At 74.8% G+C, this 206,501-nt stretch carries 172 protein-coding genes, 7 pseudogenes and 1 CRISPR repeat array; of the genes and pseudogenes, 91 read left to right on the top strand and 88 right to left on the bottom strand.

What is annotated here, in order from left to right; all coding sequences use genetic code 11:
• The first annotated feature begins 199 nt into the window (after nt 1-199).
• From ABZW10_RS11850 to ABZW10_RS11840, 3 genes are all read left to right on the top strand, one after another.
• A complete protein-coding gene (locus tag ABZW10_RS11850; RefSeq protein WP_355362977.1) occupies nt 200-604 on the top strand; it encodes a hypothetical protein in 405 nt (134 codons plus the stop codon).
• Between the two features lie 223 nt (nt 605-827).
• Nucleotides 828-1,628 carry a phytanoyl-CoA dioxygenase family protein gene (locus ABZW10_RS11845; protein ID WP_355362975.1) on the top strand — a complete coding sequence of 267 codons (801 nt, stop codon included), beginning with the start codon at nt 828-830 and terminating at the stop codon, nt 1,626-1,628.
• Nucleotides 1,625-2,185 (top strand): DUF6309 family protein, encoded by a 561-nt coding sequence (locus ABZW10_RS11840; RefSeq protein WP_355362973.1) that lies wholly within the window; start codon nt 1,625-1,627, stop codon nt 2,183-2,185. Before ABZW10_RS11845 ends, ABZW10_RS11840 begins: the two co-directional genes overlap by 4 nt.
• Here the strand turns inward: ABZW10_RS11840 and ABZW10_RS11835 are convergent.
• A complete protein-coding gene (locus tag ABZW10_RS11835) occupies nt 2,138-2,887 on the bottom strand; it encodes an SDR family oxidoreductase (RefSeq protein ID WP_355362971.1) in 750 nt (249 codons plus the stop codon). The genes ABZW10_RS11840 and ABZW10_RS11835 overlap by 48 nt on opposite strands.
• A gap of 93 nt (nt 2,888-2,980) precedes the next feature.
• Between ABZW10_RS11835 and ABZW10_RS11830 the strand changes: the two genes are divergently transcribed.
• Complete coding sequence (locus ABZW10_RS11830) at nt 2,981-4,324, top strand: aspartate aminotransferase family protein (RefSeq protein ID WP_355362969.1); 1,344 nt, start codon at nt 2,981-2,983, stop codon at nt 4,322-4,324.
• A gap of 223 nt (nt 4,325-4,547) precedes the next feature.
• Here ABZW10_RS11830 and ABZW10_RS11825 read toward each other — a convergent pair whose 3' ends face one another.
• Together ABZW10_RS11825 and ABZW10_RS11820 are read right to left on the bottom strand one after the other, a co-directional pair.
• On the bottom strand, nt 4,548-5,273 hold the full coding sequence (locus ABZW10_RS11825; protein WP_355362967.1) for a peptidyl-tRNA hydrolase: 726 nt from the start codon (nt 5,271-5,273) through the stop codon (nt 4,548-4,550).
• Between the two features lie 31 nt (nt 5,274-5,304).
• Nucleotides 5,305-6,237, bottom strand: a complete 933-nt coding sequence (locus tag ABZW10_RS11820; RefSeq protein WP_355362965.1) for a hypothetical protein — start codon at nt 6,235-6,237, stop codon at nt 5,305-5,307.
• Nucleotides 6,238-6,384: 147 nt separating this feature from the next.
• On the opposite strand from ABZW10_RS11820, the gene ABZW10_RS11815 reads away from it, so the two are divergent.
• Nucleotides 6,385-6,759: a YbjQ family protein gene (locus ABZW10_RS11815; protein ID WP_355362963.1), complete on the top strand. Its 375-nt coding sequence runs from the start codon at nt 6,385-6,387 to the stop codon at nt 6,757-6,759.
• 87 nt (nt 6,760-6,846) lie between these two features.
• On the top strand, nt 6,847-8,028 hold the full coding sequence (locus ABZW10_RS11810; RefSeq protein WP_355362961.1) for an NAD(P)/FAD-dependent oxidoreductase: 1,182 nt from the start codon (nt 6,847-6,849) through the stop codon (nt 8,026-8,028).
• Between the two features lie 39 nt (nt 8,029-8,067).
• On the opposite strand, the gene ABZW10_RS11805 is transcribed toward ABZW10_RS11810, so the two are convergent.
• Complete coding sequence (locus ABZW10_RS11805; protein ID WP_355362959.1) at nt 8,068-8,442, bottom strand: helix-turn-helix domain-containing protein; 375 nt, start codon at nt 8,440-8,442, stop codon at nt 8,068-8,070.
• Between the two features lie 76 nt (nt 8,443-8,518).
• Here ABZW10_RS11805 and ABZW10_RS11800 point away from each other — a divergent pair, with 76 nt between their 5' ends.
• A complete protein-coding gene (locus ABZW10_RS11800; RefSeq protein WP_355362957.1) occupies nt 8,519-9,445 on the top strand; it encodes an NAD(P)H-binding protein in 927 nt (308 codons plus the stop codon).
• Between the two features lie 55 nt (nt 9,446-9,500).
• On the opposite strand, the gene paaE is transcribed toward ABZW10_RS11800, so the two are convergent.
• From paaE to paaA, 5 genes are all read right to left on the bottom strand, one after another.
• Nucleotides 9,501-10,700, bottom strand: a complete 1,200-nt coding sequence (gene paaE, locus ABZW10_RS11795) for a 1,2-phenylacetyl-CoA epoxidase subunit PaaE (protein WP_355362955.1) — start codon at nt 10,698-10,700, stop codon at nt 9,501-9,503.
• The gene (gene paaD / locus ABZW10_RS11790) at nt 10,701-11,252 is read right to left on the bottom strand and encodes a 1,2-phenylacetyl-CoA epoxidase subunit PaaD (protein WP_355362953.1); all 552 of its coding nucleotides are present in this window, start codon (nt 11,250-11,252) and stop codon (nt 10,701-10,703) included. It lies immediately after the preceding gene.
• 65 nt (nt 11,253-11,317) lie between these two features.
• Nucleotides 11,318-12,199 (bottom strand): 1,2-phenylacetyl-CoA epoxidase subunit PaaC, encoded by an 882-nt coding sequence (paaC, locus tag ABZW10_RS11785; protein ID WP_355363007.1) that lies wholly within the window; start codon nt 12,197-12,199, stop codon nt 11,318-11,320.
• Nucleotides 12,200-12,231: 32 nt separating this feature from the next.
• Complete coding sequence (gene paaB, locus ABZW10_RS11780) at nt 12,232-12,525, bottom strand: 1,2-phenylacetyl-CoA epoxidase subunit PaaB (RefSeq protein ID WP_344330439.1); 294 nt, start codon at nt 12,523-12,525, stop codon at nt 12,232-12,234.
• The gene (paaA, locus tag ABZW10_RS11775) at nt 12,522-13,562 is read right to left on the bottom strand and encodes a 1,2-phenylacetyl-CoA epoxidase subunit PaaA (protein ID WP_355362951.1); all 1,041 of its coding nucleotides are present in this window, start codon (nt 13,560-13,562) and stop codon (nt 12,522-12,524) included. Before paaA ends, paaB begins: the two co-directional genes overlap by 4 nt.
• A 206-nt stretch (nt 13,563-13,768) precedes the next feature.
• Between paaA and ABZW10_RS11770 the strand changes: the two genes are divergently transcribed.
• The gene (locus ABZW10_RS11770) at nt 13,769-14,683 is read left to right on the top strand and encodes an aminoglycoside phosphotransferase family protein (RefSeq protein WP_355362949.1); all 915 of its coding nucleotides are present in this window, start codon (nt 13,769-13,771) and stop codon (nt 14,681-14,683) included.
• Between the two features lie 70 nt (nt 14,684-14,753).
• Here ABZW10_RS11770 and def read toward each other — a convergent pair whose 3' ends face one another.
• On the bottom strand, nt 14,754-15,404 hold the full coding sequence (gene def, locus ABZW10_RS11765) for a peptide deformylase (protein WP_355363005.1): 651 nt from the start codon (nt 15,402-15,404) through the stop codon (nt 14,754-14,756).
• A 307-nt stretch (nt 15,405-15,711) separates the two neighbouring features.
• Between def and ABZW10_RS11760 the strand changes: the two genes are divergently transcribed.
• Nucleotides 15,712-16,311 carry a winged helix-turn-helix domain-containing protein gene (locus tag ABZW10_RS11760; RefSeq protein ID WP_355362947.1) on the top strand — a complete coding sequence of 200 codons (600 nt, stop codon included), beginning with the start codon at nt 15,712-15,714 and terminating at the stop codon, nt 16,309-16,311.
• A gap of 194 nt (nt 16,312-16,505) precedes the next feature.
• Here the strand turns inward: ABZW10_RS11760 and ABZW10_RS11755 are convergent, their stop codons facing one another.
• The 3 genes from ABZW10_RS11755 to ABZW10_RS11745 form a co-directional block, all read right to left on the bottom strand.
• Nucleotides 16,506-18,077: a M20 family metallopeptidase gene (locus ABZW10_RS11755; protein ID WP_355362945.1), complete on the bottom strand. Its 1,572-nt coding sequence runs from the start codon at nt 18,075-18,077 to the stop codon at nt 16,506-16,508.
• A gap of 732 nt (nt 18,078-18,809) precedes the next feature.
• Nucleotides 18,810-19,469, bottom strand: coding sequence for a response regulator transcription factor (locus ABZW10_RS11750; RefSeq protein WP_355362943.1), 660 nt, complete (start codon nt 19,467-19,469; stop codon nt 18,810-18,812).
• Nucleotides 19,466-21,043, bottom strand: a complete 1,578-nt coding sequence (locus tag ABZW10_RS11745) for a histidine kinase (RefSeq protein WP_355362941.1) — start codon at nt 21,041-21,043, stop codon at nt 19,466-19,468. Before ABZW10_RS11745 ends, ABZW10_RS11750 begins: the two co-directional genes overlap by 4 nt.
• Nucleotides 21,044-21,202: 159 nt before the next feature.
• Here ABZW10_RS11745 and ABZW10_RS11740 point away from each other — a divergent pair, with 159 nt between their 5' ends.
• From ABZW10_RS11740 to ABZW10_RS11720, 5 genes are all read left to right on the top strand, one after another.
• A complete protein-coding gene (locus ABZW10_RS11740; protein ID WP_355362939.1) occupies nt 21,203-22,147 on the top strand; it encodes a class I SAM-dependent methyltransferase in 945 nt (314 codons plus the stop codon).
• 51 nt (nt 22,148-22,198) lie between these two features.
• The gene (locus tag ABZW10_RS11735) at nt 22,199-22,501 is read left to right on the top strand and encodes a GNAT family N-acetyltransferase (RefSeq protein ID WP_355362937.1); all 303 of its coding nucleotides are present in this window, start codon (nt 22,199-22,201) and stop codon (nt 22,499-22,501) included.
• A gap of 110 nt (nt 22,502-22,611) precedes the next feature.
• Nucleotides 22,612-23,634, top strand: coding sequence for an aldo/keto reductase (locus ABZW10_RS11730; RefSeq protein WP_355362935.1), 1,023 nt, complete (start codon nt 22,612-22,614; stop codon nt 23,632-23,634).
• A gap of 145 nt (nt 23,635-23,779) precedes the next feature.
• The gene (locus ABZW10_RS11725; RefSeq protein WP_355362933.1) at nt 23,780-24,370 is read left to right on the top strand and encodes a TetR family transcriptional regulator; all 591 of its coding nucleotides are present in this window, start codon (nt 23,780-23,782) and stop codon (nt 24,368-24,370) included.
• Between the two features lie 162 nt (nt 24,371-24,532).
• Nucleotides 24,533-25,456: an ADP-ribosylglycohydrolase family protein gene (locus ABZW10_RS11720; protein ID WP_355362931.1), complete on the top strand. Its 924-nt coding sequence runs from the start codon at nt 24,533-24,535 to the stop codon at nt 25,454-25,456.
• Nucleotides 25,457-25,473: 17 nt separating this feature from the next.
• Here ABZW10_RS11720 and ABZW10_RS11715 read toward each other — a convergent pair whose 3' ends face one another.
• Nucleotides 25,474-25,740 (bottom strand): GlsB/YeaQ/YmgE family stress response membrane protein, encoded by a 267-nt coding sequence (locus ABZW10_RS11715; RefSeq protein WP_355362929.1) that lies wholly within the window; start codon nt 25,738-25,740, stop codon nt 25,474-25,476.
• A 295-nt stretch (nt 25,741-26,035) separates the two neighbouring features.
• Between ABZW10_RS11715 and ABZW10_RS11710 the strand changes: the two are divergent.
• The 6 genes and pseudogenes from ABZW10_RS11710 to ABZW10_RS11685 all read left to right on the top strand — a co-directional run bounded on the left by ABZW10_RS11710 (nt 26,036) and on the right by ABZW10_RS11685 (nt 32,259).
• Nucleotides 26,036-26,542: pseudogene (locus tag ABZW10_RS11710) on the top strand (DUF6624 domain-containing protein).
• 125 nt (nt 26,543-26,667) lie between these two features.
• The gene (bla, locus tag ABZW10_RS11705; RefSeq protein ID WP_355362927.1) at nt 26,668-27,564 is read left to right on the top strand and encodes a class A beta-lactamase; all 897 of its coding nucleotides are present in this window, start codon (nt 26,668-26,670) and stop codon (nt 27,562-27,564) included.
• Between the two features lie 169 nt (nt 27,565-27,733).
• Nucleotides 27,734-27,946: direct repeats of the CRISPR family, unit length 29 nt; unit sequence CTGCTCCCCGCACGTGCGGGGATGGTCCC.
• Nucleotides 27,947-28,095: 149 nt separating this feature from the next.
• Nucleotides 28,096-28,827: pseudogene (locus ABZW10_RS11700) on the top strand (CRISPR-associated endonuclease Cas3''); the annotation flags it as partial.
• Nucleotides 28,804-31,017: a CRISPR-associated helicase Cas3' gene (cas3, locus tag ABZW10_RS11695; protein ID WP_355363003.1), complete on the top strand. Its 2,214-nt coding sequence runs from the start codon at nt 28,804-28,806 to the stop codon at nt 31,015-31,017. The pseudogene ABZW10_RS11700 and the gene cas3, both read left to right, overlap by 24 nt.
• A pseudogene (locus ABZW10_RS11690) lies at nt 31,014-31,280 on the top strand (type I-E CRISPR-associated protein Cse1/CasA); the annotation flags it as partial. The gene cas3 and the pseudogene ABZW10_RS11690, both read left to right, overlap by 4 nt.
• 25 nt (nt 31,281-31,305) lie before the next feature.
• Nucleotides 31,306-32,259 carry a type I-E CRISPR-associated protein Cse1/CasA gene (locus ABZW10_RS11685; protein ID WP_355362925.1) on the top strand — a complete coding sequence of 318 codons (954 nt, stop codon included), beginning with the start codon at nt 31,306-31,308 and terminating at the stop codon, nt 32,257-32,259.
• A gap of 28 nt (nt 32,260-32,287) precedes the next feature.
• Here the strand turns inward: ABZW10_RS11685 and ABZW10_RS11680 are convergent, their stop codons facing one another.
• The 3 genes from ABZW10_RS11680 to ABZW10_RS11670 are packed head-to-tail and all read right to left on the bottom strand — an operon-like array spanning nt 32,288 to nt 35,700.
• On the bottom strand, nt 32,288-33,316 hold the full coding sequence (locus ABZW10_RS11680; RefSeq protein ID WP_355362923.1) for a TIGR03842 family LLM class F420-dependent oxidoreductase: 1,029 nt from the start codon (nt 33,314-33,316) through the stop codon (nt 32,288-32,290).
• Nucleotides 33,317-33,370: 54 nt separating this feature from the next.
• A complete protein-coding gene (gene hydA / locus ABZW10_RS11675) occupies nt 33,371-34,828 on the bottom strand; it encodes a dihydropyrimidinase (RefSeq protein WP_355363001.1) in 1,458 nt (485 codons plus the stop codon).
• A 29-nt stretch (nt 34,829-34,857) separates the two neighbouring features.
• Nucleotides 34,858-35,700, bottom strand: coding sequence for a nitrilase-related carbon-nitrogen hydrolase (locus ABZW10_RS11670; protein ID WP_355362921.1), 843 nt, complete (start codon nt 35,698-35,700; stop codon nt 34,858-34,860).
• A 392-nt stretch (nt 35,701-36,092) separates the two neighbouring features.
• Here ABZW10_RS11670 and ABZW10_RS11665 point away from each other — a divergent pair, with 392 nt between their 5' ends.
• From ABZW10_RS11665 to ABZW10_RS11620, 10 genes are all read left to right on the top strand, one after another.
• On the top strand, nt 36,093-39,275 hold the full coding sequence (locus ABZW10_RS11665) for a hypothetical protein (RefSeq protein ID WP_355362919.1): 3,183 nt from the start codon (nt 36,093-36,095) through the stop codon (nt 39,273-39,275).
• Between the two features lie 47 nt (nt 39,276-39,322).
• Nucleotides 39,323-39,403 (top strand): putative leader peptide, encoded by an 81-nt coding sequence (locus tag ABZW10_RS11660; protein ID WP_344330530.1) that lies wholly within the window; start codon nt 39,323-39,325, stop codon nt 39,401-39,403.
• Nucleotides 39,404-39,589: 186 nt separating this feature from the next.
• A complete protein-coding gene (locus ABZW10_RS11655; RefSeq protein WP_355362917.1) occupies nt 39,590-40,147 on the top strand; it encodes a cysteine dioxygenase family protein in 558 nt (185 codons plus the stop codon).
• Nucleotides 40,144-40,527 carry a rhodanese-like domain-containing protein gene (locus tag ABZW10_RS11650; protein WP_355362915.1) on the top strand — a complete coding sequence of 128 codons (384 nt, stop codon included), beginning with the start codon at nt 40,144-40,146 and terminating at the stop codon, nt 40,525-40,527. The genes ABZW10_RS11655 and ABZW10_RS11650 overlap by 4 nt, the downstream gene beginning before the upstream one ends.
• Nucleotides 40,528-40,769: 242 nt before the next feature.
• Nucleotides 40,770-41,999 carry an ATP-binding cassette domain-containing protein gene (locus tag ABZW10_RS11645; protein WP_355362913.1) on the top strand — a complete coding sequence of 410 codons (1,230 nt, stop codon included), beginning with the start codon at nt 40,770-40,772 and terminating at the stop codon, nt 41,997-41,999.
• Nucleotides 41,989-42,657, top strand: a complete 669-nt coding sequence (locus ABZW10_RS11640) for an ABC transporter permease (RefSeq protein WP_355362911.1) — start codon at nt 41,989-41,991, stop codon at nt 42,655-42,657. The genes ABZW10_RS11645 and ABZW10_RS11640 overlap by 11 nt, the downstream gene beginning before the upstream one ends.
• Complete coding sequence (locus ABZW10_RS11635; RefSeq protein ID WP_355362909.1) at nt 42,654-43,346, top strand: ABC transporter permease; 693 nt, start codon at nt 42,654-42,656, stop codon at nt 43,344-43,346. The genes ABZW10_RS11640 and ABZW10_RS11635 overlap by 4 nt, the downstream gene beginning before the upstream one ends.
• 128 nt (nt 43,347-43,474) lie before the next feature.
• Entirely contained in the window at nt 43,475-44,449 is a 975-nt protein-coding gene (locus tag ABZW10_RS11630; RefSeq protein ID WP_355362907.1) for an ABC transporter substrate-binding protein, read from the top strand.
• Between the two features lie 83 nt (nt 44,450-44,532).
• Nucleotides 44,533-45,210, top strand: coding sequence for a hypothetical protein (locus ABZW10_RS11625; RefSeq protein ID WP_355362905.1), 678 nt, complete (start codon nt 44,533-44,535; stop codon nt 45,208-45,210).
• A 926-nt stretch (nt 45,211-46,136) separates the two neighbouring features.
• Complete coding sequence (locus ABZW10_RS11620; RefSeq protein ID WP_355362903.1) at nt 46,137-48,260, top strand: glycosyl hydrolase family 18 protein; 2,124 nt, start codon at nt 46,137-46,139, stop codon at nt 48,258-48,260.
• 216 nt (nt 48,261-48,476) lie between these two features.
• Here the strand turns inward: ABZW10_RS11620 and ABZW10_RS11615 are convergent, their stop codons facing one another.
• The 6 genes from ABZW10_RS11615 to ABZW10_RS11590 all read right to left on the bottom strand — a co-directional run bounded on the left by ABZW10_RS11615 (nt 48,477) and on the right by ABZW10_RS11590 (nt 54,491).
• A complete protein-coding gene (locus ABZW10_RS11615; protein WP_355362901.1) occupies nt 48,477-49,865 on the bottom strand; it encodes a multidrug effflux MFS transporter in 1,389 nt (462 codons plus the stop codon).
• Between the two features lie 131 nt (nt 49,866-49,996).
• Nucleotides 49,997-50,476: a hypothetical protein gene (locus ABZW10_RS11610; protein ID WP_355362899.1), complete on the bottom strand. Its 480-nt coding sequence runs from the start codon at nt 50,474-50,476 to the stop codon at nt 49,997-49,999.
• Nucleotides 50,477-50,842: 366 nt separating this feature from the next.
• Nucleotides 50,843-51,718 carry an alkaline phosphatase family protein gene (locus ABZW10_RS11605; protein ID WP_355362897.1) on the bottom strand — a complete coding sequence of 292 codons (876 nt, stop codon included), beginning with the start codon at nt 51,716-51,718 and terminating at the stop codon, nt 50,843-50,845.
• Between the two features lie 233 nt (nt 51,719-51,951).
• Complete coding sequence (locus tag ABZW10_RS11600; RefSeq protein ID WP_355362895.1) at nt 51,952-52,779, bottom strand: ATP-grasp domain-containing protein; 828 nt, start codon at nt 52,777-52,779, stop codon at nt 51,952-51,954.
• On the bottom strand, nt 52,776-53,171 hold the full coding sequence (locus ABZW10_RS11595) for an ADP-ribosylation/crystallin J1 (protein WP_355362893.1): 396 nt from the start codon (nt 53,169-53,171) through the stop codon (nt 52,776-52,778). The genes ABZW10_RS11600 and ABZW10_RS11595 overlap by 4 nt, the downstream gene beginning before the upstream one ends.
• A 129-nt stretch (nt 53,172-53,300) precedes the next feature.
• Nucleotides 53,301-54,491: an acyl-CoA dehydrogenase family protein gene (locus tag ABZW10_RS11590; protein ID WP_355362891.1), complete on the bottom strand. Its 1,191-nt coding sequence runs from the start codon at nt 54,489-54,491 to the stop codon at nt 53,301-53,303.
• Between the two features lie 164 nt (nt 54,492-54,655).
• Between ABZW10_RS11590 and ABZW10_RS11585 the strand changes: the two genes are divergently transcribed.
• Both ABZW10_RS11585 and ABZW10_RS11580 read left to right on the top strand, forming a co-directional pair.
• Entirely contained in the window at nt 54,656-55,282 is a 627-nt protein-coding gene (locus tag ABZW10_RS11585) for a GNAT family N-acetyltransferase (RefSeq protein WP_355362889.1), read from the top strand.
• A gap of 43 nt (nt 55,283-55,325) precedes the next feature.
• Complete coding sequence (locus ABZW10_RS11580) at nt 55,326-55,655, top strand: hypothetical protein (RefSeq protein WP_355362887.1); 330 nt, start codon at nt 55,326-55,328, stop codon at nt 55,653-55,655.
• 85 nt (nt 55,656-55,740) lie between these two features.
• Here ABZW10_RS11580 and ABZW10_RS11575 read toward each other — a convergent pair whose 3' ends face one another.
• Nucleotides 55,741-56,049: an AzlD domain-containing protein gene (locus ABZW10_RS11575; RefSeq protein WP_355362885.1), complete on the bottom strand. Its 309-nt coding sequence runs from the start codon at nt 56,047-56,049 to the stop codon at nt 55,741-55,743.
• Complete coding sequence (locus tag ABZW10_RS11570; RefSeq protein WP_355362883.1) at nt 56,049-56,804, bottom strand: AzlC family ABC transporter permease; 756 nt, start codon at nt 56,802-56,804, stop codon at nt 56,049-56,051. Before ABZW10_RS11570 ends, ABZW10_RS11575 begins: the two co-directional genes overlap by 1 nt.
• Before the next feature lie 69 nt (nt 56,805-56,873).
• Between ABZW10_RS11570 and ABZW10_RS11565 the strand changes: the two genes are divergently transcribed.
• The 3 genes from ABZW10_RS11565 to ABZW10_RS11555 all read left to right on the top strand — a co-directional run bounded on the left by ABZW10_RS11565 (nt 56,874) and on the right by ABZW10_RS11555 (nt 60,007).
• Complete coding sequence (locus tag ABZW10_RS11565) at nt 56,874-57,452, top strand: XRE family transcriptional regulator (RefSeq protein ID WP_355362881.1); 579 nt, start codon at nt 56,874-56,876, stop codon at nt 57,450-57,452.
• A gap of 224 nt (nt 57,453-57,676) precedes the next feature.
• Nucleotides 57,677-58,405 carry a carbon-nitrogen hydrolase family protein gene (locus tag ABZW10_RS11560; protein ID WP_355362879.1) on the top strand — a complete coding sequence of 243 codons (729 nt, stop codon included), beginning with the start codon at nt 57,677-57,679 and terminating at the stop codon, nt 58,403-58,405.
• A 213-nt stretch (nt 58,406-58,618) separates the two neighbouring features.
• Entirely contained in the window at nt 58,619-60,007 is a 1,389-nt protein-coding gene (locus ABZW10_RS11555; RefSeq protein ID WP_355362999.1) for a class II fumarate hydratase, read from the top strand.
• Between the two features lie 139 nt (nt 60,008-60,146).
• Here the strand turns inward: ABZW10_RS11555 and ABZW10_RS11550 are convergent, their stop codons facing one another.
• On the bottom strand, nt 60,147-60,617 hold the full coding sequence (locus tag ABZW10_RS11550; protein ID WP_355362877.1) for an SPW repeat protein: 471 nt from the start codon (nt 60,615-60,617) through the stop codon (nt 60,147-60,149).
• A gap of 202 nt (nt 60,618-60,819) precedes the next feature.
• Between ABZW10_RS11550 and ABZW10_RS11545 the strand changes: the two genes are divergently transcribed.
• Nucleotides 60,820-61,398: a PadR family transcriptional regulator gene (locus ABZW10_RS11545; RefSeq protein ID WP_355362875.1), complete on the top strand. Its 579-nt coding sequence runs from the start codon at nt 60,820-60,822 to the stop codon at nt 61,396-61,398.
• 83 nt (nt 61,399-61,481) lie between these two features.
• Entirely contained in the window at nt 61,482-63,182 is a 1,701-nt protein-coding gene (locus tag ABZW10_RS11540; protein ID WP_355362873.1) for an acyl-CoA dehydrogenase family protein, read from the top strand.
• A 60-nt stretch (nt 63,183-63,242) separates the two neighbouring features.
• On the opposite strand, the gene ABZW10_RS11535 is transcribed toward ABZW10_RS11540, so the two are convergent.
• The 3 genes from ABZW10_RS11535 to ABZW10_RS11525 all read right to left on the bottom strand — a co-directional run bounded on the left by ABZW10_RS11535 (nt 63,243) and on the right by ABZW10_RS11525 (nt 67,898).
• Nucleotides 63,243-64,613, bottom strand: coding sequence for a M28 family metallopeptidase (locus ABZW10_RS11535; protein ID WP_355362871.1), 1,371 nt, complete (start codon nt 64,611-64,613; stop codon nt 63,243-63,245).
• Nucleotides 64,614-64,867: 254 nt separating this feature from the next.
• Entirely contained in the window at nt 64,868-67,090 is a 2,223-nt protein-coding gene (locus ABZW10_RS11530) for a histidine kinase (protein ID WP_355362869.1), read from the bottom strand.
• 166 nt (nt 67,091-67,256) lie between these two features.
• Nucleotides 67,257-67,898 carry a response regulator transcription factor gene (locus ABZW10_RS11525; RefSeq protein WP_355362997.1) on the bottom strand — a complete coding sequence of 214 codons (642 nt, stop codon included), beginning with the start codon at nt 67,896-67,898 and terminating at the stop codon, nt 67,257-67,259.
• Nucleotides 67,899-68,175: 277 nt separating this feature from the next.
• On the opposite strand from ABZW10_RS11525, the gene ABZW10_RS11520 reads away from it, so the two are divergent.
• On the top strand, nt 68,176-70,428 hold the full coding sequence (locus ABZW10_RS11520; RefSeq protein WP_355362868.1) for an ATP-binding protein: 2,253 nt from the start codon (nt 68,176-68,178) through the stop codon (nt 70,426-70,428).
• Nucleotides 70,429-70,626: 198 nt separating this feature from the next.
• On the opposite strand, the gene ABZW10_RS11515 is transcribed toward ABZW10_RS11520, so the two are convergent.
• From ABZW10_RS11515 to ABZW10_RS11460, 12 genes are all read right to left on the bottom strand, one after another.
• The gene (locus tag ABZW10_RS11515; protein WP_355362866.1) at nt 70,627-70,806 is read right to left on the bottom strand and encodes a hypothetical protein; all 180 of its coding nucleotides are present in this window, start codon (nt 70,804-70,806) and stop codon (nt 70,627-70,629) included.
• A 181-nt stretch (nt 70,807-70,987) separates the two neighbouring features.
• Complete coding sequence (locus ABZW10_RS11510) at nt 70,988-72,112, bottom strand: NAD(P)-dependent alcohol dehydrogenase (RefSeq protein ID WP_355362864.1); 1,125 nt, start codon at nt 72,110-72,112, stop codon at nt 70,988-70,990.
• Nucleotides 72,109-72,687, bottom strand: coding sequence for a VOC family protein (locus ABZW10_RS11505; RefSeq protein ID WP_355362862.1), 579 nt, complete (start codon nt 72,685-72,687; stop codon nt 72,109-72,111). Before ABZW10_RS11505 ends, ABZW10_RS11510 begins: the two co-directional genes overlap by 4 nt.
• Nucleotides 72,684-73,592 (bottom strand): SDR family oxidoreductase, encoded by a 909-nt coding sequence (locus ABZW10_RS11500; protein ID WP_355362860.1) that lies wholly within the window; start codon nt 73,590-73,592, stop codon nt 72,684-72,686. The genes ABZW10_RS11505 and ABZW10_RS11500 overlap by 4 nt, the downstream gene beginning before the upstream one ends.
• Nucleotides 73,589-74,428 (bottom strand): cupin domain-containing protein, encoded by an 840-nt coding sequence (locus ABZW10_RS11495; protein WP_355362858.1) that lies wholly within the window; start codon nt 74,426-74,428, stop codon nt 73,589-73,591. The genes ABZW10_RS11500 and ABZW10_RS11495 overlap by 4 nt, the downstream gene beginning before the upstream one ends.
• Entirely contained in the window at nt 74,425-75,651 is a 1,227-nt protein-coding gene (locus ABZW10_RS11490) for an alcohol dehydrogenase catalytic domain-containing protein (RefSeq protein WP_355362856.1), read from the bottom strand. The genes ABZW10_RS11495 and ABZW10_RS11490 overlap by 4 nt, the downstream gene beginning before the upstream one ends.
• A complete protein-coding gene (locus ABZW10_RS11485) occupies nt 75,648-76,058 on the bottom strand; it encodes a hypothetical protein (RefSeq protein WP_355362854.1) in 411 nt (136 codons plus the stop codon). Before ABZW10_RS11485 ends, ABZW10_RS11490 begins: the two co-directional genes overlap by 4 nt.
• A complete protein-coding gene (locus ABZW10_RS11480; protein ID WP_355362852.1) occupies nt 76,055-76,609 on the bottom strand; it encodes a hypothetical protein in 555 nt (184 codons plus the stop codon). The genes ABZW10_RS11485 and ABZW10_RS11480 overlap by 4 nt, the downstream gene beginning before the upstream one ends.
• 228 nt (nt 76,610-76,837) lie before the next feature.
• On the bottom strand, nt 76,838-77,947 hold the full coding sequence (locus tag ABZW10_RS11475) for a hypothetical protein (RefSeq protein ID WP_355362850.1): 1,110 nt from the start codon (nt 77,945-77,947) through the stop codon (nt 76,838-76,840).
• A 445-nt stretch (nt 77,948-78,392) separates the two neighbouring features.
• Nucleotides 78,393-78,845, bottom strand: coding sequence for a hypothetical protein (locus ABZW10_RS11470; protein ID WP_355362848.1), 453 nt, complete (start codon nt 78,843-78,845; stop codon nt 78,393-78,395).
• The gene (locus tag ABZW10_RS11465) at nt 78,842-79,579 is read right to left on the bottom strand and encodes a cupin domain-containing protein (RefSeq protein ID WP_355362846.1); all 738 of its coding nucleotides are present in this window, start codon (nt 79,577-79,579) and stop codon (nt 78,842-78,844) included. The genes ABZW10_RS11470 and ABZW10_RS11465 overlap by 4 nt, the downstream gene beginning before the upstream one ends.
• On the bottom strand, nt 79,572-80,843 hold the full coding sequence (locus ABZW10_RS11460; protein WP_355362844.1) for a sedoheptulose 7-phosphate cyclase: 1,272 nt from the start codon (nt 80,841-80,843) through the stop codon (nt 79,572-79,574). Before ABZW10_RS11460 ends, ABZW10_RS11465 begins: the two co-directional genes overlap by 8 nt.
• A 341-nt stretch (nt 80,844-81,184) precedes the next feature.
• On the opposite strand from ABZW10_RS11460, the gene ABZW10_RS11455 reads away from it, so the two are divergent.
• The 7 genes from ABZW10_RS11455 to ABZW10_RS11425 all read left to right on the top strand — a co-directional run bounded on the left by ABZW10_RS11455 (nt 81,185) and on the right by ABZW10_RS11425 (nt 89,676).
• Nucleotides 81,185-82,561 (top strand): phosphoribosyltransferase family protein, encoded by a 1,377-nt coding sequence (locus ABZW10_RS11455; RefSeq protein ID WP_355362842.1) that lies wholly within the window; start codon nt 81,185-81,187, stop codon nt 82,559-82,561.
• Nucleotides 82,562-82,894: 333 nt separating this feature from the next.
• Nucleotides 82,895-84,109 carry a 4-hydroxyphenylpyruvate dioxygenase gene (gene hppD / locus ABZW10_RS11450; protein WP_355362840.1) on the top strand — a complete coding sequence of 405 codons (1,215 nt, stop codon included), beginning with the start codon at nt 82,895-82,897 and terminating at the stop codon, nt 84,107-84,109.
• 101 nt (nt 84,110-84,210) lie between these two features.
• Entirely contained in the window at nt 84,211-85,410 is a 1,200-nt protein-coding gene (locus tag ABZW10_RS11445) for a cupin domain-containing protein (protein WP_355362838.1), read from the top strand.
• Entirely contained in the window at nt 85,407-86,279 is an 873-nt protein-coding gene (locus ABZW10_RS11440; protein WP_355362837.1) for a hypothetical protein, read from the top strand. Before ABZW10_RS11445 ends, ABZW10_RS11440 begins: the two co-directional genes overlap by 4 nt.
• Nucleotides 86,276-87,496, top strand: a complete 1,221-nt coding sequence (gene fahA / locus ABZW10_RS11435) for a fumarylacetoacetase (RefSeq protein WP_355362835.1) — start codon at nt 86,276-86,278, stop codon at nt 87,494-87,496. Before ABZW10_RS11440 ends, fahA begins: the two co-directional genes overlap by 4 nt.
• A 241-nt stretch (nt 87,497-87,737) precedes the next feature.
• The gene (locus ABZW10_RS11430; RefSeq protein WP_355362833.1) at nt 87,738-88,778 is read left to right on the top strand and encodes an enoyl-CoA hydratase/isomerase family protein; all 1,041 of its coding nucleotides are present in this window, start codon (nt 87,738-87,740) and stop codon (nt 88,776-88,778) included.
• 118 nt (nt 88,779-88,896) lie between these two features.
• Entirely contained in the window at nt 88,897-89,676 is a 780-nt protein-coding gene (locus tag ABZW10_RS11425; RefSeq protein WP_355362831.1) for an enoyl-CoA hydratase, read from the top strand.
• Between the two features lie 75 nt (nt 89,677-89,751).
• On the opposite strand, the gene ABZW10_RS11420 is transcribed toward ABZW10_RS11425, so the two are convergent.
• The 3 genes from ABZW10_RS11420 to ABZW10_RS11410 form a co-directional block, all read right to left on the bottom strand.
• The gene (locus ABZW10_RS11420; RefSeq protein WP_355362829.1) at nt 89,752-89,904 is read right to left on the bottom strand and encodes a hypothetical protein; all 153 of its coding nucleotides are present in this window, start codon (nt 89,902-89,904) and stop codon (nt 89,752-89,754) included.
• Nucleotides 89,901-91,940, bottom strand: coding sequence for a hypothetical protein (locus ABZW10_RS11415; RefSeq protein ID WP_355362827.1), 2,040 nt, complete (start codon nt 91,938-91,940; stop codon nt 89,901-89,903). The genes ABZW10_RS11420 and ABZW10_RS11415 overlap by 4 nt, the downstream gene beginning before the upstream one ends.
• 110 nt (nt 91,941-92,050) lie before the next feature.
• Nucleotides 92,051-92,635, bottom strand: coding sequence for an ATP-binding protein (locus tag ABZW10_RS11410; RefSeq protein ID WP_355362825.1), 585 nt, complete (start codon nt 92,633-92,635; stop codon nt 92,051-92,053).
• A 196-nt stretch (nt 92,636-92,831) separates the two neighbouring features.
• Here ABZW10_RS11410 and ABZW10_RS11405 point away from each other — a divergent pair, with 196 nt between their 5' ends.
• From ABZW10_RS11405 to ABZW10_RS11375, 7 genes are all read left to right on the top strand, one after another.
• On the top strand, nt 92,832-93,953 hold the full coding sequence (locus ABZW10_RS11405) for a helix-turn-helix transcriptional regulator (RefSeq protein ID WP_355362823.1): 1,122 nt from the start codon (nt 92,832-92,834) through the stop codon (nt 93,951-93,953).
• A 13-nt stretch (nt 93,954-93,966) separates the two neighbouring features.
• Nucleotides 93,967-94,548 (top strand): HD domain-containing protein, encoded by a 582-nt coding sequence (locus ABZW10_RS11400; RefSeq protein ID WP_355362821.1) that lies wholly within the window; start codon nt 93,967-93,969, stop codon nt 94,546-94,548.
• Nucleotides 94,549-94,767: 219 nt separating this feature from the next.
• Nucleotides 94,768-95,307, top strand: a complete 540-nt coding sequence (locus tag ABZW10_RS11395) for a flavoprotein (RefSeq protein ID WP_355362819.1) — start codon at nt 94,768-94,770, stop codon at nt 95,305-95,307.
• A gap of 239 nt (nt 95,308-95,546) precedes the next feature.
• On the top strand, nt 95,547-96,062 hold the full coding sequence (locus tag ABZW10_RS11390) for a GNAT family N-acetyltransferase (protein ID WP_355362817.1): 516 nt from the start codon (nt 95,547-95,549) through the stop codon (nt 96,060-96,062).
• Between the two features lie 181 nt (nt 96,063-96,243).
• Nucleotides 96,244-96,912, top strand: coding sequence for a class I SAM-dependent methyltransferase (locus ABZW10_RS11385; RefSeq protein ID WP_355362815.1), 669 nt, complete (start codon nt 96,244-96,246; stop codon nt 96,910-96,912).
• Nucleotides 96,913-96,960: 48 nt separating this feature from the next.
• A complete protein-coding gene (locus tag ABZW10_RS11380) occupies nt 96,961-97,338 on the top strand; it encodes a hypothetical protein (protein ID WP_355362813.1) in 378 nt (125 codons plus the stop codon).
• A gap of 116 nt (nt 97,339-97,454) precedes the next feature.
• Nucleotides 97,455-98,558, top strand: a complete 1,104-nt coding sequence (locus ABZW10_RS11375; RefSeq protein ID WP_355362811.1) for a GDSL-type esterase/lipase family protein — start codon at nt 97,455-97,457, stop codon at nt 98,556-98,558.
• A gap of 180 nt (nt 98,559-98,738) precedes the next feature.
• On the opposite strand, the gene ABZW10_RS11370 is transcribed toward ABZW10_RS11375, so the two are convergent.
• The gene (locus ABZW10_RS11370; RefSeq protein WP_355362809.1) at nt 98,739-100,574 is read right to left on the bottom strand and encodes an NAD-binding protein; all 1,836 of its coding nucleotides are present in this window, start codon (nt 100,572-100,574) and stop codon (nt 98,739-98,741) included.
• Between the two features lie 212 nt (nt 100,575-100,786).
• Between ABZW10_RS11370 and ABZW10_RS11365 the strand changes: the two genes are divergently transcribed.
• Nucleotides 100,787-101,386, top strand: a complete 600-nt coding sequence (locus ABZW10_RS11365; RefSeq protein ID WP_355362807.1) for an HdeD family acid-resistance protein — start codon at nt 100,787-100,789, stop codon at nt 101,384-101,386.
• A 71-nt stretch (nt 101,387-101,457) separates the two neighbouring features.
• Here the strand turns inward: ABZW10_RS11365 and ABZW10_RS11360 are convergent, their stop codons facing one another.
• Nucleotides 101,458-102,984: a CoA transferase gene (locus ABZW10_RS11360; RefSeq protein WP_355362805.1), complete on the bottom strand. Its 1,527-nt coding sequence runs from the start codon at nt 102,982-102,984 to the stop codon at nt 101,458-101,460.
• A 70-nt stretch (nt 102,985-103,054) separates the two neighbouring features.
• Here ABZW10_RS11360 and ABZW10_RS11355 point away from each other — a divergent pair, with 70 nt between their 5' ends.
• A complete protein-coding gene (locus ABZW10_RS11355) occupies nt 103,055-103,789 on the top strand; it encodes an MBL fold metallo-hydrolase (RefSeq protein ID WP_355362803.1) in 735 nt (244 codons plus the stop codon).
• Between the two features lie 51 nt (nt 103,790-103,840).
• Here ABZW10_RS11355 and ABZW10_RS11350 read toward each other — a convergent pair whose 3' ends face one another.
• Complete coding sequence (locus tag ABZW10_RS11350) at nt 103,841-105,175, bottom strand: cytochrome P450 (RefSeq protein ID WP_355362801.1); 1,335 nt, start codon at nt 105,173-105,175, stop codon at nt 103,841-103,843.
• Between the two features lie 358 nt (nt 105,176-105,533).
• Here ABZW10_RS11350 and ABZW10_RS11345 point away from each other — a divergent pair, with 358 nt between their 5' ends.
• A complete protein-coding gene (locus tag ABZW10_RS11345; protein ID WP_355362799.1) occupies nt 105,534-106,409 on the top strand; it encodes a hypothetical protein in 876 nt (291 codons plus the stop codon).
• A gap of 404 nt (nt 106,410-106,813) precedes the next feature.
• Here ABZW10_RS11345 and ABZW10_RS11340 read toward each other — a convergent pair whose 3' ends face one another.
• Nucleotides 106,814-107,125, bottom strand: a complete 312-nt coding sequence (locus tag ABZW10_RS11340) for a zf-HC2 domain-containing protein (RefSeq protein ID WP_355362797.1) — start codon at nt 107,123-107,125, stop codon at nt 106,814-106,816.
• 55 nt (nt 107,126-107,180) lie between these two features.
• Here ABZW10_RS11340 and ABZW10_RS11335 point away from each other — a divergent pair, with 55 nt between their 5' ends.
• From ABZW10_RS11335 to ABZW10_RS11320, 4 genes are all read left to right on the top strand, one after another.
• Entirely contained in the window at nt 107,181-107,768 is a 588-nt protein-coding gene (locus ABZW10_RS11335) for a sigma-70 family RNA polymerase sigma factor (RefSeq protein ID WP_355362796.1), read from the top strand.
• A gap of 309 nt (nt 107,769-108,077) precedes the next feature.
• Entirely contained in the window at nt 108,078-109,562 is a 1,485-nt protein-coding gene (locus ABZW10_RS11330; RefSeq protein ID WP_355362794.1) for an MFS transporter, read from the top strand.
• Between the two features lie 55 nt (nt 109,563-109,617).
• A complete protein-coding gene (locus tag ABZW10_RS11325) occupies nt 109,618-110,979 on the top strand; it encodes a cytochrome P450 (protein ID WP_355362792.1) in 1,362 nt (453 codons plus the stop codon).
• A 132-nt stretch (nt 110,980-111,111) separates the two neighbouring features.
• Nucleotides 111,112-112,134, top strand: a complete 1,023-nt coding sequence (locus ABZW10_RS11320; RefSeq protein ID WP_355362790.1) for an isocyanide synthase family protein — start codon at nt 111,112-111,114, stop codon at nt 112,132-112,134.
• Nucleotides 112,135-112,355: 221 nt separating this feature from the next.
• On the opposite strand, the pseudogene ABZW10_RS11315 reads toward ABZW10_RS11320, so the two are convergent.
• The 3 genes and pseudogenes from ABZW10_RS11315 to ABZW10_RS11305 all read right to left on the bottom strand — a co-directional run.
• Nucleotides 112,356-113,123: pseudogene (locus tag ABZW10_RS11315) on the bottom strand (ABC transporter ATP-binding protein); the annotation flags it as partial.
• Nucleotides 113,120-114,268, bottom strand: a complete 1,149-nt coding sequence (locus tag ABZW10_RS11310) for an iron ABC transporter permease (RefSeq protein ID WP_355362788.1) — start codon at nt 114,266-114,268, stop codon at nt 113,120-113,122. The pseudogene ABZW10_RS11315 and the gene ABZW10_RS11310, both read right to left, overlap by 4 nt.
• Nucleotides 114,269-114,271: 3 nt before the next feature.
• On the bottom strand, nt 114,272-115,363 hold the full coding sequence (locus ABZW10_RS11305; RefSeq protein ID WP_355362786.1) for an ABC transporter substrate-binding protein: 1,092 nt from the start codon (nt 115,361-115,363) through the stop codon (nt 114,272-114,274).
• Nucleotides 115,364-115,585: 222 nt separating this feature from the next.
• Here ABZW10_RS11305 and ABZW10_RS11300 point away from each other — a divergent pair, with 222 nt between their 5' ends.
• The gene (locus tag ABZW10_RS11300) at nt 115,586-116,395 is read left to right on the top strand and encodes a helical backbone metal receptor (protein WP_355362995.1); all 810 of its coding nucleotides are present in this window, start codon (nt 115,586-115,588) and stop codon (nt 116,393-116,395) included.
• 39 nt (nt 116,396-116,434) lie between these two features.
• Here the strand turns inward: ABZW10_RS11300 and ABZW10_RS11295 are convergent, their stop codons facing one another.
• The 4 genes from ABZW10_RS11295 to ABZW10_RS11280 form a co-directional block, all read right to left on the bottom strand.
• Nucleotides 116,435-117,460, bottom strand: coding sequence for an LD-carboxypeptidase (locus tag ABZW10_RS11295; RefSeq protein ID WP_355362784.1), 1,026 nt, complete (start codon nt 117,458-117,460; stop codon nt 116,435-116,437).
• Nucleotides 117,461-117,635: 175 nt separating this feature from the next.
• Nucleotides 117,636-120,236, bottom strand: coding sequence for a hypothetical protein (locus ABZW10_RS11290; RefSeq protein ID WP_355362782.1), 2,601 nt, complete (start codon nt 120,234-120,236; stop codon nt 117,636-117,638).
• A gap of 317 nt (nt 120,237-120,553) precedes the next feature.
• Nucleotides 120,554-122,008: a lipase maturation factor family protein gene (locus ABZW10_RS11285; RefSeq protein ID WP_355362993.1), complete on the bottom strand. Its 1,455-nt coding sequence runs from the start codon at nt 122,006-122,008 to the stop codon at nt 120,554-120,556.
• A gap of 377 nt (nt 122,009-122,385) precedes the next feature.
• Complete coding sequence (locus ABZW10_RS11280; protein WP_355362780.1) at nt 122,386-123,453, bottom strand: GAF domain-containing protein; 1,068 nt, start codon at nt 123,451-123,453, stop codon at nt 122,386-122,388.
• 481 nt (nt 123,454-123,934) lie between these two features.
• Here ABZW10_RS11280 and ABZW10_RS11275 point away from each other — a divergent pair, with 481 nt between their 5' ends.
• The 5 genes from ABZW10_RS11275 (at nt 123,935) to ABZW10_RS11255 (ending at nt 129,083) form a co-directional block, all read left to right on the top strand.
• Nucleotides 123,935-125,206, top strand: a complete 1,272-nt coding sequence (locus tag ABZW10_RS11275) for an acyl-CoA dehydrogenase family protein (RefSeq protein WP_355362991.1) — start codon at nt 123,935-123,937, stop codon at nt 125,204-125,206.
• Between the two features lie 395 nt (nt 125,207-125,601).
• Nucleotides 125,602-127,653, top strand: a complete 2,052-nt coding sequence (locus ABZW10_RS11270; protein ID WP_355362778.1) for an ATP-binding protein — start codon at nt 125,602-125,604, stop codon at nt 127,651-127,653.
• On the top strand, nt 127,653-128,084 hold the full coding sequence (locus ABZW10_RS11265; protein ID WP_355362776.1) for a roadblock/LC7 domain-containing protein: 432 nt from the start codon (nt 127,653-127,655) through the stop codon (nt 128,082-128,084). Before ABZW10_RS11270 ends, ABZW10_RS11265 begins: the two co-directional genes overlap by 1 nt.
• Nucleotides 128,081-128,461, top strand: coding sequence for a DUF742 domain-containing protein (locus tag ABZW10_RS11260; RefSeq protein ID WP_355362774.1), 381 nt, complete (start codon nt 128,081-128,083; stop codon nt 128,459-128,461). Before ABZW10_RS11265 ends, ABZW10_RS11260 begins: the two co-directional genes overlap by 4 nt.
• A 49-nt stretch (nt 128,462-128,510) precedes the next feature.
• Nucleotides 128,511-129,083, top strand: a complete 573-nt coding sequence (locus ABZW10_RS11255; protein WP_355362772.1) for an ATP/GTP-binding protein — start codon at nt 128,511-128,513, stop codon at nt 129,081-129,083.
• A 43-nt stretch (nt 129,084-129,126) separates the two neighbouring features.
• Here ABZW10_RS11255 and ABZW10_RS11250 read toward each other — a convergent pair whose 3' ends face one another.
• The 9 genes from ABZW10_RS11250 to ABZW10_RS11210 all read right to left on the bottom strand — a co-directional run bounded on the left by ABZW10_RS11250 (nt 129,127) and on the right by ABZW10_RS11210 (nt 146,536).
• Nucleotides 129,127-129,594, bottom strand: a complete 468-nt coding sequence (locus ABZW10_RS11250) for a MarR family transcriptional regulator (protein WP_355362770.1) — start codon at nt 129,592-129,594, stop codon at nt 129,127-129,129.
• A 146-nt stretch (nt 129,595-129,740) separates the two neighbouring features.
• Nucleotides 129,741-131,867 carry a hypothetical protein gene (locus ABZW10_RS11245; RefSeq protein ID WP_355362768.1) on the bottom strand — a complete coding sequence of 709 codons (2,127 nt, stop codon included), beginning with the start codon at nt 131,865-131,867 and terminating at the stop codon, nt 129,741-129,743.
• A 17-nt stretch (nt 131,868-131,884) separates the two neighbouring features.
• On the bottom strand, nt 131,885-135,679 hold the full coding sequence (locus ABZW10_RS11240) for a DUF5682 family protein (RefSeq protein WP_355362766.1): 3,795 nt from the start codon (nt 135,677-135,679) through the stop codon (nt 131,885-131,887).
• 118 nt (nt 135,680-135,797) lie between these two features.
• On the bottom strand, nt 135,798-136,997 hold the full coding sequence (locus ABZW10_RS11235; RefSeq protein WP_355362764.1) for an AAA family ATPase: 1,200 nt from the start codon (nt 136,995-136,997) through the stop codon (nt 135,798-135,800).
• Entirely contained in the window at nt 136,994-142,198 is a 5,205-nt protein-coding gene (locus ABZW10_RS11230) for a hypothetical protein (RefSeq protein WP_355362762.1), read from the bottom strand. The genes ABZW10_RS11235 and ABZW10_RS11230 overlap by 4 nt, the downstream gene beginning before the upstream one ends.
• On the bottom strand, nt 142,195-143,040 hold the full coding sequence (locus ABZW10_RS11225; protein WP_355362989.1) for a DUF4132 domain-containing protein: 846 nt from the start codon (nt 143,038-143,040) through the stop codon (nt 142,195-142,197). The genes ABZW10_RS11230 and ABZW10_RS11225 overlap by 4 nt, the downstream gene beginning before the upstream one ends.
• Nucleotides 143,041-143,206: 166 nt before the next feature.
• On the bottom strand, nt 143,207-144,415 hold the full coding sequence (locus ABZW10_RS11220; protein WP_355362760.1) for a PQQ-dependent sugar dehydrogenase: 1,209 nt from the start codon (nt 144,413-144,415) through the stop codon (nt 143,207-143,209).
• Nucleotides 144,416-144,575: 160 nt separating this feature from the next.
• Nucleotides 144,576-145,379 (bottom strand): ABC transporter ATP-binding protein, encoded by an 804-nt coding sequence (locus tag ABZW10_RS11215; RefSeq protein WP_355362758.1) that lies wholly within the window; start codon nt 145,377-145,379, stop codon nt 144,576-144,578.
• Between the two features lie 77 nt (nt 145,380-145,456).
• Complete coding sequence (locus tag ABZW10_RS11210) at nt 145,457-146,536, bottom strand: ABC transporter substrate-binding protein (RefSeq protein ID WP_355362756.1); 1,080 nt, start codon at nt 146,534-146,536, stop codon at nt 145,457-145,459.
• A gap of 154 nt (nt 146,537-146,690) precedes the next feature.
• Between ABZW10_RS11210 and fhuB the strand changes: the two genes are divergently transcribed.
• Nucleotides 146,691-148,862 (top strand): Fe(3+)-hydroxamate ABC transporter permease FhuB, encoded by a 2,172-nt coding sequence (fhuB, locus tag ABZW10_RS11205; protein ID WP_355362754.1) that lies wholly within the window; start codon nt 146,691-146,693, stop codon nt 148,860-148,862.
• Nucleotides 148,863-148,902: 40 nt separating this feature from the next.
• Nucleotides 148,903-150,066 carry an enterochelin esterase gene (fes, locus tag ABZW10_RS11200; protein WP_355362987.1) on the top strand — a complete coding sequence of 388 codons (1,164 nt, stop codon included), beginning with the start codon at nt 148,903-148,905 and terminating at the stop codon, nt 150,064-150,066.
• A 45-nt stretch (nt 150,067-150,111) separates the two neighbouring features.
• On the opposite strand, the gene ABZW10_RS11195 is transcribed toward fes, so the two are convergent.
• Nucleotides 150,112-150,609 carry a carbonic anhydrase gene (locus ABZW10_RS11195; protein WP_355362752.1) on the bottom strand — a complete coding sequence of 166 codons (498 nt, stop codon included), beginning with the start codon at nt 150,607-150,609 and terminating at the stop codon, nt 150,112-150,114.
• Nucleotides 150,610-151,048: 439 nt separating this feature from the next.
• On the opposite strand from ABZW10_RS11195, the gene ABZW10_RS11190 reads away from it, so the two are divergent.
• Nucleotides 151,049-152,044: a GNAT family N-acetyltransferase gene (locus ABZW10_RS11190; protein ID WP_355362750.1), complete on the top strand. Its 996-nt coding sequence runs from the start codon at nt 151,049-151,051 to the stop codon at nt 152,042-152,044.
• A gap of 121 nt (nt 152,045-152,165) precedes the next feature.
• Here ABZW10_RS11190 and ABZW10_RS11185 read toward each other — a convergent pair whose 3' ends face one another.
• The 3 genes from ABZW10_RS11185 to ABZW10_RS11175 all read right to left on the bottom strand — a co-directional run bounded on the left by ABZW10_RS11185 (nt 152,166) and on the right by ABZW10_RS11175 (nt 161,164).
• Nucleotides 152,166-153,623, bottom strand: a complete 1,458-nt coding sequence (locus ABZW10_RS11185) for a DHA2 family efflux MFS transporter permease subunit (RefSeq protein WP_355362748.1) — start codon at nt 153,621-153,623, stop codon at nt 152,166-152,168.
• On the bottom strand, nt 153,620-153,817 hold the full coding sequence (locus ABZW10_RS11180) for an MbtH family protein (RefSeq protein ID WP_355362746.1): 198 nt from the start codon (nt 153,815-153,817) through the stop codon (nt 153,620-153,622). Before ABZW10_RS11180 ends, ABZW10_RS11185 begins: the two co-directional genes overlap by 4 nt.
• Before the next feature lie 105 nt (nt 153,818-153,922).
• On the bottom strand, nt 153,923-161,164 hold the full coding sequence (locus ABZW10_RS11175; RefSeq protein WP_355362744.1) for an amino acid adenylation domain-containing protein: 7,242 nt from the start codon (nt 161,162-161,164) through the stop codon (nt 153,923-153,925).
• 129 nt (nt 161,165-161,293) lie between these two features.
• Here ABZW10_RS11175 and ABZW10_RS11170 point away from each other — a divergent pair, with 129 nt between their 5' ends.
• Nucleotides 161,294-162,451 carry a M20 family metallopeptidase gene (locus tag ABZW10_RS11170; RefSeq protein ID WP_355362742.1) on the top strand — a complete coding sequence of 386 codons (1,158 nt, stop codon included), beginning with the start codon at nt 161,294-161,296 and terminating at the stop codon, nt 162,449-162,451.
• A gap of 107 nt (nt 162,452-162,558) precedes the next feature.
• On the opposite strand, the gene ABZW10_RS11165 is transcribed toward ABZW10_RS11170, so the two are convergent.
• The 6 genes from ABZW10_RS11165 to ABZW10_RS11140 all read right to left on the bottom strand — a co-directional run bounded on the left by ABZW10_RS11165 (nt 162,559) and on the right by ABZW10_RS11140 (nt 168,347).
• On the bottom strand, nt 162,559-163,344 hold the full coding sequence (locus ABZW10_RS11165; protein ID WP_355362740.1) for an AMP-binding protein: 786 nt from the start codon (nt 163,342-163,344) through the stop codon (nt 162,559-162,561).
• Nucleotides 163,344-163,568 (bottom strand): phosphopantetheine-binding protein, encoded by a 225-nt coding sequence (locus tag ABZW10_RS11160; RefSeq protein ID WP_355362738.1) that lies wholly within the window; start codon nt 163,566-163,568, stop codon nt 163,344-163,346. The genes ABZW10_RS11165 and ABZW10_RS11160 overlap by 1 nt, the downstream gene beginning before the upstream one ends.
• Before the next feature lie 5 nt (nt 163,569-163,573).
• Nucleotides 163,574-164,206: an isochorismatase family protein gene (locus tag ABZW10_RS11155; protein WP_355362736.1), complete on the bottom strand. Its 633-nt coding sequence runs from the start codon at nt 164,204-164,206 to the stop codon at nt 163,574-163,576.
• A gap of 67 nt (nt 164,207-164,273) precedes the next feature.
• Complete coding sequence (locus ABZW10_RS11150; RefSeq protein WP_355362985.1) at nt 164,274-165,962, bottom strand: (2,3-dihydroxybenzoyl)adenylate synthase; 1,689 nt, start codon at nt 165,960-165,962, stop codon at nt 164,274-164,276.
• Nucleotides 165,963-166,078: 116 nt separating this feature from the next.
• Nucleotides 166,079-167,281, bottom strand: coding sequence for an isochorismate synthase DhbC (dhbC, locus tag ABZW10_RS11145; protein ID WP_355362983.1), 1,203 nt, complete (start codon nt 167,279-167,281; stop codon nt 166,079-166,081).
• A gap of 241 nt (nt 167,282-167,522) precedes the next feature.
• The gene (locus ABZW10_RS11140) at nt 167,523-168,347 is read right to left on the bottom strand and encodes a 2,3-dihydro-2,3-dihydroxybenzoate dehydrogenase (RefSeq protein ID WP_355362734.1); all 825 of its coding nucleotides are present in this window, start codon (nt 168,345-168,347) and stop codon (nt 167,523-167,525) included.
• 314 nt (nt 168,348-168,661) lie between these two features.
• Between ABZW10_RS11140 and ABZW10_RS11135 the strand changes: the two genes are divergently transcribed.
• The 3 genes from ABZW10_RS11135 to ABZW10_RS11125 all read left to right on the top strand — a co-directional run bounded on the left by ABZW10_RS11135 (nt 168,662) and on the right by ABZW10_RS11125 (nt 171,454).
• Nucleotides 168,662-169,900 carry an MFS transporter gene (locus tag ABZW10_RS11135; RefSeq protein ID WP_355362732.1) on the top strand — a complete coding sequence of 413 codons (1,239 nt, stop codon included), beginning with the start codon at nt 168,662-168,664 and terminating at the stop codon, nt 169,898-169,900.
• Nucleotides 169,901-169,910: 10 nt separating this feature from the next.
• Nucleotides 169,911-170,663 (top strand): TetR/AcrR family transcriptional regulator, encoded by a 753-nt coding sequence (locus ABZW10_RS11130; protein WP_355362730.1) that lies wholly within the window; start codon nt 169,911-169,913, stop codon nt 170,661-170,663.
• Between the two features lie 89 nt (nt 170,664-170,752).
• Entirely contained in the window at nt 170,753-171,454 is a 702-nt protein-coding gene (locus ABZW10_RS11125; RefSeq protein WP_355362728.1) for a siderophore-interacting protein, read from the top strand.
• A 7-nt stretch (nt 171,455-171,461) separates the two neighbouring features.
• Here ABZW10_RS11125 and ABZW10_RS11120 read toward each other — a convergent pair.
• Nucleotides 171,462-172,039: pseudogene (locus ABZW10_RS11120) on the bottom strand (CYTH domain-containing protein).
• A 75-nt stretch (nt 172,040-172,114) separates the two neighbouring features.
• Nucleotides 172,115-173,380, bottom strand: a complete 1,266-nt coding sequence (locus ABZW10_RS11115; RefSeq protein ID WP_355362726.1) for a CapA family protein — start codon at nt 173,378-173,380, stop codon at nt 172,115-172,117.
• 257 nt (nt 173,381-173,637) lie between these two features.
• Here ABZW10_RS11115 and ABZW10_RS11110 point away from each other — a divergent pair, with 257 nt between their 5' ends.
• The 4 genes from ABZW10_RS11110 (at nt 173,638) to ABZW10_RS11095 (ending at nt 177,678) form a co-directional block, all read left to right on the top strand.
• A complete protein-coding gene (locus ABZW10_RS11110; RefSeq protein ID WP_355362724.1) occupies nt 173,638-174,459 on the top strand; it encodes a universal stress protein in 822 nt (273 codons plus the stop codon).
• A 93-nt stretch (nt 174,460-174,552) separates the two neighbouring features.
• On the top strand, nt 174,553-175,755 hold the full coding sequence (locus tag ABZW10_RS11105; RefSeq protein WP_355362722.1) for a M48 family metalloprotease: 1,203 nt from the start codon (nt 174,553-174,555) through the stop codon (nt 175,753-175,755).
• Nucleotides 175,756-175,792: 37 nt separating this feature from the next.
• Nucleotides 175,793-176,215 carry a MarR family transcriptional regulator gene (locus tag ABZW10_RS11100; protein ID WP_355362720.1) on the top strand — a complete coding sequence of 141 codons (423 nt, stop codon included), beginning with the start codon at nt 175,793-175,795 and terminating at the stop codon, nt 176,213-176,215.
• Between the two features lie 143 nt (nt 176,216-176,358).
• Nucleotides 176,359-177,678: a PP2C family protein-serine/threonine phosphatase gene (locus ABZW10_RS11095; RefSeq protein ID WP_355362718.1), complete on the top strand. Its 1,320-nt coding sequence runs from the start codon at nt 176,359-176,361 to the stop codon at nt 177,676-177,678.
• A gap of 25 nt (nt 177,679-177,703) precedes the next feature.
• Here the strand turns inward: ABZW10_RS11095 and ABZW10_RS11090 are convergent, their stop codons facing one another.
• Both ABZW10_RS11090 and ABZW10_RS11085 read right to left on the bottom strand, forming a co-directional pair.
• The gene (locus ABZW10_RS11090) at nt 177,704-179,113 is read right to left on the bottom strand and encodes an ABC transporter substrate-binding protein (protein ID WP_355362716.1); all 1,410 of its coding nucleotides are present in this window, start codon (nt 179,111-179,113) and stop codon (nt 177,704-177,706) included.
• Complete coding sequence (locus ABZW10_RS11085) at nt 179,104-179,748, bottom strand: hypothetical protein (RefSeq protein ID WP_355362714.1); 645 nt, start codon at nt 179,746-179,748, stop codon at nt 179,104-179,106. Before ABZW10_RS11085 ends, ABZW10_RS11090 begins: the two co-directional genes overlap by 10 nt.
• Before the next feature lie 139 nt (nt 179,749-179,887).
• Between ABZW10_RS11085 and ABZW10_RS11080 the strand changes: the two genes are divergently transcribed.
• From ABZW10_RS11080 to ABZW10_RS11060, 5 genes are all read left to right on the top strand, one after another.
• On the top strand, nt 179,888-180,502 hold the full coding sequence (locus ABZW10_RS11080) for a hypothetical protein (RefSeq protein WP_355362712.1): 615 nt from the start codon (nt 179,888-179,890) through the stop codon (nt 180,500-180,502).
• Between the two features lie 12 nt (nt 180,503-180,514).
• Entirely contained in the window at nt 180,515-182,638 is a 2,124-nt protein-coding gene (locus ABZW10_RS11075) for an ABC transporter permease (protein WP_355362710.1), read from the top strand.
• Nucleotides 182,635-183,399 (top strand): ABC transporter ATP-binding protein, encoded by a 765-nt coding sequence (locus ABZW10_RS11070; RefSeq protein ID WP_355362708.1) that lies wholly within the window; start codon nt 182,635-182,637, stop codon nt 183,397-183,399. Before ABZW10_RS11075 ends, ABZW10_RS11070 begins: the two co-directional genes overlap by 4 nt.
• Before the next feature lie 127 nt (nt 183,400-183,526).
• Nucleotides 183,527-184,228, top strand: a complete 702-nt coding sequence (locus ABZW10_RS11065; RefSeq protein WP_355362706.1) for an ATP-binding cassette domain-containing protein — start codon at nt 183,527-183,529, stop codon at nt 184,226-184,228.
• A 249-nt stretch (nt 184,229-184,477) separates the two neighbouring features.
• Nucleotides 184,478-184,657 (top strand): hypothetical protein, encoded by a 180-nt coding sequence (locus tag ABZW10_RS11060; RefSeq protein WP_355362704.1) that lies wholly within the window; start codon nt 184,478-184,480, stop codon nt 184,655-184,657.
• A 3-nt stretch (nt 184,658-184,660) separates the two neighbouring features.
• On the opposite strand, the gene ABZW10_RS11055 is transcribed toward ABZW10_RS11060, so the two are convergent.
• From ABZW10_RS11055 to ABZW10_RS11045, 3 genes are all read right to left on the bottom strand, one after another.
• On the bottom strand, nt 184,661-185,494 hold the full coding sequence (locus tag ABZW10_RS11055) for an SDR family NAD(P)-dependent oxidoreductase (RefSeq protein WP_355362702.1): 834 nt from the start codon (nt 185,492-185,494) through the stop codon (nt 184,661-184,663).
• 95 nt (nt 185,495-185,589) lie between these two features.
• Entirely contained in the window at nt 185,590-186,318 is a 729-nt protein-coding gene (locus tag ABZW10_RS11050) for an MIP family channel protein (protein ID WP_355362700.1), read from the bottom strand.
• Nucleotides 186,319-186,490: 172 nt separating this feature from the next.
• Nucleotides 186,491-187,459, bottom strand: coding sequence for an NADP-dependent oxidoreductase (locus tag ABZW10_RS11045; protein WP_355362698.1), 969 nt, complete (start codon nt 187,457-187,459; stop codon nt 186,491-186,493).
• A 160-nt stretch (nt 187,460-187,619) separates the two neighbouring features.
• Here ABZW10_RS11045 and ABZW10_RS11040 point away from each other — a divergent pair, with 160 nt between their 5' ends.
• A complete protein-coding gene (locus tag ABZW10_RS11040) occupies nt 187,620-189,020 on the top strand; it encodes a LuxR C-terminal-related transcriptional regulator (RefSeq protein ID WP_355362696.1) in 1,401 nt (466 codons plus the stop codon).
• Nucleotides 189,021-189,151: 131 nt separating this feature from the next.
• Here ABZW10_RS11040 and ABZW10_RS11035 read toward each other — a convergent pair whose 3' ends face one another.
• From ABZW10_RS11035 to ABZW10_RS11025, 3 genes are all read right to left on the bottom strand, one after another.
• Nucleotides 189,152-189,757 carry an XRE family transcriptional regulator gene (locus ABZW10_RS11035; protein WP_355362694.1) on the bottom strand — a complete coding sequence of 202 codons (606 nt, stop codon included), beginning with the start codon at nt 189,755-189,757 and terminating at the stop codon, nt 189,152-189,154.
• 102 nt (nt 189,758-189,859) lie between these two features.
• Nucleotides 189,860-190,483 carry a restriction endonuclease gene (locus tag ABZW10_RS11030; RefSeq protein ID WP_355362692.1) on the bottom strand — a complete coding sequence of 208 codons (624 nt, stop codon included), beginning with the start codon at nt 190,481-190,483 and terminating at the stop codon, nt 189,860-189,862.
• Nucleotides 190,483-190,620, bottom strand: a complete 138-nt coding sequence (locus ABZW10_RS11025) for a hypothetical protein (RefSeq protein ID WP_355362690.1) — start codon at nt 190,618-190,620, stop codon at nt 190,483-190,485. The genes ABZW10_RS11030 and ABZW10_RS11025 overlap by 1 nt, the downstream gene beginning before the upstream one ends.
• Nucleotides 190,621-191,189: 569 nt before the next feature.
• On the opposite strand from ABZW10_RS11025, the pseudogene ABZW10_RS11020 reads away from it, so the two are divergent.
• Nucleotides 191,190-191,339, top strand: a pseudogene (locus tag ABZW10_RS11020) (FAD/NAD(P)-binding protein); the annotation flags it as partial.
• A gap of 159 nt (nt 191,340-191,498) precedes the next feature.
• Here ABZW10_RS11020 and ABZW10_RS11015 read toward each other — a convergent pair.
• Entirely contained in the window at nt 191,499-192,197 is a 699-nt protein-coding gene (locus ABZW10_RS11015; protein WP_355362688.1) for an XRE family transcriptional regulator, read from the bottom strand.
• A gap of 124 nt (nt 192,198-192,321) precedes the next feature.
• Here ABZW10_RS11015 and ABZW10_RS11010 point away from each other — a divergent pair, with 124 nt between their 5' ends.
• Nucleotides 192,322-193,803, top strand: coding sequence for an MFS transporter (locus ABZW10_RS11010; protein ID WP_355362686.1), 1,482 nt, complete (start codon nt 192,322-192,324; stop codon nt 193,801-193,803).
• A gap of 80 nt (nt 193,804-193,883) precedes the next feature.
• Here the strand turns inward: ABZW10_RS11010 and ABZW10_RS11005 are convergent, their stop codons facing one another.
• Both ABZW10_RS11005 and ABZW10_RS11000 read right to left on the bottom strand, forming a co-directional pair.
• The gene (locus ABZW10_RS11005; protein ID WP_355362981.1) at nt 193,884-194,381 is read right to left on the bottom strand and encodes a YbaK/EbsC family protein; all 498 of its coding nucleotides are present in this window, start codon (nt 194,379-194,381) and stop codon (nt 193,884-193,886) included.
• 33 nt (nt 194,382-194,414) lie between these two features.
• Nucleotides 194,415-196,079, bottom strand: a pseudogene (locus tag ABZW10_RS11000) (2-isopropylmalate synthase); the annotation flags it as partial.
• Nucleotides 196,080-196,790: 711 nt separating this feature from the next.
• Here ABZW10_RS11000 and ABZW10_RS10995 point away from each other — a divergent pair.
• From ABZW10_RS10995 to ABZW10_RS10970, 6 genes are all read left to right on the top strand, one after another.
• Complete coding sequence (locus tag ABZW10_RS10995) at nt 196,791-199,907, top strand: nitrate- and nitrite sensing domain-containing protein (protein WP_355362684.1); 3,117 nt, start codon at nt 196,791-196,793, stop codon at nt 199,905-199,907.
• Entirely contained in the window at nt 199,904-200,335 is a 432-nt protein-coding gene (locus ABZW10_RS10990; protein WP_355362683.1) for a roadblock/LC7 domain-containing protein, read from the top strand. The genes ABZW10_RS10995 and ABZW10_RS10990 overlap by 4 nt, the downstream gene beginning before the upstream one ends.
• A 70-nt stretch (nt 200,336-200,405) precedes the next feature.
• A complete protein-coding gene (locus tag ABZW10_RS10985) occupies nt 200,406-200,774 on the top strand; it encodes a DUF742 domain-containing protein (protein ID WP_355362979.1) in 369 nt (122 codons plus the stop codon).
• A gap of 3 nt (nt 200,775-200,777) precedes the next feature.
• A complete protein-coding gene (locus ABZW10_RS10980; RefSeq protein ID WP_355362681.1) occupies nt 200,778-201,389 on the top strand; it encodes an ATP/GTP-binding protein in 612 nt (203 codons plus the stop codon).
• 75 nt (nt 201,390-201,464) lie between these two features.
• A complete protein-coding gene (locus ABZW10_RS10975; RefSeq protein WP_355362679.1) occupies nt 201,465-202,598 on the top strand; it encodes an FAD-dependent monooxygenase in 1,134 nt (377 codons plus the stop codon).
• A 207-nt stretch (nt 202,599-202,805) separates the two neighbouring features.
• Nucleotides 202,806-203,891 (top strand): aminotransferase class I/II-fold pyridoxal phosphate-dependent enzyme, encoded by a 1,086-nt coding sequence (locus ABZW10_RS10970; RefSeq protein ID WP_355362677.1) that lies wholly within the window; start codon nt 202,806-202,808, stop codon nt 203,889-203,891.
• Here the strand turns inward: ABZW10_RS10970 and ABZW10_RS10965 are convergent.
• A complete protein-coding gene (locus ABZW10_RS10965; RefSeq protein WP_355362675.1) occupies nt 203,836-204,600 on the bottom strand; it encodes a serine hydrolase in 765 nt (254 codons plus the stop codon). The genes ABZW10_RS10970 and ABZW10_RS10965 overlap by 56 nt on opposite strands.
• 260 nt (nt 204,601-204,860) lie before the next feature.
• On the opposite strand from ABZW10_RS10965, the gene ABZW10_RS10960 reads away from it, so the two are divergent.
• Nucleotides 204,861-206,363, top strand: coding sequence for a right-handed parallel beta-helix repeat-containing protein (locus ABZW10_RS10960; protein ID WP_355362674.1), 1,503 nt, complete (start codon nt 204,861-204,863; stop codon nt 206,361-206,363).
• The last annotated feature ends 138 nt before the right edge of the window (nt 206,364-206,501 follow it).

Genomic DNA, 206,501 nt, shown 5'->3' with positions numbered 1-206,501 from the left:
AGATCGAACCACGCGGCCCCATCGAGACCGAAGCAGCCCGCCGCCTCGCCGACGACCTCAAGAACGAGTGATCACCCGATTACCCAACACTTTCTGAGGGGCGCGGGACGGGCCGGCCAGAACAAACGCGCAACCCACAGGTTGCACATGGCGGCCGGAACGTGCGACCCTCGGGCAACGGGTCGAGGAGGTTCACGGCATGGTCGCCGACGGCATCGAGCGCGAGATCACCATCGCGGCACCGCGCGAACGGGTCTGGGAGGTGCTCACCCGGGCCGAGTTCCTGAGCACCTGGTTCGGCACCGGCGACCCCGGGGCGCAGCCGACGCCGATCGAGCGACTGGACCCGCCCGCCGTCCTCGCCCTCCGCCGCCACCGGCACGCCGCCACGAGCGGGGACCCGGCCGACCCCACCACCCTGGTGACCTTCACGCTGACGACGGAACCGGGCAACCACACCCGTCTGCGCCTGGTGGAAAGCGGTCCGGCACTGCGCACCCGCACCAACCGGACCGGCACCGGCTGGACCCGCAGGCTCACCGAGTTCGCCTGCCACACCGAGCGCCTCCCGCACCGCGGGCCCCGGCCGACAGATCCCAGCTGACGGGCAACGGAGCTCCCGCCACGGCGAGGCGATGCCGCCGGACCGGCCGTGAGCGCCTGCTCCCGAGGCCGGCCGGAGCGCCGGGGCAGCCCGGGCGGACCGGCCCGTTTTCGGCCAGATACCAGCCCGGTGGGCTTGGCGCGGTCGGTTACCGGATACACACTCTCAGGCACCGAAGCATCTCCCGGGCTACATGTGGATGAACACAGGGGTGTGTCAGCGCATGGTGAGTGTCGAAGCAGTTGACCTGCAGCTTCAGTACTTTCCCGAGCGGGGCTTCCTGGTACTGCCAGGCTGGCTTCCGCCCGTCCTCGTCGACCGCCTCGCAGGAGAGGTGGACTTCTGGGTGGACGCCGGGTGGCGACAGCGGTCGATCGACGCCAGCCTGCGCCCCGCGGACACCGCGGCGCCCCGGGTCGTCGAGCTGGACCTGGAGGCGCACGGCGAGCTGGCGGTGCATCCGCCGCTGCTGGACCTGCTCTCCCGGGCCGAACTGCTCGGCGACTCCTTCGTCTTCCACCACCTGCACAGCGACCGCCGGCCGTGCGCCGGCGGCGGGAAGAGCTGGCACCACGACTACGAGCAGCCGACCGGAGGCGGGCGCCGGCACCCGATGGTCCACGCCCTGCACTACATCCGCGGCCTGCGCCCCGGCACCGGCTCCCTGGTGGTCCTGCCCGGCTCCCACCGGGAACGCCTCGGCAAGCAGGCCCGCGGCCACCTGGGCACCGGCGCGATCCCGGGAGAAGTGCTGATCGACGACCTGCCACCGGGATCGACCGTGCTGCTGCACTCCGCCCTCTTCCACACCCGCCGCGCCCCCGCCGCACCGGAGGCCGGGCAGCGCTACATGATCGACGCCTCCTACTGCCGCACGGGCACGCTCTGGCCGCCGGTCAAGCCGTACTGGCGGCAGATCCTGGCCGCCGCCCACCGCAGGGGCCTGACCCGTGACCGATGGCCGGAACTGTTCGCCGCGCGACACTTCACCGAGTACGTCCCGGCCGTCAGGACAGGGGCATGAGGGTTCTGGAGGCCGTGCCGTTCACGGCGGTCATGGACCACTTCGCGCGGCAGCACCCCTACGACCCGCAGGACGGCGCCAACTCCAACGACGAGGCCGAAGGCCACATCCGCAACGCGCAGGCCGCCCTGCGGGGCCGCTGGCACCGGGTGCTGCTGGACAGTCCGGAGGTGATGCGCGTGGTGCTCCCGTGGCACCTGGGCGAGGACGGGGAGGTGGAACTGATCCCCCGCACCGGCCTCACCGTGGCCGACGCCGCCCGCCGGCTGACCCGTCTGCACGCCGCCTACGCCGCGACCAATCCGCTGTGCGCGGCCAAACTCGCCCGGCAGGCCGCCGCCCCACCGCTGCCCCTGTTCCTGAGCACGGTGCCGATGCCCGGCCCCGACTACGAGCACCTGGCGGTGCGCGAGGGACTGATCCACCTGGACGGCCTGCACCGGATGCTCGCCTGGGCCACGGCCGGACGGCTGGCCCCCGGCCGGTGGACTCCCGCGTACGTCGCCGGGCTAGCCCCGGCCGACGTACGGCATGGAGCTGGGCATGACCAGGACTGACTGGATGTTCACCCCGCGCGGGAGGGCGGCCATGGCCCGGACCATGTCCACCACGTGCCGCACGTCCATGGTGGGCTCGACCCGCAGCGAGCCGTCCGCCTGCCGCACGGCCGGCTGCGGCCGGTCCTCGGGGGTGACGTTGCCGATGTCGATCTGGCCGCAGGAGATGTCGTAGCGCCGGCCGTCCAGGGACAGCGCGCGCGTCATCCCGGCGACGGCGTGCTTGGCCGCGGTGAACGCGATCGAATCCGGCCGCGGGACCTGCGCGGAGGGAGCGCCGTTGTTGATGATCCTTCCGCCCCGCGGATCCTGATCCTTCATCAGCCGGAAAGCGGCCTGCGAACACAGGAAGGTGCCCGTGGCGATGGAACCCATGACGCGGTGCCAGTCCGCCACGCTCACCTCCTCGACCGGGACGTACGGCATGACGTCGGCGGCGTTGTTGAACAGCACGTCGAGCCGGCCGTACCGGCGCGCCACGGCCTCGAAGAGGACGTCCACCGCCTCGGGGTCCGTGATGTCGGCGGACATCGGCACGGCCCGTTCGCGCCGGTCGGCCGGGGCGAGGGCGGCGGTCTCCTCCAACGGCCCCGGACGGCGCCCGACGAGGACCACCGTCCACCCGTCGTCCAGCAGGCCCAGCGCGCAGGCCCGTCCGATGCCGCGTCCCGCTCCCGTGACGACCGCCGTGCGCACGACCACCTGGCATCTCCCCTTCCCGTCCCACGGCCCCACCCGGGCACGCCGGTCATCCGAGCGTGCCCGCCCACCCGACCCCCGAATCAGGAGCGGCACATGATTGGCGACATCCAGGCGCCCGACGGCACCGACGGCAGCCGCCGGTGGTACGAGCGGGCACGGAAGTCCCTCGCCGGCGGCATCAGTTCCTCCGCCCGGCTGACATCCACCGGCCCCCACCCGTACCCGCTGTACATGACCGAAGGCCGCGGAGCGCGCATCCGGGACGTGGACGGCAACGAGTACGTCGACTACCTGGCCGCGTACGGCAGCGCCGTCCTCGGACACGCGCCCGCCGTCCTCACCGAGGCCCTGGAACCGGTGCTGCACAGCGGCACGATGTTCGGCACCTGCAACACCGCGGAGGTCGAACTCGCCGAGCTCATCCAGGAGATGGTCCCCTGCGCGGACCTCGTGCGGTTCGCCAACTCCGGCAGCGAGGCCGTCCAGGGGGCCGTGCGCGCCGCCCGCGGCCACACCGGCCGGGCGAAGATCCTCAAGTTCGAGGGCCACTACCACGGCTGGACGGACGTGCTGGCCGTCTCCAACCGGCCCACCGCGGACGAAGCGGGCCCCTACGACCGCCCGCGCGCCGTACCGCACTCCCCGGGCATCCCGGACGGGGTCGTGGACGACGTCGTGGTCTGCCCGTGGAACGACCCCGCCGCCCTGCGCACCGCACTCGACGCCCACCGGGGCGAACTGGCCGCCGTCATCTGCGAACCGATCGTCGCCAACAACGCCTGCACCATGCCCGCGCCCGGATACCTGGAGCTGTTGCGGGACGAGTGCACCCGCCGCGGAATCGTGCTGATCTTCGACGAGGTCTGCACCGGCTTCCGCACCGCGCCCGGAGGCGCGCAGGCCCTGTTCGGGGTCGTCCCCGACCTCGCGGTCTACGCCAAGGCCCTGGGCGGCGGCCTGCCCATCGCCGCCTTCGCCGGCCGGCGCGAGGTGATGGAACGCCTCGCCACCGGCCACACCAAGCACGGCGGCACCTACAACGCGTCCCCGCTGTGCGCGACCGCGGCCCTGGCCACCCTGCGGGAGCTGCGCCGCCCGGAGGTCACCGCGCACATCGACGCGACCGGCCGCCGGATCATGGAGACCATCCGACGAGCCGCCCACGACCGCGGCGTGCCCTGCGCCGTCCAGGGCGTCGGCGCCATGTTCCAGGTCGTGTTCACCCCCGGCGGCACCCCCACCACGCAGTACCGGGACCTCCTGGACGCCGACACCGCCCGCTACGCGGCCTTCCGCCACGAACTGCTCAAGCAGGGCGTGCACGCCAACGCCTACGGCATGGCCTGCTGGTTCGTCTCCGCCGCCGTCACCGCCGACGACCTCGGCGCCACGTCAAAGGCCATCGAACGCTCCTTCGACGCACTGTCCGCCGACTGACCTTCGCCCGCCCGTCGGCGGTTCAGCCGCCCGGAGCCCGGGGGTCACCGCTCCCAGGACGCCCACCCCCACCGGGAGCAGAAGCCCTTCCCTCCGGCCCGCACCCGCCCGATCGCCACCCGCCCCTCCGAGCGAGCGTCCGCCGGGAGGCACGCGACCGACCCGCCGGGAACGCGTGCCTCACCGCCGCGCCGCGAGGTCGGCAGCGTGGTGCGTCACAGCGTCACAGGCGCGGGAGGGGGCAGTAGCGCTCGCCGCCCTCCACCGCGACCGTCGGCCCGGGGGCGATCTCGGTGAAGCCCGCGTCGTGGACCACGGGCAGGCCGCCGGTGACCAGCTCGGCCCATGCCTGCGGCGTCGCCGTGCGCACGGCGAGGGGAAAGCCGCTCTCGGCCCACTCCTTGCGCCGCGCCGCGTCCAGCCGCCACCAGGCGAGCTGCGCGGCGTGGCCGGTCTGCGCCATCGTCTTGCCCGCGCTCATCTCCAGCTCCGGGTTCAGCCAGAGCACCGGCACGCCCGGCGCCGGGGCGTCGACGGGGCCGGTCTCCTCCAGGTCGGTGCCCGACACCTGGAGCTTGGCGAGTTCCTTCGGCCAGCCGTCCAGCGGGACCGGCGGGAAGACCCGCACCTCCGCCTCCCGGCCGGTCACCGTGATCCCGGGCAGCTCCCCGGCCCGGCGCCACTCGCCGCCGCGCGCCCGCCGGACCACCTTGCGGATCCGCGCGTCCTCCCAGGCCGCGACCCGCTCCGCCCACTCGCCCCCGGCCTCGGCGGCCCGCGGGTCGGCGAGCAGCGTCAGCACCGCGCGCGCCGAGGTCTCCAGCGCGTCGGTCCGCCCGGGCGGCGTCGCGCGCTCCAGCCGGACGACCAGCGGCAGCACGTACTGCGGCCGGGCGTCGCGGTCCTCGGGCGTCGGGTCGGGATCGGGGGTGTCGAACGGAGAAGTCACCCGACCAGCATGCCAGCCCCCGCGCCTGCGCTCAGCGGCGGTAGCCGCGCTGCGGGTCCCGCTCCTCCGCGTCCTCGTAGGTCAGGAACCAGCCCTCCGGGTGGGTCGCCGTCAGCAGCAGCTCGGCGCGCTGCTCCGCGGTCAGCTCCGGATCGCCGTCGTCCGGCCCGTAGACGCCGAACAGCTCGTCGTGGCAGCCGTCCCAGTCGTAGTCGTAGAGATCCGCCGGCAGGTCGCCCATCATGTCGGCGACCGACTCGGGCTGCGCGCCGAGCAGCGCCCGGGCGTCGACCAGCGCCATCCGCAGCGCGATCTCCTCCGCCAGGCAGCGCGGCAGCGGCCACTCGCCGAGCGCGAGGTCGTCGGCGAGGTCGTCGAAGGTGCGGGCCATCGCGCGACGCCAGCTGCGGTGCAGCCGCCAGGTGCGCTGCGGCAGCCGCCCGAACACCGTCCAGTCGGCCTCCTCACCGTCGGCGACCGGCTCGTCCTCGTGCTCGTCGAGGTCGTCGTAGGCGGCGTCGGCCAGCCCGAGCAGCTGGGCGTGCAGCAGGCAGGCGGTGCGCGGGGTGAGCGTCCAGTCGCCGGCCGCGCCGCCGCCGTCCTCCTCCTCGCCCTCCAGCGGGAACAGCTCGGCGAAGTCGGGCGCGAAGTCCTCGGTGACGCTGATCTCCAGCGTGCCGCCGATCGCCTCGACCCCCGGGATCGCCGCCACCAGCCGGTCCGGGTGGAGCAGCGCGCCCAGCGCCGCGTTGGCGTCCTCGGCCACCTCGCGCAGCAGCTCGCGGCGCTGCCCGGCCGGATCGATGCCCTCGAAGTCCAGTTCCTCCACGGCCGCGATGGCCGCGGCACGCAGCGCCGGCCAGTTCGTGATCCGCAGGCCCAGGACCACCGTCGCCTCGATCTCCTGCGCGTCGGAGTCCTCCGCCGCGCCCGGCCCCTGTGGATGATCGCTTCGCTCGCCCATGGGGCTACGGTACGGCCTTTCGGCCCTCCGATCACCGGTCTGTTCCGGCTACCCTACGCGTTCTCGCCGTTACCGCCCCGCGCGTCCCCGCGCACGCCCCGCGTGCCACTGTTCGACGACGTCCGAATTCCCGGCAGGATGGGGCCCATGGCAAACATCGACGAGTACGGCGGCGGGCAGCGCCCGGACGCCCAGGTGCTGGTAGTGACCACCAACGACATCCCGGGCTACCGGGTCGACCACGTGATCGGCGAGGTCTTCGGCCTGACCGTGCGCAGCCGGCACATCGGCAGTCAGATCGGCGCCTCCCTGAAGTCGCTGGTCGGCGGTGAGCTGCGCGGTCTGACGAAGACGCTGGTGGAGAGCCGCAACGAGGCGATGGAGCGGCTGGTCGAGCAGACCAAGGCGCGCGGGGGCAACGCGGTGCTGATGTTCCGCTTCGACGTCACCGAGGCGGCGGACGTCGGCACGGAGGTCTGCGCCTACGGCACGGCGGTGGTGATCTCCCCGGCCACCGTCTGACCCCGGCGGCCGGACCACGTCGCCCCGACCAGGGTGGGCGGGGAGTGTTCCCGGGAACACTCCCCGCCCACTGGATGTTTCACCGGCGTGACTGTTTACGGTGCAACCACCTCAGGTGCCGCCCCGGACGAGGGCCGCAGGGTCGACGTGCTGGTGATCGGCGCGGGCCAGGCGGGCCTGTCCGCCGCCTACCACCTGCGCCGTCGCGGCTTCGCGCCGCACCGGGCGGACACCGACGGCGGGTTCGTCGTGCTCGACGCCGACCGCGCCCCGGGCGGCGCCTGGGCCCACCGCTCGCCGTCCCTGCGGATGGCCACCGTGCACGGCTTCCACGACCTGCCCGACTTCGAGCTCCCCGCACCCGACCCGGACGCCCCCGCGCGCGAGGTCGTCCCGGGGTACTTCGCGGCGTACGAGGCGAAGCACGCGCTCCCCGTCGTACGCCCGGTCAAGGTGCTGGCGGTGCGCTCCGCCTCCGCCCGGCCGGACGCCCGGCTGCTGGTCGAGACCGACTCCGGCACCTGGTCCACCCGGGCAGTGATCAACGCCACCGGCACCTGGACCCGTCCCTTCCTCCCCCACTACCCGGGCCGCTTCGGCGGCCGGCAGCTGCACTACGCCGCCTACCGGGGCCCGGAGGAGTTCGCCGGCAAGCGGGTCGTGGTGGTCGGTGGCGGGGCCTCGGCGATCCAGGTGCTGTCGGAGGTCGCGGCGGTCGGCGAGACCGTCTGGGTCACCCGCACCCCGCCCGTCTACCACGAGGGGCCGTTCACCCCCGAGTACGGGCGCGCGGTGGTCGCCAAGGTCGAGGAGCGGGTCCGCCAGGGGCTGCCGGTGCGCAGCGTGGTGAGCGTGACCGGGCTCGGCCCGTCGGTGGCCTACCGCCGGGCCGAGGAGCTGGGCGCGCTGCACCGCCGCCCGATGTTCGACCGCCTCACCGAGCACGGGGTCGCCTGGGGCGACGAGGAGCTCGCCGTCGACGCGATCGTCTGGGCCACCGGGTTCCGCCCCGAGGTCGGCCACCTCGGCCCGCTCGGCCTGCGCTCCCCCGGCGGCGGGATCGCCGTCACCGGCACCCGCGCCACCGCCGACCCGCGCGTCCACCTGGTCGGCTTCGGGCCGTCCGCCAGTACCGTCGGCGCCAATCGGGCCGGGCGGGCGGCGGTCAACGACATCGTCGGGCTGCTCGGCGCCCCGGCCCCGGACGTGGCCGTCGCAACGGTACCGGTGCCGATGCCGGTGCCGGTGCCGGTGCCGGTCGGCGGCTGACGGAGCGACGGCCGGCGGGACGGCGGCGCCCGCCGGCCCTCACCGTGCCCGCGCGGGGCCGTCGTGCGCAGCGGCCCAGGAGCCCAGCTCCCGCACCGCCGCGTGCAGCGACTCGCCGAGGCCGGTCAGCGCGTACTCGACGCGATACGGGGACTCGGCGCGAGCGGTGCGGCTGACGTACCCCTCGGCCTCCAGGGTGCGCAGCGCACGGGTCAGCATCCGTCGGCTCAGGTCGGCGACGGCGCGATCCAACTCGTTGTATCCGCGCGGGTGTTCGGCGAGCAGGCAGATCAGCACGACGCTCCAGCGGTCCCCGATCCGGTGCAGGACCGCCGTCGCCGGGCATCGTGCGCGGTCCTGCGTGGTGACCGGTCGCACGGCGCCGACCGGAGAGCCGTCCGTGCCAGTGGACATGAATGTTCCTTCTTTCGACGACCCGCCGACCCCGCCCATGATCGCTCCAAGACACCCGCACAGTCGAGGAGTTCACATGCTCGCAGTAACCGGAACGGCCGGGCGCTTCGGCCGGCTGGCGCTCGCCGCCGTACTCGACCTGACCGCCGGCCGGGCCGGCACGGTCGCCCTGACCCGCGATCCGGCCCGGGCCGGCGCGGACCCGGCCCGGCCCGGCCTGTGCGTCCGGCAGGCCGACTTCGCCCGGCCCGCCACCCTGGCGCCGGCACTCGCCGGGGTCCGACGGCTGCTCCTCGTCAGCACCGAGCGCTCGCCCCGACGGTTCCAGCTGCACGAGGCGGCCGTCGAGGCGGCCGTCGCCGCCGGGGTGGAGCACCTCGTCTACACCTCGGTGGTGCGCGCCGGCGACCCGGCCAACCCCGTCCCCGAGGCCGCCGACCACCGGCGGACCGAACGGCTGCTCGCCGCATCCGGCCTGGCGCACACCGTCCTGCGGTTCAACGTCTGGCCGCAGATGCTGCTGCTCTCCGGCCTGGCCCGGCTCGCGGTCGCCCACGGGGAGCTGCCCAGCAGCGCCGCACACGGCCGGGTCGGCTACATCACCCGCGAGGACACCGCCCGGGCCGCCGCCCGCGTCCTCACCGGTGCCGTCCTCACCGGCGCCGTCGACACCGCCGCCGCGCCGGGCGCCACCGGGGCCGTGCTGAACGTGACCGGTCCGGGCCTGACCGACGCCGAGGTCGCCGCCGCGCTCGGCGAGGCCACCGGACGGCCGGTGCGGCACCGCCCGGTGGCCGACGCGGACGTCCCCGGCGCGCTCACCGCGCTCGGCGTGCCCCCGGCCCTGGCCGCCGGCTGGGGTGAGAACGACCCGTTCCGGCGCCAGGGCTGGTTCGACGTCGCCGACGACGGCACCACGCGGCGGCTGCTCGGACGCGCCCCGGTCACGCTCGGCGCGTTCTTCGCCGCCCACCGCGCGGAGCTGACGGCGGCAACGCCTTGACGGGTCGGCCGGCCCGGTGGCCGGCGGGCCGGTGGCCGCCGGGCCGGCCGCCCGGTCAGCGGTCGTAGTCGACCGTCACCCTGTCCGTCACCGGCCGGGCCTGGCAGGTGAGGACGTAACCGGCCGCCAGCTCCTTCTCCTCCAGGGCGAAGTTGCGCCGCATCTCCACCTCGCCCTCCGTCACCAGGGCCCGGCAGGTGCCGCAGACCCCGCCCTTGCAGGCGAACGGCAGGTCCGGGCGGGAGCGCTGCGCGCCGTCCAGGATCGACCGGTCGCACGGCAGCGACAGGGTGCTGCCCCGGCCGTCCAGGACGACGGTGACCTCGCTGTACCCGGCCGCGCCGCCGTCCGGGGTGTCCTCGGCGCGCTCGGCGACGGGCTCGTCCTCGGCGTGGAACAGCTCCTGGTGCACCCGCTCCGCCGGGACGCCCAGCCCGGCCAGCAGTTCCTTCGCCCCGGCGACCATGCCGAACGGCCCGCAGAGCCACCAGTGGCCGACCGCCGCCGTGTCCACCAGCGCCGTCAGCAGCGCCCCGACCCGCTCCGGGTCCAGCCGGCCGCTGAGCAGTTCGGCGTCCCGGGTCTCCCGGGAGAGCACGTGGACCAGCTGGAAGCGGTCCAGGTAGCGGTCCTTCAGGTCGGCCAGCTCGTCGGCGAACATCACGGTGTCGCTGCGCCGGTTGCCGTAGAGCAGGGTCACCGTGGAGGTGCGGTCGGCGGCCAGGACGGAGGCCGCGATCGAGACCATCGGCGTGATGCCGGAGCCGGCCGCCAGCAGCACGTGGTCGGCGGGCTCGGCGAGGTCGGGGGTGAACAGGCCGGACGGCGTCAGCACCTCCACCTCCTCCCCCGGCCGGGCCTCGCGCACCAGCCAGCGGGAGAACAGCCCGCCCGGCACCTCGCGCACACCGATCCGCAGCGGGCCGCCGGCGGGGGCGCAGATCGAGTACGAGCGGCGCTCGTCGACGCCGTCCACCACCCGGCGCAGCGTCAGCGTCTGGCCCGGGCGGAAGGCGTACGCGTCCGCGAGCCCCGGCGGCACGGTGAAGGTGACCGCGACGGCGTCCTCGCAGAGCCGCTCCAGGCCGGCGATCCGCAGTGCGTGGAAGGTCGGCCGGCGGGCGGCGCGCACGGCGGACGGCGGGGCCGTCGGCTCGTCGGGCCGGGTCGTCGGCTCCGCGCGCCGGGTCGTCGGCTCCGCGGGCTGGGCGGCGGGCAGGTCCGCGGAGGGGACGGCGGACGGGACGGCGGCCATTCAGATCTCCTTGACGCGTTCGAAGGGCTCGCGGCAGTCCCGGCAGCGCCACAGCGCCTTGCAGGCGGTGGAGCCGAAGCGGGACAGCTCCTCGGTGTCGGTGCCGCCGCAGAGCGGGCAGGTGACGGGCGCGGGGACGTCCCCGGAGGCGGCACCCGCGGCACCCGCGAGCCGGGTCGGGCCGAGGCTCAGCGGTGTGCTCCCGCCACCGGTGCGCCCGCCGGCGGCCGCGCCGCCGGGCCGGGGCGGGGCGATGCCGGCCTCGGCCAGCCTGCGCCGGCCCTCGGGGGTGATCCGATCGGTCGACCAGGGCGGATCCAGCCGCAGCCGGACCCGGACGTCCGCGAACCCGGCCGCGCGCAGCCGCCGGTCGACGTCGGCGGCCATCTCGGCGACGGCGGGGCAGCCCGAGTAGGTCGGGGTGAGCCACGCGGTCACCGTGTCGCCGTCCTCCGCGACCTCGGCGAGCACGCCCAGGTCGGCCAGGGTCAGCATGGGCAGCTCCGGGTCCGGCACCGCCGCCGCGACCGCCCAGGCCGACCCCGCGGCCACCTCGGCCCCCGCGGCCCCCGCGGCCCCTGCGGCCCCGCTCGACGCGTGTGCCCCGGCCACGGCCGTCACCACGTCGCGCCCGGGTGCGCGCGGGCCAGCACCTGCAGCTCGGCCAGCAGCGGGCCCAGCGCCTCGGTGTGCACCCCGTCGCGCCCGGCCCGGCCGCCGACGGTCGCGAGCCCCGGCACGTCCGGCACCGTCAGCGCGGCCTGCCCGCACACCGTCGCCAGCGAGCGCAGCACCGGCTCGCGCAGCGTCGCCGGATCCACCCCGACCCGCGCCTCCACCGGGTGCGCGGTGAACAGCTCCTCCAGCAGCGGCCACACGGCGTCCAGCCCGGCCTGCATCCGCGCGGCCGAGTACGGCGTGCCGTCGCCGAGCCGCAGCGTCCACGCCGTGGCGTACTCGCGGTGGTACGCCAGCTCCTTCGCCCCGCGCGCCGCGACCGCCGCCAGCACCGGGTCGGCGTGCCCGGCCAGCGCCTCGTAGAGGGCGCCGCGGGCGGTGGCGAAGAGCAGCAGACGGGCGATCGAGTACGCGAAGTCCCCGTTCGGCGCCTCGACCAGGCGGACGTTGCGGAACTCGTGCTCCTCGCGCCAGTACGCCAGGTCGTCCTCGGTGCGCCCGGAGCCGTCCGCCTGCCCGGCCCGGGTGAGCAGCAGGCGGGCCTGGCCGAGCAGGTCGAGGCCGAGGTTGGCGAGCGCGACCTCCTCCTCCAGCTCCGGAGCGCGGGTGCACCACTCGATCAGCCGCTGGGCGAGGACGAGCGCGTCGTCGCCCAGCATCAGGCAGTAGGCCGCGAGCTCGGCGCCGTCCAGGCCGGGCGGCACGGCGGTGTCCACGCCGAGCAGCGGGTCGGCGAAGCCCGTCCCGTACGCCCAGCGGCCCTCGCCCTCGGGCTCGGGGGACGCCTCGGCGAGGCTCAGGTACACGTGGTCGTCGGTCACATGGTCGTCGGTCATGGTTCGGCTGCTCCCGGTCAGATGTGCGGGACATCCTCGGGGATGTCGTAGAAGGTCGGGTGGCGGTAGACCTTGTCGCCGCTGGGCGCGAAGAAGGGGTCGCGCTCGTCCGGGGTGGAGGCGGTGATCGCGTCGGAGCGCACCACCCAGAGGCTGACGCCCTCGTTGCGGCGGGTGTAGAGGTCGCGGGCGGCGAGCAGGGCCATCCGGTCGTCGGACGCGTGCAGGGAGCCGACGTGCACGTGGTTCAGGCCGCGCCGGGGGCGCACGAACACCTCGTAGAGCGGCCAGCCGGCCTTGGACTCGGTCACTTTCCGTTCTCCTCTTCCGCGTGCTGTCCCGCTGCCGTGTCCGGTTCCGTGCGCGCTTCGGTGCGCGCTTCGGTGCGCGCGCCGGCTTCGGCGCGGCGCTTGGCCGCGTACGCCGTGGCCGCCTCGCGCACCCAGGCGCCGTCCTCGTGCGCGGCCCGGCGGCGCTCCATCCGCTGGGCGTTGCACGGGCCCTCGCCGTGGATGACCCGGGTCAGCTCCGACCAGTCCGGCTCGCCGAAGTCCCAGCCGCCACGCTCCTCGTTCCGGCGCAGCTCCGGGTCGGGGAGCGTGACGCCGAGGTGCTCGGCCTGCGGAACCGTCATGTCGACGAAGCGCTGCCGCAGCTCGTCGTTGGTGTGCCGCTTGATCCGCCAGGCCATCGAGCGGGCGGTGTTCGGCGAGGCGGCGTCCGAGGGGCCGAACATCATCAGCGACGGCCACCACCAGCGGTCCACCGCGTCCTGGACCATCGCGCGCTGGGCGTCGGTGCCGCGCATCAGCGTCATCAGCAGCTCGTAGCCCTGGCGCTGGTGGAACGACTCCTCCTTGCAGATCCGGACCATGGCGCGGGCGTACGGGCCGTAGCTGCAGCGGCAGAGCGGGACCTGGTTGCAGATCGCGGCGCCGTCGACCAGCCAGCCGATCACGCCGACGTCGGCGAAGGTGAGGGTCGGGTAGTTGAAGATCGACGAGTACTTCTGGCGGCCGGAGATCAGCTTCTCGGTGAGTTCGGCCCGGTCCACGCCGAGGGTCTCCGCGGCGGCGTACAGGTACAGGCCGTGGCCCGCCTCGTCCTGGGCCTTGGCGAGCAGGATCGCCTTGCGGCGCAGGGAGGGGGCGCGGGTGAGCCAGTTGCCCTCGGGCTGCATGCCGATGATCTCGGAGTGCGCGTGCTGGGCGATCTGGCGGACGAGGGTGGCCCGGTAGGCGTCGGGCATCCAGTCGCGGGGCTCGATCCGCTGCTCCGCGGCGATGACGGCCTCGAACGCCTCCTCGGGCGACGCCCCGGGCCGCTCGGCCACCTCTGCTGTCACCACGGTCCCCTTTCGCTGGCTGTCGTCCCGGCCGCTCAGGCCACCGCCGGGGGCTACCGACCAACCGTTCGGTCGGTTCCATTGTGCGGGGCAACGGGGCGGCTGACAAGGGAGCGCCGCCGGTGACGGGTGGCCCCGGAGCGCCCGCCCGGGCCGCCCAGGGCAAAAACCGGTGGCCCGCGCCCGGCCCGCGGACAAGACTCCCCGGTATGACACTGCACGCGGACGAGATCCCGGCCGGCGAGGACCTCGTCCGGTCCCTGCTCGACGCCCAGCGGCCGGAGTGGGCCGCCCTGCCCCTGACCCCGGCGGGCGCGGGCACGGACAACACCATGTACCGGCTCGGCGACGAGCTGCTCGTCCGGCTGCCGCGCACCCCGGACGCCGCCCGGTCGGTGCACAAGGAGCAGCGGTGGCTGCCGCGCCTGGCCCCGCTGCTCGACCGCACCGTCCCCGCGCCCGTGCACACCGGGGTGCCCGGCGAGGCCTTCCCGCTCGCCTGGTCGGTCTACCGCTGGATCGACGGCGACGAGGCCGGACCGTCGAGCGTCCGGGACTGGGCCGGCCTGGGCAGCGACCTGGCGGCGTTCGTGCGGGAGCTGCACGGCCTCGACCTGATGGGCGCGACCCGCGCGGACGAGCTCAGCTGGTACCGCGGCGGTTCGCTGCGGGAGTGCGAGGAGTGGACCGCCCGGTCCCTCGCGGGCTGCCGCGCACTCGTGGGTGCCGAGGGGAGCGGTCAGCTCGACGTCGACACGCTGGAGCGGCTCTGGCGGGCCGCGCTCGCGCTGCCGGAGCCGTCCGCGCCGCACGTCTGGCTGCACGGCGACCTCAAGCCCACCAACCTCCTGGTCCGGGACGGCCGGCTGCACGCGGTCATCGACTTCGGCTGCCTCTCGGTCGGCTTCCCGGACGCCGAGCACTCGACCGTCTGGGACCTGCCGCCCGCGGCGCGCCGTGCCTACCGGGACGCGCTCGACCTCGACGGAGCGACCTGGACGCGCGCCCGCGCCTGGGCGATCGCGGTCGCGGCCAGCGGAATCCCGTACTACTGGCACACCTATCCGGCGTTCGTCGCCGAGTGCCTGGCCCGCCTGGAGGCGATCCTCGCCGACGCCGCCTGACCGGGCGACGTCGTCCGGCCCGGCGACGCCACCTGGCCGGGCGATGCCGCCCGGCCGGGCCGGAACGGGTTCAGCGCAGGGCGGCCAGCTCCTCGGCGCGGGCCGCCCGCCGGGCGAACACCTCCGCCTTCTCCTCCTCCATGCGGCGCAGCGCGGTGCGTCGGCCCCGGGCGGTGAGGCGGTCGATGTAGAGGCCGCCGTTGAGGTGGTCGGTCTCGTGCTGGAGGCAGCGCGCGAAGTAGCCGTGTCCCTCGACGACCAGCGGTCGTCCGTCGAGGTCCCGGCCGCGGACGACCGCCGTATCGGGCCGGGCCAGTTCCAGGTGCGGGCCGGGGACGGAGAGGCAGCCCTCGGCGGCCTCGACGAGCCGGCGCGCGCCCGTCGGCAGCTCGTCGAGCACCGGGTTGAGGATGTGGCCGACGTGGCGGACGCCGTCCTCGTCGAAGCAGTCCCAGACGAAGGCCCGGAGGTCGACGCCGATCTGGTTGGCCGCCAGCCCGACACCCTCGGCAACCCACATGGCGGCGAACATGTCGTCGATCAGCCGGGCCGTCTCGGGTGAACCGAACTCGGCCTCCGTCACGTCCTGGCAGCGCCGCCGCAGGACGTCCTCGCCGACGACGGTGATCCGTCGCGCCTCGCCCCGCAACGCCTCCGGCGGAACCTCCGGGTACGCGCTCACCGCCTCGCCCTGGACCCGCACCTGCTCCACGGCGGGCATCGCCCGCCGTGCTGTTCCGCCTCGTGCCACGGTTCTCTCCCCTCCGCTCGGCCCACTTGTGCCGCGTGCGCTGTCCGTGCCGTCCGCGTCGGCAACGCCGGCCGCATCCGGTACCGGCGCCCTCACTCTGCCACACTTTGCAAAGTCCGGACTTTGCAAAGTGTGGTGAGGCGAGGTGCGGTGAGGCGCAACGAGGCCGCGGGAAACCAGCGGAGGAGGGGTATTCATCCAGCTCAGAGGCCATGGTGCACGGCGCGGACGCCCTTCGGGCTTGCCAAGTCACTTTGCAAAGTGGATTCTTTGCAAAGTGACCACCCACAACAACACCCCCGCCGAACCGGCGACGACCCCGACAGGGGCGCCCGCCCGGCCGTTGCCGCAGCACGCGGTGCGCGCCGCGCTGCTCGACCTGATCGCCGAGTGGGGCACCATCACCTCGAACCAGGCCGCTCAGATGATCCGCCAGAGTTCGGGGACGTGTTCCTTCCACCTCCGGCAACTGGCTCGGTACGGGCTGATCGAGGAGGCGCCGACCAGTGACGGCCGCTCACGACCGTGGCGGCTGCGCTGGGAGGGATCGCTCATGCCACCCGGCTCGGCCGAGGAACCGGGAGGCCGCGCCAAGCGCGACCTGGCCCCCGAACTGGCGAGCGACCTGGAGGACAGCAGCTACCGGCACTGGCTCGCCAACCGGTCCGCCGCGCCCGCCGCGTGGCAGCGGGACCAGACCTCCAGCGACGTTCTGCACCTCAGCGCCGACGAACTCGCCGATCTCGGCGCCGCCGTCCGGGCCTTGCTCGCGCCCTACAGGGAGCGCGGGCCGCGCGCCGGGACGCATCCCGTGGCGGCGGTCACCCGGCTGTTCCCGCTGCTTGCGGAAGGCGAGGGGGAACCGGGCACGTCCTGACGCCCTGAAGCCCTGACATCCAGACGCCCTGACGTCCAGACGCCCTGATGGACGGCGGCCTATGGACGGCGGACCACCGGCGGTGGTCGGTGGATCCCGGGATCCACCGACCACCGCCGTCCGCGGCTACCCGCCGACCGTCAACGGCCGTGCGCCGGCCGCCGTCGGCACCGGGCGCTCATCCTTTCGAGCGCTCACCCCTCCGAGCGGTCGCGCAGCCGCGGGAGCGGGACGGCCAGGAGCGCCGCCAGCAGGGCGATCCGCGGCGCCAGCTGGTCGATCCGGATGTGCTCGTGCCGGGCGTGCGCGCCCCCGCCGACGGCGCCGAAGCCGTCGAGCGTGGGAAGCCCCCGCGAACCCGGCAGGTTGGTGTCCCCCGCGCCGCCCGCCGGACCGCCGTCCAACTGCTGTCCGAGTACCGCCGCGAGCGAACGGACGTGACGCAGCAGCGGGTTGGCGGAGCGCTCGGGCCAGGCCGGGCGGCTGGACAGCACCTCGGTCCGCACCCGGGCGCCGGGCCGCAGCGCGGTCAGCCGGGCGAGGTCGTCGAGCGTCCGGCGTTGCGCCTCGGTGGTGGAGAAGCGCAGGCCGAGTTCGGCCTCGGCCCGGCCGGCGACCACGTTGGCGCGGCTGCCGCCGCTGATCCGGCCCGCGTTGAGCTCGGTGCCGGGCAGGCTGACCAGTCCGCGGACGGCGACCAGCTGGTCGACCAGCTCGTCGACCGCCGACACCCCCAGCGCGGCGTCGTTGCCCGCGTGCGCCTCGCGCCCGGTGACGGTGAGCCGTACCCGGGTGGAGCCGCGGCGGGCGGTCTTGAGACGGCCGTCCGGGTGCGGGGGTTCGAGGCCCAGTACGGCGGCGGCGCCGCGCAGTTGGCGTTCGACGAGGCGCCGGCCGTCCGGACTGCCGACCTCCTCGTCGGAGACCACGACCAGGCGGACGGTGCGGTGCGGGCGCTGGCCGAGGTCGGCGAGGAGCGCGAACGCGCCTTCGAGGATGGCGAGTCCGCCCTTCATGTCGACCACGCCGGGCCCGCTGAGGGTGCCGTCCTGTTCGGTGACCGGCCAGTCGGTGAGGGTGCCGGCGGGCCAGACGGTGTCGTGGTGGCCGACCACGAGCAGGTGCGGCAGGGTCTCGTCCCGGCCGTTCCACTGGAGGACCAGGTGGTCGCCGGCCGGGCCGGGTTCGCGCTGGACGGTGGCCCCGGTGGCGCGGAAGCCGGCGGCCAACTCCTCGGCGAGGGCGTCCAGTCGGGGTACGTCGCCGCTGGGGGACTCGATCCTGGCCAGGTCCGCGCAGCGTCTGCGGACGGCGCCGGCGAGGGTGCGGGCGCGGGTGGTGAGGGCCTGGGGCAGACCGGGAAGCGCGGCGGTCGGGCCGGGTTGGCCCTCGCTGTCGGGGACGGCCGGAAGGTGGGGGGCCGCCGCGGTGGGTGGTGCGGCAGCGGGTGAGGGGGTGGCCGTGGCGAGGGCGGTTCGGGCGGTACCGGTTCCGGTCGTGCCGGGCTTGGCCGCGCCGGGTGCGGCGGCGGTGGTGGTGGTCCTGGTCGGTTCGGCCGTGGTGACGGCGGAGGCGATGACGACGGAGGCGGAGGCGGCGGAGGCGGCGGGGGTGGCGCCTTGGGCAGCGGTGCTTTGGACGGCGGCGCTTTGGGCAGTGCCGCCTTGGACGGTGGCGCCTTGGGCGGCGACGGCAACAGCGGTGGGAGCGACGGCGGTCGTGGGTGCCGCCGACGCGGTGGACGGGCGGACTGCTTGAGGACTCAACGCTCTCCTCCGCGGCCGCCGCCGGTATACAGCGGCCAGGCGGGTCGGCCGGACCGGGTCAGCGGGCGGACGGTCCCGCTCGCAACGGCGGGACAGCGGCAGGGGCCCTCCGGTCCAAGTGCGCTGGAACGGCTGGGCGGCATGTGTGGCATGTGCGTCCTCCTCGCTCGATCCGGTGGCCCCGATCGTCCCGGGGCCTCCGTGGACGGCGGCTTCCCTTGCGGCGGGCGCAGAACGGCGCATCACCGCAGGGAGGCCGAGATGTGAGCCTAGAAGAACCGTTCGGTTCCCTGCGAGGTGGCCCTGCTCCCAGCGTGCCGGAACCGGGATCCGCCCCGGCGCGCGGCCGCGGGAGACGGTCGGCGCACGGCGTACGAATCCAGCCCGGCGCGCGGGCGCGGTCGCCGGATCGCGCCCACCTCCACCATGGACCCGGGGCGGGGGTTCGGCAGCGCGGGACGCCAAGCCGCGCCTTTTCCAAGCCAGATGGGTGATGGCGGATCGGTGGCGAGTACCACGTGGCGCTGACCGGACATGGTCGGAACGGGACGATTCGCCTTGGGCCGGGGCGAATGCGCAACAGCCGTGACGGAACGGACCACCGGTGTCGCTCGCGGGCGCCGGCAGGACCAGCCGTCGGTCGGACGGGCGGAGCGCGGGCGGAAGGGCGGGGCGCGGGCGGAAGGGCGGGGCGCGGGCGGAGGCGGCGGGGCCAGGACGGGCGACGGTCGGTCAGGCGGAGTCGTCGACCACGCCCGCGTCCCGGGCGAGCAACGCGGCCTGGACGCGGTTGCCGACACCCAGTCCGGTGAGAATCCGGCTGACATGTGCCTTGACAGTGCTCTCGCGCATGCCGAGGACGAGCGCGATCTCGGCGTTGGAGCGGCCGACGGCGAGTTCGCGCAGCACGTCGCCCTCGCGCGGGGTGAGTGCGGCCAGCCGGCTCCGGGCGGCGACCGCGCGCGGCTCGCCGGTCCGGTGGTAGCGGTCGATGAGCCGGCGGGCGGCGGCCGGGTGGAGCATGCCCTGGCCGCCCGCGACGACATGGACGGCGCGGGCGATCTCGGCGGGCGGGGTGTCCTTGAGCAGGAAGCCGTCGGCACCGGCGGCGAGTGCCCGGTAGACGTACTCGTCGAGGTCGAAGGTGGTGAGCGCGATGACGCGCGGGCCGTCGGGCAGCTCGCGCAGCCGGCGGGTCGCGGCGATGCCGTCGAGCCGGGGCATCCGGATGTCCATGAGGGCGACGTCGATCCGCTGCCGTCCGGCGAGTTCGACGGCCTCCAGCCCGTCGGCGGCCTCGGCGACGACGGTGAGCTCGGGGTCCTGGGCGAGCAGGTCGACGAGCCCGAGCCGGACCAGCGCGTCGTCGTCGACGACCATCGTGCGGATCACGTCGCCTCACTCGGTGGGTTCGGGGTCGGGGCCGGAGTCGGGAGCGGATTCAGGAGCGGGGTCGGATCCGCCGGGTCGGGGTGGGGTATCGTCCCGGCCGGCGACTGTGCGGGCGGTCGCGCGGGCGGGCGGACCGGTGGCCGCTGCGGGGCGGGCAGGCGGGCGGAGAGCCGGAAGCCCCCGCCGCCGTCGGGACCGGCGTCGAAGTGCCCGCCGAGCGCGCCGATCCGCTCACCGAGCCCGACCAGGCCGTAGCCGCCGCCCGTGCAGGCACCGGACGGCGCCGGGTCGCCCGGGCCGTTGCGCACCTCGACGGCCGTCGCGGGCGCCCCGTACTGGACGCGGACGGTGACCGCCGCGGTGTGCGCGTACTTGCGGGCATTGGTCAGCGCCTCCTGGACGACGCGGTGCACGGCCAGCCGGTGGGTGGTCGGGATGCTCTCCGGGTCACCGGCGAGGGAGAGTTCGACGTTCTGGCCCGCATCGGTGGCCTCGCCGACGAGTTCGGCGAGGTCGCGCAGGGCGGGGGCGGCCACGGGCCTGGGGTCCGGGCCGCGCCGGGCGGGTGGCGTAGCGTCGCCGACGGCGGTTCGCCCGGCGTCCGGCGGGGCCGTCGCCGCACGGTCGGTGGTGCCGTCGGACGGCGGCGGGGAGTGGGCGTCCTGGGCGGCGTGCTCCGGCGGGGCCGGTGGGTCGGGCTGCTCCGGCGGGTCGGCGCGCAGGGCGCCGAGGACGTCCCGCAGGTCGTCGAGCGACCGCGCGGCCGTCGCCCGGAGCAGTTCGAGGCGGTGGGCGAGGCGGTCGAGGTCGTCGGCCACGGTGCCGGCGCGGGCCTGGTCGCGCAGCACGCCGGTGTGCAGCACGAGCAGGCTCAGCCGGTGGGCGAGGACGTCGTGCATCTCACGGGCGATCCGGGCGCGTTCGGCGGCGCGCGCCTGCTCGGCACGGAGTTCGCGCTCACGGCGCAGCGCTTCGACCTTGGCGTTCAGGGTACCGATCAGCGCGCGGCGGCCGTGCAGCCACAGGCCGAGAGCGACGGCGGCGGCCTCGATGAGGAGTTGGGAGCCGGTGATGCCGACCCAAGCGACGACGGAGTCGGCACGGACCCCGCTGAGTACCGCGATCGCGGCCCCGAAGGCGAGGGCCGGGCCGGTGCGGCCCGTCGAGGCCAGGTGGAAGACGCTGAACAGTCCGGGGAAGGCGCGGTTGAGCAACCCGCTGAACAGGGCGGGCAGCACCGCGGCGGCGATCGGGTGGCGGCGGGCGAGGAGGAGGGAGAGCGTGGTGAGGGCGGCGCCGGCGATCCGCAACGGGCGCAGCGGCAGGCCGTGGTCGAGCCACTGGGACGCGGTCTCCTCGGCGAGGAGCACCAGGACGGTGACGAGCAGGAGCGTCTCGGTCAGCCGGCTCCGGCCGGGGGCGTACCAGCCGAGCAGCGCGGTGCGGCCGGGGGGCGGGGTCTGCGGTCGGCGCGCCGGGCCAGGTGGACGGGACGGCCGGGGTGGACGGGATGAAAGGCGTGGAAGGCGTGGAAGGCGCGGGCGTGGTGTGCGCGTCAGGTGATCGGCTGCCATCCGTTCCTCCCTCCCTTCGCGGTCCAGGGCCCTGATGCTACGGCGTGGGGCGCATCATGGCCCCTGACGATCGACCAGCGGCACCCTCGACTTTCGTCGGGGGTGCGGGCGGTCGGTCGGCCGATTCGGGGAAGTGGGGGCGTCTCTAGTTTCGGTGATATGACGACCGATCACCTCCGGCCCGCTCCCGGTCCCGACCCCGCCTCCGGTCCTGTTTCCGGTCCCGCTTCCGGTCCCGCCGCCTTCGACGCCGACGACGGTACCGGTGTCGGTGTCGGCGTCGCTGCCGCCCTGCCGCACGCCCTGCCCGTTCCCGCCGAGCCCCGTCCGGGTGGCCGCGAGGACTGGTTCTTCCTCTCCGAGGCCCTGCGCACCTTCCGGCTGACCGGCGCGGTGGCGCCGAGCGGGGCGGATCTGGTGAACGCGCTGGTGGTCCCGGCGACCAGCCGTCCGGACCGGCCGATCTCGGTGCTGGAGGTGGGGGCCGGGACGGGGGCGGTGACGCGTCGGCTGGTGCGGGTGCTGCGGGCGGGCGACCGGTTGCACGCGGTGGAGTCCAATCCGCGGTTCGTCCAACGGCTCCGGGCGGATCCGGAGTTGGCGCGGCGCGGTCAGGAGCTGGGGCTGCGGGTGTCGGAGTGCCGGGTGCAGGACCTCCCGGAGGCCCGCGCGGCGGAGGCGGACACGGGCCACGACGGCGGCGGGGGTCTCGGAGCCTGGCCGGCCGCCGAGCGGTACGACGTGATCGTCTCGGGCCTGCCGTTCACCAACTTCGAACCGGTGGAGGTCCAGCGCATCCTCGACCTCTATCTGCGGCTGCTGGTGCCCGGCGGCGAGTTGACGTACTTCTCCTATCTGGGGACGTCGGCGGCGCGGCTGCTGACGTCCGGGCCGCGCCGCGGGGCGAAGCACCGGGCGGTGGTGCGGCTGCTGCGTCGGTTCGAGGCGGAGTACGGGCTGGGGAGCCGGACGGCGTGGCGGAACGTTCCGCCGGCGCGGGCGCACCTGCTGCGCGCGCCGGGCGGTCGGCGGGACTCGGCGGCGGGCCGCAGCGGTCCGGCGGGCGACGGCCCGGCAGGCGGGACGGCGGCGGCCGCTCGATGATGGATCGGAGCCGCCGGCCGCGGCTCCGTGGCGAGCAGTGAGGAGTCCGCGATGACGGTCACGATCCGTGACGCCGAGGAGGCCGGCCGGTTCGAGGCGCGGGTGGGCGACACCCTGGCCGGGTTCGCGGAGTACCTGCGCGGCGACGGGCTGGTGGTGTACCCGCACACGGTCGTCGAGCCGGCGTACGAGGGCCAGGGCATCGGGGGGACGCTGGCGCGGGCGGCGCTGGACGATGCGCGGGCGCGGGGCCTGGCGGTGCTGGCGACGTGCCCGTTCATCAAGGCGTGGATGCTGCGGCACCCCGAGTACCTCGATCTCGCGTACGAGAACCGCAGCCGGGTGGCCGACTGACGGACGGCGGGGCCCGTCACCAGCTGACAAATGACAGCTGACAGATTTCAGATGACAGATAACAGATGACAGACTTTGAAATCTGTCAGCACCGGGTGCACCCTGGCCCCATGTCCACCACATCGCCCCTCCCCCGCATCCCCCGGCGCACGCTCGGCGCCACCGGCCCGAGCGTCTCGGCCCTCGGCCTCGGCTGCATGGGCATGTCCGACCTCTACGGCCCCGCCGACGAGGCCGAGGGCGTCGCCACCATCCACGCCGCTCTCGACGCGGGCATCACCCTGCTCGACACCGGCGACTTCTACGGCATGGGCCACAACGAGCTGCTGATCCACGACGCCCTGCGCGGCCGCGACCGCGAGCACGTCCTCCTCAGCGTGAAGTTCGGCGCCCAGCGCGGCCCGGACGGCCAGTGGCTCGGCTACGACGCCCGCCCGGCGGCTGTGAAGACCGCCCTCGCCTACACGCTGCGCCGCCTGCGCACCGACCACGTGGACGTCTACCGCCCGGCCCGGCTGGACCCTGCCGTGCCGGTCGAGGAGACCGTCGGCGCGATCGCCGAGCTGGTCCAGGCCGGCTACGTCCGCCACATCGGCCTGTCCGAGGTCGGCGCCGACACCCTGCGCCGCGCCGCCGCCGTCCACCCGATCAGCGACCTCCAGCTCGAGTACTCGCTGCTCTCGCGCTCCGCCGAGGCCGAGATCCTGCCCACCGCCCGCGAGCTGGGCATCGGCGTCACCGCCTACGGCGTTCTCTCCCGCGGCCTGCTCAGCGGCCACTGGCAGGGCGACCGCGAGCTGTCCGGCACCGACTTCCGCGGCCACAGCCCCCGCTTCCAGGGCGACAACCTCGCCCACAACCTCCGTCTGGTCGAGGCCCTGCGCGCGGTCGCCACCGAACGGGACGCCACCGTCGCGCAGATCGCCATCGCCTGGGTCGCCTCGCGCGGCGCGGACGTCGTCCCGCTGGTCGGCGCCCGGCGCCGCGACCGGCTCACCGAGGCGCTCGGCGCGCTCCCGGTGACGCTCACCGAAGCCGACCTCGCGGCCATCGAGGCGGCGGTCCCCGCCGGGTCCGCGGCCAGGGAACGGTACGCTGCCGCCCAGATGGCCCATCTCGACAGCGAGCGCTGAGCCGCGGCCCGGCCCGCGGCGCCCGCCCACCGTGGGAAGGGCCGTCCGCATCCGCACCACCCGCCGACGGTCGGCCACCCCGGCCGGCCGCCCGTCCGCCGCACCCGGCGGGCGTCACGCCTCACCCGTTAGGACGAACCTCCCCGTGGCCACGGACAGCGCACTCACCACCGAACAGATCCTGAGCGCGACCGAGGACGTCCTCCGGCGGTTCGGCCCCACCAAGGCCACCGTCGTCGACGTCGCCCGTGCCCTCGGCGTCAGCCACGGCAGCGTCTACCGCTTCTTCCCGAGCAAGGCGGCGCTGCGCGAGGCCGTCACCCAGCGCTGGCTGTCCCAGGCCCACGACGACCTGCGCCTCGTCGCCATCGAGCCCGGCCCGGCCGGCGAGCGCCTGCACCGGTGGCTGACCACGCTGTTCGCCGCCAAGCGCGAGAAGGCCCTCGACGACCCCCAGCTCTTCGCGACGTACACGACGCTGGTCGGCGAAACGAGCCGCATCGTCGACGCCCACCTGGCGACGCTGGTCGACCAGATCGGCCAGATCCTCCAGGACGGCATCGACAAGGGGGAGTTCCGGCACACCCCCGTCGTCCCGACCGCCCGCGCGGTGTTCGAGGCGACCGCCCACTTCCACGACCCCGCCCACGCCTCCGGCTGGTCCGACCCGGCGGTCGGGGACCGGTTCGAGGCCGTCTGGAAGCTCGTCCTGCGCGGCCTGGCAGCGGACGCCTGACGGCCGCCCGCCCCGACCCACCCGGCCCCGCCCCGGACAGGCCGGACCGGACCGGACAGGCCAGGCCGACCCGGGCGGACGAAAACCGCTGGCCCGCCGCCCGCCCGGCCAGCAGACTGACGCGCGACGAACCCGTCCGAAGTCCTCTACCGGAGAAGCTCCGTGCGCACCGCCAGCCCGAACCCCGTCCCCCGCCCCGCCCTCGACAGCCTGCACGGCCTCGCCCTCGGCGACGCGTTCGGCGACCGCTGGTTCGCCGTCCCCGTCGACGAGGCCCCCGCCGCGCTCGCGGCCCGGCTGCCCCGGCCCGCACCCTGGCACTGGACCGACGACACCGCCATGGCGATCGTCCTGGTCCGCCACCTGCGCGCCCACGGTGAGGTCCACCAGGACGCGCTGGCCCGGGAGTTCGCGGCCGAGTACACCCGCGAGTACGGGCGCAAGTACGGGCCGTCGATGCACCGCGTACTGCGCGAGATCCAGGCCGGCGCCGACTGGCGCGAGGTCACGTCGGGCCAGTTCGGCGGCCAGGGCTCGTACGGCAACGGCGCGGCGATGCGGGTGGCACCGCTGGGCGCCTGGTTCGCCGACGACCTCGACGCCGTTGCCCGCCAGGCCGAACTCCAGGCCCGCACCACGCACTTCCACCCGGAGGCGGTCGCCGGGGCGGTGGCCGTCGCACTGGCGGCCGCGCTCGCCGCCCGCAGCCGGGGACAGGACGCGCCGGCGCGCGCCGAGCTGCTCAACGAGGTCGCCGGCCGACTGCCGGACAGCGACGTGCGCTCCGGCCTGCGGATCGCCGCCCGGCTCCCCGACGGCACCTCCGTCCGCCACGCGGCGCAGGTCCTCGGTTCCGGGCTGCTGATCTCCGCGCCGGACACCGTGCCGTTCGCCCTGTGGTCCGCCGCCGGTCACCCGGACTCCCTGCCCGACGCCCTCTGGCACACCCTGGAGGGCTGGGGCGACATGGACACCACCACCGCCATCGCGGGCGGCGTGGTCGCCGCCCGCACCGGGCCGGCGGCCGTGCCCGCCGGCTGGCTGGCCTCCCGCGAGGCCCTGCCGGCCGACCTGTCGCCCGCCTGACCGGTGCGGTGCCCGCCTCAGCTCCGGGAGTTGCCGAAGACGATCCGGTAGATGATCAGCAGCACGAGGGCGCCGCCGATCGCGGACGCCCAGGTCGCCAGGTCGAAGAAGTGCGCCGTCACCTCGCGGTGCAGGAACTTCGAGGAGATCCAGCCGCCGACGAACGAGCCGGCGACGCCGATCAGGGTGGTCACCACCAGGCCGCCCGGGTCCCGGCCCGGCAGCAGCAGCTTGGCCAGGGCCCCGGCCACCAGGCCCAGCACGATCCATGCGACGAAGCTCATCCGTGTCCTCCCACCCTCCGAACCGTACGGCGGCCCCGTGCACGCCGTACTGCCTGCAAGGACGCCGCACCACCGCCCGCCGGTTCCCGCCCCCCGGCGCGGCCGGCGCCTCGGCCATGCCACACCGTCGAAAGAACCGGGCCGCTCCCACCGCCGCCGTCCGGCTTCCCGGACAGATCAAGTATCCCGACATCCGGAGGTGTCCGTCACCGTTCTCCGGGAGGATATTTGTGGGGAATTGCCTCCTTAGGGTTGCGGATGACCAGCGAGGATTTCAATCCGACTTGGAGCACGGATGGCACCCGACGTCGAGACAGTGACCGCCGGACTCACCGCCATGGCCGCGGCCGATCACCAGAGCACGCGCCGGGCGAACAGCGACGACCCGGCGGAGCAGTTGGCTTGGCGCCGCTTGACCGCACAGCACGCGGATCGCCTCAGCGAGATCATGGACGCGCACGGCTGGCCGACCGCGGACCTGTTCGGCGAGGACGCGGCTCGGGCCGCGTGGCTGATCGCGCAACACGCCGACCGGTAACTCGACGTCCAGCGGCGCGCGCTGCGGCTGATGGAGCAAGCGGTGGCCAACGGCACCGCCAGCCCGCGCGATCTCGCCTTCCTGCGTGATCGCACGCTCGTGAACGAAGGCCGGAAGCAGGTCTACGGCACACAGATCGCCGGTGTGAAGGACGGCTCGCCGATCCCGTGGCCCTGCGAGGACCCCGAGCGCATGGACGAGCGCCGCAAGGAGGTCGGCATCCCACCGTTCACCGAGTACGTCGCCCAGTTCTCCCCCACCTGAGCACTCCGGACACAGGAGGATCACCTCACGCCCGACCCGCCGGACAGGCGCCGGCCAGGGTCAAGCAGTGGCCCCGATGCAGGCCGGGATCGCAGCAACGGCCGCAAGACGAGGAGGAGACACCGATGGGATTGCGACCCGGTCGACGTCGAGTTCTTGGCGGCGTTTTCGCAACTACGCTCGCCGCCGTACTCCCTTCCGAGGCACGGGCGTTCGCACAGGGCGCGGACGAACCTCACCTCACCGGTCGACTTCGGGAGCTTGAGTGGGCGCATTCGGCGCGGTTGGGGGTCTTCGCGCATGACGCGGTCACCGGCAGGACGGTGGAGTACCGCGCGGACGAACTGTTCCCGATGTGTTCGACGTTCAAGACGATCGCAGTAGGAGCCGTTCTGAGCAACGGCACGCTACTCACCAAGCGCATCCGCTATACGGAGAAGGACGTCACGGACGCCGGCTACGCACCCGTCACGGGCCAATCTGCCAATCTCGAAAGTGGCATGACCGTCGAAGAGTTGTGCGCGGCTGCGATCGCGGACAGCGACAATGCGGCCGCCAACCTCCTGCTGCGCGAGCTCGGCGGCCCCGCCGCAGTCACCCGCTTCTGCCGCTCCGTCGGCGACCACGTGACCCGTCTCGACCGCTGGGAGCCCGCACTCAACTCCGCAGAACCCGACCGGGTCACCGACACTACGAGCCCTCGCGCCATCGGCCGCACCTACACCCGCATCACGGTCGGGAATGCCCTCGACCCCGATGACCGCCGACGACTGACCGGCTGGCTCCTCGGCAACACGACGGGCGCCAACCGCTTGCGCGCAGGGCTGCCGAAGGACTGGACCGTTGCAGAAAAGACCGGCACCGGCAACTACGGCACCACCAACGACATCGGCATCACCTGGCCACCCGGCCGAGGCTTGATCACGGTGGCAGTCCTGTCGACCAAGCACGAGCCTGCCGCTCCCGCCGACGAACCGCTGCTCGCAGAGACGGCAGCACTGATCGCAGCGGCGCTGGCCTGATCGGTCATCACGAACAGGGCGGGCCAATCCAGTTCCACCCCGCAACACCACCTGGCCGGATAGCCTGAAACCAACCACACACCGATCCACCCAGGTTACGAAGAATGTCCGATTCAAAGAAAGTTGCACACACCGGCCAATCCCGGTGACAAACCCCCAGCTCACGAACTCTGCTCCCCGCACGTGCGGGGATGGTCCCGTCCGCGCCCTCACCGCCCGCTAAGAGAGGAACTGCTCCCCGCACGTGCGGGGATGGTCCCATGCGCTGGGTCTCCCTGTTCTGCCTGGCCGTCTGCTCCCCGCACGTGCGGGGATGGTCCCGAGCCCCTGACCATCACCCTCGCCCGCTGATCCTGCTCCCCGCGCGTGTGGGGATAGTCCCCGCTTCCAGGGCGTCCGCGTGGTCGGCGTGCGCACCACTCCTTGCGGTGCGCGCCCGGCGGAGGGCGGGCGGCGGCGTGTGCCGCAAATCGATCACCTCCGTGCAGGACCGCTCAGATCCGTTCTTCCGAGCCCGCAGGAGCATCGTCCGTGTTGAATGACGGCGTGACTGGATCACCTTCCGGTCCGGGGCTGTCTGCGCGGTTGTCCGATGCCGCTCGTGCTGTCTGGGCCAAGTCGGAGAGGGACACCGCGGGGTGGCTGCCGTTGTGGCGGCACATGGCGGACAGCGGGGCCGGTGCGGGTCGGTTGTGGGACCGGTGGCTCTCGCGGAACGTCCGGGAGTTGATCGCCGGGGCGGTCTGAGGCGACCACCGGCGGGTGCGGGAGTTGGCGGTGTGGCTGGCGGCCACGCACGACATCGGGAAGGCGACTCCCGCATTCGCGTGTCAGGTCGACGGGCTCGCCGACCGGATGCGGGAGACCGGGCTGGCGATGCGCGACCAGAAGCAGTTCGGCGAGGACCGCAGGCTGGCGCCGAACGGGCTGGCCGGTCAACTCATCCTCCAAGAATGGCTGGTGTTACGACGCGGATGGACACACCGGACCGCCGGCCAGTGGGCGGTGGTGGCCGGCGGGCACCACGGGGTGCCGCCGGGCCACGGGCAGCTGCACGACCTCGAACTGCGCGAGGACCTGCTCCGCACCCCGGGGGCGAGCGAACAGCGCTGGCGCGCCGTGCAGTTCGAGCTGCTCGACGCGTGCACGGATGCACTCGGGGCCGACCGCCTCATGGTCGCCCCAAGGAACGTGAAGCTTCCGCAGCCGGTGCAGGTGCTCCTGACCGGCATCGTCATCATGGCCGACTGGATCGCCAGCAACCCCGACCTCTTCCCCTACTTCCCCGAGGACCGGCCCCGCTCGGAGGAGGAGCGCATCGACTCGGCGTGGGCCGGACTGCGACTGCCGCCCGCCTGGACGGCCGAGGAACCCGGCTTGGAAGCAGCCGAGTTGATGGCCGCGCGGTTCGACCTTCCGCCGGGAAGTGCGCCGCGCCCCGTTCAGGAGGACGCCGTCCGGCTTGCGCGCGAGTCGCCCGCGCCCGGGTTGCTGGTGATCGAGGCGCCGATGGGCGAGGGGAAGACGGAGGCGGCGCTCGCCGTCGCGGAGATCTTCGCCGCCCGGACCGGCGCCGGCGGGTGCTACGTCGCGCTGCCGACCCGTGCGACCGCCAACGCGATGTTCCCGCGGCTCACCGCATGGCTCGACCACCTGCCCGCCGAGGGTGACCGGGCGGTGTACCTCGCCCACGCGAAAGCGGCGCTCAACGACGAGTACGCGGGCATGATGGCCGCCGACCGGCGCCGGATCGCGGCGGTGGACTCCGACGGGCCGCAGGGGGCGGGACATCGGGCGCTCCGGAAGGGCGCCGGGCTGATCGCCCACCAGTGGCTGCGCGGGCGCAAGAAGGGCATGCTCGCCTCGTTCGCGGTCGGCACGATCGACCAGGTGCTGTTCGCGGGCCTCAAGAACCGGCACCTCGCGCTGCGCCATCTCGCGCTCGCCGGCAAGGTCGTCGTGATCGACGAAGTCCACGCCAACGACGCCTACATGAAAACCTACCTGGAACGGGTGCTCTCCTGGCTCGGCGCGTACCGGGTGCCGGTGGTGATGCTGTCGGCCACCCTGCCCTCCGCCACCCGGCGCGCGCTGGTGCGGGCGTACTGCGGGACGACGGAAGGGACCCAGGCGGAGGCACACGAGGAGACGCACGACGAGCGGCACGAGACCGGCTACCCGCTGCTGACCGCCGTCGCCCCGGGGCACCCGCCGTCGACCCGCCGGCCCGCCGCCGACGCCTCCCGGCGGACCACCGTCCGCCTCGAACCGCTGGACGACGACCTCGCCGCGCTCACCGACCTGCTGGCGTCCGAACTCGCCGACGGCGGTTGCGCGCTGGTGATCCGCAACACCGTCGACCGCGTCCTGGAGGCCGCCGAGCGGCTGCGCGAGCGGTTCGGGGACGAGGCCGTGACCGTCGCGCACGCGCGCTTCGTCGACCTGGACCGGGCGCGCAAGGACGACGGCCTGCTCGCCCGCTTCGGTCCCGACGGGGACCGGCCGCGCGGGCCGCACGTCGTCGTCGCCAGCCAGGTGGCCGAGCAGTCGCTCGACGTCGACTTCGACCTGCTCGTGACCGAACTCTGCCCGGTCGACCTGATGCTCCAGCGCATGGGCCGCCTGCACCGCCACCGCCGCGGCGAGGGGCAGAGCGCCCGGCCGCCGAGGCTGCGGACGGCGCGCTGCCTGGTCGCCGGTGTGGATTGGGCGGCACGGCCCCAGCCCCTCCCCGTGAAGAGCTCGGCCTCCGTCTACGGCAGGCACCACCTGCCGCGCTCGGCCGCCGCCCTGTGGCCGCAGCTCGCGCAGGGGTCACCCCTGACGCTCCCGGACGACATCAACGCGCTCGTCCAGCGCGCCTACGGCGACGAGCCGCTCGGCCCGCCCGCCTGGAGCGAGGCCATGGCCGGGGCCGCGGAGGAGCAGCGGCTCGCGGACGCCGCGCAGACCGCCCGCGCCGAGGTGTTCCGGCTGGACGAGGTGCGCCGGCCGGGGCGGTCGCTGGTGGGGTGGCTGGACGCCGGGGTCGGGGACGTGGACGACCAGCGCCCCGGCCGGGCGCAGGTGCGGGACGGGGACGAGAGCCTGGAAGTGATGGTGGCGATGCGCTGTGCGGACGGCGGCCTCACCACACTCCCCTGGCTGGACCGGGGTCGTGGCGGCCTGCCGCTGCCGACCGAGACCGTACCCGCCTGGAACGCCGCCCAGGCCCTCGCGGCCAGCAGCCTGCGGCTCCCCTACCACTTCTCCAAGCCGTGGGTGATCGACCGGGCGATCAGGGAGCTGGAAGAGCTGTACATCCCCGCCTGGCAGGTCAAGGAGTGCCCGCAGCTGGACGGCGAGCTGGTGCTGCTGCTCGACGAGGACGGCCGGGCCGAACTGGCGGGCTTCGCGCTGGAGTACAACCCGAACGACGGCCTGACGGTACACCCGGCCGGGCCCGTGAGGTGAGATTGGTGAAGAGCGTGCCCTCGTTCGACCTGGTGTCCCGCCCCTGGCTTCCGGTGCAGCGGTTGGACGGGACGGCCGCCGAACTGTCGCTGCGCGAGGTGTTCGCGCAGGCCGCGACGCTCCGGCGGCTGGTCGGGGACGTGCCGACGCAGGAGTTCGCGCTGATGCGGCTGCTGCTGGCGGTCCTGCACGACGCCGTGAACGGGCCGGCGGAGCTGGAGGACTGGGAGGAGCTCTGGGAGGACCCGGACTGCCTCGCCGCCGTCGGCCGCTACCTCGACCGGCACCGTGGGCAGTTCGACCTGCTGCACCCACGACGACCGGCTGGCCTGGCGACGCGGGCCGTACGGACCGGAGCAGGACCGGGAGGCCGCGGACCCCTCGCGCCGGCCCTCCGGACCTCGGGACCTCTACACCTGGCAGTCCCGGCGGATGCGGCTGCACCACGACGGGAGCGCGGTGACCGGGGTGGTGCTCTGCTACGGGGATCCGCTCCCGGCGCACGACCGCCGGTTCGTGGAGCCGCTCACCGGCTGGCGGCGCAGCCGGCCCCAGGAGAAGAGGCTCGGCCGGGTTCCGGTGTACCTGCCGCGCCAGCACGATCCGGCGCGCTCGGCCTGGCGCGGCCTGCCTGCCCTGCTGCGGTCGCGGACCGGCGAGGCGGCCGGGAGGGCCGGTGAACCACCGCAGTCCCAGAGCCCGTTGGTGCTCGAGTGGGTGGCCCGGCTGACCGGCGAGCGGGTACTGGAGAGCCGCCGGCTGATCCGCGCGCGGACGGTGGGCGCGGTCTACGGGACCCAGCAGTCGGTGATCGACGAGGTGGTGGACGACGGGGTCACGCTGGCGGTCGTCCTCCTGCACGAGGACGACACGCGCTACGGGCAGAAGGCCGTGAGTGCGGTGGAATCCTCGGACGAGGGAGTGCAGGCGCTCGTCCGCCTGGCCGCCGACCTCGCGGAGGCCGCCGGTGCGGAGGCGGACAGGCCCAAGGCGGTGGCGGCCGAGCGCGGGGGATCCGGGAGGTGCTGTGGGAGGAGGTGCGGGTACAGCGCGGACACCGAGCAGGGGTTCGGGTTCGCGACGCACGAGCACCGCTGGCACCCGGTGGACCACGAGGGGCTCACGCTGATCCACCGCCCGGCGGACCGTCCGGTGCCGGCGCCCCGGGTCGGGCCGGCACCGGACGGGACCGCGGGCGGGTGGAGCAAGGCCTCCAGGCGGCGGCGGTTCGGCGGCCGTTAGCGGCGGCGGGCCCGGCGGGTTCCCGGGGTCAGGCGCCGGCCGTGCGCAGGTGCGGGATGACGTCGGTGCCGAAGGCGTCGATGGTGGGTTCGACGGCGTCGTGCATGGCGTAGACGGCGAACTGGTCGACGCCGAGGGCGCGGAGCTGGTCGAGGCGGGCCAGGTGGGTGGCGGTGGGGCCGATGACGCAGAAGCGGTCGACGATCTCGTCGGGGACGAAGGCGGTGTCGGGGTTCCCGGCGCGGCCGTGGTGGCTGTAGTCGTAGCCCTGGCGGTCCTTGATGTAGGCGGTGAGGGCCTCGGGGACGAGGCCGGAGTGTTCGCCGTAGTGGCGCACGAGGTCGGCGACGTGGTTGCCGACCATGCCGCCGAACCAGCGGCACTGCTCGCGGGCGTGGGCGAGGGCGGCCGGGGAGTCGTCGGCGGTGACGTAGGCCGGGGCGGCGACGCAGACGGTGAGCGCGTCGGGGTCGCGGCCGGCTTCGGCGGCGGCCCGGCGGACGGCCTTGACCATGTACTCGGTGAGGAAGGGGTCGGCGAGCTGGAGGATGAAGCCGTCGGCCTGGCGGCCGGTCAGGGCGAGGGCCTTGGGGCCGTAGGCGCCCATCCAGATCGGCAGCGTGGCGCCCTCGCGGACCCAGGGCAGGTGCAGTTCGGTGCCGTCGACCTCGGCGGTGCGGCCCTCGGCCAGCTCCTTGATGGCGTGCATGGCCTGGGAGAGCCGCTCCAGGGTGGCGGGCGGGCGCCCGGCGACCCGCATCGCGGAGTCGCCGCGGCCGATGCCGCAGACGGTGCGGTTGCCGTACATGTCGTTGAGGGTGGCGAACAGGGAGGCGGTCACCTCCCAGGTGCGGGTGGAGGGGTTGGTGACCATGGGGCCGACGGTGAGGGTCCCGGTCTCGGCGAGGATGCGGCTGTGGATGACGAAGGGCTCCTGCCACAGGACGCAGGAGTCGAAGGTCCAGCCGTGGCTGAAGCCGGCCCGTTCGGCGCGGATCATGCGGTCGATGAGCAGGCGCGCGGGCGGGTCGGTCTGCAGGACGAGGCCGATGTCCATGGTGGGCTCCGGGAGAGGGAGGGAAAGGAGAGGGACGGGGCGCGGGGGACCGGCTCAGCCCAGGTACTGGCAGGTGTCGCGGCGCAGGAACGTGCCGTGGCCGGCCCGGCCGAGCCAGGTGCCCCGGTCGAGGACGACGGTGCCCCGGGAGAGGACGGTGCGGGCGCGGCCGGTGAGGGTGCGCCCCTCGTACGCCGAGTAGTCGACGTTCATGTGGTGGGTGGCGGCGGAGACGGTCTGCACGGCGGTGGGGTCGTAGACGACGACGTCGGCGTCGGCGCCGGGGGCGAGGGTGCCCTTGCGGGGGTGCAGGCCGAACATCCGGGCCGGGGTGGTGCAGGCGAGTTCGATCCAGCGGCGGCGGCTGAGGTGCCCGTCGACGACGGCCTGGTGGAGGAGGTCCATCCGGTTCTCCACGCCGGGCAGGCCGTTGGGGATCTTCGAGAAGTCGCCGCGGCCGAGTTCCTTCTGGCCGGTGAAGCAGAACGGGCAGTGGTCGGTGGAGACCACCTGGAGGTCGTTGGTGCGCAGGCCGCGCCAGAGGGCCGCCTGGTGCTCGCGGGGCCGCAGCGGGGTGCTGCACACGTACTTGGCGCCCTCGAAGCCGTCGGCGCCCTCCTCGGCGAGGTTGTCGGTGGAGAGGAAGAGGTACTGCGGGCAGGTCTCGCCGAAGACGGGGTGACCGTCGTCGCGGGCGCGGGCGAGTTCGGCGAGCGCGGAGGCGGCGGAGACGTGGACGACGTAGAGCGGGCTGCCGGCGACCTGGGCGAGTTTGACGGCGCGGTGGGTGGCCTCGGCCTCCAGCAGTTCGCGGCGGACCTCGCCGTGGTGGCGGGGCGCGGTGCGACCGGCGGCGAGGGCCTGTTCGACGAGGACGTCGATGGCGATGCCGTTCTCGGCGTGCATCATGATCAGCCCGCCGTTGGCGGCGCCGCGCTGCATGGCGCGCAGGATGCGGCCGTCGTCGCTGTAGAAGACGCCGGGGTAGGCCATGAACAGCTTGAAGGAGGTGGACTCGCCGGAGTCGACGAGGGTGTCCATCTCCTTGAGGACGGCGTCGGTGACGTCGGAGACGATGGTGTGGAAGGCGTAGTCGATCGCGCAGTTGCCCTCCGCCTTGGCGTGCCAGGCGTCCAGGCCCTGGCGCAGGCTGCCGCCGACGGGCTGGACGGCGAAGTCGACGATGGTGGTGGTGCCGCCCCAGGCGGCGGCGCGGGTTCCGGTCTCGAAGGTGTCGGAGGCGTGGGTGCCGCCGAACGGGAGCTCCATGTGGGTGTGGACGTCGACGCCGCCCGGGATGACGTAGTGGCCGGCCGCGTCGATGACGGTGTCGGCGGTCCAGGAGAGGGCGGCCTCGCTGCCGGTGGCGGCGAGGGCGGCGATCCGCTCGCCCTCGATGAGGACGTCGGCGCGCAGTTCCTCGGTGGCGGTGATGACGAGTCCGCCGCGGACGGCGGTGCGGCGGGGCGCGGCGGCGCCGGTGGGGCCGGTGGTCGAGGGGGTCGCGGTCACGGGGTCGGTGGTCACCGGTTTCGCCTCCGTCAGGCCTCGGTCAGCGGGCCGTAGGCCTCGGGGCGGCGGTCGCGGTAGAACGCCCACTGCCGGCGGACCTGTTCGATGACCCCGAGGTCGAGGTCGCGGACGACCAGTTCCTCCTCCTTGTCGGAGGCGACCTCGCCGACGAACCGGCCGCGCGGGTCGACGAAGTAGGACGAGCCGTAGAAGTCGTTGTCGCCGTACTCCTCGGTGCCGACGCGGTTGATGGCGGCCACGTAGTAGGCGTTGGCGACGGCGGCGGCCGGCTGTTCGAGCTGCCAGAGGTAGGCGGAGAGGCTGCGGCTGGTCGCGGAGGGGTTGTAGACGATCTGCGCGCCGCCCAGGCCCAGCGCGCGCCAGCCCTCGGGGAAGTGCCGGTCGTAGCAGATGTAGACGCCGACCTTGCCGACGGCGGTGTCGAAGACCGGCCAGCCGAGGTTGCCGGGCTTGAAGTAGTACTTCTCCCAGAAGCCCTTGACCTGCGGGATGTGGTGCTTGCGGTACTTGCCGAGGTAGCTGCCGTCGGCGTCGATCACGGCGGCGGTGTTGTAGTAGACGCCGGGCTGCTCCTCCTCGTAGACGGGGACGACGAGGACCAGGCCGAGTTCGCGGGCGAGGTCGCGCATCCGGCGCACGGTGGGGCCGTCGGGGACGGGCTCGGCCCAGCGGTAGTGCTCGGGCTCCTGGACCTGGCAGAAGTACGGGGAGTTGAAGACCTCCTGGAAGCCGAGGATCTTCGCGCCCCGGGCGGCGGCCTCGCGGGCGTAGCCCTCGTGGAGGGCGATCATGCTCTCCTGGTCGCCGGTCCAGCGGGTCTGGACGAGGGCGGCACGGACGATCTGCGACATGGGTACCTCCGCAACTCCGCGGCCCGTCCCGGGGGCGGGCCCGCGGTTCGAGGGTCGGCGGGCGGTGCAGCCTGCGGTGGATGTCTACGTGCGTAGAAGGTTGGGTGCCTCGACCGTAGGCCCGGCCCCGGTCGCCTGACAATACGTCGAACGCCAGGCGGCCGACGCGATCTTGGTGTGCGGACACGCGGGGTCCCGTAGGTGGGATGAAACGCTCATCTACCCCGGGAGCGCACTCCTTACTCATTCGAGTGAATCCGGGAGGGGGACGGCCTTGTTCGGGGCAAGAAGCCGGTGACGCTCCTCCGGTCCGCCGCCGGAGGAGCCCGTCGACCGATGGTGGCGGCCGACCGGCGGTGGTGGCGCGCAGCGGCTGGAGGGGGTGGTGGCGGGTGGGGACGACCGAGGGGGCGCGGGGCGCGGTGCGGGTGCCCGCGTGGGGCGGGGTGCTGCTCGGATTCGGGGTGCCGGTGCCGGCGGTGCTCGGGTGGCTGCTGTTCGTCCAGCGCACGCCCTCCGGCCAGGGCGCGCTGGACGTCCGGCTCCAGCTGGCCGGATCGCGGGCCGCCGCCGAGGCCGTGCTCGCCGGGCGGGCCCCGGTCTTCCGCGCCTCGCTGGACGCCGACCTCTGGCTGATCGGCGGCCTCGCGGTGACGCTGGCGGCGGCCGGGATGCTCGGGGGGTACGTGTTCACCCGGGCGCACTGGCGGCTGACCGCGCTCGTCGCGGGCCTGGCCGGGGTGTTGGCTGGCGGCTGCGACCTCGCCGAGGACGTCCTGCTGGCCGCCGGGCTGGGCCGCGCCGGCCCCGGACCGTCGGGCGGGGACGCGCCGTTCGCCGCGGCCGCCGCGTTCGCCACCCTCAAGTGGCTGCTGCTCCCGCCCGCGGGCGCGGTCGCGGTCGTCGTCTGCAGCGCCACCGTGCACCGGGCGGTGCGGGCGCTGCTGCCCCGGCCGCCGGAGGAGGAGCGCGCGGGCGCCGGGACGGGGCCGGCGCTGATCCCGCCGTGGCCGGTGGCGACCGCGCGCGGCGGGCGCTGGCCACCCGGCCCGAGGGCCCACGCACCGCTCGCCCGGCACGCTCGCTGGCGCAACGCCGCCCGGGTGCCGCCCGGGCGCGAGCACGCCCGGCTCGGCTTCTGCGTCTCCGGCGGCGGCATCCGCGCCGCCTGCGTCACCCTCGGCGCGCTGCAGGCGCTGCGCCCCTGGCTGAAACAGGCCCGCTACCTGGTCTCGGTCTCCGGCGGCGGGTACACCGTCGGCGCGATGCAGCTGGCGCTCAGCGACTCCGCGCCCGGCGGACCGGTCCGGGCCCGCTCCGGGCTGGACTCCGACACCGTGCTCGAACCGGGCTCGCCCGAGGAGGACCACCTGCGGCGCCACTCCAAGTACCTGGCGGACGGCGCGGGCGAGTGGCTGGTGGCGCTCGGAACCCTGCTGCGCGGCATGGTCGCGGCGCTCTCCCTGCTGCTCGCCACCGTCCTGGTGCTGGGTCTGACGCTGAGCCGGTTCTACCACCTGGTGCCGCTCGCCGACCTGGACGGCCCGCCGTCGGTGGTCTCCCCCGCCGCGTTCGCGCTCGCCGGGCTGCTGGCGGCCGCCGCCACCGGGTGGCTGCTGTGGCTGCTCACCTTCTCCTGGCTCGGCTGGAACACCCCGCTGCCCCGCGTGCTGCGCCGCTTCTCGCACGGCGCGCTCGCGCTGGCCGCGCTGACCGCCGTCGGCGTGCTGGCCGTTCCCGGTCTGGCATGGGGCGCGGTAGCGCTGCAGCGGGCGCTCGCGGTCGGTGCCCGGCAGACCGGGGCCGGCATCAGCCTCACCGTGCTGCTCAGCTATCTGGCGCTGCTGCTGGGCATCCTCTGGCGCGGCCGGCACGCCATCGAGCAGGGCGCGGCGGTGCTCGGCGGAGTGCTGCGCGGGGTGCGGAGCGGCGGCGCGCGGCGGCGGACGGGCGGCCTCACCGGGCGGATCACCGAGTACCTGGTGCTCTGGTCGGCGCTGATCGCGCTCACCTTCGGCACGCTGCTGACCTTCGGCTGGGCGGTGGCCACCGGGCACGGCTGGCCGCGCGCGATCCAGGTCCTGCTGCCGCTGGTCCTGGTCACGGTGGGGCTCAACCTCGATCAGACCTGGATGGGCCTGCACCCCTTCTACCGGCGCCGGCTCGCCTCGGCCTTCGCCGTCCGGCGGGTGGTCGAGGAGGAGGGCGGGGACGCCGGTGCGGACCGGGGCGGGGAGGTGCTGGCCCGGCCGTACCACTTCTTCCGCGAGCAGACCCGGCTCAGCCACTACGGCACCCGGCGGCCGGACTTCCCCCAGGTGATCTTCGCGGCGGCGGCGAACCTCTCCGGCAGCGCGCGCACGCCACCGGGCCGGCGGGCGGTCTCGTTCACCTTCTCGCACGACTACGTGGGCGGGCCGGACGTCGGCTACGCGCGGACCGACCTGCTGGAGCGGCGCACCCGGCGGCACATCGCCCGGGACCTCACCGTGCAGTCCGCGATGGCCGTCTCCGGCGCGGCGTTCTCCTCCGCGATGGGCCGCCGCTCCCGCGCCTACCAGGGGCTGTTCGCGGTGACCAACGCGCGGCTGGGCACCTGGCTGCCCAATCCGGCGGCGCTCGCCCCGCTCTGGGCCGCCGACCGGGACTGGCGGTACGCGCCGCAGCCCGCCGTCCGGCGGCTCTCCTACCAGCTGCGGGAGGCCTGCGGCCGGTACCCGATGGACGCGCGGTTCCTGCTCACCACCGACGGCGGGCACTACGAGAACCTCGGCCTGGTCGAGCTGCTGCGGCACGGCGTGCGGACGGCGGTGTGCATCGACGCGAGCGGCGACTCCGCCTTCGCGGGCGCGCTCGCGGCGGCGATCACCCTGGCGCGGGAGGAGTTGGGCATCGCGATCACGCTGCGCGAGCCGGAGCTGCTGGTACCGGGCAGTGCCGGGGGCGGCGGCGGGCGCAGGGGGAGCGGGGGGAGCGGCCAGCCGCCGTTGCGCGGTCTGGCGGCGCGGCTGGCCGACCGGCTCTCGGCCCGGGCGGTGGTGGTCGGCGACATCACCTACCCGTGGCCGCTGGAGCTCGGGGAGGCCGGCGCCCCGCCGGACGCGACGGCCCGGCACGGCACGCTGATCGTCGCTCAGGCCGTGCTCACCCCCGGCATGCCGTACGAACTGCACGCGTACGCGGTGGCCGATCCGGCGTTCCCGGACGACGGCGCCGGCGACCAGTGGTTCGACCACCGGCAGTTCGACGCGTACCAGACGCTCGGCCGGTACCTGGGTGAGCAGGCCGCGCCGGCGGTCGCGGCGGCCCTGGCGGAGGCCGAGGCGGCGGGGTCGGGGGCGTCGGGGGCTGGGGCGTCGGAGGCTGGGCCGGGGTCGGGGTCGGGGTCGGCGACGACGGGAGCCGCCGGCCCTGCGCCGGTACCAGCCCCGACAGCGGCGCCGATGCCTGCGCCGGACCGCAAGGCCCAGGGCCGGGGGCCTGACCGGACGGGGAGCGTGCCGGGGCCCGGCCGGGCGCCCGGCGCGGAGCGGGGCGCCACCGCGCCCGACCAGGGGCGCAACGGGCAGCTGTGACGGTGCTCGCTTGACTCCTGCCGCTTCCGTCGGGAAGGATCCGGCACATGGACTCCGGCACCACTCTGGTCTGCCGCCTGCACGTCGACCTCCGACGCCAGGCGAGTTCCATCTGTGCCTGTTGTTGATCCTTCCCTTCCCCCTCGGCCCCGCCCTGTGACGTCCCCCAGGGTTCGCGCCGCACAGCCACACCCGTCTTCCTGACGCGCCTTCGCCCGGCGTGAGCGTGCCGTCCGCCGGTGTCCCACCGGTGCGGTCCGGTGCGTGCGCCACCACGTCTCCGTTCCCCTCCCGCCTTTCCCGAGGACGCCCGCATGAGCCTGAACCTCGCCCCCGAGACGCCCACGACCGCACCCGACACGCCCGCCCCGGCCCCGCCCCCGGCTCCGGGCACCGCACCCGCCGGGGACACCCGCGCGCCGCTCACCCCGAACACTCTGCGGACGATCGTCCGCGAGCTGGCCGAACAGCCCGAGCAGTGGATCCACCACGTGCGGCTCTCCACCGAGGAGCGCTGGTACCGCCGGCTCGCCGCCGACGAGGACCACGAGGTCTGGCTGATCAGCTGGCTGCCCGGCCAGTCCACCGGCTTCCACGACCACGGCGGCTCGCGCGGCGCGTTCACCGTCGCGCTGGGAGAGTTGGAGGAATTGTCGCTGGGCGGCCCCGAGCAGGGCCTGCTGATCCGGCGCATCCAGTCCGGCACCGCCCGCGCGTTCGGCCCCGACTACGTGCACGACGTCCGCAACACCGCGTCCGGCCCCGCCGTGACGCTGCACGCCTACTCGCCGCCGCTCAACTCCATGGCGCACTACGAACTGCGGGCCGGCGGCCTGGTCCGCACCTCCGAGGAAGGACCCGACCAGTGGTGACCACGATCGACGACCTGCTCGCCCGCTCCCGCGAGGGCGTCCACCGGCCCGGCGCCGAGGAGGCCCACCGCGCGCACCGCGACGGCGCCCTGCTGGTGGACATCCGCCCGGCGGCGCAGCGCGCGGCCGAGGGCGAGATCCCCGACGCGCTGATCATCGAGCGCAACGTGCTGGAGTGGCGGCTGGATCCGACGGGCGGTCACCGGATCCCGGAGGCCACCGGGTACGACCTGGAGGTGATCCTGGTCTGCTCGGAGGGGTACGCCTCCAGTCTGGCGGCGGCGTCGCTGCGCGAACTGGGCCTGCACCGCGCGACCGACCTGGACGGCGGATTCGTCGGCTGGGCGGCGGCCGGGCTACCGACCCGTCAGGGAGGGTGAGCGGGCCGACACCGCCACCCCGGCCGGTGGTCGGATCCGCGCGGGCCGCGACACCCGCCGGATCCGACCACGGCTGGTAAATCAGGGACACCAGGGTCATCAGGTCATAGGCTGATCAGAGTTTCCACCGCCGCCATGGCGGGCAGTCACGCGACCGACAGGCCCACCCACCGAGACCGACAGACCGCCAGACGACACCATCGGCGCCGCCGCCGGGGACCGCCGAGACGAGGAACACCCCCGTGATCAGATTCGACGGCGCGGGCAAGCGCCACCCCGACGGCACGGTCGCCGTCGAGGGCCTCGACCTCGACGTTCCCACCGGTCGCACGACCGTGCTGGTCGGACCGTCCGGCTGCGGGAAGACCACCCTGCTGCGGATGGTCAACCGCATGGTCGAGCCGACCTCGGGCCGGGTCCTGCTGGACGGCACCGACGTGGCGGCGCTGGATCCGGCCAAGCTGCGGCGCGGCATCGGGTACGTGATCCAGCAGGCCGGGCTGTTCCCGCACCGCCGGGTGATCGACAACGTGGCCACCGTCCCGTACCTGCTCGGCTGGGACCGCAAGAAGGCCCGGGCACGGGCGGCCGAGCTCCTCGACCTGGTCGGACTCGCCCCGGAGACCGCCAAGCGCTACCCGTTCCAGCTCTCCGGCGGCCAGCAGCAGCGCGTCGGCGTGGCGAGGGCGCTGGCCGCCGACCCGCCGGTGCTGCTGATGGACGAGCCGTTCAGCGCCGTCGACCCGGTGGTGCGGGCCGGGCTCCAGGAGGAGCTGCTGCGCCTGCAGTCCGAGCTGCACAAGACGGTGCTGTTCGTGACGCACGACATCGAGGAGGCCGTCCGGCTCGGCGACCAGGTGGTGGTGCTGCGCGAGCACGGCCGGATCGCCCAGCTGGCGGACCCGCACACGCTGCTGACGGCGCCCGCCGACGCGGACGTCGCCGCCTTCCTCGGCCGTGACCGGGGCCTGCGCGGGCTCGGGCTGCGGTCCGCCACGGCCGTGGCCGTCCGGCCGATACCGGACGGACCGGGTGGACCGGGTGGCCGCGCGAACGGCGGGGCAAGCGGGGCGCGCTTCGGTGGGTGGGAGCTCGTGCTGGACGACGAGCGCCGCCCGATCGGGTGGATCGACCGGGACGCCGCGGGAGCCACCCTCCACCCGGCGCCCGGGTTCCGGCCCGAGGCCGACACGCTGCGCGCCGCGCTGGACGCCGCCGTGCTCTCCCCCGCCGGGATCGCGGTCGCCCTGGACGCCGACGGCCGGGTGACCGGCACCGCCGACCGCGAGGCGGTGCTGGCCGCGCTCGCGGCCCGCCCCGCCCCGATCCCGATCCCGGCCGCTGTCGCCGACGACGCGGACGCCGATACCGCTACCGTTGCCGTTGCCGACGCCGCCCTCACGGCGGACCGGGCCGCGGCGGCCGAGGCCGAGGCCGAGGCCGAGAAGGACGGAGCGACCGGTGGACGATGAACCGATCATCCGCTGGTACTGGATCGGTGACCACCTCGGCTACCTCGGCGACCTGCTCGCCGACCACGCCGCCATCGCGCTGCTCCCGGTGCTGATCGGCCTGCTGCTGGCGATCCCGCTCGGGCTGGCCTGCACCCGCTACCCACGCCTCTACCAGCCGCTCGCCGCCGTCTTCAACATCGTCTACGCGCTGCCCTCGCTGGCCGTCTTCGTGGTGCTCATCCCCTACACCGGGCTGGCCACCCAGGCGACCGTGATGATCCCGCTCACCTTCTACGCGCTCGCCGTGCTGCTGCCCACCACGGTGGACGGGCTGCGCGCCGTGCCCGACCCGGTGCGGCAGGCCGCGACCGCGATGGGGTACGGGCCGTGGCACCGGCTGGCCGCCGTCGAACTGCCCGCTGCCGTCCCCTACCTGGTGGCCGGTCTGCGGGTGGCGGCCGTCTCCAGCATCTCGCTGGCCTCGGTGGGCGCGCTGGTCGGGCGCGGCGGGCTCGGCTACCTGTTCGTCGACGGCTTCCAGCGCACCTTCCCGACCCCGATCGTGGCCGGGATCGTCCTGATCGCCGCGCTCGCGCTGGCCGTGGACCTGCTGCTGGTCGGCGCCCGCCGACTGCTGGCGCCCTGGGCCGTGCGGGAGAAGGGAGCGGGCCGGTGAACTGGCTCACCTGGCTCGGGGACTTCTTCTCCGACCCGGACCGCCGCAGCGGTCCGAACTCGATCGCGCACCGGATCGCCGAGCACCTGCTGTTCTCCGGCGAGGCGCTGCTCTTCGCCGCGCTGCTGGCCGTCCCGCTCGGGCTGCTGATCGGCTACACCGGGCGCGGCGTCACCGTGGTGACCGCGCTGGCCGGCGCCGCCCGTGCCCTGCCCACGCTCGGGCTGGTGACACTGGCGGTGCTGCTCGCCGGGGTCGGCGACACCGCCGTGCTGGTTCCGCTGGTCGCGCTGGCCGCGCCACCGCTGCTGGTCGCCGCCGTCGAGGGGGTGCGCGGCACCGACCCGGACGTGCGGGACGCGGCGCGCGGCGTCGGGCTGACGCACCCGCAGGTGCTGTGGCAGGTCTGCGTGCCGTCGGCGCTGCCGACCCTGCTGGCCGGCTTCCGGACCGCGACCGTGCAGGTCATCGCGACGGCGACGGTGGCCGCGTACGTCGGGCTCGGCGGTCTCGGCCGGTATGTCGTCGACGGGCTGGCCACCCGGGACTACGCGATGACGATCGGCGGCGCGCTGCTGGTCGTGCTGCTCGCCGTCGGGGCCCAGGCGTTCTTCGCCCTGCTCGCCCGGTACGCGCTCCCGCCCGGACTGCGCGCCCAGCAACTGGCCGCGGCCCGGCAGCCGACGTGACCGTGCCGACTGCCCTGCGTATCGCCACCCCGGTTCCCTCGCCGGCTTCCTCAACCGCCTCCGTGCCGTCTCCATCGCCACTTCCCTCGCCCGACCGTGACGTCCACCCCGAAAGGACACCAATCACCATGTCGACATCCGCATCCGCACCGCTGAGAGCGGTGACGGCCGGCCGTCGCACTGCCGCCCTGGCCGCCCTCGCCACGCTCGCGCTGACCGCGACGGCCTGCTCCTCCTCCGGCGACGACCCGCTGGGCGGCAAGGGCTCGGCGGCCCCGGCGCCCGCCGGCAGCACCTCCGCGGGTGCCGCGGCCGGCGGGACGGTCGTGGTCGGCTCGGCCAACTTCCCCGAGAACGTGCTGCTCGGCTCGATCTACTCGCAGGCGCTCAAGGCCAAGGGCGTGAAGGTCGAGGAGAAGTTCAACATCGGCAGCCGCGAGGTGCTCTACGACCAGGTGCAGAGCGGAAGCCTGTCCGTGCTGCCCGAGTACAACGGCTCACTGCTCGCCTACCTGGGCAACAGGTCGACCGACCCGACCACCGCCTCGGTCAACGCCGCGCTGGCCAAGTCGCTGCCGGCCACGCTCGCGATCCTGGACTCCGCCCCCGCCGAGGACAAGGACACCCTGAGCGTCAGCCAGGAGACGGCCGACAAGTACGGGCTGAAGTCGATCACCGACCTGGCCGGCAAGGCGGGCGAGTTCACCATCGGCGGTCCGCCGGAGTTCAAGTCGCGCCAGGAGCAGCCGCTCAAGGACGTCTACGGCGTGACGTTCAAGGAGTGGAAGTCGACCGGCGACACCACGGCCAACGCGGTCAAGGACGGCTCGGTGCAGGTCGGCAACGTCTTCTCCACCGACCCGAAGATCACACAGCTGAAGCTCGTCCCGCTGACCGACCCGAAGAACCTGTTCGCCGCCCAGAACGTGACACCGCTGGTCAACAAGGCCAAGGTGGACACGACGGCGACCGCCGCGCTCAACGCGGTGTCCGCCAAGCTGGACACGCCGGGGCTGCTGGCGCTGATGAAGAAGGTCGCGGTCGACAAGGAGGACCCGTCGGCGGTCGCCAAGGACTGGCTGAAGAGCAACGGGCTGTCCTGACCCGGCCGGACGCCGGGCCCGGGAGCCGATCCCGGGCCCGGCAGATCTTCCCTTGAACGGCGCGAACATGACAGGGTGACGGCATGCGCACTCGTCTCCTCGCCGCCACCCTCACGGCCTGCGCCGCGGTGAGCCTCGCCGCGTGCTCCGGCTCCGGCTCGGACTCCGGCGCCACCGCGGCCGGGGCCACCGCGACCGCATCCGCGACCGGCCCAACAGCCGGACCGGCGAGCGGTCCGGCGAGCGGAACCGCCGCGTCCGACGCCCCCTCGACGGCCCCCGCTCCGCCCGCGACGACCGCGACGCCGGGCTCCGCCGACGCCTCCGGGCCCACCGCCGCGACGGCGACCGCGCAGCCGTCCGCCGGCCCGCCCTCCCCGGGGACCACGGGCTCCGCACCGGCCGCCGGCTCCCCGACCGGACCCCCGACCGACTCCCCCGCCGAACCCCCGGCGGCCCCGAAGCCGGCGCCGCCCTCCGACGCCGGGCTGCCGGCCGAGCCGGCCGCCGACGTCACCGCACAGCTGGTCGCCGCCCTGCAGGCGATCGACCCGGCGATCGTCGGCGGACAGCCCGAGCAGGCCGTCGAACGGGCCCGCAACCAGTGCCAGTCGATGTTTCAGTTCCCGAAGGACCGGGCCAAGTTGATCGACCTGGTCAACCAGCGCTTCACGGATCCCACCCACCCCCAGGGTTTCGGACCGGAGAAGGCGGACAAGATCCTGGACGCGCTGCGCACCACCCTCTGCCCGCCGGCCTGAACCGCCCGGCGAGCCCCCGAACGGCCCGGTGTCCTGAGCTCCGGGCCACCGTGGCCGCGCGCGACGACCACCGCGCGGCCACGGCACAAACCCCGACTCAGACGAGGCTCCAGGCGGTGTCCTTGTCGTCGGACGCGATGAAGTAGTCCACGGGTTCCTCCTTTCCAGGGGTCGGCAAACGTGAGACGCGTGAGCATGGGGCGCACGTCGCGCGGCGGCGGATGTCCGGCCGCACGGGAGCGGCGGTACGCGGGCGGGCGCCCGGTGGCGGGCACTTCGGAGTGAGGGGCGTTCCGCGTGGACGCGCGCTCGGGAGAGTCGGCGGGCGGGCGGAACGCAGGAGAGCGGCAGAACGGATGAACAGGCATGGAAGCGAACGGACTTGGTCCGGCCGTCGCCCGCCGACGCCGGCGGGTCGCGACCCGGGGGCCGGGTGCTCACCCGTGCGGGCGGCAGGCGCCCTCTCTGTCGAACTTCCAGTCGAGGTCTCGCATGCCCCGATGATGTCGGAGCGGGCGACCGGGCCACAACCGGTTTGTTGGCGGTTGGCCATCCGTCGGCCAACCTCGGCACCACGATGCTTCGCTGACGAACTGTAAAGACTCTTGACAGACGACTGGTCTAGTCCAACCATAGGCATGTCGATCCGACCGGGATGCACTGTGGGGGTGTGACCACCGGCGGCTGAGGCACTGCCCTGCCCTGCTCCGCTCCGCCCCCAGGCCCCGCCACGGCGTACGCGCGTCCGCGCACGCCGCCCGTCCGTGCGCGTGCTTGCGGGATTCGCACACCCCGCGCCACCGTTCCGTCGCACGGCCCCCTCCCCTACGAGGGGTTCCGCACGCCCCCGCACTCCCCCGCAGGTCCGCAGCGCAGTTCCGCACGCTTCACCAACGCCATGCCCCACCACGTCTGTTGGAGAATCCATGCGTCTACACCGAACAGTCCAGGCCGCTCTGGCGGCCTGCGCCACGCTCGTCACCTCGGCCGGCCTGGTCGCCGGCGCGACGACGGCCGGCGCGGCCCCCACGAGCCCGGCCACCGTCGCGGCCGGTTCCTCGGTCACCGCCGCGGCCCCGCTGCCCACAAGGGTCTTCGCCCCGTACTTGGAGTCCTGGACCGGCGAGAGCCCCGCCGCACTGTCCGCCCAGTCCGGCGCCAAGCACCTGACGATGGCGTTCCTGCAGACCGCCACCAAGGGCTCCTGCACCCCGTACTGGAACGGCAACACCGCGCTGCCGATCGCGCAGTCGTCCTTCGGCGCCGACTTCGCCACCATCCGGGCCAACGGCGGCGACGTGATCCCGTCGTTCGGCGGCTACACCGCCGACACCACCGGCACCGAACTGGCCGACAGCTGCACCGACGTCAACCAGATCGCCGCCGCCTACCAGAAGCTCATCACCACGTACGACATCAGCCGGATCGACCTGGACATCGAGGCCGACTCGCTGGACAACTCCGCGGGCGTCGACCGCCGCAACAAGGCGATCAAGCTGACGCAGGACTGGGCCGCCGCCAACGGCCGGCAGATCCAGTTCGCCTACACGCTGCCCACGACGACCAGCGGCCCCGCCGCCAACGGCATCGCGCTGCTGAAGAACGCCGTCGCCAACAACGCGCGGATCGACGTCGTCAACCTGATGACCTTCGACTACTACGACAACGCCACGCACGACATGGCCGTCGACACCCAGACCGCGGTGACGGGCCTGTACAACCAGCTGGCCAAGCTGTACCCGACCCGGACGCCCTCGCAGCTCTGGAACTCCATCGGCATCATCGAGATGCCCGGCATCGACGACTTCGGCGCGGCGGAGACCTTCACGCTGGCCAACGCGACCTCGGTCTACAACTGGGCCCTCTCCAAGGGCATCAACACGCTGTCGTTCTGGGCGCTGCAGCGCGACACCGGAAAGTGCCCCGGTGTCGGCGGACGCGACGACTGCTCCGGGATCCAGCAGAACAACTGGGACTTCAGCAAGATCTTCGCGCCGTTCACCAGCAACTACCCGCCGAACAGCGACTTCTCGATCACCGTGAACCCCGGATCGGGCACCGTGGCGGCCGGTTCGTCGACCACCGCCACCGTCGCCACCGCCGAGATCACCACGCCCGGTTCGCCCTCCGGCACCGCGCCGAGCCTGACCCTCAGCGTGAGCGGCGCGCCCGCCGGCGTCACCGCCACGGTCAACCCCGGCAGCGTCCTCGCCGGCACGCCGGCGACGCTGACCGTCAACACCGCGGCCACCACCGTCCCGGGCACCTACCCGCTCACCGTCACCGGCAAGGCCACCGCCACCGGCAGCGTCCACACCGCCACCTACACGCTGACCGTGTCGGGCACCCAGCCGGGCAACGACTTCTCGGTCGGCGTGAACCCGGCGGCCGGTTCGGTCGCGGCGGGCTCGTCGGCCAGCGCCACCGTCAACACCGGGGTCGTTTCCGGCTCCGCGCAGAGCGTGGCCCTCAGCGTGAGCGGCGCTCCCGCCGGCGTCACCGCCACGGTCAACCCCGGCAGCGTCCTCGCCGGCACGCCGGCGACGCTGACCGTCAACACCGCGGCCACCACCGTCCCCGGCACCTACCCGCTCACCGTCACCGGCACCGCCGCCTCCGGCAGCCACACCGCCACCTACACGCTGACCGTCACCGGGGTCACCCCGCCCGGCGGTCTCGCCAACGGCGGTCTGGAGACCGGCAGCCTGGGTCCGTGGACCTGCCAGGCCGGCGGCTCCGTGGTGAGCACCCCGGTCCACTCCGGCTCCTACGCGCTGCAGGCCGCGGCCACCGCGTCGCAGACCGGCGAGTGCGCCCAGACCGTCACGCTGGCGCCCAACAAGGCGTACACGCTGACCGGTTGGGTCCAGGGCAACTACTCCTACATCGGCGTGAGCGGCGGCGCCACCGGTTCCGCCTGGACCAGCGGCTCCGGCTGGACCAAGCTCAGCGTCCCGTTCACCACCGGCGCCTCCGGCACGGTGACCGTGTACCTGCACGGCTGGTACGGCCAGGGCAACGTCTATGGCGACGACTTCTCGATCGCCTGACGACCGCAGGACGACGGACGGACATCGGACGGCTGACAGTTGACAGCTAACAGATGACAACTGACAACTGACAGATATCAGCTGACAGATAACGTCAACTGTCACTTGTCAGCCCCGCCCCGCTCCACTCCCCCGCCGGGGTGCCGCGACCCTCGTGTCGCGGCACCCCGGCGGAACCCGTTCGGCTCCGGGTCAGGCGGCGGGTCAGGCTCCGGGTCAGGCGGCGGCCGGCTCGGGAGCGGGCCGCCCCGGGCGCAGGAGCAGCAGGTAGGACGCCGCCGCGAGCACCGCGCAGCTGAGCACGACGACCGCGAGCAGCACCGCCGAGGGGCTGCCACCCAGGCTGCTGAGCGGGGCGACGACCGCTCCGCACAGGAAGTTGCCGGTGCCGAGGAGCGCGGAGGCGGAGCCGGCGGCCTGCGGCGAGACCAGGCTGAGCGCCCGCGCGGCCGAGTTCGGCAGGACGACGCCGAGCCCGGCCATCATCACGAACAGCGAGCCGCAGACGGCGATCAGTCCGCCGTCCCAGACGGCGGTGACCAGGAACAGGACCACCCCGGCGGCAATCAACGTCGCCAGGCCCGCCCGCATCAGCGTGGCGGCGGCGAACCGGGGCGCCAGGATCCGCCCGTTCAGCTGGGTGGACGCGACGATGGCCACCGAGTTGAGGCCGAACAGCAGGCTGTAGGTCTGCGGCGACACGTGGTAGACGTGCTGCAGCACCACCGACGAGCCGCTGATGTAGCCGAACAGCGCACCGAACGCGAAGGTGCTGGTGAGCAGCAGCCCGAGGAACGGCACGTCGCGCAGCAGCCCGCCCATCGTGCGCAGGGTGGCGGCCAGGCCGCCGCCGCGCCGGGCGGACGCCGGGAGGGTTTCGCGCAGTGCGCCGAACGCCACCAGGGCGAGCAGCAGGCCGAGGGCGACCAGAGCGCCGAAGGTGCCGCGCCAGGAGGTCACGCGCAGCAGTTGCGCGCCGAACAGCGGGGCGAGGATCGGGGCGAGGCCGGATATCAGGGTGATCGAGGCGAGGAAGCGGATCATCGCGACGCCCTCGAAGCGGTCACGGGCGACGGCGCGGCCGATGACCAGTCCGGCGGCGCCCGCGGCGCCCTGGACGAAGCGGGCGGCGATCAGCACGGGCAGGTTGGGCGCAATGACGCAGACGAGGCTGGCGAGGGTGTAGAGGACGAGCCCGACGAGCAGGGGCGGGCGGCGGCCGAAGCGGTCGCTGAGCGGTCCGAAGATCAGCTGGCCGGCCGCGACACCGAACATCGAGAAGGTGAGGGTGAGCTGGACGGCGGCCGGTTCGGCGCCGAAGTCGTCGGCGATCGCGGGCAGGCCCGGCAGGTAGAGGTCGGTGGTGAGGGGGCCGAGGGCGACCAGGCCGCCGAGGACGCCGATGGTGGCGCGGCCGCTCGTGGCGCCGGCCGTCCGGGTCTTGGCGGTCACGGCGTCGGTGGGTGCGGTGCCGGCCTCGGCGACGACGGCTGCCGCGGCGTCGGTGGAGGTGGAGGTGGAGGTAGGGATCGAGGCGGAGGTCGAGGCGGCGGAGGCGGAGGCGGTCGACGTGTCGCCGGCGGAACCGGCGGTCGGACCAGGCATGGGGCTCCTCTCGGAACGGGCACGGCATTCGTGCTCGCTCCGTCCTACCGCAGCCCCCCGGACCGCCGACAGTCGGGGGTCGGCCGCCCTGCCGCCGCCCGGCGCAGCGGCCCGACCCCGGTGACGGCGTCTCAGCGCGCGAGCCGTTCGGCCCGCAGGGCGGCCTGGACGGCGGCACCGTCCTGCCAGGCGAAGAGCTGGTTACCGGTCAGGGCGACGGTGTAGTGGCCACAGGAGCCGGTGGCCTTGGCCGTGATCCCCTCCGGGAACCAGCCGGCCCTGAGCGAGGCCGGCGCCGGGTGGCCGCCCTTGCCGGGTTCGGCCGTGCGGCAGCCGACGGGCAGCCGCCCCTCCGGGAGGGTGGCGGTCAGCAGGCGGTCGTCGCCGGTGGTGGACATCAGGTAGCGGACGGACGAGGCGTTGTCGGGCAGCCAGCCCGGTACGGCGTGCCGGTCGGCCTTGGCCGCGCTGCCGCTGCTGTAGCTGGACTGCTCCTGGTGCCGGCCGTCGTACCACTCGGCCACCCTCGGCCCGACCGCCACGGCCGCGACGGCGACGGCCATGCCGATGCCCGCCACTCCGAGTGCGATCTTGCCCGCGATGCCGTTCATGCCGGCCCGTCCTCTCCCTCGTGGTGCTGCTGTACTGCTGTGGTGCCGTGCCGCTGCGCCGTCCGGCATTCGCCTCACCGGCTCCCGGACCCGCCTTCCGGTCGTCTTCCATCCTGGTGCCCGCCGGGGTGCCGGATCGTCACCGGAAGGTCGCGACCTTCCGCCGTCCTTGGGGGGTAGCTCCTCCACCTTGAGGCGTACGCGCGCCCGGCCGGTCTCGGGGTTTCCCCCGGTCGAGCCTGGCCCCCCGCGGCCGGCGGCGCAGCCCGGCCGCACCCGCCCGGGTGCCGGCGGGTGCGTCGGCCACCCGGTTGCCGAATACTGCCGGACCCGGCCGCAGCGAACGCCGGCAGGCCTCACCAGCGATCAGGACGCCGCCACGGGGACGGCGAGCGGGAAGGGCCGGCCGTCCAGGGTCCAGTGCGGGTCGATCGGGCGGCCGAGTGCGGCGTACACCTGGGCGGCGACGTCGGGGTGGCGGATCTCGCCGACGGGCGGGGCGGCCGGGACGCCGGGGCCGGCGCAGGCGACCCAGGCGGTGCGCTCCTCGGGCGTGCGCCCGCCGTGGCCGCCGGCGTCGACGTGGCCGTGGTCGGTGACGACGATGACCGTCCAGGCCTCCTCGGCGTATCCGGGCCGGGCGCGCAGCGCGTCCAGCAGCCGGCCGAGGCGCTCGTCGGCGGCCCGCATCGCGGCGCGGTACTCCTCGCCGCAGCCGAGGAAGTGGGCGGTCTCGTCGACGGCGCCGAGGTAGACGAAGGAGGCTTCGGGGTCGGCGTCGCGCAGCACGTCGACGGCCTCCCGGGTGACCTCCTCGTCGACGGCCTCCCACGCCTCGGGGGTGTCCTCGGCGGGGGCGATGTAGCAGAGCCGGCCGGGGGCGCGGAACAGCGGACCGCCGGACGCGCCGATGACCAGCGGATCCCAGCCGGCGGCGACGAAGGTGCTGCGGTGGTCGCCACGGGCCAGCCGGGTGGTGAAGTCGGGGAAGACGTCGAGCCGGTTGCCGCCCAGGTGGTTGCCCCACACGCCGTGCTTGGCGGGCTCGACGCCGGTGACGATGGTGGCCCAGCACGGGCCGGACATGGTGGGCGTGGTGTCCGCCACCGTCACGGGCGCGAGGAATCCGGCGTCGGCGATCTCCGCGAGCCTCGGCATCGGCACCTGCTCCAGCAGGTCGTACCGGACGCCGTCGATCCCGACGACGAGGACCCGGGGGCGCGGCAGCGGCGGTGTGGACATGAGGGGGCGGTTCCTTTCACGGTGCGGGCGCCGACCGCACCCGCGGCGGGGCGGGTGTCGGCGACCGCGCCATGCTTCACTCCCCGCCGGACCGCCGGGTGTCCTGCAGGGGACGGCCGGGTGGACGGGCGGCGTCCGGAATCCCCCGGTCCGCATGGCCCCGGCCCGGCGGACGGCCGGCGGCGGAGCTCACGGGTGCGGAGATCGCGGGTTCGGGCTCGCGGGTTCGGGGCTCAGGGGTGTCGGTCGGCGCGGCGCACGAAGCGCCGGTCGGCGGCCCGCACCGCGTCGGCCGGGCCCGCCGCGCGGAGCACCACGTCCAGGACGCTCGCCGGGTCGGCGGCGTAGCAGTGGGCGAACCACGGCAGGTTGGCCTCGACCACGGCCCACCGCTCGGCCGGGTCGTAGGGATCGAGCAGCGTCCCGATGTCGAGGGCGACGGCGCTGGGCAGGCTCGGCCCGACGGCGGCGAGCAGCCGTCGGGCGAACGCGACGGCCTGCCCGGTGAGCGGGCCGGGGTCGAGCCGGCCGAAGCGGGCGTAGCGGCTGCCGGTGCGCACGGTGCCGTCGAGGACGAAGAGCCGGTACTCCGCGCCGAACGTCACCGGGTCGCTGACCAGGACGGGCGTGTCGGGGCCGATCCGCTCGCCGGTGCGCGGCAGGCGGCCTCCGTCGGCGTAGACGGCGGGCGGCAGCGACTTGTCGGCGGGCGGTTTGACGAAGGCCGGGCGGCGCAGTGTCCAGGCCTCGGCGAGCGTGGTCAGTTCGATCCGGCGGCCGGTGAACTCCTCGGGCAGGGCGGCGAGCCAGTCGTCGGCCGGTTCGAGCAGGGCGAGATCGAGACGGTCGGCGATCCGGGCGGCGGCGAACGGTCCGCCGTACCAGTGGACGGGCCGGCCGGCCAGCCGCTCGACGGTGTCGTTGTCGAGGCCGGTGCCGGGACCGGGCAGGACGGCGGTGGCCAGCCCACGGGCGGCGGCGGCCGCGGTGAGCAGCGCGGTCGTGCTGGTGGCCTGGGCCGAGGTCAGGAGGACCGGTGCCGTCGCGCCTGGCCCCGTCACGACCGGGGCCGGAACTCGTGGACCACCTCGATGCGTCCGACCAGGTGGCGGTTGAACTCGGGCAGTTCCTCGGCGGGGACCCAGAGTTCGAGGATGGTGCGGCCGCCGGCCTGGCGGACGGGGTAGCGGGCGAGGAAGGCGGTGTCGACCTCGAAGCGGGTGACGTAGCCGACGCCGGAGGCGGGCACGTTCCAGTCGCGCGCGATGCGGATCGCGTAGTCCTCGTTCAGCACCGGGTAGAAGATCGGCTGATCGGGCAGGCGCGGCGGCCAGGCGCGCCAGTCCGCCGCCTCGACCAGGGCCAGCTCCTGAGGGCCGGCCGGGCGCCAGAGCGTGGTCGTCGCGGTGGTGGTGCTGGTGGTGCTGGTGGGCGGGGTCGTCGGGCCGTTCATGGGCAGGACGTTAGCCATGAACGGCCCCGGGCCGGTACCGGTTTTCGTGCCGGGACGGGTCCGCGATCAGCGCCCCGCGGCCCTCCGCCCGCAGTCAGCGGTCATCGGTAGGCGGTAGGCGGTAGACGGTCAGCGGTAGGCGGACTCACCGGTGATGGCTTCGCCGAGGACGAGGGTGTGGATCTCGCTGGTGCCCTCGTAGGTGAGCACCGACTCCAGGTTGTTGGCGTGCCGCAGGACCGGGTAGGCGGTGGTGATGCCGTTGGCGCCGAGCACGGTGCGGGCGCTGCGGGCGATCTCCAGGGCGGCCCGCACGTTGTTGAGCTTGCCGAAGCTGATGTGCGCCGCCCGGGCCGCACCCTCGTCCTTGAGGCGGCCGATCCGCAGCGCGACCAGGTACGCCTTCTCGACCTCCAGCATCATCTCGACGAGCTTCTGCTGGGTGAGCTGGAACCCGGCGATCGGACGGTCGAACTGGACGCGGCTCCTGGCGTAGTCGAGGGCGGAGGTGTAGCAGTCGCGGGCGGCGCCGACGGTGCCCCAGAGAATCCCATAGCGGGCCTCGTTGAGGGAGGAGAGCGGTCCGCGCAGGCCGGTGACGCCGGGCAGGACGGCGTCGGCGGGCAGGACCACGTCGTCGAAGGCGAGGGCGCTGGTCACCGAGGCGCGCAGGGACAGCTTGCCGGACACGTCGGTGGTGGTGAAGCCGGGCGTGCCGGGTTCGACCAGGAAGCCGCGTACGCCGTCCTCGGTCTGCGCCCAGACGACCGCGACGTCGGAGATGCCGCCGTTGGTGATCCACATCTTGGAGCCGGAGAGCACCCAGTCCGCGCCCTCGCCGGTGCCCTTGCGGTGGGCCCGGGTGCGCATGTTGGCGGGGTCGGAGCCGAAGTCCGGTTCGGTGAGGGCGAAGCAGCCGATCAGCTCGCCGGCGGCGAGGCCGGGCAGCCAGCGCTGTTTCTGCTCCTCGGAGCCGAAGGCGTGGATGGAGCGCATGGCCAGCGAGCCCTGGACGGAGACGAAGCTGCGCAGACCGGAGTCGGCGGCCTCCAGTTCCATGCAGGCCACGCCGTACGCGACGGCGCTGGAGCCGGTGCAGCCGTAGCCGTCGAGGTGCATGCCGAGCACGCCGAGGGCGCCGAGTTCGGGGGCGAGTTCGCGGGCGGGGAAGACGCCGCGCTCGAACCAGTCGCCGATGAACGGGCGGATCCGGTCGTCGGCGAACCTGCGCACGGTGTCGCGGACGAGGCGCTCCTCGTCGGTGAGCAGGTCACCGACGGCGAGCAGGTCGGCGGGGTCGATCCTGGACGGCTTCGCCACGGGGGCTCCTTGTACTCTCGGCGGGGTGGACGACCGGGTGCGGACGACCGGGTGCGGACGACCGGGTGCGGACGGCGGGGCCCGGAGACCCGGCGCGGCGCCGGGTACCGGCGAGTATCGCGCACCGGGCCGCTCCCGGACCGGCCGCGGACGAAGGAGTGAGCATGTACACAATCCGGCTGCTGACGGCGGAGGAGTTGCACGGCTCGGCGGAGCAGTTGGGCGGGTTGCTGGCGGACACCGTCGACGGCGGCGCCTCGGTCGGCTTCCTCGCCCCGCTGGACCGCGCCGCGGCGGCCGGCTGGTGGCGGGCACTGGCTCCGGACGTGGCCGAAGGGCGGCTGCTGCTCTGGGTCGCCGAGGCGGACGCGTCCGTGGCCACCGACGGGACGGACGAGCCGGGGAAGGCGGACGGCGCGGGGCGCGGCCGGATCGCCGGGACGGTGCAGCTGCGCCCGGCGGCCACGGCCAACGGCCGGCACCGGGCGGACGTCGCCAAGCTGATGGTGCACCGGGCGGACCGGGGGCAAGGGCTGGCCGGCCGGCTGCTCGCGGCACTGGAGGCGGCGGCCGTCGAGCGCGGGCTGCGGACGCTGGTGCTGGACACCGAGACCGGCAGCCCCGCCGAGCGGATGTACGCGGCGGCGGGCTGGAGCAGGGTCGGCACGGTGCCGGACTTCGCAACCGATCCGGCGGGGGTGCCGTGCGCGACGACCATCTTCTACAAGCCTCTGCAGGGTGCCGACGGCCGGCCGGCAGGCGGGGCCCGGACGGCCGCGTCGCTAGGATGACGCCTCCGCGTACGGGCGGGCGACGAGCCGTGAGGGGTGGACCGTGGGGCGTTGGGCGGTGGTCGTGCAGGAGACCGAGGGCATCGGGGAGGGGCGGATCTGGGGCCCCAAGGTGCTCGCCGAGGTCGAGGGCGACCGGGAGGACGCGCTCGCCGAGCTGCGGCGGATCGTTCCGACGTACACCCCCCAGCACCCGTTCAACGCCCGTAGGCGCCGGCTGTTGCGGGACGGCGACGACTACCTGTTGGTCACCCAGGGGACGATGCGGGACTACCACTGCGTCTTCAAGGTGTGGGAGCTGCTGTGGGACAGCGAGCGACCCGAGGTGCAGCAGGAGCGGCTCGCGGCGGCGGCCGGGGACGACGTCGGCTGACCAGCAGTACCGTCCGTCCGACCGACCGGACGGGCGGCCGACCGGACGGCCCGCCCGACGACCCGACGGACGCCCCTGCGGGCCGTCAGGAGACACCGCAGAGGCGGAGCACCGCCGTGGTCGCGGCAGCCGCGACAACCACCAGCGGGAACGGCGCGCGCCGCAGGGCGAGGACACCGGCGACCAGCACGCCGGCCGGCCTGGCCCACCCGGCGAAGCCGTGGTCCTGGGTGAACGCACCGGTGGCCACCAGGGCGACCAGCAGCACGGCGGCGGCGACGGCGAGCAGGTGGCGCAGGCGCTCGGAGACGGTGAGCCGGTCGCCGAGCAGGGGACCGGCGAGCCGGAAGGCGTAGGTGCCGGCGGCCAGCAGCAGGATGGCGGTCAGGGGCATCAGCGGACCTCCTTGGTGAGCGGCACGGCCCGCGACGCGGTGCCGGCTGCCGCTTCCGGTGCCTCCGGTGCCTGCGGTGCGACCGGGGCGGCCGGGCGGCCGGCGAACAGCAGTCCGGCCAGCGCCAGCAGGACCGGCAGGCCCGCCGGGACGTACGGCGTGGCGACCACGGCGACGACCGCGCCGACCAGGGCGGCGGTGCGGGTGCGGCGGTCGCCGAGCGCGGGCAGGACCAGGGCGAGCAGCACGGCGGGGAAGGCGGCGTCCAGGCCCAGGGCGTCGGTGTCGCCGAGCAGTCCGCCGGCCACCCCGCCGATCACGACGGAGACGTTCCAGATGACGAACAGCGCGAGGCCGCAGACCCAGTACGCCGCCCGGCGCCGTCGCGGGTCGGACTCCAGCAGGGTGAACGCGGCGGACTCGTCGGTCAGCAGCTGGGCGCCGAGCAGCCTGCGCCACCGGGGGCCGTCCAGGGCGTCGGCGACGGTGAACCCGAAGGGCAGCAGGCGGGCGTTGAGGACGAGGCCGGTGACGACGGCGGCGAGTACGCCACCGCCGGAGAGCACGATGCCGACGGCGGCGAACTGCGAGCCCCCGGCGAAGACCAGCACGGACATCGCGACGGGCACCCAGAGCGGGAGGCCTCCGGAGACGGAGATCGCCCCGAAGGAGGCACCGACCAGGGCGTCCGCGACGCAGACCAGGGCGATGTCCCGGAGGGTGGCACGTTCGAGGGTTCGGAGGAGCGAACGCATGTCCAGTAGAGTGAACGCAACCGGGGTCGTTCGTCAAGGCGAACGTCTGAACGTGTGGAGCGAACGCGGATGAGTGGAAACAGCGGCGGCGGCCCCGCCGGGAGCGAGCTGATCGAGCTGATCGCGGCCTCGATCCGGCGCGAGCGCGAGCGCGCCGGGCTGTCGATGGCCGAGCTGGCCCGCCGCGCGGGGATCGCCAAGTCGACGCTCTCGCAACTGGAATCGGGCGCCGGCAACCCGAGCGTCGAGACGCTCTGGGCGCTCGGCGTCGCCCTGGACGTGCCGTTCAGCCGGCTGGTCGACCCGCCGCGACCGGTGGTCCGGGTGGTGCGGGCCGGCGAGGGTCCGGTCACCCATTCGGAGCGGGCCGACTACGCCGCGACCCTGCTCGCCTCCTGCCCGCCGGGAGCCCGGCGCGACATCTACCGGATCGACGCCGAGCCGGGCGAGACCCGGGCCTCCGACCCGCACATGCCGGGCACCGTCGAGCATGTGCTGCTGGGCGCCGGCCGGGCACTGGCCGGGCCGACGCAGGCACCCGTCGAACTGGGCCCGGGCGACTACGTCAGCTACCCCGGTGACGCCCCGCACGTGTTCCGGGCCCTGGCGCCGGGCACCCTCGCGGTGATCGTGATGGAGCACGTCTGACCTGCCCGCCGCACCGTCGGCGCCTGCGGCGGTGTCGGCTGCGGTGTCGGTGGCAGCGACCTTCGCGGCAACCTCCGCGGCGACCTCGGTCGGAGCTTCGGGAGCCGGTCGGCGAGGGCATTGCCGAAAATGTTCACTCGAAGGAATGAACCTTGCCGGATTTCGCGGTGCGCTCATAGGTTGATCGTGATCGCCGTCCCCGATCAGTCACCGGAGGCCCCACCGTGCCCGCGCCCGCTCCCCTGACCGTCGCCGCCGCCCAGCCCGCCTGCCACCCGTCGGGGCTGCCCGACACCGTCGCGGCCAACGTCGAGCGGCACGCCGCCGCCGTGCGCGCGGCCGGCACGGCGCGCCTGGTGGTGTTCCCGGAGTTCTCGCTCACCGGCTACGACCTGGCCGCGCCCGCCCTCGACCCGTCCGACGAGCGCCTCGCGCCACTGGTCGCGGCCTGCGCCGAAACCGGCGCCACGGCCCTGGTCGGCGCGCCGGTCGCCTCGGAGGACGGCCGCGAGTACATCGCCACGATCGCCGTCACCGGCGCGGGCGCCTTGGTGGTCTGCCGCAAGACGAACCTCTACGGGCGCGAGGGCGAGCGCTTCGCCGCCGCCGACCGGCCCTCCGTCCTGGAGCTGGACGGCTGGCGGCTGGGCCTGGCGATCTGCGCGGACGCCGCCGACCCCGGCCACGCGAGGCAGCTGGCCGCGCTCGGCGCCGACGCCTACGTCGCCTCGACGCTGTACGGGGCGAGCGCCGAGGCACTGGCCACCAAGGAGGCCCGGTACCCGGCACGCGCGGCGGACAACGGCGTCTGGGTGGTGCTGGCCACCGCCGCGGGGCCGAGCGGAGAGTTCGCGGCGAGCTCGGGCGGCTCGGGTGTCTGGGCGCCGGACGGCACCGAGGTCGTCAAGGCGGGCACGGCACCGGGCGAGGTCGTGACGGCCGTGCTGGGGTAGTCCCGGGCGCCCGGCGCCACCTGCGGGCTCGTGCGCAGACGGGAGCGCCGGGGCGCGGGGACGTGTGAGCGCCGGGGCGCGGAAATACCCGGGGCCCGCGCGCGGCTGTGGTGTGCGGAAACCGAACCCGGCGGACCGGGGCCCGCGACCCGAAGGGGGCCCGGTCCCGCAGGGACCGTTCAGGAGGTGCAGCGCACGATGGGTGACGAGCAGATGCCCGGCGGCTACCGGATCGAGCACGACTCGATGGGCGAGGTCAAGGTGCCCGCCGGGGCGAAGTGGCAGGCGCAGACGCAGCGGGCCGTGGAGAACTTCCCGGTGTCCGGCCAGCGCCTGGAGCGGGCGCACATCGCCGCGCTGGCCCGGATCAAGGCCGCCGCCGCGCGGGTCAACGCCCGGCTCGGTGTGCTGGACGAGGAGACCGCCGCCGCGATCGTCTCCGCCGCCGAGGAGGTGGCGGCGGGCCGCTGGGACGCCGAGTTCCCGGTGGACGTCTTCCAGACCGGCTCGGGCACCTCGTCGAACATGAACACCAACGAGGTGATCGCCACCCTGGCCGGCGAGCGCCTCGGCCGTCCGGTCCATCCGAACGACCACGTCAACGCCAGCCAGTCGTCCAACGACGTCTTCCCGTCCTCGATCCACATCGCCGCCACCGCCGCCGTCAGCCACGAGCTGGTCCCGGCGCTGGAGCACCTCGCGGAGGCGCTGGAGCGCAAGGCGGCGGAGTTCGCGGACGTCGTCAAGGCGGGCCGCACCCACCTGATGGACGCCACGCCGGTCACCCTGGGCCAGGAGTTCGGCGGCTACGCGGCGCAGGTCCGGCACGGGCGGGAGCGGCTGCTCGCCACCCTCCCCCGGGTCGCCGAACTGCCGCTCGGCGGCACCGCGGTGGGCACCGGCATCAACACCCCGCCCGGGTTCGCGGCGGCGGTGATCGAGGAGGTCGCGCGTGCCACCGGGCTGCCGCTGACCGAGGCCCGCAACCACTTCGAGGCACAGGGCGCGCGGGACGGCCTGGTCGAGCTGAGCGGCCAGCTGCGCACCGTCGCCGTCGGGTTCACCAAGATCGCGAACGACCTGCGATGGATGGGCTCGGGCCCGCGCACCGGCCTCGGCGAGCTGAACCTGCCGGACCTCCAGCCCGGCTCCTCGATCATGCCGGGCAAGGTGAACCCGGTGCTGCCCGAGGTGGTGCTGATGGTCGCGGCGCAGGTGATCGGCAACGACGCCACCGTCACGGTGGCCGGGGCGAGTGGCAACTTCGAGCTCAATGTGATGCTGCCGGTGATCGCCCGCAACGTCCTGGAGTCGGTCCGGCTGCTCGCCAACAGCGCCCGGCTGCTGGCCGACCGCGCGGTGGACGGCGCCACGGCCAACGCCGATCGGGCCCGGGAGTACGCGGAGTCCTCGCCGTCCGTGGTGACGCCGCTGAACCGGTACATCGGCTACGAGGAGGCGGCCAAGGTCGCGAAGCAGGCGCTGGCCGAGCGCAAGACGATCCGCCAGGTGGTGCTGGAGCGCGGGTACGTCGAACAGGGGCGGCTGAGCGTCGAGCAGCTGGACGAGGCGCTGGACGTGCTGCGGATGACCCGGCCGTAGCCGTCGCCGGCGCCGCCGTTCATCGGCGCCGGCCCGTTTCGGCCCCTGTCGGCCCGCTCCGGCGCCCCCGACGCGCGCCCGGGGCGCGGAGCGGGCGATGCCGCCCTCCGCGCCCCGGGTGTCGGGCTTCCGGTGACCGTCAGCCCCTGGCCCGGCCGGCCCGGCCGCGCCGCATCGCTGCTCCGTTCGACGTCATGGTGGCCATCGAGATGGCGGCGAGTCCCAGCAGGAACATGACGGCGCCCACGATCAGGCAGCTGACGATGTTCCGGCCCCGGTCCGCCGCGCCCGAGACGGCCCACGGGGAGATGATCGTCCACACGCCGAGCAGGGTGGCCGCCCAGGCCCGTGCGTGCGTGCGCTCGTACGCCGAGCCGTAGCCGGCCATCAGCACGCTGTAGGCGATGCCGACGATCAGGCAGGTGACGGCCAGCGTGTTGAACGCGGTGAAGCCGACGATCCACGGCGAGGCCGCCAGGAACAGACCGGCCAGAACGGCCAGGGCCTCGACGGCCTGGGCCCGCGGGGTCAGGGTGACCCGCTCGTACTGCTCCCGGAGTTCGACGATGTCCGGATGGTGCTCCATGCCCATCGGCGCTTGGGTCGACACCGATACCACCTCCTAGGTTTCGAACATGGAGGGCTCTAGCCCAGCTACCATTCTGGCGCCGTTAGACCGTTTTGCACCATTTCACCCCGACGACTACCCTGCCTCGCCCACCCTCGGGTCGGGCGGCGGAGCGGGTGACCTCCGTCTCACCGCGGAGGGTCGTCCTTGCCTATGCAACTCGTTGCATAGAAGGATGCCGGTCATGGCACTGGAGCACGCGATCCTCGTCTCGCTGCTGGAACGGCCCGGTTCCGGCTACGAACTGGCCCGGCGCTTCGACCGGTCCATCGGCCGCTTCTGGAGCGCCACCCACCAGCAGATCTACCGGGTGCTGCGGCGCATGGAGGCGGACGGCTGGGTCCGCGCCGAGGAGGTCGCCCAGGACGGCCGACCGGACAAGAAGGTCTACTCGGCAGCCCCGCCCGGCCGCGACGCGCTCGCCGCCTGGCTGCGCGAGCCCGTCGAACCCGAGACCGTCCGCCACGAGCTGGCCGTCCGGATCCGGGCGGCGGCCTTCGACGACCCGGCCGCGCTGATCCCCGAGGTCGAGCGCCACCGGGAGGGCCACGCCGCCCTGCTCGCCCGCTATCTGCACGGTGAGCAGCGCGACTTCCCGGCCGCCGCGACCCCGGGGGCGCTCGACGCCGGGGAGCGGCTCCAGCACGTGGTGCTGCGCGGCGGCATCGAGTACGAGCGGATGACGCTCGCCTGGCTCGACGACGTGCTCGCCACCCTGCGCGAACTGGCCGACGGCCGCGACGCGCCCGGCGCCGGCCACTGACCTCCCCGCTCCCGCCCCGCCCCCGTTCTTCACCCCGCCCCCACCCTCACCCCACCCCCCTCGACCCCCCCCGGGAGCCCGCGATGCTCTTCAACCCGCGCAGCTACGACCCCGCGCAGTTCGACGAGCCGACCCGCCGACTGCTGCGCGCGACCGTGGACTGGTTCGAATCGCGCGGCAAGAAGGCGCTGATCGACACCTACGTCGACCGCGCCTGGTACGCCGACTTCCTCGAATTCGCCGCGAAGGAAGGCCTGTTCGCCGAGTTCCTGACGCCCTCCGCCGCCGACCCGGCCAAGCGCTGGGACACCGCCCGGATCGCCGAGCTGAACGAGATCCTCGGCTTCTACGGCCTCGGCTACTGGTACACCTGGCAGGTCACCATCCTGGGCCTGGGCCCGGTGTGGCAGAGCGAGAACGAGGCCGTCCGGGCGCGCGCGGCCCGCCTCCTGACGGAGGGTCACGTCATGGCGTTCGGCCTCTCCGAGCGCGGCCACGGCGCCGACATCTACTCCACCGACATGATCCTCACCCCGGACGGCGAGGGCGGCTTCACCGCCACCGGCTCCAAGTACTACATCGGCAACGGCAATGTCGCCGGCCTGGTCTCGGTGTTCGGCCGCCGCGCGGACGTCGAGGGGCCGGAGGGCTACGTCTTCTTCGCCGCCGACAGCCGCCACGAGGCGTACCACCTGGTGAAGAACGTGGTGAACGCCCAGATGTACGTGAGCGAGTTCCGGCTGGAGGACTACCCGGTCCGGGCCGAGGACGTGCTGCACACCGGCAAGGCCGCCTTCGACGCCGCCCTGAACACCGTCAACGTCGGCAAGTTCAACCTGTGCACCGCGTCCGTCGGCATCTGCGAGCACGCGATGTACGAGGCCGTGACGCACGCCCACAACCGGGTGCTGTACGGCAAGCGGGTCACCGACTTCCCGCACGTGCGCCGCGAGTTGACCGACGCCTACGCGCGCCTGGTGGCGATGAAGCTGTTCGCCGCCCGCTCGGTGGACTACTTCCGCACCGCCTCCCCCGAGGACCGCCGCTACCTGCTCTTCAACCCGATGACCAAGATGAAGGTCACCACCGAGGGCGAGAAGGTCATCGACCTGATGTGGGACGTGATCGCGGCCAAGGGCTTCGAGGCGGACACCTACTTCGACAAGGCCGCCAAGGACATCCGCGGCCTGCCGAAGCTGGAGGGAACCGTCCACGTCAACCTGGCGCTGATCCTCAAGTTCATGGCCAACTACCTGTTCGACCCGGCCGAGTACGCCCCGGTGCCGACCCGGCAGGACGCCGCCGACGACGCGTTCCTGTTCCGACAGGGACCGGCCCGCGGCCTCGGCGCGATCCGCTTCCACGACTGGCGCGCCGCCTACGACGCGCACGGTCACCTGCCGAACGTCGCCCGCTTCCGCGAACAGGCCGACGGTTTCTGCGAGTTGCTGCTCAGCCACGCGCCGAGCACGGAGCAGCAGGCGGACCTCGACTTCCTGCTGGAGATCGGCCAGCTGTTCGCGCTGATCGTCTACGGGCAGCTGGTGCTGGAGCAGGCGGCGCTCACCGGGCTGGACGCGGACCTGCTGGACCAGGTCTTCGACGCGCTGGTGCGGGACTTCTCCGCGCACGCCACCGAGTTGCACGGCAAGGCATCGGCCACCGAGGCCCAGGCGGCGTGGGCGCTGGCGCACGTGCGCCGCCCGGTCGCGGACGGCGCGCGGGCGGCGAAGGTGTGGGGCATGGTCGAGGCGCTCTCGGGTGCGTACGAGATGGCTCCGTAGCCGGTCCCGCGGGGTGCCGGTCCGCGGACCGGCACCCCCGGGCATATCACTGGCGGAGCGTCAGAACGTGAGCTTCCAGCTGTCGATGTAGCCGGTGTCCTGGGGTCCGGTGTCCTGGACCTTGAGCTTCCAGGTCCCGTTGGCCGGAACGGCGGAGGCGTTCACGGTGTACGTGGTCTGCACGTTCGCCCCGGAGTCGCTGCCGCTGGCGGCCTTGAGGCGGAAGCTGGTGCCGTTCGGGGCGACCAGGTCGATGACGAGGTCGCCGCGCCAGGTGTGCTTGATGTCCACGCCGACCTGGAGTGCGGCCGGGGCGTTGCCGGTGCGGCCGGTGACGGCGATGTCGGAGGTCACGGCGGCGCCGTAGTCGGGGATCTGGACGTCGGCGGTGTTCTCGAAGACGGTGCCGGTGGGCGGGGTGGTGCTGCCGGCGGCGAGGGTCCAGACGGCGTAGGCGATGGCGTCGCTCATCCGGTCCAGCGCGGTGTCGTTGATGTTGGCGCTGGTGTCGCAGGAGGCGTGGTAGCAGCGGTCGAACGGCTGGCCCGCCGTTCCGCCCCACTTGGCGGCCTGGGCGCTGGTCTTGGTGTAGTCGGCGCCGCTGAACAGGCCGCCGACGCGGATGCCGGCGTTCTGGAACGGGGCGTGGTCGGAGCGGCCGTCGCCCTCGAAGTCCTGCTCGGTGCTGATGCCGAGGCCGGCGAAGTAGTCGCGGAACAGGGCGTCGAGCGCGCTGTCGTAGCGGTAGGTGAAGTAGCCGGGGTTGGGGGAGCCGATCATGTCGAAGTTGAGGTAGGTCTCGATCTTCGAACGCTCGGTGGCGGCAAGGCTGTTGACGTAGTTCTTGGAGCCGACCATGCCGTACTCCTCGGCGCCCCACCAGCCGAACCGCACATGCTTGGTGGGCTGGAGGCCGGCCCGCGAGACCGCGAGCGCGGTCTCCAGGATGCCGGCCGAGCCCGAGCCGTTGTCGTTGATGCCCGGTCCGCCGGTGACGGAGTCGAGGTGGGCGCCGGCCATAACGACGTGCGAGGTGTCGCCGCCGGGCCAGTCGGCGATGAGGTTGTAGCCGGTCGAGCCGTTGTAGCTGAAGGTCTGGAGGGCGGTGGTGTAGCCGGCCGCGTCCAGCTTGCCCTTCACGTAGTCGATCGAGGCCTTGTAGCCGGTGCGGCCGTGGGCCCGGTTGCCGCCGTTGGCGGTGGCTATCGACTGGAGCTGGGCCAGGTGCGCCTTGACGTTGGCGACCGGGATGTCGGGGACGGCGGCGACCGCCGACGGGGCAGCCGAGGTGGCCACGGCCGCCGGTACGGCCGGGGTGGCCGGGGCCGCGGAGGCGGCGGGGGCGAGGAAGGCGGCCGCGAGGGTGACGGCGGCAGCGGCGGACAGGGCGGATCGGCGCAGGCGGGATCGCCGCGGGGCGCGCTCGGTCAATGGGGGCTCCGGTATCCGGTGGGGCAGGACGGAAGCGCGCCACTTCGCCTGCAGCGGAGGGGTGTTGAGGGGACGTGGGGCCGCCTGCCGCAGCAAAAGTTGACGCGACCATGATGATTGAGCGAACCCGGGAGTCCGTCAAGGGGCAGCGGGGCGGGTGACAGCTGACAGAATCTGAAATCTGTCAGCTGTTATCTGCTATCTGTTACCTGTCAGCTGATTTCTGTCAGTCGTCAGCCGTCGACCGTCAGTCGTCAGCGGTCGACCGGCGCCTGCTCGGGCGTACGGGGCAGCACGGCCCGGACGAGGGCGCCGCCGTCGTGGTTGCCCGTGACGAACCGGCCGCCCAGTTCCTCGGCGCGCTCGGCCATCGAGCGCAGCCCCACACCCGCACCGGCCCGCCGGGCGGCCTCGCCGTCGCCCCCGCTCGCCGCCGGGAAGCCGTGGCCGTCGTCCCAGACCTCCAGCACCACCGCCTCCGGCCGCACCCGCAGCGTCAGCCGGGCCCGGCCGGCCCCCGAGTGGCGCAGCACGTTGTGCAGCGCCTCGCCGCTGATCCGCAGCGCCGCCACCTCGACGGCCGCCGGCAGCGCGGGCGGCGGGTCCGGGTCCAGCACCAGCGAGATCCGCACCCGCGACCCGTCCAGCTCCGCGACCAGCCGCCGCAATGCCACCGCGAGCCCCTCCCCCGCGAGCGCGGCGGGCGCCAACCCCTCGGTGATCCGGCGCAGTTCGTCGATCGCCTGCCCGATCCCGGCCGACACGGTGACCAGTGAGCGGGCAGCCGGGGAGTCCTCGGGCACGGCGGCCCGCGCGGTGTCGACGCCGAGCCGCAGGCCCGAGAGGGTCGGCCCGAGGCCGTCGTGCAGGTCGTGCCGCAGACGCCGGCGCTCCTCCTCGCGGGCGAGCACGATCTGCCGCCGGCCGCGCTGCAGTTCCTCGTACATCCGCAGCGAGGCGATGGCGGGCGCGGCCTGGTCGGCGAGGAAGCGCAGCACCTCGTGGTCCTGGGCGTCCAGTTCGGGCTGCCCGGTGCGCGGCGGCGCGTACAGGTCGCCGATCACCGCGCCCTCGTAGCTGAGCGGGAACACCTGGCTGGCGGGTCCGAGGGTGCCGACGGCGGCGAGTTCGTGCGGCCCGGTGCGGGTGTGCAGGACGACCCGCGCCCCGGGCAGGCCGAGGGCGTTCACCACGGTGTCGCAGAGCAGGGGCGGCGCGTCGGCGGGGCTGACGGCGCGGCTCAGCCGCTCGGCGAGCGCCCGCACCACCTGGTAGGGACGGGCCCGGTCGCCGTAGTAGAAGCGGTCGACGGCCCCCACCACCCACCGGGTGGTGGGTCCGAGCAGTCCGCCGATCGCCAGCGCGGCGGCGGCGAGCAGTTGCGCCGGAGCGCTGCTGGCCTCGGGCAGGGCGCGGCGCAGCAGCATCGCGATGCCGAGGTAGCCGGCGATCAGCAGGGCGGTGAGGGCGAGGACGCTGAGCATCCGGCGGGTCGCCCGGTCGAGGTAGCGGGAACGGTCGCGGGTGAAGGCGTAGCCGACCGCGCCGAGCATCCACAGCGCGGAGCCGGCGAAGTAGGCGACCGCCGCGACGCTCTCCGAACTGCCGAGCTGCAGCGCGATGTTGGTGGTGATCAGCCAGACCAGGTAGGGCACCAGGACGGCGGTGACGCTGCGGTGCGGGCGGGCGGAGCGCCGCCAGCGGACGGCGGCGACGGCGAGGCTGGTGACGACCAGGCCCCAGGCGACCAGGGTGGCGTGCCACTCGTCCAGCGGCAGCCCGTTCCCGGGCGGCACCAGGATGTCGCCATGGTAGGGCAGCGGGCTGCGCAGGCGGACGGTGCACGCGTGCGCGGCGCTCCACAGGGCGACGGCCGCGACGTAGACGCGGCCCGGCCCGCCGGGCAGCCGGCCCTCGGGCAGCCAGAGCGGGAGGGCGATGGAGACGAAGATGAACAGGGCGACGGAGAGGATCAGCAGGGCCGCACCGAGGGCCTCCACCGCCGGTCCGGCACCGGCGGCCGCGCCGGCGAGCAGGGTGAAGCGGGACAGGCAGCCGCCGAGTCCGGCGGCGAGCAGGCAGCGGCCGAGGCTGCGGCCGGCCGGCGGTCCGGCGGCCGGGCCCTGCGCGGCCCCGTCGGGGGCGGGTGCGGCGCGGTGGACGAGGATGAGCAGCCCGGACAGTGCGAAGGCGAAGCCGAGCAGGACGGTCTCGCCGTCGTGGAGGTAGTACGGGGCGGCCCAGGCGGCGTCCGGGTGGGTGACGGCGAGCAGGACCCAGCCGAGCCCGCTGAGCAGGGTCGCGACGCAGGCCCAGGCCGCCGGGCCGAGGGCGGTGCGCCGGTGAGCGCCCGGAGGCTGCTGCGGGGACGCGGCCGGTGGGCGGGGGCGCCGACGCGGCCGCGCGGACCGGGCGGCCGGCTCGGCGGGGTGCCGGGCCGGGGTGGTGGTGGCCGGGGTCGCGGCCGGTTCGCTCATGAGGGCCTCCTCCCCCGCATCCTGCGTCTCCTGCCGTCCCGTCGGCGTGGGACGGCGGTCCGCTCCCGGCCCCGACCCCCGGCGGCGGGGCGGACGACGGGGCGGCGGCGGGGTGCCCCGGGTTCGCGGGAACACCAGAGGCTCCCGGGGGCTCCCGGGGTGCGGGTCAGCCGTCGCCGAGCCCCATGTCACGGGCCCGGGCGACGGCCTCCGCGCGGGTCGCGACGTGCAGCTTCTCGAAGATGTGGGTGACGTGGTTGCGGACCGTCTTCTCCGCGACCACCAGTTCCCGGGCGATCCGGCGGTTGTCCAGCCCGCGCGCCACCAGGTCGAGGACCTCCGCCTCGCGGGCGGTGAGCGCGGGGAAGAGCTGCCCGGCCTCCCGCACCCGGGCGCCGGCGAGCAGGGTGGTGATCCGCTCGGCCACGTCCGCGCCGAACACCGCCCCGCCGGCCGCGACCGTCCGCACCGCGTGCAGCACCTCCTCGCGGCCCGCGCCCTTGACCAGGTAGCCGCGGGCCCCGGCCTGGAGGGCGGCGAGCAGGCTGCCGTCGTCGTCCGCCATGGTGAGCATCAGCACCGGCGGGGCCGGCTGGTCGGCGGAGAGCCGGCGGGTGGCCTCCAGCCCGGAGCCGTCCGGCAGCGAGAGGTCCATCACGACCACGTCCGGGCGGTGGCGGGCGACGGCGTCGGGCACATCGCCGACGCGCTCGGCCTCGGCGACGACGACGATGCCCTCGGCGCTCTCCAGGGCGGCCTTCAGGCCCTCCCGGAACAGCGGGTGGTCGTCGACGATCAGGACCCGCACGGGCACGGCCGCCGGTTCCTCCTCCGGCCGGTCCCCCGGCCGCTGCGGGTCTTCGGCGGGCTGGTCCTCGGCGGGCTGGTCTTCATCCACCCGGCCGACACTACCAGCGATGCATGTGTGACTTTCCGTGACAGGCCTGCCGGCGGGTGCGCGGCCCGGGCGGACATGACCGCTGCCCCATGCGCCCGGGACGGCGGGCGGCAGAAACTGGAGACAGCGCGCCCGGCCCGGCGACCGGTCGTCGGTGGGCCCTCCCCACCCGTCCCTAGGCGGTGCCATGACCACGGTGATCCCCTCCCGCCCCCGGCCGCACACGCCTGCCGGGGCCCTTCCGCGCCGCACCGCCGCGCAGCGCCAACTCACCTGGGCCGCGGCGGTCACCGTGTTCTGCCTGGCGGTCGCCACCCTCTGGGTCTGCTACGTCCTGGTCCACCTCGGGGCACCGGGCATCGAGGGGCCACGGGACCAGTTGGCCATCCTGCTCTACGCGCTGCCGACCGCGGGGGCGGGGATGCTGCTGCACGCCCACCGGCCGGGAAATCCGCTCGGTTGGGTGATGCTCCTCTACGCGCTGACGTCGATGCTGCCCAGTGCCGTCGCCGCGCCCGTGTGGGTGGAACTGTCGGACCCCCGGATCGTGGGCGCGGCGGCGGTGGTCCGGGGAGTGTGCGACACCGTCAGCGAGGTCCTGTTCTACGTGCTGCCGCTCTGGCTGCCGTCCGGCCGGCTCACCACCCGCCGGTGGTGGTGGTACATCGGCGCCGTCACACTGTGGGCGATCCCGGACTCGATGTCCTTCCTGGACCGCACGACCGTCTTCGGACACCCCAACCCGCTCGCCGGCAGCGCGCCCGCGAACTTCTTCGGCTCCGTCTCCGACCACCTGGGCAGCCTCTACGACCCGGTCAACTACCTGCTGATCGGCATCGCCTCCGCCGTGCTGCTGGTGCGGCTGCTGCGGCACACGGCGCCCCGGCGGCGCGCGCACATCGCCGGAATGCTGGGCGCCTACCTGCTCTGGGCGGGCATGCAGGACTACTACACCCGGCGGTTCCAGTACGAGTACTGGCTGAGCTACTCGCTGTTCACGGCGGCCGGTGCGGTGTGGGCCGTGGCCGTCGGGTTCCTGGTGGTGCGCGACGGCGGGTGGCGGCTGGACCGCGCCGCCCGGTCGGTGCTGACCGGGCTGCTGCTCGCCACCGGGCTCACCCTGGTGTTCGTGGTGAGCGCGGCGGTGCTGTCCGGGTGGCTGGTGCCCGGGCGGGGCGCCGCGGCGCTGGTGCTGATCGCGCTGGTCTTCGCGCTGGGCACGGGCCTGCCACGGGCCGCCCGGTGGGCCGTCGGCGCGGTGGACCGGCTCTACTACGGCGACCGCGCCCAGCCCTACCAGGTGCTGCGGACGCTGGCCGGGCAGGTGCGGCAGGTGGTCGAGCCGGAACGGCTGCCGTCCGCGCTGTGCACCGCGGTCGCGGACGAACTGCGGCTGCCGGGCGTGGCACTGTCCGTCACCACCCGGGCCGGGCGGCGGTCGCTCGCGGCGGTGGGGCGGCTGGACGGTCCGGTCCAGGACTTCGAGCTGGTCCACAACGGCGCGGTGATCGGGGAGTTGACGGTCGGGCTGCGGGCGGGCGAGGAACGGCTGGATCCCAGCGACGTCGACATCCTGCGCTCGCTCGCCGACCAGGCCTCGCCGACCGTCGCCTCGCTGCGGCTGCAGGAGGACCTGCAGGCCAGCCGGGAGCAGATCGTCGCGGCGCGCGAGGAGGAGCGGCGGTGGCTGCGCCGGGACATCCACGACGGGCTCGGTCCGGCGCTGGCCGGGCTGCGGCTGCGGGTCGACAACGCGGCCTCGGCGGCCGGGGCGACCGGGGCGGACTCGGCGTCCGGGTCTGCGGGGACGGTGGGCGGGGAGTCGGAGCCCGAGGCGATCGCGCAAACGCTGCGGGGCGTCTCGGGCGAGCTGGCGATGGCGATCAAGGAGGTGCGGCGGATCACCGACCGCCTCGGACCGGCGCCGCTCGGCGAGTTCGGCCTCACCCGCGCCGTCCAGCACCTGGCGGCCTCGTTCAGCGGCGACGGGCTCGCCGTCAGCGCCGTGCTGCACCCGGACCCGCTGCCGGAGCTGCCCGCCGCCGTCGAGGTGGCCGCGTACCGGATCACCGCCGAGGCGCTCAACAACGTCCTGCGGCACGCCCGCGCCCGGCACGCCCAGGTGGCGGTCCGGGTGGACGAGGCGAACCTGACGCTGACCGTCCAGGACGACGGGATCGGGCTCGGCATCATCCACAGCACCCCCCTGTTCGCCCCGGACCCGGGTGCCGGGAGGCCTGGCGACGCGGACGGGCCGGCCACGGACTCGCCCGCCGGGGTCGGCCTGCGATCGATGGCGGACCGGGCGGCCGAGATCGGCGGGCGCTGCACCATCGACCGGCTCCCGGAGGAGAGCGGGACCCGGGTACTGGCGATCCTCCCCCGGCACCCCTCGGGGCCGCCGCAACCCGGGGGCCGACGACCGGGGGCCGACGACTGACGACTGACAGATTTCAGATGACAGATAACAGCTGACAGATTTCAGATTCTGTCAGCTGTCACTCGGTCGGCCAGGGCTCGGTCCGCCGCCCGCCCCCGGTGCCGGTGGCTCCGGCTCCGGGGGCGGGCGGGGTGAGGGGTGGAGGGGGAGGGAGGGAGGGGACGAAAGGATCGGGGTGCTCGCAGTCGATACGGGTGGTCAGCCCCCGCAGTCCTTCTCGCCCGGCTTGCAGCGGTGCTCGAGATCCGCGGTCTCGGCCGCGGCGGCCACCTTGGCCCCCGCGCCGGCGACGACGCTCCTGACGACCACGGTGGCCGCGGCGACGCCGACGAGCACAGACGCGACGCAGAACCTCTTCGATGCCGTGTTCGTTGCCATGGATGGTGCTCCAGATTCTTCAGCTCCGAGCGGTCGAGCCGATCAACCGCTCCGCACTCCACTCTGGTCGGCGCCCCGCCCCGGGCGCATGGGCCCGCCGTCCCGTTCCGGTCCCAAGAACGGGACGGCGGGCGGGACGGCGGCGAGGAGGCGCACGCGACGGAGGGCCCGTCGACGCGGTTCAGGGCATCATCAGCACCGGCTTCACCACCTCCCCCGACTCCGCCGCCGCGGCCGCCTCCTCGACCGCCGCGAACGGGAACGTCCGCACCAGCCGGTCCACCGGCAGCCGTCCCGCGCGGAACAGGTCCACCAGCACCGGCAGGAACCGCTCCGGCACGCTCGCCCCCTGGTTCACCCCGACGATCCGGGGCGCCCGGGCGAGCAGCCCCGGCACGTCCAGCCCCACCTCGCTGCCGGCCGGCGGAGCGCCCACCACCCCGCAGGTCCCGCCGACGGCCAGCGCCTCCACCGCCTGGCGCAGCGCGCGCACGCTGCCGCTGGTCTCCAGCGTGTGCCGCGCGCCGCGCCCGCCGGTGAGCTCGCGGACCGCCGCCACCGGATCCGCCGCACCCGCGTCCACGACGTCGGTGGCCCCGAGTTCCCGGGCCAGCGCGAGCCGCTCCGGGCGCAGGTCGACGGCGACGATCCGCACCACCGGCGTCGACCGGGCCGCCAGGACGGCCGCCAGCCCCACCGCGCCCGCGCCGAACACCGCCAGCGTGTCGCCGGGCTCGGGCCGCAGCACGTTGAACACCGCGCCCGCGCCGGTCTGCACGCCGCAGCCGAGCGGCGCCAGCACCTCGAACGGCACCGCGGGACCGGTGACGGGCACGGCGTTGCGCTCGTCGGCGAGCGCGTACCCCGCGAAGGAGGACTGGCCGAAGAAGTGGCCGTGCAGCGCGGTGCCGCGGTGGCGGCCGGTGCCGTGCACGGTGGCGCTGCCGTCCAACCGGAAGCCGCCGAACAGGTTGAGCGCGGCCCAGTGGTCGCAGCGCACCGGCAGGCCGGCCCGGCAGGGCGGACAGGCGCCGCAGGAGTCGAAGGTCAGCACGACGCGGTCGCCGGGCCGTACCCGGGTGACGGCGTCGCCGACCGCCTCGACGGTGCCCGTGCCCTCGTGGCCGAGGACGGCGGGCAGCGGCGCGGGCGTGCGGCCGGCCCGCACGCTCAGGTCGGTGTGGCAGATCCCGACGGCACGGATCCGCACCAGGACCTCGTCCGCGCGCGGCTCGTCCAGCAGTACGGTCTCCGGGCGGAACGGTCCGCCTCTCCCGCGCACCACGGCCGCGGTGGTCTCGATCACGACGGACCGGTCCCGTCCGACGGACCGCCGTCCGGGGCCCACGGGCCGTCGGGGGTGAACAGCCGCTCGGGGGTGGACCGTTCGTAGGGCATGCCGGGCGGCATCGCGAGCACCTCCAGCTGGAGGCCCCACGGCGTGCGGAAGTACACCCAGCGGTCGCCGTCGATCGGTCCGCCGTCGGCGACGGTCTGCGGTTCGCCCAGCACCTCGACGCCGGGCTGCCCGCGCAGGTAGGCGACGGCGCGGTCGACGTCCTCGACGGCGACGGCGAGGTGGTGCCCGCCCCAGTCGCTGTTGGCGGGCTGCTCGCGGCGCTGGCCCGGGGCGGCGTACTGGAACAGCTCCAGGTTGCCGACCGGGCCGAGGCGCAGCATCGCGATGTGCGCCACCGCCGAGCGGTGGACGCCGAGTTGGCGTTTCATCCAGTCGTCGTCGCCGGGGGGCGCGGCGACCGGTCCGAGGCGGTAGAGCAGGCGCGCGCCGAGCACGTCGGTGAAGAACGCCACCGCCTGGTCGAGGTCGGGGACGGTGTAGGCGACGTGGTGCACGGCGCGCGCACCGGGGATGCCGGTCATGGGGCGTTCCTTCCGGGGGCGCCGGGGAGCAGGGACCGTTCGTGGGCGGCGTCGCGCTGGTTGGCGACGGCGCTCGTCAGGCTCAGGCCGCCGTCGACGGTGAGCGACACCCCGGTGGTGTAGGCGGCGCCGGGGCCGGTCAGGTGGACGATGGCCGCGGCGACCTCCGCCGCCCGGCCCGGCCTGCCCACCGGGATGGCGGGCCGGGCGAGAGCGCCGAGATCGTGGCCGCCGAGGCGGTGGTGGTCGAGGACGCGATCGTCGAGGACGTGGTCGTCGAGGACGCCGTTCATCCGGGTCGCGGTCTCACCGGGGCTGACCGCGTTCACGGTGATCCCGTACGGCGCCAGCTCCAGGGCCATCACCCGGGTGAGCCCGCCCAGCGCGCCCTTGGCCGCGCAGTAGGCGGCGCCGCCCGGGATCGGGGTGAACTCGTGGACGGACGTGACGTTGACGATCCGCCCGCCGCGTCCCTGGCGGACCATCCGGCGGGCGGCCGCCTGGGCACAGGCGAAGGGGCCGGTGAGGTCCACCGCGAGGATCCGCCACCAGTCGTCGAGGGTCTCGTCCAGGACGGGTGAACGGCGGTTGATCCCGGCCGAGTTGACCAGGATGTCGATCCCGCCGAGCCGGTCGGCGGCCCCGTGCACGGCCCGGGCGGCGGCCGCCGGGTCGGCGAGGTCGAGCGGCAGCAACACGGTCCGCCCGCCGACGAGTTCGGCCGTGCGGCGGGCGGCGGCGAGGTCGGTGCGGTAGCCGATCGCGACCGCGTGCCCGGCCCGGGCGAGAGCGACCGCGACGGCACGGCCGATGCCGGAGCTGGCCCCGGTGACGACCGCCACCGAGGGCGGCCGCCCGTCGCCGCCGCCGTCGGGGTGGTGGTGATGCGGTCCGGGGATGCTCATCCGGTCACCTCCGCCGCGGCGGCGGAGCGGACCTGGTAGCCGGCCCGGGCGAGGCTCGGTGCGCCCAGGTAGCCGTAGAGGGCAGCGGTCGGGCCGGCCCGGCCGGTCCGGAAGCCGTGCCACTCGCCCGCCGGGACGAACACCAGGTCTCCGGCGTGGACCGGGACCTGGGCGCCGCCCATGAGGTGGGTGCCGCCGCCGGACAGGACGAGGAAGAACTCGTCGGCGTGCGGGTGCCGGTGCAGGTCGTGGCTGCCGTCGGCGCCGAACGACGAGGCAGCGACGGCGAGTCGGCGGGCGCCGACGGTCTCGTCGGTGGCGAGCCAGTGCACCGCCATGCCGGCCGAGCCGGCGATCGGGGCACGGTCGCCGCGGACGGCGTCATCGGCGCCGCCACGCGCGGCGGGCACAGCCGGGACCAGCGGGTCCGACGGGACCGACGGGTCCGGGGCATCACCGTGGACACGGGCGGCGGCCCGCGGCGGCGCGAGCGCGACCGGGCAGGGGCGCGGCACGGGCAGATCGCCGACCACCGCGAGCGGCCGGACGGTCAGCACCGCGGCGGGCGCGCCGGGCAGGGCGGTGAGTCCGCAGGAGCTGCCGGGCGGGTGGTACAGGCCCTCGCCGGGGCCGAGCACGCGCCCGGACGAGCGGATCCCGCCGGAGAGCACCAGCGTCACGGATTCGCCCACCCGGGAAGGGTGGTGTTCGACGCGGACGCCCGGCGGCAGGGTCTCGACGGTCAGTCCGCCGTGCGCGGACGGCAGGTGCCGCGGGTCGATCAGCCGCCGGAACGCGGGGGCCGTCCGGGGGACGGCGGCGGGTACGAGGATCACGCGGGATCTCCTTCGGTGACGGGGGCGGGGAGCCCCCGGAGCTTGGCGGTCCCCCCGCGGCCGACGGCCGGGGGGCCGGTGCGGCCGAAGTCGAGCAGCACCTTGGGCGGGCCGCTGCGCCCGCCCGCCAGCATCCGGAATGCCTCCGGCCCGGCGGACGGCGGCAGCACGGCGGCGATCAGCGGCTCGGCCGTCAGCACGCCGCCGCTCAGCAGCCGCAGCGTGCGGTCGTAGTGGTCCAGGCCGTGCCGGACGCCGATCACCGCCAGTCCGCGCAGGGCGAGTCGGCCCGGGTCGAAGTCCGGGCACGGGCGGCCCGCCACGCCGATCACGGCGAGCCGGCCGCCCGGTTCGAGCAGGTCGAGGCCGAGCGCGAACGCCTCCGCCGCGCCCGACGCCTCGACCGCGAGCGAGTAGCGGGCGACGCCGGCGGCCCTCGCCTGCTCGGGGCTCAGGGCGCGGCGCGCGCCGCAGCGCATCGCCAGTCGCCGCCCGGCCGGGTCGATGCCCACCGCGTCCACCGACTCGCCCAGGCGGGCGGCGAGTTGGACGGCGAGCAGGCCGATCGTGCCGGTGCCGAGCACAACCACCCGGTCGCCGAGCCGGCACCGGGCGAGTTCGAGGCCGGCCACCACGGTCACCGCCGGTTCGGTCAACACCGCTGACCGGTCCGGCACTTGGCCGGGGATCCGGGACAGCGAGCGCTCCGGGAGCACCACGTACTCGGCGGCGGCGCCCGGACGCCCGTACAGCCCGACCTCGGTGAGGCGTTCGCAGAGCGGGCGGCGACCGCACCGGCACATCCGGCAGCGGCCGCAGTGCACCATGGTGTGGCCGACCACTCGGTCACCGGGCGTGAACTCGGTGACGTCGCAGCCGACTTCGGCGACCGTTCCGCACCATTCGTGCCCCGGGACGAGCGGGTAGCGGGCCCGCCCGTCGCGCAGGTAGGCGGCGGTGCCGTGGAGGAGTTCGAGGTCGGTGCCGCAGAGGCCGACCAGGGAGGTCCGCACGGTGACCGCGTCCGGCCCGGGCGGCGCCGGTCGGGGTACCCGGGCCAGCGCGATCCGGTGCGGCGCCTCGAACCGCAGCGCCGCCATGGTGGGGCGGGAGCCGACCGTCGTGCGGTCGGCGCCCGCCGTGGTGGCGGGAGCCTCGGCGCGGGACCCGTCGGCGGCGGCGTCCGCGGCCTCGGTCCGGCCGGTCATGGCCGGGCCGGTCATGGCCGGCTCCGTCGTTCGGCGCGCCGCCGGGCCAGGGAACGCCTGGTCGCGGTGGTGCGGCGGGGCGCGGACAGGGCCAGGCAGAGCAGCTCGGCGCCGAGCGGACCGGCCTCCAGGAGCAGCGCACGGCCCCGGGTCGCCAGCAGCAGGTCGCCGTCGACGGCCAGGTGGTCCGGCTCGTCGGCGCTCCGGCCGACGAGCAGCGAGCCGCGTGCCACGAACAGGACGGTCTCGCCGTCGGGCCGCCCCGGCAGCGCGTAGTGGGCGCCGGGGCTGAGCCGCAGGTGGTCGAAGCTCTCGCAGGCGCTGGCGAGCATGGAGCGGCGCGCCAGGCAGCGCACGCGCACGCGCTCGCCGTGCGGGCCGAGGATGACGGCGGCCGAGGCCGTCGCGGTGGTGACGATCACCTTGGCTCGCCTCCCTTCGGGCTCGGAGGGGTGTCGGGACGGTCGGGGCGGTGGTGGTCGGGGCGGTGGTGGTCGGTGGCGCGGCCGTCCTGGTCGGCGGCCGGGCGGCGTTCAGTGGCCGGGCGGCGTTCAGTGGCCGGAGGCTCGACGGTCGGCCGCTCGACGGTCGGCCGCTCCGCCGCCGGGTGGGCGGTGGCCCGGCCCGGGTGGCCGGCGACGGCGAGCACCGCGTGGAAGTACTCCAGACCGGCGGTGCCGGCCGTCAGTACGGTGCGCGCGCCGAGCGGGAGGGTCACGGCGGTGCCCTCGACCAGCGGGATCCCGGAGTCGCCGGCCATCGACGCCTCGTCCCCGGTCTCGGCCTCCGGCGCCGTCGCGGTGCCCGATCCGGCCGTGACGTACAGGGCGCGTTCGACGCCCTCGGCGGTGACCTCGACGCTGCGGCCCGGGTCGAGCCACTGCAGTCCGACGGCGCGCAGCGGTCCGGTCAGCACCCGGCTGGGGTCGACGGCGCCGCGCCGGCGGAGGTCGGTGATGACGGTGCCGGTCATGACGGAGACTCCTTCTGGTGTCCTGCGGTCCCTGCTGGGCCGTATCTGTTCTCCACGGTGCGGCGCCTGCCGTCCCGGTCGCACGGGAACCCGGTCCCGTCCTGTTCCCGGCCTGCGCCCGGCCCGTTCCCGAGCCCTTCCCGAGCCGCGCCCGGCCCGTTCCCGAGCCCTTCCCGAGCCGCGCCCGGCCCGTTCCCGGGCACCGCCCGGGCCCGCGCCGCCCCGGCCTCACGCCCCGCCCGGGCCCGCCCCGGCGGGCACGGGCACGCGGGCCGGGACGGGGTCGGGACCGGCGCTCCGGCTGCGCGGCACGCCCGCCCCCGCCGGCTCGCCCAGGCCCTCCACGGCGGCCCTCAGCACCGCGCCGTCCACCGGGGTCAGCAGCCTGCCGTCGGCGCAGTACGGGCGGCCGAGGTCGGCCAGCAGCAGCAGCCCGGGCCGGGCCACGGCGACGAGCGCGGCGGTCAGCCGGTCGGCGTCGACGCCGTCGGGCAGGGTGGTCGCCGAGCCGTTGCGGGCCAGCAGTTCCCGGTGGGCCCAGCCGGTGGCGCCTGCCGCCAGGCCGAGCCGCGCCGCCACCCGGGCGGCGAGCAGCAGGCCCAGCGACTCGGCGTCGCCGGGCGCGAGGGCGGGGCCGGCGACGGACCGCACCGCGTCGGCGAGGCTCCGGCCGTAGCCGAGGGCCAGCGCGGGGCCGGTCTCGTCGGGGTCGAAGCAGACCAGGGCGGCCCGCGCGTCGGCGCACAGGGCGAGCAGGGCGGTGAGCGTGGCCGCGTCGTACCGGGCGCCGGGATGGAGGAGCGCGGCGAGCATCGGGTACTGGGCCGGGCAGACGGCGAGGACGTGGCGCACCACCGCGACCGTCCCGGCCCGCGTCCACTCGGCGGGCCGGGCGGCCAGTTGGTCGGCCCGGACCCAGACCAGCGCGGCCGGGACGGGCCGGTGCAGGGCCAGGGCCGGACCGCACGCGGCGGCCAGGTCGGTGGGTATCCGGACATCGGCCGGGAGTTCGCAGGCACGTTCGCCTCCGACGGCGACGACGACGGTTCCGTCACCGGCGCCGCCACCGGCGCTGTCAGCGGCCGTGGCGGTGGGCGGAAGCGGTCCGTCGCGCAGGTCGTGCACGGTGGTGGGCGCCAGGTCGGCGGCGAGCGCGCGGACCCGGGCCGCCGGTTCGGCGGGCCCCGTGCCATCGGTGACCACGACGAACCGCTCGGCCGCCAGTGCGTCGAGCCGTGCCCGGAGTTCGGCCCACGACGGCTCGCCGACGCGCACCGCCAGAAAGACTTGTGCGGGACCGGCCTGGATCCGCCGGTCGAGCCCGACAGTTCGACGCATGGCGGCCTCCTCCCGTCCGTGCTCAGGCCTCCACGCTGCGCCGCCCACCGCCCCGCCCACCTGAGCCCCCGGCCCCGACCGCGCCCCGCGCCCCCGCCCGGGCCGGGCCCGGGTAGGGCCGGACCCGTCCCGGGCGGCCCTACCCGGGCCGGGCTGCCGGAGACGGTCGCCCCGACGCTCGCACGCTGCCGGACCGGACGCGGGACCCTGCCGCGCCCCTTCGCGACGTGCCGGGCGCGGCCGGAGCTCCGGCGGGTGCACCGGTGTCCACAGCGCCGTGGCCCCCCGGGGGCCGTCGTACAGCCGCCGGAGCACCGCCCGGCGGCTGCCGCACCGGCTGATGGCCACCTCCGCGCCCGGGTGGCCGGCGGCACCCCGTCGACCGGCCCGGTGAACCGCAGGTCCGGCGGCGGAACGGCTCCCCGGCCGAGACCGCGTACAGCGGCTACCTCCGCCTCCCACCGAGCGGCACCGCCCCCGCCCCCGCCCCCATCCCTGCCCCCGTCGCGCTCCGCGCGAGCTCCGGGCGGCGTTCCGGCAGGGCGGCGCTCACCCGGTCCGGCAGGACGGTCAGGCAGAGCAGTTCCGCGCCGAGCGGGCCGCCGTGCAGATGGACGGATTCGCCGTGCGGCGCGAGCAGGAGGGTGCCGCGGTCGAGCAGGCGCAGCGGCTGGTCGGGGCAGTCGAGCAGGAGGACGGGGCCGCGCAGCACGTACCAGGCGGCCTCCGTAGCGTCGCGGCCGGTGAGGTCGTAGCAGGCACCGGGGCCGAGGCGGACGTGTTCGAAGGCCTCGCACTCGCTGTGCAGCATGCCCCGGCGGGCGAGGCAGCGGGTGCGGATCCGCTGGGTGCCGGGGCCGAGGAGCAGACGGGGCGCGGCCGTGCGGGTGACGATCATCGGGGCTCACCGCCCCGGGACGGCCCGGGCACGAGTTCCGCGTGCAGGTGGGCGAGCCCGCCGGGGCCGGCCACGAGGTCGAGGGCGGTGCCGAGCGGCAGGGTGACGGCCGTGCCGGGGCGCAGCGGCACCCGGACGTTCCCGGTGCCCGCCCGGCCGTGGCCGCCGATGACGAAGACCGTGTGCTCGACGCCCTCGGCGAGCAGGAACTCACGTTCTCCGGTGGCCAGTTCGACATGTCGCAGCAGGCGCAGCGGTCCGCCGATGACGGCGGACGGGTCGAGCGGGCCGGTGCGTCGCAGGTCGCGGACGACGGTACTGCCGACCGCACCGCCGACGCCGGCCCCGCCGCCGCCGTCGGCACCATCGCCGCCGCGCTCCGCCGGCAGTTCGATCACCAGCCATTCCAGCGGCCCGGCCCCGGTGTTGCGCAGGCCGTGCCGGGCGCCGACGGCCGTCAGCACGGCGTCGCCGGCGCGGACGGCGTGGCGGCGGCCGTCGAGGGTGACCTCGCCCTCCCCGGCGAGCAGCACGTACACCTCGCGGGTGCGGGTGTGGAGGTGCTCGCCGCTGATCCCGCCGGGCGGCACGCGCGCCCATTCGACGGCTTCCCAGTCCCCGGCGAGTCCGGCGCGGCGGGCGAGGCAGGTCCACTGGGTGACGCCGGCCGCCCCGTGCACGCCGTGCACGTCCGCCGGCGCGGTGGTGTCGGCGATCACGACGGCGCTACGCACGCGTTCCACTCCCCCGCAGCGCGGCCGCGGCTCCGGCCGTCGTCCAGGCGCGCAGCCGAGCTGCGGCATCGGCGAGTTCGGGTGCGTCGAGGTCGTCGACGAACACGCCCGCGCCGATTCCGCGGGGCAGCGGCAGCCGTTGCCGCCCGTCGCGGTGGCGGAGGGTGTCGGCGAGCGCCTCGCCGAGCGTGACGGGCTCCATCAGCGGGTGCCAGACCGGCAGTTCGAGTCGCCGCATCAGGCGCAGGACGCGTTCGGCCTGCCCGGAGTCGAGCAGGCCGCGGCGGCGGGCGACGACGGTGGTGAGCGCCATGTCGACGCAGACCGCCTCGCCGTGCAGGAGTTCGGGCAGCGCGCGCATCTCGACGGTCGGGCTGAAGGAGTGGCCGTAGTCCATGAGGCGTTCCAGGCGGTGCTCCCAGAGGTTGGGCTGGAGTTCCTGGAGCATGCCGTGGACGGCGCGGCCGAGGACGGCGGGACCGGCGCCCGGGGACTGGAAGCCGGTGTCGAGCAGGGTGCGGCCGTGCCGTTCCAGCAGGCGGAAGAGGCCCTCGTCCTTGATCAGCGCGACCTTGAGGATCTCGGCGAGCCCGTTGCCGATGTGGCGGCGTTCCAGGGTGGCGAGGAAGGCGGGGTCGAGCAGGGTGTCGACGGCGGGGTGGTAGCTGCCGAGGCGGTTCTTGTGGCGGCCGTGGTTGACGCCGGTCTTGGCTCCGACGCCCGCGTCGACGAGGCCGATCAGCGTGGTCGGGACCCGTACGAACGGCGTGGAGCGGCGGTAGAGGCTGCAGGCGAGGCCGACCACGTCGGTGAGGACGCCGCCGCCGATCGCGATCACGGGTTCGCCGCGCCGGGAGATCCCGAAGGAGTCCATCCGGTCGGCGACCTGGAAGACCGCGTCCATGGTCTTCACCTGTTCGTGGGCGAGCAGGACGTGCGTCTCGTGCTCGACGCCCTGGGCTTCGAGGTAGCGGCGCAGGCGGTGGCCGTGCAGTGCGTGGACGCGGGCGTCGACGACGACCAGCCGACGCCCCGGCGGGCCACCGGCCCGGGCGAGCGCCGGGTTGCCCGGGTCCAGCACGCCGGGGGTGAAGCGGACCCGGTAGCTGACGGGCAGGGCGGTGGCGACCGTCCAGCCGGTAGCGGGAGCACCGTTCACCGGGTCGCCGGTGGCGTGCAGGCCGGGGAGGTGGACGCCGGGGGTGGCGTCGGCGGCGGGGGTGGCGTCGGCGGCGGGGCGGTGCTGCGGGTGGGGGACGGACACGGGTCGGCTCCTTCGGCGGGACGGCGGCTGGGGCGGCCCGGCGGGTGAGGGAGGGTCCGCCGGGCCGGTGTGCACCACGCTGGCGCGCCCGCCGTCCCGGACGCACGGGCGGCCGGCCCCATCCGCGTCCCGGGCGCACCCGGGACCGACCCGGCACCGACCCGGCACCGGCTCGCGTCGGCCGCCCGCGCGCACGCCCCATGTACGCGCCCCGCGCGCGTGCCCCTCGCACACGAGCCCCCCCGTACGAGACCCCCATACGAGCCCCCACGCACGAGCCTCGCGCGCACGCTCCACCGGGCCGCCCCGGCGACGTACGGTGGAACACGGAGGCCGACACCATGCACGCCACCGCCACCCACTTCACCGACCGCACCGAAGCGGGCCGCCGACTGGCCGCCCTGCTGGGCCACCTGCGCGGCCCCGGCACCGTGGTGGTGGCCCTGCCGCGCGGCGGGGTCCCGGTGGCCGCCGAGGTGGCCGCCGCGCTCGGCGCGCCGCTGGACATCTGCGTGATCCGCAAGCTGGGCGTCCCGTACCAGCCGGAGCTGGGCATGGGGGCGATCGGCGAGGACGGGGTGCGGGTGATCAACGAGCACGTGCTGCGGCCCGCCGGGGTGACGCCGGAGCAACTGGCCGCCGTGGAGGCGCGCGAGCGGACCGAGCTGGAGCGCCGGGCGCACCGCTACCGGGGCGGCCGCCCTCCGGTCGACCTGCACGGGCGGACGGTGGTCGTGGTCGACGACGGCATCGCCACCGGCTCGACCGCCCGGGCGGCCTGCCTGATCGTGCGGGCGCGCGGCGCGGCGCGGGTGGTGCTCGCCGTGCCGGTGGCACCGCCGGACTGGACGCGGCGGCTGAGCGGCGTGGCCGACGAGCTGGTCAGCATCGGCACGCCGTCGCCGTTCTTCGCGATCGGCGAGTTCTACGCGGACTTCTCGCAGACCGAGGACGCCGAGGTGCTGCGCCATCTGGCCGCGGCCCGTTCCGGGGGGCCGGGCGAGGACGGGACGGCCGGACCCGCCGACGTCCCGGCGTCCGCCGACGTCCCGGCGTCCGACCGCGAGCTGACGCTGCCCGCCACCGGTGTGGGACTGACCGGCCGGCTGACCGTCCCGGCCGGCGCCCGCGGCATCGTGGTGTTCGCGCACGGCAGCGGCAGCGGTCGCCGCAGTCCGCGCAACCGCCACGTGGCCGAGGGCCTCAACCGCTCCGGGCTGGCCACCTTCCTGTTCGACCTGCTCACCGAGGACGAGGAGGAGGACCGCCGGAACGTCTTCGACGTCGACCTGTTGGGCGCCCGGCTGACCGACGTGGCCCGCGCGCTGCCCGCCGAACAGGCCCGCCCGGCCGGGGGGCCGTTCCTGCCGCTCGGCCTGTTCGGCGCGAGCACCGGGGCCGCCGCCGCGCTGTGGACGGCCGCCCGGCTCGGCGACGGCGTGGGCGCGGTGGTCTCCCGGGGCGGGCGGCCGGACCTCGCCGGGGCGGACGCGCTGGACGCCGTGCTCGCGCCGACGCTGCTGATCGTCGGCGGCCGGGACGGGGCGGTGATCGACCTGAACCGGCGGGCGCGCGAGCGGCTGCGCTGCGAGAGTGAGCTGGCGGTCGTCCCGCACGCCGGCCACCTGTTCGAGGAGCCCGGCACGCTGGACCGCGTCACCGAGCTGGCCCGCGACTGGTTCAACGCCCACCTCGCCCCGTGCGCGCGCCCCGCCTGACCGCGCCCGGCTCCGCCCCCACCCCTCTCACGACCGCCGAACCCACCCCTCGGACCACCGAACCCGCCCTGACCAGCGCACACGCCCGTTCGTGTCCGATACGCAGAACTCGTGAAACATCCCGAATCCACCATGCATTCTGCACAGCGTGACCAGCGATTTCCTGATCACCTTGTACACATTGAACAGTGAAAACCCGATCTGTTGCCCAACCCGCCCGACTGGAGCAAGCTCAGCGCTCAGCCGCCCGCATCCGCCCTCAGCCCAACCCCGCGGAGCGGCCGCCTCAAGCGGATGCCTCAATGCCGAGGCCTCAATGTGGAGGAACGACCGATGACCCCGCAGTCCCACGCCCTTGAGCTGACCCCCGAGGAGCGCGAGGCCGGTCTCGACGCCGAGCAGCTGCGCCGCCTCGTCGGCCTCGTCGAGCACGACCCCGCCACCGACCCGTTCCCGGTCACCGCGCAGGACGCCGTCGTGTTCGTGGTCGGCAACGCCACCCAGACGGCCCAGTTCTACCAGGCCGTCTTCGGCATGGAGCTGGTCGCCTACTCCGGCCCGGAGACCGGCCGCCGCGACCGCAAGGCCTTCGTGCTGCGCTCCGGCTCCTGCCGCTTCGTGATCAAGGGCGGCGTCTCCCCCGACAGCCCGCTGCTGGACCACCACCGCCGCCACGGCGACGGCGTCGTCGACCTGGCCCTGGAGGTCCCGGACGTCGACAAGTGCATCGCGCACGCCCGCGCCCAGGGCGCCACCGTCCTGGAGGAGCCGAACGACGTCTCCGACGAGAACGGCACCGTGCGCCGCGCCGCCATCGCCACCTACGGCGAGACCCGCCACACCCTGATCGACCGCTCCCGCTACACCGGCCCGTACCTGCCCGGCTACATCGCCGCGAAGAGCAGGGTGCAGCACCCGGAGGGCTCGCCGCGCCGCCTGTTCCAGGCCCTGGACCACGCGGTCGGCAACGTCGAGCTCGGCAGGATGGACGAGTGGGTCACCTTCTACAACAAGGTCATGGGCTTCGTGAACATGGCCGAGTTCGTGGGCGACGACATCGCCACCGACTACTCCGCGCTGATGTCCAAGGTCGTCGCCAGCGGCAACCACCGGGTGAAGTTCCCGCTCAACGAGCCGGCCGTCGCCAAGAAGAAGTCGCAGATCGACGAGTACCTGGAGTTCTACACCGGCGCGGGCTGCCAGCACATGGCGCTGGCCACCAACGACATCCTCACCACGGTCGACGTGCTGCGCTCGCGCGGCGTCGAGTTCCTGAACACCCCGGACTCGTACTACGACGACCCCGCGCTGCGCGAGCGGATCGGCAAGGTCCGGGTGCCGATCGAGGAGCTGAAGAGCCGCGGCATCCTGGTCGACCGCGACGAGGACGGCTACCTGCTGCAGATCTTCACCAAGCCGATCGGCGACCGTCCGACCGTCTTCTACGAGTTCATCGAGCGGCATGGCTCGCTCGGTTTCGGGAAGGGCAACTTCAAGGCGCTGTTCGAGGCCATCGAGCGCGAGCAGGAGCGCCGCGGCAACCTCTGAGGCCGCCCCGCCCCGGAGGCCGCCGGTCTCCGGGGCGCGCGGCCACCGCTGAAGCCGTAGGAAGCGCTGGGCCACAGGAAGGTCCGGGAGGAGCAGGGACGATGGCGTACTACCGGCAGCTGGGCAGCATCCCGCCCAAGCGGCACACGCAGCACCGCACACCCGAAGGCGGCCTGTACTACGAGGAGTTGATGGGCGAGGAGGGCTTCTCCTCGGACTCCTCGCTGCTCTACCACCGGGGCATCCCCTCGGCCGTCGTGAACGCCGTGCCGTGGGAGCTGCCCGACCAGTCGACGGTGCCCAACCACCCCCTGCTCCCCCGCCACCTCAAGCTGCACGAGCTGTTCGCCGGCCAGGAGTGGAAGTCCGCCGACGTCGTCGCCGGGCGCCGGCTCGTCCTCGGCAACGGCGACGTGCGGATCTCCTACGTCGCCGCCGGGGCGCCGAGCGAGCTGTACCGCAACGGGCTCGGCGACGAGTGCGTGTACGTGGAGTCCGGCTCCGCCGCCGTGGAGACGGTCTTCGGCACGCTGGAGGTCGGCCAGGGCGACTACGTGCTCATCCCCCGGGCGACCACCCACCGCTGGGTGCCCACCGGCGACGAGCCGCTGCGTGCCTACTGCATCGAGGCGAACAGCCACATCACCCCGGTCAAGCGCTACCTCTCCAAGTACGGCCAGCTGCTGGAGCACGCCCCGTACTGCGAGCGGGACCTGCGCGGCCCGTCCGGCCCGCTGCTGGTGGACGGCACCGACGTCGACGTGCTGGTCAAGCACCGCGGCCCGAACGGCATTTCGGGCACCCGGTACACCGTGCCGCACCACCCGTTCGACGTGGTCGGCTGGGACGGCTGCCTGTACCCGTACGCGTTCAACATCCGGGACTTCGAGCCGATCACCGGGCGGATCCACCAGCCGCCGCCGGCCCACCAGGTGTTCGAGGGCAACGGGTTCGTGATCTGCAACTTCGTTCCCCGCAAGGTGGACTACCACCCGCTGTCGATCCCGGTGCCGTACTACCACGCCAACGTGGACAGCGACGAGGTCATGTTCTACTGCGGCGGCGACTACGCGGCGCGCAAGGGCTCGGGCATCGGCCAGGGCTCGGTCTCGCTGCACCCGGGCGGCCACACCCACGGCCCGCAGCCGGGCGCGTACGAGCGGTCCATCGGCGTGGAGTTCTTCGACGAGCTCGCCGTCATGGTGGACACCTTCCGCCCCCTGGAGCTGGGCGAGGGCGGCCGTGCCTCCGAGGACGCCGGCTACGCCTGGACCTGGTCCGGTCGGGGGCCGCAGCAGTGAGCACCGCCCCCGTCCCCGCCGCCGCCTCCCCCGTCCCCCCGCTGTTCCAGGGGCTGTTCGACGACGCGGCGGTCTTCCCGCCCGGGAACCTGCCGGTCGCCGACGCGGTGCCCGCGCACCGCGCGCACCGCACCGCCTGGTACGCCGACGCGGTCGGCCCGCTGCTCTGCGGAGCGGGCCGGCTGGACGAGTTGGCGGCCGCGGCGCAGGGCCCCGGCCCCGTCCTCCGGGTCGGGCTGGTGCTGCCGGGGGGCAGCGCCGAGCTCGGCCCGGCCCTCGCCGCCGCCGCGCCCTTCGAGGTCGCCGGCGTCGAACTCGCCACCCGGGACGCCCGCGAGGCCGTCGCCGCACTCGACCTGCTGCTGCCGCCGGACGTGCCGGCCGCCGTCGAGCTGCCGCGCGAACTGCTGCGCGGCGACGGCCTGGACGAGGTGCTGGACGTGCTGGTCGACAGCCCGTACCGGGCCAAGTTCCGCACCGGCGGGGTGGTCGCCGGCGCCTTCCCGGACGAGCGGGAGCTGGCCGGCTTCCTCACCGGGTGCGCGCAGCGGGGCCTGCCCTACAAGTGCACCGCCGGGCTGCACCACGCCGTCCGGCACACCGACCCGGTGACCGGCTTCGAGCACCACGGCTTCCTGAACGTGCTGCTGGCCGCGCAGGAGACCGATCCGGCCGCGGCCGCCGAGGTGCTCGCCGAGCGCTCCGGCGAGGTGCTCGCCAAGGCCGTGCGCACCCTGAGCGACCGTCAGGTCACGGTGGTCCGCAACTCGTTCACCGCGTTCGGCACCTGTAGCATCGCCGAGCCCCTGGACGACCTGGCCGCCCTCGGCCTGCTGTCGTCCGACCCGACGCCCCAGGAGGACCGTTGACCACCCCCCGCAGCTGGCTCGCCCCCGCGAACGACTCGCCGTTCGGCGTGCACAACCTGCCGTACGGCGTCTTCACGGCCGGCGACCGGCCGGGGCGGCGACGGATCGGCGTGCGCGTCGGCGACTTCGTCCTGGACGCCGGCGCCGCCGCCCGCGCCGCCGGGGAACCGTCCGTGCTCCTCGACGCCGCTTCCCTCAACCCGCTGCTGGCCGCGGGCCGCCCGGTGTGGACCGAGGTGCGCGCCGCGCTCACCCGCTGGCTGACCGAGGAGTCCCACCGGGACGCCCTCACCCCGCTGCTGCTGCCGCTCGCCGAGGTCGAACTGCACCTGCCGTTCGAGGTCGCCGACTACGTCGACTTCTACGCCTCCGAGCACCACGCCACCAACCTGGGCCGGATCCTCCGCCCCGGCTCCGAGCCGCTCACCCCCAACTGGAAGCACCTGCCGATCGGCTACCACGGCCGCTCCGGCACCGTGGTGGTCTCCGGCACCCCGGTGGTCCGCCCGCACGGGCAGCGCAAGGCCCCGGCGGACGCCGTGCCGTCCTTCGGCCCGACCCGCCGGCTGGACATCGAGGCCGAGGTCGGCTTCGTCGTCGGCGCGCCCAGCACCATGGGCGAGCCCGTCACCCTGGACCGCTTCCGCGAGCACGTGTTCGGCGTCTGCCTGGTCAACGACTGGTCCGCGCGCGACATCCAGGGCTGGGAGTACGTGCCGCTCGGCCCGTTCCTCGGCAAGTCCTTCGCCACCTCCGTCTCCCCGTGGATCGTGCCGCTGGACGCCCTGGAGCACGCCCGGATCACCCCGCCGGCCCGCGACGTCGAGCCGCTCCCCTACCTCGACGACCGCGGCGGCGAGCCGTGGGGCCTGGACCTCGCGATGGAGATCCGCCTCAACGGCCACCCGGTCTCCCGCCCGCCGTTCGCCTCGATGTACTGGACGGCCGCCCAGCAGCTCACCCACATGACCGTCAACGGCGCCTCGCTGCGCACCGGCGACCTGTTCGCCTCCGGCACGGTCAGCGGCCCCGAGCCCGAGACCCGCGGCGCGCTCATCGAGCTCACCTGGAACGGCGAGAACCCGCTCAAGCTCCCGGACGGCTCGACCCGCGCCTTCCTGGAGAACGACGACGAGGTGACCATCACCGCCACCGCCCCCGGCCCCGACGGCACCGTCATCGGCTTCGGCGAGGTCACCGGCCGCATCGTCCCCTGAGCCCCGTGGGCCCCCATGGGCCCTCGCGGCCCTCGCACCACCTGATGCCCTCGCGGCACCCCTGAACCACTTTCCCCCGCCGGACGAAGGGCGGCCCCGGTCTCACCACCGGAGCCGCCCTTCGTGCTCTCCGGACACCGCCGCCCGGTGCTTGCGGCCGGGCCCGGGGCCGAAGGTACGGTGACGGCGAGGATCTTGACGACTTTCTCGGGCCGGTCGACGACGAACGGGAGTGGGGACGATGGGTGACGACGTGCGGGTGTGGCGGGACGGCGCGGTCGGGCGGATCGTGCTCGACCGGCCGCGGGCGCTCAACTCGTTGACGCACGGCATGGTCGTGGACGTGCGGGCCGCACTGGAGGAGTGGGCCGCGGACGACGCGGTGCGGGTGGTGGTGCTCACCGGAGCCGGGGAGCGCGGGCTCTGCGCGGGCGCGGACATCCGGGCGATACACGACGACGCCAAGGCGGGCGGGGCCGGCACGCGCGCGTTCTTCCGGGACGAGTACCGGCTGAACGCGCTGATCGCGCGCTACCCGAAGCCGTACGTCGCGGTGATGGACGGCATCACCATGGGCGGCGGCGTCGGGCTCTCCGCCCACGGGTCGGTGCGGATCGTCACCGAGCGTTCGGTGGTGGCCATGCCGGAGACCCGGATCGGCCTGGTGCCGGACGTCGGCGGCAGCCGTCTGCTGGCCCGCGCGCCCGGCGAGTTGGGCACCCACCTGGGGTTGACCGCCGCCTCGATGACCGCCGGGGACGCGCTGCTGTGCGGGTTCGCCGACCACTTCGTGCCGTCCGCGAGCCTGCCCGCCCTGCTGGCCGACCTCGCCGGCCTCACCGGTTCGCCGGCCGAGGTGGTGGCCCGGTACGCCGAACAGGCCCCGGCCGCGCCGCTCGCCGAGCAGCGCGGGTGGATCGACGCCTGCTACGCGGCCGACTCCGTGGAGGAGATCGTGGCCCGGCTGACGGCCGGCGGCGCCCCGGAGGCCAAGCAGGCCGCCGAGGAGCTGGCCGAGCGGTCGCCGACGATGCTCAAGGTCACGCTCGCCGCCCTGCGCCGGGCCCGGGCCCACGGCTCGCTGGAGGAGAGCCTGGTCCAGGAGTACCGGGTGTCCTGCGCCGCGCTCGCCCACCACGACCTGGTGGAGGGCATCCGCGCGCAGGTGGTCGACAAGGACCGCGACCCGCACTGGTCCCCGGCCGCGCTCGCCGGGGTCGACGAGCGGAGTGTGGCCGCCTTCTTCGAGCCCCCGACCGATGGTGACCTGCGCCTCGGCTGACCTGGGGCCGCCCGGTGAGCGGGTGACGACCGTCTCGCGGACCGAGACTGGCGCGAGGCGGGCCGCTTCGGAGATCGTTGGCTCGTCAGAGCGCGCAATCGAATGGGAGTCAACGGCGATGACCGAGACCTACGAGACGATCCTGGTGGACCGCAAGGGCCGGGTCGGCCTGATCACCCTCAACCGGCCGGAGGCGCTCAACGCGCTCAACACCCGGCTGATGAACGAGGTCGTGGCCGCGGCCACCGCGTTCGACCGGGACCCGGAGATCGGCTGTCTGGTGATCACCGGCTCGGCGAAGGCCTTCGCGGCGGGCGCCGACATCAAGGAGATGCAGGACAACCGGTTCCCGGACGTCTACCTGGACGACTGGCTGCGCCCGTGGGACCGCCTCGGCGAACTGCGCAAGCCGATCGTCGCGGCGGTGGCCGGCTTCGCGCTGGGCGGCGGCTGCGAGCTGGCGATGCTCTGCGACATCCTGATCGCCGCCGACACCGCGAGGTTCGGCCAGCCGGAGATCAAGCTCGGCGTCATCCCGGGCATCGGCGGCTCGCAGCGCCTCACCCGGGCGGTCGGCAAGGCGAAGGCGATGGAACTGTGCCTGACCGGCCGGATGATGGGCGCCGAGGAGGCCGAGCGCGCCGGCCTGGTCTCCCGCATCGTCCCCGCCGACGACCTGCTCGCCGAGGCCCTCGCCACCGCCGAGAAGGTCGCCGAGATGTCGACCTCGGCGGCGATCATGATGAAGGAGAGCGTCAACCGCGCCTTCGAGACCACCCTCGCCGAGGGCGTCCGCTTCGAGCGCCGCCTCTTCCACGCCGCCTTCGCCACCGCCGACCAGAAGGAGGGCATGGCGGCCTTCGCCGAGAAGCGCCCGGCGGTCTTCAACCACCGCTGACCCGGCTTGCCCGGAAGGCCCCTTCGTCCCGGACCGTCGGAGGACGAAGGGGCCTTCCTGGCTATGTCCCTTCTGTCAACGCGAGCGGCTGAGGAGCAGCACGGCGGTGGTGACGAGGTGCAGGAGCGCTGCCGCCGACACCCCGTAGGCCGCCCAGACCCGCTCGCGGTCAGTGTCGGGCGGGCAACGGTCGCCGTCGTCGGAGCCGTCGTCCGGCGGGGTGGTCACGCTCGGCTCCGGAGGTCGCGGAGGACGGCGGTGACCTCGGCGTGGTCGGCGGGGCTGTGGTGCTCGTAGAGGGCAGCGGCGTGGCGGAGCAGCGTGATCGCGTCACCGGTGCGCCCGCGCTCCCGGTCGATGTCGGCGAGCCACACCAGGATGCGGGCCTCCCAGAGCCGCGCGTCCTGCTCGCGGAAGCCGTCCAGGGCGGAGGCGAGGACCGGTCGGGCGTCCGTGCCGCGGCCGTCGGTGGCGAGGATCCGGCCGCGCCAGGCGCGGGCCTTGGAGGAGTTGAGCGGATCGCCGGTGGCCAGGAGGCCCCGTTCGGCGACGGAGAGCCGGTCGAGGACGGTGGCGGCGTCCTCGCCGAGGACGGCGTCCGTGAGGGCCAGTTCGAGGTGGGCCAGGGCTGCACCACGGGGGCGGCCGAGGTCGAGGTAGAGCGTCCGCGCGCGGCTGAAGTGCTGACGGGCGAGGGCGTGCGCGGCGGCCTGGCGGTAGGCCGCGCCGAGGTCGTGGTGGTGCTGGGCGATTCCGGCCCGGTCGTCGGTCTGCTTCGCAGTCGCGAGGGCCTGGTGGCAGTCGGCCAGCGCGTCGGGGACGCGGTTCAGCGCGCGGAGGACGGTCGCACGCCCGCCGAGAAGTTCGCGGTACAGGCGTCGTCCGGTGTCGGTGGCCGGGGTGCCGAGGGCGGTGAGCGCGGCGAGCGCGCGGTCGTGGTGGTCGAGCCACTCCCGGTAGTGCCGGGCGCGGAGGTAGTGGGGCCAGGCGGCGAACACGAGGTGGGGGACGATCACCGGGTGGTGGGTTTCGGCGGCGGTGAGCGCGGCGTCGAGGTGGGGGCCGCGGACGCGGAGAAAGTCCAGCGCCTGGGTGGGTGTCGTGATCCCGACGCGGTGCGGCGGGGGGAAGGAAAGGGGTGCGGCGAGCGGGTCACGGTACGGGACGGCCAGGCGGGCTGCCTCCATGGTTTCGGCAGTCAGCCAGTCGAGGGCGCGTCGGACGGCCTGGCCTTCGTCCTCCTCTTCGGCGGCGCGGGCTGCCGCGTGTGCGCGGACTCCCGAGGACACGAACTCCCATCGCCCGGTATCGGTGCTCGGGGCGACGAGTAGCTGCGCCTGGGCGAGGCTGCTGAACGCGGCTTCGGTGGTGGCTGGGTCGAGGCGGGCTGCGGCACCGGCCATCGCGAAGTCGACCGTGGTGTCGGCGCTCGGCAGCAGCCCGGCGATCCGGTAGACGCGGGCAGCGGTGGCGTCGAGGGTGGCGTAGGTGCCGGTGAGGGCGGTGGACACGATGCTCTCCGTACGGGGCTCGGGGAGGACGGTGGGGACGCCGACGGCCAGCCGGGCACCGGCCAGGGCGAGTGCCTGCGGTATGCCCTGGCAGGCCTCCGTGAGTTCGGCGATCCGGTGGTGAGGGAGTGCCCTGCCGGCGACGCTGAGGAGGAGCTGCCCGGCGGCATCGGCGGGCAGGGGCCCGAGCCGGTGGTGGTGCGTCCCGGCGGCCAGCAGTTCCGGCAAGGGCCGGCGAGCGGTGATGATCACGAGGCCGCAGGCGGACGGAAGCAAGCGTTCGGCCTGCACGGCGGTAGCCACGTCGTCCAGCAGTACCGCTACACGCCGCCCAGCGGTCAGGCTCCGGTACAGGTCGTGCGCCTCGTCGGCGTCGGTGGGCACGCCAACGCCCAGGGCCCGGAGCCAGCGAGCGATGATCGCGTCCGGCCTCGTAGGGCCGGACGCGCTGCTGCCACCGAGGTCGGCGTGGAGGTGCGGGCCGGGGGTGTTCTGGCCGTGGAGGAGGTCGACGGCCAAGGCGGTCTTGCCCATCCCCTCGGGCCCGGTGATGAGAACGGGCAGAGGCTCCTCGGTGGAGAGGAGCGCGGAAAGGCGCGCCCGCGCCTCGACCCGATCCGCCAGCGGCCTCCGACGGGGAAGCAGCCGCGGCACCGGCGGGGACGGCGGTGCGGGCAGGGTGATGCCTCCGGCGATCGTCCCGGCCTGCACGATGATCTGGGCGTGCGAGTCGGTGACGGAGTTCTCGATCAAGGTTCTTCTCGTTATCAGTGAAGTGCCGATGCTCAGAGCCAGCAGCTCCTCCTGTCCACCAGACACGAGGAACCGACGACCAGGTCGAGCCGCCGGACGGGAAGGTCGGATCACACGGCGGACCGGAGGAGATCCGGGACAACACCGATCTCGGGAGCGGGCTGCGGACCGATCACGGCCCACACCCGCTTGCCGGTGCGATGGGGCTCGTAGCCGCTCGCCTCGGCATACGCACTGATCAGCCGAAGGCCCCGTCCGGACTCGTCCTCGGCGCCACTCTCGCGAACCACAGGGGCCTCGGCAGCTCCATCTGTGACCACGACGGTGATCCGACTGCCTTCCAGCCACATATCGACATCGATCAAGCCAAGGACAGGACGGCCGTACCGGCTCGCGTTGGTCACCATCTCGGTGAGGACCAGCGTTGCGGCAAATGCCTGGTCATCGTCCCGGGCGAAGTCCCACGACTGGAGGACCTTGAGAACGTTTGCGCGAAGGGCCGGAACCGCGCCCGGACCTCGGTCGACCGCCCATCTGGCTCGCTTTGTACCGATCGAGCCCTGAGGACACGGCTGCAACCTGATCTTGGTGGTCACTGCCACCACCGATTCTCCGCGCGTTTGAGCCGTCGCGGCGACATCCATGGGCCGGATCGCGGAAGCGCCGACCTGGTCTCCACACTCCTGACCGCTCATCCCAGGAAGCGAAACTGGACCCATCACGGAACCTCCGGGTGGAACGAAAAAGCTCTTCCGTCACCCGTTCGGGGAAGACCGGGGCACTTCACAGGGCCTCCGGATAGCCTCGACCGGGACGACTACGACGGTAGAAGTCCGAGACCAGAACGTGCAGTGACTGCTAGTACGAGTACGCCGGCGCGAACTCCCGAAGGTGGGGGCTCCTGTGCAATCCAGACCTGACCGATCCCTGACCGCCGGTCAGGGAAGCTCGTGCCGCCCACGTTCGGGCGTAGTCTCCGGCTATGTCCTCCGAGTGATACGAGAGCAGCAGGGCCTCACGCAGGAAGGCTTCGCGGAACTGCTCAGGGTCTCGGTGGACACGATCGCAGGATGGGAAAGTGGTCGGCGGCCGCTCACCGCCGTGCCGGTCGGACAGATGCTCGCGACCCGCCATCGGCTTATGCGGTTGGGCGCCGCACCCACACTTCTCCGTACCTTTGAACATGCCCTTGAGGCCGACGTTCTCCTCGCCGGTGCTCTTGAGGACAATGTGTCGGTAGCAACAAGCCCGCTTGGGTCGATGGTGATGCAGCGCGACCTCATCGAGGTCCTGACGTGGCCGCTCAGTGGCCGGGCTCCCCGGGGTATCCGTCAGCTTCCGGCACCTGCCCGATCGCGGCGAGGTCCCGCACCGGCCTGCCCAGAACTCTCCGTTACTGAATGCGTCCAGTTCTTCACCAACATGCGGCGCACCGCAGAGGAAGCTCGTGGAAATGATCAGTTTCTGCTCCGCCGCCAGGCGCTCTACCTCGCGGGTCTCGACGACCAGAGCGACACCAGTTCGTGGCTGGCCCATCAGCAACGGACAGAAGCACCGACTGGCTGGCTGAGCACCTGGCTCAACCTACGCTCCGTTGCGATGGTCGCCGCTCGGCACGGCGACCAAGACCGTCTCGCGTACTTCATCAACACCGCCCTCGCCGATGACGCCGGCGCCACTGCGAACCTCAACTACTGGGCATACTGGATCGGTGAGCTTCCGCTGGAGCTCTCCGACAAGTTCATTGCGGACTCAACGCCGGCACACTGGTCCGGACACAAGCTGCTTGCACACCTGGCTGAAGGTCTCAATGTCGATCACGGGTACCTTGACCTGAATATCCACACGGTGTGGTCCCTGCTCCAGGTACGGCCGAACCTGCTGCGCTTGGGAGTAGCGACAACTGTCCTCCGCGACAGGCTTCCCATGATGTTGGATAGCGCTGAGGTCTCGGCGCGCGGGCGGCGTGAGCTCGAGAGCATTCGCTACGCAATTCGCCTCGCCGAGGCGTGAGAGGAGTCCGAGGGTGTCTGCTGATCTTGCCTCGGTGGCGCGGTTCCTGTTCGAAGCCGGGACGCTCAAGTACACCAAGCGCACAGGCTGGTGGATGGCGGGCGTCCGGGATCCCGAGTCGGTCGCCGAGCACTCCTGGCGGACCTCGCTCCTCGCCTCGATTATCGCCAAGCTCGAAGGCGCCGACCCCGCGCGGGCGGCGTTCCTCGCCACCTGGCACGACGTCGCCGAGACGCGGACCGGCGACGTCAACTACGTCGGGAAGAAGTACGCGACCAGCGCCGACCCGGAAGCGGTTACCTCCGACCAGGTCGCCGGCATGCCGGAGGTACTGGCGTCCACAGTGCGGGACCTGGTCTCCGAATACGAAGGCAACGAATCACCCGAAGCGGTCTGCGCCCGCGACGCCGACAAGCTGGAGTGCCTGATCCAGGGTGTCGAGTACGTGGCCCAGGGCTATATGAACGCCCAACGCTGGATCGACAACAGTCGCGCGCGGTTGACCACGAAGACCGCCAACGAACTCGCCGACGCCATCCTGGCGACCGACTCCCTGGATTGGCTCCGCCACGCCCTCGGGGAGAAGCCCAGCTGAATCAACCCACCCACGCCGCTGGAACCGTTCACGATCGGGAGGGGCACTGACGAGCGATGGGATCCACCACGATGGGGCATCATGCAGCCCTTCCCCGACTCGCCCCGATACGACTCCATGCTCGGCCCGATCACGTGATCCGTCGCCTGGCCTTCCGCACATCCTGGTAGTCCGTTCCGCAAAGGCCGAGATGCGCCATCACACAAAGGGAGTTCAGGCTTGTCCCAGCACCGCAAGCCGTTCCTCTACGTGGTCGTCTGTGCCTCGGGGGTCGCCGACGGGGTCGGCGAGCTGATCGCGGCAGCTCAGGCCGATGGCTGGGAGGTCGGGGTGATCGCCACGCCCAACGCACTCGGACTGCTCGATCGGACGGCCGTCGCAACACAGACCGGCTACCCGATCCGCTCCGCCTGGCGCACACCCGGAGCTCCCCGGCCATTGCCGCCGGCCGACGCCATCGCCGTCGTCTCCGCCACGTTCAACACCATCAACAAGTGGGCCCAGGGCATCGCCGACACACTCGCACTGGCGATCCTCTGCGAGGCCTACGGCCAGGGCATCCCCGTAGCCGTACAGCCCTACGTCAACTCCGCCCTCGCCGCCCACCCGGCGTACGCGGAGAGCCTGGCCCGACTCCGTTCCATGAACGTCCTGATCGGCAACGCCGTTCCCCACCCACCCAAGTCCGGAGGAGCGCGCGACCAGTACAGCTGGACCCACGTCCTCGACCTGCTCCGCCCGGTCCTACGTTCGAGGTGAGGCCCATGGCGCCGCCAGGGCATCGCAACCCTCATGCACCGGGCACTCGTCGAAGGGCTCGACAATGCACGGGTGAGGTTGAACGGCCGACCGGATGCGACCGCAGCTCAGGCGGCCTACCGTTCATGGGGCTATCGGCGAGTCGGAGCCGCGATTCCTTGGGAGGGCGCGGCTCGGAACGAGGTGATGATCCTGGCTCTGACGAATGTTCCGGAGAGCGACACCATGACGAGGTCAATGTGATCGAACTGCGTCACTACCAGAAGGACTCGCTGCCCGAGGGCTTCCGCCAACTGCTCCTCAACGTCCACGCGGACGCCTACGCGGCGGAGTTGGTGGAGGATGAGTTCGTACAGCGCTTCCCGTGGTTCGTCGACCACTGGACGAGCCTGAACGGCTTCACCTGTGTGGTCGCGTACGACGGCTCCGAACCGGTCGGCTTCGCCTACGGGGCACCGCTGACCACCGGCCGGGAGTGGTGGCGCGAGCACATCGTCAACCCTCCGGAGCGGTGCACCACCTTCGGCTTCTCCGAGCTGATGGTCCGCCCGGCCTGGCGCGGGAAAGGACTGTCCGCCCAGCTCCAGACCGCGTTGATCGACAATCGGCCCGAGGGCCTGGCCGTACTCCTCGTCGACCCCGACCACCCCAAGGTGCAGAGCCTGTACGAGTCCTGGGGCTACAGCCGGGTCGGCTTCCGGCAGCCCTTCCCGGACTCGCCCCGCTTCGCCGTCATGGTCCGCACGCTCCGATGAGAGCCTGCGGACCGCCGGCGGATCACCCGTCCTCCTGCTGATCGACCAGGCCGACATCGGCGGATCGGCTACGGACAGTGCGGTGTCGAGCCGCTGGAGCACCCGGTGGACCTTGTGGCTCCGGTCCCGAACCAGGCCGCTGCCGCCGGCCCCTCACCAGTGACAGCACAGAGGAGATCCGTTGCCCGCACGGCATGACATCGAATCGGAGCGCGAACTCTGGGACACGTACGCGGCCGGGATCAAGGACGAGGTGTTCGAGGCGGGCCCGGTGTTCCGCTGGACGCAGTACGCCGGCCATGGGCCCGGGGCGGAGTTGCTCGGGTCGCCGGACAGTGCCTTGGAGATCGGGTGCGGCACCGGGCGGGCGATGGCCGCGCTGGCCGGGCGGGGCGTGGAGGTCACGGGTGTTGATCTCTCGCCCGTCATGGTCGGCAGGGCCTCCGAGCGCTGGGGGTCTTCCGGCGTCCGGGTCCACTGTGCGGAGGTGCTGGACTACCTGCGCGGCACCGACGCGACCTGGGACGCGGTCTACTCGGTGTTCGGGGCGGTCTGGTTCACGGACCCGCTGAAGCTGCTCCCCCTCGTCGCCTCCCGTCTGAGCCCCGGCGGCGTCCTCGCGTTCTCGCAACCCCCCGCGATTCCCGGCGCCTACGGTCCGCAAGGCATGTACAAGGGTGGCTTCGCCGGGAAGGCGCTGTACACGTACCGCTACTCCTACACGCCCCGCGGGTGGCTCGGCCTGCTCCGGCGGAGCGGGTTCGAGTCGGTGGAGGCTTCGGTGCTCGACGCCCCGACCGAGGGGCACATCGGGACGCTGATCGTGACGGGAAGGACTCCGAGGGGCTGACGCCGAATTCCTTGGACCGTGCCGTCGAGGGCGTGATCCACTGCGCTCATGAGCTTGTTGGTACATGTCTTCGTCGTCGGCGCGGATGGGGAGAGGCAGGTGCAGGACGTTCCGGACGGATACTTCAACGGTGCGGGCCCCGAGAGTTGGCGCACGCGGGTGTGGGGCTCGGAGGTCGTCCGCTCGCTGGGGGCCGGGTTCCTTCCGGTCCTGGCCGAGGGGGACCTGTGGGTCGAGCCCGAGCAGGTCCCCGCGTTGCTGCGCGAGTGCCTGATGCTGCGCGACAACCTGGAGAGGGTCGTCGCGGGCATCGGCCCCGTGATGTCGAACCAGGAGCCCGGGACCGCGGTCTCGGAGCGGTTGGCGATCATCGGGGAGGTCGCCGGGCGCGCGGCTGCGACGGGAGGCGGTGTCGTCATCTGGTGAGCGCGGAAAAGCACTTGCGCGGCGGGATACGCTGCTTCGGTCGTTGACGAAGCAGCGGAACGGGCGGGCGTGACGTGACTGGCGAACTGCGTGAGATCCCACTGATCGGCGGTCCGGTGAGGTTCCGCGGAGCGCTGGATCTGGAGCGGACCGAGGCCGGTGTGCTGCCGTGGCGGCTGCCCCTGTGGACGCGGGCGCAGTTCCCGGACGACTCCGTCGAGCGGATCGCCACGCTGTCCTCGGGGGTCCGGTTGGCGTTCGTGACGAGCGCGACGGTGCTGGAGGTCGAGGCGCTCACGACCGTCACCCAGTACGACGGCAGTGCCGGACACTCTGCGCCCGGGGCCCTGGAGCTGGTGGTCGACGGGGTCCGGTTGCGCAGGGCACCGCTGCTCGCGGGCAAGGTGTCGCAGGTGTCGGTCGGGCGCAGCAGGACGGTCCCGGGCCCGAGCTGCCGCGTGACGTTCGATCAGCTGCCGCCGGGCGAGAAGGCGATCGAGATCTGGTTGCCGCAGCAGTCCCGTACCGAGGTGGTCGGCCTGTGGGCCGATGCCGCGGTCGGGCCGCCGTCGGCGACCGGTCGGCGCAGCTGGCTGCACCACGGCAGCTCCATCAGCCACTTCCCGGAGGCCGACTCGCCTTTCGACACCTGGCCGGTGATCGCCGCGGGTCTCGGCGGGGTGGAGCTCGTCAACCTCTCGCTGGCCGGTAACGCCCGGCTCGACCCGTTCGTGGCGCGTGCGATCCGGGACGCGCCGGTCGACCTCATCAGCCTCAAGCTGGGTCTCAACGTCGTGACCGGCGCCTCGTTCCGACGGCGTTCCTTCGGGCCGGCGGTGCACGGCTTCCTCGACACGATCCGCGAGGGGCACCCCGATACCCCCCTGCTGGTGGTCTCCCCGGTGATCTGCCCTCCGGTCGAGGGCACCCCCGGCCCGGTCACCATCGCCGCCGACGGACGCTTCACCGCGCTCGGCGCACCCGCCGACGTCCCGGGCGGGGCGCTGACGCTCGACGTCGTACGCGAGGAGCTGGCCCGCATCGTGAGCGCTCGCCGGGTGCACGATCCGAACCTGCACCACCTCGACGGCCGTGACCTGTTCGGCGAGGGCGACATCCCCGACCTCCCGGACGGCCTTCACCCCAACAGCGCCGGCCACCGCCGCATCGCCGAACGGTTCGCCGGGATCGCGTTCACACAGGCGGGTCCGTTCGCCTGATCACACACGGGCGGGGTGGTCAGGTCGGCCAGGTCGGCCGGGTTCGTGCGGTCGGCCGAGGTGGCGACGGCGGCGGCCGAGGGCGACGGCGGGGCCGCCGACGATCCGTTTCCGTCCATTCGCAAGCGGAATGAGACTCTCCGTGGTACGTTCACGCGCCGCGCCGGGGAGGCCCCTGGCTCAGCCGTCGGCCGTCAGCGCGGTGTTCAGGCGGGCCAGGCCGCTGCGGGTGGCGGCGACCACCACCCGGTCGCCGGGCTCCAGGGCGCGGGTGCGGTCGGCGTAGCGCCACTGGTAGAGCTGCGGGTTGCGGGCCAGTCGGACGGCGAGGACGCGGACGCCGCCCGGGTCCTCCAGGTCGTGGCGGTTGAGGCCGATCAGGCCGCTGCCGAGTTCGGCGGACAGCTCGGCGATCAGCAGCACGTGCCGGAACACCGAGAGCGTGCCGAGCACCTCGCGGCCCATCAGCGCGGCGGCGAAGGCCGGGGCGGCGAGGTAGGAGGTGGAGCGCGAGGCGACGTTGTCCAGGGTCGCGTACACATGGCTCGCGAAGCTGTCGTCGAAGAGCCGCAGCACCACCCGGACGTCGGGCCGTTCGGCGCGCGCCTCCAGGGCCGCCTCCAGGTTGGTGGCGTCGTCGCCGCTGACCGCGACCACCGCGCGGCTGTGCTTGAGCCGGGCCCGGCGCAGCTGTTCGGCGAGCGGGCCGTCGTCGACCACCACCGGGACGCCGAGCGCGCGGACGGCGGAGATGCCGCGTGCCTGCGGGTCGCTCTCCAGGCCGACCACCGGCACGCCGAGGCCGTGCAGTTGGCTGACCACCCGGGTGCCGACGTTGCCGAGGCCGACCACGACGACGTGGTCGCGGGTGCCGGCGCCCGGGTTGCGGGGCTGGCCGCGGCGGCCGGAGGCGAGCACCTCGACCGCGATGGCGGTGGCGACCGGCGCGAAGGTGATGCCGCAGAAGGTGATCATCACCTGGGCGACCCGCTGCCAGGCGCCGCCGGTCCCGTCGGGGGAGCCGGGCTGGTCCGGCTGGGCGGCGCCGGCGAGGTCGAGCAGCGAGGCGTAGAGCGTCCAGGCGAAGTTGCCGTTGAGGTGCCAGAGCAGGGCGAAGGCGAGCAGCACCGCGACCAGGGCGGTGATCAGCACCAGGCGCAGCCGGGCACTGGTGAAGAAGCGCAGGGTGTCGAGCACCCGCCAGCGCAGCCGCCGCCACCAGGCGATCCGTACGGCAGGTTCGACGGGGAGGGTCTGCAGGGCGGCGATGCCGCCGCCCGGGCCGCCCGGGCCGCCCTGACCGTCCGGGCCGCCCTGCCCGCCGGAGCCGGCGGCGCGGCGGGCCTCGGTGCCGGAGCGGATCGGCCCGTCGTCGCCGAACTCGCTGGCCAGCCGGACGAAGGAGGCGGAGTCGCCGCCCTGGTCGGGCAGCAGCCGGATGCGGTCGAGGTCCTGGGGGTCGATCCGGTCGGCGACGACGCAGAGCCGGTCGGACGTGATGTCGTCGTCGTAGGCGATGTGCAGGAAACGGTCGCCGACCTGGACGGAGTTGGGGCGCGACAGGGCGGCGTCGGCGAAGGCGGGGGCGGCGGTGGCGGAGCCCGACAGCGCGGTGCCGTTCCTGAGCAGGCGTTGGATGTTGGCGCCGAGCCGCTGGTTGAACATGCGCAGGACGATGCGGATGCCGGGATTGTGTCCCTGCGCGGAGAGGGCGGCGTGGATGTTCCCCTGGTCGTCGCCGTCGACGAAGGCGATGCCGCGCGCGGTCTCCACCCGGACGGCGCGCAGCGCCTCCTCGGTGACGCTGCTGTACTCGACGACGGCGGCGACGCCCTCCAGCTGTTCGATCCGGGGCGCGTGGTCGCGGGCGCGGTCCGGAACGAGGACGACGACCGGTACTTCGTAGTGCTCGACGAGTTCGAGTGCCAGGCGGTGGGCGAGCGCGTTGCCGCCGCAGACGATGTAGTGCTGGCTGATCGGCTCGACCGGAGGGGTCCCCCACCCTTCAGAAGTCACATCGACGGATCTTATCGATGTCGGATGTGGCGCAGATGGCGTTCCGGCAACTCCGGGGAGAACCTGTCGGATCGCCCGAACGGGTGTATCCGGCGCGCGGGACGGGGCGTGCGCGGCGATCGTGAGGAGCACCCGCCCGCCCGCGCGCCGAGGGTGCCCGCTCGCACGCCCGGGCGCCCGCTCCGCTGCAAGCTCCCCTGGAGGACGCCACCGTGGTCTCCCCGATCATCACCCCCGACGGCGACCCCGTGCAGGGCCCGCTCGGACTGCTGGCCAGGGCCGCCTGGCAGGTCCTGCTGGTCGCCGGACTCGTCTCGCTCGGCCTCGGGATCGTCGTGTTCGTCTGGCCGGAGGAGACGCTGCTGGTGGTCGGCGTGCTGTTCGGCCTCTACCTGCTGGTCATCGGCATCGTGCAGCTGGTCGCCTCGTTCGGTACGCACGCCACCACCGCGATGCGGGTGCTGGCGTTCATCAGCGGGGCGATCTGTGTGCTGCTCGGCCTGCTGTGCTTCCGCAGCGCGGCGCAGTCGGTGCTGCTGCTCGCGATCTGGATCGGCATCGGCTGGCTGTTCCGCGGCATCACCCAGCTCGCCGCCGCCGCCTCGGACCCGACCATGCCGGCCCGCGGCTGGCAGGCGTTCGCGGGCGGGGCGAACACGCTGGCCGGTGTGCTGCTGATGGTCTTCCCGGCCGGTTCGATCACCGCGCTGACCGTGCTGGCCGGCTGCTGGCTGGTGATCCTGGGGCTGATCGAGATCGCGACGGCCTTCCAGATGCGCAGAACCGCCAGGCAGATCCCCTCCGGCGTCTGAACGCGTCGGCGCGGCGTCGGCCGGGGCTGCGGCCACGGCTACGGCTACGGCTACGGCTACGGCTACGGCTCTCAACGCCAGAGCGGCTCGTCCGTGCCCCAGCGCCCCGGCGGGCGCTCCCAGTCCGCCGGGGCGCCCGCGTAGCCGATGGGCGGCAGCGCGTGCCGGAGCCGGCCGTACGACGTGTCGGTCTCGGTGAGCCACCGGGCGGGGTCGTAGGGCTCGGCGTTGGGCGGCCGGTGCGGGTCGGCGGTGGGCGCGATGCCGTGCAGCAGCCAGGAGGCCGTGCCGGCGAGCGAGTAGCGCAGGTGGCGTCCGCCCGGCCGGACGGTGCGCTGGTCGATGAGAGCGCGCAGCACGCCGCCCGCGACGAGGTAGCCGGTGCCGTGGTCGAGGGCCTGGGCGGGCAGGGCGCCGGGGCGGCCGTCGGCGCCGGCCTCGGTGGCGGCGATGCCGCAGCCGGCCTGGACCAGGCTGTCGAAGCCGCGCCGTCCGGCCCACGGGCCGGTCCAGCCCCAGGCGTTCAGCTGGGCGACGACCAGGCCGGGGCGGCGGGCGGACAGGGAGTCGGGCGCCAGGCCGTACGCGTCCAGCGCGCCGGGGCGGTAGGCGGTGACGACGACGTCGGCGGTGGCGAGCAGGTCCTCGAAGGCCTCCCGGTCGGCGCGCTCGGCGAGGTCGAGGCGGGCGGAGCGCTTGCCGAACCCGGTGTCGGCGTGGGCGTCCTCGGCCTCGGGCAGCTGCGGCGCGTCGATGCGCAGCACGTCGGCGCCGAGCAGGGCGAGGGTGCGGGTGGCGACCGGTCCGGCGATCACCCGGGTGAGGTCGAGGACGCGGATCCCGGCGGCGGGCCGGTCGACGGGGGCGGGGCCCAGCGGCCGGGGCGCGGTGTCGTCGACGGCGTGGACCTCGACCAGCGGGAGCGTGGTGTCCCTGACCGGCGCGACCGCGACGGCGAGCGCCCCCGCCGCGTACGCGCGCTCCTGGACGGCCGCGGCCGGGAGTTCGCGCAGCACGGCGGCGAGCCGGTCGGGGCCGGTGCCTTCGGGCAGGCCGAGGGCGGTGAGCAGCCGCTCGCGGTGGTGGGGGTAGTTGGCGTGGGTGCGCAGCCAGCCGTCGGCCGTCGGCCAGAAGCCGGACAGCGGCGCGAAGGAGACCGGGGCGCGGCCGTCGATCCGCAGGTGGCGTTCGCTGACGAAGGCGGTGGCGACCGCGCCCTGGTCGATCCGCACCTGCGGCACGAGTCCGGGGCCGGCGGAGCCGGGGCCGGCGGAGCCGGGGCCGGCGGAGCGCAGTGCGGCGAGTTCGGCGGCGGCCAGCGAGCAGGCGGCCACGGTGGCCCGGGCCAGCCGCCGCACGGGCAGCCGGGAGGGCAGCACCGCGTCGGGGCCGTGGAAGGAGACCCGCTCCAGCAGCGCGCTCGGCCCGCCGAGGGCGCGCCAGGCGTCGGCGGTGGGGCCGTCGACGGCAGGGTTGCCGACGCCGGGAATGTCGACGCCGGGAATGTCGTCGCCGGGGCCGCCGGCGGTGGGCGAATCGGTGGCGGAGGACAGCACGTCGTCGGGGCCGGTCGGTGCGGGGAGCGGACGGTCGGTCATGTGCGCATTGTGCTCCGCATGGTGGGTAGGCGCAGTGATGTCCGCCACCGCACCCCTCAGGAGGACCCGCGTGGCCAGGCTCCCCTCCGATCGAACGCCGTCGATCCGGCGGCTCGACCTCGGCTACTTCGTCCGCCCGGCCGAGGAGGCGGGCGGTCCGGAGCCCCGGGTGGAGCCGGTGCTGGCGTACCTGGTGCGCAGGCCGGAGGGGCTGCTGCTGTTCGACACCGGCCTCGGCGAGGGCGATCCGGAGGCGGACGCGCGCTACCGCCCGGTGCGGCGGCCGCTGACGGCGGCACTGGCGGCGGCGGGTGTGGCAGCGGGCGAGGTGGACGTGGTCGTCAACTGCCATCTGCACTTCGACCACTGCGGCGGCAATCCGCTGCTGGCCGGCGTGCCGGTGTGGACGCAGGCGGCGGAGCTGGCGGCGGCCCGGGCGGGCGGGTACACGATCGACGCGCTGGTGGACTTCCCGGGCGTCCGCCACCGGGAGCTGGACGGCGAGGCGGAGGTGTGGCCGAGCGTGCGGGTGGTGCCGACGCCCGGTCACACCCCCGGCCACCAGTCACTGGTGGTCACCGGGCCGGACGGCTGCACCGTGCTGGCCGGGCAGGCGTTCGACACGGCGTCCGGCTACGGCTCGGCGCTGCTGGCGCGGCGGGCGGCCGGGGAGGGGGTGGTCGGCGCGCCGCTGCCCGGGTATCCGGCCTGGCTGGACCGGCTGACGGCGTCCGGCCCGCGCCGGGTGCTGTTCGCGCACGACCACTCGGCCTGGGAGCCGGCGGAACCGACCGAGCCGGAGTGAAGCGAAGTGGACCGGGGCGGAGCGGGGTGGACCGGGGCTCGCTCGGGACGTTCAGAAGGTGAAGCAGAGCGCGCGGATCCGGTGGTCGAAGCTGGACGGGACGAACTCCGGCTCGCCGACCGAGCGCACCTCGGGGAGCCGGGTGAACAGCTCCCGGTAGAGCACCTTCATCTCCTGCCGGGCGAGGTGCGCGCCGAGGCAGTAGTGCGGCCCGCCGCCGCCGAAGCCGAGGTGGGGGTTGGGAGCGCGGGTGATGTCGAAGGCCTCGGGGTCGCTGAAGACGGTCTCGTCGCGGTTGGCGGAGCCGTAGTAGAGCACCACCTTCTCGCCCGCCCGCAGCAGCGGACCGTCGGGGCCGCCGAGCCGGTGGTCGACGGCCAGAGTGCGGCGGAACTGGATGATCGGCGTGGCGTGTCGGACGATCTCGTCCACCGCGCCGCCGAGGTGCCCGTCGAGGTCGCCGAGGAGCAGGGCGCGCTGCTCGGGGTGGACGGTGAGCAGGTGCAGGCCGTGCGCGAGGGCGTTGCGGGTGGTCTCGACACCGGCGACGAGCAGCAGGGAGAAGAAGGCGCCGAGTTCGCGGCCGGTGAGGCGGCGGCCGTCGACGTCGGCGGTGACCAGGGCGGAGATCAGGTCGTCGGTGGGCCGGCGGCGGCGTTCGCGGCCGAGGTCGGCGACCATGCCCTGCATCCGGGCCAGGGCCCGCAGCCCGCGTCCCGGCATCCGGATCCGCTGGCGCAGCGGGCGGTCGACGCCGGTGTGCTCGGAGGCGTGGTCGACCTGGTCGAGGATGGCGCGGCGGGGCTCCTCCGGGATGCCCATCATGTTGCAGATCACCCGGAAGGGGAGTTCGGCGGCCACGGCGTTGACGAAGTCCGCGGGGCGCTCGCGTTCGACCCGGTCGACCAGCTCGGCGGCGACCAGCCGGATGTCGTCCTCGACGCGCGAGATCAGGCGCGGGGTGAAGGCCCGGGAGACGATGCGGCGCAGCTGGGCGTGCCGGGGGTCGTCCAGGTTCACCATCGAGTCGCCGAACAGGAGGCGGACCCAGCGGGCCGGTTCGGGGGTGGTGACGCCGGGTCCGCTGAGGAAGACGGCGGGGTTGCGGCTGGCCTCGACGACGTCGGCGTGCCGGACGAGGGCGTGGAAGCCCGGGGCGGCACCGAAGCGGGCCGGGGCGGGCAGGCGGCGCAGCTCGGCGAAGGCGGCGGCGCGGGCGCGGTCGGGCAGCCGCCAGAACGCCGGGTCGGCGAGATCGGGGAGGTCTGGAAGGTCGGGGAGGTCGACGGGGGTGGGCGGAGCGGCGGGGCCGGGCAGGGTGACGGGGGCGGCCGGGACCGCCGGTGCGGCGGGACCGGTGTCGGTCTCGGGTGCGGTGGTGTCCATGCCGGGTCTCCTGTCGCCGTCGGTGGTCGCCCTCGATGCCCGTGTGTGCGACGTCACATTCGTGGCGTCACATTCAGTACGTATCAGCACGGACCTGTCAAACCGATATGACGGCATGAAGAGCATCTTCCGGGACCAGTCCGGCACACGCCGTCACGCCGGCCGCTCGCGCACCGCCGGGATCCGGCCACCGCAGCGTCACCGCCCCCACCAGCGCCCCCACCGGCCCCCGACAGTGCGGGTGCCCGAACGGCTTGCCCCGACGGGCCGGGCCCGAGGCGGCCGGACATGCCCGGACGGGGGCGGAACCGGCCAATACCGGAGGGCGCGGTACAGGTCGACGGAGGCGGGTGCGACGATGAGTGTCATCGTGATGACCGACCGGATCCGCTCGCTGCGCGCCGTGGTCTTCGCCGCGCTCTGCGTGGCGCTGGCCGCCACGGCGCACGTCGCCATGGCCGGTTCCGGGGTCTCGCTCCCGGTCCTGACGGGCGCGTTCGGTCTGACCCTCGGCCTCACCTGGCTGCTGGCCGGCCGACGGCGTGGGCTCGCGGTGATCAGCTGCTGGATGGTGGCCGCGCAGACGGCGCTGCACCTGACGTTCGAACAGGCGGGCTCGCTGTTCGGGGGAGGCGGGTTCGCCGGCGCGCAGCCGACGGACTGGGCCTCGCTGCTGCTGTGCAATCCGGACACGACGCCGACCGGGCTGTCCTCGGACGACCTGGCGCTGATGGCCGGGCTGGATCCGGACGTCCCGCCGTCCGGCGCCGTGGCCGTCGCCCACACGCACGGCGCGGCGGCCACGGACCTCGCGTCCTCCACCGCCGGTGTGCCGCTGCCGGGCTCCGGGTCCGGTTCCGGGGCCGCGGCCGTGTCCGGGATGACCGGCCACGGGATGGGCGGCATGGGCGGCATGGGCGGCCACGACATGGCCGCGCACGGCATGTCGCCCGGCATGGTCACCGCCCACGTGCTCGCCGCGCTGGCCTGCGCGCTGTTGCTCTGGCGCGGCGAGACCGCGCTGGTGCGGCTGTTCGACCTGCTCGGCGCGCTGGGCTCGGTGCTGGCGGGGGCGCTGCTGGCGCCGCTGCTCGTCCTGTTCACCCGCCCGGCCGGCTACCGGCCGCCGGACTCGCCCAGACCCGACGGCCACCGGGCCCGGCGGGCGCGGTCGGTGCTGCTCTCGCACGCCCTGGTCCGCCGCGGACCTCCCTCAACCGCGTTCGCCCGCTGACGCGCCCGCCGCCGTTCCCGGACACCGCCGGTGTCCGCCGCGCGGTGGGCAGGTCGCCCCGCGCCGCAGCCGCGCCGCCGGGTACCGCCGCCCGTCCCCGGACGACCGCCGACCGACCGCGCGCCACTGCCGCAGTCCCTCCCCCGGGGCGGCCGTGGTCCGGCGTGGACGGCCGGTCCGCCGGGGTCCGGGAAGCTGCCGGTACCGACGGAGGCCGCTGCCGCCGGGGCTCCGGGCCCGCGTGCGCCGACCCTCCCCGCCGCTCCGCCGGTCGGGGCCGAGGCCGCGCGGCCGCCCACCGACGCCGACGGTGCCGCCCGCAACGGCACCGCACCCCGTCCTCCCCTCAGGATCCCTTCATGCCTGACTTCGACGGCGCACCGGCCCTGCCCGGCGCCACCGTCCTACCGCGTCCGTCCGCCGTCCCCCTGCCCGGGGCGGCCCTCTCCGGTTCCACCGTCATCGACCCCTCCGGGGCCGCCGGCCACGCCCGGGTCCTGCGCGCCGAGGCGCGCGAGGAGCTTCGCCGTCCAGTCCGCGGACGGCCCGTCGGCCGGGTCCGCGAGCCGCGGCCCGCGCAGTCGCTCCGCCCGCTCCAGCCACTCCCGGCAGGCCGCGCACCGCGCGACGTGCTTGTCCAGCCGGCGGTCCGGCACACCGGCCGGTTCGCCGTCGAGGCGGGCGGACAGAGCGGTACGGAGTTGCGCGCATCTCATATGACCATCGTCCCGTACCTCCTCCCAGGTGGGACCGACCGGGTGGGGGGCCGTCGTGGATGACGAGCAGCTGACCGCGCTCGCGCTGGCCGCCCGCGAGGGCCGGTCCGCCGACGTCGAGGCCTTCGTCCGGGCCACCCAGCGGGACGTGTGGCGCTTCGTCGCCCACCTCACCGATGTGCAGTCCGCCGACGACCTCGCCCAGGAGACGTTCCTGCGGGCCCTGCGCAGCCTGCCCGGGTTCGCCGGCCGCTCCTCCGCCCGCACCTGGCTGCTGTCCATCGCCCGGCGCACCGTCATCGACCGCTACCGCACCGCCGCCGCCCGGCCGCGCTGCGCCGCGCTGCCGGACTGGCAGGAGGCCGCCGAGCGGCAGGGCATCGCGCCCACCGCGGGCTTCGAGGACGGCGTGGCGCTCGGCGACCTGCTGGACCGGGTGCCCGCCCAGCGGCGCGAGGCCTTCGTGCTCACCCAGGTCGTCGGCCTGAGTTACGCCGAGGCCGCCGAGGTGGCCGGCTGCCCGGTCGGCACCGTCCGCTCCCGGGTGGCCCGGGCGCGGGAGGAGCTGATAGCCCGGCTGCGGGCGGCCGAGGCCGGGGAGCCGACCCCGGCCCCGCCGGCCGAACTGGCGGCCGTCGGCTGAGGCGGCGCCGGTCCGGCTGACAACTGACGACTGACAGATAACAGCTGACAGATTTCAATGTCTGTCAGCTGTTATCTGTCATCTGACATCCGTCAACTGTCAGTCGTCCGCCGTCCGCCGGCCCGCCCGCCGGGCTCCCCGGAGTCCCCTCCGGACAGGCGGGCAACATCGGCCACGGTCGCCATGATCCGGCCAAGCCGCAAAAATCCCCCACCTGTTCGGAACTCGGGCCCGGATACCTCCGACTGATGTACCGGACGCCGCCGCCGAGGTGGTGTCCGGACAGCACGGGGGAACGGAGGATGACCCATGGCAACGCAGCAGTCGCCCGCCACCAGCGCACCGGGTGACGGCCCGGCCGGGGCGGCGGTGGACCGGTGGAGCCTGGTCTTCGCCGCAGGCCTGATCTCCTTCGTCGCGATGCTCGACATGAACGTCGTCAACCTCGCGCTGACGGACATCGCGAACGCCCTCGACGTCTCCCCCACCACCGCCCAGTGGGCCGTGCTCGGCTACCAGCTCCCCCTGGTCGCCCTGCTGCTGCCCGCCGGGCGGTGGCTGGACCAGGTCGGCCTGCGCGCCGCCCTCCTGCTGTCCGTGGGCTGCTTCGCGCTCTGCAGCGCGCTGGCCGCCGCCGCCCCCTGGGCGAGCTGGCTGATCGCCGCCCGCCTCGCCCAAGGCGCCTTCGGCGCCGTGCTGTTCGTCCTCATGCCGGTCCTCGCCGCCACCGCCGTCCGCCCGGAGCTGCGCGGACGGGCGATGAGCGTGCCCGCCACCCTGGGCCCGCTCGGCGCCGTGCTCGGCCCGGTGATCGGCGGCCTGCTGCTGGACCACGTCGGCTGGCGGGCGATCTTCCTGGTCAAGCTGCCGATCTGCCTGGCCGCCTGGCTGATCGCCCGCCGCGACGCCCCGCGCGGCGGCGGACGGCTGCGGCTGCCCGACCGCGGCTCGCTCGGCGACGCCGCGCTGATCGGCTCGGCGATCGCCGCCGTACTGCTCGGCCTCACCCTCGCCCCCGACGCCCCGCTCTGGCTGCTGCTCGCCCTGCCCGCCGTCCCACTGGTGCTGTTCTGGCTGCGCCGCCCCGGCGGGCGCCCGGTCGCCACCGTGATGCGCGCCTCCGGCACCGCCGCCGTGAACGGCTCGGTGCTGGCGCTCGCCGCCGGCTTCGCCGCCAACCACTTCCTGCTCGCCCAGTACCTGCGCCGGGAGGACGGCGAGAGCGCCACCGCCACCGCGCTCACCATGCTGGCGTTCCCGCTCGGCATGGTGGTGGCCGGCCGCTTCGGCGGGCGGCTCGCGGACCGCTGGGGCGCCCGCCCGACGGCGCTGACCGGCGCCGCCGTGACCGCCCTCGGCCTACTGCTGCTCGTCCCGGTGGACACGGACTGGTCCTCCCCCGACATCGCCTGGCGCCTCGCCGTGGCCGGCGTCGGCATGGGCCTCAACGGCGGCCCGGTCCAGGCCCTGGTGATGACCTCGGCCCCGCCGGACCAGCTCGCCACCGCCGGCTCGGCCGTCCAACTCTCCCGCAGCCTCGGCTTCGCGCTCGGCCCCGCGCTGGGCACCGCCGCCACCCTGTACGGCGCCACCGAGATCGCCGGCGTGCGGGCCGGCCTCACCCTCGCCGGACTCGCCGCCGCCATCGCCGTGGCCCTGCTGACCCTGCACCACCGCACCGCCGACAAGCCCACCAAGACCACCGACCACACCGAGACCACCGACGGCACCACGAGCAGCACGAGCACCACGAGCACCACCGAGAACGACCGGACGATCGGCAGCCGGACCTGACGCGCCGTCAAGGCCGGCCTGCACACCACAGATCCACACCGGAGGAACATTCGCAATGACCGACACCGTCCACGACCCGACCGCGGCGGGCGAGGCGCCCGACGGGCCCCGCTGCCCGTTCGGATACGACGAACTCCCCGACCCCGTACCGCTGTTCGGCCCGGAGTACAAGAGCGACCCCTATCCCCTCTACCGGCAGATGCGGGCCGCCGGCCCGGTCCACCGGGTGACCTTCCCCAGCGGCGTCGGCGCCTGGCTGGTCACCGGCTACAAGGCCGCGCACGAGGCGCTCAACGACCCCCGGCTCGGCAAGAACCACGAGCTCGGCAACGAGGACTGGCGCCGGCTGGCCTCGATCATGCCCGAACCGCAGCACTCGCAGCTCCAGGTGCACCTGCTGCACCAGGACCCGCCGAAGCACACCACGATGCGCAAGCTCGTCCTGGACGCCTTCTCACCGCGCCGGGTGGAGGCGCTGCGCCCACGCATCCAGGAGCTCGCCGACACTCTGATCGACCGGCTTCCGCCGACCGCGCCGGCCGGCGGAACCGACCTGGTGGACGGCTTCGCGGCCCACTACCCCTTCCGGGTGCTGGCCGAAGTGATCGGCCTTCCGCAGGAGTTGGCGGTCAAGTTCGACCGCGACTGGGGCAAGGTGGTGCAACCGGTCGGCCCGCAGGACCCGGGCCGACCGGCGTACGAGGGCCGGCTGCGCGGCCTGCAGACCTACATCGCCGACGTGGTCGCGCACAAGCGCGCCACCTACGACCCCGCCGGGCCCGACGTGGACCTGCTCGGCCGGCTCGTCACCGCGTGCGACACCGGCGAGTTGAGCCCCGAGGAGCTCGACTCGATGGTGTTCCAGCTGCTGGTCGCCGGCCAGGAGCCGGTCACCAACCAGATCACCACCATGCTGATCACCCTGCTGCGCCACCCGGAGCAGCTCGACCGACTGCGCAGCAGCCTCGACCCCGCCACGGCCGGCGAGGAAGCGGGCCTGCTCCCCCGGGCGATCGAGGAACTGCTGCGCTACGACGGCGCGTTCGAGCTCACCACCTGGCGCTTCTTCGCCGAGGACAGCGACCTGCACGGCACCACCGTCCCGGCCGGCGACTCGGTGATCGTCTCGCTCGGCGCCGCCAACCGCGACGAAGCACAGTTCACGGACACCGACGTCCTGAACTTCGACCGCTCCCCCAACGCCCACCTCGCCTTCGGCCACGGCATCCACTTCTGCCCCGGCGCCGCCCTGGCCCGGGCCGAGTTGCAGATCGCCATCGCCACCCTGCTCACCCGGCTGCCCGGGCTGCGCCCGTCCGTGGCCGACGACGAGCGCATCGACGCGCTCGCCTGGGTGCCCGCGGTGCTGGCCCGTGGCGTCAACCGGCTCCCGGTCGCCTACGACCGGCGGATCTGAGCACCGCGGATCCGAGCACCCGCGAAGGGGCACCCACGCATCTCCCTGCATCCACCACAGCGTCCCGGCGTACGCCGCCGGGGCGTGGCTCCGCCTGCCCGAAGCCCGTTCACCGTTCCATGGAGGACCACCATGCCGCGCGCCGGCACCGTCGCCACTGACTCCAGCAACTCCCAGGCCGACAGCAACGAGAGCAACGTGACCACCGTGCAGACCACCACCGGGTACACCGTCCCCGACCAGCAGACCGTGGCCCGGCTGTCCGCCGAGATCCTCGACCTGCTGCTCCCGCACCGCCGCGCCTCCGATCCCGAGGTCGCTGCCACGCCCGCCGAATTCCCGCTCCAGATGGAGCAGCTGGCCGACTTCATCACGGCCGGGGACCCGATCCTGTTCACCCTCCCCGGGTTCCCCTGCAAGTCCCCCAACCTCGCCAAGGTGCTCGGCCACCTGCCCGACGAGGGCGAGCGGCTCTCGCTCACCTTCCTCAACGGCCTCGCCCAGGAGATCGGCAAGCTCTACGAGCCCGGCGCCAAGATCCTGATCTGCTCCGACGGCCACATCTTCGGCGACCTCATCCACGTGCCCGACGACCACATCGACCAGTACTCCGACGAGTTGTCGGCGCTGATCGAGCGCGAGGGCCTGTCCCACCTCGACACCTTCGACCTGCGGGCCGTCCTCGGCGACCTGCCCTTCGACGAGAAGCGCGCCCGGGTGCACGCCCAGTACGCGCCCACCAAGGAGGAGCTGCGCGAGCAGGTGCTGACCGACGAGGAGACCGCCAAGCTCTATCGTGGCATCACCCGCTTCCTCACCGAGGACACCTTCGGCTGGACCGGCACCAAGTCCGCCCTGCAGAAGGACTGCCGTCAGCGCGCCTACGGCGTCATCCAGCGCAGCCGCGCCTGGGGCGACCTCATCGCCGAGCAGCACCCCCGCTCGTTCCGGCTCTCCATCCACCCGCAGAAGGTCGGCGTGCTGAAGTTCGGCATCCGGCTGCTGGAGCACGCGGACATGTGGATGACGCCGTGGCACTCCTCGGTGCTGCACCGCCAGGACGGCGGATGGGAGCTGCTGCGCAGCGAGCAGGCCGCCGGGGTCGGCCGCCTGGTCGAGCGCAACGGCCGCCCCAGCCACTACGAGACCTCCTGACGTTCCACGGAGGCCGGGGCGGCGGTGACCGGGAGTCCGGAGGACCCCCGGACGGCGCCCGCCCCGGACAGCGGCGCACCCTCCCCCGGGACGTCCACGGCCGATCCGTCCACCCCCGGCAGCTCCACGCCGGGTACGTCCACGGCCGGCACGTCACGTCCCGGGGCCGCCGCTGAACCCCGAGCGCCCGGTCCCGGCAGCCCCGGGACCGGTGCGCCGGCCGGCGTGCGGTGGTCGAACGCGATCAACGGGTCACCCGTGAGCGGGTGTTCGACCACCGCCGCTCGGACGCCGAACACCTCGGCGAGCAGTTCCGGGGTCAGCACCTCGCGCGGCTCGCCCGAGGCGACCAGGGTGCCGCGGTGCAGCACGTGCAGCCGGTCGCACACCGAGGCGGCCGCGTTGAGGTCGTGCAGCGCGACCAGCGTGGTGCGGCGCTGTTCGCGCAGCAGCGCGAGCAGCTCCACCTGGTGCCGGACGTCCAGGTGGTTGGTCGGCTCGTCCAGCACCAGGACGTCCGGCTGCTGGGCCAACGCCCTGGCCAGCAGCACGCGTTGGCGCTCGCCGCCGGAGAGCTGGGCGAACCGGCGGTCCGGCGCGTGCGCCATGCCGACCCGCTCCAGCGCCTCGCCGACCAGCCGGTGGTCCTCGGCGTCGTCCTTGGCGAAGGCCCGCTTGTACGGGGTTCGGCCCATCGCGACCACCTCGCGGACGGTCAACTCGAAGTCCCCGCCGCGCTCCTGGGGCAGCGCCCCGATGTGCCGGGCGGACTGCGCCGGGCTCAGCTCGGACAGCTCCCGCCCGGCCAGCAGCACCCGCCCCGCGCTCGGCCGCAGATGCCGGTACACGGTGCGCAGCAGGCTGGACTTGCCGCTGCCGTTGGGACCGACCAGGCCGGCGATCTCGCCCTCCTTGGCGACCAGGTGGACCCCGGCCACCACCGTCCGCCCGGCGAGGGCGACGCTCACGTCTTCGACGGCGATTCTCAATTCCGCTCCAGTCGTCGGTCCAGCAGGTAGAGCAGGGTGGGCGCGCCGAGCAGGGCGGTCACCACGCCGATCGGCACCTCCTGGCCGTCCAGCGCGGTGCGGGCGAGCAGGTCGACGACCACCAGCAGGACCGCGCCGGTGAGGGCGGACAGCGGCAGCAGCCGGCGGTGGTCCCCGCCGACCAGCATCCGGCACACGTGCGGGACCATCAGCCCGACGAAGCCGATCGCCCCGGAGACGGCGACCAGCACCCCGGTGAGCACGCTGGTGACGGCGAAGATCTCGCGGCGCAGCCGGGCGACGTCGATGCCGAGGCCGGCGGCCGTCTCGTCGCCCATCAGCATGGCGTTCAACCCCCGGGCGCGGCCCTGGAGCAGGACCGTGCCGAGGACCACGGCGGCGGCGGGGACGGCGAGTTGGCCCCAGGTGGCACCGCCCAGGCTGCCCATCAGCCAGAACAGCACGCCCCGGGTCTGCTGCTCGTCGCCGGTCTGCAGCACGAGGTAGCTGGTGAGGCCGGTGAGGAACTGGCCGATGCCGATGCCGGCCAGCACCAGGCGTAAGGGGGAGAACCCTCCGCCGCGCCGGGCCAGCACCCACACCAGCGAGAACGCGGCGAGCGCGCCGAGGAAGGCGGCCACGGAGACGGTGATCCCGGCGATGCCGCCGATGGTCAGCGACAGGCCGAGGCCGCTGCCGAGCACGATCACGCCGACCGCGCCGAGCGAGGCGCCGGAGGAGATGCCGAGCAGGAACGGGTCGGCGAGCGGATTGCGGACCAGGGCCTGGACGGCGGTGCCGACCACGCCCAGCCCGGCCCCGACCACGGCCGCCAGCAGGGCACGTGGCACGCGCAGTTGCCAGATGATGAGGTCCCGGGTGCCGGGCGCCGGGTGCTGCCCGGTGATCCGGCGGCCGACCACCCTCCACACCTCGCCGGGCGGAATGTCCACCGCGCCGAGCGAGACGGCGGCGGTGAGCGCGACGACCAGGGCGGCGGTGAGCACGGCGGCGAGCGGTCCGGCACGCAGCGCCCGCACGCGCTTGCGCCGTAAGGCGGTGCCGACGGCCGCCCCGGTGGCGTCCTCGGCGGACGGCTCCGTGGCGGCCGTGGCGGCCGTGGCGGTGCTGGTGGCCCTGGCCATCGCCTACTGCCCGTTCTTGACGAGCGTCGGGTGGAGCGCCGCCGCGATCTGCCGCACGGTGTCGGCGTTGCGGGTCCCGGCGATGGTGGTGACCTCGGAGCCGATCCGCAGGAGGTGCCCCTCCTGCACGGCCTTCAGTCCCTGGGTGGCCGGGAAGCCCTTGAGGAACGCCTCGGCCTCGTCGAAGGCCTTGCGGTTCTCCTCCTCGCCACCGCGGTTGCGCACCGCGAGCTGGATCCAGTCCGGGTTCTTCGCCACCACGTCCTCCCAGGAGACGGGCCGGAAGTCTGCGTCGCAGTCGGCGAACACGTTGCGCGCGCCGGCCAGGGTGATCACCGCGTTGGCGACCTGCTTGCCGCAGACGGCCATCGGTTGCTTTGTACCGGCGTCGAAGTCGAAGAGGAAGTACCCGGGACGCTGCGCCTCCGGTACGCCGGCGGTGGCGTTCTTGACCTCCGTGATCTGCTTCTCCATCGCCCCGACCAGTTCCTCGGCCCGGGCGGCCGTCCCGGTGACCGCGCCGAGGCGGCGGACGTCCTCCTCGACGGCGGCGAGGTCGGTGCGCGGGCCCTGGGCCGCCTTGGGCCCGGTGGCGCAGGCCGTGGAGAGCAGCAGCACGTGCTGGATGCCGACCGCCTTCAGCTCCTCCTCGCTCGGCCCGGCGCCCGCCGCGCCCATCCCCGGCATCGGCCCGAAGGTGTCCACGTAGAGGTCGGCGCCGGAGCCGAGCAGCTTCTCCTTGGGGATCAGGGTGTCGCCCAGCGCCGGCACCTTGGCGCCCTGTTCGGCGACGGCCGCCGGCAAGCTGCCCTTGCCCGGCGGGAACCCGGTGCCCACGACCCGCGCGCCGGCACCCAGTTGCAGCAGCATCTCCAGCGCGGCCGCGTCGCTGGTGACGATCCGCTGGGGCGCCTGCTTGACGGTGGTCTCCTTGCCTGCGCAGTCGGCCACCTTGACCGGGAACGCCCCGCCGGCCCCCGCCGAGGCGCTGACGCCGCCTCCCGCGGTGTCCCCACCGCCATCACCACCGCTGGTACATGCCGTGGCGAACAGGGCGACGGCGGCCGCGATACCGCAGAAGACGCGAGGGCGCATCAGAAACTCTCCTGGTGAATGGTTGTGCTCGGGTTCGTCCGCTGAACCCGGACCAGTAGTCGGCCGCTGTGCCCGCCCGGTTCCCGTGAGTTTGCCCCTTCGGCCACCGGCCGTTGCCGTTATGGTGACGCGGTGACCTCGCTCTCCGCCACCCCCGGGCCGGGCCCGTCGGCCGACGGGCCGCCCGCCGAACGGCTTCCGGCCGACGACCTCGGGCTGCCCGTGCCGCCGGGGCCGGGGCCGGTGCGGCGGGTGGTGTCGCTGGTGCCCTCGCTCACCGAGGCGGTCGCCGCGAGCGCGCAGGGGCTGCTGGCCGGGGCCACCGACTGGTGCAGCCACCCCGCCGGCTTGGACGTGCCCCGGGTCGGTGGCACCAAGAACCCGGACGTGGCCCGGATCACGGCGCTCGCCCCCGACCTCGTGATCGCCAACGACGAGGAGAACCGCCGCCCCGACCTGGACGCCCTGCGTGCGGCCGGCCTGCCCGTCTGGGTCACCGACATCCGCACCCTGGACCAGGCGTTCCGCTCCCTGGACCGGCTGCTCACCGTCGGCTGCGGCCTGCCCCGCCCGCCCTGGCTGGACGCCGCCGAGGCCGCCTGGGCCGCCCTGGACACCTTCGACCTCGACGCCTCGGACGCCGCCGCCCGGGCCGGCGTCCGCCCGCTGCCGGGACCGGCCCGCCGGGCGGTGGTGCCGATCTGGCGTCGCCCCTGGATGGTGCTCGGCCACGACACCTTCGCCGCGGACCTGCTGCGCCGCCTCGGCCTGCGCCTCCCGCACGCCGAGGACCCGGCCCGGCCCGAGCGCTACCCGGCCGTCCCGCTCCCCGACCTGCTCGCCACCCGCCCCGACCTGGTGGTCCTGCCCGACGAGCCCTACCGGTTCACCGCCGACGACGGCCCGGAGTGCTTCCCGGACATCCCGACGGCCCTGGTGAGCGGCCGCCACCTCACCTGGTACGGCCCGTCCCTGGTCGAGGCCCCGGCGGTCCTGGCCCGGCAGCTCGCCCGGGCTTCGGTGCACGGGTGAGGGATCCGGTCGTGCGGGGCCGGGTGCTCCCGGGCCGCGTCAGCGCGGGGTGACGGCCGGTTCGTCGAGGCCGAGGGTGCGGGCGGTGGCGTCCACGGTGGCGCGCACGCCCAGCGGCAGCGGCAGGTTGGGACCGGCGTGGCCGAGGTCCACCCCGCCGAGCACCGGCAGCGGCCGGTCGCCCAGCACGTCGAGCACGACCTCGCGCAGCGACGGCGCCGGGGCGTCGTCCGCGCAGCCGGCCGCGGTGACCCGGTGCGGCGCACCGACGACCATCCCGGCGATCCGGTCGAACACCCCGGACATCCGGAGCAGGTGCAGGTCCTGCCACACCCCCGACAGCGGCCGGTCCACCTCCTCCCAGAACAGCACCGCTCCGTCGAAGCGCTCGGCGGGCAGCGCGTAGGGCGTCGCCTGGAGCGCGACCAGCCGCCCGAGCAGGCCGCCGAGCAGCGGTCCGGACGCGCGGCCGGGCCGCCAGCACTCCCAGCCGCCCGAGGCGCGGAGTTCCGGGAGCGGGCCGAGCGGCACCGCCGGGTCGGTGAGGACGCGGCGGTAGAGGCCGGCGAGCGTCGTGGCGGCCGGTGCGGCGGTCGGTTCGGCGGTCGGTTCGGCGGCGTGCCAGGAGCCGCCGAGTCCGTATGTCGCCATGTCGCCGTGGACACCGACCAGGCCGGTACGGGCGTGCAGCGTGAGCAGGAGCAGCGAGACGTCGCTGCACCCGAGCACCGGCTTGGGGTCGGCGCGGACGGCGTCGACGTCCAGCCGGTCCAGCCACCCCGCGGCGGCCTGCCCTCCGGTGTGCGCGACGATCGCCCGGACCTCGGGGTCGCGCAGCAGCCGGTTGAACTCCTCGGCCTGCGCGGCGGGCCCGGCCGCCGCCCACCAACGGCGGCGCCCCGGCTCGGTCAGCGGCGTGCGGCGCACGCGGAAGCCCATGGCCGTGAGCGTCGCGACGCCGCGTTCCAGCAGCGGCGCGGCGTCGGCCTCCAGGGGTCCGGCGGGCGCCGCGACGGCGACGAGGTCGCCCGGGCCGAGGGCGCGGGGGCGCAGGAGGTCGGGCATGCGGGGGCTCCACTCTGTTGGCGCCGATCGGCGTTGATCGGTTTGTCCGACCGTCGCCGAGTCTCAACAGCCCACGCCCGTAGGGCAATCGGATTTCGATGGGTGGACACGGCGAAGGCCCCGGGCACGCGGTCGGTGACCGCGTGCCCGGGGCCTTCCCGGTACCCCTCGGGCGTCAGGCGCGCGCGGCGCCGACGGCGGCGCCCAGCGCCTCCTTGATCCGCGGGCCGAGACGGGCGAAGCCGAGCTCCTTCATCGCCGCCCGCAGCAGCTCCTCGTCGCTCCGCTCGACCCCGTCGCCGTCCACCCAGCGCACGATCGCGAGCAGTTCCTCCGCCGAGTACGCGGTCACCGGCCGCCCCGGCGTGAACTCCGGCTTGTCCGGCCGCCCACCGGCCTCGGGGGCGGTGGCGGCCTCGGGGGCCGGCTCCTCGGCAGTCTCGGCGACCGGCTCGGCCTCGGGCTCAGGCGCGACGGCAACCTCGGCAACCGGCGCCGCCTCGGCCTCAGCCTCAGCCTCAGCCTCAGCCGAAGTCTCCACGGCGGGCTCCGCCACAACCTCGGGCGCAGCGTCCTCAGCAGCAGCCTCGGGCTCGACCTCGTCGCCGACCGGAGCCTCCACCGCGGACTCGGCAACCGGCTCAACCTCAACCGGCAGCTCGACAACCGGCTCGGCCGTCTCCTCAGCCGGAGTCTCAGCCACGGGCTCCGCCCCAGCCTCGGCAGCGGCCTCGGGCGCAGCCTCCTCAACGTCGGCCTCGGCCACCTCGTCAGCCGGGGCCTCCACGGCGGACTCGGCCACAACCTCAGCAGCGACCTCGGCAACCGGCTCGGGCACGGTCTTCCCAGCAGCCTCGACCGCGACCTCCGCCGCCGGCTCGACCACCTCGTCAACCACAGCCTCCGCCACAACCCCGGGCGCAGCCTCCTCGGCAACCGGCTCAACCTCAACCGGCAGCTCGACAACCGACTCGGCCGGCTCCTCGACCGGAGTCTCAGCCACGGGCTCCGCCGCAATCTCAGCGGCAGCCTCGGCCTCGATCACCTCGTCAGCCGGAGCCTCCACGGCGGACTCGGCCACAACCTCAGCAGCGACCTCGGCAACCGGCTCCGGCACGGCCTTCCCAGCAGCCTCGACCGCGACCTCCGCCGCCGGCTCGACCACCTCGTCAACCACGGCCTCCGCCACAACCCCGGACGCAGCCTCCTCGGCAACCGGCTCAACCTCAACCGGCACCTCGACAACCGGCTCGGCCGTCTCCTCAGCAGCCTCGGCCTCGGTGACGGTCTCGGTCTCGGCCTCGACCTCGACCTCGACCGGCGCCTCGGCCGGCGAGGCCTCCGCGACGGACTCCGCCTCGGTGTCGTCGACGGCGACGAACGTGGTGATCACGACGGCGGCCGGCTCGGAGGTCTCCTCGGCCTCGACCGCGACCTCGGCCTCTGTCTCGGCGGGGGCGATGGTCTCGGCGTCGGGGGCGGAGGGCTGGGCCGGCGGGGCGGCGGTGATGCCGACCAGGTCGTCGGCGGCCGGGGACGGGGCGGGGAGGGTGACGCTGAGCGGCTGCTCGTCGGTCGTGGCCTCCGGCTCCGCCGCCTCGGGCTCAACCCCGGTCCCGGCCTCGGCGGTCTCGGCCTCGGTCTCGGTCACCGCCTCGGCGGTCTCCTCGACGGCCTCCGCAGCCGCGTCCTCGGCGGCGTCCGCCGCCCGCTCCTGCGTCGCCGGCGCCAGGCCGTCGCGCTGGCCGCCCGCCAGGGCCTGGCGGGCGGTGTAGGCGGCCTCGGCGGCGCGACGGTCGGCGTGGGCGGCGGCGAGTTCGGTGAGGAGGTCGGCGAGGCCGGCGTCCTCCAGGGTGGCGCGCAGGCCGCGGAGGGTGGGGAGTCGGTAGAGGGTGCCCTCGTCGGTGGCGAGGCGGTCGACCAGGTCGACGAGGTCCGGGAAGGACAGCGCGTCGAGGTCCTGGCCGGGCAGCAGGCGGGCGAGTTCGCGCACGCCGCTGTTGACGGCCTCGATGGCCTGCGCCGTGCGGTGGGCGAGCTCGCCGTCGGACGGCGCGCTGGGCAGGGTGCCGACGGGGGCCAGGGCGGCCCAGGCGCGCCGCTCGACCTCGGCGGAGGCGAGCGCCTCGTGGAGGTCCTGCGCGCGGGGGCGGCTGGTGACGGCGAGGGCGGCAGCCTGCTTGCGCAGCGAGCGGGCGCGCAGCCAGGAGAGCTTGACGCCGCGCTCGCGCCGCCAGTTGCGGTCGGCGGTGGCGGCGATCAGGGATTCGAGGTCGGTGTCGTACGCGGCGGGCACGAGGACGGTCGCGGTGCGGCGGACCAACTGGAGCATCTCGACGAGCACCGCGGTCTTGCCGACGGTGTCCGGTGCGTCGAGCTTGACGTCGGCGGCGAGCGTGGTGATGTCCTCCCACACCTGCTGGAGGTCGTGGCCGCGGAGTTCGGCGAGGACGGTGGACGCGGCGCGGGCGTCCTCGGGGGTGGCGACGGTGTCGTGGGCGGCGTACCAGGGGTGGGTGTCGGCGGTGAGCGTGAACGCGCCGAGTTCGGCGTAGCGGCCGAGGTCCTCGCGCAGGTCGGTGTCGGTGCCGGTGTCGGCCGTGGCCGCGACGTCCTTGGTGTCCGCCGTGTCCGTCGTGTCCGCGGGGTTGGCGGTCTCGGCGGTGTCGGCGGTGTCGGCGGTGTCCGTGGCGGCCTTGGTGTCCGTGGTGTCCTTGACGTCTGCGGAGCCGGCTGCGTCGGCCGCGTCGGCGTTGCGGGAGTGAAGCACTGTCATGTGAGGTCCGGTTCTGGGCGGCTGCGGCGGGGGCGTGGACGGGCGGCGAGGGGGCGGCGGTCCGGGTGCGCGGTGGGCCTCGGTGCGAGGGGCCGGGGGGCGCGCGGTCGGGCTGCCGGTCGGAGGCCAAGAATACGGGTGCCCGTTCGAGCCATGCACGCACCCACCGTCCCTCGGGGCGGTGTGGCGTGCCGTACCGCCCGCCCGGGCGCCACTCGGGAGGGCCGGTCGGGTGGTCGTCCACCGGTCGTCCCCCGGTCGTGCGCGGCCCGGTCACCCGGGGGCCGCCGGTGCTCCGCCGCCCGGTCACCGCCCGGTCACCGCGCGGGCGGCGGACGGTGGCCGGCGCGGGCCAGGGTGGCGAGGTCGACCGGCGCGAGGTACTCGTAGAGCGCCGTGCGGTGCCACCACGCTCCGGTTTGCCGCAGTTCGCGCCAATCGGTGAACCGGTAGAGGTGGAGGGTCGCCCGGACGTGGGTCGGCGGACCCTCCGGGAAGGGGTTGTGGCGCAGCAGGCGCAGCGTGTCCGGGTCGTTGACCAGCAGCCGGGCGGCGAACGGCAGGAACCACGGCCGGGCGTAGCCCGGCGAGATCCCGGCGAACCACATCAGCCAGTCGAGCCGCAGGTGGTAGGGGGCGTACTGGCGCGGGGCCCGGCGCACGTCGCCGGGTTTGCCCTTGAAGCCGTACTCCTTCCACACGGTGTGCCGGGTGACCACCGGCTCGTCCGTGCCCTCGACCACGACCTCCTGACGGGTCCGGTTGACGCTGCCGAACGCGCCGTAGGTGTTGACCAGGTGCAGGCCGTTGAACGAGCGGTTCATGACCTGGCGGCGGGAGAGCATGTTGCGGACCGGCCAGTAGCTGAGGACGAGGACGGTGGCGGTGACGGCGAGCGCGAGGGCCTCGAACCAGGGCGGTGTGTCGCCGTAGGCGCGGGGGTGGACGGGCAGGCCGAGGCGGGCCGGGTCGACGGCGGCGAGGGCGAGGGCGATGGTGAGCCAGTTGAGCCAGGCGAAGTTGCCGGAGGCGACCAGCCAGAGCTGGGTGGCGACGACGACGCAGGCGGCGTAGCCGGCGACCGGCTGCGGGAGCAGCAGGCAGACGGGGACGGCGAGTTGGGTGACGTGGTTGGCCGCGGCCTCGACGCGGTGCAGCGGGTCGGGCAGGTGGTGGAAGAACCAGCTGAGCGGCCCGGGCATCGGTTGGGTCTCGTGATGGAAGCGCAGGCAGGTCAGGTCGCGCCAGCAGCTGTCGCCGCGCAGTTTGATCAGTCCGGCACCGAACTCGACCCGGAAGACCAGCCAGCGCAGCAGCCACAGCACGGGGGCGGGCGGGGCGGTGTCGCCGTTGCCGAGGAAGACGGCCAGGAAGCCCGCTTCCAGCAGCAGCGATTCCCATCCGAACGAGTACCACGTCTGCCCCACGTTGACGATCGAGAGGTAGAGGGCCCAGAGCGCCGCCCAGCAGAGCATCGACGTCCACAGCGGCACGGCGTCGCCGAGGCCGCCGACGAGGGCGGCGGAGAGCGCGGCGCCGGTCCAGGCGGCGGCGGCGAAGAAGCGGTCGCTGTAGTGGAGGTGGAAGAGGCCGGGCGCCTGCCGGAACGGGACCCTGGCGGTGAAGCGGGGGACGGGGAGCATGCCGCGGCTGCCGATGAGGGCGCGGAACTGGAGGGCCGCGGCGAGGAAGCCGGTGAGGTAGAGGGCGGCCAGCAGCCGTTGCACGAGGAGCCTGCTGAGCCAGTACTCGGGGGCGGCGAACCACTGCATGCGGCCCATGCCTACCATCGGCGGCGCTCGCGCGGGCGTGCGCGGCGGGGCGGTGGGCGCCTGTTCACCCGGACGGCGTTCACCCGGACGGCGCCGGGAGGGACGGTGCCGATCCGCACGACGGTGCCGATCCGGACGACGGCGCTGATCCGGACGACGGCGCCGGTCGGGACAGCACCGTGGCGGGGGGCCTCTCCTCGGGGGTGAGAGGCGCCCCGCCGTGGTGGCGGACGCGGCGGAACCGGGCGCACGGTCGGGGTGCGGCGGGTGCCCGGGGTCCTTCGGGGCCTGTGGTACCAGGCCTGCACGGCAGGGGGCCGGTGCGGTGGGGAGACGGTGCGGTGGGAACTGGTGCGGTAGGGGGAGACGGCCGGCGCTCAGGCCGGCAGGACGAGCCCGGCCTCGCCGGTGCCGGGGCGGGTGACGGGGGCGCCGTTCTGCTGGAGGCGGTCGACCAGGAGCGCGGCCAGGGTGCCGAGTTCCTCCTCCGTGCGGGACTGCGCGGTGACGTCCATGCCGACCGTGAGCACCCCGGTGACCTGACCGGTGCGCGCGGTGCGCAGCGGGCTGCAGGTGAAGCTGAAGATCTGCTGGCCGCGCTGGGCGTCGGGGCGCAGGGACGGCACGCGTACGTCGTTGAGGACGGTCGCGCGGCCGGTGCGGTAGGCCTCGGAGACCGCCTGCTGGAGGCCGGCGGCGCCGAGCTGGGGGTAGGCCTGGCCGATGGCGCCGTACGCCGCCGGGGCGCCGAAGACCTCGGCGTGCTGGGCGTTGGCGTAGCGGATCTCCTGGCCGGGGCCGTCGGTGAGCATGATCGGGAAGGGCGAGCCGTCGAAGGCCGCGAACATCTCCTGCTGCTGGGCGAGCAGGTTGTCGCGCAGCCGGATCTCGGAGAGCAGGGCCTCGGCGAGGTGCTGGATGTCGCGAAGGCGCTCGCGGCCCCACTGGCGGGGTTCGCGGTCGAGGACGCAGACGGTGCCGATGACGGTGTTGGTGTCGTCGACGAGCGGGGCGCCGAGGTAGGCGCGCACGCCGAGTTCGTCGACGACCGGGTTCCCGGCGAACCGGGGGTAGGCGAGGATGTCGTCCAGCGCGAGGGGGGAGCGCTGGGCGACGACGTGGGGGCAGAAGCCGTGGCTCAGCGGCATCTGCCGGGTCGGCAGGTCGAAGGCGATGCCGCGGTCGGCCCAGGAGGAGCCCTCTCCGGCCGGAATGTCGGGGGAGGTTGGCGGAATGTAGAGCCCCCGGAACATCTGGCGCTCGTCGTTGATGAAGTTGACCATCGCGATGGGGGCGCGGGTGATGCTGGCGGCCAGGTGGGCGAAGCGGTCGAAGGCCTCGTCCGCGGTGGGTTCGTCGAGCCCCAGGCTGCGAAGCCTGCGGGCCCGTTCCGACTCCCCGGCGGCACCCGGGAACTGGCCTTGAGTGCTCATCACATCAGTCATGGCGCACATGTAATCAGACATCCGGCAGCTTCGGCGCTCTCGGCCCGCGCCGTCTCGACTGCTGATGAGGCGTCAAAGCCTGATGTTGGACAAGGAGGCGGCGGGCAGGCCGCCGGCCGGGAACGGGAGGGGAACCGGAAGCGGAACCATCGGATCCGACCCATCCGGCAATCGGGGGAACGACATATCCCCGCCTCACGGGGTTTCAATCCTCCACCGCGCCCGAACGACCTGATCGCGCCAATCCAAGATCCTCCGTAGAGCGCTTCCCAAGCGCATATGACAATGAGCCCTGCCGAAAATCGGCGGTCCCCAAGGGCAGCGAGGGCCACCGCCGGCACTTCCGCACGCGCCCGCTGCAACGGGGCGCCCGGCCGCCACCGTCACATCCCCCACGCCCTCGGCGGCCGACGCGGATCGGCTGCACGGACGGAGGCACATCCACCGAACGAACCGAACCCGAGAGGACCCGGGCATGGCGATGGACTACTTCACCGACGAACGACACGAGAGCCTCCGTGCGGAGGTGCGCGAGTTCGCGGAGAAGGAAGTGCGCCCGCAGGTGACCAGAATGGAGGCCGAGCGCCAGGTCGAGTTCGCAATCGCGCAGGAGATCGCCCGCCGGGGCTGGATCGGCGTCACCATCCCGCGCGAATTCGGCGGGCTGGGTCTGGGACACCTCGCCAAGACCGTCATCGTCGAGGAGCTGTCCCGGGTCAGCGGCGCCATGGGGGCGATGGCCCAGGCCTCGCAGCTCGGCGTCGCCAAGGTCATCCACTTCGGCGACGACGCCCAACGCCGCTACTGGCTGCCCAGGTTCGCCTCCGGCGCGGCGCTGCCCACCATCGCCGTGACCGAACCGGAGTCCGGCGGCCATGTGCTCGGCATGAGCGGCACCGCCCGCCGCGAGGGCGACGAGTACGTGCTCGACGGCCGCAAGTGGTTCGTGGGGAACTCGCACATCGGCGACGTGCACGGCGTGGTGCTGCGCACCGGCCAGGGCAGCCGGGGGCTCTCCGCCTTCCTGGTGGAGAGCGACCGGCCCGGGTTCCGCACCGGCTCCCTCGGCTCGCAGAGCGGACTGCACGGCTTCAGCTTCGGCGAACTCGTCTTCGAGGGCTGCCGGATCCCGGCCGCCAACCTGCTCGGCCGGGAGGGCCAGGGCCTGGACGTCGCCTACTCCTCCTCCACGCTGTACGGGCGGCTGAACCTGGCGGCGGTCGCCCTCGGCATCCACGTGGCGATCGTCGAGGACACCGTGCGGTTCGCCGAGGCGCGCGTGCTCTACGGCAAGCCGCTCTCCCAACTGCCCAACATCGCGCTGAAGCTGGGCGAGATGCAGTCCCGGCTGATGACCGCCAAGCTCGCCGCTTACCACGCCTCGCACCTGCTGGACCACGGCAAGCCCTGCGACGCCGAACTGATGAACGCCAAACTGGTCAACACCGAGTACGCGCTGGACTCGGCGCGCAACGCGATGGAGATCCACGCCGGCCGCGGCCTGCAGGCGGAGTTCCACATCGAGCGCTACCTGCGCGACGCGACCCACACCTACCCGCCGGCCGGGACCTCGGACGTCCAGCGGCTGCGGCTCGGCCAGGTGGCCTCGGGCACCTACGGCAAGCAGTGGTCGGCCGAGCTCGCCGACCTGGCCGGCTGGGCGTGGAGCGAGGCGGCCGAACGCGAGGCCCGCGCGGAGGCGGAGCTGCAGAGCGGCGCGGCTGCGGTGCTGCGGATGCCGCTGGCGGGCTGACCCGCCGGATCCGCGCGCTCGGCGCGGCCCACCGGGACGGCGCTTCCTGACCTGTCCCTGACGGCTTTCCGGCGACCACGGCCCCGGCCGCCGGAAAGCCGCCCGCCACTCCCCCACGCCTTCGCCGACCAGTGCGAATACCCGGTCGGGCGGCCACGGGATGCCCGGACGACCTGTCATCAGGCGTTCACATATGGTCAGTTGATGTTGCCCGAAGGGCACCCCGGGCTGGTAGCGTGCCTGGAGTCGGCGGCCGTGCTGCATCCGTCCGGACGGTGAACCCCCGGGTCACCAGCTCCGGCAACCCTCCGGGCACTGTCGGCCGTGGCGCCCCAGCGGCCCCCGCCGGACCGCAGACGGACACCCCGCCGTTCGGCCCTGCTACAAGGAATCAGATGCCAGGCATATCGTCCCCCCGGACGGGCCACCGCGCCGGCCGGCCCGGCTCCCTACGCAGCTCGCTCCTCACCCTCACGCTGCTCCCCTGCCTCGGCCTCGCCGCCGCCTGGGGCTACGCCTGCTACCTGCTGCGCGGGACCGGAGAGCGCAACGCCCTGTACGCCGGCAGCGCCGCCGTCGCCGTCGTCCTGCTCCTGAGCCTGGCACGCGGGCTGCGCACCGCGCGCGTCCTTCCGGCCCGGATCGCCTCCCTGCACACCGACGCCCTGGCGATCGCCCAGCAGGAGATCCCGCAGGTCGTCGGCCGTCTGCGGGCCGGCGAGTCGGTCCCGACCCCGCCCGCCCGGACCCCGTCCCGGCGGACCGGCGACGAACTCCAGCAGGCCGCCGACGGCCTCGCCGCCGTCCGGCAGGCCGCCGTCGCCGCGATCGTTCACCAGGCCCAGGGCCGCGAGGGGACGAAGAAGGTCTTCCTCAACATCGCGCGCCGCACCCAGATCCTGATCCACCGCCAGATCAGCATGCTGGACGCGCTGGAGCGCGAGCACGAGGAACCCGACCTGCTGCGCGAGCTGTTCGCCGTCGACCACCTCGCCACCCGGATGCGGCGCAACGCCGAGAACCTGGTCATCCTGGGCGGCGCGCTGCCCGCACGGCGCTGGCGCAACGCCGTGCCCATGGTCAACGTGCTGCGCAGCGCCGTCTCCGAGACCGAGAACTACTCACGGGTCGTCGTCCAGGGCGTGCCGCGCACCTCGCTCGGCGGCCAGGCCGTCGCCGACGTGATCCACCTCGTCGCCGAGCTGATCGAGAACGGCACCACCTTCTCCCCGCCCTACACCCAGGTGCAGGTCTCCGCGCAGGAGGTCCCGAAGGGCCTGGTGGTGGAGGTCGAGGACCGCGGCCTCGGCATGGTCGAGGAGGAGTACCAGCGGCTCAACGACTACCTCGCCAACCCGCCGGAGCTGGACGTCTCCGCGCTCGGCGACGACCTGCGGCTCGGGCTCTTCGTGGTCGCCCGGCTGGCCGCCCGGCACGACGTCCAGGTCACGCTGCGCCCCTCGCCGTACGGCGGGACGCGGGCCGTGGTGCTGGTGCCGGCGGCGCTGCTGCACCAGGCGGAGGCACCGTCCGCCGTCACCGGCCTGCCGGCGGGCGCCCGGGTCACCCGGTCCCCGGCCCCGGACCTGCGGCCGGGCGGCGAGCCCGGTGGCGCCCCGGAGAGCGGGGCGGGTACGGGTGCGGGCACCGGGGCGGGCGCCGGTACGGACGTCGGCAGGATCGACCAGGAGCTCTCGGGCGCGCTCGCCGGGGTGCTCGACGGGCTGATGGGCAACGGGCCCTCGGTGGTGGGACCCGGTCCGGGTGCCGCTGGTGCTGGTACTGGCGCTGGTGCTGGTTCGGATGAGGTTGCCGCCGGGGGCGACGGGCTCGCGGGCGGCGGTGGCAACGGCGGCGACGGCGGTCTGGTGATCGGCGAGCTGGTCGCGCGCTACCCCGAGGGTGTCGGCCCGCAGGGCCAGGACGATCCGACGGTCAACGGCGGCCTGCCCGTGGGCTCGGCGATCCCCGGTCTGCCGGGCGCGGTGGTCGTCGCGCGGCCCAGTCGGCCGCTGCCCTACCAGGAGCCGGTCGACGAGCCCGGGCCGAGCATGTTCGAGAGCGGCACCCACGGGCCGTCGGCCGCGCCGCCGGTGGCACCCGCGCCGCCCGCCCCGCCCGCGGCACCCGTGCACCAGCGTGCCGGGGGGACCCGCGACGAGCACGGGCCCCAGAGCGAGCTGCGCACGCCGCGCATCCTGCCCCAGCGGGTCCGCAACGCCAGCCTCGCCGAACAGTTGCGCGAGGCCCACGCGTCCCCCCCGGCCCCGTACGGACAGCCCTCGCCCCACGACGGCGGGCAGCCCGGCTTCCCCGCACAGCCCGGCGACGACCCCTCCCCGCAGCGCTCGCGGGCCACCATGGCCGCCATCCAGCGTGGCACCCGCACCGCCCGTGCCACGACCCCCGACCCGGACGCGCCTTCCGCAGCTAAGGAACAGCAGTGATGACGCAGCACACCGACGCCGAGCGCGACCTCAACTGGCTGCTGGACCAGCTGGTGGCGCGGGTCCCGGAGACCCGGCACGCCGTCGTCCTGTCCGAGGACGGCCTGCTGGTCGGACTCTCCCAGGGGCTCGACCGGGCCGACGCCGAGCACCTGTCGGCCGTCGCGTCCGGCCTGCAGAGCCTCGCCCGCGGCGCCGGCCACCGGTTCGACGGCGGGCGGGTGCGGCAGACCGTGATCGAGATGGACCGGCTGTTCCTGTTCGTCACCACCGCCGGCCAGGGCGCCCGGCTCGCCGTGCTGACCAGCGAGGCGGTCGACGCCGGGCTGATGGCCTACGAGATCAACATGCTGGTCAAGCAGGTCGGCCAGTACCTCACCGCTGCGCCGCGCAGCGACGCCGGCCATCCGGATGCGGGTGGCGGTGCGTGACCGCCGACGCCGCCGAGGCCTGGTTCTTCGACAAGGAGGCCGGCCATCTGGTCCGCCCCTACGCCATCACCAACGGGCGCACCGGTCCGGTCCGTGACGGCTTCGCGCTGATCACCCTGGTGGTCACCGCCGACCCCCGCACCGACACCAGCCGTCTGACGCCCGAACCGGCCGCGATCCTGGACCTCTGCCGGGAACGCCCGCTCGCGGTGGCCGAGATCGCGGCCGTGCTGGACCTCCCGGTGAGCGTGGTCAAGGTGCTGCTGGACGACCTCGCCGAGGCCCGGATGATTCTCACCCGGGCACCCGTCGAGCTCGCCGAGGCGCCGGACATCGCGTTGATCCAGGCCGTGATCGAGGGTGTCCGCCGGCTCTGAGCCGACGCGCTCCCTCCTCGGCCCCGTTCCCCCCTTCAGGAGACCCGACGTGACGACCCAGAGCCTGGTGCCGGGCGCGGTCAAGATCCTCGTCGCCGGCGGCTTCGGCGTCGGCAAGACCACCATGGTCGGTTCGGTCAGCGAGATCGAGCCGCTGCAGACCGAGGAGCGGATGACCCGCGCCAGCATCGGGATCGACAGCCTCGACGGCGTCCAGGACAAGTCGACGACCACTGTGGCGATGGACTTCGGGCGGATCACCGTCCGCGAGGACCTGGTGCTCTACCTGTTCGGCACGCCCGGCCAGTTCCGCTTCTGGTTCATGTGGGACGACCTGGCGCTCGGCGCGCTCGGCGCCATCGTGCTGGCCGACACCCGGCGGCTGGAGTCCAGCTTCGCCGCCGTCGACTTCTTCGAGCAGCGCGGCATCCCCTTCGCCGTCGGCGTCAACTGCTTCTACGGGCGCCGCGACTGCGCCCCCGAGGACGTCCGCCGCGCGCTGGACCTCGACCCGGGCGTGCCCGTGGTGCTGTGCGACGTCCGGGAGCGCGCCTCCAGCAAGGAACTGCTGCTCGCCCTCCTCGACCGGGTCCACCGGGACGCGCTGGCGGCGCACGGGTGAGACCGGCGCGCCGCCGGCGCGGCGACGCGCCCGGGTGAGGCGGTCAGGCCTTGGCCGGGGCCGCCGGGGCCGGCTCCAGCTCGTACAGGGCCCGGACCAGCGGCGCCAGTTCGGGGAGGTCGGCGGCCTCGGTGAGCGTCGCCTCCAGCGTCGCGTCGTGCAACGGCCGGGCCGCGGCGAGCAGTTCGCGTCCCTGCGGGGTCAGCTCGGTGTAGATGCCGCGCCGGTCGTCCGCGCAGAGGTAGCGGCTCAGCAGGCCGCGCTCCTCCAGCCGGCTCACCAGCCGGGTGGTCGCGCTGCTGCTCAGCGCGGCCGCGCGGGCCAGCTGCTGCATCCGCATGTGCCAGCCGTCCTGTCGCGACAGCGCCTCCAGCACCGTGTACTCGACCACCGAGAGCCGGTACTCCGCCTGCAGCGCCTTCTCCAGCGCCGAGTCGATCAGCCCGTGCAGTGCGGCGAGCGTCCGCCAGCCGCCGGCGCGGATCTCGGCGGCGTCGTCCTGGATTCCCATGGCTCGCCCCTCTCTGCTCGGATTCTGCTCAGGTTGTGCTCGGGTCGTGCTCCGGTCGGGAGGGGTGCGGTTCCGGTGGAACGCGCTCCCCCCGGACTCAATTATGCCAGTCGGCGCGGCTTACCTGCTTGTGCAAATAGTTCTCCTCATGGCCGATGCGTGGTCGCCTCCGGCGAAACCCCGTCCTGGGGCCCGGACCAGACGGTCGCGCAGAGCGCCGAGGCCAGTTCCTCCTCGTACCAGGCCGCCGCCAGCCACGCGGCCGCGAAAGCGCCGTGGTCGTCCGCGACCACCCGGCCGAAGACGTCGCGCGACTGGTCGACCGCCGAGGCGAGCAGCCCGTCCAGCAGCGCCGCACCGGTGGCCAGTCCGGCCGACCGCAGCCGGGCCCGGTCGCCGTCGGCCGCCCGGGACCCGAGCGCCAGCGCGGCACGGCCGCCGGTCACCGCCTGGCCCACCCGGCGGGTGAGCAGGTGCACCGGGGTCGTCGGGGCCTCGCCGCCGGCGGGTGCGCCGGACGCCGCGGGTGCCGCGGGACCGGTCGGGCCGGCGGGCGGGAGGGTGAGGTCCGCCGTCTGGAGCCGCTCCAGCCCCAGGTTGACCCGGCCCGAGCGGTCGGCGGGCAGCGCGAGGGAAGGCTCCCCCGGGTGCGCGGTAGCGGCGTCGCCGTCGGCGGCCGTCGTGGATCCGACCGCCGTAGATCCGACCGCCGTGGACGGGCCCGTCGTGGAGGGGCCCGTGGGCGGCAGGCCGATGGCCAGCAGCCGCAGTTCGGGACGGGCCGCGCGCTCCAGCCGGCCGATCACCCGCAGCCGCAGGCCGGGAGCAGTGGCGAGCAGCGCGAGATTGCCCCGGTACGCCAGCCCCGGGTGGTCGTGCGCGGCACGCAGCGCCAGCACCACCCCGTCGCTCTCCGCCAGCAGCCGCGGCTCCCCGCCCGGCCCGTACGGCACCGCACCGAGCAACGTCACGTCCAGGAACAGCAACTCGCTCCCGGCCGGCCGGGCCTCCGGCGGCACCGCCCCCGCCGCAAGCGCCCGCGCCACCTGGGCGGCCGGGGGCTCGGCCCAGAGCCGCGCGAGAGGCTCCGCCGTCCAGGCCGCGCCCGCCGCGCGGACCGCCCGGACCGAGGCGCCCGCCCCGAGCCGTCCCGCCGCCGACCTGGTCGCCCCCTGGACGGCCAGCCCGGCCCGGGTGAACTCGCGGTGGCTGAGCATCGCGTCCCCCAACCGCACCGTCCGGTTCCCGGCCCCGACCGCCTGCGGCGCCGCCGCCGTGGCGTCGGTGTGCGGCATCACCTCCGCCATCGTGTGCAGCCCGCCGCCCGCGTCCACGGCCCAGGTGAGCACACCGGCGTGGGTGGCCGTCAGCACCGGCTCGGCGAACAGCCCGTACAGCCGCAGGCCGCCCGCCGGCGCATAGGCCTGGCGGGCCGTGCCGCGCAGCTCCGCAACGCCCGGCCCGCCCGGCCCGCCCGGTCGCGGGGTGGCGGCCAGGGCCAGCGCCGTGCTGAGGCCGAGGAGTTCACGCAGACCGGCCACCAGATCGGCGAGCCGGTGGTCCGGCTCGCCCGAGCGGGCCGCGCGGATCCTGGTGACCACCGCCACCGCGGCGGCGGCCGGCCGGTACAGGCCGGCCAGCCGGGCGCGGTGGGCCGCGCGCAGCAGTTCCGCCTGCAGCACCGCGCCCGCGCCCCCCACGCCCGCCGCCACCACGGCGGAGCCCACCCGGTGGAGGTGATCAACGGCGGCCAGTTCGACGGCGGTGAGGGCCTCGGTGGGCTTGGCCTCACTGGACCGGGCTTCGGTGGGCCCGGCTCCGGCGGGCAGGTCCTCGGCCGGGCGGGCGGGCCCGGACGGAGCCGACGGGTCCGACGGGTCCGACGGGGAGTCCGCAGCCGGGGACGGGACGGTCGGGGCCTCGTCCGGTGCGGTGTCCGCGTCGGCCGGCGGTTCGTCGTCGGCGAGCGGGCAGACCGTGACCGCCGCGGCCCGGTGCACGCAGGCGGGCGCCAGCAGGCAGCCGCAGCGCACGTCCGCCTGGTCGGCGACGACCCCGCCCGGTGCGTGCAGGACGAGCACCGCCTCCTCGTCGACGGCGATCCGCCAGTCCTCGCCGGTGCGCTCCACCGGTCGCTCGGCCAGCTTGGCCGCGGCGCCGTCCAGCCGCTTCTGCAGCCGCGCCGACAGCCCGGCCACCACCTCGGCGACCACCTCGGGCCGGACCGCCGGCCACTGCCCGCCCGGCCCCGTCCCGGTCCCTGTTCCCGTCACTGCCCCTGCCACCTCCGTCATCGGACCTTCTCCCCCACCCAGCGGGCCAGTTCGAGCGGGCTGAGTGCCGCCACCGGCATCCCGGCCGCGACCAGCTGGCCCGCGACCGCCTTCGAGTACCGGGCCGTCCCGGTGTCGTCCAGGGCCGCGCAGCCCAGCAGGTGGCAGCCGGAACCGACCAGCGCCCGGGTCTGCGCGAGCAGCCCGCCGACCGGGCCGCCCTCCTCGAAGTCGCTGACCACCGCGATCAGCGTGCGGGACGGCACGGTCACCAGGCTCCGCGCGTACCGCAGGCCCCCCGCGATGTCCGTGCCGCCGCCGATCCGGACCTCCAGGAGCAGGCCCAGCGGGTCCGCCACCCGGTCGGTCAGGTCGACCACCTCGGTGGAGAAGGCGACGAAGTGCGTGCTCAGCGAGGGCACCCCGGCCAGGATCGACGCCGTCAGCGCCGCCCAGACCGTCGACGCCTCCATCGAGCCGGAGACGTCCACCACCAGGATCAGCCGCCAGTCGGACGCCTGACGGGCCCTGGTCCGGAAGACCGGGCGCTCCGGAACGATCATCATGCCGCCCGGTTCGCCACCGGACGGGCCGCCGGCGGACGGACTGCCGGCGGGGTCGGCCGGGCGGGCGGTGGCGAGGTTGGCCCGGATGGTCCGGTGCAGGTCCAGGCCGCCGCCCGGGCGGCGGCTCGGGCGCGGCACGCTGATCCCGGTGAGCGCCGGGCGCAGCCTGGTCGCCAGCTCCCGGCTCAACTCGTCGACCAGGCGCCGGACCAGCGGACGCAGCCCCGCCAACCGGGCCTCGGGCAGGCCGCCCGCGTGCTCCAGAACGGTGCGCAGCAGGTCGACCGACGGGCGGACGGCGCCCGGGTCGATCGCCTCCAGGGCGTCGCCCCGGCCCTGGGCGACGGCCGCCGCCAGCACCTCCTCCCGCAGGCCCGGCCCGAACAGGGCGGTCAGCTCCTCGGACCACTCGCGCACACCCGGGTACGGCGCCTCGCGCCCGCCCCGGTTGCCGCCCGCACCGCCCCGGCCCTCCAGGCCGGGGCCGGAGCCCTCGCCCTGTCCGGTGCCGTAGAGCTCGTCGAGCGCGGTCGCCAGGCGGGCGGCCCGGCCGCCGAGACCGCCGCTGCCCGGTCGGCCGAGCAGCAGCCGCCAGCGCTCGGCCGGGCTCAGGGCGTGGGTCCGGGTGTCCGTCCCGGTGCGGGCGGGGGCGGGGGCGGGAGCGGGGTCCGGGACCTCGGCGGTGGGCGCCGGGAGGAGGGCCGGGAGCAGCCCACGGCGGGCGAGCGCGGCGCGGGCGGCCAGGTCGGCGCGGGACCAGTCGGCGAGCAGCGCGGGCGGCACCTCCTCGGGAAGCGTCTCCAGGCGGGTGCCCAGACGTTCCTCGACCAGCTGCAGCAGCCGGTCGCGGGCGGCCGGGCTCAGCGTGTCGAACCCGCCGCGCAGCGCCGGCAGGCGGTCCAGGAAGGCGCTGTCGGAGAGCGTGACCACCCTCTCCAGCACCGGTTCGAGCACCCCGGGGGCGGTCGAGAACAGTCCTTCGGCGGCTGTCAGCAGTCCGACGAGGGAGCGTCCGAGGGCGTGCCGGGCGTCGGGGCCGGTGGCGCCGTCCACCCAGGAGGCGGCCCGGTCGCCGAACACCGCCGGTTCCTCCTGCCGGAGCAGCACCCGCACCGCCCCGGCCGCGCCGCGCACCAACGGGCTTCCGCCGTCGGCGAGTTCGGCCATCACGTGGCGGAGCCGGATGCCTCCGGAGAGGTCCGCCCGCCGCGCCAGCTCCACCAGCGCCCGGGCGTCGTCCGCGTCGTCCGATCCGCCGAGCCCCTCCAGCTGCCGCACCGCCGCCACCGTCACGACCTCGGCCGCCGCCGCGAGCGCGCCGAGAACCGGATCGGCAGCGGCGGACGCCTCGCCCTGCGGTGCGGCGACCGCCGGTCCACCGGCGGGCGACGTCGTGGCCGGCGCCCCCGGGGCCGCATGGGCGGAGACCGGGTCGGCGGGCGCCGAGGGCTGGTGGGTGGCGGTGAGGCGGTCGAGGAGGGCGAGCCCGTCGAGCAGGTCGGGGAGGGTGCCGCTCGCCGGGAGGACGGCGGTGAGCTGGGTGAGACGGGTGTCGGTGAGGGCGGGGAGGCCGCAGGCGGCGGCGTCGGCCAGGCCGCGGAGCACCTCCCGGGCGGTGGGACCGTCCGCCTGCTGTTCGCGGCGCAGCCGTTCCCGCAGGGCTCCCTCGGCCGCCTGGGCCGGGGTGACGCCCCGGGTGCCGGCCACGGTCAGCATGGCGGCGACGGCCGGGGTCCAGCGAACGCGCCAGCGGGTGGTGAGGGTCTCGGTGCCGCCCGCGCCGGTGGTCTCGACGGGTTCGGCGTAGGGGACGCCGCAGGCGGTGAGGCGGTTGAGCAGGAGTTCGCGGCGTCGGTCGAGCGGTGAGCGGAGCGGATCGAGGCGGAGTTCGCGCGGCACCGGCTCTGCGGTGTCCCCGGGACCAGGGAGGCCGAGGTCGGCGAGCAGCCGCTCGACGGCGGGGCCGAGGCCGCTGCGCGGGGCGGCCGGGGTGGGCTCGCCGGTGCGGGTGCCGACCAGGACCTTCTCCAGGGCGCGGGCCACCGCCCGGCCGCGTCCGAGGGGCTCGCCCTGGGCGAGGACGGTCTGCACCGCCTCGACGAGTTCGCCGCGCCCGGGGGCCGCGAGGGCGCGCAGCCGGGCGAGGTCGCCGGCGAGCCGGACGATCTCGCGGGCGTCGGCCGGGCCGGAGGGGTGGTCCTGGGCGCGCAGGGCCTCGCAGATGCGCACGGCGGTGCGGACGAGCGCCTCGGCGAGCCGGTCCGGATCGCCGGCGGCGTCGAGCACCGTGTGCTGCCACTCGGGGTCGCGGATGCCGGCGGGGTAGCCGGAGCGGGCGTCGAGGAGGGGGTAGGTGTACGGGATGAGGGAGACCACGTGACGGGCGTCCGGGGCCGACCCGTCGGCGGGCTCGGCGGGGTCGGTCGGTCCGGCGGGCTCGGCGGGCGCGTGCTGGGTGAGCGCGGGGGCGTGGAAGGCGCCGATGACGGCGGCGACCCGGCGCCCGCCCGCGCCCGCCTCCCGGATGCGCTCGCGCATCCAGGCCTCGCGCCGCAGGTCGTACGGGTCGACGCCGGGGCCGTCCTCGGCATCGCGGCGCAGCGCCCAGCCGACCAGCAGCGCGGCGCGCCGGACGGCCTCCGGCGTGGAGCCGGGGGCGGCGGTCTCGACGAGGCGGTCCCAGAGGTCCTCGTCGTCGCGGCCGGTGAGGCGGTGGCGCAGCGCGTCGGCGACACCGGGGCGGGCATCGGGGCGGGTCTCGGGGCCGGTGCGCTCGCGTCCGGTGCTGCGGTCGCGGACGGCGAGCGGCAGGTCGCAGGCGATGGTCTCGACGCCGTGGCGGCGGGCCCAGCGCAGGGCGGCGAGTTCGGGCGAGAAGTCGGCGAACGGGTAGAAGGCGAGACCGGGGCCGGCCTCGGCACCGATGCCGTCGGCGCGCTCGTCCGAGCGGTCGGCGGCGGGCGCGGCGGCGAGGGCGACCGGGGCCCTGGTGGCGTCGTCGGCGAGCAGGTCGAGCCAGGGCTGGAACTCGGCGGGCAGCTCGACCAGGAGCACCTCGGGCGCGGCGGCGTCGAGCAGCGCGGGCACGACGGCGCTGAGCGAGGGCGCGTGGTGGCGCACCCCGATCAGGTAGGGGCCGGGCGTGTCGAGGCCGGACGCGGCCAGTCGGGCGGCCTGGGCCTCGACCGTCCCGCGCGGGTCGTCGAGGCCGGGGCCCGCCCCGCCGGGCGGCACCGCGCTGCTCATGTGTTCACCTCTCGGTGGAAGGTCGGAAGTTCGGAAGTTCGGAGGTGCGGAGGTTCGGCGTCGGAGACGGGGGTCGGCCGGCCCGGCGCCCACCGGGGGCGCCGGGCCGGCCGCGGGCTCAGTGCTCCAGGGCGGAGCGCAGGTCCCACAGGGTGCGCCAGGTGGCGGCGCCCTGTTCGGCGCGGCGGCGGACCGGGCCGTCCCAGTAGCCGAGCAGCCGGGCGGCGTCGGCGGGGTCGTCCTTGCGCACCACGCCGATGAGCTGCCCGGGGAGGCGGCCGAGCAGGTCGCCGCCGTCGGGCAGGTAGGCGGCGGTGACGCCGAGGGCGGTGGCCACCGACACGGCCTCGGCGGTGCTCATCACGGTGGAGGGACGCTCGACGTCCCAGCCCTCGGTGGAGCGGCCGGTGCGCAGGTCGCGGAAGGCCGTGACCAGGGCCTCCAGCACCGCGTCGTCCACCGCGTAGGCGGCTCCGGCTCGGGCCACGGCGGCGGTGGACTGGCGGCGGACCAGGTCCACCTCCGCGGCGAGGCTGCCGATCGGGCCGACCGTCTCGAAGTTGAACCGTCGCTTGAGGGCGGCGGACATCTCGCTGACGCCCTTGTCGCGCAGGTTGGCGGTGGCGATCAGGGTGAACCCGGGGACGGCGTGCAGCTGGCCGTCGGGGGTGCCGGCGAGTTCGGGGACGGCGATCCGCCGCTCGGAGAGCAGCGAGACCAGGGCGTCCTGGACCTCGGGCAGGCACCGGGTGACCTCCTCGACGCGGGCGACCGCGCCGGTGGTCATCGCGGTGAGCACCGGGGAGGGCACCAGGGCGTCGCGGCTGGGGCCCTTGGCGAGCAGCAGGGCGTAGTTCCAGCCGTACTTGAGCTGGTCCTCGGTGGTGCCGGCGGTGCCCTGGACGGTGAGCGCGCTGGTGCCGCAGACGGCGGCGGCGAGGAGTTCGGAGAGCATCGACTTCGCGGTGCCGGGCTCGCCGACGAGCAGCAGGCCGCGCTCGCCGGCGAGGGTGACGACGCAGCGTTCGACCAGGGCCCGCTCGCCGACGAACTTCTGCTCGATCGCCAGGCTCTTCCGGCCGGCCTTGAGCTTCTCGCCGCCGCTGCCCATCACGAAGGTGACCACAGCGCGCGGGGTGAGCCGCCAGCCGGGCGGGCGCGGGCCCGAGTCGTGCGCGGCGAGGAAGTCCAGCTCGGCGGCGTACTTCTCCTCCGGCAGGACGATCTGCCGGGCGGCGGACCCGGGCGGAGCGCCGACGGTGCCGGCGGCACCGGCGGTCGCGGTGGTGGTCGCGGTGGTGGTGGCCGTGGTGGTCATCGGCGGGCCTTCCTGCGCTTGCCGGTCTGGAGCTCTTCGAAGCCGGGGGCGTCCCCGTCGGTGACGCGCTGCCAGGCCCGGGTGAACAGCTCCGGGACGGACAGCTGCGGCAGTGCCGCGTGGTGGGTGGGCAGGGCGTAGAGGCCTGCCTTCCAGGTCTCGACGGGCAGGCCGGGGGCCTTGGCCTCCTGCCAGCCGCAGGGGAGGAAGAGGCTGCGCCCGGCGCGGGCCCGCTTGGCCTCCACGACCAGCCCGGAGGCCAGGAGTTCGGCGCGCGCCTTCTTCAGCCGGGCCGGCTTCCAGCCCGTCCAGCGGGCGACGTTGCGGTCGGTCGGGTCGGGCAGGGCGAGCAGCTGGAGGTAGACCACGGCGGCGTCCTCCCCCAGCTCGTGGGTCTTGGCGACCTCGGTGACCAGCTCCGGCACCGTGAGCAGCGGGTGGTGGGGCCAGACCTCGACCTCGGCGTCGGTCTCGGCCTTGGCACCGGCCTTGGTACCGGCCTTGGTGCCGCCTTCCGCGTCGGCCGTGCCGGGGAGGTCCGGCAGAGTGACCAGGCGGTCCAGGGTTCCGTCCAGGAGGGCGGCGAGAACGGTCCGCTGACGGGCGAGCCAGTAGCTCTCGGCCAGGCCGGCGAGCAGGTCCAGCGTCGGGTCCTGCGGCCCGCTCACGCCCGCCGGGCGCCACCAGATGTGCTCCGCCCCGCCGCGGGAGGGCGACAGCACCACGACCTCGCCGCAGCGCACCAGTCCGTCGGCGTCGGCACCACCCTCGGCGGGCAGGCCGTAGCGGGTGCGCAGGACGGCGGCCAGCGGTTCGCCCTTGCTGTTGCGGCGCAGGTCGAAGGCGAGCATCAGCCCGGGGTCGGCCAGGCGGGTGCGCAGCGCCTGGACGGCCGGGGCGAGCAGCGCGCGCAGCGGGCTGTTCCAGGGCAGCCGGTAGGCGAGCCAGGCGAGGGCGTCGACGAACTCCGACGGGTTGCTGTAGTCCGGCAGGGCGTCCGCGTCGTCGGGCAGCAGGCCGGTCGTGCCCGCCTCCCCCTCTTCGGCGCGCAGCCGCTGACGGGTGGTGCGGCTGAGCCACGGGGTGACCGCGTGGTTCAGCACCTCTTCGACGTTCTGGATGCTGGTGCCGCTGACGGCGGCCTGGTCCTCGTCGGACAGGGTGACGATCCGGCCGAGGCGCTGCGTCCAGCGGGCGGCGCCGGCGGCGCTGTCCGGGCCGGTGGTCCAGAGGTCCTGCGGGTCGGCGGGCAGCAGGGCCGCCCAGACCTCTCCGAGGACGGACCGCTCGCGCCCGCGCAGCCAGTCGCGGGCGGCCTTGGCCTCGGCGGACTTGAGGCCGTACTCCTTGAGCGCGGTGGCGGGCAGCGGCGCGCCGTACCACTGGAAGAGGGTGCTGGTGGGGCTCAGCAGCAGGGTGGAGCGGACGGCGCCGATGCCGGTGCGCTCGCCGAAGTCGGCGGCACGCTCGGCGCGGTGGGTGATGGCGCCGTGCAGGGCGAGCTGAGCGGTGAACTCGCTGAGCCACGTGCCGGTGACGGTGTCCTCGGTGCCGCGCTCCCTGGCGGTACCGAAGTGGGCGACCGGGCCGAAGGCGCCGCTCGGGTCGTGGTCGACGGCGAGCCAGACCACCTTGTCGTCCTGGTGGTGGCGGCAGCCGAGGATGACGACGGTGCGCCCGCCGTGCCGCCAGACCTGGCCGGCCCGGACCTCGTGCTTGCCCTCGGTGGCGTTCGGGTCGGTGAGCGGCTCGGTGAGCAGGAGTTCGCGCACGGTGGCGCCGCGGTCGGCGAGCGGCCCGGTGGTGAACTCGGAGAGCAGCAGGCCGAGCGAGGCACGGTGCTCGGCGGAGGTGAGCGGGGCGGCGGCCGCGTAGGCGAGGGCGCCGAGGTTGCCGAGCACGTGCAGCCAGCCGTGGTGGTTGTCGTCGCCGTGCAGCTGGACCTGGTGCGGGGTGCTCCAGCCGTCGCCGTCGGCCGCCGGGGGATCGGCGAGGACGGCGGTGACCGTGCGGAGGTTGTTGAGGACGCGGTAGTTGGCGCTGCGGTCCCAGGAGCGGCCGAAGCCGCCGGTCCCGGGCAGCAGCAGGGTGACCGCCTCGCTGAGCTCGTAGTCGGTGCCGTACTCGGGCCGGTGGGCGAACTCGGGGGCGCTCGAGGAGTCGGTGGTGCGGCCGTCGTTCTCGGGCTGCGGCAGGTAGCGGGCGATCGAGTCGAGCAGCTTCGCGGCGGTGCGGGCGAGGCCGGCGACGCCGGCCACCAGCTGCCGGTGGCCGATGCCCGGCAGGACCTGTGCGACGGCGTCGAGCGGGAGCTCCTCGACGGCCTTGCCGCCGCTGACGACGGGGCGGCGGACGCCCTGGACGGTGATCCAGCGCTGCTGCGCGGCGGGCACGGGCTGGGCATCGGCCGGCCAGGCGGCGTCGATGAGGCGGGCGGCCTGCTCGTCGGTGACGGCGCGCAGCACCGTCGAGCCCTGCTCGTCGCGCGGGCGCAGGGCGTGCCAGAAGGCGAGCGGGACCACGACGGGGGTGCCCGCAGCGTCCAGGCCGCCGGGGCGGCCGGGTTCGAAGTCGGCGGTGTAGCCGGTCGGGTCCGCGGCGACGGTGCCGTCCGCCGCGGAGTGCGCGGCGGGCAGGGCGAGGCCGAGGTGGTGGCCGACGCCGGACTGGACGACCGGCCGGCCGCCGCCGCCGGGCAGGGTGAGCAGGCCGCACGGGTACGTCGGCGACTGCTGCCCGGCCTGGTCGGCGACGAGCGTGGTGCCGTCGGCGGTACCGGTGGTGACCTTGAGGGTGTCGACCCGTGGCCAGCTTCCGAGCACGGTGCCGTCGGTGCCCAGCGGGGTGGCCTCCAGGCCGGGCAGCAGCGGCAGCAGCCGGGTCCGGCCGAGGTCGAGGCGGCCCGCGGCGGCGCTCGCGGCGATCCGCGGCGGCTCGGAGGCGCGGCCCAGGGTGCCGGTGGCGGCGTCGAGTTCGTGCAGCACGTTGCCGCCGCGGGTCCAGCGGGCGGTCCAGTGGCCGGTGCCGTCGGCGAGGACGTGGTCCTGGTCGGACATGAAGGTGTCGCCGACGTGCAGCGGGCGGTGGCCGCCGGTGCGGCCGCCGCCGGGCAGCGGCAGGCTCGGCATCGCGATCTCGTCGTTGCCGCCGTAGTAGCGGGCGACGCTCTCGCCGCCGAGGACGAAGGTCTCGGCGGGCCGGCCGGACCAGTAGGCGTGCTGCTTGCCGTCGTGGAACCAGACGACCAGCAGTTCGCCGTCGGCGAAGCGGAAGTGCGGGTGCTGGTGGCTCTCCAGCTTGTCGGGGATGCGCAGGGTGTGTTCGAGCACGATGCCCTGCGGCCCGGCGACGACGACCTGGTTGCCGCGGGCGAGCACCAGGTTCGGCCAGGCCTCCTGCAGCACCAGCCCCTTGGGGTGGGCGCGTCCGGCGCCGTAACCGGGGGCCTCTCCGTACTCGGCGCCGAGCTTGTCGAGCGCCTCCTCCAGGGCCGGCCAGGCGAGCTCGTCGAGGATGCCGCCGCGCAGGGCGCCGGCCAGCAGCCCGGCCACGTCGAGGTCGGCGACACGCCGGGCGGCGGCCGGGTTCTCGTCGCGGATGCCGGTGCGGTGGGCACTGAGCTCGCGCACCGCCGCCGTCGCGCTCTCCAGACCGCGGACGGCCACCAGTTCGTCGACGCGGGCGTCGGACCACTCGACGAACAGCTCGCGCAGCACCGGCCGGGCGGCCAGGCCGCGGCTGTCGACGGTGTCCCAGACCGGAGGGACGGCGGCGCGCAGCGCCGGCCGGAAGCGGGGGTCGGCGGCGACGGCCGCCAGGGTGCGGCCGTCCGCCGAGGAGGAGGCGACCCACTGCTGGAGGAGGAAGCTGTAGCCGTCGTCCGGGTCGGCGACCGGGACGCCCTGCGCGAGCAGCAGGTCGAGGAGTTCGATCTGGGTGGCGCTGCGGCGCACCCCGGTGAGGAGGTCGACCGGCACGGCCTCGGCACGCAGCCGCTCCAGCATGCGGTCGACCAGGCCGAGGGTGTCGGCGTTCAGGCCCCGGTCGCGCCAGCCGCGGCCGAGGTGGTTGGTCCAGCGCTGCAGCCAGGCGGCGGCCGGCTCGGGGGCCGCGGCGCCGTCCGCGGCCGCGGCGGGCGGGTCGGTGAGCAGCCGCTCGGCGCCGCTCTCGGCGAGCAGGGCGAGCCAGGCGACGTCCTGGACGTCGGCGTCGTTGTTGCCGGGCGGGTCGGGCATGAGCTCCAGCAGCCGGGCGCGGACCGTGTCGTCGCGCTGCCCGAGGGCGACGATCGCGCCGTGCCAGACCTTCCAGAAGGCGCCGGGGGCCCGGTTGACGGCGGGTGAGGCCAGCAGTTCGGCGATCAGCTCCCGCTCGTGCTCGTCGCGGTCCAGCTCGGCGGCCTTGAGCAGGGCGCGGGCGTCCTCGGCGACCCCGGCGTAGGGGGCCATGCCGGCGGCGGAGCGCTCGGTGCACAGCTGGCGGAACCGCTGCCAGGCGGTCAGCGGGTCGAGCCGGCCGCTCAGTTCCTTGACGTACTGGCGCAGCGCCTTGACGCTGAGCGCGCCGGCCAGCGCGAACTCCAGGAAGACGGCGCGCAGCCGCTCCTCGTCGACGGCGAGGTTGTGGGTGCGCTCGGCCTCGCGGGCCTTGCCGAAGAAGGTGCTGGCGTAGCTCTGGTTGCCCTGTTCGAGGAAGATCCGGCCGACCTGCTCGCAGTAGGTGGGCAGGAAGTGCGGGACGGCGCGGCCGAGCCGCACGGCCAGCGCGTCGAACCCGTCCTTGGCGTTGCCGGGCTTGGACTTGGCCTGGCGGGCGAGCCGCTCCATCTCCTTGACCAGGGCGAGCGCGTGGTGGCCGTTGGCCGGGTCGTTGACGAGCGCCCAGGCGGGGAAGCCGAGCGCCTCCTGGCGGACCTGGCCGACCTCGACCGGCTCGGCGGCGGGGGCGAGTCCGAGGAAGTCGACGGCGGCGTCCTCGGCGGGGCCGAGCGCGCCGGGCACCAGGCGCACGATCCGGCGATCGCCCAGGGCGGGGTGGGCGTAGCCGCGGGCGGTGAGGACGTCGGCGGCGCTGTCGGGGGTGCCGACGCCGGACAGGGCGCCGGGGGCGAGGATCGCCCCGGCCTCCAGCAGCCGCTCGCGGCGGGCGGCGTCGCCGCCGGGTGCACCGGTGGTGCGGTCGGGTCCGGTGGTGGTGCTCATGCGGCTTCCTCCCCTTCGATCGTGCGGCCGGCGTACAGTGCGGCGGCCATCCGCATCCCCTCGGACCAGGCGACCGGTCCGACCTCGGCCAGCGGCAGGACCTTGCCGTCCGGGCCGGTCCAGCTGAGCGCGCCCGTCTCGCACTCGTCGTACTCGTAGTAGTCGCCGACCCAGACCCGGGCCTCCAGGGCGAGGCCGTCCTCGACGACGGGCAGCACGGCGTGTCCGCCGCGGACCCGGTAGCCGAGCCGGGCGCAGCGGCCGAGCAGGTCGCGCAGCGCGGCGTAGTGGCCGCCGGCGTAGGTGCTGACCTCGGTGCCGGCGGTGTCGCCGGGCCGGTGCCAGACCTCCCGGTACAGCTGCTGGACCTGCTGGGAGACGCCGAGTTCGACGGCGAACTCGCGCAGCTCGTCGAGGTCCTCCAGCAGGACCGGGTGGGGTATGCGCAGTTCGCCGTCGGTCAGGCGGACGGTGTCCCCGTCGAGGTCGACCAGGCCGAGGCCGCGCTCGGCGTCGGCGCCGCGCAGGAAGCCGGCGACGGCGCCGTCCGGTCCGGTGACCACCAGGTCGCGCAGGACCTCCTGCCAGGCCTCGTCCGCCCAGACGGCGGTGACCACGGCGGCGGGCACGGGCAGCGAGCGGACCATCCACCGCTCGACGGTCTCCAGGCAGCCGCGCCGGTGCGCCTCCAGCCACTCGGTGAGCTGCTTGAGGCCGACGACCACCGGGTCGTCGTTCAGCTTCGGCGGGACGGCCTTCAGCAGGCGGCCGGCCGCGTTGCGGCAGACCACCCTGCCCTCCTCGTCGAAGGCGACTTGGTAACCGCCCGTTCCCGTTTCCACCCACGCCACGGCCGCTCTCCTCCCAGCTGGTCAGTGATGGAAGGAACGTAACGGGACACACTGACAACGCGGCCCGCGGGGAGGGGTACTGAACGGTAGGAAGGCCGGGCGGCGGTTCTGGGCCGACCTCAAACCGCTCGAACGGGTGATCCAATGCCGGTCGGGATCACGTCCGTTTGACGGTCAGCCGCAGGATCCGGTCGTCACCGGGGCGCGGATCGCCGCGGCCGTCGGTGTTGTCGGTGAGCAGCAGCAGGGTGCCGTCCCGGTCGGCCACCACGGCGCGCAGGCGGCCGTACGCGCCGGAGAGGAAGTCCATGGGCGGGGCGGCGGGCCGGTCGCCGTCCAGCGGGACGCGCCAGAGCCGCGCGCCGTGCAGGGCGGCCATCCAGACGCCCCCGGCGGCGTAGGCGATGCCGCTCGGGGAGGCGTCGGCGGGGTGCCACTGGGCGACCGGGTCGACGAGGCCCGGCCGGCCGGCGGCGCCCTCCACGGTCGGCCAGCCGTAGTTGCCGCCGGGGGTGATCAGGTTCAGCTCGTCCCAGGTGTCCTGGCCGAACTCCGAGGCCCAGAGCCGTCCTTGCGGGTCCCAGGCCAGGCCCTGGACGTTGCGGTGACCGAGCGACCAGACCGGCGAGCCCGGGAACGGGTTGCCGGGGGCGGGGGCGCCGTCCGGGGCGAGGCGGAGAATCTTGCCGCCGAGGGAGTCGCGGTCCTGGGCGAGCGGGGGTTCGCTCGCGTCGCCGGTTCCGGCGTACAGCAGACCGTCCGGGCCGAAGGCGATCCGTCCGCCGTTATGCCGGCTCCCGTGCGGGATCCCGGCCAACAGCACCACCGGCTCGCCGAGTTGGGAGCCGGCCGGGCGGGCGGGGTCGTAGTCGAGGCGGGCGATGCGGTTGTCGGAGGCGGTGGAGTAGTAGGCGTAGACCCGGTGGTCGGAGGCGAAGCCGGGCGACAGGGCGAGGCCGAGCAGGCCGCCCTCGCCGCCGGCGGTGACGCCGGGGACGGTGCCGGCCACGGTCTTCGTGCCGTCCTTCGCCGAGACGCGCAGGATCCGGGCGTCGTCGCGTTCGGAGACCAGCAGGTCGCCGTCCGGCAGGACGGCCAGGCCCCACGGGGAGGCCAGACCGTCGGTGACGGTGCCCGAGACGTCCACCGAGACGGCGGCACCCGGGGTCGGGGACGGCGCCGGGGGCGGGGTAGGGGCAGCGGCCGAGGTCGTGGGCGCGGGTTCGGCGGGCGAGGTGGGCGCCGAGGCCGGGACGGACGGCGCGACGGCGGACTCGGGGGCGGCGGCCGAGGAGCAGCCGACGGTGACGGCCGGGCCGAGCACGACGGCGAGGGCGGCGAACAGTGCGGCGGAACGACGGGGCATCGGTGACCTCTCCCGGGGGACGGCGGGGGGCGGACGCGGCGACGGAACGGACGTCCGGCGGACGCCCGTCCAGCAGACCACACCCGGCCCGGCGCCGATCGCAACCCGCCGCGCCCGCACGACCGTTCGAGGGACTCCGGCACCCCGGGAGAGGCGCGCGTCAGCCGATCCGCGAGGCGGCCGACCGGGTCCCGGCGCGCGGGACGATCACCGGCGCGCCGTCCCCGGGGGCCGCGAGCACATCGCTGTCCACGTCGTACAGCGCCCGCACCAGCGGCGCGTCCACCACCTCGCGCGGCGCACCGCAGGCGATCACCTCGCCGCCGCGCATCGCCACCACCACATCGGCGTAGCGGGCCGCCGCCGCGAGGTCGTGCAGCACCATGACGACGGTGCGCCCGGCCGCCGCGACCTCGCGGACCAGCTCCAGCACCTCCACCGCGTGGCCGAGGTCGAGGGCGCTGGTCGGCTCGTCGAGCAGCACGACGGGGGCGTCCTGGGCGAGCACCATGGCCAGCCAGCAGCGCTGCCGCTGGCCGCCGGAGAGCCGGTCGAGCCGGCGGTCGGCGAACTCCTCGACGCCGGTGGCCCGCAGCGCCCCGGCGGTGAGCCGCTCGTCGTCGGCCGACCACTGCCGGAACAGCCCCTGGTGCGGGTGGCGGCCGTAGCGGACCAGCCCGGCGACGGTGACCGCCTCCGGGGCCTGCGGGCTCTGCGGCAGCAGCGCGACCCGGTGGGCGGCCTGGCGGGGCCGCAGCTTCCAGACGTCCTCGCCGCCGACCAGCACCCGCCCGGAGTCGGGCCGGTGGAGGCGGGCGATCGAGCGCAGCAGGGTGGACTTGCCGCAGCCGTTGGGGCCGACGATCGCCACCACCTGCCCGCCGGGCACGGTGAGGTCCACGCCGCCCAGCACCGGACGCCCGGGGCCGTACCCGGCCGTGAGGCCCTCGACCGTCAACTCCATGGCGGTTTCCTTCGCTTGGGAGGGGAGACGGACCGGGCGGCGGACACCCCGCACGGAGGGGCACCCGCCGCCGGCGGTCACTTGGCGCCGAGCGCCTTGGCGATGTCGCCGATCACCGCGTCGGCCGCCAGCGGGCCGCCGCGGGTGGACCAGACCGAGCCGTCGACGGTCACGGTGTGGTTGTTCTTCACCGCGTTCAGCTCCTGGTAGGCGGGCTTGGACTGGACGTCCTTCAGCGCGGCCTTGCCGTCGTCGGTGAGGGTGGAGAGGAACAGCCAGTCGCCGTCGATCTCGTTGATCTTCTCCAGGCTCAGCGCCGGGGTGTGGGCGTTGCCGTCCTTGTCCTGGGCCTGCGGGCGGGTCAGGCCCATGTCGAGGGCGACACCGCTGGCGAACTGCTTCTTCTCCATCCAGCTGGGGCCGGTCGGGTTCCAGCGGACGATGGAGACGGCCTTGCCCTTGTTCTCGCCGAGCTCGCCGCCGGTCCTGGCGGCCTTGGCGTCGTAGTCGGCGATCACCTTGTTGGCCTGGTCGAGCTTGTTGACGGCGTTTCCGATGCCGCGGAAGGAGAGCTTCCAGTCGTCGGTCGGGGCCATCGTGACCAGGGTGGCCGGGGTGATCTCGCGCAGCTGCTTGAGCACCTGCTGGTCCTGCATGTCGCCGGCCAGGATCAGGTCGGGCTTGGCGGCGATCACCTTGTCCATGACGGGCTGCAGCAGATTGCCGACCACCGGGACGCCCTGGACCTTGTCCTTCAGGTACGCCGGCGGCTCGTTGAGGCCCTGTCCGTTGGTGATGCCGGCCGGCTTGAGGCCGAGGGCGAGCACCGCGTCGAGGTCCTCCTGAGTGAGGGTGACGATGCGCTTGGGCTCGGCGGGGATCTCGACGGCCGTGCCGGTGGCGTCCTTGACGGTCCGCTTGCCGCCGGCCGCGTCGGCGGCCGGGCTGCCCGCGGCGGTGGCGGCGGTGGACGGCGAGCCCTGCTCCGAGGGGGAGCCGGTGCTGGAGGAGCCCGCGCCGGAGGAACCCTTGTCGGAGGAGCCCGACGAGCCGCAGCCGACGAGCAGGAGCGTGGCCGCCCCGGTGGCGGCCAGCACCTGGACCGCACGGCGGCGGGCGAGGTCGAACGGGCTCTGGGGGGTCGACGGGGTCGACATGGGGGCCTCCGGGCAGGGGTGTTGCAGACGGGCGGTGCGGACGGTGGATCGGTGGAACTGCGCTGCGGCGCCGCGCACCTGGACGATCCGGACGGATCCGACGCAGGGTCGGACACCCGTCCGACCGCGATCACCATTAGGTTAGCCTTACCTTATGACATTGTCGCAAGTGGGTACCGCCGAGGCGGCCGACGCGGATCCCCCCGCCCCCGCCCCGCCGGCGGCCCAGCGGTCGCGCCGCACCTCCTGGGCCGCCGTCGGCGGCATCCTCGCCGCCCTGCTCGCGCTCACCGCGCTCTCCCTGTCCGTCGGCGCCGGCGAGGTCGGCCCCGGCCGGGTGCTGGACTACCTGCTCGACACCGACGGCGCCCGCGCCGACAGCCGGCTCGCACTCGTCGTCGGCGACCTGCGCCTGCCCCGCACGCTGACCGCCCTGCTGGTCGGCGCCGCCCTCGGCGTGGCCGGCGCGCAACTGCAGGCCGTCACCCGCAACCCGCTCGCCGAGACCGGCCTGCTCGGCGTCAACGCCGGCGCCTCGCTCGGCGTCGTGCTCGGCATCGCCGTCCTCGGCGTGCAGACCTCCTACGGCTACCTCGCCTTCGCCTTCGGTGGCGCCGTGCTCGCCAGCGGGCTGGTCCTGGCCATCGCCGGCAGCCGGGGCGGCGGCTCCCCGATGCGGCTCGTGCTCGGCGGCTCCGCCGTCGGCGCCACCTTCGGCGGCCTGACCGGCGTGCTGATCGTCAACTCCCCCGAGGCGTACGACCGCTACCGGGTCTGGGTGCTCGGCTCACTGGCCGGCGTGGAGGGCTGGACGACGCTGCGCCAGCTCGCCCCGGTGCTCGGCTTCGGCTTCGCGGTCGCCCTGCTCACCACCCGGCCGCTGTCCGCGCTCGCGCTCGGCGACGACCTCGCCCGCGGCCTCGGCCACCGCCCCGGCTCCACCCGGGCCGCCGTCGCCCTCGCCGTCACCCTGCTCACCGCCTCCGCCGTCGCCCTCGCCGGTCCGATCTCCTTCCTCGGCCTGCTCGCCGGCTTCCTGGCCCGCGCCGTCGCCGGGCCCCGGGTCGGCCGGCTCACTCTGCTCGCCGGACTCGTCGGCGCCGCCGTGCTGACCGGCGCCGACGTGCTCGCCCGGGTGGTGGCCCGGCCGTTCGAGGCCCCGGTGTCGGTGATCGTCGCGCTGATCGGCGCGCCCGCCCTGATCGCCATCGTCCGCTCCCGCAGGACCGCCGCACTCGGCATGACCGACACCGCGCCCGCCGAATCCTCCGGCCGCCACGGCCACACCGAGGAGAAGGCGCCCCGGCCCGACCTAGTGATCCGGCGCGGCGCGCTGTCGGTGCTGCTCCCCCGCCGCTCCGCGCTGGCCGCGCTCGGCCTGGCCGCGGCGCTGCTGGCCGCCGTGGTGGTCTCCGCGCACGCCGGGCAGAGCGAACTCGGCCTCGGCCGCACCTTCCAGGCCGTCCTCGGCTACGGGGAGCGCCTGGACGTGCTGCTGGTGCAGAAGTTCCGGCTCGGGCGGATCGTCGCGGGCCTCGCCGCCGGCGCCGCGCTCGGCCTGGCCGGCTGCCTCACCCAGACGCTGGCCCGCAACCGGCTCGCCACCCCCGAACTGCTCGGCGTCAACGACGGCGCCACCGCCGCCGTGCTGATCTCCGTCACCGCCTCCGGCGCGTTCGGCGCCTGGTGGGCCGGGCCGATCGGCGCGCTGGCCGCCGTCGCCGTGGTCACCGTGGTCTCCGGCGGGCTCGGCGCGCGCGGCTACCGGGTGCTGGTGGTGGGCCTGGCCATGTCGGCGCTCGCCTCCGCCGTCATCCAGGTGGCGATGGCCCGGCGTTCGCTCAGCTCGGCCACCTCGCTGTACGTCTGGACCTCCGGCAGCCTCAACGGCCGGGACTACGCGGTGGCCACGCCGGTGCTGATCGGCCTCGCCGTGCTGGTGCCGCTCGCCCTGGTGGTGGCCCGCCGGCTGGCCGTGCTGCGGTTCGACGACAACGTCGCCTCCTCGCTGGGCGTCGACCCCGGCCGGGTCCGGCTGGTCTGCCTGCTGCTCGCGGTGGCGCTGGCCGGCCTCGCCGTCGGCGCCTGCGGACCGGTCGGCTTCGTCGCGCTGGCCGCGCCGGTGGTCGCCGGACGGCTGGCCGGCCCGGCCCGGGTGCCGGTGCTCGGCTCGGCGCTCGTCGGCGCGGTGCTGATCGTCCTGGCCGACACCCTCGGCCGGGTGCTGATCTCCGGCGTCGAGATCCCGGTGGGCATCGTCACCACGGTGCTCGGCGGCCCCTTCCTGCTCTGGGTGTTGCTCGGCCGCAAGGGCAACCCCGCCTGACCGTTGAGGAGTTCTTCCCGTGCCGAACGAACGGACCACGATGGGCGACGAGTTCTGGGACCGGGTGGCCGCCGAGGGCGCACCGCTGGTCGATCCCGACCCCGACGACCCGGCCTACCGGCAGGTGACCTTCGTGCTGCGCGACGAGCCGGACGGGCCGCCGTACGACGGCGTGCTCGCGCTCGTCCACACCGTCACCGACAAGGACCGGCACGCCGGCGACCTCACCCCGCACCTGATGGAACGCCGGGCCGGCGGCTGGTCGCGCACCTACCGGCTGCGCGCCGACCACCGGGCGTCCTACCAGCTGTACCCGGTGCGCGGCGCCCTCCCCGGCACCCGGCGGGCCGACTGGCTGCGGGTCCTGGACGGCGCCCGCCCCGACCCGCTGGGCACCGGGGCGCTGCTGCCCGCCCGCGACGGACGCCACCCCTCCTCGGTGCTCGCCCTGCCGGAGGCACCCGCCCAGCCGTACACGGCGCGGCGCGCCGACGTGCCCCGCGGCCGCACCGTGCGCGCCGAGGCGGCCGGGCGGCGGATCGACGTGCACCTGCCCGCCGGGCACCGCGTCGACGCCGGACCGTACCCGGTGCTGGTCCTGCTGGACGGCGAGATGTGGGGCGAGGTGCTGTCGTTCGGCGACACCCTGGACAACCTGACGGCCGAGGGTCTCGTCCCGCCGACCGTCGCCCTGCTCGTCCACACCATGGGCCCCGGCCGGCCGGACGACCTCAGCTGCAACCCGGACTTCGTCGACCTGCTCGCCGACCGGATCCTGCCCTGGGCCGCCGCCGAGCACCGCGCCACCGCCGACCCGGCCCGGACCGTAATCGCCGGACAGAGCGCGGGCGGACTGACGGCGGCCTTCGCCGCCTTCCGCCGCCCGGCCCGGTTCGGCAACGCGCTCTCGCAGTCCGGCTCGTTCTGGTGGCCGGACGGCACCGAGTACGACGGCGGCAGCGAGTGGCTGACCAGGCAGTTCGCGGACACCGAACAGGTCGGCGCCCGGTTCTGGGTGGAGGTCGGGCTCCAGGAGTGGATGCTGCTCACCCAGAACCGTCATCTGCGCGACGTGCTGACCGCGCGCGGCTACGACCTCGCCTACCGCGAGTTCAACGGCGGCCACGACTACGCCTGCTGGCGCGGCGGCCTGGCCGACGGCCTGGTGCACCTGCTGGGCACGGCCGCGCCGCAGGGCCGCTGAGGACCGGGGCCCGGGAGCGGCGCCGACCGCACCCGGGCCCGCCGCTCAGAGCACGACCTCCTTGAGGAGTCCGGTCGCGACGTCGAAGACGAAGCCGCGCACCGAGGTCCGGTGCGGGACGAAGGGGCTGGTGCGGATCCGGGCGGCCGACTGCCGGACGTCCGTCTCCACGTCGGCGAAGGCCTCCGCGGCCCACGGGGGCTTGACGCCGGTCTCCTCGCGGATCGACTCGCGGAAGGCGTCGTCGCCGAAGGTGAGCATGCCGCAGTCGGTGTGGTGGATGAGGATGATCTCCCGCGTGCCGAGCAGCCGCTGGCTGATCGCCAGCGAGCGGATCGCGTCGTCGGTCGCCACGCCGCCGGCGTTGCGGATCACGTGCGAGTCGCCCTCGGCGAGGCCGAGCGCGCCGTAGACGTTGAGCCGGGCGTCCATGCAGGCCAGGACGGCCGTGCGGCGGGCCGGCGGGAGCGGGAGCGGCCCGTCGAAGGCCGTGGCGTAGTCGGCGTTGTTGCGCAGGTAGTGGTCGGTGGCGGTGTCGGTCATGGTGGACGGCTGTCCCTTCGGTGCGGTCGGATCGTGGTGGACCGGGGTGCGCGCGGGCATGCGGGTGCGCGGAGGGCGTGAACCTTCCGGGTGCGCGCACTCGTCGCCGGCGCTCCCCGGCGGGGTGGACGACGGCCTCGGCGGCGCCGCCCCGTGTGACGGCGCGGCCGGACGGGCCGGGCGATCGAACGATCAGACGATGACCGGACAGCCGGTGGAGTGGATGCGGCCGAAGTCGATGTGACGACGGCGGACGAGCACGGTCATGCGGGCACCGTACTGCCCACCGCGCCCGGCCCGCCGGGGATTCGGGCTTTCACCACCCCGTCGAGTGACCGTCCCGGGGCGGCGGGGTGCTTCCGGAAAAAGCCCGGCGGGGCCGACCGGGGATCAGTACGGTGTCACATGTGATGGACTCATCCCTTCTCGGTGACCTCCGGTGATCCGCCCCTTCCTGCCCGCCGTCGACTACCCCGCGCTGGCCGAGCTGCTGTCGGCCGAGGGGCCCGCGCCCGTGACGGCGGCCGAACTCCGGGAGCGGGACGCGGCGTTGCCGGACGCGGACGCGCTCTCCACCGACCACCGGGGACGGCTCACCGGGCACGGGCGGGTGCGGCTGGTGCACCCCGGGCCGTCCGGGGACCTGCTCGCCTTCGCCACCGCCTGGCGCGCGCCCTGGACACCGCCCGGTGACCTCGCCTCGCTCGCCGTCAGCGCGCCCGGCCGCGCGCCGGCCTGGCTGCTGCCGCTCTACGACGGACTGGAGCGCTGGGCGCGCGGGGCCGGCGCATCCCGGCTGCTCGGCGAGTTCCCGGACGGGCACGGGGCATCCGGGCACGGGGCATCCGGGCACAGCCACGGGACGTGCCCGGCGGACCTGGCCGCCCTGCTGCTCGGCCGGGGCTACCGGATGGACGCGCACATCCGCTCGGCCGTGGCCGCCGTCGGGCCGCACCTGCCCGCCCCGCAGGCACCGCCCGGCATGGTGCTCGGCACGCTCGCCACCACCACCGCGCCCGAGCCCGAACGGCAGCTCCACCACCTCTACCGGGAGACCCTGCGGGACAACCCGGGATTCGTCGACTCGCTACCGGAGTTCGAGCAGTGGCGTGCCGAAGCCCTGGGCGCGCCCGGCGGCCGGCCCGACTGGGTGTTCACCGTCGAGTGCACGGGCCGCATCGTCGGCGTCACCGTGGTGCACGCCGTCCCGGACCCGCACGCCTGCCACATCCACTACACCGGGGTGCTGCGCGCCTGGCGGGGCCGGGGGCTGGCGCGGGCCCTCAAACTGCACGCCGCCCGCCACCTCGCCGACCACGGTGTGCGGACGGTCAGCACCGAGGTCGAGGCCGCGAACGTGCCGATGGTCGCGGTGAACACGGCCCTCGGCTACCGGTGGGGGCCGGGGCACCGGCGGCTGGTCAAGGAGTTCTGAGCGCGCGGCCGGGGGCGGGCGGGGAGGAACGGTGGGACAGGACGGCGGGGCGGCGGGGCGGCGGGGCGAAACGACGGCCCGCCGGGCGGGGGCTCGGCGGGCCGTCGGTCGTGCGGGGTCGTCAGTCCAGCGGCGGGGGGCCCGGAGCCTCCTTCGGGAGGCGCGCCGCGACCAGGGCGCCGAGGGCGACGGCGGCGGCCGTGGCCAGCAGGGCGATCCGGTAGGGGCCGGGGTCGCTGGCGTGGGTGCCGTCCTCGGACAAGGCGCCGATGAGGGCCGCCGCTCCCGCGATGCCGAAGGCGCCGCCGAGCGTGCGGACGATGGTGAACAGGCCCATCGCGCGGCCCATCGCGGGCGGCGGCACATCGGCGAACCCGGCGATCTGCACGGTCAGCACGGCGGTGCCCAGGATCAGGCCGACACCGAACATCAGCGCCCGCACGGCCCAGGCGTTCTCGCCGACGCCGGGCACCGCCAGCGCGGCCAGCACCAGCGCCGCCAGCAGCAGGGCGGGCCGTGCGAGCAGGCGCGGGCCCAGCCTCGGCAGCAGCCGGTCGACCACCTGCGAGGCGGCCATCAGGCCGATCGCCTCCGGGAAGACGCTCAGGCCCGCGTCCAGCGCGGAGGCGCCGAGCGCCGCCTGATGGAGCAGCGGGAAGGCGAACAGCGCGCCCATCAGGCCGGCGGCGGTCAGCAGCGCCAGCCAACTGGCCGCGCCGAAGGACCGGTCGGCGAGCAGCCGGAGGTCCACCAGCGGCTCCTCGGCGCGGAGTTGGTGACGGACGGCGAGGCCGAGCAGCAGCACACCGAGGACCCCGGACGCCGCCACCGCCGGTGAGCCCCAGCCGTGCGCGGGGCCGAAGCCGAGCGCGTAGGTGAGCAGGCCCAGGCCGGGGGTGGCGAGCAGGAAGCCGGTGGTGTCGAAGCCGCCGGCCGGCGGCTCCTCCCGGTCGCGCAGGCCGAACAGGCCGGTGAGCACCGCCGCCACCCCGATCGGCACGTTGACCAGGAACAGCCAGTGCCAGGAGAGGTGTTCGGTGAGGAGGCCGCCGAGCGGCGGGCCGAGTGCGGGCATCAGCGCGGTCGGCACGATCAGCACCTTGCCGAGGCCCGCCCGCTCGTGCGGCTCGAACGCCCGGAACAGCAGGGTCATGCCGACCGGGGTGAGCAGGCCGCCCGCCACGCCCTGCACGGCGCGGGCGGCGGTGAGCGCACCGAGGCCGGGCGCGGCCGCACACAGCGCGCTGGCCAGGGTGAAGACGGCGAGCGAGCCGAGGAAGACCCGGCGCACGCCGAAGCGGTCTCCGAGCCAGCCGGCCACCGGGAGGCCGACGGCGAGACCGACCAGGAAGGCGGTCTCCACGGCGTTGGCCGCGGAGACCGGGCGGCCGAAGTCACCCGCGATGGTGAACAGGGCCGGGTTGACGATCGTCGAGTCCAGGCCGTTCATGCACATCGCGGCCGTATAGACGAGCACCACGGCGAGGCGCCCGGCGAACAGCGGGCGCGCCGCCGGGGCGTCGGCGGGCCCGGGAGGCTGGGCGGGGGCCGGGCCGGGCTGGGTGTCCGCCTGGCTCATCGGGCCGGATTGAGGTCGGTCCAGTGGGCGGTGATCCAGTCGAGGGCGGCGGCGCGCTCGCACGGCCCGTGGGCGACGGCCCAGCCGGCCGGGACGGCGGCGAAGGCCGGCCAGAGCGAGTGCTGGCCCTGGTCGTTGACGAGCGCGAGGAACTCGCCGTCGCCGTCGAAGGGGTTGGCGGGGGCGTCGCTCATGGGGTGGGTTCTCCAGACGGGGTGGTCGGTGGGCGGCTGACGGATGACAGCTGACAGATTTCAAAATCTGTCAGCTGTCATCCGTCATCTGTTATCTGTCAGCTGTCAGGAACGGGAGTCGAGGGCGGCGAGGTGCTCCGCGACGACGCCCGCGATGTGCGCGATCGGCTCAGGCAGCGTCATGTCCTTGTGCGAGCAGGCGACGTCCGTGTTGGCGATCCGCCCGGCCACGTACGGCGTCCACAGCTCTGGCAGCAGGGTCTCGTCGATGGTGTCGACGGTGGCGCGGAAGAACAGCACGTCGCCCTGGAGGCGGCGGTGGTCGTAGCCGCGCACCAGGTCGTTGATGTGGAGGTAGATCCGGTTGAGCGCCTCGACGGTGGCGTCGTCCAGACCGGCCAGCGGACTGCCCTCGCGGCGCAGCAGCTCAGTGACGTGGGCGAGTTCGAGCGGCCGCCCGTCGAGGTCCTCCGGCCCGTAGCCGCCCATGGTGAGCAGCGCCTCCAGGGCCTCGGCCTGGTCAGGGACGGGCAGGTCGCGGAAGCCCTCGGCCGGGTAGGCGTCGAGCACGGCCAACAGCTCGACGGCGCAGCCCAGTTCCTCCAGCCGGACGGCCATGGCGTGGGCGATGATGCCGCCGGTGGACCAGCCGAGCAGCCGGTAGGGGCCCTCGGGCTGGATCTCCCGCAGCCGGTCGACGTAGTGCGCCGCCAGTTCCTCCATCGTGGCGGGCAGCGGCTCGCCGGCGGTTGCGGCGCCGACACCCTGTGCCTGGAGGCCGTAGATCGGCACATCGGCCGGGAGGTTGCGGATCAGGCCGGTGTAGCACCAGCTGAGGCCGCCGGCCGGGTGGACGGCGAACAGCGGGTTGCGCCGGCCAGGGGCGGTGGGCCGCAGCGGCAGCAGGACGTCCAGCGCGTCGGCGCCGGGGGTGTCGGCGGCGAGCGCGGTGTCCAGGGCGGCGACGGTGGGTGCCTGGAACAGCGTGCCGATGCCGACCTCCAGGCCGAGCACGGCGCGGATCCGTCCGGCGAGCCGGACGACCAGCAGCGAGTGGCCGCCGAGGGCGAAGAAGTCGTCCTCGACGCCGACCGCCGGAACGCCCAGGACCTCGGCGAACAGCTCGCAGAGCTGCTGCTCGCGCGGGTTGCGCGGGGGCCGTCCGGTGCCGGCCTCGGGGGCGTCGGGGGCGGGCAGCGCGCGCCGGTCGAGCTTGCCGTTGGCGGTGAGCGGGAGGCGGTCCAGCAGCATCACGGCGGACGGGACCATGTGGACCGGCAGGTCGGCGGCGGTCCGGGCGCGCAGTTCCTCCGCGCCGGTCCGCTCCGCGCCGGGGGCGAGGACGGCGTAGCCGACCAGGCGCTTGTCGCCGGGCACGTCCTCCCGGACGATCACGGCGGCGTCGGCGACGGCCGGGTGGGAAGCCAACACGGCCTCGATCTCGCCGAGTTCGATCCGGAAGCCGCGGATCTTGACCTGCTGGTCGGCGCGGCCGTAGTACTCCAGGACGCCGTCGGCGCGGCGGCGGGCGAGGTCGCCGGAGCGGTACATCCGCGTGCCGCGCTCGCCGAACAGTTCGGCGTACGGGTCGGCGACGAAGCGCTCGGAGCTGAGCGCCGGGCGGCCGAGGTAGCCGCGGGCGAGGCCTGCGCCGGCGACGTACATCTCGCCGGTGACGCCAGGCGGCACGGGCCGCAGGTACCGATCGAGGACGTAGACGCGCAGGTCGGGGATGTTGACCCCGATGGTGCTGCCGGTGCCGGCGGCGGCGCTCGCGCGGTCGAGGGCCAGGTAGGAGACGTGCACGGTGGTCTCGGTGATGCCGTACATGTTGACCAGGGTGGGCGCGTCCTCGGCGTGCCGCTCGTACCAGTCGTCGAGGCGGCCGAGTTCGAGCGCCTCGCCGCCGAACACCACGTAGCGCAGGGCGAGTTCGCTGCCGGGTCGTTCCCGGTCGGCGGCGCTGAGCTGGTAGAAGGCGGACGGCGTCTGGTTGAGGACGGTCACCCGCTCGCGGGCGAGCAGGTCGAGGAAGGCCGCCGGGTCGCGGCTGACCAGGTGCGGGACGACGACGAGCCGGCCGCCGTGCAGCAGGGCGCCCCACAGCTCCCAGACCGAGAAGTCGAAGGCGTAGGAGTGGAAGAGCGTCCAGACGTCCTCGGCGCCGAAGCCGAACCAGTGGTCGGTGGCGGAGAACAGCCGGACAACGTTGCGGTGGGTGACCGGCACGCCCTTGGGGCGGCCGGTGGAGCCGGAGGTGTAGATCACGTAGGCGGTGTCCTCGGCGCGCAGCGGCCGGGTGCGTTCGTGCTGGGCGAGCGGGACGGCCGGGTAGTGGTCCGACTCGCCGCCGTCGACCAGGAGTTGCGGCACGCGGTGCTCGGGCATCCGGGGCGCGGTGGCGCGGTCGGTGATCAGCGCGGCGGGGGCAGCGTCGGCGAGCATGTAGGCGAGCCGGTCGGCCGGGTACTCGGGGTCGAGCGGCAGGTAGGCGGCGCCGGCCTTGGCGACCGCGAGCAGGCCGACGACCAGGTCCAGGGAGCGCGGCAGGGCGAGCGCGACGATGGTGCCGGGTCCGATGCCGCGGTCTGCCAGCAGGCGGGCCAACCGGTCGGCGCGGGCGCCGAGTTCGGCGTAGTCGAGCGAGTCGCCGCCGCAACTGGCCGCGATCGCCGCAGGGTCGGCGAGGGCCGCGGCCTCGAAGAGCTCGGGCAGGGTGGCGCCGGCCCTTGCCGCATCGGGCTCCGAGATGACGGGGGTGCCGTTCCATTCCACCAGGGCGCGGTGGTGCTCCTCCTCTCCGATCAGCGGGAGCCGGCCGACGGGGGTGTCGGGGTCGGTGGCGGCGGCGGTGAGCAGCCGGGCCAGGCGTTCGGCGAGCGCCTGGACGGTGACCTCGTCGAAGAGGTCGGTGCGGTACTCCAGGAAGCCCGCGATGCCGCCCTCGCGCAGTTCGCCCGCGTTGAGGGTGAGGTCGAACTTGGCGGTGCCGGAGGGGATCGCGGCGATGGTGGCGGTGAGGCCACCGCCGAGCTCGAACTCCCGGTCGGGGACGGACTGCCAGGCGAGCATGACCTGGAACAGCGGGTGCCGGGCGAGCGAGCGGGGCGGGTTGAGCTCCTCGACCAGGCGGTCGAAGGGCAGGTCGGCGTGGTCGTGGGCGGCGAGGACGGCGGTGCGGGCGCGGCCGAGCAGCTCGCGGAAGGTCGGCTCGCCGGACGTCTCCGTGCGCAGGACCACGGAGTTGACGAAGTAGCCGACCAGGGAGGCGGTTTCGTCGGAGTCGCGGCCGGCGACGGGCGTGCCGATCGGGATGTCGGTGCCGCAGCCGTGCCGGGTGAGCAGCGCGGCGAGGCCGGCCTGGACGGCGGTGAACACGCTGGTGCCGGTGGTGCGGGCGAGTGCGGCCAGGGCGGCGTGGGCGTCGGCGTCGAGGCGGAACGGCACGGTGGCGCCGCGGTGGGAGGCGACGGCGGACCGGGGGCGGTCGGTGGGCAGGTCGAGCTGGTCGGGCAGGCCGGCCAGGGTCTTGCGCCAGTGGTCGAGTTGGCGGACGGCGAGCGGGCCGGGCGCGTCGGCGGTACCGAGCAGCCGCGCCTGCCAGGCCACGTGGTCGGCGAACTGGACGGCGAGGGGTGGAAGTTCGGGGGCGCGGCCGGCGAGGCGGGCGGCGTAGGCGGCGGCGAGGTCGCGGGCCAGCGGGGTGATGGAGGCGCCGTCGGCGGCGATGTGGTGGAGCAGCAGGAGGAGGGTGCGGGTGCCGTCGGGGTTGTCGAACAGGCTTGCGCGCAGGGGTGGTTCGGCGCCGAGGTCGAAGGCGTACCGGACGGCGTCGACGAGCGGGCCGGCGCCGTGGTGCAGCTCGACGGGGGCGGGCGGCAGGATCCGCTGGTACGGCTCGCCGTCGGCGGACTCGCCGTAGACGGTGCGCAGGGTCTCGTGCCGGGCCGCGAGGTCGGTGACGGCGAGCGCGAGGGCGTCGCGGTCGAGCGGGCCGGTGAGGGTGAGGGCGAGCGGGATGTTGTAGGTGGGGCTGGGGCCTTCGAGCCGGTAGTGGAACCAGAGGCCGCGCTGCGCCGGGGAGAGCGGCAGGTGCCCGGTGCGCTCGACGGGGACCAGGGCGGGGCGGGGCTCGGGGGCGGAGCGCTCGCGCAGCAGGGCGGCGAGGGCGGCCGGGGTGGGGTTGCGGAACACGTCGGCGAAGCCGACGGCCGCCCCGAGCGCCTCGCGCAGCAGGGCGGCGAGCCGTCCGGCCAGCAGGGAGTGACCGCCGAGGTCGAAGAAGTCGGCGTCACGGGAGAGCGGTTCGGGCCGTTCCAGGAGGGCGGCGAACAGCCCGCAGATGATCTCCTCCTGCGGGGTGGCGGGTGCGGCACCGCCAGAGGTCGCGGTGGTGGACTCGGGCTCGGGCAGGGCGCGGTGGTCGAGCTTGTCGTTGCCGGTGCGCGGCAGGGTGTCGAGGACGAGGACGGCGGCGGGCACCATGTGCTCGGGCAGCCGGGCGGCGAGGGCGGAGCGCAGCGCGGCGGCGTCGAGGACGGCGCCGGCGGCGGGGACGGCGTAGCCGAGCAGGCGCTTGCCGCTGGGGCCGGGGCGGGCGATCACCACGGCCCGGTCGACGCCGGGGAGTTCGCCGAGGACGGCGGCAATCTCGCCGGGCTCGATCCGGAAGCCGCGGATCTTCACCTGGTCGTCGGCGCGGCCGAGGAATTCGAGGGTGCGGTCGGGGCGGCGGCGGGCGAGGTCGCCGGTGCGGTACATCCGGGCGCCGGGCGGGCCGTAGGGGTCGGCGAGGAAGCGCTCGGCGGTGAGGTCGGGGCGGCCGAGGTAGCCGTGGGCCAGGCAGGCGCCCGCCACGTACAGCTCGCCGGTGGCGCCGTCGGGGGCGGGGCGCAGCGAGCCGTCGAGGACGTAGGCGCGCGAGCCGCGCACGACGCGGCCGACGGGGGTGCCGTCCGGTCCCGGGGTCCAGGAGTAGGCGTCGACGGTGGTCTCGGTGGGACCGTAGAGGTTGACGGGAGTGAGGCCGTCGACCGCGGCGAGGCGGCGCCAGAGCGGGTCGGGGGTGGCCTCGCCGCCGACCGCGATCACGGCGGGGCGGTGCCTCTCCTCGGCCAGCAGGCCTTCGGCGAGCAGGACTTCGAGGTAGGAGGGGGTGACGTCGAGGTAGTCGATCCGCTCACGGTGGACGTGGGCGGCGAGGGCGGCCGGGTCGCGGTAGGTGTCGTCGTCGAGCAGGTGGAGTTCGTGGCCGTGGAGCATCCACAGCACCGGGTCCCAGGAGGCGTCGAAGGCGAAGGAGGCGCTGTGGGCGATGCGCAGGCGTTCGCGGCCGGTGCGGGCGACGGCGGGGGCGATGTGGTCCTCGCCGTGGCCGGCGTGCAGGTTGGCGAGCGAGGCGTGGGTGACGACGACGCCCTTGGGGCGGCCGGTGGAGCCGGAGGTGTGCAGCAGGTAGGCGGTGTGCGCGGGGTCGGGGGCGGGCAGCGGCCCGGTGGGGAGCGCCGCTGCGGGCGGCGCGGCGAGTTCGGCGCGCACGGCCGGGTCGTCGAGGGCGACGGCGGGGCGTCCGGCGGCGCCGGGGAGGGCGGCGAGGGCCTCGGCGGTGCCGACGGCGCAGACCGGGCGGGTGTCGTCGAGGATATCGGCGATCCGCTGCCTGGGGTGGGCGAGGTCGAGCGAGAGGCAGGCGCCGCCGGCCCTGAGCACGGCGAACATGGCGACCAGGGTGTCGGCGCCGCGCGGCATGGCGAGGGCGACGGGGGTGCCCGGGCCGGTACCGAGGGCGGCGAGGCGGTGCGCCAGGCGGGTTGCGGCGGCGTCGAGTTGGGCGAAGGTGAGGGTGGTGGCGCCGCAACGCAGGGCGACCGCGTCCGGGGTGCGGGCGGCCTGCTCGGCGAGCAGTTCGGGCACGGTGCGGGTGACGGGGGGCTCGGTGCGCCCGGCGGTGGCGCGGCGCAGCGCGTCCTCGTCGAGCAGGTCGATCCGGGCGATCGGCGTGTGCGGGTCGTCGAGCAGCAGGGTGGCGAGGCCGTCGAGGTAGCGCAGCAGGCCGTCGCGGTGGGCGGCCAGGGTTTCGGCGGCGTAGCGGTCGGGGTGGGCTTCGAGGCCGATCCGCAGGGCGCCGCCGGGGCCGGGCGAGACGGCGAGGGCGAGGTCGTCGACGGGGCCGGCGGCGAGGTTGCGGACGGTGCCGGGCAGGCCGGCGAGGTCGAGGTCGCCCTCGAAGGCCTTGATGTTGACCATCGGTCCGAACAGGGCGCGGCGGGTGCCGGTGAGGGCGAGGTCGCGGCGCAGGTCCTCCAGCGGGTAGCGCTGGTGGCGGCGGACGTCGCGGACCTCCAGGACGACGCGGCGCAGCAGTTCGGCGGCGGTGTCGCCGGGGTGGACGGCGAGGCGCAGCGGCAGCACGTTGGCGGTGGCGATCGGCGTGCGCAGGGCGGCGGGGCCGCGGCGGTTGGCGAGCGGCAGGCCGAGCACGACGTCCTCGGTGCCGGCGAGGCGGTGCAGGTAGCCGGCGGTGGCGGCGATGACGAGTTCGGCCCAGGTGGCGCGGGCGGCCCTGGCGGCGGCCTCCAGGCGGGGCAGGGTTCCGGCGGGCAGTTCGGCGGCGAGGCGGGGCGGGGCGGCGGGGGTTCCGGCCGGGGCGCCGGTGGGGGTGCTGCCGCCGGGGAGGGTGGCGGGGGCTTCGGCGCCGGCCAGTCGGGTGCGCCAGAACTCGCGGTCGGCGGCGTGGTCCGGGCTCGTCCGGTAGGCGGCCTCCTCGGCGGCGGCCTCGGCGGGGGTGGCGAAGGTGCGGTCGCTGGGGCGGGTGCCGGTGGCGAGCGCGGTGTAGAGCTCGGCGACCCGTCCGGAGAGGAGGGTGAGCGCGTAGGCGTCGACGGCGAGGTGGTGGACGCGCTGGTACCACCAGTGGCGCCGGTCGTCGAGGCGGATGAGGGCCTGGGTGAACAGCGGGCCCTCGGTGAGGTCGACGGGGCGGGCGAGGTCGGCGCGCATCCAGGCCTCGGCGGTGGCCTCGGGGTCGGCATCGGCACGCAGGTCGAGGTGGTGCAGCGGCCAGGGGCGGCCGGGGGCCAGGCGCTGGTGCGGGGCTTCGCCAGCGGCGCCGTCGGTGACGACGACGGCGCCGAGTGCGCCGGCCTCGTCGACGGTCCGGCGCAGGGCTGTCTCGAAGAGTTCGGCGTCGAGCGGGCCGGTGATCTCGACGGCGTCGCCGGTGTTGTAGACCGGGCTGTCGGGGTCGAGCGCCTGGGCGTACCAGATCGCCGCCTGGGTGGCGAGCAGCGGCACGTCGGCTGCGGCGGGGACGGCGACGGGGTCGGACGCGGCCTGGTGGCGACGCATGGTTCTGAGAGCTCCTCGGGTCCGGCGCAACGGAACGCCTACTGCCTACTTAGGTTAGCCTAAGCTATCTACATATCGTCTGGTCAACAGCCCGCCGGGAGGCGGGCCCTGACGCCCCCGGAGGCGCCGATGTCCCCCCTGAACGCGAGCGAGCCCGCCGCGGCCGACCCGGGAGCGAAGGAGGCGGTGCGCGAGCGCGTCCTCGCCCACCGGGACGAACTGCTCGCGCTCAGCCGCCGCATCCACGCCCATCCGGAGACCGCGTTCGAGGAGCACCGGGCCGCCGGGTGGTGCGCCGAACTGCTGCGCGCCCACGGGTACACCGTCACGCCCGGCGCGTACGGCCTGCCCACGGCCTTCGACGCGCGCCTCGGCTCCGGCCCGGTCACCGTCGCCGTGGTCTGCGAGTACGACGCGCTGCCCGGGCTCGGCCACGCCTGCGGCCACAACCTCATCGCCGCTGCCGGCCTCGGCGCCGCACTCGGCCTCGCCCCGTACGCGGACCGGCTCGGGCTCACCGTGCGGGTGATCGGCGCCCCGGCCGAGGAGCGCGGGGCGGGCAAAGCACTGCTGCTGGACGCGGGCGCCTTCGACGGCGTGGACGCCGCGATGATGGTCCACCCCTGCCCGGTGGAGGTCGCCGACTTCCACTCCTTCGCGCTCGGCACCCTCTCCGTGCGCTACACCGGCCGCGCCGCCCACCCGAGCCTCAACCCGCACGAGGGGCGCAACGCCGCCGACGCGCTCACCGTCGCGCAGGTCGCCCTCGGGCTGCTGCGCCAGCAACTGCCGTCGCACTGGCGGGTGCACGGCATCACCACGGCCGCCGGGACGGCGCCCAACCTCATCCCCGACAGCGCCGCGGCCGAGTACGAGATCCGCGCCTCGGCGGCCGAGGACCTCACTGAGCTGCGCGCCCGGGTCGAGGACTGCTTCCGGGCGGGCGCGCTGGCCACCGGGTGCGAGGTCGAGCTGATCCGGCCCGAACCGGACTACCTGGACTTCCGCAGCGACGCCGGGCTGCTCGGCCTGTGGCGGGCCAACGCGGCGGCGGTCGGGCGTCCGGAGCCGGTCGAGAGCGGACCGTTCGCCTGCACCGACATGGGCAACGTCTCGCATGTGCTGCCGGCCATCCACCCGGTGCTGGACATCACCGGTGGCGCCTGCGGCCCGCACGAGGCGGCATTCGCCGAGGCCGCCGTCTCACCGGCGGCGGACCGGGCGATCGTGGACGGCGCCGTCGCCATGGCGTGGACGGCGGCGGACTTCGCGGCGGGGCGGCGGTGACGGCGGTGTGCTGACAACTGACGACTGACAGATAACAGCTGACAGATTTCAGAATCTGTCAGCTGTTATCTGTCATCTGAAATCTGTCAGTTGTCAGCTGTCAGCGGTCAGCCGCGCTCCGGGACGAGGTGCACCGGTCCCGGCTCTGGCAGTGGCTCGCCGAACACCGAGGGCGCGGCCCGCAGGGCCGTCACCCCGGCATCCCGGACCAGCTCCCCCACCTCGCCCGGCCGGTCCGGATCGGCCAGCACCAGCGCCGCCCCGGCCCGCAGCGGCCACAGGAACTCCCACAGCGGCAGCCCCAGTTGCAGCACCCGGTCATCCGGCCCGAGCCCGTACGCGGCCTGCAGCTCGCGCACCCGGCGGTCCACCTCGGCGTGCGTCGTCCACGCCCCCACTGGCCGGCCGCCCGGGCCGTACGCCCGGCAGAGCGGGTGCTGCGGGGCGAGCGCCCGCGGCGGGTCGGTGACCGCCCGGCCGGCCAGTTCGGCGGCGGCCGGCCGCTCCGCGTCCGGCACCCCCTCCCCCAGCACGCACACCGGCGACGCGTCCGCCAGCAGCCAGGCCAGCCGCCCCGGCGCGTCATCCGGGTCCAGCGCCAGATACGCCGCCCCCGACTTGGCCACCGCCAGCAGCGCCGGCACGAGATCGGCCGGGCGGGTGAGCGCGAGGCCGACGACCGTACCGGGGCGGGCGCCGCGCTCCGCCAGGAAGCGCGCCGTCCGATTCGCCGCGGCGTTCAACGCGCCGTAGCTCACCGGCGGCGCACCGGCCGGCAGCAGCGCCGGGGCGTCCGGGGTCCGCGCGGCCTGCGCCTCGAAGGGGCCGATCGCCGTGGTCGCCGGCCACCGCCGCACCCCGGCGGCCCGGGACGCCCCCGTGCCGGGCTCCATCAGGACGCGCCGAGCAGCTCGGCCCAGGCCGCGACGGCCGGGCGCTCGGCCAGCTGCAGAAAGGCCACCTCGACGCCCTCGGCCCGCCAGCGCTCGGCCAGCGCCATCAGCCGCACCGAGTCCAGGCCCCAGTCGGCCAGGTTCTCGTCCAGCGGGATGTCCGCCGGGTCCTCGCCGAGCAGGTCGGCGACCTCGGCCCGGATCCGCTCCACGGTGAAGGCCATGCCCGTCACTTCCCTTCCAGTACGGCATCGGTGGCGGTGACCACGCCGCAGCGCCCGGCCACCCAGGTGAGCGCTGCGCGGTGCTCGTCCGCGCCGAAGTCGGCGACCGCGTCGGCCACCACGAACGCCCGAACGTCGCGCATCCACGCGTCGCAGGCGGTGGCCTGCACCCCGATGTGGGCGTAGACGCCGGTGATCACCAGCTCGTCACGCCCCTGCTCGCGCAGCAGCTCGTCCAGGTCGGTGCGGACGAAGGCGCTGTACTTCCACTTGGTGAGCAGCTGGTCGCCCTCGGCCGGCGCGACGGCGTCGGCGATGGCCGCCGCCCGCGGGTCGTCCGGGATGCCCGGGCCCCAGAAGTCCTGCTGCAGGCCGCGCTGTTCGGGGGTCTGGCCGCCCGGCTGCGCCGAGTAGACGACCGGCACGCCGTGCTCGGCGGCCCAGGCGCGCAGCCGGTTGATGTTGGCGAACAGTTCGGTGACCGGCGCGGCCGTCGTGTCGAAGGCGCTCAGGAAGTGGTTCTGCAGGTCGTGCACCAGCAGCACGGCCCGGGACGGGTCGACCGTCCAGTCGACCCGGTTGACCGGCAGGTCGGTGGCGGCGGGCATCAGGTAGGAGGGGATGCGGGGCAGGCCCACGGCGGTGCTTCCTTAGCTGTGTCGGGGAGTTCAGGAACTTCGGGGACGTCGGGGACGTCGGGCGCGTTCAGGCGGTCGTGAGGCCGGCGGCGATGGCGGCGCGCAGGTCCTTCTTGCTGACCTTGCCGATGCCGGTGGCGGGAAAGGCGTCGACGAACTCGACGCGGTCCGGGACCTTGTAGTCGGCCAGCCCGCGCTCCCGCACGAAGCGCTTCAGCTCGACGGACTTCGGCGGGCGCGCGCGGTGCTCCTCGCGCAGCACGACGTAGGCGCAGGTGCGCTCACCGAGGTAGGGGTCGGGCATCGAGACCACGGCGGCGTCGTGCACGGCCGGGTGGGCCAGCAGGTGGTTCTCGATCTCCTCGGCGGCGACCTTCTCGCCGCCCCGGTTGATCTGGTCCTTGGCACGGCCCTCGACCACCAGGTGGCCGGTGGCGGTGCGGCGGACCAGGTCTCCGGTGCGGTAGAAGCCGTCCTCGGTGAAGGAGTTGGCGTTGTGCTCGGGCGCGTTCCAGTAGCCGCGGATGGTGTAGGGGCCGCGGGTGAGCAGGTGGCCGGTGGTGCCGTCGGGCAGCTCACGGTCCTGGTCGTCGACCACCCGCACCTCGTCGTCCGGGGAGATCGGGCGCCCCTGGGTGGTGACGATGACCTCCTCCGGATCGTCCAGCCGGGTGTAGTTGACCAGGCCCTCGGCCATCCCGAACACCTGCTGGAGGGTGCAGCCCAGCACCGGGCGCACCCGCCGGGCGGCCTCCTCGCTGAACTTGGCACCGCCGACCAGCAGCACCTCCAGGCTCTCCAGCCCGGTCGGCGCCCCGGCCGCCCGGCGCCGCTCGGCGGCCTCCAGCCAGAGCAGCGCCAGCGGCGGCACCAGGCCGGTGATGGTCACGCCCTCGCGCTCGATCAGCGGGAACGCCGTCTCGGGGCTCGGCTGCGGGCAGAGCACCACCCGGCCGCCCGCGTACAGGGTGCCGAGCGAACCCGGCGAGCTGAGCGGGAAGTTGTGCGCGGCGGGCAGCACCACCAGGTAGACGCTGTTCTCGTCCTGGCCGCAGAGATCGACCGAGCCGCGCAGCGAGTAGATGTAGTCGTCGTGGGTACGCGGGATGAGCTTGGGCACCCCCGTGCTGCCGCCGGACAGTTGGAGGAACGCGACGTCGCCCGGCCGCGGTTCGGGCTGCGGCTCCTCCCCCTCGCCGACCGGATCCGCCGGGACGGCGGCCAGCGGCGTGTGCTCGCCCGCATCGCCGCCCGCCACCAGGACGTGCCGCAGCGACGGCGTCTCCGCCCGTACCCGGGTGGCGAGTTCGCGGAAGTCGAAGCCGCCCTCGACGGCCGGGACGACGTAACCGACGGCGCCGGTGAAGGCGCAGAAGTAGGAGATCTCGGTGTACCGGTGCGCGGGCAGTGCGAAGACCGGCAGTGCGCCGATCCGGAACAGCCCGAAGACCACCTCGAAGAACTCGGCGGTGTTGGGGAGTTGGACCACCACGCGGTCGCCGCGGCCGATGCCCAGGGCGCGCAGCCCGGCGGCCGTCCGGTCGGCCCGCCGGTCGAGTTCGGCGTACGTCCAGCGGCGGGTCGGGTCCTCGCCCTCGCCGCCGGCCGGGTCGACGACGGCGATCCGGTCGGGGTGTGCGGCGGCTCGCTCGCGCAGCATCGAGCCGAAGGTCTCGCCGCGCCAGTGGCCGGCGGCCCGGTAGCGCTCGGCGAACTCCGCCGGAAAGGGGGTGAATCCGGCGAGCACCTGCCGCATCGGATCCACCTGGTCCAGCCGGTCCACCGGACCCCTCGGGTCCACCGGGTCCTTCTGGCCCGCCGGGTCGAGGTCGAGCGGTTCGGTCACGGAGTCCCCCGGGGTGGCCAGATCGCTCACCGCGGCACCCCCGCGGCGTCCAGGAAGGTACGGAACTTGGCGCTGGTCTCGGCGAGTTCGGCCTCGGGCCGGGACTCGGCGACGACGCCCGCGCCGGCGAACACCCGCAGCGTCCGCTCGTCGGCCTCGGCGCAGCGCAGGGTGACCACCCACTCGCCGTCGCCGTCCGCGTCGCCCCAGCCGACCATGCCCGCGTACAGGCCCCGGTCGAACGGCTCGATCTCGCGGATCGCCGCGCGGGCGAGCGGGGTCGGACTGCCGCAGACCGCCGGGGTCGGGTGCAGGGCGACGGCCAGCTCCAGGGCGGAGACCGCCGGGTCGGCCAGTTCGGCGGTGATGGTGGTGGCCAGGTGCCACATCGCGGCCGTACGCACCAGGGTGGGCCGCTCCGGCACGTCCAGGCTGCGGCAGTACGGGGCGAGCGCGGCGCGGATGGCGTCCACCACGAAGGCGTGCTCGTGCAGGTCCTTGGGCGATTCCAGCAGCGCGGCGGCGCGCCGGACGTCCTCGCCGAGGTCGGCGCTGCGCGGCACGGAGCCGGCCAGCGGGTTGGCGACGACGGCGGTGCCGTGGCGCGAGAGCAGCAGCTCGGGGCTGGCGCCGATGAGGGTGCGCCCGCCGCCGGCCGGAACACCGAAGGTGTAGCCGCCGGGGTCGCGGCGGGCGAGGCGCTGGAGGATCGCGGGCAGGTCGAGCGGGCGGTCGGCGTGCAGCTCCAGGGTGCGGGCGAGCACCACCTTGCTCAACTCGCCGTCCTGGAGCCGGCTCACGGCCTCGGCGACGCCGGCGCCGTACGCCTCGGGGGCGGGCACCGGGCGGACGTTCCAGTCGATCCGGTCGGCGGCCGGGGCGGGCAGGGCGATCAGCGGGTCGTCGCGCAGCGCGCCGCAGCCGCGCAGCCGGGCGGGGACGGCGAGTTCGGCCCGGCCGTCGTGGTCGAACGCCACCGCGCCCACCACCAGCGGGTGTTCGACGCCGTCCCGGCGGGCCCGGGCGAGGGTGTCGGCGACCCGCTCGGCCAGCGGACGCCCGTTCTGGGGCACCCGGGCGTGCACGCCCTCGGCGAGCAGCGTGCGGGTCGGGGAGGCGAAGAACGCCTCGTCGGGCGCGGCCCGATACTGGCCCAGCAGCCCGCTGGCCGCGCCGATGACGGTGTGATCCGTCCCGGCGGGGGCGTGGTGCACCGTGGTCACCTGGATTCTCCCAGTCTGCGAGTGGTCGCCGGGCGTCGCTGTTCGCGGCGATCGGCGGGTGGTGTGGTTCGGGGCGCGCCCCGGTAGGGGTGCGGTCCCCCGCGGGGGTGCGGTCCCCGGCAGGGGTGCGGGTCCGGGCGGGGCGGCGGGTCCGGGCGCCACTCCTCCCCGGTCGCGGCCCGCGCGACGGTCCGGATGCCCGGGCCGCCGGATGCCCGGACTGCCGGGCTGTCAGGACCGCAGGGTGTCAGGCGCGCAGAGTGGCGCCGCCGTCCACGTAGAGGTCGTGCATGGTGATGTGGCGGGCCCGGTCGGAGACCAGGAAGGCCACCGCCTCGGCGATGTCGGCGGGTTGGGCGATCCGGCCGAGCGGGATGCCGACCCGGTAGCCGGACAGGTCACCGTCGATGACGCGCCGTTCGGCGGCCGCGGCGTCATCGTGCCAGAGCGCGCGCTGCATCTCGGTGTCGGTGGAGCCGGGCGAGACGATGTTGCAGCGCACCCCGGAGCGGCCGAGTTCCAGGCCGAGACAGCGGGTGAACATGGTGGCCGCCGCTTTGGAGGCCGCGTAGGCGGCCATCCCGGTGCGCGGCACGCCGGCGGCGTTGGAGCCGACGGTGACGATGACGCCGCCGCCGCGCTCGGCCATCCGCCGCCCGACCGCGCGGGAGGCGTGGAAGACCCCGGTGGTGTTGACCGCGAAGGTGTCGGCCCAGTCCTGGTCGCTCAGCTCCGTCACCGGTGCAGCGCGCAGGATCCCCGCGACGTTCACCAGGACGCCGACCGGGCCGAGTTGATCCTCGACCAGGGCGACGGTGGACTCGACGGCGGCCGCGTCGGTGACGTCCAGCAGGTAGGGGTGGACGGGGCCGCCGGCGGCCGGGCCACTCGCGACCGGGTCGCCCGGCCGTTGCGCCAGTTCGTCCGCGAGGGCGGCGAGCGGGCCGGGGTTGCGGTCGGCCGCGGCGACGACGGCGCCGGAGGCGACGAGCGCGCGCGTCACGGCCGCGCCGATGCCCTGCCCGGCGCCGGTCACGATCGCGACGGCGCCGGCGAGTTCGGACTGCTGCACAGGAAATCCCCTCCGACCAGCAACATTAGGCAAGCCTAACCTAACACAGTTGTTCGGACCCGCCGAGAGGTCGGGCGAGGTCGGGCGACCCCTGCAGGGGCGTCAACTGCGGGCAGTGGCGCGGGTGGAGCGCCGAGCCCCGGCAGTCGATGTAGCTAGACGCAACGTTGCGTCCAGTGTTACGGTCGCGGCGTCGAATCGAGACGCAACGTTGCGTCCACTCTTGGCGCTCCACGCCACCGCAGTCTGAGCCTGCGCACCTCTGCGCCTTCACGCCTTCTAGCCCTCCCCGTCGCTTCACCCGAGGAGCACCCATGCCCTCCGCCCCGCCCCGACGCCCCGGCCGTCGCCTCGCCCCGGCCGCCGTCGCCCTCGCCTTCTGGGTCACCATGGCCGGCACCACCGTCCCGACCCCGCTCTACCCCCTCTACCAACAGGCCTTCGGCTTCTCGACGTTCACCGTCACGGTGGTCTTCGCCGTCTACGCGCTCGGCGTGGTCGCCGGACTGCTCGCCCTCGGCCGGCTCTCCGACCAGATCGGCCGCCGACCCGTCCTGCTGACGGCCCTGCTGCTCGCCGCCTCCGCCGCCGGGCTGTTCGAGGCCGCCGACTCGCTGCCCTGGCTGCTCGCCGCCCGGGTGCTGTCCGGCTTCGGAGCCGCCCTGGCCACCGGCGCCGCCACCGCCGCCCTGCTCGACCTCGCCCCGCCGGAGCGCCGACTGCGCGCCCAGACCCTGGCGCTCGCCGCCAACATGGGCGGCCTGGCCGGCGGCACCCTCCTCGCCGGCGTCCTCGCCGAATGGGCCGGCTCGCCGTTGCGCCTGCCCTGGACGGTCACGCTCGTCCTCACCGGTGCCGCCCTGCTCGGCCTGCTCGCCGTCCCCGAGACGGTGCCCGCCGAGCTGCGCGCTGCCTCCCGGTTCCGGCTGCGCCTCCAGCCGCTGCGCGTCCCACCCGCGATCCGCACCCAGTTCCTGCGCGCCGCGCTCGCCGGTGGCGCCGGATTCGCCGTCACCGGTGTGCTGACGGCGGTCAGCGGGCTCTTCCTGGCCACCGTGCTCCACCTGCACCACCACGCGCTGACCGGGCTCGTCGTCGCCCTGGCCTTCCTCTCCACCGCCGTCGGACAGCTCCTCGTCCGGGTCCTGCCGCCGGCCCGAGCGCTCCCGCTGGCCTGTGCCGGTCTGGTGCTGGCCGCCGGACTGGTCGCCGGAGCGCTGCTCGGCGGCACGCTGACACCGCTACTGCTCGGTGCCTGCGTCAACGGCCTCGCCACCGGCACGGCCATCGGCACCGGACTGGGCACCATCAACGGCGGGGTGGCGCCGCAGCAGCGCGGTGAGACGGTGTCCGCCTTCTTCGCGGTGCTGTTCACCATGCTCTCGCTACCGGTGATCGGCGTCGGCGTGCTGGTGCGGGTGACCGACCTGCGGACCGGCGGGGTCGCCTTCAGCACCGTGGTCGCCCTGCTGGCGCTGGCGATCGCGGCCGGGCTGGTGCGTCGGCCGCGCGGAGCCCGACAGGCGCCGACCACCCGCCCCGAGCGGGCGTGAGAGGATGGCCGTGCCCACCGCCACCGGCCCGCAGCGGCCCCCGGACAAGGACCGACCCGCCATCGCCGCCCAGCCCCGCCCCGCTACCGGAAGCCGCTCCGTCGACGGCCGGGCGAGCGCCGCCACCCCGGCGGGCAGCGGCAGCGGTTCCAGTACCGGTACCGGCAGCGGACGGCGCAGCGAGGCCGCGCGTCTGGCGGTGCTGAACGCCGCCGACGACCTCCTGGTGGAGGTGGGCTTCGAGGGCCTCACCATCGAGGGCATCGCCGCCGCCGCCGGGGTCGCCAAGCAGACGATCTACCGGTGGTGGAAGTCGAAGGTCGACATCCTCTTCGACAACCTCGTCCTGGACGCGGCCACCGCCCTGGCCTGGCCGTCCGAGACGCCTTCCGGCCCGGCCGACCTGCGCGCCTACGTCCACCGGTTCGCGGCCTTCCTCGGCACGGAACCGGCCGGCCAGGTCCTCCAGGCGCTCCTCGGCCACGCCCAACTGGACGTCCGGACCGCCGAGTTGCTGCACGGCGGGTTCCTGGACGAGCTTCGCGCCCGGGACATCGCGCACACCCGTGCCTGCCTCGGACCCGGCGCGGGCGCGGGATCGATCTCGGACACGGGCCCGGGTACCGACGAGAGCGGTACCGACGAGGCCGCCGTCCTGCTGGACGCCCTGCTAGCCCCGCTCTACCACCGCGCGCTGGTGCTGCGCCGCCCGCTGGACGCCGCGTTTGTCGACGCACTGCTCGACCAGCACCTCTCCAGCTGACCCACCCCTTTCCCAACTGCGCCGCGCCCGGCCCGTGTTCACCTCCGGGTCGACCGCCTGCGCGCACCGGATCCCCGCCAGGAGTCACCGTGTTCCGTCGCCACCGGCCGACCCACGACGTACGGGTCGTCGCCGTCGCCCCGCTCACGCCCGCCCTCGTCCGGCTCACCTTCACCGGACCCACCCTGGACACCCTCACCATCGAACACCCCACCCAGTGGGTCAAGTTGGACCTTCCCGAGGGCCACTCCCGGGCCTACACCATCCGCCACCACCGCCCCGCCGAGCGCGAGGCGGACATCGACGTCGTCCTGCACGGCAACGGCCCGCTGTCCCGCTGGGCCGAGGTCGCCCGCCCCGGCGATCCGGCCCGACTGGCCGGGCCGCGCGGCCGCCGCCCCTCCTTCGACGACGCCGGCCATGTGCTGCTCGCCGCCGACGAGAGCGCCCTGCCCGCCGCGCTCACCATCCTCGACGACCTCCCGGCAACTGTCCCGGTCTCCCTGTTCGTCGAGGTCGCCGACGCGACCGGGTCCGCCGTGCCACTGCCCGACCGGGTCGGCCTGACCGCCCACTGGCTGACCCGCGACCCCGGCCTGCCGAAGGGCCGCACGCTCTCGGACACCCTGCTCGCCGCCGACCTCCCGGCCGGCACCGCGGCCTGGCTGGCGGGCGAGGCGAACGCCGTGGCCACCGCGCGCCGCCACCTGCTGACCGACGGGGCGTTGCCGCGCGAACGCGTCCACAGCAAGGGCTACTGGAAGCACGGCGAGGCGGACCACAAGGATTGACGCTCCGTCATGCATGAGGCGGGCGCTGGCGGGCGGCCGCCACGGCGGCGGTGTACGACTCGACGGTCAGGTCGCTCTCCGGCACGCCGAGCCCGGCCAGCACCGCCCGGACGGCCACGAGCGCGGCGGGCAGCTCGCGTTCGTCCACCGCGGCCGTCTCGACCTCCAGGAAGACCCCGTCGAGCTCCGGCACCCGCACCAGGGTGGCGAGCATCCGGCGGCCCCGTGCTCGAACGCGTAGTTCCGGCACCGCTTCTCGAAGGCGAGGGCGGGCCGGTGGCCGAGGCCGCGCACGATCGCGTGCGCGGCCTCGGCGTCGGCCACCCGCGTCTCGTGTTCCGGCTTCGACCCGGACGCCTCGTCGACCCGGGCGTCCTTGTAGGTGAGCAGCACCGTCCGACCGCCGTCCGCGCCGGTCACCTCGCGGATCCGCAACTCGCGGTCGGCTGCGGAGAGCCGACCGTCAGCCGTGTCGTAGTAGGTGTCCCGGTACAGCTCGGCGCGCCCCGGCCCGTACGCCTCCTCCAACCGTCGCAGCACGGCGGCCGGTTCACGCACCACCGCCTTCAGCTCCGCCTCGATCACCGCTCGCCTCCGCGTTCCGTCGTCGGCCGGTCCGGCCCCAGGAAGGACACCGCGGGGATTATCGCCGTCCACCGCTCAGCGCGCAGCGGTGCGGGTGGGCGTAGGTGTCGGCGTGGGGGTGGGGGTGGGGGTGGGGGTCCGCGCGGTGCCCGAAGCGGTGCTGGTGCCGGACGCGGCGGCGGGGCCGGGAACGGGGGCCAGGCCGGTGCACCCGCGCAGGCCGTCGCGGCGCTTGAGGGCGGCGGTGGCGGCGGCGCCGGACTGCGGAACCGGCACGCCCTTGTCGTCGATGCTCGCCGGGGCGAACGCCTCGCCGAGCACCTTGCCGGCCGGGCTGACGGTCAGTGTGGTGACACCGGTCTCGTTGGAGTTGGCGTAGTTGGAGGTGCCGTACCAGAGGAAGTTGCCGAAACCGTACCCGATGTAGGTGTCCCCGATCATCCCGGCACCGAGCATGGTGTGCGCGTGCGTGCCGACCACGGCGGTCGCGCCCGCGGCGGCGAGCTTCTTGGCGATCGCGGTCTGCGCGGCGGTCGGGCAGGCCTTGCCCTCGTCGCCCCAGTGCAGGTAGACGAGCACCACCGGCGCCTGGCGTTTCGCCTCGCCGACCGCCTTGAGCAGCGCGGCGGTGTCCAGCGCCGAGGCGATGCCGGGCTTGTTCGCGCCGGCCCGCCACTTCTGGTTGGTGAGGTCCTCGACCTGGCTGGCCGCCACCACCGCGACCTTCACCCCGCGCACCGAGCTGACGTACGGGGCGTACGCCTCCTCGGAGTTGCGGCCGAAGCCGACGATCGGTACCGGCGAGGAGGCCTTCGCGGCGAGGGTGTCGGTGAGGCCGTCGGCACCGTAGTCGACGGCGTGGTTGTTGGCGAGCGAGACGACGTCGACGCCGGAGTCCTTGAGCGCGGTGAGCGCCTTGGGCGAGGTACGGAAGGTGTACGTCTTGGGCTCGGGGGCGCCGCGCTCGGTGATCGCGGTCTCCAGGTTGAGTACGGCCAGGTCGGCGGCGGAGAGGGTCTTGGCCATCGGGCCGAGCGCCGTCTCGGGCGGCTGCACGGAGAGCCGGGCCTCGGTGCGGCCCTCGAAGTGGACGTCCCCGGCGAACGCCACCGTGATGCTGCCGTCGGGACGGGGCGCCGCGGTGTCGCCGGACCCCTGGTCGCCGGGGACTGCGGAACCGTCGGACGCGCCGGGCGAGGCCTGGGCGGCGGCGGCCGCGTCGGCCGCGGCTTTGGCGGACTTCGAGGCCTTCACGGCGGCCGGGTCGGGGTCGTCCGGTCCGCAGGCGGCCACGGGTATCAGCCCGATCAGCAGGGCGACGGCGGCCGCGGCACGGCGCATGAGTAGCTCCCCCAAGGTCGATCCGGAAGCGGTCAGCCTACGCCACTCCCCCGCGCCGCCTTCGCCCCGCCTCCACAATCGAAACCCGCCCGTCGCCCGGCGTTCGGGGCCGCCCGCCCCGGGCCCGCGCGTCCCAACCCGCCGCCGCGCCTTGGCCATTCCGTCCCTGGCGCGGCACCCGGGGAGGCGCGCAGCGTGGAAGCGTGGAGGCCCCGCGAGGGTGCCGGGGCCGTGACGACAGGCGGGCGGTGTGCATCATGGCCGGCAACGGAACCACGGGCACCGGAACCACGGGCACCGGGACCATGAGCAGCGAGAGCACGGGCGGCGGGGCCACGGGCAGCGGGCGGCGGATCGTCGTGGGGATCGACGGCTCGGCGCCCTCGAAGGCGGCGCTGCGCTGGGCGGTCGCGCAGGCGGTGCTGACCGGGGCGACGGTGCACGCGGTGGCCGCGTGGGAGTACCCGTCGCTGTACGGCTGGTTCGCGCCGATGGTGGACGACGGCTTCGAGCAGTCGGCGCGCCGGACGCTGACCGCCGAGGTGGACGAGGTGATCGGTGCGCGGCGGCCGGTGCCGGTCACGGAGAGCCTGGTACTGGGGCACGCGGCCGAGGCGCTGCTGGCGGCGGCCGAGGACGCCGATCTGCTGGTGCTCGGCAGCCGGGGTCGCGGGACGTTCGCCCGGACGCTGCTGGGGTCGGTGAGCACACGCTGCGCCGTGCACGGGTCGTGCCCGGTGGTGATCGTCCGGGCGGACGGGACCGCCGCCGCGCCCGCGCCGCTCGCGGCGGCCGCCACGGCTTCGGAGGCGGCGGGCGGTGGCGAGACGGCCGTCCGCACCAAGGACTGGCAGTTGAGCCTGCATGTGGTCGAGGACCGCGACACCACCCGGGTGCACGCGGTGCTCGACGCCGACGGCACCGTGCTGCACAGCGACGCGCTGGCCCACCGCAATCCGCTGGACGCCCCGGCGCCGACGGTGGGCGACGACTTCGCGGTCGGCCGGGCGCTGGTCGACCTCGGCCACCAGCTGCTCCGCGCAGGCACCCACGGCGCCACGGGGTCCGCCGAGGAGTGACATGCTGACTACCGAAGGACAAGATGACCATCGACGGCCGACGCCTGACAGCTGACAGCTGACAGCTGACAGATTTCAGATGACGGATAACAGATGACAGATTCTGTCAGCCCAACTCCGGGCGGCGACCACCCCGCCCCCGCGCCCGACTTCACCCCCGCCCAGCGCGCCCGCGGCCGCGCGCTGCGCAGGAGCCAGCTCCCGTGGGCGCTCGGCGGGCGGCTCACCGGCCTGGCGCTGACCCTGGTTCTCGGCCTGACGCCCGCCGGCGCCGGGTTGGTCTCGGCGGTCGGCGGGTGGTTCGGCGGCTCGCGGACGGCGGAGGTGCTCGCCGGGGCCGCCGCGCTGGTGCTGCTCGGGCAGCTGGCGCAGCTGCCGTTCGGGGCGGGCGCCCGGTCGGTGCGGTCCCGGTTCGGCCTGGTCACCCAGGGCTGGGCCGGCTGGGCGGTGGACGTCCTGCGCGGGCTGGCGCTGACCCTCGCCCTCGCCCTCCCCGTGGCCTTCGGCCTCTACGCGCTCACCGACCGCTCGCCGGACCGCTGGTGGATCCCGGCGGCGGGCGCGGCCGCGCTGCTGACCGCCGCCCTCTCCTTCCTCTACCCCCTGCTCGTCGAGCCGGTGTTCAACCGCTTCACCCCGATGGAACCGGGCCCGCAACGCGAGGCGCTGCTGGGCCTGGCCGAGCGGGACGGCGTCCGGGTACGGGACGTCCTGGTGGCCGACGCCTCGCGCCGCACCACGGCGCTGAACGCCTACGTGTCGGGCCTGGGCGCGACCCGGCGGATCGTCGCGTACGACACGCTGCTGTCGACGGCCGACCCGCGCGAGGTGGAGCTGGTGGTCGCGCACGAGCTGGGGCACGTCAAGCACCGGGACGTGCTGACCGGCACGGTGCTGGGTGCGGTGGGCGCGGCCGTCGTGGTCGTGCTGCTGGGCCTGGCCTCCGGCTGGGACGCGCTGCTGTCGGCGGCGGGCGCGACGGACGCGGCCGATCCGCGGTCGCTGCCGCTGCTCGCGGCCATCGCCGCACTGCTGGGCGCGCTGTCCGGGCCGGTGCAGTGCGCGGTGAGCCGCCGGGTGGAGACCCGGGCGGACCGGCACGCCCTCGAACTGACCGGGGACGTCGAGCAGTTCATCGCGATGCAGCGCAGGCTGGCGGTCACCAACGTCTCCGACGTCGACCCGCCACGGGTGCTTGAGCTACTGTTCGCCACTCACCCGAGCGCCACCCGGCGGATCGCGGCCGCGCGCGCCTGGCGGTCCCGCCGCCCCTCCACCCCCAAACTCGTTGTATAGTGCAACAAAGTCCGAGACTCCGAGGAGGTAGGTCACCGTGCCCGACCGCGAGACGTCGATCGCCACCATCCAGCGCGAGCTGACCGCCTTCGCCCGCCGCGCCCGCCACAAGGCGTCCCAGCTTCACCCGGACCTCTCGCTGGTCACCTACAGCATCCTGGACCTCATCACCGAGCGCGGCGGCTGCCGGGCCGCCGACGTCGCCGCGCACTTCATGCTCGACAAGTCCACGGTGAGCCGCCAGGTCACCGCCCTGGAGAAGCTCGGGCTGCTGCGCCGCGAGACCGACCCGGAGGACCAGCGCGGGCAGATCCTGCTCGCCACCGACGCCGGGCTGACCCTGCTGCGCGAGGCCAACGAGCAGCGGCGGCTCTCCTTCGCCGCCCGCTTCACCGACTGGTCGGACGAGGACGTGTCCCGCTTCGCCGACTACCTGGCCCGCTACGGCTCGGAAGGCTGAGCGAAGGCCGAGCGAAGGCCGAACGAAGGCCGACCCGGCCGCCGACCGACCCAACCCCCGGCGGACCGGAGCGGATCGGACCGTCGCGGACCGCCGGCCGGCCCGGGGTGCGGCGGACCACCCGGACGGTGTACAGAGGAGAGGTGCCACCTCGGCAGCCTCCCCGCGAGCGACACCCCGGCGCGGGGCACCCCGACGACCGGCGTTCCCGCGACCGGCGCCGTTCCCTGCGGCCCGGCCGCCGGGCGATGACGGCGGTCCCGCTCGCACTGATCGTGCTGATCACGATGGTCGACGTGCTCACCCCGCCGAACATCCACCTGGGCCCGCTGCTGATCGTCGCCCCCGCGCTCACCGCCTCCGTCGCCGGTGCCCGGGCCACCGCCGTCGTGGCCGTGCTGGCGATCGCCGGGCTCACCGTCATCGGCACCCTGCGCGACGGCCTCACCACCGCCAACCACGAGACCCAGCTCGGCGCCCTGATCGCCGTCTCGGCCCTCATCGTGGGCCTGCGCGCGCTGCGCGACCGCCACGAGCGCCAACTCGCCCAGGTCCGTTCCGTCTCCGAGGCGGCGCAGCGTGTCCTGCTGCGCCCGCTGCCCGAGCGGATCGGCCCGCTGCGCCTGGCCTCGGTCTACCTGGCCGCCGAGGCGGAGGCCCAGGTCGGCGGCGACCTCTACGCGGCGGCCCGCACCACCGTCGGCACCCGCCTGCTGGTCGGCGACGTGCGCGGCAAGGGCCTGTCCTCGCTCGGCGACGCCGCGCTGCTGCTCGGGGCGTTCCGGGCCGCCGCGCACCTGCACGCCGACCTGCCGGGCCTGGTCGGCTACCTCGACGGCAGCATCGCCTGGGACCTCGCCCAGCTCGCGGAGCAGCAGCGCGCCCAGGACGGGGGCGCCGAGGAGCAGCCGCGGCTCCCGCCCCGGCTCCGGCCGGGCGCCCGTCCGCCGCCGCCCGGCGAGACGCCGGCAGCAACAACCCCCGCGGCCCCCGCAACCACGACGTCCACCGACTCCGAGTCCGCCGCCGCGGACGACGGCGGCGAGTCCTTCATCACCGCCCTCGTCCTGGACATCCCGGACGACGAGGCGGTGATCCGGCTGGTCGACTGCGGCCACCCGCCGCCGCTCCTGCTGCACGACGGCGTGGTCACCACCCTGGAGCCCGGCCGTACCGCGCCCCCGCTCGGCCTCGGCGAACTGGCCCCGGAGCCCTACTCGGTGGAGGAGTTCGCGTTCCTGCCCGGCGACCGGCTGCTGATCTACACCGACGGCGTGATCGAGGCCCGCGACGACGCGCGGCGCTTCTACCCCCTGTCCGAACGGACCGCCGAACGGACCGCCGCCCACGCCGCCGAGCGCCCGGCCGCCCTGTTGCACCACCTGCGCCGCGACCTGCTCGCGTACGTCGGCGGGCGGCTGGACGACGACGCGGCGATGGTCCTGGTGGAGCGCCTCGGCTGATCCATCACCGGGGGGGCCGGGCGGTTCACGGCTGATACGGCAGCTGCGGCACGTCGAAGCAGGTGGTGGTCATCGAGGCCACCTGGGTGACCCAGCCGCCGCGCCCGCCCTCGGCGGAGTCCTGCCAGCGGGCCGCGTTCAGGCAGGCCCGGGTGAGCCCGGTCGGCGGGGGCTGGGGGACGAACGAGGCGGGCAGGATCAGTCCGTGCGCGTCGTAGGGCTCGGGGCGGTTCATGAACCGTTCGACGCAGGCCCGGGTGAGGTCCGCGCCGCAGGAGTCCATCGCGTCGGTGAGCCACTGGGCGCCCGCCCAGCCCTCCAGTTCCCAGGCGGAGAGCAGCGGCTCGCGGTCCGGGTAGTAGCGCGCCATCGCCGCGCGGAACGCGCCCACCGCCGGGTGGCCGACGTCCTCGTAGTTGAGCGAGGAGGAGGTGGCCCAGAGCGCGTTGCGGCAGGTGGGCGAGGCCTGGTAGTCGGTGCGCACCGACTCCGACCAGTTCTGCACATTGGTCACCTTGGCGGTGACGCGGACCCCGGACTCGTCCAGGGAGCGGCAGAGCGCGGCGTTGCCCCGGGTGTCCATGGCGTCGAACAGCAGCTGCGAGCCGTCCGCCCGCACGGCCGCGGCCACCGCCTGGAAGTTCGGCAGCGCGAAGTCCACCGTCTGCACGAGCACCCGGTAGCCCTCGGCTTCCAGGCCGGCGCGCAGCTGGGCGGCGTAGCGGGCGGAGTCGGCCTGGTTGTAGGCGACCACGGCGGCGCTGGTCGCGCCCAGCCGCTGCTTGAAGAAACGGAACACCTCGGTGGACTGGTAGAGGGTGCCGTTCCAGCCGACGGCGTGCCCGTCGCGCGGCGCGCTGCTGCCGTAGATGCCGTACAGGTGCGGCCAGCGGTCGTACGCGGTGCCGATCGGCTGGCCGCCGACGTCCGGCACCGCCTTGCCGCTCACGTAGGGGGCGCCGGCGTAGTCGAGGACGCTGCCGGAGACGAAGGCGAGGACGTGCGACTGGTCGATCAGCCGGTGCACGCAGTCCTGGTTGCCGATGCCGCTGCCGCCGTCGTCGCAGGTGACGACCTTGACGGTGCGGCCGTGCAGGCCGCCGTGGTCGTTGAGGGCCTGGAAGAAGGCCTGGGCGCCGTAGCGCGGTCCGCTGAACACCTCGCTGCCGACGGGGCTGGTCAGCGAGGTGACGATGCCGACCCGGATCTCGGTCGGGGTGACGCCGGTGTCGGAGGCCGGGTTGCCGGCGGCGCTCCCGCCGGGCCCGGTCCCGGTGGCGCCCGCCGTGGTGGAGCGGGCGCCGAAGGCATCGGGCGGCAGGCGGGTCCCGCAGCCGGTCGCCCCGGCCGACAGCACGAGGCCGAGGACGAAGGTGAGGGCCAGGGCCGGGGCGGCGGGGCGCGGGCGCCGACGCGGGGCAGGGGTCAGCTGCATCCGGGGATCGGGGTGCCGGTGGCACCGGCGGCCTGGGTCAGCAGTCCGCAGAGGGTCGCGCGGGAGACCTTCCAGGTGCCGTTGTCCAGCACCGCCTGGCCGGTCGCGGCCGGTTCGACCACGTTGCCCTGGAGGGACAGCTCGTAGGTGACGGTGGCCTCGGTCGCGGAGGTGAACGCCACGTTCGTCACCTTGGCCTGCACCTGGCCGACCCGGGGGTCCTGGGCGAAGCCCTCCAGGACGGGCAGCAGCGTGTCACCGTTCTGGAGCAGCGCGGCCTTCTCGGGAATCGGGGTGGTCGGGTCGAAGAACTTCTGCCAGCTGGCGGTGATCTCGGTGGTGGCGGCCGCCGGGTCGGCGGGCGCGGTCGCCCCGGGGCTGGGGCTCGCGGTCCCGGTGGTCGTCGCCGTGGCCGTCGCGGTCATGGTCCCGGTCGCGGTCTCGGTGCCGGTCGCGGTGGCGGTGGCGGTCGCAGTGGCGGTCGCGGCGGGCGGCGACGGGCTCGCCGTCGAGGACTGCGACTTGCCGCTGCTGCAGGCGGCCACCGTGCCCGCCAGCAGCAGCGCGAGCAGGGCGCCCGCCGACCGCAGGACCGGGCCGGCGGCCCGCCGGGTACCGCGCTGCCTCACGTGCATGGTGTTCCTCTCGACGGCCGGGGCGGGCGGAACCGGCGGGCGCGCCTCGCGGGCGCCGCTCGGGCCGGTTCGCGCCGTTCCGGATGCTGTTCCAGGCCGATCCTGGAAACGTCGCAAGTGACACCATCAAGGCGGATCCATGGACGAATCGCAATCCGGGGCACAGGGGCGACCGAGCGGCACGAACCGCGCGAAAGGCGCGGCGGCGAGCGCGGTGCGCTCGGCCCGGGAGAACGGCGGGTGGGCCGGATGGGCGCTGGTCGCCGTGGGCGCGGTGCTCTGCGTACTGGGCTGGTACGGGGTGTCCGGCGAGCGTTTTGTCGAGGAGCAGGTCCCCTACCTGGCCTCGGCGACCGTCCCCGGGGCGGCGCTGATCGTGGCGGGCGCCGTCCTGGTCGCCCTGCGCCCGCCCGGGCGCGACCGCCCCGGACCACCACCGCCGTCCTCAGGGGCGCCCACGGCCACGGACCGCCGGATCGAGCACCTGTACGCCCTGCTCGTCGATCCGGCGGAGCCTGCCGACGAAGCGCCGGCCGCCGCCACCGGCGCCCCGCTGACCGTCCCCGGTGGCACGCTCTACCACCGCCCGGACTGCCCGCTGGTGGTCGGCAAGGCCGCCGCCGCGCCCGTCGACGCCTCCGCCGTCCGGGAGCGCGGGCTCACGCCCTGCCCGCTCTGCGACCCGGGTCCGGCCGGTGAGCCGTCCGACGGCCCCACCACCCGTCCGGGCGATCCGCGCCCGCCGACCGGCTGAGGCGGCGGGCCGATGACCGGGCTCGGTTCGGCAACTCTCGGCGCGGGCGCCCTCCACACGACCGGCCTCCACACGACCGGCCTCCACGCGATCCCGCGCGACGCGGCCGTGCTCCACGCGGCCGGTCTCGACTCGACCGGTCTCACCGTCGACCTCGCGCTCGCCGGTCTGACCGTCGGCAGCGCCGCCGCGCTCAGCGGCATCGGCCTGGTCGTCTGCCACCGCGCGACCGGTGTGCTCAACCTCGCCCAGGGCGCGCAGGCCATGTTCGTCGCCTATCTGCTGCGCGACCTGGTCGTCGTGCGGGGCTGGCCGGTCTGGCCGGCCGTGGGGTGCTGTCTGCTGCTGGTGGCGCCCGCCCTCGGCGTGCTGCTGGACGTCCTGGTGTACCGGCCGCTGCAACGGCGCGGCGCCGGACCGGCCGAGACGATGGTGGCCGGCCTCGGTGTGTTCGTGCTGCTCATCGGGGTGGTGGTGCTGGTGTGGGGGGCCGCGCCGGTGGGCGGCGCGCCTTCCCCGCTCGGCGGGGCGCCGATCGCGCTGCCGGGCGGGCACATGCTGCGCCCGGACACGGTGGCGCAGTTGGCCGCGATCCTGGTGCTCGCCCTGGCGGTCGGGGCGACGACCCGGTTCACGCCGTTCGGACTGGCGCTGCGGGCGGTGGTGGACGACCGGCGGCTCGCCGAACTGGCCGGGGTGGACGCCGACCGGGTGTCGGCGGCCGGGTGGGCGTTCGGCTCGTTCACCGCGGGGCTGGTCGGGATCGCGCTCGCGCCGTACCTGCTGCTCGACCCGTACGGGCTGCCGCTGCTGGTCATGGAGACGATGGCCGTCGCGGTGGCGGCCCGGCTACGGAGCATCCCGGTCGCGGTGGTGACCGGGCTGGGGCTGGGCGTGCTGCAGGCCGAGCTGACCCGGTTCCGGCCGGAGGGGCAGCTGCTGCCGCTGGTGCAGGCGGTGCAGGCGAACCTGTTCGTGGTGGCGCTGCTGGTCGCCGCACTGCTGGCCGGCCCCGGGCTCGCCGACGGGCGGGGGCGGCCGGACGGGTCGCCCGTCCCCCCGTGGGTGCGGGCGCGGGGCGGCGGGGGTGCCTGGGCGGCGCGGGCGGTCTGCCTGGTACTGCTCCTGCTGCCGCTCGGTTTCCGCGGCAACGACCTGCGCAGCGCACTGCTGGTGCCGGCGCTGGCTCTGGTGCTGCTGTCGATCGTGGTGGTGACCGGCTACGGCGGGCAGATCTCGCTGGGCCAGGCCGGGTACGCGGGGCTGGGGGCGCTCGGGACGGCGCTGCTGATGTCCGGGCGGATCCCCGGGCTGCCCGCCCTGCCGGCCGTGCCCGCTCTGCTGTTCGCCGTGCTCGCCACCGCGCCGCTCGGCCTGCTCACCGGCTGGCCGGCGATCCGGCGGCGCGGCCTGGCGCTGGCGCTGGTGACCTTCGCGGTCGGCACGACGCTCAGCCGCTTCGTCTTCCAGCAGCCGTACGCCACCACCGGGCTGGTCCTGGACCGGCCCGCGTTCCTGGCGGGCGACCGCGCGTTCTACGTCGCCGAACTGCTGCTGCTCGGGCTCGGCGCGGCCGTCGTGCGGGCCCTGCACGGCGGGCGCACCGGGCGGGCGCTGAGCGCGATGCGCGACCACGAACCGGGGGCCGCCGCGGCGGGGGTGAACGTGCCGGGGCTCAAGCTGTTCGCCTTCGTGGTGGGTGCGGCGCTGGCGGCGCTCGGCGGCGGTCTGATGGGCATGGCCGGGCGCGCGTTCGACCCGGCGGCGTTCGACCCCGTGCAGGGGCTGCTCTGGTTCGCGGCCGTGGTCGTCGCGGGCGCGGACAGCGCGTTGGCGGCGGTCCTGGCGGCGGCGCTGCTCACCGGTCTGGACGCGGGCACGGTGGCGGGGGTGTCGGCGGTCGCGGTCGGCGTGCTGGCGGCGGCGATCGGCCGTCTGCCGGGCGGCCTGGCCGGCCTCGCCGCGGCCCGGGCAGCGGTGCGGCCCGGCGCCCCGTCGGCGTTGTCGGCAGCGGCGCCGCCCGGGCCCGCCGGCCGACTGTCCCCGGCGGGGCGGTCGGTGCGGGCGCTGATCGCGGCCCGCCGGACGGCCGGGGGCGAGGCGCCCGGGGAGGCTTCCGGAGAGGCCGGGCCGTGACCGGGCCGCGTCGCGCCGTCGCGCCGTCGGCCGGGGTGCCCGCCGCCCGGCTGACGGCCCGCGGGGTGGTGCGGCGGTACGGGGGGATCGAGGCGGTGGCGGGGGTCGACCTGGTCGCGGAGCCGGGGCGGGTGACGGCGCTGATCGGGCCCAACGGGGCGGGGAAGAGCACGCTGTTCGACTGTCTGGCCGGGACCGCCCGCCCGGATGCCGGCCGGGTGCTGCTGGGTGGCCGGGACGTCACCCGGCTCCCGGTGCACCGGCGGGTGCGGCTCGGGCTGGCCCGCACCTTCCAGCAGATCGCCGTGTTCCCGACGCTGTCGGTGGCGGACAACGTCCGTGTCGGCGCGGAGCAGCAGCGCGCCGGTGCCGAGCGGCGCTCCGGCGCGGCGGACGGCCGGACGGCGCGGGCGCTCGCCGTGTTCGGGCTGGGCCCGGTGGCGGCGGAGCCGGCGGGCGGGCAGCCGACGGGCGTGCTGCGGCTGGTCGAACTGGCGCGGGCGCTGGCCGGTGAGCCGCGCGTCCTGCTGCTGGACGAGCCGGCGGCAGGCCTGGACTCCGCGCAGACCGCCCGACTGCTCACCGTCCTGCGCGGTCTCGCCGACGACGGCATGGCCCTGCTGCTGGTCGAGCACGACCCTGACCTCGTCGCCGAACTCGCCGACACCGTCTACGCGATGGCCGACGGCCGGATGGTGGCGGCCGGCCCGACGGCGGCGGTGCTGGCCGACCCCCGGGTGGTCCGCGCCTGGGGCCGGTGACGGGACGGATGACAGGTGACAGCTGACAGATTTCAGATAACAGATGACAGCTGACGGATGACAGATATCAGATGACAGATTTCCAATTCCCAACCCTCAACCCGTACTCGACCCCCGGGAGCGCCGCATGCCCGTCGAAGTCGCCCTGCTGGGCGTGAGGGTGCGGTACGGGCCACTGGAGGCCCTGCACGGCGTGGACCTGGCCGTGCCCGCCGGACGGGTGACCGTACTGCTCGGCCGCAACGGGTCCGGCCGCACGACCGTGCTGCACACGCTGGCCGGGCTGGTGCGGCCGGCCGCCGGGCGGGTGGTGTGGCGGGGGCGGGACGTCACCGCGCTCGGCGTGCACCAGCGGGTACGGCTCGGGCTGGCGCTGGTGCCGGCGGAGCGGGCCGTGTTCGCCTCGCTGACCGTCGCCGAGCACCTCGCCCTCGGTGCCCGCACCCGGGGCGGTCCCGCGGAGGAGGCACTGGAGCTGTTCCCCGAGCTCTCCGCCCTGCTCCCCCGGCGGGCCGGGACGCTTTCCGGAGGCCAGCAGCAACTCGTCGCCGTGGCACGGTCGTTGACCGCTTCACCGTCGCTGCTCCTGCTCGACGAACCGGACCGGGGGCTGGCCCCGGCCGCTGCCGCCCGACTGCACGCACACCTGCTGGCCTCGGCCGCCGCCACCGGCCGGACGGTGGTGCTGACCGCACAGATGCTCCCCACAACGCTGGCCGAGGCGGCGGCCGTGCACGTCCTGCACCGGGGCGAGGTCACCTTCTCCGGGGAGCCCGGCGAGCCCTGGGAGCCCGGCGAGCCGAGAACGGCTCCGGACGCGGCCCGGTGATCACCTCGCCCGGCGCGGCGGCGGCCACGATCTCGTCCAACAGCCACCGCACCTCGGCGAGTTCACGGATCACCCCGGTGATTGCGGGCGCGCTCGCGGGCCAGGCCGTCGAGGAGTTCGGGGCAGGTCGGACCGGGCGGGCGCCGACCGGCGCGCTGCTCGACCTGTTCTGGACGACCGCGCACCGCTATCCGCACCGAGGGCCTCTCGGCCGCCGAATTCGCCCCGCATGCCCAGGGGTTGCCGCGCATGCTGCCAGCGCTACTGGCCGACTGGGCGCGCCGGGCCGGCGAGGGCCGCCACCCAGGCGACCGGGTCACCGTCGCCTCGACCACCACCGGGCCGGCGGTCGCGGACAGTCGCGGGCGGAGGGTGTCACCGCGCTCGCTGAAGCGGCCCACGGGACCGCCCGCGGCACCGGGCCGCTGAGCGTCACTGGGCGAGGTAGCCGCCGTCCACCGGGAGGACGGCACCGGTGATGAACGACGCCTCGTCGGACGCAAGGAAGAGGACGGCGGCGGCCACCTCCCCGGGGGAACCGAGGCGGCCCATCGGGTGGAACCGCTCGATGGCGGCGAGGTACTCGGGCCCGCCGGGTTCGTCCCGCAGGCGGGCCACCCTCTCGGTGGTGATGGTGCCGGGAGCGACGGCGTTGACCCGGATGCCCCGGTCGGCCCACTCCACCGCGAGGTGCTTGGTCAGGCCGGAGGCGACGAACTTGGCGGGACCGTACACGGCCTGGGCCCGCTGCCCCGCGACGCCGGAGACGGACGAGACGCAGACGATCGCACCCCCGCCCCCGGCCCCGCCCCCACCCCCCTCCCCGCCCCGGTCGCGACCGGCGGCCGGGGCCATCGCCTCGATGGCGTACTTGCAGGTGAGGAACATGCCCCGCCCGTCGACGGCCATCACCCGGTCCCAGTCGTCGGCGCCCGCCTCGGTGATCTCCAGCAGCGGGCTCACCCCCGCGTTCGCCACCAGGACGTCCAGCCGGCCGTGGCGTTCGACGGCGGCGGCGATCATCCGGCGGGCGTCCTCGTCCCGGGAGACGTCCCCGACCACCGTGGTGACGGCCTGCGGCAGCTGTTCCGCCAGCCGCCGCAGGCCGTCACCGTCGAGGTCGGTCCCCACCACCGACGCCCCCTCGCGGGCGAAGAGTTCGGCGACGGCGCGGCCGATCCCGTTCGCGGCGCCGGTGACCACGCAGGACTTCCCCGCCAGTCGCCCGCCGCGCCCCCGGGCCGCCGCGATCCCCACGTCATCCATGACACCGGACTGTAGCTGCCCGGTCTCGAACAGTGAAGTCGGCGCCGTCCCTGGCGCCGACTCCACCGATTCGCCGGCTCCGCCGACTCCGTCGACTACGCCGCCGCCCGGGCGTCCGTGGCGAGCGCCTCGGCGACGGGAAGGTTCGGCTGCGGGTGGGTGAGCAGGTGCACACCGGCCGCCAGGGCGCCGCCGACCAGCGGCGCGAGGAGGAACAGCCACAGCTGCGAGAGTGCCGGGCCGCCCGCGAACAGGGCCGGGCCGAGGCTGCGGGCCGGGTTCACCGAGGTGCCGGTGAGCGGGATGCCGACCAGGTGCACGACCACCAGGGCCATGCCGATCGGCAGCCCGTCGAAGCCGGTGGCGGCAAGGCGGTGGGTGACCGCGAGCACCACGTAGACCAGCAGGAAGGTCAGCACGACCTCGGTCAGGAAGGCGCCGCCGGCGTTGATGTGGACCTGCGAGCGGTCACCCCAGCCGTTGCTGCCGAGCTTGCCGTGGGTCTCCAGACCGGGGACCTGCTTGGCGAGCAGCAGCACCAGCGCCGCACCCGCGATGCCGCCGAGCACCTGCGCGACCCAGTACGAGACCGCCGTGCGGCCGTCGATCCGGCGGGCCAGCAGGAAACCGAGCGTCACCGCCGGGTTCACGTGGCAGCCGGAGATCGGCCCGATCGCGTACGCGAGCGCGAGCAGTACCAGGCCGAAGGCGAGCGCGATGCCCACCGAGCCGATGGCCTCCCCGGCCAGCACCGCCGCGCCCACCGCCAGCAGCACCAACAACAGCGTTCCGAGGAATTCGCCGACCACCGCTCGCCTGTCCATCCGGGTCCTCCTGACCTCGTCCGCGCGGACGGCCTGGTGCCGCCCGTCGCTCCGGTCGACCCTCTGCACTCGAATGGGCGAGCGCATGTCGGCCGACCGGCTGATCCCCGTGATCGCGGGGATTCCGAGCGTCGGATTATTCCAAAGGAGTGAAAATCAGACCAATCCGGACTTAGCTCACCATCAGGACGATCTTCCCTCGCAGGTGGCCGCGCGCGCTCTCGGCCTGCGCCTCGGCCGCCTCCGCCAGCGGCCGCACCCGGTGCAGCGGCAGAGTCAGGTCGCCCGCCTCGAACAGCTCGATCGCGCCGTTAAGCGCCGGGCGGTCGTAGGTGGCGGTCGCCTCTCCACCGGTGAAGCGCACCCCGTGCTGCTCGGCGCCCTGCCAGTCGGCGATGGTCAGCACCCGCTCCGCTCCGCCCGCCAGCTCGACCGACAGCGGCAGCACGCCCGACCCGACCGCGTCCAGCACCCGGTCCACACCCCCGGGTGCGGCGGCGCGGACCCGCTCGGCCAGCCCCTCGCCGTACACCACCGGCACCGCGCCCAGCTCGCGCAGGTACGCGTGGTTGGCCTCGCTCGCGGTGCCGATCACCCGGATCCCCCGGGCCCTGGCGAACTGCAGCAGCACCGTGCCGACGCCGCCGGCCGCGCCGTGCACCAGCAGCGTGTGGCCGGACTCGACGCCCAGCAGGTCGAGCGAGCGCCAGGAGGTCTCGGCGGCCACCGGGACCGCCGCCGCCTGCGCCCAGCCGAGAGCGGCCGGCTTGCGGACCAGCCGGTCCGCCTCCGCCAGCACGTGCTCCGCGTACCCGCCGCCGTGCACCGCGCCGAGCACCTCGTCCCCGGCCCGCCACTCGGAAACGCCCGCGCCGACAGACTCCACCACGCCCGCGACCTCGTAGCCGAGGACGGCGGGGAAGGTGACCGGGAACAGCGCGGTCAGCGCGCCGGAACGCACCTTGTGGTCGAGCGGGTTGACGCCGACGGCGCGCACCGCGATCCGCACCTGGCCGGGGCCGGGCGGGGGCAGCTCGACCGAGATCGGCCGCAGGACGTCCACACCGCCGTACTCGGTGAAGCCGATGGCCTTGGTCGAGAGGGTGCCCGTACCCGCAGCCGTGCCGGAAGGGTTGCTCATGGGAATGCCCACCGTTCCTTCGTTCCTGGGGACTTGGCTCGTCCCGGTGACGACTCCAGCCTGGTGCGGGCGACGCCCCCGGCCGCCCCGCCGTTCGGACGGTTCCACCCGTCCGTTCGGCCAGGCCGGGGGCGGACCGGAGCGAACTACGCTGGTCGGCATGGTGGAGAAGGTGCACGGCGACGACGGACACGGCGACGACGAGGCGGCGGGGGCCGACGGGTGGTCATGGGACGACCCCGAGGGCGCGTTGGCCCTCACCGCCGAGGTGCTGCGCACGCCCCGGTCACGGCTGATGCCGCGGATCTCCGAGGTGCTCGCCGGCCTCGTCCCGCACATCGCGCTGGCCCAGCTGAGCGGGATCTGCACGCACTCCCCCGCGAGCGCGTCGGGACCCGAGGAGCTCTCCGCGCGGATCACCGGCGCGGAACTGGCCCGGCTCGGTGAGCAGGTGACGCCCGGCCGGCCCTGGCAGGGCGAGGCGGTGCTCGCGGGGCGCCCGCGCCCCGCGGTGGCCGTGGCGGCGGCGCCGACCGGCAGCAACGGGGCGCTGCTGGTCCTGGTCCGCGCCGACTCCGGACCGGGGGCCGACCGTTCTCCGGCGCCGCTGCCCGAACAGCCGCTGCGCGTGCTGCAGCAACTGTGGGAACTGCTGACCACGCACTCCCATCACCGGGCCGTCGACGCCGCCCCCGTGCACGCCTCCGCCTCACGCGCCTCGGCGAGCGCCCGGGCGCGCACCATCGCCGAACTCGGCAGCGCGCACGCCTCCGCGCTCGCCGCGATCCTCGCGCCGTTGCGCTCCGCCGCCCTGGACGACGCCACCGCCCGGCGCAGCGCCACCGACCTGGCCGTGACCGCGCTGCTCGACCTGCGCGGAGCCTCCGACCGCGACCGCGAGCTGAGCGAGGAGCCGGCCGCCGTCGCGTTCGCCCGACTCGCCGACGCGGTCCGGCCGCTGCTGCGGCACAGCCCGGTGCGGCTGGACCTGCTGGCCCCGGCCGAGAGCGACCGGTCGGTGCCCGTCGACACCGCGCACGCCGCCCGCGCCGCCGTGCGCTCCACCGTGCTCGCCATGCTGGAGCAGGAAGGGCTCGGCCGCCTGCACGTGCGGTGGCAGTTCGTCGGCGACGGCCTGCGCGTGGTCGTCCGGGACGACGGCCCGGGCCTGCTGACCGCCGACGCGCTGGCCGTGCACCGCACCGCCGACCGGATCGCCGCCCTGGCCGGCCGCCTGACGATCGACGCCGTCCCGGGCTGGGGCACCACGGTGACCGCCGACCTGCCCCTGCACGCCCCGGAGGCTTGCACGTCCACTGCCGCCGACGACCCGCTGGAGGGCCTGCACCCGCGGGAGTTGGAGGTCCTGGACCAGCTCGCCCGGGGCCGGCGCAACCGCGAGATCGCCCACGCCCTGCACATCAGCGAGTCCACGGTGAAGTTCCACGTCGCCAACATCCTGGCCAAGCTCGACGTCGCCTCCCGCGGCGAAGCCGCCGCCCTCGCCCACCGCGCCGGCCTCCCGACCCCGTCCCCCACCCCCCTCCACGCCGCCTCCTGACCCCCAACGCCGGCAGCACAGGAAGTCGGACCCGCCGACGTCCCACTCCCCCGGTCCCGGTCTGGGCCGGCGGGACGCCGACGGGGCGGCGTGGGCGTTGTCGGCTCGGGTGCCGGGGTGTCCGTCCCCGCTCAGGGTTCCTTCGTCCCCTTCGGGCGGGTGCGGGCACGCAGGTGGAGGCGTTCGCCCTGCTTGCCGAAGAGGCTGAGGACTTCGACGTCGCCGTCGCCGGTGGAGCCGAACCAGTGCGGGTTCTGGCAGTCGAACTCGGCCGCCTCGCCCGGGGCCAGGACGACGTCGTGTTCGCCGAGCAGCAGCCGCAGGCGGCCGGAGAGCACGTAGAGCCATTCGTGACCGGTGTGGGTGGCGAGTGAGGGGGTCTGGTGGGCCGCCGGAATGGTGATCTTGAACGCCCGGGGTTCGGTGCGGTGGCGGGAGAGCGGGACGAAGGTCCGTCCGTCGGCCCGGGCCGGGTGCTGGTGGACGCGCGGGTCCTCGATGCGCGGGGCGGCGACGATCTCGTCGAGCGGGACGGCGAGGGCGGCGGCGATGGGCAGGAGGAGTTCCAGGCTGGGCTTGCGCTGCTCGGACTCCAGCCGGGAGAGCGTGCTCTTGGAAATGCCGGTGGCCTGGCCCAGTTCGGTCAGGGACATGTTCTTGCGCTCGCGCAGGCGGCGCAGCCGGGGGCCGATCTGGCGCAGGGTGGCGGCGATCTCGGGGTTGGCGTCCTGGTCCATACGGACGATCGAAGCAGGCCGTCCCGGTTCCGGCAACGCGGCTTCCCGGGAACGGGAGGGGAAAGGAAGGGATCGAGGAAGAGGGAGGGAGGAAGAGCAAGGTCAGAGCGGGCGGCGCGGCAGTGGCAGCAGGTGGTGCAGCGGCCGACCGACCGCCGCCCAGCTCTCCAGCCGGGCGCGGTCGACCCAGTGCACCCCGTACTGGTCGCCCCAGGCCATCGCGTCGCGGGTGAGGCCGCCGTTGGTGACCACCACGGCGACGTCGGCGCCGTGCACGGGGCCGGCGGTCCCCTTGACCTGGTACATCACCTGCACGCCGACCTTGGCGCCGACGGTGGTGTGCTTGGCCTGGAGGACGATCCGGCCGTGCCGGGGGTGGTGGCCGATCACGTCGGCGGCCTGGTCGCCCTGCCGGCCGACCTGGTCCGCCGTCCAGCCGTCCCGGACCAGCAGGTCGCGCAGCGCGCACTCGAAGTCCTGGTCGCCCATCGCGTCCACCTCGGCGAGGCTGAGACGCAGGCCGGCCAGCCGTTCGGTGCGGGTGCGCTCCAGCATCGGGCCGCAGACGGCGCCGGCGAGCGCGAGCGCGGCGACCGCCGCGAGGAACACCCAGGAGCGCAGCAGCGCCTGGGTGATGCCGAGCACCGCGACCGCGACCGCCGCGGCGACGAGCGCCGCCGCCAGCCGCTCCACCGGGCCGCGCGGTTTGCGGAAGGGCGGGGCCATCAGGGCGCCCCCGCGATGGAGGACGCCGACGCCTCGGCGGACGCGGCGGGCGCGGCGGGCACCGGCCCTGCGGCGTCGTCGCGGTAGCCGACGAAGTGCCCGTAGAGGTAGCACACCGCGACCGCCCCGGCGAGCACCCACCCGCTGGTCCGCCGCCCCGCGCCGCCACCGTTCCGGCCGCCTCCGCTGCCTCCGCCGCCTCCGCCCGATCCGGGTTTGCGCCGGAGATGGGCGCGCACCCTGACCCACTCACCGCCACCTGCCATTCCTGCTGCCTCCTTCGCCACAACGGCCCGCACCGCACCGGCCTTCGGTGTCGCAGCCTTCGGTGTAGCAGCGGCGGCCGACAGCGGCGGGCCGTTGTTCGCTACGCGCACCGCCGGAGCGCCGGGAACCGGCCACCCCCACCACTCCCGACCCTCGCCGTCCATGCCGCCCCCACCGCCCCGCACCCCGCTCGACCTGTGAGAACGTCGCCGCACCGACTTGACGGGAACCCGCCCGGCGCCCGCTCCCGAACACGCGCCGCCCCGCACGCCCCACGCACGCCGGGCGCCACCGGTCCCGCCCCCGCTCTCCGCCCCACCGCCCGCTGCGCGACGGGCTGTCACATCCGGGGACGCCGCGCCGTCCCTCTCCCGACAGTGGCCGCGCCCGGTACCGATCCGGAGCGGCCGGACACGGACGACCGACGGAGGACGGGCCCATGGCGCGGCGGCGGATGACCATCATCGGCGGGGGTTTCGGCGGCCTGACGGCGGCCATCGCGGCGGCCGAGGCCGGCGCCGAGGTGACGCTCCACGAGGCGCACCGGCGGCTCGGCGGCCGGGCCCGCACCGCGCGGGCGCCGTACCGGCTTCACCAGTGCCCTCGAAGCGGTCTCGCTCGCGCTCACCCTCCACCCGGCGCACCGTCACCGACTCAACTCGCGGGCCCGGTCGGCCGCTTGAACGACGAGCGTCCGTCAACGGCACCCGGCCCCCGCCGCGCACAGGAAGTCGACCGGGCCGACTTCCTAGGCGGGGGCGGTGCCGGTGCGCAGCACGGCCTGGTCGCCGTGGGGGCCGTAGAGGTGGAGGATCTCCACGGCCTCGGAGCCGGCCGGGCCGAACCAGTGGGGTTCGGCGGTGTCGAACTCGGCGGCCTCGCCCGGGTGGAGAGTGAACGCGCGGTCGCCGACGAGCAGCCGCAGCTCGCCGGCGAGCACGTAGAGCCATGCGTGGCCGGCGTGGCTGACGAGTCCGGGTTCGCGCGGGGCGAGGACCTGTTTGAAGGCCTGCACCCGGCCCGGGTACTGGGTGAGCGGGACGAGGACGCTGCCGGAGTCGCGCCGGCGGGGCCGGAGGTGGAGGCGGGGGTCGCCGGTGGCGGGGGCGGAGATCAGGTGGTCCAGGGCGACGCGGTGGGCGCGGGCGAGCGGGATGAGCAGGTCGAGGGTGGGGCGGCGGTGGCCGGACTCCACGCGGGACAGGGTGCTCACGGAGATGCCGGTGGCGGCGGCGAGGGCGTCCAGGGTGAGACCGCGACCGAGGCGCAGCGCGCGCAGCCGGGGTCCGATGGCGGCGATGGTCCGCGTGACGTCGTCAGCCGTGACGTCGCCGGCCGCACCGTCGCCAGCGCTCGCAGCGACATCGCCCGGCGTCACGGCATCGCCCGTCGCGGCGGCGTCGCCCGCCTCGGCAACGTCGTCGGTCGTGGTGGAGTCGGCGTCCATGGAGGCGATTGTGCCCCGGGGCCGCCTCTTTGCGGTTTCCGCAAGAACACTGCGCCCCCGCCCTCCCCCGACCGCAGCATGGGCGCGCCGATACGACCGTCCGACCGGAAGGCGCGCCCACCCCATGACCACCACGGCCACCGCACCACCACCGCCGCCCCCTCCCCTGCTCAGCGCCCGCCGTCGCTGGACCGTGCTCGCCGTCTGCGCGCTGAGCCTGTTCCTGGTCGGCCTGGACACCACGATCGTCAACGTCGGCCTGCCCGCGATCGGGCACGGCCTGCGGGTGGGCACCCGCGACCTGGAGTGGATCGTCGACTCCTACACCGTCGTCCTCGCGAGCCTGCTGATCACGGCCGGCGCGCTCGCGGACCGCGTCGGGCGCCGCCGGGTGTTCCAGTGCGGCCTGCTGGTCTTCGGCCTCGCCTCCCTCGGCTGCGCGCTCGCGCCATCGGCGGGCGCGCTGGTCGCGGCGCGCGCCCTGCAGGGCGTGGGCGCCTCGATGCTCAGCCCGGTGGCGCTGGCGATCGTGGTGAACGCCATGCCCGATCCCCGGGAGCGGGCCCGGGCGATCGGGGTGTGGGCCTCGGTGTTCGGGCTGAGCATGGCGGCCGGGCCGGTGACCGGCGGGGCGCTGGTCGCCGCGTTCGGCTGGCGGTCGGTGTTCTGGGTGAACGTGCCGGTGGTGGTGGCGGCCGTGGTGCTGAGCGTGCTGTTCGTGCCCGAGTCCCGGGCGCCGCGGGCCCGCCGGCTCGACCTGCCGGGCCAGGCCTTGCTCATCGCGGCCGTGTCCGCGACGGTGGCGGTGCTGATCGAGGGGCCGCGGCTCGGCTGGACCTCGCCGTGGGCGCTCGCCGGGTGCGCGGTGGCGGTGGCGGCCACGGCGGGGTTCGTGCGCGCCGAGCGTCACCGGGCCGAGCCGCTGATGGACCTCGGGCTGTTCCGGCGGCCGGTGTTCGGCACGGCCGTGCTGGGCGCGGTGGCGGTGTTCGTCGCGCTGACGGTGAGTCTGCTGCTCACCACGTTCCAGTTGCAGCACGCGCGCGGGTGGACGCCGGCGGCCGCCGGGCTGGCCGTGCTGCCGATGGCGCTGGGCGCGACGGTGTGCGCGCCGCTGTCCGGCGTGCTGGTGGGCGGGGCCGGGCCGCGCCGGCCGCTGCTGTTCGCGGCCTGGTCCACGGCGGCCGGGGGCGTGCTGCTCCTCGTACGGGCGTCGCTGTCCGACGGCGGCGGGGCGGACGTGCCGCTGCTGCTGGTCGCCAACCTCCTGCTGGGCACCGGCTTCGGCTTCGCCAACGCGCCGATCACCAGCACCGCCGTGGGCGGCCTGCCGGCGGACCGCGCGGGCGTGGCCGGGGCGATCACCTCGACGGCCCGCCAGCTCGGCTCGGCCGTCGGCATCGCGGTGGCCGGCGGCCTGGTGGCGGGATCGAGCCCGGCCGGTCTGGCCGCCGCCTCCCGGCCGGGCTGGCTGCTGGTCACGGCCTGCGGCCTGTTCCTCCTCGTGGTCGCCCGCGCCGCCCGCCGCGGGTGGATCGGGTGCGACGGCTCGGGGGCGCGTGCTGCGGCCGCCGCCCCGGGCCCGCGGAGGGCGCGTCGGGGGTGAGCGCGACGCCGTGGGACCGGGGCGGCCCGGCAGCGGGCCGCCCCGGGCCGCCGCTCCCCGGCGGGCCCGGCCTGCGGGCGCTACCCCTGCTGGGGCGCCGCCACCGCCGACGGCGTGCCGCCGGTCAGCTTCAGCAGTTCCCCGTACGTCATCGGCACGACGGTGTGCGGGTGCCCGGCGGCGGCCCACAGCAGGTCGTAGCCGGCGAGGGCGGTGTCGACGACGGTGCGCAGCGGCGCCGGGTGGCCGACGGGGGCGACGCCGCCGATGGCCTGGCCGGTGGCCTCGCGGACCTGGTCGGCACCGGCCCGGGTGATCGGGCCGGTGCCCAGTTCGCCGGCCAGGTAGGCGGTGTCGACGCGGTGGGCGCCGCTGGTCATGACGAGCAGGGGCGCGCCGTCGCAGACGAAGACCAGGCTGTTGGCGATGGCGCCGACCTCGCAGCCGAGGGCGGCGGCCGCCTCGGCGGCGGTGCGGGCGGAGTCGGGCAGGACGCGGATCTCCCCGGGCAGACCGGCCGCGGCGAGGGCGTCGGCCACCGCCCGGCTGCGGGCGGGCAGGGACGTGTCGTCGGTCATCGCCCCATCCTGCCGCGTCGCGGGAAGGGCGCCCGCCCGCGCCACGGCGCCGAGCACCGCCCGCACGCCGGCCGTCAGGACCGAGGAGTCGCGCCCGGCGCCCCAGACGACCTCCCCGTCGACCCGCGCCTCGACGTAGGCGACGGCGTCGCTGTCGGGGCCGGTGCGCACGGCGTGCTCGGTGAAGTGCAGGATGTCCACGGCGACCCCGGCCGCGCCGAGCGCCGCCGCCACGGCGGCCAGCGGCCCGTTGCCCTCGCCGTGGTGCACGGCGCCGGCGAGGGTGACCGTCGCCCGGTGCCGCCCGTCGTCCTCCCCGGTGCACCATTCCACCGACTGCGGAGCGGCGTCCAGGTAGGTGGCGCGGAACAGCGCGTACAGCCCGTCGGCGGTGACCTCCCGTCCGCTGTCGTCGGTCGACTCCTGGACCACCCGGGAGAACTCGATCTGCAGCCGGCGCGGCAGCTCCAGCCCGTGTCCGGTCTGCAGCAGGTAGGCGATGCCGCCCTTGCCGGACTGGCTGTTGACCCGGATCACCGCCTCGTAGTCGCGCCCGAGGTCGGCCGGGTCGATCGGCAGGTAGGGGACGTCCCACGGCGCCTGCCCCGCAGGGACGCCGAGGCGGGCGGCGGTGGCGGCGTGGTGGGCCAGGCCCTTCTTGATGGCGTCCTGGTGGGTGCCGGAGAAGGCGGTGTGGACGAGGTCGCCGACGTAGGGGTGACGCTCGGGGACGGGCAGCCGGTTGCAGTGCTCGACCGTGCGGCGGATCTCGTCGATGTCGGAGAAGTCGACCATCGGGTCGACGCCCTGGGTGTACAGGTTCAGCGCGAGGGTGGCCAGGTCGACGTTGCCGGTCCGCTCGCCGTTGCCGAACAGGCAGCCCTCGACCCGCTGGGCGCCGGCCAGCAGGGCGAGCTCGGCGCAGGCGATGCCGGTGCCGCGGTCGTTGTGCGGGTGGACGGAGAGGATCACCGCCTCGCGCCGGGCCAGGTGCCGGTGCAGGTACTCGATCTGGTCGGCGTAGACGTTGGGGGTGGCGATCTCGACGGTGGCGGGCAGGTTGTGGATCACCGGGCGGTCGGGGCTCGCGTCCCACAGCTCGGTGAGGCCGTCGCACAGTTCCAGCACGTAGTCCGGCTCGGTCAGGTTGAAGACCTCGGGCGAGAACTGGAAGCGGATCCCGGGGTGGTCGCCGGCCCGGCGGGCCATCCGCTCGGCGGCGGCGGTGACCAGTTCCCGCACCTGGGCCCGGTCGCGGCCGAGGACGAGCTCGCGCCAGACGGGGGCGGTGGCGGTGTAGAGGTGGACGACGACCCGGGGCAGGCCCTCGACGGCCTCGAAGGTGCGGTCGATCAGGTCGGCGCGGGCGGCGGTGAAGACGACCACGGTGACGTCCTCGGGCACCGCGCCGGGGGTGGTGGCGAGGTGGCGCACGAAGTCGAAGTCGGTGCGGCTGGCGGAGGGGTAGCCGACCTCGATCTCCTTGAAGCCCATGGCGAGGAAGAGGTCGAACATCCGGCGCTTGCGGCCCGGGTCCATCGGTTCGGCGAGCGCCTGGTTGCCGTCCCGCAGGTCGACCGGGACCCACAGCGGGGCCCGTTCGATCCGCCGGGCGGGCCAGCTGCGCCCGCCGGGCAGGGCGTCGACGGGCGGCAGCGGGACGCGGGCGTGGGCGGGGCGGTAGCGGTGGAACGGCATGGCGCCGGCGCGCTGGCGGTTCCAGGCGGGGGCGTCGGCCGGGACCGGTCCGGCCGGTGTGCGCAGGGTGGGGAAAGGCTTGGCGTTCGGTGCGGATTCGGTGGAGCGCACGGGAGTGCGGGTCCTTCCCTGGTTCGGTGTCGGGGGAACGACGACCGGCAGCACGGCGACCCGCAGCGGGGTGCCGGTCTGTCAGACCCCGCTGCGGCCACCGAGAAGAAGGCTCCACGTCTGCATGATGCCGGGTACCGTAGCCGTGAACCGCCCGCCGGAACAACCCCGTTCCACCCACCGGGACTTGCGGGGCGGCGAGGAGGGGTGGCGAGGAGGAGCCGGGACGGGGCCGCGGAGGGCCCCGCCGGGGGCTCGGCGCGGACTCGGCGCGGGCTCGGCGGAGCCGTGAACCCCGCACTTCGGCGACGTTAAGGACTTGTGTGCGCGCCCGCCGAAGATCGAACGGGCTTTCACTCCTAACACACCGTATGACTAGTATCGCCTCGTCATAAAGCCCGTGCCCCCGGTCGGTGCGGCCCTCCCGGGCCGGCCGCCAGCCCCAAGGAGTCAGCTCTGCGCGCGCGTGCGAATCGGCGGCCCCCGACGCCGAAGGCCCCCCGCAGGCGTCGGCCGCGCCTGTCACTGCGGACGGCTCTGCTCGTCCTCGCCCTCGTCCCCAGCATCGCGCTGGCCGTCCTGTGGGCGGTCACCAGCGGTGTGACCTTCCTCGACTTCCGGCGCCTGGCGGACCAGGGCCTGCTGGCGCAGAAGGCGGGACAGCCGTCCAACATCGTCTACTACAACCTCCAGGAGGAGCGCCGGCTCAGCGCCGAGGTGCTCGCCCGGCCCGGCACCGCCGCCGTCGTGGAGCAGCTGAAGAACCAGCGGCGGCTCACCGACGAGGCCGTGCAGAAGTTCCAGGCCCTCTCCCGGGAGACCGGCGGCAACGCGCCCGCCGAGGTGCTCACGGCCGTCGACGAGGCCCGGCGCGCCATGGAGAAGCTGGCCGACCAGCGGGCCGCCGTCGACAAGGGCACCGCCGACCAGCAGGGCGTCTACACGTACTACACCGACCTGATCGCGGTGGACCTGCGGCTGTTCACCGCGCTCAGCCACGTCGACGTCGGCGAGGTCACCTGGATCTCCAAGACCCTGGTCAACGCCTTCTGGGCGAAGGAGATGCTGGCCCGCGAGGACGCGATCCTGGCCCGCGGCTGGCCGTCCGGCAAGCTCAGCGCCTCCGACTACCAGCTCGTCCAGCAGTCGATCGGCGCCCAGGAGCACCTCTTCACCGTCCAGGTCGTCCCCTACCTCCCGCAGGACGAGCGGGGCGCCTGGTCGGACGTGCTGAGCGGCACCGCGTGGCAGGCCAAGGCCTCCGTGGAGCAGGCGCTCACCCGCCCGGCCGTCGCCGACGCCACCGGCACCGTCCGGCTCCCGCAGCTGCAGGACCAGTGGCGCCAGGCGGTCGACCAGGTCAACCCGCAGCTGGTGAAGGCCCTCGAAACCCGCACCGAAGGCGTCGTCCAGGTCGGCAAGGACTCGTTCCTCTCGCTGCTCACCCGGGTCGTGCTGACCGCGGTGATCGGCCTGCTCGCGCTGATCGTGGTGGTCGTCGTCAGCTGGCGGCTGACCCGCTCGCTGCGCCTGCGGATCAAGGACCTGCACCACCAGGCGCAGGACCTCGAGCGCACCCTGCCCGAGGTCGTCGAGCGCCTCGCCCGCGGCGAGCAGGTCGACGTCGAGGCTGAGAGCCGGGCGATCACCGCCGGGGCACGGGCCCGCGGCGACGAGCTGGCCGAGCTGGGCAAGGCGATGAACCTCGCCCGCACCTCCGCGCTGGAGACCGCCGTCCGCCAGGCCGAGCAGCACCGCGGCTTCGAGCGGCTGCTCCAGCGGATCGCGCGCCGCACCCAGCTGCTGATCGGCCAGCAGCTGCGCAAGCTGGACGCCCTGGAGCGGCGGCACGAGGACCCGGAGGTGCTGGAAGGTCTGTTCGACCTCGACCACCTGACCGCCCGGCTGCGCCGCTACGAGGAGAACCTGGTCATCATGGCCGGCGGCCAGCCGCAGCGGAAGTGGCGCAAGCCGGTGCCGCTGCTGGACGTGCTGCGCTCGGCGCAGGGCGAGGTGCAGGAGTACCGCCGGATCGTCCTGGACGTCGAGGGCCACCCGTGGCTGTCCGAGCGGGCGGTCGGACCGGTCGCCCACGTGGTCGCCGAACTGATGGAGAACGCGGCCAGCTTCTCGAAGCCGCCCACGCCGGTCGACGTGCGGGCAGCCGTCGTCGGGCGCGGGCTCGCCATCGAGATCGAGGACCGCGGCCTCGGCATGGACCTGGAGCAGTACGACGCGGCCAACGCGCTGATGGCGGCCGCGCTCGCCGACGACCCGCCGCGCACCGACATGCTGGCGCGCGGCGACGACATCCGCCTCGGCTTCCACGTGGTGGGCCGGCTGGCGGCCGCGATCGGCCTGCAGATCGAGTTCCGCCCGTCGGCCTTCGGCGGGACCAGGGTCGTCGTGCTGGTCCCCGGCGAGTACGTGCTGGACGGGGACGCCGGGCTGCCGGACGGCGCGGCGGTCACCCCGATCCCGCTCGCCCGGCGCCAGCGGCCCGAGCAGCGCGAGGAGCGGGCGCCGCTCGCCTCGGTGACCGAGATGCCCTCGGCCGCGACCGCCCCGGCGTCCTCGCCGGTCGTCGCGGTGGACGAGGCCGAGGAGCGGGCGGCCCTCGAAGGGCCCGGGGCGGACCCGGACCCGGCGGGCGCCGACTGGTTCACCCCGGGCACCCACCCGGCACCGGCCCAGGCCTTCGCCCACGTCGAGTACGTGCCGCCGTCCGACGACGAGGTGCTCGGGGCCCCGGCCCGCACCGGCTTCGACGACGGTTTCGGCGACGGCTTCGGCGGCCACGTCGACACCCGGTACGACGACGGTCCCGCTGACGGGCTCGGCGACGGCTTCGCGCACGGCGACGGCTTCGCGCACGGCGACGCGGACGGCTACCTGTACCCGCTCACCGAGCCGGGCCGGCCGGTCGAGCACGGCTCGCCCGACGACCCGTACGGCTACGTCGCCGGAGCCGGCCACGGAGCCACCGGTGCCGGCACCGGGGCACCGTACGACGACCCCGCCTACCCGGACATCGCCTACGCGACGGTGACGCCTGCCGAGGCCCCGTACGCCGACGAGCAGTACCGGCCCGCCGACCACTACCGGCTGGCCGAGCGGCGCCGCGAGGACGGCCCGGGCCCGGCGGAGCAGCCCGCCCCCGTCCCCGACCCCGACCCGGCCCCGGCGGCCCGGCCGTCGGGCTCCCAGCCCCCGCTGCCGCAGCGGGTCCGGCAGGCCAGCCTGGCCGCCGAGCTGCGCGTGCCCCCGCCGCCCCCGGCCCCCTACGCCGGCCACCCCGGCGCCGGAGGCACCGGCGACCCGGGCAACCGCGGCGCCGCAGGCACCACGGGCGCCGCCGGGAGCGCCGGCAGCGCCGCGGGCACCGCCCCGGCCGCCGCGGGCTCGTTCCAGCGGCCGGCCCGCCGCTCCGGCGCCACGGTCGGCGCCTTCCAGCGCCAGTCCCGGGCCGCCCGCGGCCTCGCCGACCCCGCACCCGGCGCCGCCCCCGGTCACCCCGACCCCGCCGGCCCCGACCGCACCGCCGCGGACCACATCGCGGACCACATCGCGGACCACGCCGCGGCGCACCGCGGCCTGCCGCCCGGCCCGGCCGCCCCCACGGCCGTCACCGGCCCCCCGACTCCCGCGCCGGGTTCCTCCCCCTGGGCCCTCCCGGCCGCGGACCCCCGAACCACGAGGACGGAAGAGCAGTCATGAACCGCACCATCGCCACCCACCAGGACCTCGACTGGCTGCTGGACGGACTCGTCGACGCGGTGCCCGGCACGAGAAGCGCCGTTCTGCTCTCCGACGACGGCCTCGTGGTCAGCCACTCGCGCTCCATCGACCGCGCCGACGCCGATCGCCTGGCGGCCGTCGCCACCGGCCAGCAGAGCCTGGCCCGGGGCATCGGCCAGCTCTTCGACGGCGGCCCGGTGCACCAGGTGATCATCGAGCTGGCCGAGGTCTGGCTGTTCGTCATCGCCGCCGCCCAGGGCACCCACCTGGCGGTGGTCGCCGACCAGGAGGTGGACGCCGAGGTGATGTCGGTGGCCATGCACCAGCTGGTCCAGCAGGTCGGCCAGAAGCTCAGCACCCCGGTCCGCAGCGAGTTCGACGCCTTCGCCGCCAGGAACCGGGGGTGACGCCCCGGTGAGGCCGCACTGGAGCGAGCTGCCCGACGAGGACGAGGACGACGACTACGGCGCGGGCACGATGGTGCGCCCGTACACCATCACCCGCGGCCGGACGGCGCCGGAGCACGACCACCTCACCCTGATCACGCTGCTGACCACGGTGGAGGAGCTCGCGGACCCGGTGCTGGCCGCCCGGTCGTCCGGCACCCGCGGGCTGCAGCCGGAGCACCGCCGGATCCTCGAGCGGTGCCGCCGGCCGGCCGCCGTCGCCGAGGTGGCGGCCGGGCTCGACCTGCCGGTCTCGGTGACCAAGATCCTCCTGGGCGACCTCATCGCCCAGGGGTTGCTGCGGGCCCGGGCGCCGATCTCGGTGGCCCGGGCCTCGGGGGACGGCGGCCTGGACCTCGGGCTGCTCACGGCCGTACGCGAAGGACTCCGGAGGCTCTGAACCATGGCACCATCCGCACCTCTCCCTTCCTCCCACTCGTCCCCCCTCACATCCGCCGCCCCCTCCGCGCTGAAGATCCTCATCGCCGGCGGCTTCGGGGTGGGCAAGACCACCCTGGTCGGCACGGTCAGCGAGGTCGCCCCGCTGCGCACCGAGGAGTACCTGACCCGTGCCAGCGAGGGCGTGGACGACCTGTCCGGGGTGGACAACAAGGAGACCACCACGGTCGCGCTGGACTTCGGGCGGATCACGGTCAGCCCGGAGCTGGTGATCTACCTGTTCGGCACGCCCGGCCAGGAGCGCTTCTGGTTCATGTGGAACGACCTGGTGAACGGCGCGCTCGGCGGCATCGTGATCGCGGACACCCGCCGGCTGGAGACCAGCTTCGCCTCGATCGACTTCTTCGAGAGCCGGGGCATCCCGTTCGTGGTGGCGATCAACTGCTTCCACGGCGAGAACACCCGCACCGTCGCGGAGGTCCGGGCCGCGCTGGACCTCGACCCGCAGGTGCCGATGCTGGTCGGCGACGTGCGGGTGCGGATGTTCGGGCGGGACCTGCTGCTCGCGCTGGTCGACCACCTGATGGAGCTGTCGGCCGACGCCCAGGCCCGCTGAAACGTTTCCCTTCTTCTCCCCGCCCCCGTCCCCGCCTGCCCTTCCCCGCTTCCTCCCGCTTGGAGTACCACCACCATGACCCCACCCCTGCGCGTCCTCGTCCACGGCGCCGGCATCGGCGGCCTGACCGCCGCCACCGCCCTCGCCGGCCGCGGCCACCGGGTCGACGTCGTCGAGCTGCGCGACGCCCTGGAGGCGCTCGGCGTCGGCATCATCCAGCCCTCCAACGCGCTGCACGTGATGCGCGAGATCGGCGTGCTGGAGCAGTGCCTGGCGGTCGGCTTCGAGTGGGAGGTGCTGACCATCTGCGACCCGGCCGGCGGCGTCCTCGCGAAGATCCCGCAGCCCCGGATGGACGGCGCGCCCTCCAACAACGGCATCCCCCGCCCGGCGCTGGCCGAGGTGCTCGCCGCGTCCGCCACCGCCGCCGGGGCGTCCCTGCGCTTCGGCACCACCGTCACCGAACTCGCCGACGAGGGCGAGGAGGTGGCGGTCACCCTGTCGGACGGCAGCAGCGCCCGCTACGACCTGGTGGTCGGCTTCGACGGCATCGGCTCGCCGCTGCGCAAGCGGCTGTACGGCGAGAAGTACGCGCCCGAGTACACCGGATTCGCCAACTGGCGGGTCACCCTTCCGCGTTCGCCCGAGCTGCAGGGCGTGCTGATGTCCACCGGCAACCTCGCGGCGAAGGCGCTGCTGACCCCGATCAGCGACGAACTCATGTACCTGGGCTCGGTGTTCGCCGAGGGCGCGGACTTCCGCCCGGACCCGGAGCGCGCCCACGAGCAGCTGCGCGAGCGCCTGGCCGGCTTCGGCGGGCCGATCGCCGAGGCGCTGGCCCAGGTCACCGACCCGGCGGCGGTGGTGTACTCGCGGATCTCGCAGGTCACCGTCGAGGAGCCGTGGCACGTCGGCCGGGTGGTGCTGGCCGGCGACGCCGCGCACGCCTCCACCCCGCACCTGGCGCAGGGCGCCGCGATGGCCGTCGAGGACGCCCTGGTACTGGCGCAGAGCCTGGACGCCGCCGAGACGGTGCCGGCGGCGCTGGCCGCCTGGGAGGAGCGCCGCCGGCCGCGCGCCATGTGGGTGCAGGCGCTGTCCCGGGCGGTCCTCAAGCAGGAGACCGGCACACCGACCACCCCGGAGGAGGACGAGCTGCTCAAGGTCGGCGTCCCGGGCGCGGCGCACGTGCTCGTCCAGCCGTACTGATCCCGCCACGGCGATCCGGCGGTACCGATCCGGCCGCACCGGATCCGGCCGCAGCGAAATCCAGCCGCCACGGCCCGCCGATCCGGCCGTTACGGCCCGGTAGCCCGCACGCGAACCACCCGGGCCCGGCGCGGACTTGTGTCCGCGCCGGGCCCCGGACAGACTTGACGCCCGTCCGACAAAGTGGCCAGCGCCCGAGGGGGACGGATGACGCCGTCGTTGTTCCGCATGCTCGACCTGCACGAAGCCGTGGAGAGGGCCCGGCAGCGACCGGACGGACGGCTGTTCGTCTCCGACTACAACGGCGGCCACCCCTTCGTGGCCGACTACCTCGGCGACCTCGCCCACACCCCGCCGTACCGGCTCGGCGACGTCGGCCGCTACGCGGCGCTCGACGAGGACCTCGCACTGCGCGCCAAGATCGCCCGCCTGCACGAGAGTTACGACGCCGAGCCGTGCTCGCCGGACCAGGTCGTCCCGGCCGGCGGCGCCAGCGCACTGCTCGGCACCTTCTGCACCTGGCTGCGCACCACCGGCCGCACCCGGATCCACTACCTGCCGCCGGTGTACTACAAGTTCGCCTACTTCTTCCGGCAGTTCGGCATCGAGCCGGTCCCGGTCGCCGAGACGCACGCCCACCAGCCCGGATTCGACCTGCGACTGCCGGACGAGCGGACCGTCCTGCTGCTCACCGACCCGGTCTGGTACACCGGCCGACGGGTGCCCAAGCTGGTGCTGAAGCAGCTCGCCGAGTGGCAACTCGCCACCGGATCCCTGGTGTTCGTCGACGGCACTTTCCAGTACATGCGCTGGGACGGCGGGCGCCGCGAGGACTCCGCCGCGCTGCCCGCCGACCTCACGCTGCGGATGGTCTGCCCCACCAAGTTCCTGTCCATCCACGGCTACCGCTGCGCCCACCTGCTGGTGCCCGAGCCGCTGCGAGAACCACTCGCCGAGCTGCACCTCAACCTGCACGGCGATGTCACCCTCGCCGACCGGCTGTTCGCCCACCGGGCCGCCGACCTGATGCTGCTCGAGGGCAACCACCGCCTGCTCGACCACGTCCGCGCCGGCCACCAGCGCCTCACCGCCTCCGGAGCGCTGGCCGCCCAGGCGCCGATCGACACCGGCTACTTCCTGTTCGCCCGTCCCGCCGCCCCGCCCGAGCGCCTGCTCGCCCTGGACGGCCGCTACTTCGAACTCCCCGGCCACCCCGGCTATGTGCGGATCAACCTGCTCAACGAACCGGCTCTGGCGGGACTGGTGGAGCTGTGCGACCAGCGGCCCGGGTGATCGCGTGCCGCCGGGCCCAGACCGCCGCCGAGACCCGGGCCACCAGGCGGGCCGCCGGATCGGCCTCGGCCCCGTCGGCGCCCGAGGCCAGCGGGCCGGAGTAGCAGACGGCCAGCAGGTACGGCGGACAGTCCTGCGGACTGACCAGGCCGACGCAGTGCCGCACGCCGGGGAACCAGCCGTTCTTGAACGCGACCCTGGTCCCCGGCGGCAGCCCGGCCGCGAGGTCGACCCGGAAGGCGTTGCGCTCCAGCAGCGCGAGCACCTCCGGTTCACCGTCCAGGGACTGCAGCAACCGGACGAGGTCGCGCGCGGTGACCAGGTTGTGCAGGCCCGCCGCGCGGGCCGGGTGGTCCTCGATGCCGCGCGGGCTGGCGCTGCGGGTGGCCCCGGCGCGCCGCCACACCTCGTCGACGGCCTCGTGGCCGGCCCGGGCCAGGCAGAGGTTGGTGGCGAGGTTGGACGAGTGGGTGATCATCCGCTCGGTGAGCAGCCCCAGCGGCACGGTGGCGCCGAGCAGCGTCCACGGCACCGGATCACTGTCCCGGTCCGGGTCGTTGGCGAACTCACCTCCCGCCCGCGACACGAAGCCGTTGACCACGGGCACCGGTTCGCGGGGGTCGGCCCCGGCCCGGTGCAGTGCGGTCAGGACGGCGACCTTCATCGTGCTGGCGGCGTCGTGCGGCTCGTCCCCGTTCCGCTCGAACACCGGCTCTGCGCCCCATGGGGCGACCACTACGGAAAGCATGTCGGCCACCGTCCCCGCCCGGAGCCCGCCCCAAACCGACGCACGCCTCGACGATGCCGCCGGACGGCCGCCGGCCGCACCACACGTCCGGTTGAGACCGCACGCGCGGGTCATGGATACTCTTGGCGGATCCCGAATCCATCCGCCCGCACACGCTTTCTGTCGGTACGTCAGCCCCGTGACGCCGATTCCGCGCCTGCTGCCCCAGGAGGATCCCGCCCGTGCCAGCATCCCGTCAGGTCGGCCTCGCGCTCGCGGCCGCCGGCTCCGCGATCGCCGGGACCGTGCTCCCGTTCACCGCGCACGCCGAGACCACCGTGCTCCACGTCGACAACGGCCCCCGCTCGAACTGCTCGGACGCCGGGACCGGCACCCGGGAGCGGCCTTTCTGCACGGTCCAGGCCGCCGCCGACGTGGCCGGACCCGGGCAGACCGTCCAGCTCGCACCCGACCGGCGGTTCACCGGCCAGGTCACCGTCAGGCGCTCCGGCGAGCCCGGTCGTCCGATCGTCTTCCAGGGCGCCGAGCAGGCCGACCGCGTGCCGAACACGTCCGTGGGCACCCGCCGCTGGGCCCCGGGGGCACCCCCCGCTCCGCACGCCTTCGTGTTCGAGGGCGTGCACGACATCACCGTGTCCGGCCTGCGCCTCGACGCCCCGCAGGAGGGCGTGCTCGTCAAGGACTCCACCCGGATCCTCGTCGACCACAACGACGTGGAGGCGGGCGATCCGGCCCGCGGCGGCGTCCAGGCCTTCCCGGCGGCGACCCCGAGCGTCCGGATCACCGGTACGGGCGCCAACGTCACGGTGAGCCGCAACCGGATCTCCGCCGCGCCCGTCACCGGCGTCGCGGTCGACAGCGGGACCTCCGGCGTCGTCGTCACCACCAACCTGATCACCGGGGGCGCCGGCCGCGGCGTGGTGGCCACCGACGCGCCCCGCACGATCGTGGTGGGCAACACCTTCGGACGCAACTGCGGGACCGACCTGGAGTTCGCCGGGAACTCCACCGGGTCGGTGGCCGAGAACAACATCCTGGCCAAGCGTCCCGCCCCGCGCTGCGGCGGCGCACCGCCCACCGCGATACCCCTGGTGGTGTCGGCCGGATCCGTCCGGAGCACCAAGGTCGACTACAACACCGTCGTCCCGTCGGGCCCGTACGCCTATTCCTGGGGCGGCACCCCGTTCGCGACCCCCGAGGCCTTCCGGGCGGTCGGACAGGGCGCGAGCGACAACGCCGTCGACCCGGGATTCGCCGCCGACGGCGAGGACTACACCCCGTCCGCCGTGGCGGGTCTGACCGACGCGGCCGACCCGACCGCCCTCGGCACGCCGGCCACCGACCTCCACGGCGCCGAGCCGGCCGATCACCCCGGCTTCCCCAACCCCACCGCGTGGGGCTACCGGGACCGCGGTGCCATCGAGCTCCAGGACCCGCTGCGCGTCCGCGTGAGCGCCCGCCACCGCCCCCGGCCGGGCCACCCGCTCAACGTGCGGTTGGCGGTCGGGTACGCCGCCGGCTGGACACCGGGCACCGCGAGCCTGGACTTCGGGGACGGCAGCGTGCCCCGTGCGGTCGAGCTCGGTTACGGGTTCCTCGACCACGACTACCCCGCCCCCGGCACCTACACCGTGACGCTCACCGCGACCGGCCCGGCCGGTCCGGTCCGCACGTCCACCTCCGAGGTCACCCTGCCCGGCCCCGGCCGCACCGGCGGCTCCTGACCGCGGACGGCCGCGCGGGCCGCTGTTCGGCGGACGGCCCCTCAGAAAGTGTTGGGTAATTGATCAACTGCGTGCCGTGATGCGTTGGCGGTGTTATTCGCGGGCGTGGCGGGCGCGGATATAACCGCCCGGGGTGTG

It is taken from the genome of Kitasatospora sp. NPDC004723, from assembly GCF_040609255.1.
GTDB lineage: Bacteria > Actinomycetota > Actinomycetes > Streptomycetales > Streptomycetaceae > Kitasatospora.
This window is presented reverse-complemented; position numbering and strand designations above follow the sequence as displayed.

Excerpts from the sequence above, each read along its gene's own strand:
- ABZW10_RS11350 (WP_355362801.1), bottom strand. The coding sequence starts at position 105,175 with ATGGACACCACCGCACCCGAGACCGACACCGGTCCCGCCGCACCGGCG.
- ABZW10_RS11055 (WP_355362702.1), bottom strand. The coding sequence starts at position 185,494 with ATGGATGACGTGGGGATCGCGGCGGCCCGGGGGCGCGGCGGGCGACTG.
- ABZW10_RS11325 (WP_355362792.1), top strand. The coding sequence starts at position 109,618 with ATGACCGACACCGTCCACGACCCGACCGCGGCGGGCGAGGCGCCCGAC.
- ABZW10_RS11410 (WP_355362825.1), bottom strand. The coding sequence starts at position 92,635 with ATGAGCGGTCAGGAGTGTGGAGACCAGGTCGGCGCTTCCGCGATCCGG.
- ABZW10_RS11085 (WP_355362714.1), bottom strand. The coding sequence starts at position 179,748 with ATGCACGTGAGGCAGCGCGGTACCCGGCGGGCCGCCGGCCCGGTCCTG.
- ABZW10_RS11310 (WP_355362788.1), bottom strand. The coding sequence starts at position 114,268 with ATGGCCAGGGCCACCAGCACCGCCACGGCCGCCACGGCCGCCACGGAG.
- ABZW10_RS11800 (WP_355362957.1), top strand. The coding sequence starts at position 8,519 with ATGCTCGCAGTAACCGGAACGGCCGGGCGCTTCGGCCGGCTGGCGCTC.
- ABZW10_RS11305 (WP_355362786.1), bottom strand. The coding sequence starts at position 115,363 with ATGCGCCCTCGCGTCTTCTGCGGTATCGCGGCCGCCGTCGCCCTGTTC.
- ABZW10_RS11280 (WP_355362780.1), bottom strand. The coding sequence starts at position 123,453 with ATGACTGATGTGATGAGCACTCAAGGCCAGTTCCCGGGTGCCGCCGGG.
- ABZW10_RS11680 (WP_355362923.1), bottom strand. The coding sequence starts at position 33,316 with ATGGACATCGGCCTCGTCCTGCAGACCGACCCGCCCGCGCGCCTGCTC.
- ABZW10_RS11820 (WP_355362965.1), bottom strand. The coding sequence starts at position 6,237 with ATGGGCGAGCGAAGCGATCATCCACAGGGGCCGGGCGCGGCGGAGGAC.
- ABZW10_RS10985 (WP_355362979.1), top strand. The coding sequence starts at position 200,406 with ATGGTGCGCCCGTACACCATCACCCGCGGCCGGACGGCGCCGGAGCAC.
- ABZW10_RS11475 (WP_355362850.1), bottom strand. The coding sequence starts at position 77,947 with ATGCGTCGAACTGTCGGGCTCGACCGGCGGATCCAGGCCGGTCCCGCA.
- ABZW10_RS11030 (WP_355362692.1), bottom strand. The coding sequence starts at position 190,483 with ATGGCCCCGCCCTTCCGCAAACCGCGCGGCCCGGTGGAGCGGCTGGCG.
- ABZW10_RS11220 (WP_355362760.1), bottom strand. The coding sequence starts at position 144,415 with ATGCCCCGTCGTTCCGCCGCACTGTTCGCCGCCCTCGCCGTCGTGCTC.
- ABZW10_RS11480 (WP_355362852.1), bottom strand. The coding sequence starts at position 76,609 with ATGACCGGCACCGTCATCACCGACCTCCGCCGGCGCGGCGCCGTCGAC.
- ABZW10_RS11730 (WP_355362935.1), top strand. The coding sequence starts at position 22,612 with ATGTCCACCACATCGCCCCTCCCCCGCATCCCCCGGCGCACGCTCGGC.
- ABZW10_RS11840 (WP_355362973.1), top strand. The coding sequence starts at position 1,625 with ATGAGGGTTCTGGAGGCCGTGCCGTTCACGGCGGTCATGGACCACTTC.
- ABZW10_RS11625 (WP_355362905.1), top strand. The coding sequence starts at position 44,533 with ATGCGCACTCGTCTCCTCGCCGCCACCCTCACGGCCTGCGCCGCGGTG.
- cas3 (WP_355363003.1), top strand. The coding sequence starts at position 28,804 with ATGGCCGACTGGATCGCCAGCAACCCCGACCTCTTCCCCTACTTCCCC.
- ABZW10_RS11490 (WP_355362856.1), bottom strand. The coding sequence starts at position 75,651 with ATGACCGGCCCGGCCATGACCGGCCGGACCGAGGCCGCGGACGCCGCC.
- ABZW10_RS11035 (WP_355362694.1), bottom strand. The coding sequence starts at position 189,757 with ATGGACCAGGACGCCAACCCCGAGATCGCCGCCACCCTGCGCCAGATC.
- ABZW10_RS11500 (WP_355362860.1), bottom strand. The coding sequence starts at position 73,592 with ATGAGCATCCCCGGACCGCATCACCACCACCCCGACGGCGGCGGCGAC.
- ABZW10_RS11740 (WP_355362939.1), top strand. The coding sequence starts at position 21,203 with ATGACGACCGATCACCTCCGGCCCGCTCCCGGTCCCGACCCCGCCTCC.
- ABZW10_RS11250 (WP_355362770.1), bottom strand. The coding sequence starts at position 129,594 with ATGGGAATCCAGGACGACGCCGCCGAGATCCGCGCCGGCGGCTGGCGG.
- fes (WP_355362987.1), top strand. The coding sequence starts at position 148,903 with ATGGGCGACGAGTTCTGGGACCGGGTGGCCGCCGAGGGCGCACCGCTG.
- ABZW10_RS11265 (WP_355362776.1), top strand. The coding sequence starts at position 127,653 with ATGACGCAGCACACCGACGCCGAGCGCGACCTCAACTGGCTGCTGGAC.
- paaE (WP_355362955.1), bottom strand. The coding sequence starts at position 10,700 with ATGGCCGCCGTCCCGTCCGCCGTCCCCTCCGCGGACCTGCCCGCCGCC.
- ABZW10_RS11270 (WP_355362778.1), top strand. The coding sequence starts at position 125,602 with ATGCCAGGCATATCGTCCCCCCGGACGGGCCACCGCGCCGGCCGGCCC.
- ABZW10_RS11630 (WP_355362907.1), top strand. The coding sequence starts at position 43,475 with ATGTCGACATCCGCATCCGCACCGCTGAGAGCGGTGACGGCCGGCCGT.
- ABZW10_RS11150 (WP_355362985.1), bottom strand. The coding sequence starts at position 165,962 with ATGCGGCAGGTGCTCGCCGGATTCACCCCCTTTCCGGCGGAGTTCGCC.
- ABZW10_RS11605 (WP_355362897.1), bottom strand. The coding sequence starts at position 51,718 with ATGTCCACACCGCCGCTGCCGCGCCCCCGGGTCCTCGTCGTCGGGATC.
- ABZW10_RS11455 (WP_355362842.1), top strand. The coding sequence starts at position 81,185 with ATGCACGCCACCGCCACCCACTTCACCGACCGCACCGAAGCGGGCCGC.
- ABZW10_RS11170 (WP_355362742.1), top strand. The coding sequence starts at position 161,294 with ATGTCCCCCCTGAACGCGAGCGAGCCCGCCGCGGCCGACCCGGGAGCG.
- ABZW10_RS11010 (WP_355362686.1), top strand. The coding sequence starts at position 192,322 with ATGACCACCACGGCCACCGCACCACCACCGCCGCCCCCTCCCCTGCTC.
- ABZW10_RS11470 (WP_355362848.1), bottom strand. The coding sequence starts at position 78,845 with ATGATCGTCACCCGCACGGCCGCGCCCCGTCTGCTCCTCGGCCCCGGC.
- ABZW10_RS11815 (WP_355362963.1), top strand. The coding sequence starts at position 6,385 with ATGGCAAACATCGACGAGTACGGCGGCGGGCAGCGCCCGGACGCCCAG.
- ABZW10_RS11295 (WP_355362784.1), bottom strand. The coding sequence starts at position 117,460 with ATGCCCGACCTCCTGCGCCCCCGCGCCCTCGGCCCGGGCGACCTCGTC.
- ABZW10_RS11195 (WP_355362752.1), bottom strand. The coding sequence starts at position 150,609 with ATGACCGACACCGCCACCGACCACTACCTGCGCAACAACGCCGACTAC.
- ABZW10_RS11770 (WP_355362949.1), top strand. The coding sequence starts at position 13,769 with ATGACACTGCACGCGGACGAGATCCCGGCCGGCGAGGACCTCGTCCGG.
- ABZW10_RS11110 (WP_355362724.1), top strand. The coding sequence starts at position 173,638 with ATGGCCGGCAACGGAACCACGGGCACCGGAACCACGGGCACCGGGACC.
- ABZW10_RS11530 (WP_355362869.1), bottom strand. The coding sequence starts at position 67,090 with ATGAGCGAACCGGCCGCGACCCCGGCCACCACCACCCCGGCCCGGCAC.
- ABZW10_RS10975 (WP_355362679.1), top strand. The coding sequence starts at position 201,465 with ATGACCCCACCCCTGCGCGTCCTCGTCCACGGCGCCGGCATCGGCGGC.
- ABZW10_RS11015 (WP_355362688.1), bottom strand. The coding sequence starts at position 192,197 with ATGGACGCCGACTCCACCACGACCGACGACGTTGCCGAGGCGGGCGAC.
- ABZW10_RS11615 (WP_355362901.1), bottom strand. The coding sequence starts at position 49,865 with ATGCCTGGTCCGACCGCCGGTTCCGCCGGCGACACGTCGACCGCCTCC.
- ABZW10_RS11345 (WP_355362799.1), top strand. The coding sequence starts at position 105,534 with ATGAGTGTCATCGTGATGACCGACCGGATCCGCTCGCTGCGCGCCGTG.
- ABZW10_RS11160 (WP_355362738.1), bottom strand. The coding sequence starts at position 163,568 with ATGGCCTTCACCGTGGAGCGGATCCGGGCCGAGGTCGCCGACCTGCTC.
- ABZW10_RS11585 (WP_355362889.1), top strand. The coding sequence starts at position 54,656 with ATGTACACAATCCGGCTGCTGACGGCGGAGGAGTTGCACGGCTCGGCG.
- ABZW10_RS11620 (WP_355362903.1), top strand. The coding sequence starts at position 46,137 with ATGCGTCTACACCGAACAGTCCAGGCCGCTCTGGCGGCCTGCGCCACG.
- ABZW10_RS11215 (WP_355362758.1), bottom strand. The coding sequence starts at position 145,379 with ATGGAGTTGACGGTCGAGGGCCTCACGGCCGGGTACGGCCCCGGGCGT.
- ABZW10_RS11185 (WP_355362748.1), bottom strand. The coding sequence starts at position 153,623 with ATGAGCCAGGCGGACACCCAGCCCGGCCCGGCCCCCGCCCAGCCTCCC.
- ABZW10_RS11135 (WP_355362732.1), top strand. The coding sequence starts at position 168,662 with ATGCCCTCCGCCCCGCCCCGACGCCCCGGCCGTCGCCTCGCCCCGGCC.
- ABZW10_RS11235 (WP_355362764.1), bottom strand. The coding sequence starts at position 136,997 with ATGACCACCACGGCCACCACCACCGCGACCACCACCGCGACCGCCGGT.
- ABZW10_RS11230 (WP_355362762.1), bottom strand. The coding sequence starts at position 142,198 with ATGAGCACCACCACCGGACCCGACCGCACCACCGGTGCACCCGGCGGC.
- ABZW10_RS11670 (WP_355362921.1), bottom strand. The coding sequence starts at position 35,700 with ATGTCGCAGATCGTCCGTGCCGCCCTCGTCCAGACCCGCTGGACCGGC.
- ABZW10_RS11830 (WP_355362969.1), top strand. The coding sequence starts at position 2,981 with ATGATTGGCGACATCCAGGCGCCCGACGGCACCGACGGCAGCCGCCGG.
- fhuB (WP_355362754.1), top strand. The coding sequence starts at position 146,691 with ATGACATTGTCGCAAGTGGGTACCGCCGAGGCGGCCGACGCGGATCCC.
- ABZW10_RS11655 (WP_355362917.1), top strand. The coding sequence starts at position 39,590 with ATGAGCCTGAACCTCGCCCCCGAGACGCCCACGACCGCACCCGACACG.
- ABZW10_RS11115 (WP_355362726.1), bottom strand. The coding sequence starts at position 173,380 with ATGCGCCGTGCCGCGGCCGCCGTCGCCCTGCTGATCGGGCTGATACCC.
- ABZW10_RS11005 (WP_355362981.1), bottom strand. The coding sequence starts at position 194,381 with ATGACCGACGACACGTCCCTGCCCGCCCGCAGCCGGGCGGTGGCCGAC.
- ABZW10_RS11360 (WP_355362805.1), bottom strand. The coding sequence starts at position 102,984 with ATGACCGACCGTCCGCTCCCCGCACCGACCGGCCCCGACGACGTGCTG.
- ABZW10_RS11165 (WP_355362740.1), bottom strand. The coding sequence starts at position 163,344 with ATGGAGCCCGGCACGGGGGCGTCCCGGGCCGCCGGGGTGCGGCGGTGG.
- ABZW10_RS11275 (WP_355362991.1), top strand. The coding sequence starts at position 123,935 with ATGGACTACTTCACCGACGAACGACACGAGAGCCTCCGTGCGGAGGTG.
- ABZW10_RS11545 (WP_355362875.1), top strand. The coding sequence starts at position 60,820 with ATGGCACTGGAGCACGCGATCCTCGTCTCGCTGCTGGAACGGCCCGGT.
- ABZW10_RS11240 (WP_355362766.1), bottom strand. The coding sequence starts at position 135,679 with ATGAGCAGCGCGGTGCCGCCCGGCGGGGCGGGCCCCGGCCTCGACGAC.
- def (WP_355363005.1), bottom strand. The coding sequence starts at position 15,404 with ATGCCCGCCGTGGAGCAGGTGCGGGTCCAGGGCGAGGCGGTGAGCGCG.
- ABZW10_RS10990 (WP_355362683.1), top strand. The coding sequence starts at position 199,904 with ATGAACCGCACCATCGCCACCCACCAGGACCTCGACTGGCTGCTGGAC.
- ABZW10_RS11175 (WP_355362744.1), bottom strand. The coding sequence starts at position 161,164 with ATGCGTCGCCACCAGGCCGCGTCCGACCCCGTCGCCGTCCCCGCCGCA.
- ABZW10_RS11290 (WP_355362782.1), bottom strand. The coding sequence starts at position 120,236 with ATGACAGTGCTTCACTCCCGCAACGCCGACGCGGCCGACGCAGCCGGC.
- ABZW10_RS11090 (WP_355362716.1), bottom strand. The coding sequence starts at position 179,113 with ATGCAGCTGACCCCTGCCCCGCGTCGGCGCCCGCGCCCCGCCGCCCCG.
- ABZW10_RS11745 (WP_355362941.1), bottom strand. The coding sequence starts at position 21,043 with ATGGCAGCCGATCACCTGACGCGCACACCACGCCCGCGCCTTCCACGC.
- ABZW10_RS10970 (WP_355362677.1), top strand. The coding sequence starts at position 202,806 with ATGACGCCGTCGTTGTTCCGCATGCTCGACCTGCACGAAGCCGTGGAG.
- ABZW10_RS10980 (WP_355362681.1), top strand. The coding sequence starts at position 200,778 with ATGGCACCATCCGCACCTCTCCCTTCCTCCCACTCGTCCCCCCTCACA.
- ABZW10_RS11805 (WP_355362959.1), bottom strand. The coding sequence starts at position 8,442 with ATGTCCACTGGCACGGACGGCTCTCCGGTCGGCGCCGTGCGACCGGTC.
- ABZW10_RS11210 (WP_355362756.1), bottom strand. The coding sequence starts at position 146,536 with ATGTCGACCCCGTCGACCCCCCAGAGCCCGTTCGACCTCGCCCGCCGC.
- ABZW10_RS11575 (WP_355362885.1), bottom strand. The coding sequence starts at position 56,049 with ATGCCCCTGACCGCCATCCTGCTGCTGGCCGCCGGCACCTACGCCTTC.
- ABZW10_RS11660 (WP_344330530.1), top strand. The coding sequence starts at position 39,323 with ATGGACTCCGGCACCACTCTGGTCTGCCGCCTGCACGTCGACCTCCGA.
- ABZW10_RS11050 (WP_355362700.1), bottom strand. The coding sequence starts at position 186,318 with ATGGACAGGCGAGCGGTGGTCGGCGAATTCCTCGGAACGCTGTTGTTG.
- ABZW10_RS11555 (WP_355362999.1), top strand. The coding sequence starts at position 58,619 with ATGCCCGGCGGCTACCGGATCGAGCACGACTCGATGGGCGAGGTCAAG.
- ABZW10_RS11430 (WP_355362833.1), top strand. The coding sequence starts at position 87,738 with ATGGGTGACGACGTGCGGGTGTGGCGGGACGGCGCGGTCGGGCGGATC.
- ABZW10_RS11735 (WP_355362937.1), top strand. The coding sequence starts at position 22,199 with ATGACGGTCACGATCCGTGACGCCGAGGAGGCCGGCCGGTTCGAGGCG.
- ABZW10_RS11445 (WP_355362838.1), top strand. The coding sequence starts at position 84,211 with ATGGCGTACTACCGGCAGCTGGGCAGCATCCCGCCCAAGCGGCACACG.
- bla (WP_355362927.1), top strand. The coding sequence starts at position 26,668 with ATGGGATTGCGACCCGGTCGACGTCGAGTTCTTGGCGGCGTTTTCGCA.
- ABZW10_RS11330 (WP_355362794.1), top strand. The coding sequence starts at position 108,078 with ATGGCAACGCAGCAGTCGCCCGCCACCAGCGCACCGGGTGACGGCCCG.
- ABZW10_RS11425 (WP_355362831.1), top strand. The coding sequence starts at position 88,897 with ATGACCGAGACCTACGAGACGATCCTGGTGGACCGCAAGGGCCGGGTC.
- ABZW10_RS11340 (WP_355362797.1), bottom strand. The coding sequence starts at position 107,125 with ATGAGATGCGCGCAACTCCGTACCGCTCTGTCCGCCCGCCTCGACGGC.
- ABZW10_RS11065 (WP_355362706.1), top strand. The coding sequence starts at position 183,527 with ATGCCCGTCGAAGTCGCCCTGCTGGGCGTGAGGGTGCGGTACGGGCCA.
- ABZW10_RS11285 (WP_355362993.1), bottom strand. The coding sequence starts at position 122,008 with ATGCAGTGGTTCGCCGCCCCCGAGTACTGGCTCAGCAGGCTCCTCGTG.
- ABZW10_RS11715 (WP_355362929.1), bottom strand. The coding sequence starts at position 25,740 with ATGAGCTTCGTCGCATGGATCGTGCTGGGCCTGGTGGCCGGGGCCCTG.
- ABZW10_RS11595 (WP_355362893.1), bottom strand. The coding sequence starts at position 53,171 with ATGAACGGCCCGACGACCCCGCCCACCAGCACCACCAGCACCACCACC.
- ABZW10_RS11105 (WP_355362722.1), top strand. The coding sequence starts at position 174,553 with ATGACAGATTCTGTCAGCCCAACTCCGGGCGGCGACCACCCCGCCCCC.
- ABZW10_RS11850 (WP_355362977.1), top strand. The coding sequence starts at position 200 with ATGGTCGCCGACGGCATCGAGCGCGAGATCACCATCGCGGCACCGCGC.
- ABZW10_RS11180 (WP_355362746.1), bottom strand. The coding sequence starts at position 153,817 with ATGAGCGACGCCCCCGCCAACCCCTTCGACGGCGACGGCGAGTTCCTC.
- ABZW10_RS11570 (WP_355362883.1), bottom strand. The coding sequence starts at position 56,804 with ATGCGTTCGCTCCTCCGAACCCTCGAACGTGCCACCCTCCGGGACATC.
- ABZW10_RS11505 (WP_355362862.1), bottom strand. The coding sequence starts at position 72,687 with ATGACCGGCATCCCCGGTGCGCGCGCCGTGCACCACGTCGCCTACACC.
- ABZW10_RS11380 (WP_355362813.1), top strand. The coding sequence starts at position 96,961 with ATGAGCTTGTTGGTACATGTCTTCGTCGTCGGCGCGGATGGGGAGAGG.
- ABZW10_RS11515 (WP_355362866.1), bottom strand. The coding sequence starts at position 70,806 with ATGGCAACGAACACGGCATCGAAGAGGTTCTGCGTCGCGTCTGTGCTC.
- ABZW10_RS11320 (WP_355362790.1), top strand. The coding sequence starts at position 111,112 with ATGCCGCGCGCCGGCACCGTCGCCACTGACTCCAGCAACTCCCAGGCC.
- ABZW10_RS11540 (WP_355362873.1), top strand. The coding sequence starts at position 61,482 with ATGCTCTTCAACCCGCGCAGCTACGACCCCGCGCAGTTCGACGAGCCG.
- hppD (WP_355362840.1), top strand. The coding sequence starts at position 82,895 with ATGACCCCGCAGTCCCACGCCCTTGAGCTGACCCCCGAGGAGCGCGAG.
- ABZW10_RS11075 (WP_355362710.1), top strand. The coding sequence starts at position 180,515 with ATGACCGGGCTCGGTTCGGCAACTCTCGGCGCGGGCGCCCTCCACACG.
- ABZW10_RS11045 (WP_355362698.1), bottom strand. The coding sequence starts at position 187,459 with ATGAGCAACCCTTCCGGCACGGCTGCGGGTACGGGCACCCTCTCGACC.
- ABZW10_RS11610 (WP_355362899.1), bottom strand. The coding sequence starts at position 50,476 with ATGAACGGCATCGCGGGCAAGATCGCACTCGGAGTGGCGGGCATCGGC.
- ABZW10_RS11060 (WP_355362704.1), top strand. The coding sequence starts at position 184,478 with ATGCTGCCAGCGCTACTGGCCGACTGGGCGCGCCGGGCCGGCGAGGGC.
- ABZW10_RS11520 (WP_355362868.1), top strand. The coding sequence starts at position 68,176 with ATGACCACGGTGATCCCCTCCCGCCCCCGGCCGCACACGCCTGCCGGG.
- ABZW10_RS11080 (WP_355362712.1), top strand. The coding sequence starts at position 179,888 with ATGGACGAATCGCAATCCGGGGCACAGGGGCGACCGAGCGGCACGAAC.
- ABZW10_RS11040 (WP_355362696.1), top strand. The coding sequence starts at position 187,620 with ATGGTGGAGAAGGTGCACGGCGACGACGGACACGGCGACGACGAGGCG.
- ABZW10_RS11845 (WP_355362975.1), top strand. The coding sequence starts at position 828 with ATGGTGAGTGTCGAAGCAGTTGACCTGCAGCTTCAGTACTTTCCCGAG.
- ABZW10_RS11565 (WP_355362881.1), top strand. The coding sequence starts at position 56,874 with ATGAGTGGAAACAGCGGCGGCGGCCCCGCCGGGAGCGAGCTGATCGAG.